The organism is Streptomyces sp. NPDC091271, assembly GCF_044757505.1.
Lineage (GTDB): Bacteria > Actinomycetota > Actinomycetes > Streptomycetales > Streptomycetaceae > Streptomyces.
This window is the reverse complement of sequence record NZ_JBIVVD010000009.1, coordinates 222653-400369: the sequence shown is the minus strand read 5'-3', so window position 1 is coordinate 400369 and position 177717 is coordinate 222653. Positions and strand designations below refer to the sequence as shown.

Genomic DNA, 177717 nt, shown 5'->3' with positions numbered 1-177717 from the left:
TTTCCGGCGGTTCCAACTTTACCAGACTCTTTTCCGTTCCGTTTCCGGTCCGAATTTGATTCCGGTGGCCTGTGGAGTGGCCTTTGCCTTTCGGCTGACTCGACTTTATCAGAAGCAATTCGACCGAAGCGAACTCGGCCATTTGCTTGAAAGAGAAGAATCGATCGGCTCTGCGAGGATCGCGTCCTTCGCACGAGCGAGATGAACTTTAGATGTTCCCGAGCAGGTTGTCCAACTCTTTGGAACCGTTAAAATCTACCTCTCCACGCAGGCTGTGTCAACAGTCTTTGTGGGCGACCTGAAGGTTAGCAGGTCAGCGGCCCTGGACGCACATCGGCCCTCAGGCCGCGGCGGGCAGTTCGGCGCTGCGCTCCCCGGCTTCGACATCCCCGGTGTCCCCGGCTCGGGCCGCCCGGCCTCCGAGGACATAGACGTAGGCGAGAAAGGCCAGCTCAGCCGCGACACCGATGGTGATGCGGGCCCAGGTGGGAAGGCCTGACGGGGTGACGAACCCTTCGATGACACCGGAGACGAACAGGACCAGCGCCAGCCCGATGGCCATGCCGATCGCGGCGCGCCCCCGCTGAGCCAGTGCCGACCGTCTGGTGCGCGGGCCCGGGTCGATGACCGTCCACCCGAGACGGAGGCCCGTGCCGGCTGCGACGAAGACGGCGGTGAGCTCGAGCAGGCCGTGCGGCAGGACGAGCCCGAGGAAGGTGTCGAGACGGCCGGCCGAGGACATCAGCCCGATGCCGACGGCGAGGTTGAGCACGTTGACGAAGAGGATCCAGATCACCGGTACGCAGAGGAAGGCACCCAGCACCAGGCACATGGCCGCCGCCTGAGCGTTGTTCGTCCAGACCTGGGCGGCGAACGAGGCGGCCGGATGGCTGGAGTAGTACGTCTCGTACTCGCCGCCCGGCCGGGTCAGGGCGCGCAGGTCCTCCGGGGCGGCGATCGAGGCCTGCACCTCCGGATGTGTGCCGATCCACCAGCCGATGACGGCCGCCAGGAGCGTGGAGAGCACCGCCGTGGGTATCCACCAGTGCCGGGAGCGGTAGACGGCAGCGGGAAAGCCGGCGGTCAGGAAACGTGCGGCGTCACGCCACGAGGCGCGGCGGGTCCCCGTCACGGTGGAGCGAGCGCGGGCCACGAGCTGCGTGAGACGAGCGGTCAGCACGGGATCCGGTGCACTGGAACTGATCAAGGACAGATGGGTGGCGGTGCGTTGGTACAGGGCGACGAGTTCGTCCGCCTCCTCACCTGTCAGGCTGCGCCCGCGGTGCAGAAGATGGTCCAGGCGGTCCCACTCGGTGCGGTGGGTGGTCACGAAGACGTCGAGATCCATGGTCGGCTGCTGCTCCAGGCATGGGTGCGTACGGGTCCGTACTACAGCGGTGCGCTGCGGGTCAGCTTGGCAGACTGTGGTGTCCGAGGGGCAGACAAGGACGGCGAGGGGTGGGTGGCGATGAATGAGCTCGTGACCGGGGACGCGGTCGTGCTGGGACTGCAGCCGGCGAGGCTGCCCAGCCGGGCGTTGGCGATCACCATCGATCTCGCGGTGCTCCTGACCGTTTTCGTTCTGCTGTCCATCGGTCTGGCCGTGGCTACCGTGACGCTCGACGAGGCGGCCACCGCCGCTGTCGCCGTCGCCACGTTCCTTCTGGTGCTGGTGGGCGGGCCTGTCGCGGTAGAGACGCTCAGCCATGGCCGCTCGCTCGGAAAACTCGCCTGCGGCCTTCGCGTGGTGCGGGACGACGGTGGGCCGATCCGGTTCCGGCACGCGCTCGTGCGGGGGGCGATGGGGCTGGTGGAGATCCTGGGGACGTTCGGAGTCGTGGGCTGTATCGCCTCTCTGGTGTCCGCTCGTGGCCGTCGGCTCGGTGACGTGTTCGCGGGAACGCTCGTCGTACGTGAGCGGGTGCCGGCCGGGCGGTCTCTGGCGGTGCCCCCTCCCCCGCCCTGGCTGGTCGGCCGTTTCGCGCAGCTGGACCTCTCGGGCGTACCGGACGGGCTCTGGCTGGCCGTACGGCAGTACCTGACCCGGATGAACCAGCTCGATGCCATGGTGCGCGGGTCCATGGCTGAGAGGCTGTCCGCGGACCTCGTCGCGTGCACGGGTGTCCAGGTGCCACAGGGGGTGCCGGCGGCCGCCTATCTCGCGGCCGTGGTGAACGAGCGGCAGGCGCGGGATACCCGGCGGCTGACCGCCACAGCGGGCCGCGGCGGCCCGTTCCAGGTGCCCGTGGCCGGGCCCGTGCCCGCGCCTCTGAACAGGATGTTCTCCGACGAACGGCCGACGGAAGTCCGGCCGTCGGACGCAGGCACGCACGCAGCGGCTCCTGCCGACGCCGACAAGAACGGGACCGGGGCCGGGGCCGAGGGGCAGGCCGCGACCGGCTTCGCCCCGCCCGCCTGAACCTGCTCGGCTGCCCCCTGCACCTCACCCTGTACGAGCCAGAGCCCTGACCGCTCCCGTCCGGGTGTGATGCCTCCGGCTCAAGCCCCGTCCGGCGCACCGGGCTTGGCCGAGGGCGGGGATTCGAGGTGCTCGAGCTCGATGCCCGGCGCCGCCAGCACCACGTCGCCCGCGATGTGCACGGCGTGCTGATCGCCGGTGTCCAAGGCGTTGACCTGGTATTCGTCCACGATCAGGGGCCCGTTGTCAGTGGCGTGCGCTTCACTGTTCAGCAGCGACCAGGACTGGTCGACGGTACGGGGGGCGAGAACCGGGTCCGTGAAGGTGACCAGACGGACGCGGGTCGCGGGGGAAGCGGGGGTGAGGCGAAGGAGCCTGGCAGTGGCGACGAGGAAAGCGGGGGACGTGCCGGAGAAGGTGTGGGCGCGGACATTGCCTTCGGTGGCATGAGTGCCGGTGGGGTCGGTCCGTACCCAGGTGACCCCGTCGAGGGCGGCACCGCGGATCTGCCAGCTCGCGGCGTGCAGTTCGAGGCGGATGGGGCGGCCGAGCTCGTCCAGGGCCAGATCGACGGAACCCAGGTGGGCGCCCGAGGGGCCCGTGGTCTGGGAGACATAGCGCCAGCCGGAGGGGCCGGGCGCGCAGTGGAAGTGTTCTTCGCCGAGGGGGGTGTGGTCGTGGACATCGTGGAGCGAATAACGGCCGCGGGGCATGGGGTCCTTCGGGTTCCTCGGGCTGTGCGGGTGCGGTACGGGGCAGGCCCCCGGCACGGGGGTGCGGGGGCCTGCGCTCGGACCTGCTGCTGAGAGCTGCGCCGGCCGTCGGCCGGCGGCAGGCTCAGTAGCGGTAGAGGTCGGACTTGTACGGGCCTTCCACCGGGACGCCGATGTAGTCGGCCTGCTCCTGGCGCAGGGTCGTGAGCTTCACGCCCAGCGCGTCGAGGTGGAGGCGGGCGACCTTCTCGTCCAGGTGCTTCGGCAGCACATAGACATCGGTCGGGTACTCCTCGGGCTTGGTGAACAGCTCGATCTGGGCCAGGGTCTGGTCCGCGAACGAGTTGGACATGACGAACGAGGGGTGACCGGTGGCGTTGCCGAGGTTCAGCAGGCGGCCCTCGGACAGCACGATCAGGACCTTGCCGTCCGGGAACTTCCAGGTGTGGACCTGCGGCTTGACCTCGTCCTTGACGATGCCGTCGATCTTCGCCAGGCCGGCCATGTCGATCTCGTTGTCGAAGTGGCCGATGTTGCCGACGATGGCCTGGTGCTTCATCCGGGCCATGTCCGAGGCCATGATGATGTCCTTGTTGCCCGTCGTCGTGACGAAGATGTCCGCGGTTTCCACCACGTCGTCCAGCGTCGTGACCTGGTAACCGTCCATCGCGGCCTGCAGGGCGCAGATCGGGTCGATCTCCGTGATGATCACCCGGGCGCCCTGGCCGCGGAGGGACTCCGCACAGCCCTTGCCCACGTCGCCGTAGCCACAGACGACGGCGGTCTTGCCGCCGATGAGGACGTCGGTGGCGCGGTTGATGCCGTCGATCAGCGAGTGACGGCAGCCGTACTTGTTGTCGAACTTCGACTTGGTGACCGCGTCGTTGACGTTGATCGCCGGGAAAAGGAGGGTGCCGTCGCGGTGCATCTCGTACAGCCGGTGCACACCGGTCGTGGTCTCCTCGGTCACGCCGCGGATCTCGGACGCCAGCTGGGTCCACTTCTGCGGCGCCTCGCCGAGGGTGCGGTTCAGCAGGGTGAGGATGTAGGCGTACTCCTCGCTGTCCGCCGTCGACGGGTCCGGGGCCTCGCCGGCCTTCTCGAACTCGACGCCCTTGTGGACGAGGAGGGTGGCGTCACCACCGTCGTCGAGGATCATGTTCGGGCCACCGGTGGGGGTGTTGGGCCAGGTCAGAGCCTGCTCCGTGCACCACCAGTACTCCTCCAGGGTTTCGCCCTTCCAGGCGAAGACCGGGACGCCGGCGGGGGCGTCCGGGGTCCCGTTCGGACCGACCGCGATCGCTGCGGCGGCGTGGTCCTGGGTCGAGTAGATGTTGCAGGAGGCCCAGCGGACTTCGGCGCCCAGGGCGACGAGGGTCTCGATGAGCACCGCGGTCTGCACGGTCATGTGCAGGGAGCCGGTGATCCGCGCGCCGGCCAGCGGCTGGGCGGCGGTGTACTCCTCGCGGATCGACATCAGGCCGGGCATCTCGTGCTCGGCGAGGGTGATCTCCTTGCGCCCGAAGGCGGCGAGGGAAAGGTCGGCGACCTTGAAGTCCTGGCGATTGGCGGCCGTCGTCATAACGGGCTGCTCCTCGTAGTGGGTCGAGGGTGGTTGGCTGGCTCTGCGGCGGCCACGACGGGCACACGAATGCCCGGGCGATCCGCAGTGCAGTCCGTCGGAGGCCCTCTCTCCCTCGGCCGGTCCACTCGCGCGGACCGATCGACCGCCATCAGCAGCGACGTCTGGTACTCCCCCGAATCTACACCGAACGGCCCAGCGAGCCCCAGTCCGCCTGGGGGGCGGCGTGGGTCGCAGGGCCGTTCGGGGCCGATCTTCAGGGGGTCAGTGGCCGGATTCCGTCGGTGTGCCGTCGGGAGACGCGGGGCCGCCCGGTGCCTTGCCCGGGTTGGTGCCCGCGGCAGCCGCCTTCTCGTCGTAGATGTCGGGTTCGAGGTAGATGACCCGGGCGATCGGGACCGCCTCGCGGATCCGGTTCTCGGCGGCGTTGATCGCTTCCGCGACCTCGGCGGCGGACTCCTCGGCCCGCACCGCGATCTTGGCCGCCACCAGCAGCTCTTCCGGACCGAGGTGGAGCGTGCGCATGTGGATGATGCGGGTGACGGTGTCGCCGTCGACCACGGAGGCCTGGATCTTCTCGACGTCCTCGGTACCCGCCGCCTCACCGAGCAGCAGCGACTTCGTCTCCGCGGCGAGAACGATCGCGATCACGATCAGCAGGATGCCGATGCACAGGGTGCCGATGCCGTCCCACACGCCGTTTCCGGTGCCCAGGGCCAGGCCGACGCCGCCGAGGGCCAGGATCAGCCCGACGAGCGCGCCGAGGTCCTCGAGAAGGACGACGGGAAGCTCGGGCGCCTTGGCGCGGCGGACGAACTGCGTCCAGGACAGCTTGCCGCGGGTCTGGTTGGACTCCTTGATGGCCGTACGGAAGGAGAAGCTCTCGGCGATGATCGCGAAGACCAGTACGCCGACCGGCCAGTACCAGGCCTCGATCTCGTGCGGGTGCTTGATCTTCTCGTAGCCCTCGTAGATCGCGAACATGCCACCGACCGAGAACAGGACGATGGAGACGAGGAAGGCGTAGATGTAGCGCTCACGCCCGTAACCGAAGGGGTGCTGGGGGGTCGCCTCCCGCTGGGCCTTCTTGCCGCCGAGCAGCAGGAGCCCCTGGTTGCCCGAGTCCGCCAGTGAGTGGACGCTCTCCGCCAGCATCGATGAAGAGCCACTGAAGAGGAACGCCACGAATTTGGCCACTGCGATCGCGAGGTTGGCGGCGAGTGCCGCCACGATCGCCTTGGTTCCGCCTGACGCGCTCATGGGTGCCTGGTGTCCCTTCCTCGGTGCTGCGGCACGGGCGCCGCGTTACGGCCGGACATTGTTGCAGCCGCTGGGTGCGGACGGTACGTCAGACCACGACGGTCGCACGGAAGAGCGTTCCCGTACCGGCCACTTCTACCGATTCGTCCGCAGGGACGAACACGGATTCGCCGGGTGCGAGAGCGATCTCACCTGCCCGCGGGGCGCCTGCCGTGCAGAGCAGGATCTGCGCGGTGGGCGCCGTGAGGTCGACGGGGCGGCCGCCGGAGGACAGGACGTAACGCGACAGCCGGAATTCGTCGACCGGCGTCTCGTACACCTCCTCGCCGCCGGGTGCGGCCTCGGGGCGCAGGATGCCGGGCTCGGTGGCTTCGAAGCGGACGATGCGGAGCAGTTCGGGGACGTCGACGTGCTTGGGGGTCAGACCGCAGCGCAGCACGTTGTCGGAGTTGGCCATGATCTCGACACCGAGGCCGCCGAGATAGGCGTGGGGCACACCCGCTCCGAGGAACATCGCCTCGCCCGGCTGGAGTTGTACGTAGTTCAGCAGCATGGCCGCGATGACGCCGGGGTCGCCGGGGTAGTGGTGGGCGATCTGGGCGTACGGGGCATGGGCGCCGCCGAGCCGCCCGGCGGCCTCGGCCGCCTCGGCGACCGTGTGCGCCATCTCGTCGGGGTCCGCGGTGAGGATCGCCGTGAGGACCTCGCGCAGCGCCCCGTCCTCGGGGTGGGCGCGGAGCAGGTCGACGAAGGGCTTGAGGGAGTCCACGCCGAGGGCGGCTATCAGGTCGGCGGCCTCGGCGGGCCTGCGGAAGCCGCACAGCCCGTCGAAGGGCGTGAGCGCGCAGATCAGCTCGGGCTTGTGGTTGGCGTCCTTGTAGGTGCGGTGCGGCGCGTCCACCGGGATGCCCCGGGCTTCCTCGTCCGCGTACCCCTGCTGTGCCTGCGCGAGGTCGGGGTGGACCTGGAGGGACAGCGGGGCACCGGCCGCGAGCAGCTTGAGCAGGAAGGGGAGCCGGGGGCCGAAGGCACGGACGGCCGGGGCGCCCAGTTCGCGCTCGGGGTCGGCCGCGATGACGTCCGTGAGGGACCGCTCACCGGCTCCGGAGCCCGCGGCGCCGGCGGCGGTGTCCGTACCGGCGGGCCGGGTGAGGCGCGAAGGGGCTCCCGGGTGGGCCCCCATCCACATCTCGGCCTGCGGTTCGCCGGTCGGGGCTGTGCCGAGCAGCTCGGGGATGGCCGTGGTGGACCCCCAGGCGTAGGGGCGCACGGTGTTGGAGAGCCGGTCCATGGAGATGAGTCCTCGTGGGATGCGCGGGCGTGGGCGCCCAGGGGTGGCGGGCCGTCAGGCCCGGTTGTCGGAGGCCAGGGAGGCGTAGACGGCGGCGAAGTCGGTGACCGCGAGGAGCTCGGCGAGGGCTTCGAGCGCGCTGCCCTCCTCGGGTTCGAGTTCGCTGATGGCCGTGTCGTGGCTCAGGGCCAGTTCACGGGCGGCCGGGCTCGCGGTCAGGCCGCCGGCGGGCCGGTCGCGGAGCAGGACGACGCGGGCGCGCATGGCCTCGGGTTCGTCCACCCGGTCCCTGAAGAAGTCGTCGGGGTCGGCCCCCGCTGCGAACGCTCCGGCGAGCAGCCCTCCGTGGGAGGGGAGCGCCTCCGGCAGCTCGGCCACGAGGGCCGGGCGGCCGGCGAGCTCGGCCAGGACAGCGGCGAAGCGGCGCCCGACGGGGCCCGCGGCCTCACCCTCCGTCCAGACGAGGGGCAGGCTGTCGGCTAGTTCCGCGGCGAGGGTCTTGGCCGGGTTGCTGTACGTGGCGATGGCCGGCCCGCAGCGCTCCGCGGTGCGGTCGAGGCGGTCGGCGACCTTCTGCAGGGTCTCCGGGGGCGCTTCGATCAGGCCCACGCGGTCCAGCAGGGCGAGCAGCGGGGTGAGAAGGGCCCAGAGCGTGCCGGGGCCTGCCGCCGAGGTCTCGGCGTCGTACTCACCGTGCGGGGCGGCCGCCATGGGCACGACGAGTCCATGGACCCCGTCGACGGCTTCGCGCAACGGGGACCGGACGGGCGCGACGGCGACGACCGTGCAGCCGCGGCGGTAGGCCTGCTCGGCGAGCAGCGCGAGGCCCGGTTCCGAACCGTCGGCCGTGGCGATGAGCAGCAGGTCCACGGATCCGGCCCAGCCGGGCAGCGCCCAGCGCAGCGCCCCGGCGGCGGCCGCGACCCCGGTGGGGCGGATCGCGGTGACGGGCGCGGAGGCGCCGGCGAGGGCGCCGATCAGATCGGCGACGCCGGTCGCGGCGGTGCCGGGCCCCGCGACGAGGACGGCGCGGGGCCGCCCTTCGGGGGCCAGGGCACCGATTCCGGCCTCGGCGGCGTGCCGGGTGGCGGTGCGGACGCGGGCTCCGGCCTCGGCGGCACCGCGCAGCAGTCCTCGCCGGTCGGCTCGGGCCAGTGCTTCCGGTGCGTCGAGCAGCGACTCGTCGAGCATGGTGGTGGGCCTCCGATCACCGTGCTGATCAGGGTGCGGGTTACGCGGGGCGGCGGGCCTCGTCGACGAGGAGCACCGGGATGCCGTCCCGCACCGGGTAGGCGAGACCGCAGTCCGCGCCGGTGCAGACCAGCTCGGGGCTCTCGGCGGCGGACCGGTCGTCGAGGCCGGCGTGGCAGGCCGGGCAGGCGAGGATCTCCAGAAGGCCGGCTTCGAGCGGCATGGGGTGGGTCCCTTCGGGCATGCGGTGCGGATCCGGTTCGGACCCGGTTCGGGTCCGCGGAGCTGGGGTCTTTCGTTTGGATCATGCCGGGCTCGCGGGGCCTGATCCAAAACGTAAGACCCTTGGGGCGTGGTCAGCCTACCGCCGGGCCGGGAGGGTCGCGGCCCGGCAGGCCCCGCCCGACGGGGCATGCGTCGGCGGCGTGCGCCCGAGGGGCGGCGGGGCGGTCGCGGGCGGCGCGGACATCTCGGACACGCCGCACGGACGCGGAGCGGTCACGCGCGGACGACGGCGAGGACCTCGTCGCGCACCGCAGCCATGGTCTTCTCGTCCCGTGCCTCGACGTTCAGACGTAGCAAGGGCTCGGTGTTGGAGGCGCGGAGGTTGAACCACCAGTCGCCGCCGGTCACGGTGAGCCCGTCCAGCTCGTCGAACCGTACGTCGTCCCGGTGGCCGTACGCCGCCCTGATCGCCGAAAGCCGGTCCGCCTGGTCGGCCACGGTGGAGTTGATCTCACCGGATCCCGAGTAGCGGTCGTACCGGTCGAGGAGTCCGGAGAGCGGGCCCTCCTGGCTGCCCAGTGCGGCGAGGACGTGGAGGGCGGCGAGCATGCCCGTGTCGGCGTTCCAGAAGTCGCGGAAGTAGTAGTGCGCGGAGTGCTCGCCGCCGAAGATCGCGCCGTGCTCGGCCATCTCGGCCTTGATGAAGGAGTGGCCGACACGGGTACGGACGGGGGTGCCGCCGTTCTCGCGTACGACTTCGGGGACCGACCAGGAGGTGATCAGGTTGTGGATGACGGTGCCCTTGCCGCCGTTGCGGGCCAGCTCACGGGCGGCCACCAGGGCCGTGATCGCGGACGGTGACACGCCTTCGCCGCGCTCGTCGACGACGAAGCAGCGGTCGGCGTCGCCGTCGAAGGCGAGGCCCAGGTCGGCCCCCTCGGCGAGGACGCGGGCCTGGAGGTCGACGATGTTCTTCGGGTCGAGCGGGTTGGCCTCGTGGTTGGGGAAGGTGCCGTCGAGCTCGAAGTACATGGGCACGAGGTCGAGGGGGAGGTCCGCGAAGACGGTGGGCACGGTGTGGCCGCCCATGCCGTTGCCCGCGTCCACGACGACCTTGAGCGGACGGATCCCGGAGAGGCCGACGAGGCCCAGCAGGTGCGCGGCGTAGTCGGTGAGGGTGTCGCGCTCGGTGACCGTGCCCGGGGTGGTCGCGGTCGTGGCGGGGAGGCCGTGCTCCGACCACTGCTCGACCAGGGTGCGGATCTCGGTCAGGCCGGTGTCCTGGCCCACGGGCGCGGCCCCGGCGCGGCACAGCTTGATGCCGTTGTACCGCGCCGGGTTGTGCGAGGCCGTGAACATCGCTCCGGGCAGGTCCAGCGCCCCGGACGCGTAGTACAGCTGGTCCGTCGAGCAGAGCCCGATGAGCGTCACGTCGGCGCCGCGTGCCGTCGCACCGCGGGCGAAGGCCGCGGCCAGACCGGGCGAGGACGGCCGCATGTCGTGGCCGATCACGATGGCGTCCGCGTCGGTGACCTGGACGAAGGCCGCGCCGAACAGCTCGGCGAGCGGTTCGTCCCACTGGTCGGGCACGACTCCGCGCACGTCGTACGCCTTCACGAGCTGCGACAGGTCAGCAACCACGGCCGGTCCTCCTGGGATCTTTACGGACCGCCCAAACTACCCGGCGGCCCCGGACCTCCGGTCAGGGGAGCATCCAGCCCAGCACCGCCGTGCTCTGGGCCATCACGACCAGGCACATCACCAGCAGCAGGCCGAGGCTCCACGGCAGTACCTTCCGCAGCAGATCCCCCTCGCGTCCGGCGAGACCGACGGCCGCGCAGGCGATCGTCAGATTCTGCGGGGAGATCATCTTGCCCAGCACGCCCCCGGAGCTGTTTGCGGCGGCGAGGAGCTCCGGCGAGAGGCCGGACTCCCGTGCGGCGGACACCTGGAGCGCGCCGAAGAGGGCGTTGGCCGAGGTGTCGGAGCCGGACACGGCGACGCCGAACCAGCCGAGCACCGGTGAGAGGAAGGCGAGCCCCGCACCGGCCGCGGCGACGGACTGCCCGATGGTGGCGGCCTGGCCGGAGAGGTTCATGACGTAGGCGAGGGCGAGGACGGACGTCACGGTGAGGATCGCGTAGCGAAGTTCGTGCACGGTGGCCGCCCACTCCCGCGCGGCGGTTCCTGCCCGTACGCCGATGACGACGGCGGTGATCAGGCCGGCGATCAGGACGAGGGTGCCGCCGGTGCCGATGAGCGGGAGGGAGAACTCGTTGGCGCCGACCGGTTCGCCATCGGGCCCCGCGACATCGAGGAACGGCCAGTCGAAGACGCGCGTCGCCTCGGCGAGCAGCCGCTTGACGGGCGGGATCTGGGCGATGGAGAACACCGCGACGATCAGGGCGTACGGGGCGTAGGCGCGCAGCACCTCGCGGCGCGGGTCCTCCTGGTCCAGGTCCTCGCTGCGCACGCCCGTCAGGACGGCGGCGCGTACGGGCTCGTCGGCGGGCCTGCGGGCGCCGGGGACGGCGATCAGCGCGCCCGCGCCCACCAGAGCGGCCGCGATGTCGGCGAGTTGGGCGGAGACGAAGTTGGACGCGGCGAACTGCGCGACGGCGAAGGCCACCCCGCAGACGAGCGCGGGCACCCAGGTCTCCCGCAACCCTCGCCTGCCGTCGACCAGGAAGACCAGGATCAGCGGGACGACGAGCGCGAGCAGCGGTGTCTGGCGGCCGACGACCGTGGCGACGTCGTCCAGCGGCAGGCCGGTGACCTGGGCGAGGGTCACCACGGGGGTTCCCATGGCGCCGAAGGCGACGGGCGCGGTGTTGGCGACCAGGGAGACGACCGCGGCCTTGACCGGGTCGAAGCCGAGCGCGACGAGCATGACGGAGCAGATCGCGACGGGTGCGCCGAAGCCGGCCAGCGCCTCCAGGAGCGCGCCGAAGCAGAAGGCGATGACCAGGGCCTGGATGCGGGGGTCGTCGGAGACCCGGCCGAAGGAGCGCCGCAGGATGTCGAAGTGGTGGGTGCGGACGGTCATCCGGTACACCCAGAGGGCGTTGACGACGATCCACATGATGGGGAAGAGCCCGAAGAGGACACCTTGCGCCCCCGCGGACAGGGTCTGCCCGACGGGCATGCCGAACGCCAGCCAGCCGACGAGCACGGCGACGGCGAGCCCGATGAGGCCGGCGCGGTGGGCCTTCATGCGGACGGCGCCCAGCAGCACCAGGACGGTCACCAGTGGCAGGGAAGCGACGAGAGCGGACAGAGCGAGCGAATCGGCTACGGGTTCGAGTTGCTGGACAAACACACATGCCTCCCCGGATTCCGTGATGCGGAAGCGATCTCTCACGGGTGGGGGAATGGTCGTGTCCGCGACAAGCCAGCGTCAATGCTCCGTACCGGAAAACTTCTTCCGGTACGGAGAGGTGGCGGGTGGGACCCGTGGTACGGGAGGGGTCTCAGGAGTCCGGGGAGCGCAGCACCCGGAGATGTCCGCGGCGCGCGACCTCCACCGGGTCGGCCGCCCGGGGACCCCTGCCGCCCTGCTGACGGTCCTGGGGCCGGGCCGCCTCGCGCACGGCGTTGGCCAGCGCTTCGAGATCGTCACCGCTGGGGCGGGTGGGAGCCGAGGGGTCGGAGAGCCGGACGACTTCCCAGCCGCGCGGCGCGGTGAGCCGTTCACCGTGCTCGGCGCAGAGGTCGTAGCAGTGGGGCTCGGCATAGGTGGCGAGCGGGCCGAGGACCGCGGTCGAGTCGGCATAGACGTACGTCAGTGTCGCGACGGCGGGACGGCCGCACGCGGTTCGCGAACAGCGACGTACAGGGCTCACGATGTTGGACGGTACCGCACTCTTGAGCGGGCTGCGACGACTCTCCCCCGGGTCACCCCGTCGTGTCGCCCCGTGCACGGAGCCCGGCGGGGCTCCGGCGCAGCCGTTCCGACCTGCGCGGCAGCCGGTTCGCGGGGGCCGCGTCGAGGTCGCCGGGGAGAACACGATCGATCATTCGACGGAGGGTCCGCGATCGGAGCAAGGACCGGAACCGCACTCAACCCTGGCCGGAATGTTCATCTTGGGACACGGAGCGGGCCGGCGGAGGAGCCGTGATCGCCCCGGGCCGGGGAGCGTTACGCTGCGTCGGTGATGGACAGTCCCGTACCGCCCCACCCGCCCGAGCCACGGCCCCGCCGCCGCGACCGCCATGGCCGCGGTATGCGCGGACCGGTCGCGCCGCCGCAGGTGCCGCTGTCCGTCAGCAGGGCCGAGAGCTTCCGCGATCTCGTCCAGGATTCGGTGGAGCGGCTGGAGCGGCGCTGGCCCCAGCTGACGGATGTCGACTTCCTGGTCCTCGATGTGCCGGGTTCGCTCGAGGAGACCGTGCCGCTGGGGCGCGCGGTGTCCGCCGAGAAGGGGCGGCCCGCCCAGATCATCGTCTACCGGCGCCCCGTCGAGATCCGCACCAAGAGCCGCGACGAGCGCGCTCTGCTGGTGCACGAGGTCGTGGTGGAACAGGTCGCGGAGCTGCTCGGCCTCTCGCCCGAGTCGGTCGACCCGCGCTACGGGCAGGACTGAACCGCCCGCGGCGCGCGGCCTCAGTCGTCCAGGACCGACAGATCCTGCTCCGCCTCGGGCACCTCGACCATGCCCTCGTCGTCCGGCAGCGTCTGCACGGTGAACATGTCGATGCCGCCCTCCTCGATCGTGAGCGTGCGGGCGGCGTGCACCGGGCCGCCCGACTCGGACTCGACCGTCAGGGCGTAGCCGCCCTTGAGGCCGGCCGGAGCCTCCGGCTGGACCTCCAGCGTCGTGCCGCCCTTGACCGTGTACGTCTTGACCGCCGCGTCGCCGCCCTCACTGCCCGCCGACGCGGTGACCTTGACCTTGGCCGTTTCGCCCGGGGCGGTCAGGGAGAGCACCGAGCCCTTCGCCCGGTTGTCGGCCACGCTCGCCCGCTCGCCCACGGGGCCGGTGGCCGGGATGAACGCGACCTCCTGCTCGGCCCCCTTGCCGCGCACCACGCGCAGGGCGGCCACCACCGGAGTCCTGCTGCCGTCGACGGGGGTCAGCCGGAGCGAGCCGGGCTCCCCCCGTGTGACGTCCTTGAGGTCGACGCTCGCGGTCATCTGCGACTTGATGTGCAGGGTGTCGTTCCCGGCCGGTGAGAACGCCCCGTTCTTGCCCAGGAGCTGGACCTTCACATCGGCGTCGTCCTCACCGGGCGCGAACGCCACCAGGCGTACGGAGGTGGCGTCGGCCGGGATCCCCGGCAGGACCTGGGCGCCCGCCGGGTCGGCGGAGGCGGCCAGCCAGTCGCTGCCCACCTCGTCCTCGGCGGCGCTCACGACCGCGCCGACACGTCCCGACCGGGTCGTGACATGGACGGTGACGTTCTCGGCGGCCTCGCTGGTCAGGGTCGAGATCAGCATCGGGACACTCGACCTCGCCGGGACGGTGATGCCCTCCGCGACATCGGACTTCAGGGGGCCCTCGGCGCCGTACAGCTCGATGTCCGCGACGGCGGCGGTGTCGTCGGGGTTGGTGAGGTGGACGTAGTCCTGACGGGCCTTGCCCGTGCTCGCTCCCGGGAACCAGAAGTCCGTGTCGGGGGCGGTGCAGCTGACGCCGAGAAGACCGCGGGCACCGCCCGCGGCGGCCATGGTGGTCTGCTGCGCGGTCCAGCCGGGGGCGAACGCGCCGGTGGCGGTGCCGACGAGCGCGGGAGCCCCGGACTTGGAGGTCTCGGCGGTGGACGGCTTGCCGAGGTCCTTGAGCGAGATGACGGGCTTGCTGTCCGCCGCCTTGTCCTTGTCGTCCTTGTCCGCGTCCTCCTTCTCCTCGTCCGCGCCCTCGTCCGCGGGGAGGGCTTCGGCCGCCTTCAGCTCGGCGGCACCGGCCTCCTGGCCGCCCTTCCCCGCCGGGGTGAAGGACGTGTACGTCGTCTCCGCCAGGTCGGACATGCTCGGCTCCGGGCAGAGCAGGCTGGAGCGCTCGACAGGGAGTCGGGCAGCGGCCTTCGCCTCCGTGGCACCCTCGTCACCGGGCACGGTGAGCGCGGCGAAGCCGGTGACGGCGGCGAGGGCGACGACGCCCGCGATGAGGGACAGGGGGGTGGACTTCACTCGGACTCGCCTCGCGATGCGTTGCCGTTGCCGTTCGGCCACGGGCCCTGGCCCGGGGTCGCGTTCTCGTCGTGCTCGTCATGCCCGTCGTACGGGGCGGCTTCGCCCGTCCCCGGGGCGTAGGGCTGCTGCTGGGCGTAGCCGTACGGGTCGTAGGCGCCCTGCTGCTGGTACGGGTCCTGCTGGTAGGGATCGGGCTGGTAGTACTGGCCGGCGTCCTGGCCGCCCTGGTACTGGCCGTAGTCGGCGCCCTGGTACTGCTGCTGCGCCTCCCACTCCCCGTAGTTCTGCTGCGGGACCGCCGCGTAGGCGCCGGTGCCGTCCTGGCCGGCCGCGTACGGGTCCGCACCGTCCTGGCCGGCCGCGTACGGGTCCGTGCCGTCCTGGGCGCCAGGAACCGCCGCGTACGGATCGGCGCTCTGCTGCGCCGGGATGTACTCCCCCGGCGCCTGCTCCGGAACGCCCGGAGCAGCCTCGCCGTACCCGGTCGCCGTGCCGTCCTCCGCGTACCCCGTCCCCGTCGCGTCGTCTCCCGCCACCGCTTCCGCCTGGGCCGCCGCGCGCAGCCTGCGGGCCCGGCGTCCCTCACCGGCGACCGGCTCGGCCGCGACGGTCTCGGTCTCCTCCGGCAGGTCGTCGTCGATCTCCCGGCGGCGGCCCGGCAGAGCCATCACCACCAGGAAGACGCCGAGCGCCACCTGCGCCCAGACCCAGGCGGTGTGCGTGACGGGTTCGTCGAAGGTGAGGTCCAGCGTGCCGCCCTCGGCGGGCAGCTCGAAGCCCTGTGCCCAGCCGTCCACGGTCTTCGGGGTCAGTGCCTTGCCGTTCAGCGTGGCCTGCCAGCCCGGATCGGCCGCGTCGGCGATCCGGAGCACCCGGCCGGAGCCGCCCTCGGGGATCTCACCGTGCGCCCCGACAGACTGCGATCCGACAGGCACGGGCTCGGCGCCCTCGCCGGAGGGGATGACCGCGAGCCTGGAGACCTGACGGTCGACCCGCCACAGGGCGCTGCCGTCCAGCTGGCTGAGCCTGCTCAGCCCCGGGGTCGAGTCCAGCACCCGGCTCATCTGCCGGGGCGCCCCGTCCCGTACGAGTACGTAGCGGATCGCGAAGCCGCTGAGCTGACTGCCCTGGTCGGCACCGGAGCCCGCGACCAGGTTGGCGACGACCTTGTCCAGGTGGGTGTTGCTGCCGCCGGCCTCGGTGAGCTCGGCGTCGCCCAGGCGGGCGCCCGAGCCGCGGACCAGGCTGTAGGAGACGGCGGCGGGGGACGTGCCCCCGAGCACCAGCGTGCGCGCCTGGTCCCGGGTGCTGCTCTCCTCCGCGACGAAGGCGGGCACCTGCACGGGGTCGCGGCGCTCCACCGGACCGGCCGCGCCGCCGATCATCCAGCCGGCCGCGGCCAGGACCGGGGCGAGCCCGGCGGCCAGGGCGATCAGCGCGGCGACCGGCTGACGCCATCCGAAGCTCAGTGCGGCGACCCGGATCCGGGCGCCGTCCGCGCCGAGCAGCGCGGCGGTGAGCAGCGCGATGCCGTAGACGAGCGTGGCGGGCCCCGCCCAGGTGGAACCGTTGGAGATCGCCGCGAAGACCAGGGAGACGAGCACGACGACCCAGGCGGTGCGGATCGCGAACTGCCGCTCCCCGCGCAACAGGGCGGCCAGCGCCGCCAGCACGATGCCCAGCAGCAGGACGCCGCCGGCGGCCTTGGGGCCGCCGGGGCTGATGCCGAGCAGGTCGAGGGCGGACGCCGTGCCCGTACCGATGTCGAGCCCGGCCTCCTTCAGGAAGTTCGACGGGCTGGTCAGCAGGGAGAGCGACCAGGGCGCGAGGACCAGGAGCGGGGTTCCGGCCGTGGCCAGGAAGCGGAGTCCGTACGCCGCGATGTCGCTCCGGCGCAGCACGAGCACCCCGATGCCGAGGACCACCGCGAGTGGCCAGACGATCGGCGTGAAGGCCATGGTGAACGTGAGCAGCAGGGTGTACGCCCAGGTGGCGCGCCAGCTGCCGCGTGCGGTGGAACCGTCGCCCCGCAGCCCGTGCGCGGCGACGGCCGCGCGGGCGATCAGCGGAAGCAGGACGGCCAGGACCGCTGTGCCGAGCCGCCCGGTGGCCAGCGCTCCGGTGGCGGCGGGCAGGAAGGCGTACGCGACGCTCGCCCAGGCCCGCAGGAGCCGGGACTCGATCAGCGGCCGGGAGGCGAAGTACGCGGTGAGCCCTGCGAGCGGGACCGAGCAGACGAGCAGGAGGGTCAGCGCGAAGCCCGTGGAGCCGAGGAACAGCGCCGAAAGGGCGGCGATCACGCCGAGGTAGGGAGGTGCGGACTGGGTTCCGCCGGTACCGACGGGGTGCCAGCCGTCCGCGTAACGCCCCCAGAGGTCGGAGACGTCGGCCGGGGCGGGCAGCAGTGCGCCGCCCGCGAGTGCCCCACTGCCGAGCAGGCCCCGGCAGGCCACCAGCGAGACGAGAAGGAGGAGCGCGAAGAGCACGGGGCCGGGCTTGCGGCCCATCTTCTTGAGCCGTGCGAACTGTTCGATCTCCAGGAAGTCGGCGTCGTCACCGCCCGGCCCGGACTCGACCGCTCCGTGCCGCGAACCGCCGGCGTCGGAGTCGGTGCGGTTGCCGAAGTTGCCCGCGACCTGTTCGACGGTGGCCCGGACCGTGGCGCCGGGCGGCGGGAAGAGCGACCGCAGCTCGGCCGCGTCCACCGCTCCCCCCTTGCGCGCGCGGCGCGCGGCGAGGATCCGCCCGGGGCGCAGCAGGGTGCCGAAGAGTCCGGCGACCTCGTCGAGCGCCTGCCCGGGCACCTTGCCGACGAGGTAGGCGAGGGTGCGCAGAAGGGTGCCGACGACGAGGCGGACCAGAGCCCACGGCAGCTGTTTGCCGCGGGCGTTGACGAGCATCGTGTAGACGGCGCCGGCCTTGTCGACGCGGTGCGGGCTGGCGACGGAGCGTCCGGCACAGTCGATGGGGCGGCGTTCCCTGGCGGAGGCCTCGGCATGCCGCAGGACGGCGTCGGGCGCGACGAGCACCCGGTGGCCGGCCATGTGCGCGCGCCAGCAGAGGTCGACGTCGTCACGCATCAGCGGGAGCCTGCGGTCGAAGCCGCCGAGCTCCTCCCAGACGTCGCGGCGCACCAGCATGCCGGCGGACGAGACGGAGAGCACCGTACGGACCTGGTCGTGCTGGCCCTGGTCCTGTTCGCGGCGGTCCAGTCCGGTCCAGCGGCGCCCGCTGTTGGCGATGGAGACGCCGACCTCGAGGAGCTGCTTGCGGTCGTACCAGCCCCGCAGCTTGGGACCGACGATCGCGGCGTGCTTGTCGTTGTCGACGACGCGGAGCATCTCGGCGAGCGCGTCCGGCTCGGGGGCACTGTCGTCGTGCAGCAGCCAGAGCCACTGGACGGGTTCGCCGTGCGGAAGCTCCGGCAGGTCGTACGCGTCGTCGCGCCAGCTGCGGGTGACGGGGTCCCAGCCGCTGGGGCGCTTCAGGTACGGCAGGTCGTCGGGGGTGAGGACGCCGGCCGTGCGGGTCGCCTCGTCGACGGCCGTGCCGAAGCTCGTACGCCGAGCCAGATGGAGGACGCGCTCGCCGCCCAGCGCCTCGGTCACCAGACGGGCGGAGTCGTCGGCGCTGCCGGTGTCGGCGGCGACGACGTTCTGTACGGGGCGCTCCTGCCCGAGCAGTCCGCCGAGCACATGAGGCAGCCATCGTGCGCCGTCGTGCGAGACGAGCACGGCGGTGACGACGTGCCGGGGGAACTCTGGGGCGGCGGCGGCCGCGTTCGGCGCCGCCGAGTGGCTGTGCACGGACATCGGGGTACGGGCCCTCCGGCCGGGTCCGGAGGGGGTCCCCCCCGGGGGCTGCATCGGTGTACACGCGCGCCCCGGCGGGGCGTTGGCGCGTCTCTCGGACGGGGCCCCACACTAACGGTACGGATGTCCGGCCCGCGCCGAGCGGTTGACCGGCGGGAACGGAGACGGCCGGAGATGCCGGAGATGGCCTGACATGCCGATGGCCTGGGGGCCGCGCCCTGCGTACAGGGTGCGGCCCCCAGGCCATCGCCGTCCCCGGAGTCCGGGAGCTCGGCGTCAGATGGCCGCCTTCTTCAGGCGTCGCCGCTCCCGCTCGGAGAGACCGCCCCAGATCCCGAACCGTTCGTCGTTGTTCAGGGCGTACTCAAGGCATTCGGAACGGACCTCGCAGGCGAGACAGACCTTCTTGGCCTCGCGGGTGGAGCCGCCCTTTTCAGGAAAGAAGGACTCGGGGTCGGTCTGGGCGCACAGCGCGCGCTCCTGCCAGCCGAGCTCTTCGTCCGCGTCCTCGACCAGCAGTTGCTGGAACAGCTCGGTCATGTGCGCCCCTCGTCTGTCTCTTGCGTCCCCGTGATGCGGCCGTTATCGATGCGGCCGAACGACACGAGTGAAATTACAAGTGTGTAGCTTCGGGCCAGTCAAGCGAAGATCTGCTATTGGCCTCGGTATTCACTCTGCGGAACCAAGCCTATGCGGTAAGTGTTCAAATCACCAAAAACCTGACATATGCCATCGGCGCCGTCCGGCCCCACTTCTCCATCGACGAGACGAGCGAGGCGGTCCCGATGTTTCGATTTGATCACCGAAGCGACCAAGATCACAGTAGGGTCACGGCCCGTCAGCCGCGTTTACGGACACAGTTGATGCGCCACCTTGCCCCTGCAATGGGTGCCAAAACCTTTCTCCACCGACCGCAACCGGATGGGGTGAAACATTGCCGCCAAATCGGGCATTGGGTTGACAGAGGGCAGACCCACCCGGTCTCCTTGACTTCATGCCAGCGACCGCAGTGACGTACACGACCCACACCCGTGGGTTCCGTACGGCTGTCCAGGCCCGCTGTTGCTGTTCCAGCTGTCACAGCTGTTGAAGCCGTAGTGCTCCAGCTCTGATCCAGCCTTCGTTTCACCGCATCCCGCGTCTCCGCGACCCCCCGCACGCGTATCCACATGCCGAGGAACCACCGCACCCATGAACAGCGACAGCGACCTTTCGATCGCCGGCGACATCCTTGAGGTCCAGCACCTCCTCCAGCCGGCCAGCCCCCATCCCTCCACCGTGGCCGGGTTCGCAGGACTCGCCCGCTCCATCGCCGCGGACCGCGCCCGGTGGGCGCCGCTCGTCCGGTACGACACTGCGACCCGCTGGTACCACCGGCTGCAAACAGGGCCCGGCTACGAGGTCTGGCTGCTGAGCTGGGTCCCCGGCCAGGGCAGCGGCCGCCACGACCACGGCCTCTCCTCCGGCGTACTCACGGTCCTGGAGGGCGAGTTGACCGAGCACACGGCGCGCGGGGCGCAGGCCCTGGACGCGGGCGCGCAGCGCGTCTTCGCGCCGGGGTACGTCCACGAGGTCGTCAACGACTCCCTGGAGCCCGCCGTCAGCCTGCACATCTACTTCCCGGGCCTGACGGACATGCCCATGCATGCGGCACAGTGCGCTCCGGCCGCCCAGGACGCCGTACCGGCCTGAGGCTCCCCCACCGCCGGGCAGCCCACCACCACCCCGACAACGACCAGGCTTCGCCTGACAGCCCACCCGTCGCCCACCACCACCCCGACAACGATCAGGCTTCGCCTGACAGCCCACCCGTCGCCCACCACCACCCCGACAACGATCAGGCTTCGCCTGACAGACTGTTGTGCATGCGCATTGTGGTTCTGGCCGGCGGTATCGGTGGTGCTCGTTTTCTGCGTGGCCTCAAACAGGCCGCGCCCGACGCGGACATCACGGTGATCGGCAACACCGGCGACGACATCCATCTGTTCGGGCTGAAGGTCTGCCCCGACCTCGACACCGTGATGTACACCCTCGGCGGTGGCATCAACGAGGAGCAGGGCTGGGGGCGTACCGACGAGAGCTTCCGGGTCAAGGACGAGCTCGCGGCGTACGGGGTGGGACCCGAGTGGTTCGGCCTCGGCGACCGTGACTTCGCGACCCACATCGTCCGCACGCAGATGCTCGGCGCGGGCTATCCCCTGAGCGCGGTCACCGAGGCCCTCTGCGCACGCTGGAAGCCGGGGGTCCGGCTGATCCCGATGTCCGACGACCGCATCGAGACGCATGTGGCCGTGGACGTCGACGGCGAGAGCAAGGCCGTCCACTTCCAGGAGTACTGGGTGAAGCTGCGCGCCTCCGTGCCGGCGCAGGCCGTCGTGCCGGTGGGCGCGGAGCAGGCCAAGCCCGCTCCGGGCGTGCTGGAGGCCATCGCCGAGTCGGACGTCATCGTCTTCCCGCCGTCGAACCCCGTCGTGTCGGTGGGGACCATCCTCGCCGTGCCCGGCATCCGGGAGGCGATCGCCGAGGCCGGGGTCCCCGTCGTCGGGCTCTCCCCCATCGTCGGCGACGCGCCCGTGCGGGGCATGGCCGACAAGGTGCTGGCCGCTGTGGGCGTCGAGTCCACCGCCGCGGCCGTCGCCCGGCACTACGGTTCGGGCCTGCTCGACGGCTGGCTCGTCGACAGCGTCGACGCCGGAGTGGTCGGCGAGGTCGAGGCGGCGGGGATCCGCTGCCGCGCCGTCCCGCTGATGATGACGGACGTCGACGCCACCGCCGAGATGGCCCGCCAGGCCCTGGCGCTGGCCGAGGAGGTACGGGCGTGAGCGGCGGACCGGCCGACGCGGCGCCCTCGTACCGGGTGTGGGCCCTGCCCGGGGTCCCCGAGGTGCGGGAGGGCGACGACCTCGCGAAGCTGATCGCCGCCACGGAGCCCGGCCTGGTGGACGGCGATGTCCTGCTGGTCACCTCGAAGATCGTCTCCAAGGCGGAGGGCCGGATCGTCGAGGCCACGGACCGGGAGGCGGCGATCGACGCCGAGACCGTCCGGGTGGTCGCCCGGCGCGGGGCGCTCAGGATCGTGGAGAACCGGCAGGGGCTCGTCATGGCCGCGGCCGGGGTCGACGCCTCGAACACCCCGGCCGGGACGGTCCTACTGCTGCCTGAGGACCCGGACGCGTCGGCCCGGCTGATCCGGGACGGCCTGCGGGACGCGCTCGGTGTCGAGGTCGGGGTCGTCGTCACGGACACCTTCGGCCGCCCCTGGCGCAACGGCCTGACGGACGTGGCGATCGGAGCCGCGGGGGTCAAGGTCCTGGACGACCTCCGGGGCGGCACCGACGGATACGGCAATCCGCTGAGCGCCACCGTCGTGGCCACCGCCGACGAGCTGGCCTCCGCCGGCGACCTGGTCAAGGGCAAGGCGTCCGGGCTGCCGGTCGCGGTGGTGCGCGGGCTCCCCCACGTGGTGGCGGCCGCGTCCGCGGACGAGGACCAGGGTGCCCGGGCGATGGTGCGGGTCGCGGCCGACGACATGTTCCGGCTGGGTACGTCCGAGGCGGTACGGGAAGCGCTGAACCTCCGGCGTACGGTCCGGGAGTTCACGGACGAGCCGGTCGACCCCGGCGCCGTACGACGAGCTGTGGCGGCGGCCGTGACGGCTCCGGCGCCCCACCACACGACCCCGTGGCGCTTCGTCCTGCTGGAGTCGGAGCGGTCGCGTCACCGGCTGCTGGACGCCATGCGGGACGCGTGGATCGCGGACCTGCGCCGGGACGGCCGGAGCGAGGAGTCGGTGGCCAAGCGGGTGCGGCGGGGCGACGTCCTGCGCAACGCGCCGTACCTGGCCGTCCCCTGCCTCGTGATGGACGGCTCGCACACCTACGGGGACGAGCGCCGGGACACCGCGGAGCGCGAGATGTTCGTGGTCGCCGCCGGCGCGGGCGTGCAGAACTTCCTGGTGGCGCTCGCGGGTGAGCGGCTCGGCTCGGCGTGGGTCTCCTCGACGATGTTCTGCCGGCCCGTGGTGCGCGAGGTGCTGGACCTGCCGGACTCCTGGGATCCGCTGGGCGCGGTGGCCGTGGGGCACCCGACGGGGACACCGCCGGCGCGGGCGGCCCGTGACGCGGGGGCGTTCATCGCAGTGCGCTGAAGCAGACCCCGGGACCGCCGGTCAGAGCCGGGCGATGTCCCGGGGCGTCATCCGGGGGGCCCGGCGCGCCGGGGTGTGTCCCGAGAGCATGATCAGGCGGGTCGCGCGGTGGCGCTGGCCCTCGTACGGGGCGAGGAGCTCCAGCATCTCCTCGTCGTCGGCGTTCCTGTTGCCCGCGAGCGCGTGACCCACGATGCCCGGCAGATGGAGATCGCCGACCGACACCGCGTCCGCCGCGCCGTTCGAACGCTGCAAGGTCTCCGCGGCCGTCCAGGGCCCGATGCCCGGGATCAGCTGCAGCCGGGCCGACGCCTCGGGGAGTTCCATGGCGGCCGCCTCCTCCATGCGCCGGGCCACCCGGACCGCGCGCAGGATCGTGGCGGACCGCTTGGCGTCCACGCCCGCGCGGTGCCACTCCCAGGACGGGATCAGCGACCAGGTTCTGGCGTCCGGCATGACGTACAGGCCGTACGTGGCGAACGCCGGGTCGGCGGGGCCGGGGGCGGGGGTGCCGTAGGTGCGGAGCAGCAGCCGCCAGGCGCGGTAGGCCTCGTCGGTGGTGACCTTCTGTTCCAGGATCGACGGGATCAGGGACTCCATGACCAGCCCGGTGCGGAGCAGGCGCAGACCCGGCCGGCGGCGCTGGGTCAGGGCGATCAGCCTGTGGCGGGGGCGGAAGGCGTCCGGGGTGTCACCCGCGCCGAGCAGTGCGGGGAGGCCGTCCAGGAGCCACTGGGCGCCCGGTCCCCAGGCCGCCGCCGAGACGCGGCCGTCGGGGGACGCGGAGACGCGCAGGGTGCCGGGACCGGCCGGGGTGCGGGTCGCCCGCCAGAAGGATCCGTCGGGCAGGGCGCGGTAGGCGGGGTCCGCCGGGCCGCGCCGCAACGGGCTCAGGACGAGCCGCAGGTCGAGCGGGTCCGGTGGTGTCCAGGTCCGGGCCAACGGCGGGGCGGACGCGGAGCCTGCACCGAACCCCTGCTCCTGACGGGGCACGGCGGTGGTGCGGGGTACGAAGCGTCCTGCCACGGGTGAGGTCCTCGGTCGTCGGGGGTTCCTGTCGAGGGTAGACCGGAAGGGAGCTCTCACGGGCCGGTAGGACCTCTCACCGGCCGGTGGCACCGGTGGACCGGCCGGTGAGGCCGGTCACTGGTCGGACGAGAAGCGGACCGAGGCGTCCGGGAGGACCGCGCCGCACCAGACACGGATCCCGTCACGCAGTTCGTTGTCGGCGCCGACCTGGGCGCCGTCGCCGATCACCGCGCCCGTGAGCACCGAGCGGCTGCCGATCCGGGCCCCTGCCCCGACCAGCGAGTCGGTGACGACCGCGCCCGGTTCGACGACGGCGCCGTCCAGCACGGTGGAGCCCGAGATCCTGGCGCCCTCGCCGATCAGCGCGCCCTCGCCGATGACCGTACCGCCGGTCAGCTTGGCGTCGGCGGCCACGGAGGCGGTGGGCAGGACGAGCCGGTCGCCGCAGCGGCCGGGCACGGCCGGGGACGGGGCGCGGCCGAGGACCAGGTCGGCGGAGCCGCGTACGAACGCCTGCGGGGTGCCCAGGTCCAGCCAGTACGTGGAGTCCACCATGCCCTGGAGATGGGCCCCGGCGGCCAGCAGGCCGGGGAAGGTCTCACGTTCCACGGAGACCGGCCGGCCTGCCGGGATCGTGTCGATGACCGACCGGCGGAAGATGTACGCCCCCGCGTTGATCTGGTCGGTGACTATCTCCTCGGGTGTCTGCGGCTTCTCCAGGAAGGCCGTCACCCGGCCCGTGGCGTCCGTCGGCACGAGACCGAAGGCGCGCGGGTCCTCCACCCTGGTGAGGTGCAGGGAGACGTCCGCCCCGGAGGTGGCGTGCGCCGAGACCAGGGCCCGGATGTCGAGGCCGGTGAGGATGTCCCCGTTGAACACCATGACGGGTTCGTCCGGACCCGAGGCCAGGCGCGACGCCACGTTCCTGATGGCTCCGCCGGTACCGAGGGGTTCGTCCTCGGTGACGTACTCGATGGAGAGGCCGAGCGACGAACCGTCACCGAAGTACGGTTCGAATACCTCCGCCAGGTAGGACGTGGCGAGCACGATGTGCTCCACCCCGGCCGCCCTCGCACGCGCCAGCTGGTGCGTGAGGAACGGCACCCCCGCAGCCGGAACCATCGGCTTGGGGGTGTGCACCGTGAGCGGACGCAGCCGGGTGCCCTTGCCACCGACCAGGAGGATCGCTTCTTTTGCCTCTGTCACAGCACCGTCTCTGCTTCCTGCTGGGGCCGGGCCTCGTTTCGGCTGGCCAGTGTATGCAGACCGTTCGGAGCCTCCCGGTCAGCGGCCCTGCAGCTTCGCCGAACTGGTCCGGGCCGTGCCGAGCTTGTTGTAAAGACGGATTCCGGGGCATTCGGTTGCGAAGCCGTCGCGGTGCCCGGAGATGACGTTGAGTTTGGCCTTCGCACCCTTCTTGTACTTGCCGCTGCCGCCGGAGACGAGCGTGACCTTGCCCTTGGGGTTGCGGCCGAACAGACCGAGCTTCCAGGCGGTGAGCTTGGCGATGGCGGTGACCGCCGCGGCGGGCGGGTTCTTCGAGCTGTACGTCCCGAGTACGGCGATGCCCATGCTGTTCGTGTTGAAACCGAGGGTGTGGGCGCCGAGAACCGCCTTCGACACGCCCCCGGCGCGTCCCTCGTAGATGTTTCCGCACTTGTCGACGGCGAAGTTGTAGCCGAAGTCACGCCAGCCGCTGCTCTTGACGTGGTAGCGGTAGATACTGCGCAGGACGGAGGGCGCCTGGGCGCAGGTGTAGTTGTTGCCGGTGGCGCTGTGGTGGACGAACGCCGCCTTGACGGTCGAGGTGTAGGCGAAGGTGCGCTCGCGCAGGCTCTCGTCGGCGCCCCAGCCCTTGCGGGTGACGATGCGCGGCCGCGGTCCCACGAACGGCTTGGCGCCCGCTCCGACGACCGCCTGCTCCTCCGACTCGGCCTTGCTCAGGGCGGAGATCTCGGCGGCACCCAGCGGGGCGAGGTCGGCGTTGACCGCGGAGCTCTCGGCCGCGGCGGTCGTGAGGGCCGCAGCCTCCGGGAGCGCACCGGGCTGAGCGGCCGTGGCGGGCGTCGCCGTGCCCGCCGGAGGGGTGACGGCGGACGGGGTGCCGGTGGCCGGGGTGGCGGTGGCCGGGGTGCCGGTGGCCGGGGTGGCCTCGGCGCGCGGCTGCTCCGGGTCGTCGCCCGGGTCGACGAGTTCCACCTGGAGGCCGGCGGGGAGGGGCGCGGTGTCCGCGGCGCCGCTGCGCGGTCCGGCGTTCTCGGAACGTACGCGTACCTCGACGCCGTCCGAGTCGCCGACCCAGAGAGGGGCGGTGGAGCCGCGGACCGTGCCCGATTCGCGTTCGGGGCTGCCCGAGTCCGCGGCGTGGTCGGTGTTGTGGGTCTCCAGGGACTGCCAGCCGGACCACTTGGTGGTGCCGGTCGCGCGGGTGCGGACCTGGACGGTGCCGTGCAGTTCGGCGTCGGCGTCGTCCCAGACGACGCCGACGAGTGAGAAGCGGTGCGAGTCGCGCCGCAGCAGCCCTTGTGCGGCCGAGGGGTGCATGGATTCGGTGGGTGTACCGGTGGCCCTCGGCACAGCCTCGGGGAGCGGCCGCAGGGGCATCGACTGGGTCGAACCCGCGGGTTCGGCGGGAGCTGCCGCGGGCGCCTGCGCGACCGGGGCCTGGGCGGGGGCGGCGGGAGCGGGCGCGGCGAGCGGGAGGGTGAGTGCCGTCGCGCAGGTGACGCCGATCGAGGTTGCAAGAAGTGCACGCATACAGGAAATCCTTGACAGATTCCGGTATTCCCGGCTACTGGAGTAAACCCGCCTGAAGTTGACGCCCCGTCTGCCGAACCGGTGTACGGGCACTCGTGACGCCCCGTCGGGCCGGCACCCGCCGCGTACCCTTGCGCGGATGAACGCCAGTGATCGCACCCCCGCCGACCTGCTGCGATCCGCGCTCGCCGCGGACCCCGGCCGTCCCCTCGTCACCTTCTACGACGACGCAACCGGAGAGCGCGTCGAACTGTCGGTGGCCACCTTCGCCAATTGGGTGGCCAAGACCGCCAATCTGCTCCAGGGAGATCTGGCCGTCGAGCCGGGCGACCGGCTCGCCCTGCTGCTCCCCGCCCACTGGCAGTCGGCCGTCTGGCTGCTCGCCTGCTCGTCCGTGGGCGTCGTCGCCGAGGTCCAGGGCGATCCGGCCTCCGCCGATCTGGTCGTCAGCGGACCCGACTCGCTCGACCGGGCACGCGCGTGCCGCGGTGAGCGGGTCGCGCTGGCCCTGCGCCCGCTGGGCGGCCGGTTCCCGCAGCCTCCCGAGGGGTTCGCGGACTACGCGGTGGAGGTACCCGGCCAGGGCGACCGTTTCGCCCCGTACGCCCCCGTGGACCCGGAGGCCCCCGCACTGACGGTGGGCGGCGTGGGCCTGACGGCGGACCAGCTCGTCGCGCGGGCTCGTGAGGACGCGGCGGGGCTGGGACTCGGCCCGGGGTCCAGGATCCTGACGGGCCGTACGTACGACACCTGGGAGGGGCTCTCCGCCGGGCTCTTCGCACCGCTGGCCGCGGGGGGCTCCGTCGTCCTGTGCCGCCACCTGGACCGGCTGGACGAGGACGGGCTGGCCAAGCGCGTCGAAAGCGAGCGGGTCACCGGCACCGCGGTATGACAAGCGCCCCTGAAGACACCCGTCCGGCCCACAGCGGGCCGAGCCCCCGGGAATGCGCACCGACGGCGGTACATGATCGGACGGTACGGAGCTCCACCGGGAACGCCGCCCGAATGCACAACCAAGCGTGAGGTTCAGCCGTCTACTTCTGCGACCGGCGGCCCATCGCGCCGCCGAACGTGAAGGATGGACGCAGACGTGAGCGACAGCCCCGGCACCCCCGCCGAACCGGACCGCCCGGACGACTCGGCCGGGGGCGGGTCCGCGGACGGGAGCGACGGCGGCCCCACGGCCGGCGCCTGGGCCGAGCGCCCCCGGCCCGGCCCCGGGACCGGCCGGCGGCCCTGGCTCCGCTGGACCGCTCTCGCCGCCTCCTTCCTCGTACTGGTCGCCGCCGGGGTCGGCTGGTGGCTCTACAACAAGCTCGACGGCAACATCAGCACCGACACGAGCGCGGCCGCCGAGCTCAAGGCGTACGAGAAGGAGCGCCCGCGGCCGGTCGCGAGGGGCGCCCAGAACATCCTGCTCATCGGCTCCGACACCCGCTCCGGCGACAACAGCCGGTACGGCCGTGACGACGGCGGCAGCCAGCGCTCGGACACCACGATCCTGCTGCACCTCGCGGCCGACCGTGAGAGCGCGACCGCGGTGTCGATCCCACGCGACCTCATGGCCGAGATCCCCAGCTGCCACAAGGACGACGGCAAGGCCACGAAGAAGCAGTTCGCCCAGTTCAACTGGGCCTTCGAGCTCGGCGGCACGGCCTGCACGATCCGTACGGTCGAGGAGATGACGGGCATCCGCGTCGACCACCACATGGTCATCGACTTCAACGGCTTCAAGGACATGGTCGACGCCGTGGACGGCGTGGAGGTCTGCCTCAAGGAGCCGGTCGACGACGTGGACGCCCGCCTCAAGCTCCCCGCAGGCCGCCAGAAGCTCGACGGCGAGGAGGCCCTGGGATACGTACGGGCCCGTAAGTCGATCGGCGACGGCAGCGACACCGAGCGCATGGACCGTCAGCAGAAGTTCCTCGGGGCCCTCGTCAACAAGATGCAGAGCAACGGCGTGCTGCTGAACCCGACACGGCTCTACCCGGTGCTGGACGCGGCGACCAAGTCGCTCACCACCGACCAGGGGCTCGACTCCCTGAGGGACCTGTACGACCTGGTGCGCGGGATGCGGAACGTCCCCACGGAGAAGGTGCAGTTCCTGACCGTTCCCCGGAGGGAGTACCGCGCCGACCCGAACCGCGACGAGCTCGTGCAGCCGGACGCGGGCCGGCTTTTCACGCAGCTGCGCAAGGACGAGCCCGTCACCGTGGTCCCAGCCGAGGAAATCAAATCCGGGGATTCACAGGCAGATCACAGCTCCGGGAAGGACCCGTCCGGCCAGAAGCCAGGCGATTCGGACGCGAGCCCGACCCCGGCACCCACCTATTCGGGGTCGAATGCCGCAGATGACCCGTGCGGCTCGTAAAACAATTCCCAAGACATCAACAGACATGGACGGCAAAACGGAGCGGAATAGGCAGAATGCCCGGTTGTAAAGAGCATGGAATGTGTCACGCACACCCCCTGTGGCTGATTCCGCCGGATAGTGTGACGCGATCCGGTGCTCGCGGTCATCAGGCCGCGCACGGCCGGAGCGGACGACCGAGCGCCCGGCCGGGGGAGGCGCCTCGCGTGGCACCGACGGAGGATTCAGGAAACCGTGGACGCGCATAGCCGTGGGCGGGCGGACGAAATAGATCCCGCCGACCAGTGGGTGCTCAACCCGCGGACCGGCAATTACGAATTGCGACTGAACCACTCCGGAACAGAGTCGTCCGGCCCTTCCCGTACGACGAATCGGCCGGCCGGCCGGGGCGAATCCGGCAGCGGGGCCGAGGCATCCGGCATACGCGTCGACGTCGTCAACGGCGGCGACATCACCGGCGCGGCGGCCGCCACCGTCACCTGGCTGCGGGACGAGCAGGGCGTGGCCGGCTCCACGAACAGGGCGAACGCCCCGGCGAAGACCGCCAGGACGACGCCGGCGTACACCCCGGACCAGGCCCGTGCGCTCGCGGACCTCCTGGGGCCTGCCCGCCACAGCGCTCGGGCAGGGGGCCGGGGGCGATCAGGCGATGGTGCTGACCCTGGGAGCCGACTTCAAGGGCGCGGGCGTACCCGTCACCGGTCCGGCAAAGGCGCCGGAAGACATGCAGAGGGCAAGCGCCGACAAGGCGGAATGCGCGAAGTGACGACCGGTCGTCGCGCCACAGCAGAATTCTGAGGAGCAGGGGGATCCTGGTGGGACGTAGCAGCACGCGCGGGGAGGGGACACGGCCACGCAGCCGGCACGACGGGCCGCCGGGCGGCGAAGCCGGCGGTGACGCACCGGGCGGCGCCGGGCGGAGCGGCCACGGCCGACGGGCCCGGACGGCCCCGCCCCAGGCCGGGAACCCTCCGGGGAGGCCCGGACGCCGCGCGCGGCGGACCGCCGGAAAGGGCGGGAAGCGACGCGTCCTGCGCTGGGTGGCGTGCGTTCTCGCGCTGCTGATACTCGGCACCGGCGGCGCCGGTTACATCTACTACAAGCACCTCAACGGCAACATCAGGAAAGAGGACCTGACGCTCGGCGACAAGGAGATGGCCGACCACAAGGCCAACTCCGCCGGGCAGACGCCTCTGAACATCCTGCTCATCGGATCCGACGCCAGGGACTCCAAGGCCAACCAGAAGCTGGGCGGCGCGAAGGACACCTTCGGAGGCACGCCGCTCGCCGACGTACAGATGCTGCTCCACCTCTCCGCGGACCGCAGCAACATCTCGGTCATCAGCATGCCGCGCGACACCATGCTGAAGATGCCCAAGTGCACCGACCCCGACACCGGCAAGGTCTACCCGGCCGGCACGGTCGACGTCCAGACCAACGAGAGCCTGGGCCGCGGCGGCCCAGGGTGCACGGTGGCCGCCTGGTACGAGCTCACCGGCATCACCATCGACCACTTCATGATGATCGACTTCGCGGGTGTGGTCTCCATGGCCGACGCGATCGGCGGTGTCCCCGTCTGTGTCGACGCCAACGTCTACTCGCACACCAGCGACGGCAAGGGCTCCGGACTGAAGCTGGAGGAGGGCACCACCTCCGTCAAGGGCAAGCAGGCCCTCCAGTGGCTGCGTACGCGCTACGGCTTCGAGGACAACACGGACCTCGGCAGGACCAAGGCCCAGCACCAGTACCTGAACTCGATGGTCCGCGAGCTGCGCAAGGGCACCAAACTCACCGACCCCGGGAAGCTGATGGACCTCGCCGAGGCGGCCACCAGCGCGCTCACGGTCGACAAGGGCCTCGACACCGTCAAGAAGCTGTACGACCTGGCCGAGGAGCTGAAGAAGGCCCCGACCGACCGCATCACCATGACGACCATGCCGAACGTCTACGGCACGGGGCAGTTCAGCGGGCGGGTGTACCCGAAGGCCGAGGAGGCCGAGCAGGTCTTCCGGATGGTCCGTGAGGACATCCCGCTCGACGGCAAGGCGTCCAAGCGCAAGACTCCCGTGGCCAAGGACCAGGCCGCCCCCACCGCCGAGATCGCGGTCAGCGTGCGCAACGCGAGCTCCACGGAGACCCTCGGCCCGGTCCAGGGCCGGGCGACCACGGTCCAGGAGCTGCTCACCGAGGCCGGCTTCGCCAAGGCGACCGTCGACCAGCAGAACGTCGAGGCCGCCAGGACGACCGGCATCCTCTATCCCAGCGCGGACCTGGAGGGTGACGCGCAGGCGGTCGCCAAGGCGCTCGGTATCCCGGTGTCCCAGGTGAAGAAGTCGACCGACGTCTCGGGCATCGTCCTGGCCGTGGGAGCCGACTGGCGCAAGGACGAGGCGTACCCCGCCAAGGCCGCCGAGGAGAAGACACCGGACTCGGCGAACCCGCTCAACGGCGCGGACGAGGAGGCGTGCATGCACGTCAACCCGAGCTTCACCTGGTGAGGTCGTACGTGTGAGAAGGGCCCCGCCGTCGACGGCGGGGCCCTTCTTCCTGTGGCGGCGGCGGTCAGGCCGTCTGTTCCCGTACGGCCGGGCGGCGGCTGGCGATGACCCGCTTCGCCAGCGCGCGGGGGCTGGTCAGGAAGCCGTACCCCCAGGACATGTGCATGGTGGCCAGCGCCACCGGGATCTGCGCCCGCGCCTTGAGCGGCAGGCCCTTGCCCGCGGGCAGCGACCCGGCCACGATGGCCGCGACGTACCCGGCCGGCACGACGAACGCCCACGGGGTGACGGCGGCGCCCACGACGATGCCCGCGGCTATCGCGCAGACCGCGGTCGGCGGGGCCAGGTAACGCAGGTTGATCGAGCCGGAGTGGTAGCGGGCCACGACATGGCGCCAGCGGCCGTACTCCTTGTACTGCTTGGAGAGGGCGCGGATGCTGGGCCGCGGGCGGTACTGCACCTTCAGCTCCGGCGAGAACCAGATCAGGCCGCCCGCCTCGCGGATCCGGAAGTTCAGCTCCCAGTCCTGCGCGCGGACGAACTCGACGTTGTAGCCGTCGGCGCGCTCCAGCGCCTCGCGACGGAAGACCCCCAGATACACGGTCTCGGCCGGGCCCGCCTCCCCTCCGGTGTGGAAGGCCGCGTTGCCGACGCCGATCTTCGACGTCATCGCGGCGGCGACGGCGTCCTCCCAGGCGTTCTCGCCCTCGGCGTGCATGATGCCGCCGACGTTCTGCGCGCCGGTCTCCTCCAGGAGGCGGACAGCTGTCGCGATGTAGTTCGGCGAGAGCATGCCGTGGCCGTCGACCCGTACCACGATCGGGTGATGTGACGCCTTGATCGCGGCGTTGAGCGCGGCGGGGGTGCGGCCGGTCGGGTTGGGGACGGTGTGGACCCGGGAGTCCTCCTGGACCAGCTCGGCAGCGATCTCGTCCGTACGGTCGTTCGAGGGGCCGAGGGCGATCACCACCTCCATCTCGCCGGCGTACTCCTGCTCCAGGATGTGCCGGACCGAGTTCCTGAGATGGCGTTCCTCGTTGAGCACCGGCATGATCACGGAGACGGCGGGGTACTGCGCGGCAGACATGTGGTCCTCGGGGGGTCCTCGGGGGTGCCGGGGTTCCGGGGGATTTCGCACCCCAGGTGGCGGCGTGATTCGGCCGCCACGTTACCGCGAACGGGGGACAGCGGCGCGCGCCGCCGGGTCTGCGTCCCGGTCCGCAGATCGTATGGGCCTACCGTGCGAAAGTCCTACTCGCACCGCGGAGGTGTCCCTCGTGCCCACGCCGCACCGATCGCCCCGTCCACCGCACCCCCGCACAGCCGGCCCGCAGCGCAGGCCCTCACGGCAGCCCGGAGCCGGGGGCGCCGGGCTGCGGAACCGGTCCGGCGGGCGGAAACCGCCACCCCGGTGGGGTATGCGGGTCGTCACCGGGCTGTCCGTGCTGGTGCTCGGTGCCGGCGGCATCGGCCATGCCGTGGTGAGCGGTCTGGAGACGGGGATCGACCGGGTCGACCCGTTCAAGGACATGAAGAACCGTCCCCAGGGCGGCCACGGCATGAACTTCCTGCTCGTCGGCACCGACGGCCGCGACAGGATCAGCGCGGCCGAGAAGAAGAAGTACAAGCTGGGCGGCGCCCCCTGCCACTGCACCGACACCCTCATGCTCGTCCATGTCTCGGCCGACAAGCAGCGGGCCAGCGTCATCAGCCTGCCGCGCGACAGCTACGCCGAGCTCCCGGCCCACACCGACGGCACCACCGGCAAGGAGCACTCCGCCCACCCGGTGAAGCTGAACGCCGCCTATGCCGAGGGCGGACCCCACCTCACGGTGCGGACCGTCGAGCAGATGACGGGCGTCAAGATCGACCACTATCTGGAGGTCGACTTCACCAGCTTCATGAAGACGGTCGACACCCTGGGCGGGGTGAAGATCTGCACCGCCAAGCCGCTCAAGGACTCGTACACCGGCCTGGACCTGGCCGCCGGCACCCACGAGCTGGACGGTGGGCAGGCTCTCCAGTACGTGCGCTCCCGCCACCTCGACGGGGCGGCCGACCTGGGCCGGATGCAGCGCCAGCAGAAGTTCATGGCCGCGCTGATCAAGCAGACGACCAGCAGCGGTGTGCTGATGAACCCGATGAAATTCCAGCAGGTCGCCTCGTCGATGCTCGAATCGGTCCGGGCCGACAAGGGCTTCGGCACGGAGCAGATGCTGGAGCTCGGCAAGGCGATGCGCGGCTTCACCCCGGCCTCCTCGGAATTCGCCTCCGTGCCCCTTGAGGAGAAGGGTTACCAGGTCAAGGGCATCGGCTCCACGGTGAAGTGGGATGCCGCGAAGTCGAAGCAGATGTTCCAGGCCCTGCGCGAGGACAAGCCGCTCGCCCCGCACCTGCCGAAGCAGCCCAAGGCGACGCCCGTCGAGGTGGCCCCGGAACAGATCCGGGTGCAGGTCTACAACGGGACGCCGAAGGACGGGCTCGGCCAGGACGTCGACGCGGCTCTGCGCTCCACCGGCTTCGACACCACCCGCTCCCCGCTCAACGGCGGACCGCACGACCTGCGGCGGACGCTGGTCACCTACGACCCCCGCTGGGACCGTTCGGCGAAGTCCCTGGCCACCGCGCTGCCCGGATGCGAGCTCCGGGCGGTGAAGGGGCAGGGCGGGACCATGAAGGTCACGGCGGGCTCGGACTTCACCGAGGTGCAGCGCGTGAAGGCCGAGGACCCGCAGCGTGGCGAATTCGGCACGGTGACGGGCGACCAGGTGGTCTGCCCCTGACCGCGCCCTCCGGAGGTCACCCCTCGCGGCGCCGGGAGAACGCCGTCGCCACGAGGGCGACGACCGCGGCGGCGGAGGCGACCAGCCAGAGAGCCGTGTAGCCGCCCTCGCCCGGTTCACCGGTGGAGTCCGACAGGAAGGCGCCGAGCAGGGCGGCGAAGACACCGCCCGCCACGGCCCCGCCCAGCGTCTTCACGTTGTTGTACAGCGCGGCGGCGATGCCCGTCGCCGACGGATCGGAGGCCTCGACGATCACCGTCGGCATGGCCCCGAGGGCCAGCCCTATCCCCAGGCCGGTGAACGCGGACCCGGCCGCCATCTGCCAGATCTCCTCGTGCACGAACGCGAACTGCAGGAAGGTCACGGCGACCAGCCCGAAGGCCACCATCAGCGTGGGCCGGTAGCCGAGCCGCCGGGCGACGGCGGCCGTACCCAGCGAACCGATGACGCTGCCGACGGCACCGGGCAGCAGGACCAGCGAGATGGACAGCGCGCTCAGTCCGAACCCGTACCCGGTGACCTCCGGGTCCGCCGCGTAGAAGGTGGAGTTGGGAGCCTGGCTCCCGAAGTAGAAGACGCCGAACAGGAACGCCGCGCAGTAGAACGGGGCGGTGGTCCGGGCGGCCAGCGCCCGCACGTCGACCAGGGGCTCGGAGCTGCGCAGCTCCACCAGCACCCACACCGCCAGCAGCACGACTCCGAGCCCCAGGGGCCCCAGGACCCGTACGGAACCCCAGGAGCCGCTCTCCGCCCCGGAGACCCCGCCGAGCAGGGCGACCATGGCACCGCCGAGCAGCACCACCCCGGCCCAGTCCACCCGGCCGCCGGCCCTGTTCCGCGACTCCGGCACCGCGACGAAGGAGACGGGCACACAGACCACGGCGAGAGCGGCGGGCACCAGCAGGGTCAGCCGCAGGTTGCCGAACGCCGAGTCGACGAGCCCCATCACGACCCCGCCGGCCATCGCGCCCAGCGTCAGCGCACCCACCAGGCGTGCGATCGCACGCCGCGCGCCGGCGACCGGGAGCCGGTCGCGTACGAGTGCGATCTCCAGAGGCAGCAGGGCGGCGACCGGTCCCTGGAGCACCCGGCCGGTGAGGAGCGTCGCGTAGTCCGGGGCCAGCGCGACGACAAGGGTGCCCACCGCGATCGCCGCCAGGGCGACGCGGAGCATCCGCCGGTGGCCGTAGAGGTCGCCGAGGCGTCCGAACAGCGGGACACAGACGGCCGCGGCCAGCAGCTGTACGGAGACGACCCAGTTCAGGGCGGCGGAGCCGATGCCCAGGTGATCGGCCAGATCGGGCAGCAGCGGGGCGAGCCCGACCTGCAGGAAGCCGCTGGTCACCTCGAAGAGGATGAGCAGCCCGACGACGGCGGTGACGGACGCGGGCAGCGGCTGCTCGGCAGGGGCGGTCGGCGGCGGGGTGGCGGTGGCGGTCACGGTGCTACTCCTGCGGGGAGGGGGCGGGGGTCGCAGCGGCGGAGGGGGCGGGGGGCGCCGCGGCGGAGATGCCGGCCTCCGAGGGTGCGAGCGGGGTGCCGAGCCGGCGCAGCGCCAGCCCGGCGAGGAGGGCGGCGGCGTACGGCAGGGCGTCGTCGTCGTAGACGGCCTGCGCGGAGTGGTTCATCGGCGCGGTCGCCGGGTCGGTGCCGGGCGGGCAGGCCCCGAGGCCGACGAACGCGCCGGGCACCTTCCGGAGCACGAAGGAGAAGTCCTCGGCCCCCGCCATCGGCTTGGGCGCCTCGAAGACGCGCCCTTCGCCCAGGACCTGCCGCGCGGTCTCCAGGGCGAACGCCGCCTCGTCCGCGTCGTTGACGGTCGGCGGGTACTGCTCGACGTAGTCGATCTCGGCACTCACCCCGTGGGCGGCGGCCACACCGTGCACGGTCCGCTCGAAGGCGGCGCGTACCCGTGCGTGGGAGGCGTCGGAGAAGGTCCGCACGGTGGCGGAGAACGAGGCGGTCTCCGGGATGACGTTGGCCGCGGTGCCCGCCTCGATCCTCCCGACCGTGACGACGGCCGGATCGAAGACGTCGATCTCGCGGGTGACGGCCGTCTGGAGCGCGGTGACCATGGCGCACAGCGCGGGCACCGGGTCGGCGGCGGAGTGCGGTGAGGAACCGTGCCCGCCCCGCCCGCGCACCGTGACCTCCACCGCGTCCGAGGCGGCCAGCATGGGACCGGGCCGGGTGGCGGCGAACCCGGTGGGCGCGTTGGTGGAGATCACGTGCAGGGCGTACGCGGCGACGACGCGTTCCCCGGCGGCGTCGAGGACGCCCTCGTCGATCATGATCTGCGCACCGCCCTGGCCCTCCTCGCCGGGCTGGAACATGAGGACGACGTCCCCGGCCAGCTCATCCCGCCGGGCGGCCAGCAGCCGGGCCGCGCCGACGAGGCCGGTGACGTGCAGGTCATGTCCGCACGCGTGCATACGGCCGTCGATGACGGAGGCGTACGGAAGCCCCGTGTCCTCCTGGACAGGGAGCGCGTCCATGTCACCGCGCAGGAGGACGGCGGGGCCGGGCCGGCCGCCGCGCAGCACGGCGGTCACGGAGCTCAGCGCCTTGCCGGTCCGGATCTCCAGATCCAGGCCCTCCAGCGCGGCGAGTATCTTCGCCTGGGTCAGCGGAAGGCCGAGGCCCAGCTCCGGCTCGCGGTGCAGGGCGTGGCGCAGTTCGGTCAGGACGGGGGCGAGGTCACGGGCCTCGTGGAGCAGAGACATGGGCGTATCGTGCGGAGCGAAAGCCCTCGACCATGATCGTCCGCAGGAAAGCGCTCCCCATGAGCCGATCGACGCACGAATCCACCGGGCTCCCCGAGCGCCTGCTGCGCACGGAGCAGCCGGAGCCGCTGGACGAGCTGGACTATCTCCTCATCACGGCGCTCCAGACCTCCCCCCGGGCGGAGTGGGCGCAGATCGGGAAGGTCCTCGGCATAGACGCCTCGACGGCGGCCCGCCGGTGGAACCGGCTCACGGAGGCCGGGCACGCCTGGCTCAGCTGCTACACGGTGGCGGTGGGGCCGACGGTGCCGATCATCGCGTTCATCGAGGTGGACTGCGCGGCCGGGGCGCTGCACGAGGTGGCGGCGGAGATCGCGGACGATCCGCATCTGATCACCATCGAGCACGTCACCGGCGCCCGGGACCTGATACTCACCGCCGCCTTCCCCGGCCTGGCGATGCTGGCCCGTTACGTCGGCTTCCGCCTCGGCCGGCTGCCCGGGGTCTCGGCCACCCGGTCCCAGACGGCCACCGCCGTGCATACCGAGGGCAGCCGCTGGCGGCTGGACCGGCTGGACCCGGACAGTCAGGACCTGCTGGCGAAGGACCGGACGCCGGCCCTGCCACGGCGGGGGCTGCCCGCCCCGGACGCGCTGGACGCCCAGCTCTACCTGCTGCTCAGCGAGGACTTCCGCCAGCCGGCGGCCCGCCTCGCCGAACGCCTGGGGGTCAGCCCCACCACCGTGCGCCGCAGGCTGGACCGCATGCACCGGCAGGACGCGCTGATCTACCGCTGCGAGGTGGCCCGCTACCTGTCCGGCTGGCCGATCTCGGTCACGCTCTGGGGCATCGCCCCGGCCGGTGAGACCTCACGCATCGCCTCCCAGCTCATCCGCATGCGGGAGACCCGGCTCTGCGCGTCGCTGACCGGCCCGCACAATCTGATGCTCACGGTGTGGCTGCGCTCCGCCGAGGACATCGGCGCGTTCGAGGCCAGGCTGGCGGATCGTTTTCCCGAGCTCACCGTCGCGGACCGTGCGGTCGCCCTGTGGCAGCTCAAGATCGCCAGCCATGTGCTGGACCCGCTCGGCCGCCACATCAAGGGGGTCCCGGTGACGTTCTGGGAGGAACCCGGCGCGGAACAGGCCGAGGACGCACTACTGGAACGCCTACGCGCCCCGCGCTGACCCCCGCCCGGCCGCTCGCCGCGGGGGCTAGTCGTCGATGCCCTCGGCCGCTCGTTGTTCGCGCAGCTCCTTGATCGCACGGCGGCGTGCGAGGCGGTGTGTGCGGCGGATCTGGGCCTCCTGGTAGCGCCTCTTGTCGCGTTCCGTCTCCGGGGTCACCTGCGGTACGCGGCGCGGCTTGCCGTCCTCGTCGACCGCCGCGAACACCAGGTAGGCGCTGCCGACCTGCTGGGCCGGGGTCGACTCGTTCCACCGCTCGGCCATGACGCGCACGCCGACCTCCATCGAGGAGCGGCCGGTCCAGTTCACCTGGGCGCGGACGTGAACAAGGTCACCCACGCGGACGGGCTCAAGGAAGACCATCTCGTCCATCGAGGCCGTCACCGCCGGGCCGCCGGAGTGCCGGCCCGCGACGGCACCGGCCGCGTCGTCGACCAGCTTCATGATCACGCCGCCGTGCACCGTGCCCAGGAGATTGGTGTCGTTGCCGGTCATGATGTGGCTGAGGGTGGTCCGGGAGGCCGAAGTCGGCTTGCCCGGAATATCGCCCTCCGGTGGCTGGGACTGATCTGTCATGCCGTCCACCTTATGCGGGGGCTTGCACCCGGTTGCATTGCATCAGCTTCGCAACAGCCCTGCCCCGATCCCCCGTACACCCTGTAAGAGCCCCAGGCCGAGACGGCACACTGGTCCGCATGAGCGATTGGCCCGAAGGACGGAACGGCGGACAAGGCGAACGCTACGGGCGGGGCAGCGCAAGCCCCCGCCCCGAGAGCGCCCGCGCCATGCCGCACGTCCGGCGGCGCCCCGCGCCGCCGCAGTCCCCGCCCCACATCCCCCCGCAGCAGGGACAGGGTTACGAGGACGGACCCGGTTACGACAGCGGCTACAACACAGGCCAGGTGTACGGCGGCGGCCAGCGCGGCGGCGGCCCCGGCGGTGGCGGTCACGGCGGCCGCGGGGGTGACAGCGGTTACGTCCAGCCCCGTGCGGCACCGAACTGGGGCCGGCGGATCAAGGTCGGCGTACTGACCCTCGTCGTCGTGGTGCTCGCCGTCTCCGTCGGCACGTACTTCTGGGCCGACGGCAAGCTCAAGCGCGAGGTCGACCTCTCCAAGGTCATCGAGCGGCCGGGCGAGGGCGACGGCACGAACTACCTGGTCGTGGGCTCCGACAGCCGCGAGGGCATGACCGCCGAGGACAAGAAGAAGCTGCACACCGGATCCGCCGAGGGCAAGCGGACCGACTCGATGATGATCCTGCACGACGGCTCCAACGGCCCGACGCTGATCTCGCTCCCCCGCGACTCCAACGTCGAGATCCCCAGCTTCGTCGGCTCCGAGTCCGGCAAGAAGTTCGCGGGGACGGGCCGCACGACCAAGCTGAACGCCGCCTACGCCGAGGACGGCCCGGAGCTGCTGGTCCGCACGGTCGAGTTCAACACCGGGCTGCGCATCGACCACTACGTCGAGATCGGCTTCGGTGGCTTCGCCAACATCGTGGACGCCATCGGCGGCGTCGAGATGGACATCCCCAAGGCCTTCAAGGACAAGAACTCCGGCGCCGACTTCCAGGCCGGCAAGCAGACCCTGAACGGCGAGCAGTCCCTCGCCTTCGTCCGTACCCGGTACGCGTTCGCGGGCAGCGACCTGGACCGCACGAAGAACCAGCAGAAGTTCCTCGCGGCCCTGGCCTCCCAGACGGCGACCCCGTCGACGATCCTCAACCCGTTCAAGCTCTACCCGACGATGGGTGCGGGCCTGGACACGCTGATCGTCGACAAGGACATGTCGCTCTGGTCGCTCGGCAACATGTTCTTCGCGATGAAGGGCGTGACGGGCGGTGAGGGTACGTCGATGAACATCCCGCTCACGGGCGGGAGCGTGAACGGCAACCTCGTCTGGGACAAGGACAAGGTCAAGCAGCTCGTGGAGCAGCTGAAGAACGACGAGAAGGTCACGGTCAAGGGCAACTGAACCGAGGTACCCACAAGATCCGGACGGTCCGCCGTCCGGATCTTCCTGTTTCTCCAGCGCGTCTGCTTTTGCCTCTAAGCTGCCCGGAGGGGTCGGCGGCGCGGCGTTTCTCGCGTGCAGCCGTGGGACGAGATCAGGGGTGTCATCGATGACGGACGTGACCGTAGGGGTAGCACAGCCCGAAGCCGGCATCGATGAGGACCCAACCGTGCCCGCCCACGGTCAGCTCGTCACCGTGCGGAACCGCCCCTGGGTCGTCACGGAGGTCTCCCGCTCCGCCGTCTCCTCCGAGGACCCGGCCCGTACGGCGGGAGCATCGGCACCGCACCTGGTGGTCCTGGTCTCCGTCGAGGACGACGCCCGGGACGAAGAACTCCGGGTGGTGTGGGAGCTGGAGCAGGGCGCGGTGGTCCACCAGCAGTACGAGCTGCCCTCCCCTGCCGCCGGTATCGATGCCCCGGACCGTCTGGACGCGTTCCTCGACGCGGTGCGCTGGGGTGCGATCGCGTCCGCCGACAAGACCGCTCTTCAGGCACCCTTCCGGTCCGGTGCCGAGATCCAGGACTACCAGCTGGCGCCCGTCGTCCGTGCCCTCTCCATGCCGCGGACGAACCTGCTGATCGCGGACGACGTCGGTCTCGGCAAGACCATCGAGGCCGGCCTGGTCATGCAGGAGCTGATGCTCCGCCACCGGGCCCGCACGATGCTGATCGTCTGTCCTTCCGGGCTCACTCTGCAGTGGCAGGACGAGATGCGGGACAAGTTCGGCCTGGACTTCCGGATCGTGAACAGCGTGCTACTCAGAGAGCTCCGCCGCACACACGGCCCGTACACCAACCCCTGGACCCACTATCCGCGGCTGATCGTCTCGGTGGACTGGCTGAAGCGTGACCGGCCGCTGCGCATGTTGCGGGAGGTCCTGCCGCACCTTCCCGAGTACCCGCGCGCTTTCGACATGCTCGTCGTCGACGAGGTGCACACCTGTGCACCGTCCGGGACCGGCCGGTACGCCGTCGATTCGCAGCGTACGAACGCGATCCGCATGCTCGCGCCGCACTGCGAGCACCGCCTTTTCCTCTCCGCGACCCCGCACAACGGCTTCCTGGAGTCGTTTACCGCCCTCCTGGAGCTCCTGGACGACCACCGTTTCGCCCGAGGAGTGAAGCCCTCCGACGAGCAGTTGCGCCGTGTCATGGTGCGACGTCTCAAGTCGGAACTCCCGAAGACGTGGGACGGCAAGGCACGCTTTCCGGAGCGGGTGCCGCACGCGCTCGAGGTGCGGTACGCGGACGAGGCGCGCGCCGCGTACGCGAAGCTGTCGGCCTACGCGCGCTCCCGCCGCGAGGCCGGTGACGGTGCTGCCGCCCGCACGGCCTCCGACTTCGTAACGACCCTGCTCAAGAAGCGGTTTCTCTCCTCCCCCAAGGCCTTCGCCGAGACGATCGACGTCCACCTGGAGACCATGACGAAGGGGCCCAAGGCCGAGCAGGCCCCGAGCGAGAAGGTGCTGCGTCCGCTCATCGAGCGGGTGGAGGAGACCGCGGAGAGCGACGAGGACCACGCCGAGGCGGCCGAACGGGCACTGACCGCGGTGCGGCAGGCCTCGCGCACCCTGTCCGCCGCCGAGCACGCCCAGCTGAAGGAGCTGTCGGTGTGGGCGCGTACGGCCACCAAGCGGCCGGACGCCAAGTTCGTCGCCCTGCGCGGCTGGCTCGACTCGATCGTCTGCAAGAACGGTCCGGCCGGGGACTGGGAGCCGGACCGGGTGATCATCTTCACCGAGTACCGCGACACCCAGCGCTGGCTCTTCGACCGGCTGATCGCCGCCGGATACCCGGCGGACCGGATCGCCCAGCTGTACGGCGGTCAGAAGCCGGACGAGCGCGAACACATCAAGACGGTCTTCCAGGAGGACCCGTCCCTTTCGCCGGTCCGCATCCTGCTCGCCACGGACGCCGCCAGTGAGGGCATCAACCTCCAGGCCCACTGCCACCGGCTCCTGCACTGGGAGATCCCGTGGAATCCCAACCGCCTGGAGCAGCGCAACGGCCGTATCGACCGGCACGGGCAGCAAGCGGACCAGGTGGACGTCTTCCACTTCGTCCCCGAGGGCTGGCAAGGGTTCAGCGCGGCCGAGGACGACGATCCGGACTCCCGCCACGAGGACGGCACCCTGGAGGACGAGCTCCACTTCCTGGCTGTCGCCGCCCGCAAGACGGAGCAGATCCGCGAGGACCTCGGCAGTGCCGGTGAGGTCATCGCCGCGCAGGTCGAGCAGAAGATGCTGGGGCGGCGCTCCGACTGGACCACGGCCGACGCCGAGATCAGCAGGCGCTCGGGGCAGGCCGTCCTCAAGGTGGACCGGGACCTCGCCAAGGAGCTGGAGAAGCTGGTGGCGGAGCTCGCCGGCAGCCGCGACACCCTGCACCTCACACCCGAGACCGTGGAACGCGTCGTGCGGACGGGCCTTCAGCTCGCGCACCGCAAGGACCTCGCCGAGATCCCCGACCCGGCGGGCGGCGACTCCCCCGCGCGCTGCTTCCGGCTCCCCGAGCTCCCCGGCGCCTGGGCGCACGCCCGCAACGACGGGCTGCGCCATCCGCTGACGGGCCAGGAGCGTCCGGTGGTCTTCGACGAGCGGGACGCCCGTCGGCGCACGGACGTCGTCCTGCTGCACCTGGGCCACCGCCTCGTCCAGATGTGTCTGCGGCTGCTGCGCGCCGAGCTGTGGTCGGACGGCAGGCGGGCGAAGCTGTCCCGGGTCACCGCCCGGGTGGTCCCGGGTGATCTGCTGCGTACGCCCGCCGTGATCGCCCATGGCCGGGTGGTCATCTCCGGTCGTGGCGGCACCCGGCTCCACGAGGAGATCATCACCGCCGGGGGTGCGATCACCGGCGGCAAGCTGGAGACCGCACGGCAGGAGGAGCTGGACGCCTGGCTCGCCGCCGCGTCGGAGGACCTGCCCGCCGCCGATGTCACCGACCGGCTCACCGAGCTCTGGCCGGAGCAGCTGAAGGACCGGCTCTCACGGGCCCTGCGCAACCGTGCCCACACCAGGTTCCGCTCGGTGGAGAAGCTCCTCGCCACCCGGTGCGAGGAGGAGGTGGAGGGCGTACGCAAGGTCCTCGCCGAGCTGGAACGCTCCATCCGTGACCGCCTCGACGATCACGGATACTGGGAGCAGGGCTCGCTCTTCGACATCGACGACGAGCGCCGCCAGCTCCGTGCCGACCGCGAGGCGTTGGCGGAGCGCCGGGACGCCATCCCCGCGCTGGTCGAGTCCGAGACGCAGGCGCTCCGCAGCCGCTGGGCCGATCCGACACCCCGCTGGTTCCCCGTCTCCGTCACCTTCCTCGTCCCGTCCGCCCTCGCTCGTGGAGACCGTCACTGATGCCCCCCGCCAACCGCCGCGCCCCCGTGACGGGCCACATCCCCACGCCCGTCGAGCAGCACGAGGAGTGGCTGCGGCTGCTCCGCCCGGACGGCCCGTTCCTCTCGCTGCCGGTCCTGACCGACGTGTTCCCGCAGGGCCTGGACACCGTGCCGCCGGAGACCGTACGGCGGATGCGCCAGGCCTGGGAGGAGGTCCAGGAGGACCCGGCCCTGCTGCGTCACGGCTGGGAGCGGCTGATCCTCGGTGAGCTGCTGGGCTGGACGCCCGGCCTGCGCGAGGGCGCGGCAATGCCGGAGTCCGTGCGGGCCGGTGCGAACACCCCCGACGCGGTGCTGGTCGGCCCCGGTCCGGACGGCTTCTCGGCGCGCGTCCTGTTCTTCCGGACCCCGGAGTGGGGCGGCTCCCTGACCCGCGCCAAGGGCGACACCCCTTCCCTGGTGGACCGGGCCGCGGACCTCGCCCGCTGGCGGGACGTCCCGCTCGCCGTGGCCACCAACGGCCGCGAGTGGGCCCTGGTCCACGCCCGGCCCAAGGAGGCCACCACGGTCGCCGTCTTCGACGCCGACCTGTGGCTGGAGGAGCCCCTGCTCCTGCGAGCCTTCGCGAGCCTCCTGCACGTCCGCCGCGCCGCGCTGCCCGAGCGGGACGCCCAGGGTGCGCACACCTCCTCGCTCACCGCGCTGTTCGCCCGGACGGCCGCCCAGCAGGCGGACGTCACCGACACGCTCGGCAAGCAGGTCCGCGCGGCCGTCGCGCTGCTGGTGGCCGAGCTGTCCCGCCTGGATCGCGAGGCGAACGGCGAACTGCTCGCCGACGTCGACGCCAAGCCCCTGTACGACAGCGCGCTGACCGTCATGATGCGGCTGGTCTTCCTCCTGTACGCGGAGGAGCAGCGGCTGCTCCCCTCCGACGACCGCCTGTACGCGAAGTCGTACGCCGTCGCCCCGCTACACGAGGCCCTGGACGCCGAGCGCTCCCTGCACGGCGGCGAGCTCGGCGACCGCCGGGCTTCCGCCTGGCCGCAGCTGCTCGCCGTCTTCGGAGCGATCCACGGCGGTTCGACTCACGACGAGCTGTGGATTCCGGCGTACGGTGGGTCGCTCTTCGATCCGTCCCGCTTCCCGTGGCTGGCGGGGGCGAAGGTCACCGACCGGGTCGTGCACAAGATCCTCGACGCGCTCCTCGTCCTGCGCCGCAAGGGCAAGGGCCGCGAGGCCATGTCGTACAAGGGCCTGGACGTCGAGCAGATCGGCCATGTCTACGAGGGTCTGCTGGAGTACGGCTGCGAGCGGGCGCACCAGCCGTACGTGGGTGTGGTCCTCGGCCGTGACGGGCAGTACGAGGCGGTGCTGCCACTGGCCGAGCTGGAAGAGTGGCAGGCGGCCGGGTCGATCGAGCGTGAGCTGAAGGAGGCGACGGGCGTCACGTCCGTCGCCCAGATCCGCAAGGCCCTGGACAAGGCGGGCACCGTCACCGCCGAGCTGCACGCCTCGGCGGGCAACGACGACGAGCTGGCGGCGCGCATCGCCCCGTTCGCCGGTCTGGTGGGCGACGACCTGCGCGGCGAACCGATGGTGTTCCCGGCCGGCTCCATGGTGATGGTCCGCTCCGGCAACCGCCGCAACACGGGAACGCACTACACCCCGAAGAAGCTCGCGGAGGAGGTCGTCGAGCACACGCTCGCCCCGCTGTGCTTCTCCCCCGGTCCGGCGGAGGGTGCGGCCGTCGGCGTGTGGAAGGCGAAGCCGGCCGAGGAGCTGCTGAAGCTGCGGGTGCTGGACCCGGCGATGGGGTCCGGCGCATTCCTGGTCTCCGCCTGCCGGTATCTCTCGGACCGAGTGGTGGACGCCTGGCTGCGGGACGGCCTGCCGGACGAGGTCCGCCGCGATGTGGGTGCGGACGACCGGGACGAACTGCTGCGGGTGGCACGGCGGCTGGTGGCCGACCGGTGCCTGTACGGGGTGGACCGGGACCCGATGGCGGTGGAACTGGCCAAGCTGTCGCTGTGGCTGGTCACCCTGGCGAAGGGGCGGCCGTTCTCGTTCCTGGACCACGCCCTGCGGTTCGGGGACTCGCTCGTCGGCGTCATCGACGTGGAGCAGATCAAGGCGTTCCACCTGGAGTCGGGCGCACGGCAGTTGAGCCCGGAGGTGTCGCGGGCGCTGGACGTCACAGAGACGGTGCTCTCGGAGGCGGCGGCGCTGCGTCGGGAGATCGAGGCGACCCCGGTCCACGACATCCGCAGCGTCCACGCGAAGACGGAGAAGCTGCGGGCGGCGGAGGCCCTGTCCGAGCAACTGCGGCTGGCAGCAGACGCGGTGGTGGGCGCGGCGCTGGCGGCGGAGGGAATCTCCGACGAGGAGGCGTCCGACCTGACCGGCGAGGAGAAGGTCGGCGGCAAGCGGGGCGCGGCACAGTTCCGGGACGCGAAGGAGAACGCGAAGGAGCGGGCCTACCGGAACCGGCTGGAGTCAGTTGCCGGGCTGGTGGCTACGGCACTGGAGGAGGAGCGGGCCGAGGACAGCCCGGGGACCGGGTGGTCGTACGAGGGCCAGCAGGCGCGGGAGATGGTGGACCGGTGGCTGACGGGTGAGCGGGCTGCTGCGGTGCGGCCGTTGCACTGGCCGCTGGAGTTCCCGGAGATCATGGGGGTGGGGGGTGCGTCGGGGTTCGACGCGATCGTGGGGAACCCGCCGTTCATCGGGGGCCAGAAGCTGACCGGTGCGCTCGGCACGGACTACCGCGAGTATCTGGTCAACCGGATCGGCGGGGGACAGCGAGGCAGCGCGGACCTGTGCGCGTACTTCCTGCTGCGGAACCTGTCATTGGCACCGGGGCGCCGTACGGGCATCATCGCAACGAACACGATCGCTCAGGGCGATACGCGCGAGGTCGGGCTGGACCAGGCGACCGCCGCCGGGTGGACGGTCTACCGGGCGATCAAGTCCCAGCCCTGGCCAGGGACGGCCGCGCTGGAGGTCTCGCTGTTGTGGCTGGGCGGACGCACAGGCGAGGGCGAACAGCCGGTGCTGGACGGGGACGATGTACGGGGGATCACTTCGGGTCTGGACCCGCAGTCCCGAGTGAGCGGCAAGCCGTACCGGCTGGCGGCGAACGCGGGGCAGTCGTTCATCGGGTCGTACGTGCTGGGGAAGGGCTTCGTGCTCCAGCCGGAGGTGGCTCTGGCCTTGATCGAGAAGGACCCGCGCAACAGGGACGTGCTTTTCCCGTACCTCAACGGGGAGGACCTGAACTCGCGACCGGACTGCTCGGCCAGCCGGTGGGTGATCAACTTCCACGACTGGTCGGAGGAGAAGGCCTCGACGTATGAGGACGTGTTCGCGATCGTGGAGCGGGACGTCAAGCCGGTGCGGCTGGAGAACAATCGCAAGGTGTATCGGGACTATTGGTGGCAGTACGCGGAGAAGCGTCCAGCAATGTTGAAGGCGATTGGCGACCTGGACCGGGTGATCGTGATCGCACGAGTAAGTAAGACGGTGGTGCCAGTTCGCATTCATACGGGCCAGGTGACAAGCGAGCAGATCGTCACGTTTTCGACCAACAGCATGGCGCAGCTGGGTCCATTGTCGAGTGCTCTCCACTACTGGTGGGCACTTCGATATTCTGGAGATATGCGAGGCGATCTCCGGTACGCCCCATCCGACGTGTTCGACACCTTCCCTCGCCCACGCGAGACCGAACGCCTAGTCACCGCAGGCACCTCACTGGAAGCGACCCAGCGAAGTACCATGACGCACCGGAATATCGGCTTGACTAAGCTCTACAACCTGGTCCACGCAGAGGCTGAGCAGGCAACCGATGTCTGCTCTGTTCGCGCGGCCCACGTGGAAGTAGACCAGGCGGCCATCGAGGCCTACGGCTGGGACGATCTAGTGCTGCGCCACGGCATCCATGAATCCCCGCGGGGGCCCCGATTCACCATCGCGCCCGCTGCCCAGACCGAAGTCCTGGACCGGCTCCTGGAACTGAACCACGCTCGCTACCAGGAGGAGCAGAGATCCGGGCTCCAAGTACCTGGAGCCCGAAAGAAGGCATCCCCGGCACGAAAGCCCTCAGCCAAGCCAGAGCCAGTGCCCGAAGAGGGTTTCCAGGACGGGTTGTTCGCCCACCCCAACGGAATCTTCTGACAGCGGTGCGTCCCGACGTCGAGGCCTACTCGGTTCGGGGCTCGGGACTCTCAGCTAACGGCCGTGTGGGTCACAAAGTCGGCCCAGGCGGTCGCCCCAAAACCAACCTGTGGACCCGGTACGTTCTTGGAGTCGCGCACGTGCACCATGCCCGAGGCTGCCGCGACCTCGACGCAGTCGTTACCATTGCTAGTGTCGCTGTAGCTACTCTTGGACCAGACAAGCAAGCCGGACCCCTCGGCGGATTTCTTGCGGATCATGTCTCTCCCAGCACTTCATCGATGAGGCCCAGGGACTCCCCCGGCGGGAGCGCCTGAGCCCTGATGATGCCGTACCGCAGCTCAAGCACTCGAAGTTGTTTCGGGTCGGAAATGGGCCGCCCCCCGTACTCGTCATCGGTCCGACCCATTGCTGAGCCGTCACCGAACTTGAGTACCTGGATCCTTCCACCCGTGCCCGGGTGATCCCAGCGGCTCAACGGCATCACCTGAATCTCGATGTTCTGCCTCCCCCCAACTTCCAACAGTCGTTCGAGCTGTTGGCGTTGCACCATTGTGCCCCCGGTCGGACGGCGAAGCGTCGCCTCTTCCAGGACGAAGCTGAGATCCAATGCGGCTGAGTGGTCAAGAACAGACTGCCGAGCCATCCGCGCCGCCAGCATGCGTTCCAGTTGGTCAGCAGAGTAGGCAGGTCGCCTGGTCCTTAACAGGGCATGGGCATGGGCCTCCGTCTGTAGCAGCCCGTGCAGAGCGTGGCTCCCGTATGACAGCAGCTCGACCGCTCTGGCCTCCAATTTTGCCAGGTCCCGCACCTTCTTCGGGTAGCGGATCTGCGCCAGATCCTGCTTCATCGCAGCGATCTTGCCGCCTGCACCGACTACCTCGTCCACCCTGTCCAGGAACTCCGGTCGAGGAATCCGCCGCCCGCCCTCCACTTTGCGGACCAGGTCCTCCCCGTACCCGATCGCCGCTCCGAACTCGCCGGCCCGCATGCCGGCCGCCTCACGCCAGGCCTTGATCTGGCGTCCCACAGCGGCGACCACCGCCACCCCCGACTCGTCGTCGGGATCGACGTCCCAGCCGGGCTCGTCCGCCCCGCCGTCCTCCACGCGCTGCGTACCCGCCTCGTCCACGCTCATCCGTGCCCCACTTCCGACGTGCATGCCGTTCCTGCTCAACCCTGTACGTCCCCAGCCGGTCACCCCGGACAGCCGGGACAGCTCTGGACAAGCGCGGGACAATCACCGTACGTAAGGGCCTCGTCGCTATTCACGGTACGCGCGCGCGGCCACGCTGAGTGATGTGACCCGAGAAATCACCCGAACCGAACATTCCGCTCTCACCCGGCAGTTCACCGTGCTGCTCTCCCCCACCCGCCGGGGCGCGCGGCTCGCCCGGCTCCTCGCCACGGCGCACCTGGGCGACTGGGGGCTGCCCACGGAGTCAGCCGCACAGATCGTCGCCGAGTTGGCGACGAACGCCACCGTCCACGGCCGCGTATCGGGGCGGGACTTCCAACTGAGCCTCGCGGTCCACGACGACAAACTCCTTCGCATCGCGGTGACCGACACCCGGGGAGAGCGGCCACCACCCCCGGCACCACCAGCCGATTACGCGGAATCCGGGCGCGGCCTGCTGATCGTCGAGGCGCTTTCGGACCGCTGGGGCGTGGACGTCGGGCCCGTCCCGCGCAAGACCGTCTGGGCCGAACTCGACCTCGCACCGTGACCGCCGCCACCGGGTCGCGGGAACCCACGACCCGGTGAGCCGCGACACGGCGCCCCACGACGCATAAAGCTTTAAAGAAACTGGAGAAATGACCTTCCCCACCCCAACCCGACCCACTCCCGTCCACATCACTCGCGCGGGTGACATAGGGCAACTGAGCTGGATTTAGGGTGGCTTGCCAGGCATATGCTCGCCCCGACCACCGCAGACATGCGACGGCCCCCGGCCGGGACTGAGAATCCCGATCGAGGGCCTGACCACCGAGGAAGAAGCACCTTCCCGATGGATACCCAGCAGGCTATCGCGCCCCCGTGCGCCCCGCCCCCGTCACCCGGGGACGTCACACCGTCATCCGGTGTCATCCACCTCAACGTGCGGCACGCCGCCGGGTTCACCGTCATCGGCAACCACCTGGCCCAGCACCGCGGCCTCTCGCTCGTCGCGATCGGGCTCGCCGTGCACATCCAGTCGCTGCCCGCCGGGGCGAAGATCGGCATCAAGCGGCTCGCCGAACGCTTCCCGGAGAGCGAGACCGCCTCGCCGCCGCCCTGCGGGAGTTGGAAGCCACGGGCTATCTCCACCGCAGCCGCGTACGCCTGCCAGACGGCCGCATCGTGACGCGCACGCTCTCGTGCAACCAGCCGGGCGCGGACGCGCCCACCGCCACGCCTCGGCCGCAGTCCAGGCCCAAGCGGCCCGTACCTCCGCCCCACACGGCCCGCCCGAGCGAACCCGTTCCCGCACCCGAGCCGCCCCGACCGCTCCCCGAGCCGGTAGCCGCCGACGTACCCGACCCTGCGCCGAAGCCGCCCGCACCCCGGCCGGTCACCACACCACCAGAGCCGGAACCCGCACCGCAGGCGCAGCCCGCCCCCGTCCTCGTACCGCCTCCCACCGCACGCATCACCCCACCCCCGCCGCTGCCCCAGCCTCAGGCGCTCACCCAAGAGCTCCAGCGGGCGGCCTCCGCGCTCCTCGCCGACCTGCGCCGTCACGCGCCCCAACTCACGCTCTCCGAGCAGGACATCAACACCCTCACCCCCGGTGTCGCCGCCTGGCTCGAACGCGACGCCCACCCCGACACCGTCCGCCACGCCCTCACCCACGACCTGCCGGTCCCGCTCAGGCATCCGGCGAAGCTGCTGCGCCACCGCGTCACCACGCTCCTGCCGCCCCCGCTCCCCGGTGCCCAGGACCTCGCACCGCCTGCACGCCCCCGCGCGATCGTCATCCCGCTGCAGAACTGCGACCGCTGCGACCGCGCCTTCCGCTCACGCCACCCCGGACACTGCCGCGACTGCCGCACCGACCTGCCCACAGCAGCCTGATCCCGAACGGAACACCATGGTCAGCGCACCGCACGAAGCGATGCACCGCGTCTTCCAGGAATACCCGAGCCTGTTCACCAGCGTCTCCGAAGCGCTAGGCGTCACATTCCCACCCGCCACCTCCGCGAAGGTCATGACCACCGACCTCACCGAGAACCGGCCACTGGAACGACGAGTCGACACCCTCCTGCGCATCGAGACCGAGAACGACGGCCCCTTCCTCCTCGCCGTCGAGGCCCAGGGCAAAAAGGACCCCGACAAGCCGACCAGCTGGGCCTACTACCTCGCCCACCTCCTGGAGAAGTACCGGCTCCCCACCACCCTGCTCGTCGTCTGCCAGGATCGCGGCACCGCCGCATGGGCGGCCCGCCCCGTCCCCCTGGGCGCACCGCAGTGGCCGGCGCTCACCCTGCGCCCCCTCGTCGCCGGGCCCCACAACATGCCCCTCATCACCGACGTGGCCGAGGCCCGCAAGGACCCGGCGTTCACCACGCTGGCCCTCATCACGCACGCCGACGATCCGGACATCGGTGCCATACTGAAAACGCTGTCGACCACCCTGCGGGACACGCCGGAAAGCATCGCGAACCCGCTCATCGAACTCACCGCACAAGGCCTGGGCAACCGCCCCGCCGCACGACAATGGAGGAACCTGGTGGCCGTGGACCTCTCCTTCTACACCTCGCCCCTCTCCGAGGAGATCCGGGACGAAGGCCGACTCGAAGGCCGAGCGAAGGGCCGGGCCGAGGACATCCTGCGGTTGCTCGAACTGCGGGGCGTCCCCGTCCCGGACGAGGCCCGCCAGAAGATCGCCGACTGCGACGACCTGCACCTCCTGGACCAGTGGTTCAGCAGTGCCGTCACCGCAACCACCGCCGAGGACGTCTTCACCGAGGAGTGAACCCGGACCGGTGACCGCACCCCGTTCCCAGGCCCAGCTCCCCACACGTCCAAGGGTGCCCGGGTCCATGCGGATGTCTCCACCGAGGCGAGTGCGGCAGCCGTGCGTGGCTACCTGGAGGTGCGACTGTGAGCGCGAGCAGCTGGCGCCAGCGCATGCGCGAGGCCCGCGCCCAAGACCCGGACGCCACCGCACAACTGCTCGATGAGCTTGGGACAGAAGAGCGCGAAGCCGCCGAGATCGAAGCGGTCCACCGTACGAGCCGCCTCGGAGCCATGCAGAAGTACCAGCCGGGGGCGCCACTGCAGGAAGAGCTTCGCCTCGGTCTCAGTGGCCCGGAGGCCGCGCGCGGAGCACTGCGCTTCCAGTGGGTGGGGCAACACCCTCCTGGACCCGGTCGAGAAGGAGTGTCCAAGGCCGCAGGCACACCGATCGAGCCTGAGGTCACCGGACTCTCGCGAGGCAGCCCTGCCGTCCATGCGCCCGGTCATGTCGATGCTGCCTGATCCTCGTCCATCAGATCCTGTCGGCCAGCTCCACGAGCCAGGCGCCGGCGCTCAACGGCTCTGGAGGATCCACCTCCATGCCCAGTACAGCGACGGCGAGGGCGTAGTCGGACTCCTCCAGAGGGAGGGAGAGGAGCTCCCGCAGCTCGCCCGCCAACTGCGCGACCAGCCCCGGGTCAGTTCCGTCCCGATAGTCCTGGAGCGCCAGGTCATGGTCGCCGAACTCCTCCACCATTTCCTGGGAGAACCAGCCGCCGAGAAACTGTCCCAGTTCGGGAAAGCGGGCGTGCCACTCCCAATGAGTGCGGGGAGTGGCGGGCGGCGGGGCTGCGCCGTTGTCCACGCTCTCGCTCAGCCGATCAGCGAGACGTAGCAACCACTGCTGGATGTCGGAGTCGGGGACCCCCACGTCCGGCACGGGATAGAACTCGCCCAGCCGCAGCCGCAACCTCCCCGGAGGGTTCTGGGCGTACTCGCGCAACTGATGCTCGGCAGTCGCGATGGCCCAGGGACGAGTCCGCCAGCAGTGTCGGAGGTAGGCCTCCAAGGCCTCCTGGTCGTCGGCGGTACGCCCCAGATGGGCCCGGATCACCTGGTCCAGCTCGCCGTACTTCCGGTCGTGCTCAATCGGTCTGAGTGACACCGGCGCCTCTAGAGGTAGATCGGGAAGGTGGAGTGGACGGTGAAGCCGTGCGGACTCGCGTCGCTCCGCTTGAGCGTGACCCTGGCAGCCCGCACCTCCACAGCGTCCCGGCCCGCCAGCATCATGGCCTGCAACATGACCCGCCCGATCGGCTGGGGACGAGAAGGCCATGCCGCTTCGACAGTGAGCCGCCGGCGGGTGGCCTGCGCCAGCCAGCGGTGGATTACCTGTTCGTTCCGCGTGATCACCTGCTGAGTGGCCCACTGGGCGGTATCGCGGTCAGGGTAGGTCGCGGCACGGTTCTGACGAGCGGTCATGAGTGCTCTCGCTGCATATGATCGTTAATCGTGTCGACGATTTCATGAAGTCTGTCACGGGTAGCCCAGGAAATATGTTCCTTGAGCCCATCCGCACCGGGAAAGAGCACGAGGGCGCGCTGCGCTTCGGTGCTGTAAGCGGCAGCCCGCTCGTGACAGTACGGGTGCTCGCTGGTCAGGAACGACCGGACGATGTCCGCGAAAGGGTGATCAGCCTCGTCCACGAGAATGATTTCGAATCCGAAAAGATGGGGAAAGGTCTGCAAGAATTCACCCGCCCCCATGGACAGCTCCGAGTACTCGACAACACCCTGGCGATCAAGAATCCGAACCAGTTCCGCCAACGTTCGCAAATATTCCGCCAGGTCCACATCACCGGCGGCGCGTGTCGATTTCTTCCTGAATTCCGACGGAAACGCTTCGAGGTTACCGGATCGCGCGACGATGTCGGCGGCGACATCCAGCACCCCGGACGAGGCGTATACCGAGCAGTTCCAGTCGGCAACCCCATCGCGATGGATCAGCCGGATGTAGCGTTGGATCTCTTCGTCAAGCGACAGCTTTCCGTCCGACTCCTGGACCGCGATAGCGATATCGAGGAGCTTCGGTACGGGGCCGTCCGAGAACAGCGAAGCAGGGAATTGCTGCACTGCGACTCACTTTCCCTTGTGCGGCATGGCCGTCAGCACGATGAAGGGCGGCTCCAGGCCTTGCTTGTAGATCAGACGCACCTGAACCCAACTTCTTTCCTCGACTTTTGCATTCATTCCATCCGCATCATAGTCAACGCGCGAGACGGTGCGCCCAACGGTTTCTCCGGGAAATTCGAGGTAGATGGGCGGAATCTCGGATCGGTTCGGATCATAATTGGGATTGTTTTTGATCTTCTTCTCGACGCTGTCGATCCAATTTGCAATTCTATTCTCATTGGCGTCGTCCCGCAGGGCATCTTGGGTGAACCGCTGAGCGGAAGCAAGATCGGTGAAGGAAGATGCGTTGGGCGCTCCTGGCTGATCCCGCAGGCGCGTCCTCAACTGATCGTCAGTCAGGCCTACGTGTTTGTCTATCGGGTGGCTACCGAACATCCCTTCCTGGTTGGCCAGATCCATCGGATAATAAATGTGATCCGGATCCTCCCCCGGCACAGCGAACCGGTGCTCCGGCTTGAAGTCGTTCAGCGAGCGCGCTCCGAACGCCTGGGCCCGGGCTTCCTCGGCCTGGTAGGTGGGCGCGCTCCGGTACGCCTCATCGAGCGCCGGCAGTAATCCGTTGAGATGACTCTGGATACCGAGCAGCTCACCCTCGTACAGTGACACGGCCCGGTTGATCGCCCCCGTATCGATCTCCAGTGTGATGCCGGTCGCCAGTTCGCGCCCCATACCCAGCAGGCCCTTGCCGATCTTCTTCAAGTCGCCCATGTCGAGGCCGTCCTTGATGTTCGGCAGCGCGTCCCAGACGGCCTGTCGGTAGACCCGGGCCACCTCCCTGTGCATCTTCTCGGCCGCTTCGGCGTACGCCCTCATGGACTTGCTGACTTCCTGGGTGGTGTCGCGCAGCACGGCCATGACCGGCAGACTGCCGGCCCCCTGCCCTCCCACGGTGTCGTGCTTCCACTCATAGCCCGCGGTGGACGTGCCCCACGCGGTCGTACCCCACAACGAGCTGGTGAACTGACGCATCGCAGCCTGCCACTCACCATTATTCGGGTCGGATATGGACCCGACCGCCACGTTCAAGTCGGTTTTGACCTGATCGAGGGCAAAGCCTGGTTGCAGCCAGGCCAGGGCTATCTTGTCGATCTGCAGGTAGTCGGGGAGCGGCAGAACGTCGCCCGCCTTGCCCCATCTGTATACGTTGTCCAGCAGGTCACGGACGATGTCCATCGCCCAGTCCGGCACACCCTCCAAGAGCCAGGAGATGAGGCCGGAGCTGTAGTCGTCCATGTCGCCCCACTTCGGATCAGGAATCCGCTGATACTGCGGGGGCGATTCGATGACCGTCGGCACAGGGAACTGCACCGGCTTTACTGTGCCTGACGGGTGGCTGGCAGCCTCTGCCTTGGAGTAGTTGTTAGCCGTGGTGACGAACCCGACCGCGACGCCACCGATGCTGGTGACGCTCTTGGCCCAGACATCCAGGAAGCGATTACCCACCTTGACGTAGGCGGACGACACTCCTGCCGCAGCCGCTCCGTACCCGCCGCAGTCCATGAACTCCACAAGGTCATAGATCAAGTCATTGGCAGCCTTGTGAAAGACACCCTGCTGAAGCACCACGCTCCCCGAGGCCCCATACATCTCCGTGGGCGTGACGTCGAACCCGGATCCTTGGCCAGCGCTCAACTGGGGTGACTGCCCCGTCACTTCGCTCCCCATCCACGCATCACAGCCAAGTGCGCGGAGCGGTAGTTCACATGGCCGGTGGTCACTACCTCGTGCAGCCACTTCTGGGCGGCCTGCAGATCCTGCATCTGCTGGTCCCACCGGTCGAGTTCGTCGACGAAGGCACTGCGCGCCTCACCCTCCCAACCCAGCACCGCCTTCTCAGTTCGCCCGTACAACTCGTCGAGCCGTTCATTGAGCTGCTTGAGAATGCTCTCCAGCTCTCCAGCCAGGCTTTGCAGCGTTCCGAAGCGGACGCCTATGTGCTCATCTGACATTGGAGTCCCCTGCTCAGATGTCATCAATGCGGCTGCGTGGCGCGGCCGCAACCGGCGGCTCGCTGCCCGCTTGAAGCTTCTCCGCCTCCAAGGCAACGTCTACCGCGCTCTGTACCTCGCGAAAGCTCCGCAGAGTGTCGAGTTCCTGTTGGGTGAACCCGTCGCGGCTCATCCTCACGGCTTGTTCCAACACGAGAAGAATCTCTCGGATCCGTACGGCATCCTCAGCAGCCCCCCGGTGCAAAGCCCTGTAGGCCTTACCGGTCCTGCCCTGCCAATCGGCCTCGATCTGGTCGACCACACCGTCCATACGCCGCACCTGGCTGTCCAGATACTCCCGCATGGACCCCATGTCTCTGGCCAACCGCGTCAGGCCATCCTCGGACACACTCAGATCGGCGTTGATCGCCACGGCCCCCGCCTCTCATCGCTGAAAGCACCGTACCAACATGCATTTTCCTCTGTTGCCCTAGGAAGGCCAAAGCCCCTGCGACGCCGAACGGACTCCGGGAAACCGCTGAGTCTCACTCGGATACATGACGTACGGTGAACGACCGGATGGTCTCCATCCGCGGGGCGTTGCCCAGGGCCGTGAGGTCTCCTCGCACCAGCACTTCGTCACCCCGGCGATGAGCCTCTGCAGCCTTGCCATAGGCGTGCTGGTCCAGCGTCATCCTGACCCGCCGCAATCGGCCCCCGTCCCGGTCCTCGAAGGAACCGGCAACGGTCACGGCTCCGGGGCCATGCGGAAGCTCCCGGTGCAGACGAACCACCGAGCCGAGCAGGGTCATGTCCCGACTCCCCAGCCGGGCTCGCAGGTCCTTGGCACCTGCGTCCAGCGCGGCGAGTTGGGGACGGGCCAGCCGGATGCGCTCGGTGGGGCGCTCCATCGGCAGATCGGAAGACCACGTGAAGTCGAATGAGAAGCCCGGGCCTTCATCTCCGCCGATCCGGACCAGGGCCTCGCAGAGATTCGCCGACAGGCCTCCGGGAACGTATGGCGCGAAGTCGGCCACCGCGTCCTCTCGCAGGCTGGTCTCGGCAGCCTCCCGAGCGCAGACGAGCGCCGCGTACAGCCTCCTGGAGACCCGTCTGGCGAAGGGCTCCCTGCGGGTATCGTCGTCGAACAGGTAACCCTGGGGCGGAAGGTCAGGGAGCGGCGTGTGCACCGCGACCACGTAACTGCCCACTCTGGTCTGGTCGAGCCTCACCGTGGCCACATGGTCCTTGACCAGCTGGGGCTTCTGCGCCGGCTGCACCGGCTGCGGCTCGGGGGCCGCTTCGGCAGCCGCGGCGGAGGTCATCAAATCCCTCAGACCCGCGAGGGCGGGGACCACTTCGGTCAAGGGCACGGTGCCTGCCGGGCCGGGCGGCGTGAGCCGGAGGAACTGCCAGTCCGCGGACGGGAGCGACATCTCACGCAGGACGTCAGCCGGGCTGCGGGCCTCCACCACGGACAGGGTTTCCACCAGGTCGGCGACCCGGTCGGCGTAGTCGCGTGGCGCCCGGTCCAGCGGGACCAGCACCTCGTACGGTTCGCCCGAATCGCCGGCGACGGGCAGTACCCACAGCTGGCCCCGCCCGTAGTTCCTCGCGGGGGACCAACCGCGTCCGCGCAGATAGCGGAGCAGGGAGGACGTGGCCAGGTCCTTCACCCGGCTGAACTCCGCTTCGGAGATCGCGATCATGACACCCCCAGCTTCTCTTGGAACTCAGGGCCGAAGAGATCGTGCAAGGTCTCCGTGGTGAGCAGATTGGCCTTCGGTACGGACACCGTCAGACTGTTGTTCTTCGGCCGGTCCGTGAGGTCGTTGTCGTGGAAGCAGGCCCAATAGGCGGCATGCCGGAGAAGCAGGCCCTCGTGGGTCGCCTCGACCCACTCACCTGGATCCTCCGGCACGACGACCAGGAACAGGAAACGCGGCACGTAGAAGTCCCTGCCGGACAACAGGTTGTAGTTGTGCACACGCAGCGGATAGCGCCAGGAGTCACCGGTCTCGTCCGGCCGGTTCCAGCACTTCACCTGGGCGTGGATCTGGGGGAACTTCCTTGTGCCGCCCCGCCCCGGGTAGGTGAGTTCCCAGTCGATGCCCAACCGGTCGCGCGAACTGGACACGTTGAGGTTCGCCGCCGTCGCGAGCGCCCGGACGAACTGCTCGCCGAAATCGCCTTTGTGGTTGGTGTCACCCATGGCAACAGGCTCAAGCCAGGGCTCGGTCGACGTGCCCGTCGCCTCGGCGGGCTCCGTGGGATGGGGGAGCGCTGCGGATACCGGAGTGTCCGCCACCCCCCACTCCTCGGAAGCCCCTTGCATCGGCACACCGTAGTGATGACGACGCGCCGCCGGACGCTCGTTCATCAACACCCCCATGTCGCGCTCGGCTCCGACCGATTGCACAGAGTATCCGCGGCCCCCGACAACCCGAAACGGTGTGATCGGATTCCGGCCCGATTCACCTCCCCGTGTCAGTGGCCGCGCCTATCGTGAGCAAGGTGAGCCAGCGACACGAATCTCCGCCCCGGTCCGGCAGCGCAAGCGCCGGACCCGTCCTCGACGCACCCAGTCCGCAGAAGCTCCGTGACGAGCTAGCAGACCTGGTGGTCACGGACCTGCTCGGACCGATCGGGGGCCCGGAGGAAGAGCTCAAGGGCAACCCCGCCGAGCACTACATCATCGGGCGCCTGGCGCCGGGCGGCGTCGTTGTCGGCGGAGAGACACGTCTGTCCGGCATGCCGCTGGAGCCGGCCCAGATCGACGAGGCGCCCCTCGCCGGCGTACCGGACGCCGAGGAGGGTGATCCGGATCCGGCCTCGCCCAACGTTCCCAGTCTCCAGCCCTCCAGTCTCGGGCTCACGTTCCGGATCGACGGGGACGTAGACGAACTGCAAGTGCACTGCTCCTGGGCCCAGTACAAGCCGGGCCCGTCCAAGGACCCCGAATACACCGGCAACCGCGCGGTCTGGCACCGGACGGCACATGCGGGCACCGTGCCCGTGAAGCTGCTCGCCGACGGCACGATCGAGATGCGGGAGGTGCTACCCGAGGCGTTTCCCGGGGTAGTGGTCCGCGGTCGAGCCCGCATGTATGAGGGTGATCGACTCATTTCGATCTTCCTTGTCAATGCCCAGGACATTCAGGGCGGTTCACGCAACTGGCTGTTCCAGGCAGAGCTCGCGGTCAGCGGGCCACCTGGTAGCGCCCCCTTCCTTCCTCGTCGTGCCACGGTGCGGTCCGGCAGCGATCCCGCGGAGCGCGCGGAGCGACGGTCGCTTGCCATGGGGTACCGCTTCCTCCCTGAGTTCGCGGTCGGTCACGGCACGGGAGTGCACGCCGAACCGAGCCAGGACGACCCGATGCGGGCCTCGGTGATCGCGACCGCCGCGGCGCCGAGCTACGAGATCCCCCACACCGATGTGCCCGATCCACTCGGCACACACGACAAGGACCTGGTCGAACTTCAAGGCCTGGTCCTCGACATGCAGGTCCTCTCCGAACTCTCCTCGGACGCGCTGCACGGCGCTCTGCTCCCTCTCGTGGACGGATACCGCGCCTGGATCGAGCGGACCCGCCAGGAGATCGACAACCCCGAGGCCCGGCTCGAAGGGTTCGAGGTCGAAGCCCGTCAGAACCTTGGACGTGCCGCAGAGGCCGCTGACCGCATCGAGGCGGGAATCCGGCTTCTCCACGACGGTCCGGCCCTGGACGCGTTCCGGTTCGCCAACCGGGCCATGTGGCAGCAGCGCGTCCACACGATCGCTGCGGCCGACCGTCGGCGCGACCCCGACCTCCTCCTCGACACCGCGGTGCTCGCCGCCGATCAGCCCCGGAACCGGAGCTGGCGCCCGTTTCAGCTGGCCTTCATCCTGCTCAACCTCCCCTCCCTTGCCGACCCGGGCCACTCCGAGCGCACCGACGAGGGGAGGGCGGCCCTCGCCGATCTCCTCTGGTTCCCCACCGGTGGTGGCAAGACCGAGGCGTATCTCGGCCTCACCGCATTCACCCTGGCCATACGGCGCCGACTGCCCGACCTAGGGGGGCTGGACGCCGAGCACGGTGTGGCCGTCCTCATGCGCTACACCCTGCGGCTGCTCACCATTCAGCAGTTCCAACGTGCGGCCGCCCTCATCTGCGCCTGCGAGACGATCCGTCGGGCGGACCCCACGCTGTGGGGCACCGTCCCCTTCCGCATCGGCCTGTGGGTCGGCGGAAGCGTCACCCCGAACAACACCGACCAGGCGAGCACCTGGCTCAAGGACCGCCGCAAGGACAAGGGGCGCGGCCGGCGCAGCCGCTCAGGATCACCGCATCAGCTCACCAGCTGCCCCTGGTGCGGGACCAAGATGGACGCCGGCCGGGACATCACCGTCGACACCACTCTGCGCCGGACCTTCATCACGTGTCCCGATGTCTTCGCCTGCGCCTTCGGAGAAGGAGCCTTCGGTATCCCCGCCGACGAGCGCGGGCTTCCCGTCCTGGTCGTCGACGAGGAGATCTACCGGCTGCCTCCCAGCCTCGTCATCGCCACGGTCGACAAGTTCGCTCAGCTCCCGTGGAAGGGCGAGACCCAGGCGCTGTTCGGCCAGGTCTCCAAGCGCTGCACCCGGCACGGATACGTCACGGCCGATGTGGCGGACAGCGAATGGGAGCGCCACAGCCATCCCGCACACCCCCACCACCCTGCCGCCACGACTGTCGAGGTGTCCCGGCTACGCCCGCCGGACCTCATCGTCCAGGACGAGCTCCACCTGATCTCCGGCCCCCTCGGCTCCCTGACCGGGCTCTACGAAGCCGCGATCGACCGACTCGCCGGCTGGGACGTCGAGCCGGGGCGCACCGTACGGCCCAAGGTCATCGCCTCCACCGCCACGGTGCGCCGAGCCGAACGCCAGATCAATGACCTGTTCAGCCGCCGAACCGCGGTCTTCCCACCCCCCGGACTGAGCGCGGACGACAACTTCTTCGCCCGCCGCCGGGACACCAAGGACAAGCCCGGCCGCCGCTACGTCGGCATCTGCGCGCAGGGAGTGCGGACCAAGTCCGTGGCGATCCGGGTGTACGTCGCCCAGCTCGCCGCAGCCGAGCTGCTCCACAAGCGATACGGACACACCGACCTCACCGACCCGTACATGACACTCGTCGGCTACTTCAACAGCCTCCGCGACCTGGGCGGCATGCGCCGGCTGGTGGAGGACGACATCTCCACCCGGCTCACCCGTGCCGACAGGCGCAGCCTCGCTACCCGCTACATCGGCGAACCCGCCGAGCTCACCTCACGGATGTCCTCGGACGCCATCCCCGACATCCTCGAGAAGCTCGAACTCACCTTCACGGGGACCAGGAAGAGGGGCGCGGCGCGCCCCATCGACGTGCTACTCGCCACCAACATGATCGCCGTCGGAGTGGACGTCTCACGGCTGGGTGCGATGGTGGTCAACAACCAGCCCAAGTCCACGGCCGAGTACATCCAGGCCACCAGCCGAGTGGGCCGCCGTGCACCCGGGTTGGTCTTCACCGTCCTCAACTGGGCCCGCCCTCGCGACCTGTCCCACTACGAGACGTTCGAGTCCTTCCACGCCACCATCTACCAGCACGTGGAAGCACTCTCCGTCACACCGTTCGCGGACCGCGCCCTCGACCGGGGTCTCACCGGGGTGCTGGCATCCCTGGTCCGCAACCTGAAGCAGCAGTACAACGGCAACCGCGGGGCCCAGTCCTTCGACATCCGCGGCGAACTCGCCGATCACGTCGTGCGCTCCCTCCAACGGCGTGCCGAGGACGTCACGGATGACAAGCACACGGCGCAGGAGCTCGTCCTGCGCCTCAAGCAGAGACTCGACCACTGGGACCACCGGCGCAAGGCCCCCGGTGCCGTCCTTGGCTACACCACCGCCTCGCGCCAGGCCGACGTCACCTCACTGCTCAAGAAGCCCGACGGCACTCGATGGCAGCTCATGACCTGCCCCACGTCGCTCCGTGAGGTGGAACCGCCTGTGCAGCTGATGTTCGTCGGTGATGTCGGACAGGACCCGGTCACCGAACCGCCGTTCCTGCCGCGTCCCGCGAACGACACCGCCGACAGCACCGAGACCCTCTGGGGACAACCGTGAGCACACCGTCCAACGGAGCACTGCGTGTGGGCGAACTCCGCCCGAGCCAACTGCTGCACACCTACGGGGTGGGGGCGGTCGCGGACCTGCCCAACCTCTCCACCATGGTCCTGGGCCTGGACCACTGGGAGCTCGTACAGGCCACGCAGCTCACCGAGGACCGCCTGCTCGCCGCCGTCCGCAGACGCCTGGGATCCCAGGTCACGACTCTGCGGACCCCGCCGCAGATGCAGGAGTCCTCCGACCCGTTCGGGGAATGGACCCGCGTCGGTGTCCCGGTGGCGCTCTTCCCCCGGTGGCTGCGCTGTTCACGCGAGCAGTGCAACCAACTGTCGCCCGCCTCCTCCGGGCTCTTCGAGCTCGAAGAACACGTCTACCGCCCGGAGAACACCCGCTACGTCCACACGTGCTTCGGCACCGGCCGCCGTCGGCCCACTGCCGTCCCCGCCCGGTTCCTGATCGCCTGTCCGGACGGGCACATGGACGACTTCCCCTGGCAGTACTTCGTCCACCGGGGTGGTAAGTCCGCGCACGACTGCACGCTCAGTCTCGTCGAACGCGGCACCACGGGTGAGGCCGCCAACATCTTCGTGCAGTGCTCCTGCCCGAACGTGGCCGACCGTTCCATGGCAGAGGCCATGGGCAAGCGAGGTGAACAGGAACTGCCCGCGTGCCGGGGCCACCACCCTCACCTGGGTACGTTCGAGGCGTGTGGCGAGAAGGTCCGCACGATCGCACTCGGTGCCACCAACAGTTGGTTCGCATCACAGCTGAGGGTCTTCAGCCTGCCCAGGGCCGATGAGCCACTGACTCAGGCCGTGCGTGAGCACTGGAGGCTGCTGGCCCCTCTCGCACCCGTCCCCGCCGACGCCGCCAAGATGCTCCTTCCCACTCAGTCCTGCTGGCCGATGCTGGAGGAGTACGGGGTGGACAGGGTGTGGAAGGCGGTCACCGATGAGGCTGCCTCCACAGCCGCACCCTCGGGAGGCCCCGCCCCCGATGACGAGGGCTTCGATCTGGCGACACCCGAGTGGGAGGCGTTCACCGCACCGCACCACTACGAACTCCCCGACTTCACCACTGAGCCCGAAAAGGTGCCCGCCACCGCAGCCCCGTGGCTGGAGCGCGTCATCCTCGTTCACCGCCTCCGTGAAGTCTCCGCACTCACCGGCTTCACCCGGATCGACGCCCCGGAATGGCTTCCGCTGGACTATGACGACGATCCGGTCGTCAAGGCTGCGTCTCTCTCCAAGGAACCTCCCACCTGGGTGCCCTGCGCAGAGCTGCGAGGGGAAGGGGTGTTCCTCGCCTTCCGGGAAGAGCGGCTGGAGGAGTGGGAGAAGCGGCCCGACGTCCTCGCCCGCGAGAAGGTTCTCAAGGCCGCACACGTGACGTGGTGCCTGGCGCGCGGACTCGATCCCCAGTGGCCCGGCATCCGCTACGTACTCCTTCATACGTTCGCCCACGTCCTGATTCGAGGCTTCGCCCTGGAATGCGGTTACGGCGCGTCCGGAATCGCGGAGCGGGTGTACGCACGCTCCGGTAAGAACCCCATGGCGGGCATCCTTCTCTACACGGCGGCTCCGGACAGTGAAGGCACCCTGGGAGGCCTGGTCTCGCTGGGGCGGAAGGACAGGCTCGGGCCTGTCATCGAGCAGGCTGTCGAAGAAGCGCGGCTTTGCAGCTCCGACCCCATGTGTGCCGAGCACGACCCCCGCGTCCACGGGCGCCTGCACGGGGCGGCCTGTCATGCCTGTCTCTTCGCCGCCGAGACGTCGTGCGAACGCGGTAACCACTACCTGGACCGCGCTCTCCTCGTGGAGACCCTCGCGGGAGATCTCGGCGCGTTCTTGGCATGACGGACCGGCTGCCAGAACTTCTCGTGGCACTCAGCAAGCGCCTTCCGGCGGCCCAACTGACCGGCCTACGTGATTGTCTGCGTGCTGCTGACGGCCCGAGCGACACCCTGCTGGACCGGTGGTCCGCGGACCACCCGGCAGCCGGCCTTCCCGCAGAACTGAGCGCAATCAGGGAAGCGTGGAGGGATGAAGCACGTCCCCTCCCCGGGGCGGCACTCGCGCTGTCCCTAGCCGTCGCTGCGGCGGCCGTCGAGGGAAACGTGCCGCCCGCAGAACTCGTCGTGAGCGGCCCGACGAGCTCCACTCTTCCCCTCCGCCTCACCAGTGGCATAGCGATCGACGTCATACGCTCAGCGCAAACGACACTGGTCATCGCCAGCTTTGCCGCATACGGCATCGCCGAAATCGTGACAGAGCTTCGAGCGGCTGCCGGGCGCAACGTTCGTATCGACCTGATCCTCGAGGAGTCGACCTCGGCAGCTCGTGCTTTCGCTCCTCTCGGAGACAGCGTCCGGATCTGGCACCGTGCGCACGACTCCGCGCGCGGCAGCCTGCACGCCAAGGTGATCGCCGCCGACCGTCGCATCGCGCTCATGGGCAGCGCCAACCTCACCGGCCGCGCGCTGCGAGACAACGTCGAAATCGGTGTCATCCTGAGGGATCCGGGGGTGGTCGGCCGTTTGATCGATCATCTTCACTGGCTCACCGGACCGGAAGCCCACTACCTGCGGAGAGGCTGACGGTATCGGAACGGGTCGTGGCAGGCCCGCCGCTTCTCACCCTCGCGGCCGGCTCCTCCGTGCCCCACTGCACCCCCACCGAGGCAGACCCCGTGATGTAACGCCGACCCGTTTGCCACGCCCGGCCGGAAACAGGCACCCCGACGCACCGAGGCCCCCGGCGGACGCCGGGGGCCTCGGTGCGATGCGGCGCGAGTGCCGTTACGGGAGGTTGCGGGCCATGACGATGCGCTGGACCTGGTTCGTGCCCTCGTAGATCTGCGTGATCTTGGCGTCACGCATCATGCGCTCGACCGGGTAGTCACGGGTGTAGCCGTAACCGCCGAGGAGCTGCACGGCGTCGGTGGTGACCTCCATCGCGACGTCGGAGGCGAAGCACTTGGCCGCGGCGCCGAAGAAGGTGAGGTCGCCGTCGAGGCGCTCGGACTTGGCGGCCGCCGCGTAGGTGAGCTGGCGGGCGGCCTCCAGCTTCATGGCCATGTCGGCGAGCATGAACTGGATGCCCTGGAAGTCGCCGATCGGCTTGCCGAACTGCTTGCGCTCCTGGACGTAGCCCTTGGCGTAGTCCAGGGCGCCCTGGGCGATGCCGAGCGCCTGGGCCGCGATCGTGATGCGGGTGTGGTCCAGGGTCTTCATCGCCGTGGCGAAGCCGGTGCCCTCCTCGCCGATCATCCGGTCGGCGGGGATACGGACGTTGTCGAGGTAGACCTCGCGCGTCGGGGAGCCCTTGATGCCGAGCTTCTTCTCCGGGGCGCCGAAGGAGACACCCTCATCCGACTTCTCGACGACGAACGCCGAGATGCCCTTGGAGCGCTTCTCCGGGTCGGTGACCGCCATGACCGTGTAGTACTCGGACTCGCCCGCGTTGGTGATCCAGCGCTTCACACCGTTCAGGACCCAGAAGTCACCGTCACGGACGGCCTTGGTCTTCATGCCCGCCGCGTCCGAGCCGGCGTCCGGCTCGGACAGGGCGTACGAGAACATCGCCTCACCCTTGGCGAGCGGACCCAGGTACTTCTTCTTCAGGGCCTCGGACCCGGACAGGATCACCGGCAGCGAGCCCAGCTTGTTCACCGCCGGGATCAGGGACGACGACGCGCAGACCCGGGCCACCTCCTCGATCACGATGACCGTGGCCAGCGCGTCCGCGCCCGCGCCGCCGTACTCCTCCGGAACGTGGACCGCGTGCAGGTCCGAGGCGACCAGAGCCTTCAGCGCCTCGTGCGGGAAGCGCGCCTCCTCGTCCACCGCGGCGGCGTGCGGGGCGATCTTCGCCTCGGCGAGGAGGCGGATCGTCTCACGGAGCATCTCGTGCTCCTCGGCCGGACGGTACAGGTCGAAATCGGTCGAACCCGCCAAGATGTTCACTCCCCAAGGATGCTAACTACCGTTAAGTAACACGATTTTAGTGGCGCTGCCGAGCGGAGGCATACGGGCGGGGTACGTGAGCTTGCCGACAGCCGCGGAGACACCCCGGGAGGCGGCCGGAAAACGGCGTTCGGCACGCCCGGTTATGCTCGGCTCCGCACATCTGTCCGCATCGTTCAGGAGCACCCATGGCCCTCAGGATCACCGTGATCGGCACCGGCTACCTCGGCGCCACCCATGCCGCGGCCATGGCGGAGCTGGGCTTCGAAGTCCTCGGGCTCGATGTCGTGCCCGAGAAGATCGAGATGCTCTCGGCCGGCAGGGTGCCGATGTACGAGCCGGGGCTCGAGGAGATCCTGCAGAAGCACGTCGCGGGCATCGAGGGGTCCACCGGGCGGCTCCGCTTCACCACCTCCTGGGAGGAGATCGGCGCGTTCGGCGATGTGCACTTCGTCTGCGTGAACACTCCTCAGAAGCACGGCGAGTACGCCTGTGACATGAGCTATGTGGACAGCGCCTTCGAGTCGCTGGCCCCGCAGCTGACCCGCCCCGCGCTGGTCGTGGGCAAGTCCACCGTCCCGGTGGGCTCCGCCGCACGGCTGGCGACGCGGCTGGCCGAGCTGGCGCCGGTGGGCACGGACGCGGAGCTGGCCTGGAACCCGGAGTTCCTCCGCGAGGGCTTCGCGGTCAAGGACACCCTGCACCCGGACAGGATCGTCATCGGCGTGGAGAGCGAGCGGGCCGAGAAGGTGCTGCGCGAGGTGTACGCGGGACCGATCGCCGAGGGCTCGCCCTTCGTGGTGACGGACTTCCCGACCGCCGAGCTGGTGAAGACCTCCGCCAACTCCTTCCTGGCGACCAAGATCTCGTTCATCAACGCGATGGCCGAGGTCTGCGAGGCCGCCGACGGCGACGTGGTGAAGCTCGCCGAGGCGATCGGCCACGACGAGCGCATCGGGAAGAAGTTCCTGCGGGCCGGGATCGGCTTCGGCGGGGGCTGCCTCCCCAAGGACATCCGGGCCTTCATGGCGCGCGCCGGTGAGCTGGGTGCCGACCAGGCGCTGACCTTCCTGCGGGAGGTCGACTCCATCAACATGCGCCGGCGCGGTCACATGGTCGAGCTGGCCCGAGAGGCCGTGGGCGGGGGATCGTTCCTGGGCACGCGCGTCGCGGTGCTGGGCGCCACCTTCAAGCCGGACTCCGACGACGTACGCGACTCGCCGGCCCTGAACGTCGCCGGGCAGATCCATCTGCAGGGCGGCCAGGTGACGGTCTTCGACCCGAAGGGCATGGAGAACGCCCGGCGGCTCTTCCCGACGCTCGGCTACGCGGACACGGCGCTGGACGCGGTGCGCGGCGCGGATGTGGTGCTGCACCTGACGGAGTGGCGCGAATTCCGGGAGCTGGACGCGGTGGCGCTCGGCGAGGCCGCGGGGCGCCGGATCATCCTGGACGGCCGCAACGCGCTGGACCCCGCGGTGTGGCGCGAGGCCGGCTGGACCTACCGGGCGATGGGCCGCCCGAAGGCCTGACCGGGGGAAGCACACACACGAGGAGGCGGCGGCCCACAGGGCCGCCGCCTCCTCGTGTCAGGGACCGGCTCAGCCCGTCGGGCCGTCCAGCTCGTCGATCGTCGCGTGGGACGGGCCGACACGGGTGATCAGTTCGCGGGACACCGCCTCCGCGTCGCGCAGGACACGCACCGCGTTCTGCCACGTCAGCTTGGCCACGTCGGTGTCCGACCAGCCGCGCGTCAGCAGCTCGGCGATCAGGTACGGGTAGCCCGACACGTCCTCCAGCTCCACCGGGAGGAACGCCGTGCCGTCGTAGTCGCCGCCGACGCCGATGTGGTCGATCCCGGCGATCTCGCGCATGTGGTCGAGATGGTCGGCGATCGTGGCCACGGTGGCCATCGGGCGCGGGTTGAGCGCTTCGAAGTCCGCGTGGATCCGCATGGCGGCCGGCGTGGTGTCCAGGTGGTGCAGGCCGTGCTCCCGCATGTTGCGGTCGGCGGCGTGCGTCCACTCGACGGCCGCCGGCAGGACGAACTTCGGTACGAAGGTCGCCATGGCGACGCCGCCGTTGGCCGCGAGCATCCGCAGCACGTCGTCGGGGATGTTGCGCGGGTGGTCGCAGACCGCCCGGGCGGAGGAGTGCGAGAAGATCACCGGCGCGACGGAGGTGGCCAGCGCGTCGCGCATCGTGGTGGCCGCCACATGGGAGAGGTCGACCAGCATCCCGACGCGGTTCATCTCACGTACGACCTCACGGCCGAACTCCGACAGGCCGCCGACGCGCGGGGAGTCGGTCGCCGAGTCCGCCCAGTCGGTGTTGTCGTTGTGCGTGAGCGTCATGTAGCGGACGCCGAGGGTGTGCAGCGCGCGCAGGGCACCCAGCGAATTGTTGATGGAGTGGCCGCCCTCGGCGCCCATCAGGGAGGCGATACGGCCCTCGGCGCGGGCCTTCTCCATGTCGTCCGCGGTCAGGGCGCGCCGCAGGTCGTCCGGATAGCGGGCCAGCATCTCGCCGACCACGTCGATCTGTTCCAGCGTGGCGCTGACCGCGTCGTCGCCCGCCAGACGGGGCGGGACGTAGACGGACCAGAACTGCGCTCCGACACCGCCGGCCCGCAGTCGCGGGATGTCGGTGTGCAGGGTGCCGGTCTGGTCCCGGGAGATGTCGCGGGCGTCGAGGTCGTAGCCGACCTGCTCGCGCAGGGCCCAGGGGAGGTCGTTGTGCCCGTCGACGACGGGGTGGTCGGCGAGGAGCAGCCGGGCGCGGTCCAGGTTGTCCATCGGTGAGACCTACTTCCCGAAGCCGAAGGAGTCCGCGCCCTGGGCCTTGGCGCGCAGCCGCTTGCCCTTCTCCGTCGCCTGCTCCTTGAGCTCCTGCTGGAAGTCCTTCATCCGCTCCAGCAGCGCACTGTCGTGGGCGGCGAGGATACGGGCGGCGAGCAGGCCGGCGTTACGGGCACCGCCGACGGAGACCGTGGCGACGGGGACCCCGGCCGGCATCTGGACGATGGACAGCAGGCTGTCCATGCCGTCGAGGTACTTCAGCGGGACCGGCACGCCGATCACGGGCAGCGGGGTGACGGAGGCGAGCATCCCGGGCAGGTGGGCCGCTCCGCCCGCCCCCGCGATGATGGCCTTGAGACCGCGGTCCGCGGCCCTCTCGCCGTACGCGATCATCTCGTGCGGCATGCGGTGGGCGGAGACGACGTCGACCTCGTAGGGGATCTCGAACTCGCCGAGGGCCTTGGCGGCCCCTTCCATCACGGGCCAGTCGGAGTCCGAGCCCATGACGATGCCGACGACGGGGGCGGAGCCTGGTGCGGTCATTCGGTGATCGTTCCTCGCAGGTAGTCGGCCGCGTGCCGGGCGCGCTCCCGCACGTCCGCCAGATCGTCGCCGTAGGTGTTGACGTGGCCCACCTTGCGGCCGGGTTTCACGTCCTTGCCGTACATGTGGATCTTGAGCTGCGGGTCTCGGGCCATGCAGTGCAGATACGCCTGGTACATGTCCGGGTAGTCGCCCCCGAGGACGTTGCACATGACCGTCCAGGTGGCGCGCGGGCGGGGGTCGCCGAGCGGGAGGTCCAGGACGGCCCGCACATGGTTGGCGAACTGCGAGGTGACCGCGCCGTCCTGGGTCCAGTGCCCGGAGTTGTGCGGGCGCATCGCGAGCTCGTTCACGAGGATCCCGGGGGTCCCGTCGTCGCTGCGCGTCTCGAAGAGCTCGACCGCGAGGTGGCCGACCACGCCCAGCTCGGCGGCGATCCGCAGGGCGAGCTGCTGGGCCTCCCCCGCGAGGCGCTCGTCCAGGTCGGGCGCCGGGGCGATGACGGTGTCGCAGACCCCGTCGACCTGGATGGACTCGACGACCGGGTAGGCGACGGCCTGGCCGTGCGGCGAGCGGACGATGTTGGCCGCCAGCTCCCGCACGAAGTCGACCTTCTCCTCCGCGAGGACGGGGACACCGGCCCGGAAGGGCTCGGCGGCGTCCGCCTCGGAGCGGACCACCCAGACGCCCTTGCCGTCGTATCCGCCGCGGACCGTCTTGAGGATGACGGGGAAGCCCCCCACCTCCTCGGCGAAGGCGGCGGCGTCCGCCGCGTCCGCGACGATGCGGTGGCGGGGGCAGGGCGCGCCGATCTCCGTGAGTTTCGCGCGCATCACCCCCTTGTCCTGGGCGTGCACCAGAGCGTCGGGGCCGGGGCGTACGGGAATGCCGTCCGCCTCCAGGGCCCTGAGGTGCTCGGTCGGTACATGCTCGTGGTCGAAGGTGATCACGTCACAGCCGCGCGCGAAGGCGCGCAGCGTCTCCAGGTCGCGGTAGTCGCCGACGACGACCTCGCCCACCACCTGGGCGGCCGAGTCCTGGGGCGTGTCACTGAGGAGCTTGAATTTGAGGCCGAGGGGGATGCCCGCCTCGTGGGTCATACGGGCGAGCTGGCCGCCGCCGACCATGCCGACTACAGGGAACGTCACCTGTCCAGGGTATCGGGCCGTGCGAGGGCTCCCCCCACCGTCTCCGGCACGGCCCCCGCACCTCCGGGAAGGAGGCCCCGTCATGCGGGCGAGGCCGGCTCACGGGCATCACACGGGAGGGCTGGTTAGCATGGCCGGGTTGACGAAACCGACCGGACGGGGCTGAGCGATCACCATGAGCGAACGGGGCGCACTGCGGACCCGGCTTGATCTGCTGGCCCGGGAGGTCGCCAAGTTCGGCGCGGTCGGCGCACTCGGCCTGGTCGTCAATATCGTCGTCTCGAACCTGATCTGGCGCACCACGGACTTCCCGGTGGTGCGGGCCGGGCTGATGGGGACGGTCGTCGCCATCCTCTTCAACTACGTCGGTTTCCGTTACTGGACCTACCGGGACCGCGACAAGACCGGGCGCACCCGGGAGCTGATGCTGTTCCTGCTCTTCAGCGCCGTCGGCGCGGTGATCGAGACGGGCGTGCTCTACCTGGCGACGTACGGCTTCGGCTGGAACAGTCCGGTCCAGAGCAACGTCTTCAAGATCGTCGGCATCGGGGTCGCCACGCTGTTCCGCTTCTGGTCCTACCGCACCTGGGTGTTCAGGGCGCTGCCCGCCAAGGAGGCCGTGCTCAACGCGGAACGATTTCTGGAGCAGCGGCGGCCCTCCGACGAGGTGACACCGGGCCCCGTGCCCCGCTGACGCTCAGCGCACCGGGCGTACGGGTTCCTTACGGCCCGGCGCGACCCGGCTGAGGAAGAGGGCGAAGACCGGGGGCTGCTGCTGGAGCAGTTCGAGCCGGCCGCCGTCGGCCTCGGCGAGGTCCCGGGCCACGGCGAGGCCGATCCCGGTGGAGTTGCGGCCGCTGATGGTGCGCTCGAAGATCCGCGCCCCCAGGTCGGCGGGGACGCCGGGGCCCTCGTCCGTGACCTCGACGACGACCTGGTTGCCGGTGACACGGGTACGCAGCGCGACCGTGCCGCCACCGTGCATCAGCGAGTTCTCGATCAGCGCGGCGAGGACCTGGGCGACGGCGCCCGGGGTGCCGACGGCCTCCAGACCGTGCTTGCCCGAGCAGACGACGGCCCGGCCGGCGCTGCGGTAGGCCGGGCGCCATTCCTCGATCTGCTGCTTGACGACCTCGTCGAGGTCGAAGACGACGGCGGAGCCGGTGCGGGGGTCCCGGGCGTTGGTCAGCAGCCGCTGCACCACGTCGGTGAGCCGTTCGACCTGGGTGAGCGCGATGTTCGCCTCCTCCTTCACCGTGTCCGGGTCGTCGGTGACGGAGATCTCCTCGATCCGCATGGAGAGGGCGGTCAGGGGCGTACGGAGCTGGTGCGAGGCGTCCGCGGCCAGGCGCCGCTCCGCCGTCAGCATCCGGGCGATCCGCTCGGCGGAGGAGTCCAGGACGTCGGCGACCCGGTCCAGCTCCGTCACCCCGTACCGCTTGTGGCGGGGCCGGGGGTCGCCCGATCCGAGGCGCTCGGCCGTCTCGGCGAGATCGGTGAGCGGGGAGGTGAGCCGGTCGGCCTGGCGTACGGCGAGGAGCACGGCGGAGATGATGGCGAGCAGCGCCACCGCTCCGATGATCAGCAGGGTCCGGCCGACCTCACGGGTCACGGCCGAGCGGTCCTCCTCGACGGTGACCTTCTCGCCCTGCTCCCCCGTCTCCGTGCTGCGGATGGCGTCGCCGTCGGTGGGGCGCTCGCCGACCTCGATGGCGGCGCGCCCGGGGATCTCGACGCGGGCGTAGCGGCTGGGGTCCACCTGCTCGGCGAGGACCTGGGGGGTGATCCGCTCGGCGCCGAGCAGCCGGCTCTCGACGACGCTGATCAGCCGGAACGCCTCGGAGTCGACGCTCTCCTGGGCGCTGTTGCTGATGGTGCGGGTCTCGACGATGACAAGGGAGACGCCGAAGACGGCGATCACGACGAGCACCACGGCGAGCGTGGAGTTGATCAGTCGGCGGCGCATGACTGTTCTGTACGTCAGCTCTTCTCGAACCGGAAGCCGACGCCCCGGACGGTGGCGATGTAGCGCGGATTGGCCGCGTCGTCGCCGAGCTTCTTGCGGAGCCAGGAGATGTGCATGTCGAGGGTCTTCGTGGAGGACCACCAGGTGGTGTCCCAGACCTCACGCATCAGCTGGTCGCGGGTGACGACCCGGCCCGCGTCCCGCACGAGGACCCGCAGCAGGTCGAACTCCTTGGCGGTGAGCTGGAGTTCCTCGTCGCCCATCCAGGCCCGGTGGGACTCGACGTCGATCCTGACGCCGTGCGTGGCGGGCTGCGGGGCGGGCTCGGTGGCGCCGCGGCGCAGCAGGGCGCGGACCCGGGCGAGGAGCTCGGCGAGGCGGAAGGGCTTGGTGACGTAGTCGTCGGCCCCGGCGTCCAGCCCGACCACCGTGTCGACCTCGTCGGCCCGGGCGGTCAGCACCAGGATCGGCACGGCGTGGCCGTCGGCCCGCAGCCGCCTGGCGACCTCCAGTCCGTCCATCCCGGGCAGCCCCAGGTCGAGGACGACCAGGTCGACGCCTCCCTGGAGCCCGGCGTCGAGTGCGGTCGGACCGTCCTCGCGGACCTCGACCTCGTAACCCTCACGACGCAGGGCGCGGGCCAGTGGCTCCGAGATGGATGCGTCGTCCTCGGCGAGCAGTACACGGGTCATGCAGTGATGGTAGTCCGCGCAGGCCCGCTGGGGTGAAGCACTGGGCAGGCCCTGCGGGTCAGGGCCACGAATCGGTCATCCTCCTTCGAATATGGGACTGTGGTTCCACGCATACCTGTGATCCATCTCTCAAGTCCTTCCATATCCCCGCGTGTCATGTCGTATGGTGGCTCGACGCCTGTTGCACCACCGAAGGACCTTTGGGCAGCGTTTCGCGCCAAGGGTCTCTTTTGTGTACGGGCCGGTTCCCGCCGGCCCCGACCAGTGAATGACCTGTGGGCCGGGCCCGGAGCGCGAGGACGCGCGCCGGGCGTGGATCCCGGAGCGGTCTGTCCCACGATCCCGTCCCCACACTCCCAGCGGAGCGGTGGCCCGGATCGAATCCCCTCGAGGCGTCAGGGGTGGGCGTGTCCGCCCGGTGCCGGCCGCCCCCCACCGGGCGCGTACCGCTCACGAGGCGGCGCGTCCCGACCAGCAAGGATCGACCATGGCGTCCAGCCTGACGAAGGACTCGGCCAGTACTTCTGGTTCGGAGAAGACCTTCTTCGGCCACCCCCGCGGCCTGGCCACTCTCTTCATGACGGAGATGTGGGAGCGCTTCAGCTACTACGGCATGCGCGCCCTTCTCCCGCTCTACCTGATCGCTCCCAACGGGCTTCACATGAACCCCGCCACGGCCACGGCGATCTACTCGGTCTACCTGTCGCTGGTGTACCTGCTCACCATGCCCGGCGGCTGGATCGGCGACCGTGTCTGGGGACCCCGCAAGACCGTCGCCATCGCGGGCGGCGTCGTCATGCTCGGCCACCTGGTGCTGGCGCTGCCCGCCGAAGGCACCTTCTTCGCGGGCCTCGGCCTCGTGGCGATCGGCTCCGGCCTGCTGAAGGCGAACATCTCGACGATGGTCGGCCACCTCTACGACGGCCCGGACGACCCGCGCCGTGACGGTGGCTTCACGATCTTCTACATGGGCATCAACGTGGGCGCCTTCGCCGCCCCGCTGGTGATCGGCACGGTCGGCGAGAACGTCAACTGGCACCTGGGCTTCGCCCTGGCCGCCGTCGGCATGGGACTCGGTGTCGCCCAGTTCCTGCTCGGCACCCGCCACCTGGACGAGCGCAGCCACGTCGTACCGAAGCCGCTCTCCGCGGACGAGCGCGCCTCCACGCTGCGCAAGTCGATGATCTGGCTGGGCGTCGCCGCCGTCTTCTACATCGGCACGGTCGTCACCGGCGTCTACACGCTGAACTGGCTGCTGGTCCCGATCACGGTCGCCGGTCTCGTCATCCCCGTGGTGGTCCTGGCGCGCATCAAGCGCGACAAGGAGCTCGACCAGGCCGAACAGGCGAAGATGTCCGGCTACATCTGGTTCTTCGTGGCCGCCGCCATCTTCTGGATGATCTACGACCAGGGCGGTTCGACCCTGGCGATCTTCGCCGACTCCTCGGCGGAGAACTCGGTCCTCGGCTGGGACTTCCCGGTCTCCTGGTACCAGTCGGTCAACCCGGTCCTGATCATGGCGCTGGCTCCGGTCTTCGCCGCCTTCTGGCTGGCGCTGAACCGGCGGGGCAAGGAGCCCAGCACGATCGTGAAGTTCAGCTCCGGTCTGGTGCTGGTCGGTGCGTCGTTCTTCCTCTTCCTGGCGCCCCTGTCCATCGCGGGCGACGGTCACAAGGCCGCCGCGATGTGGCTGGTCGCGATCTACTTCGTGCAGACCGTCGGCGAGCTGACACTCTCCCCGGTCGGCCTCTCGGTCACCACGAAGATGGCCCCGGCCAAGTACGCGAGCCAGATGATGGGTGTCTGGTTCCTGGCCGTGACGGCCGGCGACTGCACCACGGGTCTGCTCTCCCTCGCGGGGGTCGAGCTCAACGGCAACGGGGTGGTCGCCCTCCAGGCCGCGCTCGCGGTGCTCGCGGGTGTCGCGATCTTCATGTACCGCGGCAAGGTCAAGGCGCTCATGGGCAACGTCCGCTGACACGGACCCGCCCGCACGACTCAGGGCCCCGCACCGATCGGATCGGTGCGGGGCCCTGAGTCGTCGCGTGGAGCAAGCGGAGCCACGCGGCGTCGCGCGGGAGTGGCTACGCCGGAGCGGCGAGCTCCGCCCAGACGGTCTTGCCCGGCTGCTCCGGCGTACGCGTCACGCCCCAGTCCATGCAGAGCCGCTGCACGATGAACATGCCGTGCCCGCCGGGACGCCCCGCCCGGTGCGGGGTGCGCGGCGCCGGCTGCCCGGCCCCGGTGTCGACGACCTCGACCCGGAGCATCTTGGGCGAGCAGGCGATGCGGAGCTCCTCGGGACCGTCCGCGTGCAGGCAGGCGTTCGTGACGAGCTCGGAGACGACCAGGAGGACGTCCTCGGCCGCCGCCCGGCGGTCGGCCCCCGACGCGGGCAGCCAGCCCCAGTCGTGGAGTGCCTGCCGGGCGAAGTCGCGCGCCATCGGCACGATGCCGCTGGCCTCTCTCAGCGAGAGCGTGCGCCACTGCCGGTCAGCGGGTACGGCAGAGGCGGTGCCCGTGCCGTCCGGCTCGCGGCCGAGGCCGCCCGGCGGATGCTGCCGGGTGGTGCTCATCAGCGCTTCACCTCACCGATTCACCGTGTTGCCATCGAACAGAACTGATCAGATACAGAGTGTGCGGGTTCCATGACCCCGACGAGGTCTCTCCTGCCCGGCCGGATGGTGACGACACCCTTTTCGCCTACGCCGTGAGCGTGACTCGCGCGACAGGCGGGATTCCCGAGGCCGGGAACCGACACCGGAGTCGCCGCTGTCAGCTGCTCAGAGCGTCTTCGAGCGAGGCGTGGACGGTGAAAACCGCCTCAGCCCCCGTGATCTCGAAGACACGGGCCACGACGGGCTGCATTCCGGCAAGGTGGACCCCTCCTCCGGCCGCCTCGGCCTTCAGACGCGCACCGAGCAGCACATTGAGCCCGGTGGAGTCACAGAAGTCGAGCCCGGAACAGTCGACCACCAGGCGCGTACGCCCCTGCGTGACCGCGCTCTCCAGGGGCTCCCGAAGCAGATCGGCGGTGTGGTGATCGAGCTCACCCACCGGCGTCACGACCTCGCTCCGCCCCTCGGTCCGGACATCGACACTGAGTCGACCCCGGTTCGCACTGCCGACCGTCCCGCGGTCCATTGACTGTCCCTCTTCGCCGTCCGTCACTACCCACGTCCCTGTGTACGCGGCTTCGTCGTGGATGCCACCGACGTGCGTAAAACATTACGCGTTTCCCTCGCCACACGGTAGTCGAAGAACTCAACAAACCGGACATACAGGCTTATTTGGCGCTTGTAACTCGTGGCTGGAAACGGGTAAGGGTAGAGGGGACATCTGCACCAGTAATCTCGATCGGCTTCGGAGGCGCCGCTTCACCGCAGGAAGACGTATGGGCATCGGCAGCCATATGCCGAGAACGATGGAGGAGAACCATGTCACCCCGGCTCGACGTATCGCGTACCCACATCGCGACGTCGGCATGTCCTCAGGGACCGACCGATTCCGACTCCGCTGTCGCGAGCGCCGTACCCGGCCCGCGGACCAGCACCAGCACCACCACCGACCCGACCGCCGAGGACCACCTTCCGGGCGAGGAGTTCGAGGGTCTCGACGGACTTCCCGAGATCCCGCACTACGCCGAGGTCGGCGCCCTGGACGCCAGGGCCCTCTCCAAGACGCTCTTCGCGCGGCTCGAAGCCCTCGAGGAGGGCACCCACGAGTACGCGTACGTACGCAACACCCTCGTGGAACTCAACCTGGCCCTGGTCAAGTTCGCCGCCGCCCGGTTCCGCACCCGCAGCGAGCCCATGGAGGACATCGTCCAGGTCGGCACCATCGGCCTGATCAAGGCGATCGACCGCTTCGAGCTCAGCAGGGGCGTCGAGTTCCCGACGTTCGCGATGCCCACCATCGTCGGCGAGATCAAGCGCTTCTTCCGTGACACCAGCTGGTCCGTGCGCGTCCCGCGCCGACTGCAGGAGCTGCGGCTGGACCTCGCCAAGGCAGGCGACGAGCTGGCCCAGAAGCTGGACCGCTCGCCCACGGTCGTCGAGCTCGCCGACCGCCTCGGCCTCAGCAGGGACGAGGTCGTCGAGGGCATGGCCGCGAGCAACGCGTACACCGCGAGCTCGCTGGACGCCAAGCCCGACGACCAGGCCGACGGCAGCGAGAGCGCCCTCGCGGACCGCCTCGGCTACGAGGACGGCGGCCTGGAGGGCATCGAGTACGTCGAGTCCCTCAAGCCGCTCATCGCCTCGCTCCCGCTGCGCGACCGCACGATCCTCTCCATGCGGTTCGTCTCCAACATGACGCAGTCGGAGATCGGCGAGGAGCTCGGCATCTCGCAGATGCACGTGTCCCGGCTCCTCTCCCGGACCCTGGCCAAGCTCAGGAAGGGCCTGACCGTGGAGGAGTGACCCGGCGTCACCCGCACCACCGGTACGTCATCGCGGAAGGACCTGCCCCCGACGGGCGGGTCCTTCCGCATTGTTGACGAAGTGCCACGGACTGGGCCACATTGGGCGGGGTTCTGGGGGGAACACATGGCTCATGGGGAGAGCGGTCCTGCTGACCGCGGAGCAGCGGCAGCGGCCGAAACGGCGATGGGCGTCCGGCTCGGGCGGGAATGCCTGTACGTACCGTCCTGCCGGCTGGGCCTCTATCTGGCGCTCCGCCACTGGTGCGAACCCGGCGGCAAGATCCTGATGTCCCCGGTCAACGACGACGTCATCCTCTTCGTCGTCCTCGCCGCCGGCCTGCGGCCCGTCCAGGCCCCGCTGTCCGCGGCGGACGGCTCGATCGACGTCGACGCTGTGCCCGAGGCCGTGTGGGAGGGCCTCTCGGCCGTCCTCACCACCAATCTGTACGGGAACCCGGACCCGGCCGGGCGGCTGCGCGAGCGCTGCGACCGCCTCGGCGTCCCCCTGATCGAGGACGCCGCGCACGCCATCGGCAGCGCCACGGGCGGAAGACCGGTCGGCTCGTACGGGGACGCGGCGGCCTTCAGCCTCTCCAAACACGTCGGTGCGAAGGCCGGAGGCTTCCTCGCCGTCGCCGACCCTTCCCTGCGCGCCCCGCTGGAGCGTGCCCGGGACGCCCTGCTCGACCCGGCCCGCCTCACCGCCGAACTCGCCTACGCCGTACGCCCGTACGCGGAATCGGCCGTACGCGGGCTGCGGCTCGCCCCCGCAGCCTGGTGGGCCCTGCGGCTGCTCGGGCTCCAGGAACGGGACGGGATCCGGATGCCGTTACGGCCCGCGGAGCTGCGACAGGCCCTGGGTGCCTCGCCCTCGCTGGAGGCCTTCCACTCCTGGGTCCGCGTCGACATGCACGACTACCGCATCGCCCCGGGCCGATCACGGGTGCGGCGCGTCGCCCGTCTGCTGGCCGGCCTCGACGAGCGGCTCGCCGCGCACCGGACGGGCACCGAGCGGCTCCTCGCGACCCGCTGGGCCCCTCCGGTCCCCGCCGGTGCCCCCGTACAGCCGCTGTTCCGGGTGCCGTTGCTCGTGGCCGACCGGGACGCGGCCGTCGCCGCGCTCTCCCGCCGGCGCATCACCGTCGGCTATCTCTACGACCCGCCGCTCGACACCTACGCGGGCCCAGCGTTCACCGACCCGTCGCCCGCCCCCGCCGAGGCGGCCTGGTTCGCCCGTCACGCCCTGCCCGTCGACCCGCTGCGCGCCGGCGCGGTCATCGAGATCCTGGCCGCGGCGGGTGCCCGGCCCGCGGGAGAGCTGCCCGGTGGCTGACACGGCGAGAGCCGGCCGGCCGAAGGCCGCGCCGCCCCCGGCGGCCCCGGCGAGCGGCGACTCGCTCTTCCGCAACGCCTACGCCCTGATGCTCTCCACCGGGGTCTCCGCCGCTCTCGGCCTGGGTTTCTGGCTGGTCGCCGCCCGCTACTACACCGAGGAGGCGGTCGGCCAGGGCTCCGCCGCCATCGCCGCGATGCGGCTCCTCGCCTCGGTCACCGCGACCACGATGATCGGCGCCGTCGTCCGCTACGTGCCCCGCGCCGGACGCGCCACCGGGTCCCTGGTCGCCCGTACCTACCTGGCCAGTTCCGTCGTCGTCACCCTGGCCTGCGTGGTCTTCCTGCTCACGCTGGACCTGTGGGGCGATTCGTACGCCCCGCTCGGCACCCTGTCCGCCGGGCTCGTCTTCACCGGGTCCTGCGTCGCCTGGGCGGTCCTCACCCTCCAGGACGGGGTGCTGACCGGGCTGCGCAAGGCCGTCTGGGTGCCCGTCGGCAACGCCGTGTTCTCCGTCGGGAAGCTGCTGCTCCTCGCCGCGTTCGCGACCGCGCTGCCCGTCCTCGGTGTCTTCGTGTCCTGGGCCGCGGCCATCGCCCTGTCCGTGCTGCCGCTCGGCTGGATGGTCTTCCGCCGGCTGATTCCGCGTCAGGCGGGCGCCGACCGGGACCGCGAGCCGCCCCGGATGCGCGAGATCGGCAGGTTCCTGGCGGGCGACTCCGTCGGCGCGCTCTTCAGCCTGGCCATGATCAACCTGCTGCCGGTGATGGTGGCCGTGCGCTTCGACGCCGCGCACAACGGCTTCTTCTACATCGCGTACACCGTCGGCGGCACCATGGAGTTCATGGCCATCAACATGGCCTCCTCCCTCACCGCGCACGCCTCGCACAGCCCCGGACACCTGGCCGAGGGCGTGCGCGGGGCGCTGCGCCGCATGGCGGTCCTGCTGGTTCCCGTCGTGGTCGTCCTGGTCCTCTTCGCCCCGCGGATCCTCAGCCCCTTCGGCTCCGACTACGCCGCCCACGGCACCCTGGTCCTGCGGCTGCTGGCCGCGGCCGCCCTGCCCCGGGTCGTGGTCGAGCTGTACATCGGCGTGCTGCGGGTGCAGGGCCGCACCGGCGCTCTGGCCGTCCTGCAGGGCACGATGTGCGCCCTCGTCCTCGGCAGTGCGGCCGTGCTGCTCGGCCCGCTGGGGATCGCCGGCGCCGGCTGGGCGATGCTGATCGCCATGACCGCGGTGGCCTCCGCCTCCGCCCTGGGACTGCGCTCGGCCCTGACCGGGCGTACGCCGCGGGGCGCCCGGCGTGCGGCGCCGGGGGCCGAGGAGTTCGGGACGGGCTGGGCCCGGCTCGCCGCGCGGGAGCGGCGGGGAACGGGTCAGGGGGCGGACGCGGGGCCGGGACGACGCGAGGCGCTGTGGCTCTGGGGGCTGCTGGTGCTCGCGGCCGGACTGTTCTGGGTGCCGCTGTCACGCTCGGCGCACTCCGGGCGTACGCGTCTGACCGGTGCGGAGCTGATCGACGCGCTGCCACCGGTCACGGTGACCGCCGGGGTGCTGATGATCGTCGCCTACACCGCGGCCGTCGCGCTGTACCGCCCCCGGCCCGCCCTGCTGGGCGCGGCGCTGCTGGTGACCGTGGCGGCCCTGCACTCGGCCCCGCTCCTCCTCGGGGTACGCCCGCCCGCCGCCTCCCGGGAGTGGCACGGAACGCTCGCCGGCTTCCTCGCCGGCGTGCCGGGAGCGGCCCCGCCGGACGCGGTGCTGCGGGCCCTGCCGTTCGCCCTCCAGCTGCTGTGCCTGGCGCTGGCCGCGGTCCTGCTGCGGACGGCCGGGGCGCACTGGCGGGTCACCGCCGCCGCGGTGTGGGTGCTCGCGGTGGCCGGGTGGGCCGCGCAGGACGCCTTCGCCACGGCCGGACTGCCCGTGCTCTGGGGGCTGTTGTCGGCGACGGCGGTGGCGTACGGCGTACGGGGGTGGGTCAGCGGCCGGGCACCGGCTGATTGAACCAGTCGTCCTGGCCGGCCGTGCGGTAACCCTCCAGGCCCGGCCCCTCGTCGACCGTGAGGTCACAGCCCTTGCCCGGGACCGCCCGGTTCCAGTGCACCAGCGCCTTGGCCTCGGGCATGGTCCTGGCCACCTCGGGAATCCCCTCGTACCACTCGCGCTGGCGGTCCTTGTCCGCCGGATCGGGCACCGTGGCGAACTCGGCGAACATCAGCGGCTTCTCGTCGCTGATGTGGGTGCGCAGCCACTCGTACGTCGGCCGCTGGCTGCGGTCGAAGTCCTTCCAGTCCGTGGTGTCGTGGCAGGTGAAGTAGTTGTACTGGTCCATGCCGATCCAGTCGACGTAGTCGTCGCCCGGGTAGAGCCGCTCGAAGAGCTTCCCCGACGGGAGATAGCCGGAGACCGTCCACACCCAGACCACGTTGTCCACACCGAGCTCCTCGAACCGGTCGTGAAGGTGGCGGTAGGCGGCGACGTACTCCTCGGGCGTGCCCGCGTCGCCGACCCGGGCGTCGACCTCCTGGTCGAAGGAGAGGAACACCCGCTTCCCGTAGGCCTTGAGGCGGCGAGCCTGCGGGTCGATGATCTCCCGGTCGTGCTTCCCCGACGCGATGTCCGCCCAGCCGAGCTGGTCCTCGGTCCAGTTGGCGTGGTGGGGCTCGCGCCACACCGTGGACTCCCACGCCAGCATGAGCAACCGGTTCCGGCCGAGGATCTGCTCGTCGGGGGTCAGGAGCTGTCCGTCGAGGCCGGTGTTCGACATGTCGTGGTACGTGTACAGGAGGTCGAGCTTCCGGCCGATCTTCTCCTCGAACGCGTACACCGCGTCCTTGAGCGAACCGTTCCCGGCATGCGGCACGTAGGCGCCCCACCAGGCCCCGCACGGCGGGACGAGCGTGGCGGTGGGGGCGCACGCCCCGCCGGGCACCGGGCCGGTGGCGGCGTCGGCCGGGAGGGCGCCCGCGGAGGGCACCCGCTCGTCGTCCTCGCCGGAGGAGGGTGTGCCGAACCGGGTGAGAAGTCCGGTCAGCAACGCCGCGACGGCGACCAGCGCGAGCACGAGGTACGTACGGGGGCGGCGGCCCTCCGGCGGACGGTGGCGGCTCACCGGCGCCTCGCGGAGTCCGGCCGGGCCCGCTCGACGGCGCCCCGGGTGGCCGCGGGCAGCGGAAGCCCCGGCAGGGCTGCGGCGAGGGTGGTGAACGCGGCGAGAACCACCAGGAACGCGGTCCCCGAGAACCCTTCCACCAGGAACAGCGCGGTGGCCGCGACGACGGCCACGGAGAGCCCGAGGGGCGCGGCGAGCGCGGCCGCTTCGAGGCGGGCGCCCGGCCTGAGCGGAACGGGCCGCGGATACAGCAGGGCGAGGCCGGGGGCGAGGCAGACGAAGAGGAGCACGGGGGCCCAGCGCAGGGGTGATCCCCCCGGCAGCGCGGTCGCGGCGAGCGCCACCCACCCGGAGAGCGCCAGGGCGGCTCTGATCAGGGTCTGCCGGGCGGGGAGCGCCGGTCGCCGGTTCTCGGACACGTGGCTGCCTTCCTGGTCTGGGACGTGGCTCAGGGGCCGTCGTAGCGCAGGACGACGCCGTGTACGGTCCGCTCGACCACGTGGAAGAGCGGCGAGGCGGTGAGGTCCCGGGTCAGGGCGTCGAAGCCGCCGGGCGGCAGCAGCCCCTCACCCGCGGTGTAGATGTCCTGGGTGCGCGTGAGGATGACATAGGCCGTGGTGCCGGGCGGCAGCCGGGCCGAGAGGTAGCCCGCCGGGTCCTTGAGCATCTCGACGTTCTCGGGGAGCTCCTGCTCGGCGAAGAACCAGTGCTCCAGCCGGTCGTAGCGGTGCAGCGCCTTCGGGAACGAACCGGTGGTGGCCAGGATCAGCGCCCCTTCCGGGGCGCGGTCGATGGCTCGGGTGACGAGCGCGGTCTCGGCGGGCGGGGTGTAGTTCATCTGCTCCTTGCCGTAGTACGACGGCATGAAGCCGGCGAGCAGCGCGACCAGTGACACCGGTAGCGCGACGGCGCAGATCTTCCGTACCGCCGGCCGGACCCGGTGCGCCCCGGCGCCCCCGGCAGCCGGGACGAGCGCCGCGGCGGCGAAGAACGCGGCGCCCGGGAGCGCGAACAGGTAGACACGGAAGAGCATTTCGCCGCCGTAGTCGTTGACCACGAACAGCGGGACGGGCGCGGCGGAGGCCAGCAGCAGCGGCAGGGCGCTGTGCACCAGGCGGCGCCGCAGCAGGAGGGCCGTGCCGGCGAGGACGGCGACGGCCAGCACCATAAGGACGTTGGCGCGCCCCGCGAGCTCGGGGCCGGCCCCGGTGAGCTGCCCGGCGTATCCGGCGCGGGAGTTCTGCGTGAGTTCGCCGAGGGAGTCGCGCAGGGTGCCCAGTGTCTCGGTGAAGAGGGGGCGGCCCATGGTGAGGTCCCAGGCCAGCATGAGCAGGCCGGCCACGGCGAGGAGCCCGGGGTTGCGGTAGCGGCGGGTGAGATTGAGCGCGAGCAGGGTGACGCAGAGCATCACCGGAGTCAGCTGGTGCACCGCGTTGACGGCCACGATCAGGGGCACCAGGACCGCGACACCGACCGCGCGCTGACGGGTGCCGGTGGGCGGCGGGACGGCTGCGGCGGCCGGGTCGAGCCAGGCGCGTGAGCGCAGCCGTCCGGCGGAGCCGGGGCGCACGAAGTGCCGTACGACGACGGCGAGTACGGCGAGATGGAGGAGGAAGGCGAGGCCCTGCGGGGCGAGATAGTCCTGACCCACCCAGTTGGCGAGCTGGAAGATCCAGACGGCCGTCCACACGAGGCGCCAGTCCTCGCTGAACGTGCGGTAGACCAGGATCAGGACCGGCATCATCAGCAGGCCGAGGACGACGGGCGCCCAGTTCAGGTAGGCGGCGGCGCTGTCGGCCCCGAAGGCGCGGACGAGCCCGCCGTTGAGCGTGAAGAAGCCGGGCCACTGGTCGTAGGCGGACATGTTGCCGGACAGGCCCTCGTCCGGGCGCAGTTCGCCGTTGGCCAGCAGGTGGTCGATGACCGCGTCGTGCTTGGACGCCCAGGGGTAGCGCTCCGAGTCGTACAGGACGGCGGGGACTCCCTTGAGGGCCATCAGCAGTCCGGCGCAGTACAGCGCGGGCCACCACGGGGCCGTGCCCGCGCGGCGGAGGCTGACCAGGAAGCCCGCGGTCAGGGCGAGCAGGGAGAGGTAGTAGATGACGGGCAACCGGTCCAGGAGCCCGTACTCGCCCATCGAGCGGAATCCGATGTGCGGCAGCGAGGCGGTCCAGAGACCGGCCGCCAGGAGTAACGGCAGCCAGGTGAGGACCGTCCAGGGTCTCAGCGCGTCGGGGAGACCGCGGGGCGACGCCTCGGCGGCCGCCTCGTGCGGCTGCCCGCGAGGAGGCCCCGGCTCGGCGTTCCCCGCTGTGTCCCCCTTGACCGGCGCGGGCACATGCTGTGGCACGGTGCGACTCCCCCCACGGATGTGGTCGCGGCCGTCACGCCGCTGTCCCCTTGGGCGAAGTATAGGAATGTGCTTCGCCTTTGTGACGCTCTCGTCCCCTTTCTCCGCCGTCCTCACGTCACCCCGCGAACTCCGGCCCCCGCACGGCGGACCGCCCCCGCCGGTACCACCGCCAGCCCACCGTCGGAAGCGAGTCGGGGAACGGCGCCACGCGCACGCCCTCGCCCGCCATCCAGCGCTCGACGTCCCGCACGGTGTGGCTCCGCCTCAGGATCAGCCGCGCGATCCGGTACGGCTCGTCCCGGCCGGAGCTCAGCGCGTGCCGGACGGCCACGGCGCTCTCGTAACCGGCGGCGCGGGCGGCACGGCGCACGCGCACGCTGTTGTAGCCGTGCGGATAGGCGAGATGGGCCACCTCATGGCCCAGGACGTCCTCCAGCACCTTCCTGGAGTCGACGAGTTCCGAGCGCAGGGCCACGGCGGGCAGGGTGTCCAGCTGCGCGTGGGTGACCGTGTGCCCGCCCACCTCCATGCCGTACTGCTCCAGCAGGGGCGCCTGGGCCAGGCTCATCATCGGCGCGGGCGGCAGCAGGCTGCCCCCGCCGGACCGCGTCAGCGCGCCCGTCGTGAGATACGCGGTGGCCGGCATCGACCGCCCGGCGAGCGCCTCGGCGGTCGGCCCCGGCAGATCCGCGAAGCCGTCGTCGAAGGTCAGGACGACCGGCCGGTCCGGCAGCGGCTCACGCCCCGCGAGATGGGCGACGAGCGCGCCGACCGGGACCGGTGTGCGGCCGCAGGCCCCGATCGTGTCCAGCTGGGCGGCGAACTCCTTCGGTGTGACCGTGAATTCGGCGATCCACTCCGGTGGGTCGTCCATCACCGCGTGGTACAGCAGCACGGGGATCCGGGACGCCGCTCGACTCCCGGGATCCTCCCGTCCGCGCGCGCTCATCTCGGCCCCCGGGGGCGCGCGGCGCGGACGGCGAACCTCGCGCGTACGTATCCGAGGGGGCCGTACAGCAGACCTCTGCGCTCCAGCCGGGACAGATGTCGGGGCCACGGGTAGGTGTACGCGCCGTGCTCGCCGGGAACGCCGCTTCCCGCAACGTCGGTGGCACGGGACGCCGTCATCGTGCGGGCATGGGCGAGACCGCGCGGCAGCCGGGCCAGGAGGGACGGCAACAGGGCGGGCCTGCGGACCAGCAGCGCGGTGAGGCAGGCGGTGAGCCCGGCGCCGTAGCCGTACGCCTGCCCGCAGAGGTCCTCCCAGCGCTCCCGGTGGTGGTGCCAGACGATCGCTTCGGGTGTGTAGTGCAGCGGGTGACCCTCGGCAAGGAGCCGTACGAACGCGTAGAGGTCGTCGCCCCCTTTGGCCGCGGTGCCGGTGCCGGTGGCGGGGTCGAAACCGCCGACGGCTTTCAACGCCTCGCCGCGGAAGGCCATGTTGGCGCCCGAGCCGAACCGGCCGGCGGTGAACGGGAAGAGCGGCTCGTCGGCGGGCGGGTGCGCGGGGTCGTAGCGGCGTGCGGCGAACCCCTTGGCGAATCCGCCGTGACTCTCCAGCAGGATCTGCGCCGGGGTGCTGAGCCTGGCCGGCAGGATCAGCCCCGTGGCGCAGGCCAGCCCGGGGTCCTCGCCGAAGGGCCGGGTGAGGGCGCTGAGCCAGTGCGGGTCGGCGATGACGTCGTCGTCGGTGAAGGCGACTATGTCCGCCGTGGCGAGGAGAACCCCTCTGTTGTGCGCGGCTGCCAGACCGGGGGCCGGCTCACAGGCGTAGCTCACCCCCCGGCCGGCGTAGGCGGAGCTGATGAGCTCACGGGTGGCGTCCGTGGCCGGGGCGTTGTCGACGACCACGATCTCGAAGTCCGGGTGGTCCTGGGCGAGCAGCGAGTCGAGGGCGCGGGCGAGCTGTCCGGGGCGCTCCCGGGTCGCGACGACGACGGTGGCCCTGGGCACCTCACCGGCCGGAGGACGCTCCGGGGCGTCCGGGACGTCGATCTCGTCCGCCGCCTGCTCGGCGAGGACGGAGGCCGGGTCGTCGCCCGCCCTGACGCGCCCGACGACCGTGCCGACGGGGCGTCCCCGCAGCCGTACGAGAGCGAAGATCCGCTGCTCCTCGCCGTCCCGCGGCCCCAGGGGCGGCCCGCCGGGCGCGGGCCCGATCCGGGCGCCCGTGCCGTCGGCCGCGTCGAGCTCCAGCTCGGCGACGGCCATGCCGGCGAGCCGGCCGATGGCGGGTAACCGCTCCGCGCTCCCCGCCTGTTCGTTCCCGTACGGCATCCGGTCCCCCCGGGTCGTGACGCTATGGACGATTCGGTTCGCGCAGTCGGCCGGCCCGTTCGAGGCCGCGCTGCGCCAGGCCTGCCAGCCGTGGCCGGTTCCGCACGAAACCGTGCGCGCGGCGGGAGGGTTCGCGGCCGATCCACTGGAGGGCCGCGCCCACGCCCGGCCTGACCGAGGCGCCCTCGTACACCGTGAGTTCGCCGGTCTTCAGGGCGTCCTTGTACTCGGCCGCACCTCGCCCCATGTCGAGCATCCCGATGCCGTCGTCCGCCGCCGCGCGCGCCATCCGCAGATGCAGGATCAGGCCCGGCGAGAACTTCGCGAAGCCGGGGTCGTACGCCGGGAACCAGCACGAGAGCACCGTCCGCGAGCGCAGCCCGAAGTGGGCGGCCACAGGGCGGTCACCCGCGTACAGGACGGAGAGCAGGCCGGAACACCCGGGCGCCCGGGTGTGGAAGAGGAACTCCACCAGGTCGCGGATCCACTTCTTCGCGAAGCGGTCGCGCCGTCCGGTCCTTCGGTACTGGGCGGACTTCCACTCCATCAGGGTCCGCAGCACCGCCGGATCCCGCTCGTCGAGGACGAACCGCACCTCCCCGGCGTCGCGGCCGAGCTTGCGCTCCTTGGCCAGGGTGGTCCTGAGGAACTTCGGCGACCGTGCCCGCAGAGCCTGCTCGTAGCTCTCGTGGCCGTCGCCGACATCGATGACGTACGAGGCGTACGCGCGGGCGGCATCCGGCTCGAAGAGGCCCTGGCCCTCCTCCAGGTTGTCGAACTCCCACGCGGAGAGCCCGCAGGCCCGCAGCAGCTCCCTGGCGTCCAGCAGAAGACCGGGGCGCAGCACGGCGCCCTGTACGTCGGAGACCCCGAAGCCGATGGCCCGGCCGTGGCCGAGCCGTCCCCGCTCGAAGGGGAGGAAACCGGCCGGCCCCCCGGATTCCTCGCTGATCAGCGCCACCCGCGCGTGCGGCCGGACCCGGCCGACGGCAAGGGCGAACTCCGGTTCCATGAACGGATGGGCCGGGGCGCCGGACTTGGCCCGGAGCTCCCGCCAGCTCTCGATGTCCCCCGCGCCCAGATCTCCGGGCCTGACCACACGTATGCGCCTGCCGCTCACAAGACCCCCCGGTCCTACCCCCCTGAGCCACGCTGCCCAGAACGGTACCGGGCTCGGTCACCCGGCGGTAGACAGCCGCGACATCCTGTGACCGACCGGTGAAAATCGCCTGGGCCGCCCCTGGGGCGTCACACCGCCCTCTCGCCGCCCCGCCACACCGCCGCCACCAGGGGGACCCCCGGCCGGTAGGCCAGGTGGACATGGCTCGGCGCGTCCAGCATCACGAGGTCGGCGCGGGCGCCGGGGGTGATGCGGCCGATGTCGGTGCGGCGCAGGGCGGCGGCGCCTCCCGCGGTGGCGGACCAGACCGCTTCGTCGGGGGTCATGCCCATGTCCCGTACGGCGAGGGCGATGCAGAACGGCATGGAGGAGGTGAACGAGGAGCCCGGGTTGCAGTCCGTGGACAGGGCGACCGTGGCGCCCGCCCCGAGAATGCGGCGGGCGTCGGGCCAGGCGGCCCGGGTGGAGAACTCGGCGCCGGGGAGCAGGGTGGCGACGGTGGAGCCCTGGCCGAGCGCGTCGAGGTCGGCGTCGTCGAGGTGGGTGCAGTGGTCGGCGGACGCCGCGTCCAGCTCGACGGCGAGCCGGACCCCGGGGCCGTGGCCGAGCTGGTTGGCGTGGACGCGGGGGTGGAGGCCCCTGGCCTTCCCCGCGGTGAGGATCGTGCGCGCCTGGTCCTCGTCGAAGGCACCACGCTCGCAGAAGACGTCGATCCAACGGGCGTACGGGGCACAGGCGTCCAGCATCGGGCCGGTGACGAGGCCGACGTAACCGGCGGGATCGTCGGCGTAGTCGGGGGACACGATGTGGGCGCCGAGGAAGGTGACCTCGTCTGTGTGGCGGGCGGCGATGCGCAGGGCGCGTGCCTCGTCCTCGACGGTGAGGCCGTAGCCGGACTTGGTCTCGAAGGTGGTGGTGCCCTGCCGGAGCGCCTCCGCGAGGTAGCGCGCGACGTTGGCGGAGAGCTCCTCGTCGGAGGCGGCGCGGGTGGCGGCCACGGTCGTGCGGATGCCGCCTGCGGAGTAGGGACGGCCGGACATACGGGCGTTGAACTCGGCGGTGCGGTCACCGGCGAACACCAGGTGGGAGTGGGAGTCGACGAAGCCGGGAATCACGGCGCGGCCGCCCGCGTCGACGGCGTTGTCGGTGGCGGGTGCTTTGCTGGATTCACCGGTCCAGACGATGCGGTCGCCGTCGATGACGACGGCCGCGTCCCGGATCAGGCCCAGGGGGGTCCCGTCACCGAGGGAGGGGTCGTTGGTGACCAGGTTCGCGATGTGGGTGATGGCGGTCGTCGGGGTGGTCGTCATCCGGGCACAGCTTTCTTTCGGCTCGGTCCCGGGCCGGACCCGGGTTCACGGTGCGGTGGCGGGCAGGGCGCTCAGGCGTACAGGGCGGCGACGGCCGAGGCGAGCGCTCCGGGCACGTCGTCGATCCGTGTGTGCCGGCCGTCCCGGACGATGTGCCGGCCCGCCACCACGGTGTGCCGCACATCGGCGGCGGTCGCGGCGAATACGGCTGCTTCGGCTGCCAGCCGGGGCACCGGCCCCGCTGTCCTGACGGAGTCCAGCGCGACGGTGGCGAGGTCGGCGGGCGCGCCCGGTTCGAGCACGCCCGCGTCCGGGCGGCCGAGCGCGGCGTGGCCCTCGGCGGAAGCCGCCCTGAGCAGGGCTGCCGCGGTCCAGTGGCCCCGGACATGGGTGCGCAGGCGTTCGTTGAGCTCCATCGCCCGTGCCTCCTCGAAGAGGTCGATCACGGCGTGGCTGTCGCTGCCGAGCGAGAGGGGGGAGCCCGCGCCCTGGAGCGCGGTGGCAGGGCCGATGCCGTCGGCGAGGTCGCGTTCGGTCGTGGGGCACATGCAGGTGCCCGTCCGGGAGGAGCCCAGCAGCTCGATGTCCTCGGCCGTGAGGTGCGTGTTGTGGATGCCTGTGGTGCGCGGGCCGAGGACCCCGTGGTCGGCGAGGAGCCGGGTGGGGGTGCGGCGGTGGGCGGCGAGGCAGGCGTCGTTCTCCGCGGTCTGCTCGGAGAGGTGGACATGGAGCGGGACCGCCCGCTCCTGCGCCCACCGCGCGACGGTGGACAGCTGCCCGGCCGGGACGGCGCGCACGGAGTGGATCGCGGCGCCGATCACCACCAGGTCGTCGTCCCCCTTGAGGAGGGAGGCACGCTCGGCCCAGGCGTCGGCGGTGGTGTCGGAGAAGCGCAGCTGGTGCCGGCTCGGCTTCTCCCCGAAGCCGGCGGCCAGATAGGCGGTGTCGAGCAGGGTGATGCGGATTCCGGCTTCGGCCGCCGCCGCGATGAGCGCCTCGCCCATGGCGTTCGGGTTGTCGTAGGGCGTGCCTCCGGGCGTGTGGTGCACATAGTGGAACTCACCCACCGCGGTGATCCCGGCCAGCGCCATCTCGGCGTACGTGGCACGGGCCAGGTCGTAGTAGGTGTCGGGGGTGAGCCGGGAAGCCGTCCGGTACATCAGCTCGCGCCAGGTCCAGAAGGTGCCGGACCCCACCTGGACGGTGGAGCGCAGCGCGCGGTGGAAGGCGTGCGAGTGGGTGTTGGCCAGTCCCGGGACGGTCAGTCCGTCGAGCACGACGGCGCCGGGCGGAGGTGTGTCGATGCCCGTCCGGACGCCGGCGATGCGCCCTCCGGCCACGTCCAGGAGGACGCCCGGCTCGACATGGGTTCCGAGCCAGGCGTGCGACATCCAGTACGTCGCGGTGACCGGTGTGCCCGTCGGTTGCGTTGTCAGCTGCACGCGAGACCTTCCAGTACGTCGGCGAGTGCCCTCACCCCGGCCACGCAGTCGTCCTCGGAGGCGTGCTCGGCAGGTGAGTGCGAGATCCCGGTGGGGTTCCGTACGAACAGCATGGCGGTCGGCACGGAAGCGGACAAAATGCCCGCGTCGTGTCCCGCCCCCGTACCGAGCACGGGGACGGTGCGCCCGCCGCCGTCCGGACCGCGCTTCTCCAGCACCCGGCCGATCTCGTCCCGGAGCGCGTGCTGGAAGTCCACCACCGGCGTGAACGACTCGCGTACGACGTCGAGATCGATCCCGGCCCGCTCGGCGTGCTCCCGCGCGGCCCGCTCGACGCCGCTCACGACGGCGTCGAGTGTGGCCTGGTCGGCGGCGCGTGAGTCGAGCCAGCCCCGCACGAGGGAGGGGATCGCGTTGACCCCGTTCGGCTCGACGGCGATCTTGCCGAAGGTCGCGAGACCTCCGGCGAGCTCGGCCTCGCGCCGGGCCGCGAGCACGGTCTCGGCGTACGTGAGCATCGGGTCGCGCCGGTCGGCGAGGCGTGTCGTGCCGGCGTGGTTGGCCTCCCCCCGGAAGTCGAACCGCCAGCGGCCGTGCGGCCAGATGGCCGAGGCTATCCCGACCGGGTCCCCGCTCAGGTCCAGGGCGCGCCCCTGCTCCACGTGGAGCTCGACGAACGCGCCGATCCGGGCGAGCCGTTCGGGATCGGGCCCGATGGCGTCGGGGTCGTGCCCCGCGGCCTCCATGGCCTGCGGGAGCGAGACGCCGTCCCCGTCACGGAGCCGGTGCGCGTGCTCGATGGTCAGCTGTCCGGCGGCGAGCCGGGAGCCGACGCAGGCCAGCCCGAAGCGGGCGCCCTCCTCGTCACCGAAGTTGGTGATGGCGAACGGCCTGGTGAACACCGCTCCCCTGCGGCGGAGTTCGTCCAGGGCGGCGAAGGAGGACACCACGCCGAGGGGGCCGTCGAAGGCGCCGCCGTCGGGTACGGAGTCGAGATGGGACCCGGTGACGACGGCGTCCCCGGCGAGCGGGTCGCCGAGCCAGGCCCACTGGTTGCCGTTGCGGTCGATCTCGTGGTCGAGGCCGCGCGCCTCGGCCTGTGCCTGGAACCACAGTCGGCACTCGGCGTCGGCGCCGGTCCAGGCGTAGCGGCGGTAGCCGCCGGAGGCGTCGCTGCGGCCGATGGGCCGCAGCGAGCGCCACATGGCGTGGAAGGTGTCGCTCACGCGGTGCCTTCCTCACGCATCGGGATGCGCACGCCGCGCTCGTCCGCCACCGACTCCGCGATGTCGTAACCCGCGTCCACGTGCCGGATGACGCCCATGCCCGGGTCGTTGGTGAGGACGCGGCGGATCTTCTCGCCGGCCAGCTTCGTGCCGTCGGCGACCGAGACCTGGCCCGCGTGGAGGGAGCGGCCCATGCCGACGCCGCCGCCGTGGTGGATGGAGACCCAGGAGGCGCCGGAGGCGACGTTCACCATGGCGTTCAGGAGCGGCCAGTCGGCGATCGCGTCGGAGCCGTCGAGCATGGCTTCCGTCTCGCGGTAGGGGGATGCCACCGAGCCGCAGTCCAGGTGGTCGCGGCCGATCGCGAGCGGGGCGGCGAGGGTGCCGTTGCCGACCATGTCGTTGAACATGTCGCCCGCCTTGTCGCGCTCGCCCTGGCCGAGCCAGCAGATGCGCGCGGGCAGGCCCTGGAAGTGGACCCGCTCGCCGGCCATCCTGATCCAGCGGTGCAGCGACTCGTTCTCCGGGAAGAGGTCCAGGAGCGCCTTGTCGGTCTTGTGGATGTCCGAGGCCTCGCCCGAGAGCGCGGCCCAGCGGAAGGGGCCCTTGCCCTCGCAGAAGAGCGGCCGGATGTAGGCGGGCACGAAGCCGGGGAAGTCGAACGCGCGCGTGTATCCGGCGAGCTGGGCCTCGCCCCGGATCGAGTTTCCGTAGTCGAAGACCTCCGCGCCCGCGTCCATGAAGCCGACCATGGCTTCGACGTGCGTGGCCATCGACTCACGCGCGCGGGTGGTGAAGCCCGCCGGGTCCTTGGCCGCGAACGAGGCCATGTCGTCGAGGTCGACGCCGACGGGGAGGTACGCGAGCGGGTCGTGGGCCGAGGTCTGGTCGGTCACGATGTCGATGGGGGCGCCCTCGGCGAGCATGCGCGGAAGGAGCTCCGCCGCGTTGCCGAGCAGGCCGATGGAGAGCGGACGACGGGCGTCGCGCGCCTCCACCGCCAGCTGGAGCGCGTGCTCCAGGGAGTCGGCCCTCACATCCAGGTACTTGTGCTCGATGCGGCGCTCGATGGCGCGCGGGTCGACGTCGATACAGATCGCGACGCCGTCGTTCATCGTCACCGCGAGGGGCTGGGCTCCGCCCATGCCGCCGAGACCGGCGGTGAGGGTGATCGTGCCGGCCAGGGTGCCGCCGAACTTCTTCGCGGCGACCGCGGCGAACGTCTCGTAGGTGCCCTGGAGGATGCCCTGCGTCCCGATGTAGATCCAGGACCCGGCGGTCATCTGGCCGTACATGGTGAGCCCGAGGGCCTCCAGACGGCGGAACTCCTCCCAGTTGGCCCAGTCGCCGACCAGGTTGGAGTTGGCGATCAGGACGCGCGGCGCCCATTCGTGGGTCTGCATGACACCGACCGGCCGCCCGGACTGGACGAGCATCGTCTCGTCCTGCTTGAGCGTCCGCAGCGTACGGACCATGGCGTCGAAGGACCGCCAGTCGCGGGCCGCCTTGCCCGTGCCGCCGTAGACGACGAGCTTGTCGGGGTGTTCGGCGACCTCGGGGTCGAGGTTGTTCTGCAGCATGCGGAGGGCGGCTTCCTGCTGCCATCCCAGGGCGCTCAGTTCCGTACCGCGCGGTGCCCGTACGGGGCGGGGTCCTGACATGGCGATGCCTCCTCGCGAATGTGACTCTCTTATTCACATCCTGTCGGTCTGAATACTCCTAGTCAACAGGTGAGACCTCCGCCTTCCCCGGGCAGGCCTGAAGTCATCACTCTCCCGGGGAGGCTCCGTGCCCGCATCGCAGCCCACGACGTCAGCCGGTGAGCCCGCCCTCAAGCGGGCCATCGGCCCCAAGCTCCTCATCCTGTTCGTCATCGGCGACATCCTCGGCACCGGCATCTACGCCACCACAGGCAAGGTCGCGGGCAAGGTCGGCGGGGCTCTCTGGCTGCCGTTCCTGATCGGTTTCGTGGTCGCGCTGCTCACGGCGGCCTCGTACGTCGAGCTCGTCGGCAAGTACCCCAAGGCGGCCGGCGCCGCGCTCTACACCCAGAAGGCGTTCAAGGTCCCGTTCCTGACCTTCATCGTCGCCTTCATGGTCATGTGCTCGGGCCTGTCCTCCGCCAGCGCCGCGGCCCGCGCCTTCAGCGGTGACTACCTCGGCGAGTTCACCGACGTCCTGCCGCCCACGCTCATCTCGATCCTCTTCATCCTCGCCCTCGCGGCGATCAATCTGCGGGGCGTCGCCGAGTCGGTCAAGGCGAACGTCGTCCTGACGCTCGTCGAACTCAGCGGGCTCGCGGTGATCCTCTCCATCGGCGCCTACGCCGTGTTCGCCGGCGACGGCGAACCCTCCCGGCTCACCGACCTGCAGACGGGCGGCACGGGATACGCCCTGATCACCGGCGTCCTCGGCGCCACCGCGCTCGGCTTCTTCGCCTTCGTCGGCTTCGAGGACTCGGTGAACATGGCCGAGGAGACCCAGAACCCGGCCCGGACGTTCCCGCGTGCCATCTTCATCGGCGTCGCGGTGACCGGCACCATCTACGTCCTGGTCGCCCTGGTCTCGTCCCTGCTCGTCGACTCCCGCACCCTGGAGGGGTCCAGCGGCCCGCTCCTCGAGGTGGTGAAGGCGGGCGGCATCGACTTCCCGCCAAAACTCTTCGCGCTCATCGCCCTGTTCGCCGTCACCAACTCAGCACTGATCAACATCATGATGGCCTCACGGCTCTGCTACGGCATGGCCAACGAACACATCCTTCCCCCCGCGATGGGCAAGGTCCTCGCCGAGCGCCGCACCCCCTGGGTCGGCATCCTCTTCGTGACCGTGCTCGCCGTCGGGCTCGTCTCCACCGGCGAGATCGAGGGTCTCGGCGACACCACGTCCTTCCTGCTCCTCTGCGTCTTCGCCGTCGTCAACATCTCCGTGCTGGTGCTGCGCAAGGACCGCGTGGACCACCACCACTTCCGTACGCCGACGGTGCTGCCCGTGCTGGGGGCGATCACCTCCCTGATCCTGGCAAGTCCGCTGGCCGACAGGGCCGCCGACGTCTACATCCGGGCCGGGATCCTCCTCCTGATCGGAATCGGTCTCTGGGCGGTCAACAAGGCGGTGATGTCGGCCCGCGAGAAGGCCTGACGACGGACGGAGGCGGACCGGATCCGCGACGGAACGACAGCCGGCCGGACACATTCCGGCCGGCTGTCGCGCGTCCATTACACGGCCCGCCGCATGTACCTGTGGAAAATGCCAGAACTCCCACCAGGCGCACACACGTTGCGTAGCCTCTCCATTACATCCGTACGCCACGTCGGGAGGGAGTCCGCGTTGCCCGGGATCGACGAGTGCCTGATCGAAGTCATGAGGCTGCCCGGTGCCCGGGGTGCCGCGGTGGTCGACTGGACGAGCGGTCTCGCGCTCGGCACCATCGGCGAGTCGCCCAACGGCGACCACGAGGCCACCGCCGCCGAGACGGCCGAGGTGGCGAGGATGGCCGCCGAACAGCCGGTCTTCGCCCAGGCGGAGACGCCCACCGGCTTACCCGGGCCGCCCGCCCCCGCCGTCGAGGACGTCATCGTCACCACCGCCCCCGGGTACCACATCCTCCGTTTCGTCGAGACGGCCTTCGACAGCAGCGTCTTCCTCCACCTCTGGCTGGACCGCGCGGAGGGCAACCTCGCCCTGGCGCGCATCCGGCTCGGCGAGATAGCGGAGCGGCTGGTCCTGGCATGAGACCCACCGCCACCGTCCGGCCCGGCCCGGCCGAACGGGCCGCGCCCTCCCCGATGCTGCAGCGGCTCGAGGCGGAGCGGGCCACCGGCGCACTGATGCGCGACCGCGGCACCCTCTATCTCGCCGACGGCCAGGTCGTCCACGCGGAGAGCCCCGCGACCCCCGGGATCGACGTCCTGCTCACCACGGGCGGGGCCCTGCGCTCCGAAGGCTGGTGGGACGCGGTCGCCCAGGCGGGCGCCGGACAGCGGGTCGGCCGCTACCTCGTGGACAGCGGCCGGGTCCCCGGCGGCGCGCTGGAGCTCTGCCATCTGGGCGCCCTGTACGACGCGGCGTTCTTCGCCCTGGCCCCCACGCACACGCCCGCCCGCTTCCGCTACGGCGTCTCCCACTGGATCGGCCCCGTCCGCCCCGTGCCCGTGCACGCCGTGCAGCGCGAGACGCTCCGGCGCCGGGAACTCCTGGACCGGATCTGGCCGGACGCGCTCACCGACAGCGCGCCGCTCTCCCCCACGGCCCACCCCGTGGACGCCCCGGTCCCGCCGCGCCAGCGCCGCGTCCTGGCCCTGGTGAACGGCGAGCGCACGGCCACGGACATCGCCCAGGAGCTGGGCCGCTCGGCCTTCCACATCCTGGTCGACCTGCGCCGGCTCGCGGCCGCCGGACTGGTCGAAGCGGTCCGCCCCGCCGCAGCGGGCTCCGCGTCCGGGCCCGGACGCATCACGCTGCCCGAGGTCACGAACGACCCCGACGTCGCCCTGCTGCGCCGGCTCAGAGACGCATTGGAGGCCTTGTGATACGCGCGCTCAGACAGCGTGCCGGGAGGAGACAGCTGATGGTGCCCGAGGCAGAGGTGCAGGACGTCCTCGACGAGCTCCAGCGGTTACGCGCCCGGGTGCCCCTCCTGACCGGCGCGCTGGCCGCCAGTACGGACGGCCTGATCGTCGCCCAGGACACGCCGGGCGTCGAGGCCGAGGGCGTCGCCGCGCTGACCGCCGCCGCACTCGGCGTCTCGATCCGGATGACCGACGCCACCGGACGTGGCGGCTTCCGCGAACTCCTGATCCGTGGCGAGAGCGGCTACATCGCCACCTACGCGGCGGGCTCCTCCGCCGTCCTCACCCTGCTGGCCGAGGACCGCATCAACGTCGGCCGCCTCCATCTGGAAGGACGCCGCGCCGGGGCGCGCATCGGCGAACTGGTCGACGCCTCCCAGGACCGGCCCGACCGCCCCGTGCCGCCTCCACGACCGCAGCAGTCGCGGGCCCTCCCCCGCCGCACCGTCACACCGGATTCCACGTGACACCCGCCGCGGCCCGTCACACACGCGCCACCGAAGGACAGCGCACCACCAAGCAACGGACCGGCCACCGGGCCGGCCAGGGAAAGGAAACGAGCACTATGGCCAACACCGAAGCGTCACTGAAGGATGCGATGGCGTCGATCGAGGGGACCCTCGGTGTCGCACTCGTCGACTACACCAGCGGCATGGCCCTGGGCACCCTCGGCGGTGGCAAGGACTTCAACCTCGAGGTCGCCGCGGCCGGCAACACCGACGTGGTCCGGGCGAAGCTCCGGACCATGGAACACCTGGGCATCAAGGACGAGATCGAGGACATCCTGATCACCCTCGGCACCCAGTACCACCTGATCCGGCTGCTCAAGACCCGCGGCAGCAACGGCCTCTTCCTCTACCTCGTGCTGGACGGCGGCCGGGCCAACCTCGCGATGGCGCGCCACCAGCTGCGGAAGATCGAGGCGGAGCTCGAAATCTGATCCGGCTCCCTCACCGGCGGCGACGCCGTGCCCCACCGGGCGCGGCGTCCCCCGCCACGGGTCCGGTCGTCCGGTAGGCCTTCACACGCCTGCCCGTGGGCCGTCCGCGCTCCACCCAGTCGGTGCGCACCCAGTACAGGACGTCGTCCCGCCGCTCCCGCTGCCCGAGCCGTACGGCCTTCAGCCAGAGCCCGGCCCCGGCACCGGCCATCACGAGGCCGCCCGCACCGGGCAGCACGTACGCGCTCGCGAGCGCCACCAGGAACGCGCCGGCCGGCCACCAGCGGCAGCCACGCCGCCGGTTCCGTACGGTCACGTCCCGGTCCTGGAGGAAGTCGCCGCGCCCGGCCCGCGTGGCGCCCTTCGCGAGCTCCGCGTACCGCCCGGTGCGCGTGAACGCCACGGCGGCCAGGGTCACCAGGAACAGCGCGGCCCCCGCCAGCAGTCCGATCCGCCGGCCGGTGAGCCCCGGGACGAACGCCCCGACGCCGGCCGCCAGCAGCCCCGGCCACCACAACGGCGCGGCGCCGGCCCTCACGATCACGGCCACCCTCGCCAACGACTGCGCTCCGCGCCCCACGTCCGTACCCCTCTCCCGCCGTCCCCTGTGGACCTTCCGGTCGCGGAGATTAATAGGCGCAGATGAGCGACGTCTGAGAATCGGAGGAGCCGGCCACCGCCCGGCGTTCCGACCGCCCGTCCGGGAGTCCGGCTACTCGACGAACAGCCCCCGCGCGGCGGCCCGCGCGTCGAACTCCTCCAGCCGGGCCTGCGCCTCGGGCAGCCCGTCGCACATGGCCTCCAGCAGTACCCGGCCCAGCAGCATCGGGGCGCACGCGGTGTCGAAGGCCAGCCCGGTCCCCACGGCCGCCGGGATCAGCAGATCGCTGTGGGCGGCGACCGGTGCGAACGCCGAGTCGGCCACGGTCACGACGGTCAGCCCTCGCTCCCGGGCGTACGCCAGCGCGTCCACGACCTCGCGCGGGTGCCGGGGCAGCGCGAAGCACATCAGCGCGCTCGCGCCCGCGCGCGCCGCCGCGTCGACGCGGTCGTGCAGCATGCTGCCGCCCTCGTCGAGCACCCGCACATCCGGGTGCACCTTGGCGGCGAAGTACCCGAACCCCCGGGCCTGCGAGGACGCGGCCCGCAGCCCGAGCACGAGCAGGGGCCTCGACCCGGCGAGCAGCCGCCCCGCCCGCTCCACGGGGGCCGGATCGGCGAGCAGTTCGGACAACTGCCGCAGGTTCTCGATCTCCGCGCGCACGGCCTGCTGGTACTCGTTGAAGCTCTCCTCCGCCCCGCCCCCGTCGGCCGCCCCGTCCGGGGTGACCTCCCTCAGGTGCCTGCGGAGCGCGGGGTACCCGTCGAAGCCCAGCGCGACGGCGAAGCGGGTGACGGACGGCTGGCTGACCCCGGCCAGTTCGGCGAGCTCCACGCTCGACAGGAACGGGGCGTCGGCCGCCCGCCGCACCATGGAGTGCGCGATCCGCCGCTGGGTGGGCGTGAGCCGCTGTCCCTCGAAGAGCCGCTGCAACCGCGCAGCCGGGCTGCTCCCGCTCATGCTGTCCCCTCCAGAGTTCCGGCGCACCGGTCCGGCACCGAGGAATCCATTCAGCCAGCAAGCGGTCTGAATGTCCATATACAGGCGCCGGTCCGGCCCGGCCGCTCGCATTGCGGGACCGCCCTCCGCTGCCGACCCTGGGAGCATGATCCCAGCCAATACGAGAGGGCCGGGCGGCGTCATCGTCCGCTACGGCGATGCCGAGGCCGAGCACGTGCTGAGCGTCTACGCCGACCTGCGCTGCCCCTACTGCAAGCGCATGGAGCTCGATCTCGGAGCCGTGATGGAGCGGGCCGCGGACGAGGGCAGATTCGCGGTGGACCACCATTTCGGCACGTTCATCGACGACTCCGCGGGCGGCAGCGGCTCCATGGAGGCGCTGGCCGCGCTGGGAGCCGCCGCGGACGAGGGGCAGAAGCCGTTCATGCACTACCTGCGGGCGCTGTACGCCGATCAGCCCAGCGAAGACGTGGACGCCTTCGCCGACCGGGACACCCTGCTGCGGCTGGCCGACGAGGTCGAGGCACTGCACACCGACACCTTCCGGCAGAAGGTCGGTGAGCGCACCTACCTGCCGTGGGCGGCGCAGGTGTCGGCCGCCTTCGGGAGGAGCGGCGTCCGGTCCACCCCGACGGTGCTGATCGACCGCACCCCGGTCCCGGTCATCAACTCCCTGGGGTACGCGGTCACGCCCGAGGCGTTCCTCGCCGAGGTGTCCTCCCGCTGAACGCCCGCCCGGACCACGCGCACCGTCCGGGGTCAGAAGACGACGCGGGCCGCCGTCAGCGCGGCCCGCGCACCGGGCTCGCCCTCCAGCTCCAGGCGGCCGCGCACCTGCCGCCTGGACACGTGCCGGGCGAAGTCGACCGCGTCGGCGTGCAGCGTCGCCGCCGGGGTTCCGATGCCCAGCAGACGGCGGCCTCCCGCGGGCCCGGTGAGGTCGATCTCCACAGCGGGGCCCGTCCAGGCGAGGGCCAGGTCGAGCACCACCTGGTCCACGATCTCCCGGTCGTGTCCGTCGAGGACCGGCTCGACCCCGATGGCGCCGCAGAGGTCCAACCGGTGCATCCAGGTGTCACGGGCCACGAGGACGTTGCCGAGATAGTCCATCGAGTCGTCGGGCAGTGCCCTCGCCTCGGGGTAGAGGAGGCTCAGCCTGGCCCTGCGGCGGAACGGTGCGGGCATGCGGCGCAGGGCGATGAGGGCCTGGGGTGCGAAGTGGGCGAGAGCGCCGATCAGTTCGCGGCCCGGCACGGCCTTCCTGTCCTCGATCTGCGCCTCGTTGTGCCCGTCCAGCCGGCCGAGGTGCGGATGGGTCCGGGCGGCCCGCCGGATCCGGCGCACGGCGACCCAGGGGCGCGGCACCTCCTCGTACTGGCCGACGGTGTGCGCCAGCATGTCCCGGACGTTCCAGCCGGTACAGACGGTCGGGCGCCGCCAGTCCTCGTCGGAGAGCTCACGGAACGTGGAGAGCGTCGCCCGGAGCTCGGCCTCGTTGACCAGGCGGGCCCGCGTCCCGGACGTCCGGGGGATGGCCCGGGCGGAGGATGTCGTGGTGGCCATGGGCGCGCCTCCCGTCTCCCGTCCTGCGGCAACAACGCTACGCCGACGGGGCACGGCCCGCCCTGTGTGACGGGCCTCCGAAACAGGGGGGCTAGCCCCACTGACCCGGGCGCCCCGGCTTCGTACCGTAAGCGTATGGAAGCCCGTGACCCTGAGCTCAGGCGAGAGCTCGACGCCACCCTGCAGGCCCGCGGCGAGCTGGGGCCCGAGTACGAGTCCGCGCTCATCGACTCCTTCCTGGAGAAGGTCGAGCAGCGGCTCGCCGGCACGTACGACCAGCGGACGAGGAGGCAGCTCGCCGAGCAGCAGATGGCTGCCGCCCGGGGTGCCACGCAGCCCGCCGGGCCGGTCGGCACCTTCGGGGAACGGTTCGGCTTCGGGGTCGTCTCGCTGGTGCTGGCCATCCCCCTGTCCGCGATCGGCGTCGCCAACGCCGGGATCGAGGGGCTCGTCGTGGCGTGGCTGGGGATCTTCGGCGTGAACGCCGTGCACGCCGCCCGCGTGTGGCCGTGGGGCCGGGGGAAGCGGCGGACCTCGTCCGACTGGGACGGCTGAGGGAAAAGACAAGGGAAAAGGATAATCGCGGGGACCGCCGCACCCCCGGTCGCCCGGGGGGCGGGACGACGGCGGTCCCCGCGAGGGACGCGGTCCCGGGTCAGGGCCGGATGCCGCGTCCTGGCGACGGTGGAGGTCCGGGAGCCGCTCCGTAGTCCGTGTCGCCGTATGTGGTGTCGGCGGGTTTCCCTGCCGACACCCATTACTGTGCCGGAGCCGTGTTAAGCCGGTGCTGCGTCAACGTGTCGCGCTCGTACCGTTTTCGCGAACCCGGGAAACCCGGGCGCTACGGCTTGGGCGCCGCGTCCTTCGCCAGGAACGCCAGCAGGTCCTGCCTGCTCACGACTCCGGTCGGCTTGCCCTCGACGAGGACGATCGCCGCGTCGGCACCGTCCGCACCGCTGAGCACGGCCATGAGGTCCTCGACGGGCTCCCCCGAGCCGACCTGCGGCAGCGGGGCCGACATGTGCTTGTCCAGGGAGTCGGAGAGCGTGGCCCGCTGGGTGAACAGCGCGTCCAGGAGCTCACGCTCCACGACGGAGCCGATGACCTCGGCGGCCATCACGTCCGGGTGTCCCGCGCCCGGCTTCACGATCGGCATCTGGGAGACGCCGTACTCCCGGAGGACGTCGATGGCCTCGCCGACCGTCTCCTCGGGGTGCATGTGGACGAGCGACGGGAGCGGCCCCTCCTTGAAGTCGAGCACCGCGCCGACCCGGGCGGACGGCCCGGCGTCCTCCAGGAAGCCGTAGTCGGCCATCCACTCGTCGTTGAAGATCTTGCTCATGTAGCCGCGGCCGCTGTCAGGCAGCAGGACGACGACCACGTCCTCCGGGCCGAGACGCTTCGCGACCTCCAGGGCCGCGACGACCGCCATGCCGCAGGAGCCGCCGACGAGCAGGCCCTCCTCCTTGGCGAGGCGGCGGGTCATCTGGAAGGAGTCCTTGTCCGAGACCGCGACGATCTCGTCCGTGACCGTACGGTCGTAGGCGCTCGGCCAGAAGTCCTCGCCGACACCCTCCACGAGGTAGGGGCGCCCCGAGCCGCCGGAGTAGACCGAGCCCTCAGGGTCGGCGCCGACGATCCGCACCCCGTTCCCGCTGATCTCCTTGAGGTAGCGGCCCGTACCGGTGATCGTGCCACCGGTGCCGACGCCCGCGACGAAGTGGGTGATCCGTCCCTCCGTCTGCTCCCAGAGCTCCGGGCCCGTGGTCTCGTAGTGCGAGCGCGGGTTGTTGGGGTTGGAGTACTGGTCGGGCTTCCAGGCCCCCGGCGTCTCCCTGACCAGGCGGTCGGAGACGTTGTAGTACGAGTCCGGGTGCTCTGGGTCGACGGCCGTCGGGCAGACGACGACCTCCGCCCCGTAGGCGCGCAGCACGTTGATCTTGTCCGTGGACACCTTGTCCGGGCAGACGAAGACGCACTTGTAGCCCTTCTGCTGGGCGACGATCGCGAGGCCCACACCGGTGTTGCCACTGGTGGGCTCGACGATCGTGCCGCCGGGCTTCAGCTCGCCGCTCTGCTCGGCGGCCTCGATCATGCGCAGCGCGATGCGGTCCTTCACCGATCCGCCGGGATTGAAGTACTCGACCTTGGCCAGGACCGTCGCCTGAATGCCTGCCGACACATTGCGCAGCCTGACCAGCGGGGTGTTGCCGACAAGACTGATCATCGAATCGTGGAATTGCACCGTGTACTCCGGGATCTCCGAGATGGTCAGGCAAGAGTATGCGTACGGGCAGGAGATTGGACGAAGCGATTGAGCTACGCCCTCCACGGGGCAGGTAGTGCTGTGTACGGCTGTACGGCGCGGAGGAGGTGGACCGGACTGTGTCGAGAGCGAGGGTGGCGCGGCGGATCGCAGCGGGTGCGGCCTATGGGGGCGGCAGCGTCGGGCTGATCGGCGCGGCGACGGTGGGCCTGGTACTGGCCGAGGTGCAGCTGGCGAAACGGCAGGTGGGCGGGGGCAAGGCCCCGGTCCCGCCGAGTGCGGACGGACGGTACGGGGTGGCGTTCGCCGGTCCCGCCGATCCACTGCGCTTCGTCATGCTCGGCGACTCGACGGCGGCCGGCCAGGGCGTGCGGAGAGCCGGGCAGACCCCGGGGGCGCTGCTGGCGTCCGGGCTGGCGGCGGTGGCCGAACGACCGGTGGATCTCCGGAACGTGGCCCTGCCGGGGGCCCGGTCGGACGATCTGGAGCGGCAGGTGTCCCTGGTGCTGGCCGACCCGTCAGGGGTGCCGGACGTCTGCGTGATCATGATCGGCGCGAACGACGTGACCCACCGGATGCCGGCGACGCAGTCGGTGCGCTGTCTGAGCACGGCCGTACGGAGGCTGCGCACGGCCGGTGCGGAGGTCGTGGTGGGCACCTGCCCGGACCTGGGCACGATCGAGCCGGTCTACCAGCCGTTGCGGTGGCTGGCCCGGCGGGTGAGCCGGCAGCTGGCGGCGGCCCAGACGATCGGCGCGGTGGAACAGGGCGGGCGGACCGTCTCGCTGGGCGACCTGCTGGGGCCGGAGTTCGAGGCGAATCCCCGGGAGCTCTTCGGTCCCGACAACTACCACCCCTCGGCCGAGGGGTACGCGACCGCTTCGATGGCGATGCTGCCGACCCTGTGCGCGGCTCTCGGCCTGTGGCCGGAGTCCGACCACCTGGACGGTTCCCGCCGCGAGGGCATGCTGCCGGTCGCCAAGGCGGCCTCCCGTGCCGCGCGCGAGGCGGGCACCGAGGTGACGGCGGCACGCGCGCCCTGGGCCCTGCTCAAGCACCGCAGGCGCCGGCGTCTGCCCGCCCATACGGAACCGGTGCCGCACGACGGCACGGGGACGGACACGGACGGCGGACCGATGCCGGGACACGGGTCGGGGGCGACGTGGCGGCGGGCCTGAGCGCGACGCCCCGCCGCCGCGGGAACATTTTGGGAAACTGAGCGGTTGCTTAGAAAAGAGGTCCGCATCACATCGCCTGTTGGGTGACCTCAGCTATACGTCCGGGTAACTTCCAAGGCAGTCCAGCCTTCCTGCCTTCCAGCCCTCATGGAGCCGCGTGATGCCCGAAGCCGTGATCGTCTCTGCTGCCCGTTCGCCCATCGGCCGCGCCTTCAAGGGGTCCCTCAAGGATCTGCGCGCGGACGACCTGACCGCGACCATCATCCGGACGGCGCTGGCCAAGGTCCCCGAGCTGGACCCGAAGGACATCGACGACCTGATGCTCGGCTGCGGCCTCCCCGGCGGCGAGCAGGGCAACAACCTGGGCCGCATCATCGCCGTACAGATGGGGATGGACCACCTCCCCGGCTGCACGGTCACCCGCTACTGCTCGTCGTCGCTCCAGACCAGCCGCATGGCGCTGCACGCCATCAAGGCCGGCGAGGGCGACGTCTTCATCTCCGCCGGTGTCGAGATGGTGTCCCGCTTCGCCAAGGGGAACTCCGACAGCCTGCCGGACACGCACAACCCGCTCTTCGCCGACGCCGAGGCGCGCACCGCAGCCCGCGCCGAGCAGGAGGGCACGAGCTGGACCGACCCGCGCGAGGAGGGCCTCGTCCCGGACGCGTACATCGCGATGGGGCAGACCGCCGAGAACCTGGCCCGGATCAAGGGCGTCACCCGCCAGGACATGGACGAGTTCGGCGTGCGGTCGCAGAACCTCGCCGAGGAAGCCATCAAGAACGGCTTCTGGGAGCGCGAGATCACCCCCGTGACCACGCCGGACGGCACGGTCGTCTCGAAGGACGACGGCCCCCGCGCCGGCGTCACCCTGGAGGGCGTGCAGGGCCTGAAGCCGGTGTTCCGCCCCGACGGACTCGTCACCGCCGCCAACTGCTGCCCGCTCAACGACGGCGCCGCCGCACTGGTGATCATGTCCGACACCAAGGCGCGCGAGCTGGGCCTGACCCCGCTGGCCCGCATCGTCTCGACGGGTGTCTCCGGCCTGTCCCCCGAGATCATGGGCTACGGACCCGTCGAGGCCAGCAAGCAGGCGCTCGAGCGCGCCGGGCTGACCATCGACGACATCGACCTGGCCGAGATCAACGAGGCGTTCGCCGCCCAGGTCATCCCCTCCTACCGTGACCTCGGCCTGCCGCTGGACAAGGTCAACGTCAACGGTGGCGCGATCGCCGTGGGCCACCCCTTCGGCATGACCGGCGCCCGCATCACCGGCACGCTGATCAACAGCCTGCAGTTCCACGACAAGCAGTTCGGCCTGGAGACGATGTGCGTGGGCGGCGGCCAGGGCATGGCCATGGTCATCGAGCGGCTGAGCTGAGCCGCAGCGGAGGGTAGGGGGCGCCCGAGGAACGAGGGCGGCACCTGCCCGCAGCGGAGGCGAAGCTCAGCGCGACCACAGGCCCAGCGCGGCTGAGCTGAGCCGCAGCCGAGGGGCCGTGTTGAATCGAGCCGAGCTCCGATCGTGACCGAATCTCCCCCAGGATGTGATCTGCGTCCCGGGGGAGAGTCGTTTCTGCAGGTCACACCAGCCACAGAGCTAAACACCAGGCCCAAAGACCTGTCCAATTCGTGACGTAATGCACTGACAGCAGGCATCGGTACAGGACAAGCTGATGTAGGAAGTCGGGGGTGTCGATTGAAACCGGGAGTATGTCAGTGAGCGCCATGCCGTTTGCCCTGTTGCTGACCACCGCCGCTGCCACGGCCGTCGGCGCCGCCGCTCTGCACGCCGCTCACGGGCTGCGCAAGCAGGTCACAGCCCTGCGCACGGAGCTGGCGGAGGGACGCAGCCCGCACGCATCCGTGCCCGAACAGCAGAACCGGAGTGCCGGCACACCCGCCGAGGAGATACGCGCGGCGGTCGCCGACGCGCTCGCCGAGGAGCGGGAGCGCGAGCTCGCCGAGGCCCGCGCCTTCTGGGCGGCCCAGGAAGCACGCGACGCCGCCGACGCCCCATCCCTGCTGGGCGGGCTCGGTGAGGACGCCCCGTTCTTCATGCCCCGCCAGACGGACTTCGCGGGCCTGGAGGCGATGGACCTCGAAGTCGGCGACGCCCTGGACGAGCTCGCCGAGCTGGCGGAGCTCACCGACATGCCCGAGGTCACCGAGTACGCCGAGGACTCCCCCGAGCTGGCCGCGGCCCGTCGCCGCCACCCGTCACACCCGGACTTCGTCCCCGTGCAGACACCCGTCGTCACCGACCATGAGCGTACCGTGAACCGGCTGGAACGGCTCGCCGATACCGCTACGGAGCTCACCGACGTGCGGCCGGGCCCCCTCGGGACGCTCGATGTGTACGTCTTCGCCGACGGCACCACGCTCTGTATGACCCCGGGCCACCGGGAGACCGCCGAGCGGCTCGCCGACTCGCTGCGCTCCGGTGAGCAGCCGGTACTGCTGGGCGGTTCGGGAGTCTCCGGCGCCTACGCGCTGACGTTCTCCTGCGGCGAGGAGAACGTCTACATCCTCGCCGACCGCGTCATCGCCTCCTTCTAGCGCGGCCCGGGCGCGAACGCCCGCACCGCCGCCTCCTCGACACATCGCACGGCCTCGTCCAGCTCCTGGGACGAGGCCGTTTCCAGTGCCACAGCCAGGTCCCGCCCGGCCACCGCGAGCTGGTCGCCGACCGCGAATATCCCGGCGTCCGGCATGATCCTGGGCTCCCGGTCCGGGGCCTCGGCCCGCTGGGCCCGGGCCGACAGCTCCCTCGCCGTCGCCAGGGCCTCGGCGGCGACGCCGCGCTGCAGCCGGCTCTGCGGGGTACTCCGCAGCCGGTCGGCGAAACGGTCCACGGCGGTGATCAGGGGCGTCGTATCTAGCACGCCGTGACCCTACGCGCCCCCGCAGGATGGTTGCCAACGCGCCGATGCTCGGGCACGGTGTCGGGAAGGTCCAGCAACGCGCACTGCGTCGGAGGCGCCGATGTCGCATGTCTTCTCCGAGGAAACCCATCGCAACCTGCTCTCCCGGATCCCCCACCGCACCGGTCGTGACATCTCCGACTGGCTCCGCACGGTCGACGAAGGCCCCTCCCTCTTCCGCTTCGAGGAGAAGGTCAGCTGGCTGCGGAGCGAACACGACCTCACCTACGGCCACGCCAAGGCGATCATCCATGAGTACGACCTGAGGCGGGCCGCGCGGAAGCTCCTCTGAGCCACCCGCTCCCCCGCGACGACGAAACGGGACGGCCCGCAGGCGATGAGCCTGCGGGCCGTCCCGTCGTCGTCGTGCCTACGGGTCAGTCGTTCCCGTTGAGGATGGAGAGCAGACGCAGCATCTCCAGGTAGATCCACACCAGGGTCAGGGTGAGGCCGAAGGCCGCCAGCCAGGACTCCTCGCGCGGTGCGCCGTAGTTGATGCCGTCCTCGACCTGCTTGAAGTCCAGGGCCAGGAAGCACGCGCCGAGGATGATGCCGACGACTCCGAAGAGGATGCCCAGACCACCGCTGCGGAAGCCGAGGCCGTCACCGCCGCCGAACACGCTGAACAGCAGGTTGACCATCATCAGGAGCACGAAGCCCACGGCCGCGGCCATCACGAAGCCGTAGAAACGGCGGGTGACGCGGATCCAGCGCATCTTGTACGCGATGAGGACACCGGCGAAGACACACATGGTGCCCATCACCGCCTGCATCACCGTGCCGGGGCTGATGTAGGTGCTGACCGTGCTGGAGATCACTCCGAGGAAGACACCCTCGAAGGCCGCGTAGGCAAGGATCAGCGCCGGCGCGGGCTTGCGCTTGAAGGACTGGATGATCGCGAAGACGAACGCGATCAGGGCGGCGCCGATGGCGATGCCGTAGGACTTGCCGAGATTGGCCTCGTCGACCGGCAGCAGGGCCCAGGAGAGTGCGGCGGTGAGCACCACGGTGCCCAGCGTCATGGCCGTACGCGTGACGACGTCGTCGATCGTCATCGCGCCGGAGCGCGCGGGCGCCTGCGGGGCGCCGTACTGGGTGTCCTGCTGGGCGTAGGGGTTCGTGGCGTACGGGTTCGCGGCGGTGCCCTGCGCGTACGGGTTGGCACCCGCTGCGGGGGCCCCGGCCTGCGGCGCCGCGTTGAAGCCCGCGTAGCCGTTGTCGCGGCTGAACCCCCGTCGCGAGAAGACCGGGTTGCTGCTCCTCATTTCACTCCTCCATGGCCACCTCGCGCGGCCTTGCGTCAAGAGTAATGGGTAGGCAAAAGAATCACCCTAGTACCGGAGGAGGATCTTCATGGAGGCCGACGGCCCCGGCCCCTCCCGCGCGGTACCGAGAACCCTCGTACCCGCCGGGCGCATCCGCAAAATGCGTGCGCGACCGGCCGCCCGGCCGCCGCGCACGCACAGTGATCACCCGATGCGGGGAACGTGACCACCGGCGAGACGGACCGAAGAGGTTGACAGCTGAAGTACCGTGCGGCCGCCCGGGCTCCACCGACCGTGCGGTGGTGCCCGGAGCCGGACTCGAACCGGCACGCCCCCGAGGAGGCAGCGAGGTTTAAGCTCGCCGTGTCTGCATTCCACCACCCGGGCGTGGGCGCGCGGCTCCGCTTTGGCACAAGACCCTATCCGGGGGCATCCCTCGAACAGCGGAACATCCACTCGATGTTGTCTTATTTTATTGACCGTGTGAGGGACCGTCAGACACTGGGCACCGCATCAGCACACGCCCGGCCCGGTCGGGGGGTACGAACCCCGGCAAACGGGAATGACGGAAAGTCGCCGCACCCGCACGGCCCAATACGCCATGGGCCGCGCCACCGTTCGCCAGGGCCCGCCACCTCAGCCGTCGACCGTGTCGTTGACGCACCGGAGAACCGGCCGTGAGCCCAGCGCCTCCGGGTCCTTCAGCACCGCGCCCGTGACATGGAACACGGTGCTCTCACCGGGCAGCAGAGTGACGAGCATGTCGTCCACCTCCGCCGCCGGATCCAGCCGGTCGGGGAAGAGTGCGACATCACGCAGCAGTGTCCGCGCCGTCACCGTGACCCGGTAACCGATGCCCGATTCGTCACCCTGGGTGACCGTGGCCTGATACCGCGCCGGCGGCAGCGCGAGACGGGTGTCCTCCTCGTAGAACTCCACCACCCGCTGCTCGCCCAGCTCCGCCACCAGCACCTCGCGGGCGCTGTCGTCCGGCTCGGCGACCGAGGACGGCAGGGGCACGCGGGTGATGCCACGGGCCGCCGTGCCCACCACGACCGTCTCCTCGGCCAGGACGGCACCCTCCAGGGAGCGCCGGGTCAGCCGCAGCGTGCCCTCCCACGGGCGGGCGGAGTCGTTGACCAGGTGCAGGGCTCCGTCCCGTACGGCCATCAACCGGTCCGCGTACACCGCCCGCAGGGCGTACCAGAGCGGCTTGCGGCGTCCGTCCCCGTCGACGGCCGCCCAGGACACGACCGGCCAGCAGTCGTTGAGCTGCCACACGACCGCACCCATGCAGTACGGGCTGTGCGAGCGGAAATGGCGGATCCCGAAGGCGACCGCGCGGGCCTGGTTCAACTGGGTGAGCCAGTGCCAGTCGTCGAAGCCGGACGGCTGCGGGAGGTGGTCCCCCAGGCCCCGCAGCAGCTTGGCGTCGCCGTCCTCCGCCTTCTGGTGGTGGGCGAGCAGCGGGGTGCCCGGCCCGAGCGGGCCGCTGACGGCGCGGCGCAGTGTGGCGTACGCGGGCGGGCCCTGGAAGCCGAACTCGGCGACGAAACGGTGGGCGGTGTCGGCGTAGTGCCGGTAGTCGACCCGGTTCCACACCTCCCAGAGGTGGACCGTCCCCAGGGAGGGGTCGTTCGGGGGCAGCTCAGGGGACCCGGAGTAGGGCGACCCCGGCCAGTACGGACGGGAGGGATCGGTCTCGGCGCAGAGGGCCGGCAGAAGCTCGTGGTAGTAACCGTGGCCCCAGGTGCGGCCCTCCAGCTTCTCCTGCCACCCCCAGTCCGCGTGGCCCTCCAGGTTCTCGTTGTTGCCGCACCACAGCACCAGTGAGGGATGAGGGGCGAGCCGGACGAGGTTCTCGCGCACCTCCGCGGCCACCTCGTCGTACAGCGGCTGCTCCTCCGGGTAGGCCGCGCAGGCGAACGGGAAGTCCTGCCAGACCAGCAGCCCCTTCTCGTCGCACAGGTCGTAGAAGTCGTCGCTCTCGTAGAGGCCGCCGCCCCAGACGCGGATCAGGTTGACGCCCGCGGCGACCGCCTGGTCGAGGCGGTCCGAGACCCGCTGCCGGGTGATCCGGGCGGGGAAGCAGTCGTCCGGGATCCAGTTCACCCCGCGTACGAAGACGGGCTCGTCGTTGACGGAGACACGGAACGCCTCGCGCTCCAGGGCGACGCCCCGGAAGCCCGTCCTGCCGCTCCACGCGTCGTCACCGAGCCGGACGGTGACGTCGTACAGGGGCTGTTCGCCGTGGCTGTGCGGCCACCAGCGCACCGCCCCGCGGACGGGGAGCGTGACGGTGGCGCGGTCCCGCCCCGCGGGGACGGAGAGCACGGCCCGTTCGCCGGCCACCTCGACCGTCGCCTCCAGGGGGCCGTCCCCGGCACCCCGGTCGACATCGAGGGTGACCGTCAGGCGCGGCACCCCGTCCTCGTCGAGGTCGCCAAGCACCTTGACCTCGGCAATGCGCGGGCCGGTCCAGGACTCCAGCGCGACCGGCCGCCAGATGCCGGAGGTGACCAGCGTCGGCCCCCAGTCCCAGCCGAAGTTGCAGGCCATCTTGCGGATGAAGGCGTACGGCTCCGCATACGCGCCGGGCCGGTCGCCGAGCTTGTCGCGCAGCTCCTCGGCGTAGGTGTACGGGGCGGTGAAGCGCACGACGAGGGTGTTGGGCCCCTCGCGCAGCAGCGGCCGGACGGGGAAGCGGTAGCCGCGGTGCTGATTGGCGGTGGAGCCGATCTCCGTGCCGTTGAGCAGGACGGTGGCGACGGTGTCGAGGCCGTCGAAGCACAGGTCGCTGAACTCGTGCTCGTCGGCGGACCACTCGAAGTCGGTGCGGTACGTCCAGTCGGTGCGGCCGATCCAGCCGAGCCGGCTCTCGTTGTCGTCCAGGTAGGGGTCGTCGATCAGCCCGGCGGCCAGCAGGTCGGTGTGGACGCAGCCGGGGACGGCCGCCGGGACGCCTCCTGCGGGGAGCCCCACGGGGACGGTGCTGTCCGCGCTGAGTGTCCAGCCGTCGTGCAGGGGGAGGTGGCGAGGGGTCACGCGGAGGTCCTTCCGCAGTCGGGGAGTCCGGCGCAGGCGACGAAGTGGTCCGGCTCGGTCTCGTACAGGTCGCTGTTTCCCGCGCCCCCTTCGTGGAAGGCGCAGGACCCCACGGGTTCGGCCGGCGTCCAGGGCTGGTTCAGCCGGGGCACCGCGGCCAGGAGGGTGCGGGTGTAGGGGTGCAGGGGGTTGCCGAAGACCTTCTGTGTGTCGCCGCGTTCGACGACGCGGCCGTTCCTCAGCACCACCGTCCTCTCGGCGAGGTAGGTGCCGAGCGACAGGTCGTGGGTGATGTAGAGGACGCCCAGACCGCGTTCCTTGAGTCCGGCGAGGAGGTTGAGGACGTCGATGCGGGTGGAGGCGTCGAGCATGCTGGTGATCTCGTCGGCGACCAGGAAACGCAGGTCGAGCAGGAGCGCGCGGGCGATGAGCAGGCGCTGCAGCTGGCCGCCGCTGAGCTGGTGCGGGTAGCGGCCGAGCACCTGCCCGGGGTCCAGGCGTACGTCCCGTACCGCCTTCTCCACGCGGTCGGCCCACTCCTTGTCGGAGACGCCCGGGTGGTAGGCGCTGCGGACGAGGGCGAAGACGCGGTCGGCCTTGAAGACGGGGTTGTAGCAGCTGAAGGGGTCCTGGAAGACGCCCTGGACCCGGCGGTAGAAGTCCTTGCCCGGCCGGACCTGTTCGCCGTCGAGGGTGAGGCTGCCGGCGCTGATCCGGGTGAGGCCCAGGACCATGCGGCCGATGGTGGACTTCCCGCTGCCGCTCTCGCCGATGAGCGAGACCAGTTCGCCGGGGGCCGCCTCGAAGGACACCCGGTCGACGGCGGTGACGGATCCGCCGCCGAAGGCGCCGGCCCGGAAGGTCTTGGTGACACGGTCGAGGGTCAGCATCAGGCCGCCTTCCAGCATGCGACGGTGTGGCGGGGGGCGACCTCGACGACCGGCGGTTCCTCGGCGCACCCGCTGTCGGCGAGGGGGCAGCGGTCGCGGAAGCGGCAGCCGGCCGGCGGATTCAGCAGGGAGGGCGGAGAGCCCTCGATGCCGCTGAGCGGCTTGTCCTTGTACCGGGCGCCGACCTGGGGCAGCGAACCGATCAGCATCTTCGTGTACGGGTGGCGAGGAGCGGTCGTCAGCACCTTCGTGGGCGCCTTCTCGGCGAGCTTGCCCGCGTACATCACCATGATCGAGTCGGCGATGTGCGAGGTCAGCCCGAGATCGTGGGTCACGAAGATCATGCTGGTGACCAGGCCCTTGTCGCGGAGACCCGTGAGGGCGCCCACGACCGCCTGCTGGTTGGAGACGTCCAGGGCCGAGGTCACCTCGTCGGCGATGAGGACGGACGGGTCGAGCAGCGTGGAGATCACCATGACGGCGCGCTGCTTCATGCCGCCGGACAGCTCGATCGGATAGCGGTCCAGGACATCGGGTTCCAGACCGACCAGGGCGAGCCTGCGGTGCAGTTCGCCGGTGTCCACAGTGACGCCGCGCGAGGCGAGGAGCTCGCGGATCATGCGGCCGATGCGCCTGGTCGGGTTGAGCGCGCTCATCGAGTACTGCGGGACGAGCGAGATCTTGTGGAAGCGGTAGGCGTTCATAGCCCGGTCGTCGGACAGCGGCAGTTCGTCGCCGTCCAGCGTGACGGTGCCGCCCACGTGCCGCATCCGGCCGTCGAGGCGGATGAGGGACTTGCCCAGGGTGGTCTTGCCGCAGCCGGACTCGCCCGCCAGGCCCAGGATCTCGCCGTCCGCCAGGTCGAAGCCGACGCCGTCCAGGGCCCGGACCTCGCCACGCAGCGTGCGGTAGTGGACCCGCAGATCGTTGACGGTCAGGGTCATGAGCTCAGGACTCCCTCAGCTTCGGGTTGAAGACCTCGTCGAGGCCCACGTTGGCGACATAGAGCGCACCGACGATCGCGGTGATCCCGGCGCCCGGCGGGATGAACCACCACCACATGCCGAGTTGGAGCGCGCTCCACTGCTGGGCGCTCTGCAGCATCAGGCCGAGCGAGACGCCCTCGGTCGGGCCGAGCCCGATGAAGTCCAGCGAGGAGGCGATGAGGATGGACCCGCCGAAGAGCAGGATGAACATCATGAAGAGGTACGAGCTCATGTTGGGCGCGATCTCGCGGAACACGATCCGCCAGGTGCCGCTCCCGCTGAGCCGGGCCAGGTCGACGAACTCCCGGGTGCGCAGCGAGAACGTCTGCGCCCTGATCGCGCGCGCCGCCCAGGGCCACGAGGTCAGGCCGATGAACAGGCCCTGCACGGCGACGCTGCGCACCCCCATGTAGGCGTTGATGATCAGCAGGACGGCGAGGGCGGGGATCACCAGCACGACGTTGGTGACCATGTTGAGGATCTCGTCGGTGACCCCGCCCCGGTAGCCGGCGAGGAAGCCGACGACCATGGCGATGACGGCGGCGATGGCCCCGCCGACGACGCCCACCAGGAAGGTGGCGCGCAGTCCGTGCACGAACTGGGCGTACACGTCCTGGCCGAAGGTGGTGGTGCCCATCCAGTACGTGCCGTCCGGCGCGGACGCCTGCGGGCCCACGTATTCGTTGGGGTTGCCGTTGTCGAGCAGCATCGGTCCCACGACGCCGATCGCGAGCAGGATGACGACCAGGCTCACACCGATGATCAGCTTGGGGTTGCGCACCGCGTAGTGCAGCGACTCGCGGCCGGGCTTGGCCACGGGGGTCCCGGCGGAGGGGGCCTCGGGCGCCGGGTCGGGCAGTGTGCTCATGACGTGCCTCCTGCCATGCCCGTACGGGTGCGGGGGTCGACGACGACGTACACGATGTCGATGAGGAAGTTGGCGATCAGTACGCCGATGACGATGAACAGGAACGCCCCCTGGAGCAGGAAGAAGTCCTGGTTCTGGATCGCCGCCAGGATCAGTGAGCCGAGCCCCGGATAGGCGAAGACGATCTCGGTGACGAGCGCTCCGGCGACCAGCACACCGAGCTGGAGCGCCAGGCCGGTGACCTGGGGCAGCACGGCGTTGCGGAACGCGTAACGGCGGATGAGCCGCTGAGGGGCGCCGAGGGCGGAGAGATAGGAGGAGTAGTCGGACTCCAGCTCGTAGATGATCATGTTGCGCATGCCGATGGCCCAGCCACCGAGCGCGACGAGGAAGAGCGAGAGGAACGGCAGCACCCAGTGGTGCAGCGCGTCGACTGCGAAGTCGCCGTTCCAGCCGGGCTGGATGTCCAGGCTGTAGCCCCCCGATATGGGGAACCAGCCGGCCTTCGCACCCAGCGCCCAGGCGAGGATGACGGCGATCCACATGTACGGCATGGCCGTCAGCAGATAGCCGGCCGGCAGCACGGTGTTGTCGAGGACCTTGCGGCGGGCGGACAGCGCGCCGATCCAGTTGCCCACGAACCAGCTGAGCAGGACGGCCGGGATCATCAGGCCGAGCGTGTACGGGAGCGCGTCGAGCAGGACGTCGCCGACGGGCGTGGGGAAGACGAAGATGGAGATGCCGAAGTCGCCCTGGAGCAGCGCCCCCCAGAAGTGGAGGTACTGCTGCCACAGCGGTTCGTCGAAGCCGAACAGGTTGTTGTAATAGGTGCGCATCGCCTCGGCGGCCTCCGGCTGCGAGACGCGGGCGCGGGCGACCATGGCCGAGACCGGGTCACCGGGCATGAAGCGCGGAATCATCCAGTTGACGGTGACGGCGACGACGAACGTCAGTCCGTAGATGAGAAGTTTGCGGGCGAAATAGCGGCGCAAGGGTGCTCCCCTGGTGGAGAGCCCCGCCGTGCGCGCACGGTCAGGTGCACGCGCACGGCGGGGCGGTCACGGAATCAGAACTGCCGCGTCACTTGGCGGGCTTCAGCTGCGTGAGCGTCTCGAAGCCGCCCATCTCCAGCCAGTTGCGCCAGAGGGCCGGCGCCGTCTTGGGGGCTCCGGCGGCGTCCGACGGCCAGTTCTTCCAGGTCCCGGTGGTGGACTGCGACCAGAGGCCGTTGTACCAGAGCGGGATGATGGGCATCTCGGTCAGCTGGATGTCCTGGATCTTCGACACGGCGGCCTTCATGCCCGCCGTGTCGTCGGTCTTGACCCCGCCGAGCTCCTGCACCAGCTTCCAGGCCTCCTCGTTCTCGTAGCGTCCGAAGTTCACCGTGTTCTGCTGCTTCTGGACCGGCAGCTGGAAGATGTAGTCGTAGTACGTCCACGGGGTGTTGGACAGCTGGCGCTCGTTGTTGATGACCAGATCGAAGTCGCCCTTGCCGCGCTGCTCGTTCAGGGCGTTCTGGTCGGGGAACTCGGTGCTGACCTTGATGCCCGCGTCCTTGGCCCCGGCGGCGATGACCTTGGCCGCCTCCATCCAGTCGGTCCAGCCCGAGGGCACTGCCAGCTTCAGAGCGAGGGCGGAGCCGTCCTTGTTCTCGACGAAGCCGTCGCCGTCCTTGTCCTTGTAGCCGGCGTCCGCGAGCTCCTTCTTCGCCGCGGCGGCATCGTGGGTGAAGCCCTTCTCCGCGATGAGGGCCTTGTCGTCGAACTGCTCCCACTGCGGCAGCAGGCCGGTCGGCGAGGCCGGCTTGACCAGGTCGCCGTAGACACCCTTGACGATCTTCCCGGTGTCGACGGACGCGGCGAGCGCCCGGCGGAAGGCCGCGTCGTCCATCGGCTTCTTGGTGGTGTTGGGCACCAGCCAGGCGGTGTTGGCCGAGAGCATGTACGGAGCCTTGTCGTAGTACGACACGACCTTCTTGCTCTTGACCAGCGAGGACGCGCCGGGCAGGAAGTTGTTGCTGAGGTCCAGCTGGCCCTGGCCCAGCTGGCCGATCACCACTTCGTTGCTCGGGTTGGAGACGTCGACGATGTAGCGGGGCGCCGGCGTCATGCTCAGCGCCTTCGTGCCCCACCAGTCGTCCCGCCGCTCCCAGACGACCCGGTCCTGGGTCTTGCTCTTCAGCTTGTACGCCCCGGTGCCGACCGGCTTGTCGTTGACGCCGTTGAGGACGTCCTCGTCGGTGCGCGAGCCCCAGACGTGCTCGGGGACGATCGGCTGGCCGTAGAGGGTGTAGTCCCACTCCTGGTAGCGGGCCTCCTTGAAGGTGAAGCGGACCGTGGAGTCGTCCACCGCCTTCGCGTCGGACAGCCAGCTCCACAGCGAGTGGAAGGCGGAGGCCTCGATCTTGCCCAGGCCGTAGGAGTACGCCACGTCCTCGGCGGTGAGCGGCTTGCCGTCGGCCCAGGTGACGCCCTGGCGCAGCTTCACCTCGTACGTCTTGTCGTCGGTCCAGCTGCCGGACTCCGCGAGCCAGGGCGTCAGCTTGCCCTCGTTCGGGTCGAAGTGGAACAGGGTCTCGTAGACCAGGCCCTTGGTGCCGGTCGCGTGGTCCCAGTTGCGCAGCGGGTTGTAGTTGGCCGGAGGCCCCCACTGGGTGCCGGTCGTGTAGAGCGTCTCGTTGCGCGGCAGCGAGCCGCCCTTGCCGACCGCCCCGCCGGTGCCGCCCGTCCCCGAACCGCCTCCCGTGCACGCGGTCGCGGCGAGCGTGAACACGGCGAGTGCGGTGGTGACCCGCAGCCGGGTACGCGTACCCATAGCCCCTCCTTCTCCCCCGCGCGTCCCTGCCGAGCGGAGTTACTGAACCGGGTAAGTGCCGTGAAGGTATGGGGGCCCCGGAGCGGTGTCAAGGGAGCGGGAGCGCTCCCATTCCAGTTTTTCCAGGGACTTCCGAAGAGGTCTGGACCGCACCGGGGAAGACAGAGGTCAGGGGCTTGCGGCTAAGATGCGCGCTGAACACGAACCGGTTAAGCGAGGTCGCATGCCCAAGCACCGCCCCACGATCGCCGACATCGCGCGACGCGCCGGGGTATCGAAGGTCGCGGTGTCGTACGCCCTGAACGACCGCCCCGGGGTCTCCCCCGCGACCCGAGCCTCCATCAAGGCCATCGCGCAGGAGATCGGCTGGCGCCCCAACAGCGCGGCTCGCGCCCTCACCCACGCCCGGGCCGACACCGTGGGACTGGCCCTGTCCCGGCCGGCCAGGATGCTCGGCGTCGAGCCGTTCTTCATGGAGCTGATCAGCGGCATCGAGACCGAACTGTCGGCCCGCGGCTGCGCCCTGCTCCTCCAGGTCGTCACCGACCCCGCTCAGGAGCTGGAGATGTACCGCCGCTGGTGGGGCGAGGGCCGGGTGGACGGGGTGTTCCTCGCCGACCTGCGCTCCCCCGACCCGCGGATCGAGGGCATCACCGAGCTGGGCATGCCGGCCGTCGTGATCGGCCACCCCTCGGCGGCCGGGTCCCTCACCCCCGTGTGGTCGGACGACTCCGCGGCGCTGCGGGACACCCTCACGTATCTGACCGCGCTCGGCCATCGCTCCGTCGCCAGGGTCGCCGGACTGCCCGAGCTGATCCACACCCAGCTGCGCGACCGCGCCCAGCGCGAGATCAGCGCCGAACTGGGACTGGACGAACCCGTCGTGGTGCACACCGACTACTCCGGCGAGGAGGGCGCCCACGCCACGCGCCGGCTGATCAGCTCGGCCGCGCGGCCGACCGCCGTCATCTACGACAACGACATCATGGCCGTCGCCGGACTGTCGGTCGCGCAGGAGATGGGGCTGGACGTCCCCGCCGACCTCTCGCTCGTCGCGTGGGACGACTCCCAGCTCTCCCGCGTCGTGCGTCCCCCGCTGACCGCGCTGAGCAGGGACATCCCCGCGTACGGAACCCACGCGGCCCGCACCCTGCTGGCGATGGTGGCCGACGGCTCCGCCCCCGGTCTCGAGGACGCGGCGGCCCGCCTGGTACCCCGCGGCTCCACCGCCCCGCCCCGCTGAGCTACCTGCCGGCTCGGGGGCGCTCTCCTACCTCAGGACTACGCCACCGCCCGGTGGGTGCGACTCAAGAGGGCCCCGGGAACGGGCACGAGGGCTGACGACCAGGCACGGAACAGCGGCGACGATGGAGGGGTCCCCGCGAGCCTCTCGTCCGAACCAGGAGTACCCCTGTGACCACCACCACCGTTCACCGCACCACCGCGGTCGCCGCCCGCGCGACGGAGCTGTCGAAGGTCTACGGCGCGGGTGAGACCCAGGTGGTCGCCCTCGACCGGGTGACCGTGGACTTCCCGCAGGGGGAATTCACCGCGATCATGGGCCCGTCGGGGTCCGGGAAGTCCACGCTCATGCACTGCGTGGCCGGTCTCGACAGCTTCAGCAGCGGCTCCGTGCGCATCGGCGAGACCGAGCTCGGGACACTGAAGGACAAGCAGCTCACGCAGCTGCGCCGGGACAAGATCGGCTTCATCTTCCAGGCCTTCAACCTGCTGCCCACGCTGACCGCCCTGGAGAACATCACCCTGCCGATGGACATCGCCGGCCGTAAGCCCGATGCCGCCTGGCTCCAGAAGGTCATCGACATGGTGGGCCTCTCCGAGCGGCTGAAGCACCGCCCCACGGAGCTCTCCGGCGGCCAGCAGCAGCGCGTCGCGGTCGCCCGCGCCCTGGCCTCGCAGCCGGAGATCATCTTCGGTGACGAGCCGACCGGAAACCTCGACTCCCGCTCCGGTGCCGAGGTGCTCGGCTTCCTGCGCAACTCGGTGCGCGAGCTCGGCCAGACCGTGGTGATGGTGACCCACGACCCGGTGGCCGCCTCCTACGCGGACCGCGTGGTCTTCCTCGCGGACGGCGCGGTCGTCGACCAGATGATGAACCCCACCGCCGACGGGGTCCTCGACCGGATGAAGGCGTTCGACGCGAAGGGCCGCACCAGCTGACGTCCCAGAGGCTGTCGCACCCCCCTTCCGCACTCCGAACTCCCCCCAGGAATTGACGACATGTTCCGTACCGCCGTGCGCAATGTCCTTGCGCACAAGGCCAGGCTGCTGATGACCGTGCTCGCCGTGATGCTCGGCGTCGCCTTCGTCTCCGGCACCCTGGTCTTCACCGACACCCTCGGCAACGCCTTCCGCAACCAGTCCGCAAAGAACTACGACAAGGTGGCCGTCGCCGTCACCACCTGGGCCGAGCGCGGCGACGAGGAGACCCCCGGCGTCGACAAGGCCACGCTCGACAAGATCCGGGAGCTCGACGGCGTGGCCGGGGCCACCGGACGGGTCTCCGGCTTCGCCGGTGTCGCCGACACCGACGGCAAGCTCATCGGCAACGGCTGGTCCAACACCGGCTCCAACTTCTCCCCGGGAACGGACGGCAAGGACGCCCAGTACACGTTCACCGAGGGCACGGGCCCGGTCGAGGCCGGGCAGATCGCACTCGACCGGACCTCGGCGGACAAGGGCGACTACCACGTCGGCGAGAAGGTGCGGGTCGCCACGAACGGGCCGGTGAAGGAGTACACCCTCTCCGGTGTCTTCACCACGGAGGACGGCGCCGTGAACGCGGGCGGCAGCCTGGTCCTCTTCGACACGGAGATCGCCCAGCAGCTCTACCTGCGGCCCGGCGAGTTCAAGGACGTCACCGTGACCGCCGCGGCCGGCGCGTCCGACCAGAAGCTGCTGGACGCCGTGAAGCCCCTCCTCCCGAAGGGCGCCGAGGCCAAGACGGGTGCGGCTCTCGCGGACGAGGAGGCCGAGATGACCGAGTCCGGTCTCAAGAGCCTCAACTCGATGCTGCTGGCCTTCGCGGCCATCGCGCTCTTCGTCGGTGTGTTCCTGATCGCCAACACGTTCACCATGCTCATCGCCCAGCGCACCAAGGAACTCGCCCTGATGCGCGCCGTCGGCGCCTCCCGCCGGCAGGTCAAGCGGGCGATCCTGCTCGAAGCCGGTGTCGTCGGCCTGATCGCCTCGGTGATCGGCTTCGTCCTCGGCGTCGGCCTCGCGACGGGGCTGCGCTCCGCGATGGGCATGTTCGGCGGGAAGATCCCGGCCGGTCCGCTGGTCGTCTCCCCCACCGCGGTCGGCTCCGCCTTCGCCGTCGGCGTGCTGATCACCGTGTTCGCCGCCTGGCTGCCCGCCCGTCGCGCCGCCAAGATCCCGCCGGTGGCGGCGATGAGCAGCGTGCACGCGGTGGCCACCACCAAGTCGCTGGTCGTGCGCAACTCGTTCGGCGCGGTCATCACCCTCATCGGGTCCGCCCTGATCGTCGCCGGTGCCGCGCAGGGCGACGAGAACGGCCGCTGGCTCCTCGGCGGCGGGGCCTTCCTCGCCCTCATCGGTGTCATCGTGCTCATCCCGCTGCTCTCGCGGCCGGTGATCGCCCTGGCGCGTCCGCTCCTGCGGGGCGTGTTCGGTGTCTCCGGAAAGCTGGCCGCGCAGAACGCGGTCCGCAATCCGCGGCGTACCGGAGCCACCGCCTCCGCCCTGGCGATCGGGCTCACCCTGGTCACCGGTATCTCCGTGCTCGGCGTCACGCTCGGCCAGGCCATCGACAAGATGACGACGGACAACATCCGGGCCGACTACATGGTCTCCATGGCCAGCGGTGACTCGCTCGACAAGTCGGCCCTCACCGCCCTGCGCAAGGCTGACGGCGTCGCGGCGGCCACCCCCCAGCGGTCCGTCTGGCTCACCGTCGGCGACGAGCAGGGCCTCTCGGCCTCCGGAGTCACCCCGGGCGACGTCGAGAAGGTCTTCAACCTGAAGACGGTCTCCGGCTCGCTGTCGTCGCTGAAGGGCGGCGAGATCGCCGTCGACCGCAAGACCGCGAAGTCGCACGGCTGGAAGACCGGCGACACCGTCCCCGTGACGTTCCAGGACGAGAAGAAGGAGACCCTGAAGGTCGGCGCGCTCTACGAGGGCAACGAGTTCCTCTCCCCGGTCCTGATCCCCGAGGACGTCGTCGACCCGCACGAGACCCTCGCCGACATCCGCGAGGTCTGGCTGACCATGGACGGCGGCCAGAGCGAGGCCAACGAGAAGGCCGTGATCGACGCGCTCGGTGACAACCCGGCGATGAGCGTCGTGGACCGCCAGGGCATCCGGGACATGTTCGGCGGGTTCATCAACACCGCGCTGAACATCATGTACGCGCTGCTGGCCATGGCCCTGATCATCGCCGTACTGGGAGTCGTCAACACGCTGGCCATGTCGGTCTTCGAACGGCAGCAGGAGATCGGCATGCTGCGGGCGATCGGTCTCGACCGGCGCAAGGTCAAGCGCATGATCCGGCTGGAGGCCGTCGTCATCTCGCTCTTCGGAGCGGTGGTCGGGGTGGGCCTCGGTACGTTCCTCGGCTGGGCGATCGGCAAGAGCCTGTCCGCCTCGATCCCGGGCTATGCCCTGGTCATCCCGTGGGACCGGCTCGCGATCTTCCTGGTGCTCGCAGGGCTCGTGGGTGTGCTGGCCTCGCTGTGGCCGGCCCGGAGCGGCGCGAAGCTGAACATGCTGACCGCGATCAAGACGGAGTAGGCGTACGCGTGAGGGCCGGTACCCGCAGCTGCGGGTACCGGCCCTTCGGCGTTCCCGGGTCAGGGGTTCGCCCGGCCCTTCGGCGTTCCCGGGTCAGGCGTTCGCCGACGCCGTCCAGTCGCGGGCGCGCAGCGGCATGGCCGACCCGCCGCCGTCCCGCGGCCGGACCGCGAGGATCTGGTTGACGCCGATCTTGTTGTGCTCGAAGGAGAGTGCCGAGGCGGCCATGTAGAGCCGCCACACCCTGGCGCGTCCGGGCGAGGTGGCCCGGACGGCCTCATTCCAGTGCTTCTCCAGGTTGGCCACCCACTGGCGCAGGGTGAGTGCGTAGTGCTCGCGGATCGCCTCGACGTCCCGGGCCTCGAAGCCGGCCTCCTCCAGGGTGGCGACGGTGCGGCCCACCGGGGCCAGCTCGCCGTCGGGGAAGACGTAGGCGTCGATGAAGTCGTCGACGTGGTAGGCCGACTCGTCCCTCTCGGGGCGGCGGGCGATCTGGTGGTTGAGCAGCCGGCCGCCGGGCCTGAGGAGTGCGAAGAGGTCGTCGGCGTACTCACGGAAGCGGACCGACCCCACGTGCTCGGCCATGCCGATCGAGGAGATGGCGTCGTACGGGCCGTCCCTGACGTCCCGGTAGTCCTGGACCCTGATCTCGATCCGGTCGGTGAGGCCCTCCTCGGCGATGCGCTTGCGGGCGAAAGCGGCCTGTTCGGTGGAGAGGGTCACCCCGGTGACGCGGGCGCCGTACTCACGGGCGGCGTGGATGGCCATGGAGCCCCAGCCGCAGCCGACGTCGAGAAGGCGGTCGTCCTCCTTGAGCGCGAGCTTGCGGCAGACGAGGTCGAGCTTGTCGCGCTGGGCGTCCTCCAAGGTGGCGCCCTCCTGCCAGTAGGCGCAGGAGTAGACCATGGAGGGGCCGAGGACCATGGCGTAGAAGTCGTTGCCCACGTCGTAGTGGTGGCTGATGGCTTCCTTGTCCCGGCGCCTGGTGTGCAGCGGCCCGGTGCGGCGGCGGACCTCCTCGGCGGGCGGGGGCGGCGGCGGGTAGGGGCCGGCCAGCTGGACGAGGCCGCGGGCGAACGCCCGCACCCTGGGGTTGCGGACGGGATGGACGGAGTCCTTCGCGTCGGCGCCCCGCTCCCAGAGGAGCGAGGCCAGGGCGTCCAGGGTCGCGTACAGATCGCCGTCGACGTCGATCTCGCCGGCCACCCAGGCGCGGGCGAGGCCCAACTCGCCCGGCTTCCAGAGCAGTCGGCGGAGGGCGCGGCGGTGACGCAGAACCAGGGCGGGAGCTCCCGGCGGCCCGGATTCGCTGCCGTCCCAGGCCCGGATCCGTACGGGCAGGGGCTCTCCCAGCAACTCTTCGGCAAGAGCTGTCAGCCGCGATGCGGCGTCGGCCATGGTGCACACCTCCGTGGTGGTGTTTCCGAACGTGCCTAAATTCGCATATACGCACCCGAACCGGGCCGCGACACCTCGGGGCCGCGGCGAGGTACACCTGCGTCAACGTCCTCCCGCGCCCGCGCCATCCCGTTCCCGGGCAATGGAACGGCAAAATAGCTGCACTTGCCATCTAGTTTCACGGGGTCCAGGAACGCCGGAGGGGCCGTCCGCACCACGGATGGCGGACGACCCCTTCGGTTCCGTACAGGCGCTAGGAGGCCTTGGCCTTCTCGCCGGTCGTGCTCTTGTCGTCGGCCTTGGCCGCGACAGGGGCCGGGCTCGGCTTGGCGGCCTCGTAGAACTCCTCGCGCGGAGTCTCCATGGCGCCGAGCGAGACGACCTCGCGCTTCAGGAACATCGCCAGCGTCCAGTCCGCGAAGATCCGGATCTTACGGTTCCAGGTCGGCATGGCCATGCCGTGGTAGCCGCGGTGCATGTACCAGGCGAGACGGCCCTTGACCTTGATCTTCACCTTGCCCATGACGATCATCGCGACGCCCTTGTGCAGGCCGAGACCGGCGACCGCACCCTTGTTGGCGTGGCTGTACTCCTTCTGCGGGAAGCCCCGCATGCCGGAGATGACGTTGTCGCCGAGGACCTTCGCCTGGCGCAGCGCGTGCTGGGCGTTCGGCGGGCACCATGCGTTCGGGTTGCCGGCGCGGCGGCCGACGATGTCCGGCACCTGGGCGTTGTCGCCCGCGGCCCAGATGTAGTCGGTGCCCTGCACCTGGAGCTTCTCGGAGGTGTCCACGTGACCACGCGGGCCGAGCGGCAGACCGAAGCGGGCCAGCGCCGGGTTCGGCTTCACGCCGGCCGTCCACACGATCGTGCTGGAGTCGACCTCGAGGCCGTTCTTCAGCACCACGTGGCCGTCGACGCAGGAGTCCATGGAGGTCGAGAGGTAGACCTCGACACCACGGCTCTCCAGGTGCTCCTTGCCGTACGCGCCCAGCTTCGGGCCGACCTCGGGAAGGATCTTGTCGGCGGCGTCGACCAGGATGAAGCGCATGTCCTCGCGCTTCACGCTCGTGTAGTACTTCGCCGCGTCGCGCGCCATGTCCTCGACCTCGCCGATGGTCTCCGCGCCGGCGAAGCCGCCGCCCACGAAGACGAACGTCAGCGCCTTGCGGCGGACGTCCTCATCGGTCGTCGAGTCGGCCTTGTCCAGCTGCTCGAGGACGTGGTTGCGCAGACCGATGGACTCCTCGATGCCCTTCATGCCGATGCCCTGCTCGGCGAGGCCGGGGATCGGGAAGGTGCGGGAGACCGCGCCCATCGCGATGACCAGGTAGTCGAAGGGCAGCTCGTAGGCCTCGCCGACGAGCGGCGCGACCGTGGCGACCTTGCGGTCCTGATCGATGGTCGTGACACGGCCGGTGAGAACCTCTGCCTTGGGCAGCACGCGTCGCAGCGGGACGACGACATGCCGAGGCGAGATGCTGCCGGCAGCAGCTTCGGGGAGGAAGGGCTGGTACGTCATGTACGAGCGCGGGTCGACGACCGTGACGGTCGCCTCTCCATACCGCATCTTCTTCAGAATGCGACGAGCTGCGTACAGGCCTACGTACCCACCGCCTACAACGAGGATCCTGGGACGCTCCGTGGTGCTCATGCCATCGAGTATCCACCCCCCTCGGGGGGCATGCTCGTGAGCCCCTTCACAAGGTATGCGCCACCCTCTGCTACACTTCGCCGCCCACGTGACCCAGGTCATGGTGCGGACGGGGAACCACGACGCTCCGGCGAACGTTGTTCACCACTTGTGAGCTGGCCCTTGAGCCCTCCGGCAAGATGAACCACCCACCGAGGACATGCCGTCGCCACACCCCTGAAACGCTCCCGCAGCACCCCCGCACGGGCCTCCGGGCGGCCCGTGCCGCCCTCCAGGAGCAGAACTTCGCCCGGTAGGGCCGAATTCCTTGTGAAGAAGTTCACGAAGTTCGTCGGGGCGCCTCGCGAAAGCCCCCTCCGAACGGGTCCGGAGAGGGCTCCACAAGCTCAAAGGTGCAGGCCGGAAAGCGTTTGAGCGCCACCTCACCGCACCGGCGTCCGCGCTGTGATCAGGCCGCCGACCAGGCGATCCCGTCGAGGATGTCGTGCTCACTGACGACGACCTCCCGCGCACCGGTCCGCTCCATCACCGCGAGCAGGACGAGCGCCCCCGAGGCGATCACATCGACCCGCCCCGGGTGCATCGCGGGGATCGCCGCACGCTCCTCGTGCGTCGAGGCGAGCAGCCGCACGGTGATCTCCCGGACCTGCGCGAGGGAGACCCGGGAGTGGTGGATCGCCTCGGAGTCGTACTCCTCGAGCCCGAGCGCCATGGCGGCGACGGTGGTGACCGTCCCGGCGAGGCCGACGAGCGTCGCCGCCGAGGAGATCGGCACGCTCTCCTCGGCCAGGTCCAGGGCGGCACCGACGTCCGCGCGGATCGCGGCGATCCCGTCGGGCGTTGGCGGGTCCACCACGACCCCGTCCAGGACCAGGTGACGCTCGGTCATGCGTACGCAGCCGATGTCCACGGACCGGGCCGCGCGGACGCGGTCGTCACCGACGACGAACTCGGTGGAGCCGCCGCCGATGTCCACGACGAGGTAGGGCTTCTCCAAGTGGTCGCTGCCCACCAGTTCCTTGGTGGCGCCGTCGAAGGAGAGCTGCGCCTCCTCGTCCCCCGTGACGACCTCCGGCTCGACCCCCAGGATGTCCAGGACGCCGCGGACGAACGTGTCGCTGTTCTCCGCGTCGCGGGAGGCGGACGTGGCGACGAACCGGATCCGCTCGGCGCCGAGCTCCTTGACCGCGTCCGCGTACTCGCGGCAGGCGTCGAAGGTGCGCTCCAGCGCCTCGGGGGCCAGCCGGCCGGTCCGGTCGACGCCCTGGCCGAGCCGGACGATCCGCATCCGGCGGTCGAGCTCGGTGAACTCTCCGGTGGCGGGGTCCACATCGGCGACGAGCAGGCGGATGGAGTTGGTACCGCAGTCGATGGCGGCAACGCGGGTCATGGGGCTCCTGTGGTTGTACGGGTACCGCGGCGGATCAGGAGGCGTCGGGTCCGGTGTCGTCGGAGCCGCACGGCGTGACGCACGGACCCTTCGCCCACCACTCCGGCAGCATCGCGATCGCCTCGTCGCCCAGCGGGTTGATCCCGGGGCCCGCCGCCAGCGAGTGGCCGACCAGCACGTGCAGGCACTTCACCCGGTCCGGCATGCCGCCCGCGCTCGGGAAGCCCTCCAGGACCTCGATGGCGTCACGCCGCGCGATGTAGTCCTCGTGCGCGGCACGGTAGGCGGCGGCCAGCTCCGGGTCCGTGGTGAGCCGCTCGGTCATCTCCTTCATGACCCCGTTGGCCTCCAGCGTGCCGATAGCCGACGCCGCACGCGGACAGGTCAGGTAATACGTCGTCGGGAACGGCGTGCCGTCCTCCAGACGGGGCTGCGTCTCGACCACGTCCGGGTTGCCGCAGGGGCAGCGGTGCGCGATGGCGCGCAGCCCGCGCGGCGGCCGGCCGAGCTGGAGCTCGAACGCGGCGATGTCCGCGGCGGTGGGCGTGGTGGATTCGGTCTGCGGAGGGGGCGTGTCCATGCCTGCCTTGAATGTCATCGATCGGACTGTATGAAGTGGTGCGGGGAGCCGGCTCGGTGCGTACGCGAGGTCATTCGCGGTCCGCGCTGTCGACGCCGTCCCAGAGGTTCGAGTGCCAGGGCCGCCCCGTCGCCCCCGGCTCCCCACGGCGCACCTCGGCCGCGTCCGGGTCGACCACCGTATAACCGGTCTCGCCGGGCAGCACGTAGTGGAGGTGCTGGCGCGCGAGACGGCGGATGTACGCGTCGTCCTTGAGCCGCGCCTTCTCGTCACGCAGCTCCTCGGTCCGCTCGTGCGCCTCCCGCGAGAGCCTCTCCTGATCGGCGATCTGGTCGCGCTGGGAGATGTACTGCCGCATGGGATACGCGAGGGCGACCACCAGGGAGCAGACGATCAGCGCCAGGAACGCGGCCCGCCCGGTGAGCCGCGAGCGGCGGGCCTGGCGGCGGTTCTGGGACCGGTAGACGCGGGCCGCCGTCTGCTCACCGAGCAGCCGCAGCCTGGTCGCGGTGGAGAACCGGTCGCGGTCCTTCCCGGCCATGTCTCACGCCTCCCCGTTACGCACGTCCGTCCCCGCACACGGTACGGGACCGGATGCGGGGACGGACGGAGGCTGGTGCTCCGGACTCGGGCTGTCAGCCCTCGAAGCGGAACCGCGGGAACGCCGAACGACCGGCGTACACCGCGGCGTCGTCGAGGATCTCCTCGATGCGCAGCAGCTGGTTGTACTTGGCGACGCGGTCCGAGCGGGCCGGGGCGCCGGTCTTGATCTGACCGCAGTTCACGGCGACGGCGAGGTCGGCGATGGTGACGTCCTCGGTCTCACCGGAGCGGTGGGACATCATGCACTTGAAGCCGTTGCGCTGGGCCAGCTCGACGGCGTCCAGGGTCTCGGTCAGCGAACCGATCTGGTTGACCTTCACGAGCAGGGCGTTGGCCGAGCCCTCCTCGATGCCGCGGGCGAGGCGCTCGGGGTTGGTGACGAACAGATCGTCGCCGACGATCTGCACCTTGGAGCCGAGCTTGTCGGTGATGACCTTCCAGCCCGCCCAGTCGTCCTCGTACAGCGGGTCCTCGATGGAGACCAGCGGGTACGCGGAGACGAGCTCCTCGTAGTACTCGGTCATCTCGGCGGCCGAGCGGGACTTGCCCTCGAACTCGTAGACGCCGTCCTTGTAGAACTCGGACGCGGCGACGTCGAGGGCGAGCGCGATGTCGCGGCCCGGGACGTAACCGGCCTCCTTGACGGCCTCGAGGATGAGGTCGAGGGCGGCGCGGTTGGACTCGAGGTTGGGGGCGAAGCCGCCCTCGTCACCGAGACCGGTGGACAGGCCCTTGGTCTTCAGGACCTTCTTCAGGGTGTGGTAGATCTCCGCACCCCAGCGCAGGGCCTCGGAGAAGGACTCGGCGCCGATCGGCGCGATCATGAACTCCTGGATGTCCACGTTGGAGTCGGCGTGCGAGCCGCCGTTCAGGATGTTCATCATCGGAACGGGCAGCAGGTGCGCGTTCGGGCCGCCGAGGTAGCGGAACAGCGGGAGGTCGGAGGCCTCGGACGCGGCGTGCGCCACGGCCAGCGAGACACCGAGGATGGCGTTGGCGCCGAGGGAGCCCTTGTTCTCGGTCGCGTCCAGGTCGAACATCGCCTGGTCGATGAGGCGCTGCTCGGTGGCGTCGTAACCGACGAGCTCCGGGCCGATCTGCTCGATCACGGCGAGGACGGCCTTCTCGACGCCCTTGCCCTGGTAGCGGTTGGGGTCACCGTCGCGAAGCTCAATGGCCTCGAACGCACCGGTGGAGGCGCCGGACGGAACAGCAGCACGTCCCGTGCTGCCGTCGTCGAGGCCAACCTCGACCTCGACCGTGGGGTTGCCCCGGGAGTCGAGGATTTCCCTGGCTACGACGACGTCGATGGACGGCACGAGGCATCTCCTTCTGGGATCTGACACTGGTTGTGCAGGGTCACTGTGGCCTTGCGCCACGAGCCTAACCGGCCCGGCGCGCTCCGTCGGCCGTCCGCCCGTCCCCTGGGACGAAAAAGGACCCAAGGGCCTGCATTCCGGGCAAAGCTCCAGAATTCTACTGACGAGTAACCACAACAGTTGAACGCTCACCCCTGCGGCGAGCCCGTGTCCGCACCCCGCCAGGGGTGCGGACACGGCCCCGGCCCGGCGCGCGGGGGGCCTGCGCGCCGGGCCGGGCTCCGGGGCAGGAGGAAGACCCCGGGGTTGTCACCGACTGCTTCGGGTTCGGCTACTTCAGGTGGAGCTGCTGACCCGGGAAGATCAGGTCGGCCTTGTCGACGATGTCGTCGTTCAGCTTGAACAGCTTCTGCCAGCCGCCCTTGACCTTCTTCGCGTCGGCGATCTTGCTAAGGGTGTCGCCGGACTTCACCTTGTACTCGCCGTCACCCTTCTCGACCTTCTCGCCGGTCGGGGTGGTGACGGTCTTCTCCGGCGCCGTGCGCTTCTCGCTGCGCGTGGTGGGCTGCTCGGCCTTGCGCTCCGGCGCGGCCTGCGGGGCCGTGTCGCCGTTCTTCCCGGAGCCGGTGTCGACACCCGGGTCCACACCGTCGTTCGTCAGACCGCCGGCACCGGCGCAGGCCCAGGCGCCCGGGCCCTGAAGGTCGAGAAGCTTCTCGGCGGCGGCTATCTGCTGGTCCTTGGAGGCCAGGTCGGCGCGGGAGGCGTACTGGGTGCCGCCGGCGGCCGCCCAGCTGGACTGCGAGAACTGCAGGCCGCCGTAGTAGCCGTTGCCGGTGTTGATGGACCAGTTGCCACCCGACTCGCACTGGGCGACGGCGTCCCAGGTGTCGACGGAGGCGGCGGAGGCGCCGGTCGCGCCCATCAGCGGTACGGCGACGGCGGCACCGGCGACACCGGCGAGGGTCGCGACACGGACGGCCTTGGACGGGCGACGGTGCTTGCCCTTGCTGGAAAGCAGCATGGTTCTCCTCACCGACGCCTACGAGGTGAGCTGTCGGGTTCGGGCCTGTGAGTTGCCCGGTCGCCCTCACTCTCGGACGACTTCACCCCTAGCCGTGTCTCCGCCCGTCTTCCGACGGCCGGGTCCGGCACTTACCTGGGTCCCCCGCTCCTGCCTACGGCGCTTTACGCGTCGGTTCCCTTCGGCCGACGGCAGGATTCGGCGTGACGGTCGAAGGTGCCCGCGGTGCGAGCGGCTCCGACCGTAAACACACGCAACCCCCACATTCAAAGATGGACATAACGGGTGATCAGCCCGTAACGGCCCGACGCGAAGGGACGTTTTCGCAGGTCGGAGCCAATATGGACGGACCGGGCGGACCGGGCGCGCCAGTTGAAGCAAAGAGACCCATGTCTCACTTACGCATAAGTGGACATAGGCCTCTGAACTACCCCCGCTTTCGGGGTGTTTTCACGCTTTTGATCAGTTGGCGGCGGCCTCTGCCCGGCTGCCCCGCGCGTCCGTCCCGAGGTCGAGGGTCTGGCCGGGGAGGATCAGGTCCGGGTCGGAGCCCAGCTCGTCCTTGTTGGCCGCGTAGAGCGCGGTCCAGCCGCCGGGAAGCTCCTGCACGTCGGCGATCGCCCAGAGGTTGTCGCCCTCGCGGACGGTGTACGCCCCCTCCGCGCCCTGACGCGCGTCGGATTCACCGCGCGAGGCGTGGCGGCCGGACTCGCGCCCGTCGTCCTGGCCCGGCCGGGCGCTCGCCTCGGGGGCCGGCGTCCCGCGGTGCTTGCCGCCGTTCGCCGTGTCGTCCGTCGCCGTGTCGCCCTTCGGGGCGCCGGACGTCCCGGAGGCCTCGGGGGACGGAGTGGCGGACGGCGTCGAGCCGGCGTCGTCGCCCTCGTCCGTCTTACCGTCGGACGCGTCCTGGCCCGCCTCGCCCGTCGCGTCGGAGTCGTCCGAGCCGGCGGCCTCGTCCGAACTGTCCGCCGGGTCGGTCGCGTCGGAGGAAGGCGTCCCGGACGGCGTCGCCGAATCCGAGGGCTCGGCGGAGGGCTCAGCGGACTCCTCGCTGCCCGGGTCGACGCCGGGCAGACCCGCGTCCAGGGAGAGCCCGGAGATCACCGAGCAGCTGGCCCACGCCTGCGGCCCCTTGTCGTCCAGGATCTTCTCCGCGACCGCTATCTGCTGCGAGCGGCTGGCGAGGTCGGCGCGCGGCGCGTACGCCGTGCCGCCGTAGGCCGACCAGGTGTCCTCCGAGAGCTGCAGGCCGCCGTAGTAGCCGTTGCCGAGGTCGGCACTCCACATGCCGCCGCTCTCGCACTCGGCGACCCGGTCCCAGGTCGACGCGTCAGCGGCCTGCGCGCCGCCCGCGCTGAGCAGCGGGATGGCAATGGCCGATCCGGTGACGCCTGCGGCGACGACGATGGCGGGTGCCTGACGAGGGCGACGGTGTCTGCCGGTCGCGGAGCCCATGGGATTGCCTTCCGTGTGACTGACGTGTGACGGGTGAGTCGAACGGTGAACCTAGCCGTACTCGAACGTGTGTCACAAGTCGATGCAGCGGAGATCACGTGAAAGTCACAGAGTTGACAGGCTGTCACTTTTTTCCGTCGGGCGCCCGGGACCGAACTCCACGGGAAGGGTGCGCAGTCCGCGCATGATGAGCCCGCCGCGCCAGCGCAAATCGGCAGGTTCCGCAGCAAGCCGCAGGTCGGGAAGGCGCCTCAACAGCGTCGCCAGCGCCACCTGACCCTCCAGCCGCGCCAGCGGCGCCCCCAGGCAGTAGTGGATGCCGTGCCCGTATCCGAGGTGCTGATTGTCGCTGCGCGCGAGATCCAGGGTGTCCGCATCCTGGAACCGCTCCGGGTCCCGGTCGGCGCAGTGCATCCGCCCCTTGATGCCACGACACGACCGGGCCGACATCAGAGAGAAGGAGGTGACGTAGGGGTATCCGCCTCGACCACCTCGGGGGCAGTGCTCACGGCCCGGCTCTCGCCGGTCCGCACCACCGCCAGCACCCCGGGCCGAAGCTGACCGATGACAGCGAGCTGAGGCAGCGTCGGTCGCCGATATGCCACCACTCCCCTCTTGTCTGCGCCGAGGGACTCCATGACCTCGGGCCAGGCACCCTTCTGCCACCACTTGAGCTGGCGCGACCTCATGGGGTCGATCGGCCCCCAGGTGAGGGGCATGTCCTTCCAGGACAGGCCGAGCCGGAGACGGTAAAGCATGCCGCAGAGTTGGGCACGAATGTCATGCTTCGTCATGAAGTGCTTTTTGGCTCTGGCGTCGAAGTACGTGTGCAGGATCGCGAGAACCGCCTCCCACTCCTCGTCGGTCGGGTCCGGCGGAACAAGCGTCCCCGTCTCCCAGTGCCACTGGCTCACCGCGCACTTGACACCCGGTTTCGCGATGACCTCCATCGCCCCTGGCACGACTTTGATGTCGAGCATCTCGAAGACCTCCCTGCGCTCCTCCAGCGTCATGCTGTCGGGGCCGCGACGAGTACGGTTCGCAATTTCGATCAGGTCGCGCGCCTGACGCTCGTTGGCTGCGCACTCCTCCAGCCAGTGCTCCGCGAAGGCCTTCTGCCTGCGGTATTCCTCCAGCTCCTGTTGCAGCTCTCTCACGGATGCCTTGAGCACGACCGGGTCCACACCGGCCTTGACGTACTCAGGAACCCTTTGGTCGATGAGGTCCTGCTGCGCCGAGATCCTGCCGGCCAACTCGGTAACGCACCCCTCGTACTTCTCCTTGTCACCAGGCACGCCGCTCACCCGCTCGGCCGCCATCGCCCGTAGACCCGCTCCGTCCTTCATGATCTTGGACAACTCGGCCCAGACCACATCCTCGATCTCAGCGGCGTTGAAGGACGGTTCACCGCACGGCTCACCCCCGTTGATCATTCCTCTGCACCGATAGGCGCGTGCATCCCCACCGCGGCGGCCGGCGCCGGTGTAAACCTCGCCGCACATACTCTTGATGCGTCCGCTCAAGGGATAGACCTGGTCGCCGATACGACCATTTTGGAAGCCAAGCTTCTTCAGCGCCGCCATAAGGCACCGGGCGCGATCCTCGCTGAAGATGGCCGGCACGCCGATCTTCACCTGGTCGCCATGGACAGGCGTGCCGTCGGGGTAGCGCAGCGTCGTGTTCCTGCCACTGCCTCGGTCAGTCTTGCGGTAGACCACGTATCCGTTGTGGATGGTCTCGCTGTAAAGGCGGTTGCGTAGGTTTCCGACTGTCCAGGGCACTCCGCTACGGGTGAAGAGCTTGCGCTTGTTGAGCTCGTCGCAGGCCTTGGTGAGGCTCGCGCCTTGGTCGGTGATGAGCTCAACAGCGACGGCGAGCACCATGGACTCGTGCTCGTCGGTGACGAGGACGCTGAACTCCTTCCGGCGCTTCCCGACCCAGGAGGCGTCCTTGGTGCTCGTGTAGCCGTAAGGCGCGGGGCCGCCGGGCCAGCCCCCGTAGCTGATCTTCAGTTCACGGCCGGCCGAGGTGCGCTCCGCGATGCGTCGCCACTCCCGCTCGGAGAAGGTGACGTACTGCGTGAACTGGGACCAGCCGGAGTCCGTACTGGTATCGATGCCTTCGTCCACGGAGATGAAATGGATGCCGAGGTCGGCCATGCTCCACGCCCACTGGTAAGCAGCGCGGGCCGTGCGGCCGATGCGGTCGATCCTGGGGACGAGGATGCGGTTGAAGCACTGCTGGCGGGCATCGCGAACGAGTCGCCCCATCTCCGGGCGGGTCTCCAAGGCACCGGATACCCCTTCGTCAACATACTCGTCGTACACAGTGACGTCCGGGCGGCGATCGAGCCACCCGTTGGAAATTCCGTCCTGGTCTTCGAGGCCAAAGCCGTCAACTTGCTCCGCGGTGGAGACGCGGGTGTACTTCGCAACCACGATCGCAGCGGGTGCATGCGGGTACGGGCGTGCCACAATGGGCATGTTCAGTCCTCCCAGACTGTTCCGTCCCCGGGGTGTTGGGTCACCGCCGGGAAGGTCCCGGCCTCATCGCGCTCAGCCAAGCGCTTTGGGGCCGGTGCTTTTTTATGGGGAGCGTACCTCAGTCGGCGATTCGCAGAGGAGCTGAAAGGATCGCCAGCACCTTTCGCGGGGTTACGAAGACATCAACCTTCGGAACGCATACAAGATAATCATCAAATCCTTCTATTGTTTTGCGATTTCTCGCCTTCTGACAAAGGTCGCGTAAAAGGCCCCCGCACAAGGCAAGGGCCGGTACGGCTGCAGACTGAAGAACGGCGGGGCGCCCCGGGGTGGGCGCCCCTCGTGGACGGGCACAGCCAGGGCGGGGGTGGCGCCCATACGCCCGCCGGATACCGTCGTCAGGTGAACCACACCCCGTCGCCGGAACTCTTCACCTGGGAGTTCGCCACCGACCCCTATCCCGCGTACGCCTCGCTCCGCGAGCACAGCCCCGTGCACCGCACCACGCTGCCCAGCGGTGTCGAGGCATGGTTGGTGACCCGCTACGCGGATGCCCGGCAGGCCCTCGCCGACAGCCGCCTTTCGAAGAACCCGGCACACCACGCCGAAGACGCACAGGGGAAGAGCAAAACCGGCATCCCCGGGGAACGCAGCGCCAACCTCATGACGCACCTGCTGAACATCGACCCCCCCGATCACACCCGGCTGCGCCGACTCGTGTCCAAGGCGTTCACCCCACGCCGAGTCGCCGAGTTCGCACCACGCGTGCAGGAGCTGACAGACCGCCTCATCGACGGCTTCGCCGACCGGGGAGAGGCGGACCTCATCCACGATTTCGCGTTCCCGTTGCCCATCTATGCGATCTGCGATCTGCTCGGAGTCCCTAGCGAGGACCAGGACGAATTCAGGGACTGGGCAGGAATGATGATCCGGCACGGTGGCGGCCCTCGCGGCGGCGTAGCCCGGTCGGTGAAGAAGATCCGCAGCTATCTCGCCGAACTGATCCACCGGAAGAGGAAGAATCCCGGCGACGACCTGATCTCCGACCTGATCCGGGCGAGCGACCACGGCGAGCACCTCACGGAGAACGAGGCCGCTGCCATGTGCTTCGTCATCCTCTTTGCGGGTTTCGAGACAACCATCAACTTGATCGGAAACAGCGCACACGCGTTCTTCCACAACCCCGCACAGCGCTCCATTTTCCAAGATGCTGTCGTCCGAGGTGACGACGCCCTCCTGGACACCGCAATCGAAGAGCTGCTGCGTTTCGACGGCCCGGTGGAAATTGCCACCTGGCGCTACGCCACCGAGGCACTCGAAATCGGCGGACAGCAGATTCACGAGGGCGATCCGGTCCTGGTCGTACTCGCTGCGGCTGACCGCGATCCCGCCCGCTTCAAGGAGCCCGACACCCTCGACCTCTCCCGTCGCGACAACCAGCACCTCGGGTACGGGCACGGCATCCACTACTGCCTGGGAGCTCCGCTCGCCCGGCTGGAGGGCCGCACCGCGCTGGCGACCCTGTTCCGTCGTCTACCGGACCTTCAGCTGGCCACGAGCCCCGACGACCTGCGATGGCGGGGTGGCCTCATCATGCGCGGCCTACGCACGCTGCCAGTGGAGTTCACTCCTGAGTGACGGCCGGAGGCGAGCCTGCGAGGGCCCCCGCCGCACGGGCCCGGCGAACTCCCAGGTGAAGAGTTCGGGCGCCGCGTCGGGCGTGGAGGGCGTCCCGGGGCTGTCGTTCACTTCTCGACGCCTTCCGGAGCCGCATCGGGCCCTCCGAGGCCCTCCGCCGCCCGGATCGCGTCCCGGTAGGCGCGGGCGGCGGCCCGCAGGGCGGCCTCCGGGTCGGTGCCGTCCCGTTCGGCCTCCACGGCGAGGGCGAGCAGCCGGTAGCCGATCCCGTCGCCCTCGGGGAGCGCGGTGCCGAGGCCCGCGGCCCGGGCCCGGCTGCCGAGCTTGGCGGCCAGCGCCAGGCCGGGCTGGCCGAGCGGCACCCCGTCGGTGACCGACTCGCGCTGCTTCTCGATCGCCTTCGTACGGAGCCAGTGCGCGTGGACGTCCTCCGGGGTCTCGGCGGTCTCGTCGCCGAACACATGCGGATGACGGTGGATCAGCTTCTCGACGATCGTGGCCGCGACGTCGTCGATGCCGAACGGCTCCTCCTGGTCCTCCTGCGCGATCCGGGCGTGGAAGACGACCTGGAGCAGTACGTCGCCGAGCTCCTCGCGCAGCTCCTCGCGGTCGCCGTCCTCGATGGCCTCGACCAGTTCGTACGCCTCCTCGATGGCGTACTTCGCGAGGCCCTCGTGCGTCTTCTGCGAGGTCCACGGGCATTCGAGCCGGATCCGGTCCATGACCTGGACCAGGTCCAGGAGCCGCGCGCCGGGCAGGTCGTACGAACCGGGCAGCAGCTCCAGGTCCGGCATCTGCACCCGGCCCGAGCCGCCGAGCCGGGCCAGGCCGTCGGTGAGCGGCTGGTTTCCCTCGCCGCCCACCAGCACCACCACGGTCCGGCCGCCCGCGCAGTCGTCCACCAGCTCCTCGGCCGAGGGAGCGGTGTGTTCCACGGCCACGCCCGCCTCCCGCAGATACGGCAGCTGGGGATGGCCGGACTCGGCGCACAGCACGCGGTCCGCCGCGTGCAGCGTCTGCCAGGCGGGCCAGGACAGCAGCCCGGGGGCGACCCGGTGGCTGGCGGTGAGCAGGACGATACGGCCGGGGTCTTCAGCGTTCACACCCCGAACCTACCTCTGGTCGGGCGGGGTCAGGCGCCTGCCTCGGGCTCCTGACCCTGGACGGGCGTGACCTGGGTGATCCACGGGGCCTTGTACGTGCTGAGCTGGACCTTCTGGTTGTCCCAGCTGCCGTAGCGCGGATTGACGTCGATGTGCAGCGCCTTCGACGCCTCGGTGAGGCTCTCGCCGACCGCCTGCACCCCGGCGGGGTTCTGCAGGTCGGCGCCGAGCGCCTGGGCCAGCTTCTGGAGCTGGACCTCCTGGCGCAGACTCGCCTCGATCTGGCCGGGCGCCACCCAGCGCTGCTCCAGCATCAGCGTCCGTACGCCCTCGTCCCCGCCGGACTGCTCGGCGGCGGCGCTGCGGATCTGCTGGATCTCCTTACGGCTGACGCTCACCCCGGCGTCCTTCGCGGCGCGGTCCAGGACCCGCCCGAAGATCAGGCCGGACAGCTTGACCCGGGTCAGCTGGCCCGACTTCGTGACCAGTTCCTCGGACCGTTCGGAGTCCTGCTGCGCGGTGCGTACGTCGGCCGCCTCCGCCTGGACCGTGGCCACGTCGATCCGGTCGCCGCCGACCACGGCCGCGGCACCGGGATGGGCCTCACTGCCACAGGCGGTCAGGAGTGGCGCCGCGACGAGCGTTGCGGCGGTAAGGGCGAGCGCGGTGCGACGTCGGCGGTGCAAAGGAGCCTCCCGGGGAGAGTTTGTGCATCAGTGCACAAAGCCTTGCGGTGATCGATGTTAGGCAGTGGACGTGATTCGGGCCACTGCTTCGACCAACGATTTCCGGACCGGTCAGTGTGGGGTCAGGGGCGAAATCCCCTCCGGCCGGCCCGTTCCGGCCGCCGCCGCCTCACACCGAGCCGCGTACGTCCTGGTGGTGGGTCAGTTGCCGGCGGAGCTCCGTGGGCAGCGGATGGTGCGGCCCGTAGGCGCGCTCCGTGTCGTACAGCAGGGCCTGCAACTGGGCGCGGCCCGCCGTGTGGTCGCCCATTCCGAGCAGGAGGTGGCCGATCCGGTGGCGGATGTCGAAGGCCCGGCCGGGGCCGGAGGACGTCACGTAGCCGTTCTCGTAGTAGGGGAGGACCGCGCGGTACTCGGCGAGCGCGGCGGCCGTCTCACCGAGCTGCTCCAGGCACTGCGCGGCGTCGTAACGGAACTGCAGGGTCTGGGAGTCGGCTGGGCCCGCCTCCGCCGCACGGTCGTCGGCGAGGCGGCGGAGCTCGGGGAGGGCGCGGCGGTACTGGCCGTCGTCCATCAGCGTCGCCGCGTACTGCTTGCGCAGGATCCGGACGACCGGTGAGTGTTCGCCGTGCTCCAGGGCCGCGGCCGGCAGGATCCCCCCGAGGATGTCGACGGCCTGGGTGATGCGGCCCTCCCCGAGCAGCCGTTTCACGTCGTCGACGGCCTGTGCCACATCGGGCCTGGCCGGCGGCGTCCGGGGCGGGGCGGGTGTCTGCCGGTCGGTGACGGGCGCCGGCGCGGGGGCGGCCGCCCGGTCCGGCCAGGGGGCGTGCGGACGGAGGAAGGGGCGGGTCGGGTCGAGGGGCCCTGACGGTGTGCCGCCGGCGGGCAGCAGGGGCCGCAGGGACTCGTAGACCTCCTGGGCGGAGGTGGGGCGGTCCTGCGGGTCCTTGGAGAGCAGCCGCAGGACGAGCGCTTCGAGTGACGCGGGGACCTCGGGCCGGATGTGCCTGACCGGGAGTGGGGGCTCGTAGAGGTGGCGGTGCAGGACACCGAGGGCGGTGGAGCCCGCGAACGGCACGTCACCGCTGAGGAGTTCGTGCAGGAGCACACCGAGCGCGTAGAGGTCGGTGTACGGGCCGACGGCACCGCCCATCGCCTGCTCGGGGGCCATGTAGGCCGGCGAGCCGATCGGTGAGCCCGTGTGCGTCAGCCGGGTGGTGTCGGTGTCCATGACGGAGGCGATGCCCAGGTCGAGCACCGTGAGGGTGCCGTCGGGTTTCACCATCGCGTTACGGGGCTTGAGGTCGCGGTGGACGATCGGCACGGCGTGCACCGCGGAGAGCACCGCGCACAGCTGGGCGGCGATCGCCACGGCCCAGGGCCACGGGTAGGGGTCGTGCTCGGCGAGGTGGTCGGCGAGGTCGGCGCCCTCGACGTACTGCATGACGAGGAAGAGGTCGTCGCCGTCGCTGCCCGCGTCGTGGACGGTGACCAGACCGGGGTGGTCGACCTGTGCGGTGACCCGGCACTCCCGGACGAACCTGCGGCGCAGATCGTCGGCGGCCTCGCTGCCGGTGGGGCCGGCCACCCGGTCGGGGCGCAGGAGCTTCACCGCGACCCGGCGGTCGAGGCGCTGGTCGTACGCCGTCCAGACCTGGCCCATGCCGCCTTGGCCGAGAATGGTCGCCAGCTGGTAACGACCGGCGATGACACGCCCGTTCACCGGCTGTCACCCTCCTTGCGGAGGTAGTCGCTCAGTTCGTCGAGCTCGGCGCGCACCTGGTCGAGACGCTGGGGGGCGGCGGGCCTCGGGGTGTCGGACGGTGCGGCGGGCGGGGGCGGCGTGGGGCTCTGCCGCGGGGCGGGCGGGTAGCCGTAGGCAGGAGAGGGCGACGCCTGCCGCGGTCCGAATCCGGTGGACGGGAACGAGGGCGCCCCCGGGTGCGGGCCGCCGTACGGAGCGCCGTACGGACCTTGGCGGGAGACCCCGTGCGGGCCGGCCGGCGGACCACCGTACGGACCGAAGTGCCGTATGTCCGTGTACAGGTAGTAGGTGACCGTGCCGACGAAGACCACCAGCATCCAGGACAGGGTGATGATCGCCTGCCCGTCCGTCATCACCTCTTCCTCCGGAGGCAACGACCCGAGGTACGCGATGAGTCCGGCGTTCAGCGCCAGCACGAGGCCGAACAGCCACCAGTCGCGCTGCTTACGGGTGACGATCGCCAGCCGCAGCATGGCCGCCCAGGCGAGGAGTCCACAGCTCAGCAGCGCGAGTGCCACGAAGACCACGCGCAGCGTGACGAGCGTGGCCGAGGACGGAGAACGCTTCGGCTGCTGCTCCGGCGGATAGCCGTAGCCGTGCATGTGCTGCTCCCGGAGGGCGTGGATCGGACGTGTGCAGTGAGCGTATACACCGACACGGACAAGCCGTCCCTGGTTGTGCACAACCGTTGTGCTTCACGTCACTCCGGGGCGACGGAGCCGTCCGTGAGCCCGTCGTACATCCCCTGCACCAGCTGCCCGCCGAGCCGGCCCGCCGTGCGCAGTGCGTCCTCGAACGCGGCGAGGGCGCTGAACTGCTCTCCGTACTTACGCTGTTCGGCCAGCGGCAGGCGCGGCACCTGGAGACGGCGGGCGTCGAGCCGGGTCGCGGTGGAGGCGTAGCTGCTGGCCTGCCGGTTGTTGGCGGTGCCGCGCAGGAAGCCGGCGAGGAACCAGGGGTCCAGGGCCGCGGGGTCGGGCCGCAGGAGCTGGAGGTTACGGCCGAGCGCGGCCCCGGCGGTCGCCTCGTCGACGACCCTGGCGACCGTTCCCCCGCCGAGTACGGGCACGACGACGTCTCCCGGTTCCAGCAGCAGCGGCTCGTCCTCGGGGGACGCGGCCGGCGCGGAGGGCGTACCGCTGGGGGCCGCCCCGGAGAGGACGTCGTGCTCGGTGAGGACCGGGACCGCGCCGCTGCCCGCACCGGAGCCGGTGCGCAGGTGCAGGGCGCCCGCGCGGGCCAGTTCACCGACCGTGGTGAGGGGCCGCCGGCCCTGTTCGCAGGGCACGGCGGGCGGCGGCGTGAGCCGGGTGGTCAGCTTCAGGGTGTCGTCCAGGCGTTCCCGTACGCGCACGAGTTCCGCCGCGCCGCCGCCGGCGGCCGGGGGCGGGAGATGGCGGGCGGGGGCCAGGTCCACGTCGTCGTCGAGGAGTTCGATGACGGGGACGGCCCGGCTGGTCCCGGGGCGCTCCTCGACGGGCTCACGGCGCCCCGGCACGTCGAAGGGGGTCCACGCGTCGAGCACCGAGGCGCGCACCGCGGGCCAGTCCAGCCGGTCACGGCCGGAGGGCGCGCCGGCGGTCTCGGGCTCCGCCGCGTCGACGACGAGGAGTTCGGGGGCGGGGGGCTGCTCGGTGCCCGGCTTGCGGAGGACCCAGACGTGGAGGGGGATGCCGTACGGCGGTGCGGCGCCCGCCGGGAGCGCGATGACGGCGCGGAGTGCTCCGCGGCGGAGCAGGTCGGCGCGGATGCGGCGCCCCGAACGGCGGGAGGCGGCGGCCGGGGGCATGAGCACCACGGCGGTGCCGCCCTCGCGGAGATGGGCGAGGGCGTGCTGGACCCAGGCGAGTTCGGACTCGGTGCGGGCGGGGAAGCCGTACTCCCAGCGGGGGTCGTAGGCCAGGTCGTCGTGGCCCCAGTTGCGCTCGTTGAACGGCGGGTGGCAGAGCACCGCGTCCACGGCGAGACCGGGGAACGCGTCGGTGCGCAGGGTGTCGCCGGTCCGGACGGCGAGCGCGGGTCCGGCCGTCCTGTTCCCCGGGTGGAGGGCGAGCCGGAGCGCGGTGAGCGCCGCCAGGTCGGGATCGGCCTCCTGGGCGTAGAGCGCCGTGGGCCGGCCGACGGCGCACAGCAGGGCGCCGGTTCCGGCCGCGGGGTCGAGGACCGTACGGGAGCCCTTCCCGCCGCTCCGCCGGGCGGCGTCCTCGGCCGGCGTCGCGAGGTCGGCCATCAGCTCGGCGAGGCCGGGGGGCGTGAGGGTGTACTGCCGCGGGTTGGCGTCCAGCTGGCGGCCGAAGAGGAAGTCGAAGGCCTGCCGGGCGCCCGTCTCCGCCGCCAGTTCCGCCGCGGCGCGCAGCAGGGGGACGGACGGCAGGAGAGCGGACGCCGTGGGTGTGGGGACCGCGCGCCCCTCTCCGAAGCGGTCGGCGAGCACGTGGTCCAGGGCGCCCGGCAGCACCCCTGCCATCCGGGCGTCGGAGACGGCGGTGATCTCCAGCCAGGCGGTGGGCCTGTCGCGGACGAGCAGGAGGGCGCACCCCGTGTGGACGAGCGCGGTCACGGCGCCGTCGGGGTGGCCCGCCAGCTGCTGCCAGACCCGCTCGCGCAGCGGTACCTCGGCGAGCTTGCCCTGGTCGCGCAGCCACTGTTCGACCTCGCTCAGCGCGAAGGAGGGGCTGGCCTCGGTGCCGCCGACGGGCTTCGGGAAACCGGCGTGCCGCCGGCGCCAGTTGCTGACGGCCGCGCGGCCCACGCCCGCGAGCCTGGCGATTCCGGCCGCGGTCACCTCGGTCGAGTTATCCGGCACTGGCCTGTCTCCCGTTCCGCGCACGTGGGTGTCCCTGCTGTGTGTGGGTGAGCATACCGATACCGACGAGCCAACAGTTCACACGCATTATTGTGTTGACTCGGTTCACAGTCGATGGTCTTATTGACCCGCCGCACACCAACGCGGCGCATCGTTCCGCTCACAGTCCCCGTTTCTCATCGGAAGGGCACAGCCATGTCCCAGTACACGCAGCCGCAACAGCCCCAGCAGCCGTACGCCCCCGCTCAGGCTCCGGGCACGCGCCCCGCCCGCAACGGCCTGGGTATCGCCGCCCTGGTGCTGGGCATCATCGGGACGGTCTCGGGGCTGATCCCGTTCTTCTTCTGGCTCGCGGGGATCCTCGGCCTGATCGCCCTCATCCTGGGGCTCGCCGGGCGGGGCCGGGCCAAGCGCGGAGAGGCCACCAACAAGGGCGTGACCACGTTCGGCGCCGTCCTCGGCCTCGTCTCGCTGATCCTGTCGGTGGTCGGAGCGGTCCTGACGTTCAAGGCCGTGGACGATGTGGTGACCGACATCAACAAGGCCGTCGAGGACAGTTCGGCGTCCGCGAAGCCGGCCGCCGGCGGAGGGGCGGCCGGTGACGGGACGGCCGGGGGCACCGAGGGCAAGGACGACATCCTGCGGCAGGGGGACTCCGCGGCGTACGACGACGGCCTGGAGATCACCGTGAACGCCCCGGCCCCGTACACCGCCGACGAGTTCGCGATCGGCCACACCAAGGGCAACAGCGCCTGGACGGTCGCGGTCGTCATCGAGAACAAGGGCAAGGAGAAGTTCGACGCGGCGCTCGTCAGCGTCGACGCCCGCGCCGGCGCGGACGGTGTGAACGCCGAGCAGATCTTCGACGGGAAGGTCGGCGAGGGCTTCAGCGGCACCGTCCTGCCGGGCAAGAAGATCACGGCGAAGTACGCCTTCGACGCCCCGGCCGACGCCAAGAACCTGACCGTCGAGGTCGGCCCCGGCTTCGAGTGGGACGCGAGCCAGTGGGAGCTGAAGCTCTGACGGGCGGACAGCCCCGTCGCGCCCACCTTCGGGCCGGCCACCCCCTGCGGGCGGGCCGGCCCTGTGGCCTCAGCCCGTCCGGTGCCGCACCCAGACGTTCGGCTCGACATACACGGCGTACCCGTGCGCGAGCGAACAGTGCACCGGCACCAGGGCGCCCTCCACCTCCACCGGCCCCTCCGTGTCGAAGGGCAGCCCGGTCCAGGCCCGCCACCGGTCCAGGGACCCGCTCACCGTCATCGACACCGGGGCCACACCCTCGATGACTCCGCCCGCCCGCACATGCACCCGCAGCCAGGGGTCGCACGGCAGGCCGTCCTCGTCCCGGACGCGCCGGGCGTACTCCTCCATCGGTGCCGTGGCCTCCGCGTGCTTCCCGCTCGGCCTGACCGGGGCGACGAGTTCCCGGAATCCGAGGCGCCGGGCGTTCTCCCGCATCGCGGCCACCATGTGCCCGGAGATGCCCTGCCCGAGCCGCCCCGTCGTCACCGTGATCTCGATCGCGCTGACGGTGTCCGGAGTGCGCCCGTGCCGCAGGTCGGAGAAGGCCCACAACAGCACCTGGTCCCAGCCGCCTTCCGGCAGCGCTCCCCGGCCCTGCGCACCGAGGGCGAACGGCACGCTGTAGCCCCGGGCCACCACGGCGCCCCCGGGATCGGTGGCGACGAGCACGAACTCAGGGAACTCGGCGGCTATGCGCGGGAAGTTGGCCCAGCCGACCAGATCCTCCAGCACGAACTCGGGCCAGGTGTCGGGCATCTCCTCGATCGCGGCGGCGAGCTCCGGCCGCTCGGCGAGCGTCGTGATCATCAGGTCCATGCGGCCAAGGTAAGCAGCGCCCGGCCCCCCGCCAAACCGTTTCCGGCTTACACGACCGACCCGACGGCGACCGCCCACACCGGCCAGAGCGTCAGCAGCACCCCGGCCGTCCAGTACGTGCCCGGCGACAGCGTGGCCCTTCGCCGCACCCAGTCGTTGGCGAGCCACCAGATGATCCCGAAGACCGCCACCACGGGCACGACGATCACCAGCCACAGCGTCATCCCGTCGTTCTCGGTCGGCTCACGGGAGGTCCATCCGGCGTCCGCGAGCGGCCCGTTCGACAGGTAGTACCAGACCAGGAACACCGGTATGACGCCCGGAACCCCGAGCAGCAGATTCATCCCCGCGGCCGTCAGCCGCCATTTCCACATGGGCACAGTATTCACAGGGGCGCGGACGTCCTCAGCGCTCGGGCGCCTCGGTCGGACCGCCGCCCGTGGGCAGCTTCTCGGCGGGGCAGGAGGACAGCACCTTCCGCATGGCGTCCCGCTCGGCCTCGGTCACCCACAGCCCGTACTTGCTCTTCACCGACACCTGCCCCGCCACATACGTGCAGCGGTACGCCTTGTTGGGCGGCAGCCAGGTCGCGGTGTCCCCGTCCCCCTTGCGGCGGTTGGCGGACGAGTCGGCCGCCACCAGGTTGAGCGGGTCGTTCGCGAAGGCCCGCCGTTTGCCGTCGCTCCACTGCTGGGCGCCCTTCTGCCACGCGTCGGATAGGGCGACGAGGTGGTCTATGTCCACCTTGCTGCGACCGCGTTCGAAAGCGATGCGGCCCCCCGTGTACGGATCGGGGTCGAGGACGCCGCTGAGCACCTTGCAGCCGTCGGCGTCCCGCTCGACACCGGAGAGCTGGTGCGCGAGTACGTCGTCCCGGGTGCCGCAGCCGTTCCGGTCGGTGTCCACCCAGGCGGACCCGAACTCGTCACGGTCGTATCCGGTCCTCGGCGCGCGGCCCTTCACGCTCAGCCCGTCGACGGCCCGCAACGCCGACCCCCCGGGAGCCGGGGAGTTGGCGGCCGGCTCGGGGACGTCGAGGTCGCTCACGGCGTCGCAGCCGGTCAGGGCCAACGCGCCCACCAGCGCCGACGTGGCGCAGGCGAGGAGTCGGTGTCGGCGGGGCACGGCTCGAAGAGGGGTCACAGCGCACCAGGTTAGGCTCGGCGGGACCCGGCCGTGAAGGCGGCGCCCCCACTGCAGTCCCCGCCCTGGGTGCCGCGTCCCCGGACCCCGCCGGGGCGCGGCGCCGTGCGCCCCGGCCGGGGCCGGGAGTTACGACCCCAGAATCGTCGTGAGGAACTCCCCGGTCCACGACAGGAGTTCGCGCCCCATCACCGGCTTCCCGCCGATCCGGCCCGCCGTCGGCCGCGGCACCAGGATCTGACGCGTGGCCGGCTTGAAGATCGTCTTCGGGTGCAGCCGCTTCAGCCGCAGCTCCTGCGACTCGCGCAGCTCCACCGGCGCGAAGCGGATGTTCGGCCCCTGCAGCACGATCTCCCCCACCCCGCAGGCCCGGGCCAGCATCCGCAGCCCCGCCACCAGCAGGAGGTTCTCCACCGGTTCCGGCAGCTTGCCGTAGCGGTCGGTGAGCTCCTCGCGCACCGCCCTGATGTCCTCCTCCGAATTCGCGGAGGCGATCGAGCGGTACGCCTGCAGGCGCAGCCGCTCACCCGGGGCGTAGTCGTGCGGGACGTGCGCGTCGACCGGGAGCTCGATCTTGACCTCCAGCGGCGGCTCCTCCTCGACGCCGCCGTCCACGGCCGCCCGGTAGTCCGCCACCGCCTCGCCGACCATCCGGATGTACAGGTCGAAACCGACACCCGCGATATGACCGGACTGCTCACCGCCGAGCATGTTTCCGGCGCCGCGGATCTCCAGGTCCTTCATCGCCACGTACATGCCCGCACCCATCTCGGTGTGCTGGGCGATGGTCGCCAGACGCTCGTGCGCGGTCTCCGTCAGCGGCTTCTCCGGCGGATACAGGAAGTAGGAGTAACCCCGGTCCCGGCCACGGCCGACCCGGCCGCGCAGCTGGTGCAGCTGGGAGAGACCGAAGTTGTCGCCGCGCTCCACGATCAGCGTGTTCGCGTTGGAGATGTCGATGCCGGACTCGACGATCGTCGTCGAGACCAGCACGTCGAACCTCTTCTCCCAGAAGTCGACGACGACCTTCTCCAGCTGGCTCTCCCCCATCTGCCCGTGCGCCGTCGCGATCCGCGCCTCGGGCACGATCTCCCGCAGCCGCGCCGCGGCCCGGTCGATGGACTCGACCCGGTTGTGGATGTAGAACACCTGGCCCTCACGCAGGAGTTCACGCCGCACCGCCGCGCCGATCTGCTTCTCCTCGTACGGCCCGACGAAGGTGAGGACCGGGTGGCGCTCCTCCGGGGGCGTCGTGATCGTCGACATCTCGCGGATGCCGGTGACGGCCATCTCGAGCGTACGGGGGATGGGTGTCGCCGACATCGTGAGCACGTCGACGTTGGCCCGCAGCTTCTTCAGCTGCTCCTTGTGCTCGACGCCGAAGCGCTGCTCCTCGTCGACGATGACCAGGCCCAGGTCCTTGAACTTCGTCTCCGACGAGAACAGCCGGTGCGTGCCGATGACCAGGTCCACGGACCCGTCCTTCAGCCCGTCCAGTGTCGCCTTCGACTCGGTGTCCGACTGGAAGCGGCTCAGCGCCCGCACATTGACGGGGAACTGGGCGTACCGCTCGGTGAACGTGCCGAAGTGCTGCTGGACCAGGAGCGTCGTGGGCACGAGGACGGCGACCTGCTTGCCGTCCTGGACGGCCTTGAACGCCGCGCGCACCGCGATCTCCGTCTTGCCGTACCCGACGTCGCCGCAGATCAGCCGGTCCATCGGGACGGACTTCTCCATGTCCTCCTTGACCTCGGCGATCGTGGACAGCTGGTCGGGCGTCTCCGCGTACGGGAACGCGTCCTCCAGCTCACGCTGCCACGGGGTGTCCGGGGCGAACGCGTGGCCGGGGGCCGCCATCCGCGCCGAGTACAGCTTGATCAGGTCGGCGGCGATCTCCTTGACCGCCTTCTTGGCCCGCTGCTTCGTCTTCGTCCAGTCGGCGCCGCCGAGCCGGTGCAGGGTCGGGGCCTCACCGCCGACGTACTTGGTGACCTGCTCCAGCTGGTCGGTCGGGATGTAGAGGCGGTCCCCGGGCTGGCCGCGCTTGGCGGGGGCGTACTCGACGAGGAGGTACTCACGGGTCGCGCCCTGCACGGTGCGCTGCACCATCTCGATGTAGCGGCCGACCCCGTGCTGCTCGTGCACGATGTAGTCGTTCGCCTGGAGCGTCAGCGGGTCGACGGACTTACGGCGGCGCGCCGGCATCCGCCCCAGGTCCTTGCTGGCGGTGCGCTGACCGGTCAGATCCGTCTCGGTCAGCACGGCCAGCTTCAGCGCCGGGTCCACGAAGCCGTTGGCGATGGCTCCGCACGAGACGTGCACGAGCGACGGCGTGATCTCGGCCAGGTCCTGGTCGAGGCGGGCCGCGATGCCCTCGCCGCCGAGCACCTCGACCGTGCGGGCGGCGGGGCCCTGCCCCTCGGTGACGTACACCGTGCGCCAGCCGTCGGCGAGCCACCCCTTGGTGTCGGCGAGCGCCCGGGCGGTGTCGCCGCGGTACGTCTCCGGGGCGTGCATCCCGAGCTTCAGGGAGTCCCCGTCCAGCTCCTCGTCGGCGGCGAACGGGGAGGTCGACCACCACATCATGGACAGCTCACGGGCCCGGTCCCGGACGTCCGCGATGCCCCACAGGGAGGCCGCGCCGACGTCGATCGGGGCCTCGCCACCGCCCGCCGTGGCCGCCCAGGACGCCTGGAGGAACTCCTGGCTCGTCGCGACGAGGTCGGCCGCCCTGGTCCGCACCCGCTCCGGGTCGCAGACCAGCGCCATGGAGCCCTTCGGCAGGACGTCGAGCAGCAGCTCCATCTCGTCGACGAGGACCGGCGCGAGGGACTCCATCCCCTCGACTGCGATCCCCTCCGCGATCTTCCCCAGCAGCTCGCCCAGCTCCGGGTGCGCCTCCGCGAGCGCCGCGGCCCGGGCGCGTACGTCCTCGGTGAGCAGCAGCTCACGGCAGGGCGGGGCCCACAGGCCGTGCTCGGCGACCTCCAGGGACCGCTGGTCGGCGATCTTGAAGTAGCGGATCTCCTCGACGTCGTCGCCCCAGAACTCCACCCGGAGGGGGTGCTCCTCGGTCGGCGGGAAGACGTCAAGGATGCCGCCGCGCACGGCGAACTCCCCGCGCTTCTCGACCAGCTCGACACGGGCGTACGCCGCTGCCGCGAGCGCGTCCACGACCTCGCCCAGATCCGCGCTCTGCCCGCTGCGCAGCGCGACGGGCTCCAGGTCGCCGAGCCCCTTGACCTGCGGCTGGAGCACGGAACGCACCGGGGCGACGACCACGCTGACCGGGCCGGTCTCCGGGTCGTCCTGCCGGGGGTGCGCGAGGCGGCGTAGCACGGCGAGACGGCGGCCCACGGTGTCCGAGCGGGGCGAGAGCCGCTCGTGGGGCAGGGTCTCCCAGGACGGGAACTCCGCCACGGTGTCGGGGGGCAGCAGGGTCCGCAGCGCGGCCGCCAGGTCCTCGGCCTCCCGGCCGGTCGCGGTGACGGCGAGCACCGTACGCCCGGCGTCGCGGGCCAGCGCGGCCACGGCGAAGGGGCGCGCGGCGGGCGGGCCGACCAGGTCGACATGGGCCCGGTGGCCGTCGGCGGCGGCCTTCACCGCTTCGGAGAGCGCCGGGTCGGTGACGACGACGTCCAGCAGACCGTGCAGGCTCATGAAGGTTCCGTCCGGTGTGGCGAGTGAGCAACGCGAAGGACCCGACACGTGGCACGGGCCGGGGGCTCCAGCGTACGACGCCGGTGTGTCACTCGCGCGAGGGAACGCCGTTGTCCGGACGGCGGCAGCGGGGCTAGCCTTAGTCCGTAGCTAGTCCACTCCCGCGACAGCGAGGCGTCATGGAAGCAGCCCGGCAGTACAACGTGCACGAGGCCAAGACCCACTTCTCCCGCATCCTGCAGCAGGTCGAGACCGGCGAGGAAGTCGTCATCAGCCGGGCCGGGGAGCCCATCGCGAAGGTGGTGCCTCTTCGGTCCAAGGTCAACCGGACCGACTACGGCGCACTCCGGGGACAGATTCGTATCCCCGACGACTTCGACGAGCTCCCTGACGACATCGCCGAAGCGTTCGGGATGCGTGGATGAGGCTCCTGCTCGACACACACGTCGTCCTGTGGTGGCTGAACGCCTCACCGGAGCTTGCCGAGGACACGAGGGAACTCCTGCGCACCGAGTCCGAGGTCTACGTCAGCGCCGCCACGCCGTGGGAGATCGCGATCAAGCAGAGCCTCGGCAAGCTGGAGGGCGCCCCGGACCTCGCCGAGCGCGCCAGAGACATGCAGTTCAGACCTTTCCCGATCACCGCAGAGCACGGTGCACGCGCTGGCCGGCTCCCTCCGGTCCACCGTGACCCCTTCGACCGCATCCTCGTCGCGCAGGCCCAGACGGAGGGGCTGACGGTCGTCACCCGCGACAAGTGGATCCCGCAGTACGACGTGCCGGTCATGCACGCCTGAGGACGGGAGCCGGACGCGAACCGGCCCCGGGGCGTTTGGAGGAACGTCCCGGGGCCGGATCAGTCATGCTACGTCCGGTGCTGTCACCCGTCCGTGGCAATCGCGTTCAGGACGTTCATCCGGCCGGCCCGGAAGGCCGGGACCAGGGCGGCGAACAGTCCGACGAAGGCCGAGGCGACGAACACGGTGACGATCGTCGGCCACGGGATCTCCAGCACCCCGAGTCCCTCCAGGGCCAGCAGCTTCTGGGCCGAGGTTCCCCAGCCCATGCCCAGACCGAGTCCGAGCAGCGCGCCGAACAGGGCGATGACCACGGACTCCAGCCGGATCATGCGCCGCAGCTGGCGGCGGGAGAGGCCGATCGCCCGCATCAGGCCGATCTCGCGGGTCCGCTCGACCACCGACAGGGCCAGGGTGTTCACCACACCGAGCACCGCGACGATGATCGCCAGGGCGAGCAGGCCGTACACGATGTTCAGCAACTGGCCGATCTGGTCCTTCAGGTCCTCCTTGAAGTCGGCCTGGTTCTGCACCTTGTACTGCGGGTACGCGGCGAGCGAGCTCTTGATGGCCGCGTACGCCTCTTTCTCCTTGCCGTCCTCCGCCGCGGCGAACATGATCATGTTCTCGGGCATCCGGTCGGCGGCGACGTAACGCTCGGCCGTGCTGACGTTGATGTACATCGCGCCCTGGTCGACGCTCGTGTCGTCCGAGGTGATCGCGGCGACCTTCAGCTTCGCGGTGTCGCCGGCCTTGAAGTCGACGGTGAGTTCGTCGCCCACCTCGATCCTGTGCAGGGCGGCGTAGTCCGACCCGACCGACATGGAATCCGCGCCGTACGCCTTCGCCAGGTCACCGGCGACGGCTTCGCGCCGCAGGTCCTGCGGGTACGTCGGGTCGGCGGCGGTGACGTCGTCGTCCGACGACGAGCCGTCGGGGTTGGTGAGCTTCGCGGCGAGCACCTTGTAGTTCGTCACGTGCTCGATGCCGGGCACCTTCTCAAGGGCGTCCGCGGCCTGCGGCACGATCAGCTGGCCGGTGTTCGACTGGACGATGAAGTCCGTGCCGACCGACTTGTCCAGCTCGTCGGTGGCCGACGCGACCATGGACGAGCCGACGACCGACAGGCACGCCACCAGGGCCAGGCCGATCATCAGGGCCGCGCCGGTCGCCCCCGTACGCCGGGGGTTGCGCAGCGCGTTGCGCTCCGCCAGCCGCCCGACCGGGCCGAAGAGCCGAAGCACGACGGCGCCGAGCACCCGCACGACCACACCCGCCAGCAGCGGGCCGATCACGATGAAGCCGATGAGGGTGAGGACCACGCCCAGGCCGAGGTAGAGCGAGCCCTCACTCGCCTCGTCCACCCGGGTCGCACCCCACAGGCCGGCGGCACCGGCCCCGGTCAGGACCAGTCCGATTCCGGCACGGATCCAGCCGGACCTGGCGTCCGCCGGGGTTCCGGCGTCCCGCAGGGCGGCCATCGGGGAGACCTTGCCGGCTCGGCGGGCCGGGATGTAAGCGGCGAGGACGGTGACGACGATGCCGAGCGCCAGCCCGATCACCGGTGTCGTCCAGGCGATGGTGAGGTCCTTGGTGGACAGCTCCATGCCGACGGCGCCCATGACCTTCATCAGCCCGACGGCGAGGCCGATGCCGGCCGCGACTCCCAGGACCGATCCGACGATGCCCAGGAGGACCGCCTCGACGAGCACGGACCGGTTGACCTGCTTGCGGCTTGAGCCGATGGCCCGCATCAGACCGATCTCACGGGTGCGCTGGGCGACCAGCATCGAGAAGGTGTTGACGATCAGGAAGATACCGACGAGGAAGGCGATCCCGGCGAAGCCGAGCATCGCGTACTTCATGACGTCCAGGAAGGAGCCCATGGAGTCCTTGCCCGCGGCCGCGGCCTCCTTCTGGGTCTGCAGCTTGTACGCGCCCGCATCACCCAGGGCGGCGGCGACGCTCCGCTTCAAGTCGATGTCGCTGACACCGGGTTCGGCGGCGACAGCGACGTGCGTGAAGACGTCCGGCGCACCCAGCAGCTTCTGCTGCGCGGTGGCGGTGTCGAGGTAGACGACGGCCGCACCGGGGTTGGTCACGGTGAACGACGCGATCCCGCTGATCTTCGCCCTGATGTCGCCGGTGACGGCGATGGTGCGCACCTCGTCGCCGACCTTCAGGTGGTGCTTCTCGGCGGTGTCGGCGTCGATCATGGCCTCGGTCGGCCCGCGCGGGGCGTGTCCTGAGGTGATCTCCATGGACCGCAGGTCGTTGTCGGTCCAGTTGCCCGCGATCGTCGGGGCACCGGTGTCGGACCCGAGGTTCTTGTTGTGACTGTCCACGAGGGTGACGGCCATGCTGCTGACCGCGCCCTCGGCCTTCTTCACCCCGTCCACTCCGGCGACCTCGGCGACGACGGACGCGGGGAGCGCCTCGGGCTTTCCGTTCTCCGGGACGTCGGCGGTCCCGGCGCCCTTCGGGCTGACCGTGACGTCGGCGGACGTCACCGCGAAGAGCTTGTCGAAGGTGGTGTTCATCGTGTCGGTGAAGACGAGCGTGCCGCACACGAACGCCACCGACAGCAGGACGGCGACGGCGGAGAGCGCCATCCGCCCCTTGTGCGCGAGGAAGTTGCGCATCGAGGTCTTCCAGACGGTCATGACGTCCGCCCGCGTGCGTCGAAGTCCTTCATCCGGTCCAGGACCTGCTCGGCGGTGGGGTTCTTCATCTCGTCGACGATGGAACCGTCCGCGAGGTAGAGGACCCGGTCCGCGTAGGAGGCGGCCACCGGGTCGTGGGTGACCATGACGATGGTCTGGCCGAGCTCGTCGACCGACTTGCGCAGGAAGGACAGCACTTCGGCGCCGGCCCGCGAGTCCAGGTTCCCCGTGGGCTCGTCACCGAAGATGATCTCGGGGCGGGCGGCGAGCGCCCGGGCCACCGCGACACGCTGCTGCTGGCCTCCGGAGAGCTGCGTGGGCCGGTGCTTCAGCCGCTCGGCGAGACCGACGGTCTCCACGACCTGCCGCAGCCAGCCGGCGTCGGGCTTACGGCCCGCGATGTCCATCGGCAGCGTGATGTTCTCCAGGGCGTTGAGCGTCGGAAGCAGGTTGAACGCCTGGAAGATGAAGCCGATACGGTCCCGGCGAAGCTGCGTCAGCTTCTTGTCCTTGAGCCCCGTGATCTCGGTGTCGGCGAGGTGGATCTGCCCCGAGGTCACCGTGTCCAGACCCGCCAGGCAGTGCATCAGGGTCGACTTGCCCGACCCGGACGGGCCCATGATCGCCGTGAACTGCCCGCGGACGATGTCCACGTCGACATGGTCGAGCGCCACGACCCGGGTCTCGCCCGCGCCGTACGCCTTGACGACCTGCCGCGCTCGCGCAGCAACGGCCGTACGCCCTCCAGTGTCCCCGTGCCTGGGAATGGTTACAGCCGTTGTCACGGTTTTTCTCCTATGTCGGTCGATGCGCGGACGTCTCTGTGTACGTTCCGAGTCTCGGGTGAAGAGGTGCTCCGGCGCGCTGGTGCCCGGCGCAGTCTTCGAGTGGGGTTTTCCCCACCCCGCTCCCTGCGGCCGGCCGCATCCGCGGCGTTGTACCGACCGTCCCCCACGTGCCGGTCGGTATAAGAACACGCTAAGGAAGAGGGCACCCGCCTCTCGTCCTCCGGCGGGAGGAACGGCCCCCGGGCCCGACTCCGGTGCTCCCCCTAGGGGTACGGGCCCCGGGTGCGGGACCTGAGTAGGGGTCCCGCTCTCCCGCCTGCGGCTCCCGCACGGCGCCGGGCGGTGAGACAGTGTCCACCGGCAAGTAGATGCATAGGGAAGGGACCCCTGTGGGCGGCACGGACGGCACCGGCGGTACGGACAGCCCGGAAGCGGTACGAGGAGCCGCCGCCCCCGGGCCACCACAGGGCACCGACCGGAGCCGCCGCCCCGTCGCGGCGGCCCTCATGCTCGGCATGGGACTCGCCGCCATCGACGGCACCATCGTCGCGACCGCCGTTCCGCAGATCGTCGGCGACCTCGGCGGGTTCTCCGTCTTCTCCTGGCTCTTCTCCGGCTATCTGCTCGCCGTGACCGTCACCCTGCCGGTGTACGGGAAGCTCTCCGACACCTTCGGCCGCAAGCCCGTCCTGATCGCCGGGATCATCCTCTTCCTGGCCGGCTCCCTGCTCTGCGCCGCCGCCTGGAACATGGCCGCCCTCATCGCCTTCCGCGTCGTCCAGGGTCTCGGCGGCGGCGCCCTCCAGGGCACGGTGCAGACCATCGCCGCCGACCTGTACCCGCTCAAGGAACGGCCGAAGATCCAGGCGAAGCTCTCCACCGTCTGGGCCACTTCGGCCGTGGCGGGGCCCGCGGCCGGCGGGCTCCTCGCCGCGTACGCCGACTGGCGCTGGATCTTCCTGATCAACCTGCCGGTCGGCGCCGTCGCCCTCTGGCTGGTGGTCCGTCACCTCCACGAACCGGCCAGGCCGCGCCCCGCCACCCGTCCCCGTATCGACTGGGCGGGCGCCCTCGCGGTCTTCGCCACCGGCGCGCTGCTGCTGACCGCGCTCGTCCAGGGCGGCGTCGCCTGGCCCTGGCTCTCCGCCCCCTCGCTCGGGCTGCTGGGGGCGAGCGCCGCGCTGGCCGCCCTGACCGTCCTCATCGAACGCCGCGCCGCGGAACCCGTCATACCCGGCTGGGTCTGGCGGCGCCGCACCATCGCCTCGGTCAATCTCGCCCTCGGCGCGATGGGACTGCTCATGGTCGCGCCGACCGTCTTCCTGCCGACCTACGCCCAGTCCGTCCTCGGTCTGGGACCGATCGCCGCCGGGTTCGTCCTCTCCGTGATGACCCTGAGCTGGCCCGTCGCCGCCGCCCTCTCCGACCGGGTCTACAACCGCATCGGCTTCCGCCGCACCGCGATCACCGGCATGTCCGGGGCCCTGCTGGTCCTGCTCTGCTTCCCCCTGCTGCCCTATCCGGGCGCCGCATGGCAGCCCGCCCTGCTCATGCTGCTGCTCGGCGCGACGCTCGGCCTCTTCCAACTCCCCCTGATCGTCGGGGTCCAGTCCACGGTCGGCTGGGCCGAGCGGGGCACGACGACGGCGTCCGTGCTCTTCTGCCGCCAGGTCGGCCAGAGCCTCGGCGCCGCGCTCTTCGGTGCCGTCGCCAACGGCGTGCTCGCCTCCCGGCTGGCCGCCTCCCCCGTCCCGGGCCTGCCCAGCGATCTGGACGCGGTCTCACACGCCCTGGAGGACCCGGCCTCCCTCTCCGCCGCGGCTGCGGACCATCTGCGGCGGGCGGTCGACACCGCCGTCGACCACGTGTTCACCGGCGCCGCGGTCGCCGCCGCTCTCGCCCTCCTGGTGCTCGTCCTCCTGGCCCCGCGCCGCTTCCCGGTCCTGGACGAACACGAGAGCGCTCCCCGGACACCGAAGGACTAGACAACTGGCGTGTTACCTGGAGTAGTTCGTCCGTAGCCCTCCCCCTCCGCGATACCCGCGAGTAACGTACGCGCTCCCAACAGCGCACCCGCGCACCTGCCTTGCAGCCCGTCCCCGGGCCCGAGCCATGCAGGGAGCACCGCCATGCCTCAGCACTCGCAGCCACCCCCGCGCCCGCCCCGGCAGCCCCCGCACCGCCCCGCCCAGCCCCCCTATCCCGGCGACTACCTCATGCCCTGGCAGAGCTCCCCGCCCCCGCCACCGCCCACCACGGCACCCGCACCCGGACGCGCCCCGGCGCCCGGGCACCACAGCGACCTGCGACGGCTCCGCACCGCCTACCGCCTGCTGCGCCGCGTCTCGGCCCTCACCGCCCTCGGCTACTTCACCCTCTTCCTCCTGCTGTCCGGCTACGCCCCCGCCCTGATGACCCGCCCCGTCGGCGACGGCGGACTCACCACCGGCCTCCTCCTCGGCCTGTGCCAGCTCCCCGTCGCGCTCGCCGCCATCGCCGTCTACGAGTGGACCGCCCGCCGCACCGTCGACCCGCTCAGCGCCGGACTCCGCGACCGGGCCGGCCACGCGAAGGCCGGCGCACCGGCACCGGACCGCAGGAAGGGGCCGGGCCGGTGAACGGATTCGACGAGTCGGCCCAGACGATGTCCCTCACCGCGTTCATCGCCGTCGCCAGCCTCACCCTGCTGCTCTGCGTCATGACCGGACCCGACCGCGACGACCTCGACGCGTTCTACACCGGCTACCGCGCCCTCTCGCCCCTGCGGGGCGGCCTCGCCATCGCCGGGGACTACCTCTCCGCCGCCACCGTCCTCGGCACCACCGGAGTCATCGCCCTCACCGGCCACGACGGCCTCGTACTCGCCCTCAGCACGGTGCTCTCCCTGGTCCTGCTGATGTTCCTGCTCGCCGAACCCCTGCGTAACGCGGGCAGGTTCACCATGGGCGACATGCTCACCCGCCGGGCCCCCGGCCGGGCGGCCCGCATCGCCTCCTGCACCGTCACCCTCGCCGCCCTGCTGCCCCTGATGGTCGTCCAGCTCGCCGGCAGCGGCGATCTGCTCGCCTTCATCCTCGGCTTCGACAGCTCCGGCTTCCGCACCGGATCGATCATCGCCCTCGGCGTCGTCATGATCGGCTACGCGGCCATCGGCGGCATGAAGGGCACCGCCCTGATCCAGATCATGAAGACCCTCGCACTCCTGGGCGCGGGGCTCCTCGTCTCCGTACTCGTCCTCGACCGCTTCGACTGGGACACCGGCGCCCTGCTCCGCGCCGCCGAGAGCGGGAGCGGTGCGGGCGCCGCCTATCTGCACTCCGGCCTCCAGTTCGGTGGCAGCGACCTCGACATGATCAGCAGCGAACTGACCGTCGTGCTCGGCGCCGCCTGCCTGCCGCACATCACCATGCGGATGACCAGCGTCCGCAACGCCCGGGCCGTCCGCCGCTCCCTGTCCTGGGCCGTCTGCGTCGTCGTCGGCATCTGCCTCCTCCTCACCGTCATCGGCTTCGGAGCCGCCGCCCTCGTCGGAGGCGAACGCATCACCGCCGCCGGAGCCCAGGGGAACAGCGCCGTCCTCCAGGTCACCGCCGCCGTCGCGGGCGGCGGCAGGACCGGGGCGCTCGTCGTCACCACCATGACCACGGCGATCTTCCTGACCCTGCTCGCCTCCGTCGCCGGAATGATCCTGGCCTGCGCCAACTCGCTGGCCCACGACCTCTTCGCCCACGGCCGGCGGAGCGCGGGGCCGATGAGGCCCCGCACCGAGATGGCCACGGCCCAGGCCGCGGCGGTCGGTGTCGGAGCACTCGCCGTCACCCTCGCCGTCCTCGCCCGGCACTGGAACGTCCAGGCGCTGGTGGCCCTGTCCTTCTGCGTCGGGGCGTCCGCCATCGCCCCGGCGCTCGTCTACAGCATGTTCTGGCGCCGCTTCACCCGCACCGGGCTGCTCTGCACCCTCCTCGGCGGCACCGCCTGCGTGTTCGTCCTGATCACCGGTACCGACCTCGTCTCCGGCTCCCCCGGATCCGTCTTCCCCGACCGCGACTTCAACTGGTTCCCGCTCACCACGACCGGCCTTGTCTCCATTCCCTTCGGCTTCCTCGCCGGATGGCTGGGGACCCTGTACGGCAGCAACGCGGACCCCCTCGGTCAGCGCCGCCAGTACGAGGCCGTCGAACCCTGGATCCTCGCGGGAGCACCGCCCGCGGGGCGGCGGTGACTCGGCCATGAGGTGACGGCACCGGCCGGCGGAACGCCGGGGCCACGACGGCGGACTGCCCGGCTCCGGGCCCCCGAAGGGGCCGGAACCGGGCAGTCAGGTCCGGAAGGAAGCCCGCACGGTCAGCCCTTGGCGGCGGCCACCTCGGGCGCGGCGGCGGCGTCGGCCTGCTCGCCGACGCCGTCGGCGGGACGGCGGAGAGCCGGGATGAACACCGCGATCACCACGGCGACCAGCGCGACACCGCAGCCGAACATCAGGCCGGTACGGAACCCGGCCTCGGAGGTGAAGCTGTAGCCGGCCGTCTCCGTGGTCATCTGGGCGAGGACCGCGCCGATCACCGCGGCACCGATCGATGTGCCGAGCGCGCGCATGAGGGTGTTGAACCCGTTGGCCGCGGCCGTCTCGGACACCGGGACCGAGCTCATGATCAGGGCGGGCATCGCGCCGTATGCGAGGCCGACGCCGCTGCTGCTGACCATGAGGAACAGCATCAGCCCCCAGGCGGAGCCCATCAGGAGGATCCCCAGCCCGTAGGCCCCGGCGATCACCAGCACACCGCAGATCAGCGTGAACTTCGGGCCGCGGGAGTCGGTGAGCTTCCCGCCGAGCGGGGAGATGACCATCATCATCAGGCCGCCGGGGGCCATCCACAGACCCGCCGCGAGCATCGACTGGCCCAGCCCGTAACCGGTGGCCTCGGGGAACTGCAGGAGCTGCGGCGCGATCAGCATTCCGGCGTACATGCCGAAGCCGACGAAGAGCGACGCGAGGTTGGTGATCAGCACCCGGGGACGGGCCGTGGTGCGCAGGTCGACCAGCGGGTCCTTGGTCCGCAGCTCCCAGAAGCCCCAGACGAGAAGGACCACGACGGAGGCGACGAACAGGCCGATCGTCGTCGTGGAGGTCCAGCCCCACTCGGCGCCCTTGGAGACGGCGAGGAGCAGGCAGACCAGGCCGACGGCCAGGCCGAGGGCACCGGGCACGTCGAAACGCTGCCCCTTGGCGCCGGCCGGGACGTCCGGGACCAGGAACCAGATCAGGGCGAAGATGATGAGGGCCAGCACGGCGGAGCCCCAGAAGAGCACCCGCCAGTTCGCGTACTGGGCGACCGCCGAGGCGATCGGCAGACCGAGGGCGCCGCCGATGCCGAGGGAGGCGCTGACCAGGGCGATGGAGGAGCTCATCTTCTCCTTCGGCACCACGTCACGCAGCAGGGCGATGCCGAGCGGCACCATGCCCATGCCCATCCCCTGCAGACCGCGCCCGATGATCATGGGTACGACGGAGGACGCGAGCGCGCACACCACCGACCCGACGACCAGCGGCACCGCGCACACGAGGAGCATCCGGCGCTTGCCCAGCAGGTCGCCCAGCCGCCCGGAGACCGGCACGCACACGGCCGATACCAGCAGGGTGACGGTGATCACCCAGGCGGCGTTGGAGGACGTGGTGTCGAGCAGCTTCGGCAGCTCCGCGATGAGCGGGGTGACCAGGGTCTGCATGACCGCCGCCACGGTGCCCGCAAAGGCGAGCGTGGCGATCACACCGCCTGATCTGACGGTCGGCTGGGGGGCATCCATGAGGATGGAACTCCTTGGGGTCGGGTCGCACGTCTCGCACGGTCGAGCGATGTGCATCGTACATGTCCAATGTTTCATGCACGTCATGTGTCCAATACACATCCCGCGGGAGCGTGGAACCACCGAGCGACGCACGATCGGCCCGGTGCAGAAACAGGAGACGGCAGGCCTGGCCGGGCCTACGGACGACGTGGCCCCGACGCCTCCACTCTCAACCGCCGGACCACCGCCGCGAGACGCTCCGGACCGACCCAGCGCACCACCGACCCCGAGGGCGGAACAGCAGGGGCGCCCGCCTCCTCGACGACTACGCCCCCTACCTCAAACGCTCGATACCGGCCCGCAACAAGCGACCCGTCACTCCCCCACGGACCCCGGCACCGCACGCCCCGTCAACGCCGCCAGCGAATTACGCACATGCGCCATGTGCGCCTGCACCTCCTCGCGGCCCTCCTCGTGCTCCCGCAGGATCCGCTCCGTCTCCCGCACCACACGCTCCTCCGCCATCCTCGCCCCCGACAGCAACTCCGCCGCCCGCGCCTCCGCGTCCTCCTGGCCGTGCCGGGCCGCCTCCTCGGTCTCCGCGAGCTCCCGCCGCGCCCGCTCGAGCAGCGCCTCCCCACGAGCCGTCAGCTCCGCCTCACGCTCCGCCGCAGCCGCCTCCGCACGGGCGATCCCACCCTCCGCCGCCTTGCCCCGCTCGGCATGCTCCTGCTCCTGATGCGACAGCACACCCGCCGTACGACGACGCGTACCGGCCATCTCCGCCTCCGCGGCCCCACGCACCTCACCGGCCTCCTGGCGCGCCTCCTCCACCAGCGCCCCGGCGCCCTCCCTCGCCTCGGCCAGCACCTCCTCCGCACGGGCGTCCGCCGCCGCCCGCACAACCCTCGCCTGCTCACGTGCCGCCTCACGGACCTCCCGGCCCGCCGCGTCCGCCGCGTCCCGCAGCGCCTGCGCCTCCTCCAGCGCCGCACCCCGCGCCGCCTCCGCCTCGGCCTCCGCCAGAGCCAGAATCTGCTGAGCACGCTCCCCCAGCGACTGATACGTCTGCGGCGCGAGCGAGGCCACCACCTCACCCAGCCGCGCCGCCTCCGCCGCCAACTCCTCGGCCCGCCCCGTCAGCAGGGCAAGCCGCTCCAGGGCCCCGTCCCGCTCCGCCGACAGCGAGGCCACCATGCGGTCCACCTGCTCAGGACGGTAACCACGCCCCCGAACACCGACAAAACCGTGCGCGGACACCGGTCCACCACTCATCCCTGAAGCCCTCTTTCCCGCTCTCCGACTCCACGACCATGAAGCAATACGTCAAGGATGCGGTAATTGGCCCGGAAGTCGGAATCGATCAGCTGCATTCAGGACCGGAAGCGACCCGCATCACAGAACCCCACACAAAAGGCGCCCGCCCCATCACGGGACGAACGCCTCTCGTACACAACGGATCAGATCCGACCGGACCGCATCACAGCAACCCGTCCCACATCTGCTCCAGCAGAACCGACCACCAGCCCTCCGGCGACGCCAGCGCCGCCGGATCGATCGCCACCAACTGCGCCTGGAAATCGACCGTCCAGCGACCCGCCTGCTCAGGATTCAACCCGAACCGCAACCGCCACATCCGGCCCAGCAACGCCATCGACCGCACGAACTCCGGCAGCCCCGTGTTCACGAACTGCGGCGGAACAGGCTGACCACCCGGACCCGCCTCCACCGGAACAGCCACGATGTTCGCCGTCCCGTACTGCACACAGATCGCCCGGCCGAAGTCCGAACCCATCACCAGATACGAACCCGCGTCCGACGCAGGCTGCACCTGACGCTGCCCCGCCAGCTCCGCCAGCGTCGGCACCACGGGATGACCCGGCTGCGCCCAGAAGAACGGCCCGAAATCAGCGGGCAGCCCCGCCCATACCAGCGTCCGCGCCACCACCTCGGGCACACCCTGACGCGACACCGCCCGCTGGTCGAACCGCAGCACACCAGGACCGAACGCCCCGTGCAACTCCTCCGCCAGCGCCTCCGGAGGCACAGCCGGCGCAGGCGGCATCTGCGGCAACGGCGCCCGCACCGGAGCCGGCCGCGCCGGACCGTCGGCCACCTGATGCAACTCACCCTGATGCGTCAGCAGATGCTGCATACCCTGCTGCCGGCTCGCATGATCCGTACCGTACGGCGCGACACTCGTGATCCGGACCTGCGGCCACGTCTCCCGGATCATCCGCGCACAGTAACCACCCGGAAGCTCACACGACTCCAGCTCCGTATGCAGCTCGATCACCTGCTGCGGCGGCACACCCATCCCACGCAGCTCATGCAGCATCTGCCACTCCGGATGCGGAGTACCCGGCGCCGAACGCCGGATCAGCTGCTGCTCACTGCCGTCGGCCGCACGGAAACGCAGCACTGCCTGATAGCCCGGACCGACCGTCGGCAGGCCCACCGGCTGCTGCGGATAGCCGTACGCCCCAGGAGGCGGCGGCGGAGTGTGCGGCCCCGGCGCCCCGGGAGGACCAGGAGGCCCCGGAGGACCCGGCGGCTGCGGCGCACCCGGACCGACCTGCCCCGGACCCGCCAGCATCGTCGCGGCATGGTGCACCCCGCCACCCGGAGGCGGCGTCGCACCCGGAGGCGGCGGAGGAGGACCGGGCGGCGGCGTGGAACCAGGAGGAGGCGGCGGAGGCGGCGGCGTCACACCCGGAGCACCCGCACCCGGCGCACCCGGAGGCCCGGGAGGAGCAGGAGGACCCGGCGGACCCGGAGGACGCGGCGGGCCCGGAGGACGCGGCGCGTTCGGGCCACCGATGCTCGCATCGGCGAACATCGTCGCGGCATGATGCAGCCCGCCACCCGGAGGCGGCGTGGAACCAGGAGGCCCGGGCGGACCAGGAGGTCCAGGCGGCTGCGCACCCGGAGGCGGCGTCTGCGAGACCAACTGCGTCGGCACATAACCACCCGCCGGCGCACCCGGCGCACCCGGCCCGGAAGGCGGCGGAGTCGCCCCCGGCCGCGCCCCCGGCATACCGGGCGCCCCGGGCGGCGGCGGAGTCGTCGACCCCGACCCCCGAGCACCCCGCGGCGGCACGACGGCCTTACTCGTCGCCGCGTCCGCGATGTCCCCCGCCCCGGGCCCAGGACGGGCAGAAGCCGGCCCAGCGGGCGCCGGAGCCGAAGGAGCAGGAGGAGCAGGAGCCGAGGGAACAGCGGGCGCAGAAGACCCCGGAGGCGGCGCCTGCGGGTCCAGCCCGGGCACCATCGCCGTCGCCGGCAGCTGACTGCCACCCGACATCAACGCCGTGGGCGCCTCCGCCGAAACGACCGGCGGCGGAGCCCCGTCATCGTCCGACCCCGAGAGCGGCGGCGCGAACACCGTCGCGGGCAACGGCACACCACCCTCGTCCGCACCCCCGTTCGTGTCCGTACCCGCCCAAGGCGTACCCCCGGCAGGCACCCCGTCGTTCGCCGTCGGCTCATGATCCCGCTGCCCACCGGCAGCCGGCCACGCCGACCCCGAACCCGCACCGGCCGGCGCCGGAACAGAAGGAGAAGGAGGACCAGGAACCGAAGGCGTCGCGGGAGCGGCAGACGGCGCATCCCCCTCCGCACGCCGATCCGGAATCCCCAGCTTGTCCGCCGCCTCCTGCAACCACTCCGGCGGCGTCAACAAGAACGACGTCTGATTCAGATCAATACGCTGCGGCGGCTCCGGAGCAGCCTCCGCCTCCGCGGAAACCCCGTAATCCTCCTCGTACCGCCGTATCACCTCACCCACCGGCAACCCCGGCCACAGCGTCGCCTCACCACTGTCCCGGGCGATCACCAGCCGCTGACGGCCCCCGTCCGAAACAGGCCCCTCCGCACGGTCCTCGGCCCACACCACGAAACCCAGCTCGAACTCACGAACCCGGACCTCACGGTGCTGATACGCGGGCACGTCACCGTTGACCCACTCATCCGCCCGCTCCTGCGCCTGCGCGAACGTCACCACCGCGCTCACCCCTCCACCGGGACGGCCCGCGCGAAGCCACCGTCCACCATCAGGTTCGCCACCGTCTCCAACTCCGGCGGATTACCCGCCAGACGCTGGAGGAACGCATCGAAATCCTCACCGCACGGCAACAGCAGCCGGTCCACCCGCTCCTGCACACCCCAGCCGTCCTGATCCCGCGCATCGTCGTACGCGCAGAACCACACCGACCCCACACCCCCACCACGCACCTTCACCGCCAGGATCCCGCCCTGGACAAAACCCACGCCCAGGAAATCCTTCGTGAAGTGATCACGCAGACACTTGTTCACATACACCAGATCATTCACAGCAGCTTCCTCACGCACCGTGAAGAACGGCTGATCCACCAGCAGACCCAGCTCCGCGTCCAACGCCGCACCCACCGGAGCCGAACCACCGGCCGCCTTCAGGAACGACCTGTACGCCCCCGGAAGGCGATACCCCAGATCCTCCTCGACACCCAGGATCTGCTGCTCACCCACCGCCACAGAACCCTTCGGCAGCCGGAAATGAGCAGGCCGCGTCTCCTGCAACGGCCGCGTGCCCCGACGGTTCTGATCCACCGCCGTCGTCGCCAGACCACCGTGATGCCGCAACAACGCCTTCACCTCGACCGGCACCAGCTCCATCCGCCGGCCACCCGCCACGTGATGCCACGTCCACCCGTGCGGAGTCGCCACCGCCGGAATCGTGTCCCACAGCTCATGACCGCTCGCCGCCAACGCCGCGTTCGCCGACACGTAATCCGTCAGCCGCAACTCGTCGACACCGAACCCCGGAGGCGGATCCGCGATCTCCGCGGCCGCGCGCGCGTACGGCGAAAGCACCGGAAAGCCGTTCCCGTCCACACGCACACCCCTGGGGTGGCGGGACGCCCGGACAGGATCCGGGAAATGCACGACCTGCCCGGCATAGGCCGCATTCGGTGGCGCGGCTTGCTGCCCGAGCCGACCTGTCGTCATGGCGGTTGCCCCCTGCTGCGTCTGGTGTTCCGCACAGCCTATGCGGTGACGCAACAACGCCCCCCGCCCCCGGCACCCCACTCACCGAGCGTCACCAACACGTGACGGACACGCGACAACCGAACCACCGGCCCACGACACGCAGACACGTTTCCCCGACCCAGCTTCCCCACCACCCTGCATATTTGGCAGGCTGTCCCCCGCAACTCGGGGGATTGCAGGGAGGGACACCAGCACATGCACACAGCACAAGCAGTCACATCCGGAGACCCGCGACTCAGCTGGAGCACCACCGAGACCGACAGACCGCCCCACCTCCACCACCGCCGCGACGGCATCCTGCCCGCGGTGGCCGCAGCCCTGTCCGTACGCGGAGAAACACTCACCTGCACCGCGGGCAAAGGCGACCAGCCACCCGTCCTCCACCCACTCGTACAGGACTTCCTCGACACCCTCACCAGCAACCAGCGCGAACGCTTCACCGGACGCTGCCCCGAAGCCATACTCCTGTCACGACAGCTCACCGCAGCCGACGACAGCCGCTCCAAACGAGCCCAGCGCAAACCACTCACCAACGGCGAAGCCCGCCGCGCACTCAAACACGCCCGCCTCACCGCCCGCCGCATCCGCGAGGACGGCGACCCCCTCCACGGCAGCTACGCACCCCCCTGCCGCTCCTGCACCGAGATGCTCGCCCACTTCGGCGTACGCCCCGTCGACCTCACCACCGGTGCGGCGACCACCGCCGAGAAGGGCTGAACCCCACCATGCACGACCTGCCCGGCCAGCAGCACCGCACCTCCACCACCCGCTTCCCCGTCGCCCTCGACGCCGCACTCCGCGACGCCGGATGGCAACCCGGCCGCTGGGACATCCGACAGGCCGAGGAATGGGCCGACGCCCTCCGCTCCCACGCCTCCCCCGCCGGCCACCAGCACGCCGTCTTCCCCGCAGCCGTCGAAGCCTGGGCCGAATTCGGCGGACTCCACATCACCTCGACCGCCCCCGGCCGCCACATCGCCACCACCACCGTGCACATCGACCCGCTCAGCGGACTCCACCTCGCACGCACACTCGGCGACCTGGGACGCGCACTCGAGACCGAAGTCGCCCCCCTCGGCGAAGAAGGCGACGCACAAGCAGTCCTCGCCATCGACAGCGAAGGACGCGTCTACTCCATCGACCACACCGGCGACTGGTACCTCGGCTCCGACATCGACCGCGCCCTCGAAACCCTCATCACCGGCGTACAGCCCACCCGCCTCACCTCAGGCTGACAACGCCCTACACCGCCCCGGCATCCGGCAGCACCGCCGACACCCGGAAACCCCCCGCATCCGTCGGCCCCGACACGAACACACCCCCCAGCCCCAGCACCCGCTCCCGCATCCCCACCAGACCGTTACCACCACTCGGCAGCCCCGCGTCCGCCGTCACACCGTCCGTCGGACCGTTCTCCACCTGCATCGCCACCTCCACCCCCCGATACGCGAGCCGCACCCACGTCTTCGCACCCGCCGCATGCTTGTGCACGTTCGTCAACGCCTCCTGCACCACCCGGTACGCCGTCTGCTCCACCTCCGGCGCATACGGACGCAGCTCCCCCTCCACCGACAGCTCCACCGTCATCCCCGCCTCACGGGACTGCGCCACCAACGCCTCCACCTCACGCAACCGCGGCCCGTCCTCAGCCACGACCGCGGCAGCGGCCGCAGCCGCACGCCCCACCGACGCCAACGGCACCTGCCCCACCGGCGGAGCCACCAGAGCATCCCCGCTCCGCAACACCCCGAGCATCTCCCGCAGCTCCGTCAAAGCCTGCCGGCCCATGTCCCCCACCAGCGCCGCGTTACGCACCGCCTTCGCCGGATCCTTCGGAGCCACCGCCTGCAACGCCGCCGCGTGCACCACCATCAGACTCACCCGGTGCGCCACCACGTCATGCATCTCCCGCGCGATCCGGCCCCGCTCCTCCGTACGCGCCCACTCGGCCCGCTCCTCCGCCCGGTCCGCCAGCAGCGACAGCTCCCGCTCCAGCGAATCCGCACGCTCCCGCAAGCTCTCCATCAGCCTGCGCCGCGCCCCGACATAGAGGCCGAAGAGCACCGAGGGCGCCGTCAGCCCCAGCGACATGAAGAGCGACACCACCGGGACGTACCAGAGCGGCCCGAACTCGGCATGATCAGTCACGCTCTGCCGCAGCCGCACGTACGACACGATGAACGTGCCGACGAGCGTCATCCCCGTCAGCACCACCGTGATCCTGCGCGGCACATCGGAAGCCGCAAGCGTGTACAGCCCGACGATCCCCATCAGGAAGCCCATCTCGGCCGGCGTCGTCGCTATCGACACCAGCACCACGGCGATCGGCCAGCGCCTGCGCAGCACCAGCACCGAACCCGCCAGCAGCCCGAAGAGCACCCCGAGCGGCACCGGCAGTCCGGTGTCCCCGGCGAACGCCACCCCCTCCAGCGCACACTCCAGCGCCGAAACCAGCGCCAGCCCCACGTCCAGGGCGACACCGCGCCGCCGCTCCCACCACCAGTAGCCGCGGGTGGTCGGACCCGCCGCTTCCCGGTCTGCCCCCGTTGCGGTCATGGCATCCAGCCTACGGGCGGACGCATCCCATTTTCCGGCGACTCCGTCAGCACGGAAAGTGACCGGTCGTACCGCAAAGGCGGGTAGATCGCACGATCCGGTGAATCGAGCACCCTTTCGACCCGGACGTCCGCATTCCGGACGACGCTGCTCATATGACACATGCCAGTGGCAAGTACGCGGACTTCGAGGGACTGCGGGAGAAGGCGGTCGCGCTGCGGCGGGAGGGGCTCAGCCGCCGCCAGATCCGCGACCGTCTCTGCATCGACAACAACGTCCTCCTCAACCGCCTCTTGGAGGGCGAGCCCGCTCCGGAGTGGACGAAGCGCCCGAACGCCAAGGACGACCTGCGCGAAAAGGCCCGGGAGCTACGGCTCCAGGGCATGACGTACGACCAGATCCAGGTGGAGCTGGGATGCTCGAAGGGGTCGATCTCGCTGTGGGTGCGGGACCTTCCGAAGCCGGAACGCAAGCGGACCCGGGAGGAGGCATCAGCCATCGCGCGGCGCGGCTGGGAGGCGACCCTTCAGCGCCGTGAAGCGGAGCGCCAGAAGACCAAGGGGGACGCAGCCACCGAGTTCGCGGCCATGACCGACCGGGAGCTACTCGCGGTCGGGGTCGCGCTCTACTGGGCTGAGGGCTCCAAGTCGAAGCCCCACCGACCACAGGAGAGGGTCACGTTCATCAACAGCGATCCGAACATGATCAAGGTCTTCCTCGCCTGGCTCCACCTCCTGGACGTCCCACCTGCACACCTGAAGTTCCACGTACACATCCACGAGTCAGCCAACGTGTCTGAGGCGGAGCAATTCTGGATGCATCAGGTCGGCCATGACTCCGGCTCATTCGGCAAGACCACGCTGAAGAGGCACAACCCCACCACCAACCGCAAGAACACCGGCGAGGGCTACCACGGATGCCTGGTGGTCCGCGTAAACAAGAGCGCGGAGCTATACCGTCGCATCGAGGGCTGGTGGTGCGGCATAGTAGATGCCACGCCGCCCGCCGGATGACCATTGTCCGATTTGACGGCGGCACTCGCCATCCCCTATGGTGTAATCGGCAACACGAGTTACTTTGGATAACTTGTTCCAGGTTCGAGTCCTGGTAGGGGAGCTTTGGCTACGGGCCCCGACCTCACGGTCGGGGCCCGCGCCAGTTTCGGGCACATGCGCCCCCGGTATCCTGCGGATGTCCACCACCCGAAGCCGAAGGGCACATCCGTGAGCGCCAACCGCCCGGCCGCCGTCGTCGTCCTCGCAGCGGGTGAGGGCACCCGCATGAAGTCGAAGACCCCCAAGGTCCTGCACGAGATCTCCGGGCGCTCGCTCGTCGGACATGTCGTCGCCGCCTCCCGTGAGCTCGACCCCCAGCACCTCGTCGTCGTGGTCGGCCACGCGAGCGAGCAGGTCACCGCGCACCTCTCCGCCGGGGACACCCCCGTACGCACCGCCTACCAGGCCGAGCAGAACGGCACCGGCCACGCGGTCCGTATGGGCCTGGAGGAGCTGGGCGGCGCCGTGGACGGCACCGTCATCGTCGTGTGCGGGGACACCCCGCTGCTCTCCGGCGAGACACTCTCCGCGCTGGCCTCCACCCACGAGGCCGACGCGAACGCCGTCACCGTGCTGACCGCCGAGGTCCCGGACTCCACCGGCTACGGCCGGATCGTCCGCGACGCGGCCACCGGTGCGGTCACGGAGATCGTCGAGCACAAGGACGCCACCGACGCGCAGCGCGCGATCCGGGAGATCAACTCCGGGGTCTTCGCGTTCGACGGCCGGCTGCTCGGCGAAGCGCTCGGCAAGGTGCGTACGGACAACAGCCAGGGCGAGGAGTACCTCACCGACGTGCTGTCGATCCTGCGCGAGGCGGGTCACCGCGTCGGCGCCTCGGTCGCCGGCGACCACCGGGAGATCCTGGGCATCAACAACCGGCTCCAGCTGGCCGAGGCCAGGCGTCTGCTGAACGAGCGGCTCCTGGAGCGCGCCATGCTGGCGGGCGTCACGGTCGTGGACCCGGCTTCGACGCTGATCGACGCGACGGTGACGTACGAGCGTGACGCGGTCGTGCACCCGGGGACGCAGCTGCTGGGCGCGACGCACCTCGCCGAGGACGCCGAGGTGGGCCCGAACTCCCGGTTGAAGGACACGGTCGTGCACGCGGGCGCGCGGGTGGACAACACGGTCTCGGACGGTGCCGAGGTGGGCCCCGGCGCGTCGGTGGGGCCGTTCGCCTATCTGCGGCCTGGGACGCGTCTGGGCGCGAAGGCCAAGGCGGGTACGTACGTCGAGATGAAGAACGCGACGATCGGTGAGGGCACGAAGGTGCCGCACCTGAGTTACGTCGGTGACGCGACGATCGGTGATCACACCAACATCGGTGCGGCGAGCGTGTTCGTGAACTACGACGGGGTGTCCAAGCACCACACGACGATCGGGTCCCACTGCCGGACCGGGTCGGACAATATGTTTGTGGCGCCTGTCACGGTCGGGGACGGCGTTTACACGGCCGCCGGTTCGGTCATCACCAAGGATGTGCCGGCGGGTTCGCTGGCCGTCGCGCGGGGCCAGCAGCGGAATATCGAGGGTTGGGTCGCCCGGAAGCGGCCCGGGAGCGCTGCGGCTCAGGCCGCTCAGGCCGCCTCGCAGGAGTCCGACGGCGAAAGCTGACCGGAAACAGGTGCGCCAAAGGCGGCGTACCGTGATACGTGCTCACCCATTTCGGCTGGCTCGTCGCACATCGGGACACATGCTGCGCGGGGCCAGATACACGTCTGAGGAGACTGTGCTGTGACCGGGATCAAGACGACCGGCGAGAAGAAACTGATGTTCTTCTCCGGCCGCGCCCACCCCGAGCTGGCCGAGGAGGTCGCGCATCAACTGGGTGTCGGCCTCGTGCCGACGAAGGCCTTCGATTTCGCCAACGGTGAGATCTACGTACGTTTCCAGGAGTCCGCCCGTGGCGCCGACTGCTTCCTGATCCAGAGCCACACGGCTCCGATCAACAAGTGGATCATGGAGCAGCTGATCATGCTGGACGCGCTGAAGCGCGCGTCGGCACGGTCGATCACGGTGATCGTGCCGTTCTACGGTTACGCCCGTCAGGACAAGAAGCACCGTGGCCGTGAGCCGATCTCGGCTCGTCTGATCGCGGATCTGATGAAGACGGCGGGTGCGGACCGCATCCTCACCGTGGATCTGCACACGGACCAGATCCAGGGCTTCTTCGACGGTCCGGTGGACCACTTGTTCGCGCTGCCGATCCTGGCGGACTACGTGGGTGCGAAGGTCGACCGTTCGAAGCTGACGATCGTCTCTCCGGACGCCGGCCGGGTGCGTGTCGCCGACCGTTGGTGCGACCGGCTGGACGCTCCGCTGGCGATCGTGCACAAGCGTCGCGACAAGGACGTGCCGAATCAGGTCAGCGTCCACGAGGTCGTCGGTAATGTCGAGGGCCGGGTGTGTGTGCTGGTCGACGACATGATCGACACGGGTGGCACGATCTGTGCCGCTGCGGACGCCTTGTTCGCGCACGGTGCCGAGGACGTCATAGTGACTGCCACGCACGGTGTGCTGTCGGGCCCGGCCGCGGACCGTCTGAAGAACTCGAAGGTGAGTGAGTTCGTCTTCACGGATACGCTGCCGACGCCGGGTGAGCTTGAGATCGACAAGATCACGGTGCTCTCGATCGCGCCGACGATCGCGCGTGCGGTGCGTGAGGTGTTCGAGGACGGTTCGGTGACGAGCCTCTTCGAGGAGCAGGGCGACTGACCGCCTGCGGGTGATCGACTTGGGGTGCGGCCTCCCCGCCGGGTAGACTGGACAAGTTGCTCGGCGAGGGAGGCCGTTCTCATGCGCAGGCGTGGGGCCGGTTGTCCGTTATCGACGCGCTCTTCGTAGCAGGCCTGTCGTGGGCCGGGTGACCATCGGTTTTCGTCACCTTACGTGTCACCTACGAGGAGTGCAGCATGGCTGAGATCAAGCTCGACGCATCGGTCCGTACGGAGTTCGGCAAGGGCGCTGCCCGTCGTACGCGTCGTGCCAACCTGGTTCCCGGGGTCGTCTACGGCCACGGTGCTGAGCCGGTTCACATCAACCTTCCGGGCCACGAGCTGCTTCTCGCTCTGCGTACCGCGAACGTCCTGATCGGTCTCGAGATCGACGGCAAGGACGCGCTGGTGATCCCGAAGGCCGTGCAGCGTAACGCCATCAAGGGCAACATCGAGCACGTCGACCTCCTCACGGTGAAGCGTGGCGAGAAGGTCGAGGTCGAGATCGCGGTGCACGTCGAGGGTGAGCTGGCCCCGGGCGCCAACCTTCTCGAGTACGTGCAGAACACGCTGCTCGTCGAGGCCGAGGCGACGCACATCCCCGAGTCCGTCACGGTCTCGATCGCGGGTCTGGACGCCGGTGACTCGATCCTGGCGAAGGACATCCCGCTGCCGAAGGGCTCCGTGCTCGCCGGTGACGAGGACGCCGTCGTGCTCCAGATCGTCTCCGCGCAGGCCGAGGAGCCGGCTGCTGAGGGCGCCGAGGGCGAAGGCGCCGAGGCCTGATCCTCGCCGCACCTGCTTGACTGACGGGGTGGCGGTTCCCTTCCGGGGGTTCCGCCGCCCCGTTTGCCTGTGTGGACTTCCCTGTATCGACCTGTCGCCCTGTTCTGTGCGCGCTGCGAGGAGACCGAGTTCTGATGTCCGACGTCACCGACCCCTGGCTGATCGTGGGTCTCGGTAATCCGGGTCCCGACTATGCGGCGAACCGGCACAATGTGGGTTTCATGGTGGCTGATCTGCTGGCGGAGCGGATCGGTGGGAAGTTCAAGCGGGCGCAGAAGGCGCAGGCTCAGGTGTTGGAGGGGCGGGTGGGTCCGCCCGGTCCGCTGAGCCGTCGTGTGGTGCTGGCGAAGCCGATGTCGTACATGAATCTGTCCGGGGGGCCGGTCACCGCGCTGCGGGATTTCTACAAGGTGCCCATGGACCACATCGTGGCCGTGCACGACGAGTTGGACGTCGATTTCGGGATGTTGCGGCTGAAGCTGGGTGGCGGTGACAACGGGCACAACGGGCTGAAGTCGATGACGAAGGCGATGGGTCCGGATTATCACCGGGTGCGGTTCGGGATCGGTCGGCCGCCGGGGCGGATGCAGGTCGCTGATTTCGTGCTGAAGGATTTCTCGTCGGCGGAGCGCAAGGAGCTCGCCTATCTGGTGGACCGGTCGGCGGATGCGGTGGAGTCGTTGTTGGCGGAGGGTTTGGAGCGGGCTCAGTCCGCGTACAACTCCTGACATTCCTGCTGCTTCTTGGGTGTTTTTCGGCCATAGGTTGACCGTTGGCAGGGCTCTGCCCAAGGATCGGCCCCCATGAAGCGGAGTTCCTCCCACCGGCTGGTGGCCCATGGGCGTACGTTCGCGGCGGGCTGTGTCGTCCTGTTGTTGCTGGTGGCGGGTGTGTGGTCGTCGTGGGAGAGCGCGCACCACATCGTTCTGGCGAAGGGCCGGGAGCACGGTTCGATGGCGGTGACGTCGTGCGGTGAGGACGCGTGCACGGGGTCGTTCTCGCCGGACGCGAGTTCGCAGGAGCGGTCGGAGGTGACGATCGAGCGGTCCGTGGCGGCGAAGAAGGGGGCTCGTTTCCCCGTTGTGGTGAAGCCCGGTACCGGTGAGGTCGTACGCACCGGGATGCCGGGTTTTCTGCATGCCTGGGTGCCGTTGGGTGGTGCGCTGGTGCTGGCCGCCCTGGTGATCGCCGGTGGTATGCGGCTGACGCGGACGGCGTGGGGTACCGGGGTCGCGGGTGCGGTCCTGTTGCTGGCGACGTTCATCGCCCTCTGACAGGACCGCACCCGCTCACGGGGTCAGCCGGTGTTGCGGAGGCCTGCGGCTACGCCGTTGACGGTGAGCAGCAGGGCTCGTGCGAGCAGCGGGTCGGGTTCGTCGCCGCGTTCGGCGGCCTGGCGCTGGCGTGCGAGGAGGGATACCTGGAGGTAGGAGATCGGGTCCAGGTAGGCGTCGCGGATGGCGAAGGTCTGCTGGAGCACCGGGCTGGTGCCGAGGAGTTCCTTGCCGCCGGTGACCTTGAGGACTTCCTGCACGGTGAGTTCGTGTTCGGCCTCGATGTCGGCGAAGACGTGCTTGAGCTCGTCGGGGACGAGGGTGTCGACGTAGTGCCGGGCGATGCGCAGGTCGGTCTTGGCGAGGGTCATCTCGACGTTGGAGATGAAGTTCTGGAAGAAGTGCCACTGTTCGTGCATTTCTTCGAGGACGGTGCCGAGGCCGGCTTCGCGTAGTGCCTTGAGGCCGGAGCCGACGCCGAACCAGCCGGGGACGATCTGGCGGGACTGGGTCCAGCCGAAGACCCACGGGATGGCCCGCAGGCCGTCGAGTGAGACGCCCGAGCCGGGGCGGCGGGAAGGCCGCGAGCCCAGGTGCAGGTCGGCGAGCTGGTCCACCGGGGTGGAGGCGAGGAAGTACGCGGGCAGGTCGGGGTCCTCGACCAGCTTGCGGTACGCGCCGTGGGCGGCGTCGGAGACGGTGTCCATGGCCGCGTCCCAGCGGGCCAGTGCCTCGTCGGACTGGCGGGGCGCGGTGTGCAGCGCGGAGGCCTGGAGGGTCGCCGCGACGGTCAGTTCCAGGTTCTCGCGGGCGAGTGCGGGGATGAGGTACTTGTCGGAGATGACCTCGCCCTGCTCGGTCACCTTGATCTCGCCCTCGAGCGTGCCCCAGGGCTGCGCGAGGATCGCGTCGTGGGAGGGGCCGCCGCCTCGGCCGACGGTGCCGCCGCGGCCGTGGAAGAGGCGCAGGCGTACGCCGTAGCGGTGGGCGACGTCGCGGAGGCGGCGCTGGGCGCGGTGGATCTCCCACTGGGAGGTGGTGATGCCGCCGAACTTGGAGGAGTCGGAGTAGCCGAGCATGACCTCCTGGACGTCGCCGCGGAGGGAGACGAGGCGGCGGTATGAGGGGTCGGCGAGCATTTCGTCGAGGATGACGTCGGCGGCCTTGAGCTCGTCGGTGGTCTCCAGGAGGGGGACGATGCCGATCTTGGCCCAGCCGCCGTGGAGGTCGAGGAGGCCGGCTTCGCGGGCGAGGACGGCTGCGGCGAAGACGTCGTCGGCGCCCTGGCACATCGAGATGATGTAGGACTCGATGACTTCGGGGCCGAAGCGCTCGAAGGCCTGGCTGATGGTGTGGAAGACGCCGAGGGTCTTCTCGCCGGCGGCGTCGAGCGGGGCCGGGGTGGGGGCGAGGGGGCGGCGTGAGCGGAGTTCCTTGGCGAGGAGCTTCTGCCGGTAGTCGCGGGGCATGTCGGTGTAGCGCCAGGATTCTTCGCCGAGGCGGTCGAAGAGCTGGCCGAGCGCGTGGTGGTGGGCGTCGGCGTGTTCGCGTACGTCCATGGTGGCGAGCTGGAGGCCGAACGCGGAGAGCGTGCGGATGGTGCGGTCCATCCTGCCGTCGGCGACGATGGCACCCTTGTGTTCGCGCAGCGAGGTCTGGATGAGGGCGAGGTCGGCGGTGAGCTCGGCGGTGCCGAGGTAGTCGCAGCCGGGGCGGTGCGGGGTGCCGGCGGCCAGTCGCTCGCGGGTGTTGACGAGCTTCTGGCGGATGCAGGTGGCCTTGAGCCGGTAGGGCTCTTCGGCGTTGAGCCGCTTGTAGCGGGGGCTGATCTCGGGGAGTCGCTCCAGGTCGGTCTGGAGGGAGGTGAGGAGCTCGTCGGTGGCTCCGGTGTAGCGGATGGAGTTGGAGAGGAGTCCGCGCAGTTCGTCGACGAGTTCGAGGGCGTCGGTGATGCCGTGTTCGTGCTGGAGGATGAGGACGTCCCAGGTGACGGCGGGCGTCACGTTGGGGTTGCCGTCGCGGTCGCCGCCGATCCAGGTGCCGAAGGTGAGGGGGCGGGTGCCGGGGGGCAGTTCGACGCCGACGCGCTCCAGTTCGGCGGCCAGGTCCTCCAGGACGTCGCCCACGGCGTTGGCGTGGAGTTCGTCGAGGTAGTAGATGGCGTTGCGGGCTTCGTCGGCGGGCTCGGGGCGGACGACGCGGAGTTCGTCGGTCTGCCAGATGAGGTCGATGTTCTCGGCGAGCCGGATGTCCTGGCGGCGCCGGTCGGCCTCGATGACGGGCGTTTCGAGGAGTGCGGCGATGCGGCGGAGCTTGTTCAGCACGGAGCGGCGCGCGGCCTCGGTGGGGTGCGCGGTGAAGACCGGCCGGACGTTGAGGTTCTTGACCGTCTCGCGCAGGTGTTCGGGGTCGGCGTCCTTGAGGCGGTCGGCGGTGCGGGCGAGGAGCCCGCCTTCGGCGGCCCGGCGGTCGCGCATCTCGTGGGCGCGGTGGACCTGCTCGGTGACGTTGGCGAGGTGGAAGTAGGTGGAGAAGGCGCGCACGAGCTGTGCGGCGGTCTCCAGGTCCGTGTCGCCGAGGAGCTCGGCTGCTGCCTCGCCGTCGGTGCGGGTCAGGGCGCGGACGCGTTCGACGAGGTCGAGGAGGTGCTGGCCCTCCTGTCGTACGAGGGTCTCGCCGAGGAGGTCGCCGAGGCGGCGGATGTCGGCCCGCAGTTCGGTGCTGGCGGCAGGGGTCTGGTCGGCACTGCTCACAGTGTGCGGCTCCTTGCAGTGGTTGAGCACGTCTGTCAGGGGGGCCGGGGCGCTCGCGGTGCTGACGGGTCACCCCGGTTATGCAGAGTGCGGACCGCGCTGTCCGACGGTCCCAGGATAGGTGTCCGGGGGTTCGGCGTGCTCGCTGCCCTGCTGGGTGGTCCCGATCGGGGGTACACGAAGGGCGGAGGCCGGTTCGCACACGGGTTGCCACGGTGGTGTCCTCGTGTTGTGGGCCTCTTCGCTGCCATACTTACGTTGCCGTAGGTTACGGAAGCGTAGCCCGCTCATACCGTCATATTTCCTCACCTCACGGGGGACTCCCCAATGCCCACCAGCCCCGATGTGATCGACGACGGCCTGCCGACCGCGGCAGGCGACTCCGCACTCTCCTCCGCCACGCTCGGCGGCGACAAGAAGCGTTCGGTCGAGCAGATCGCGCTGCTGCTGTTCATCGTGGTGCCGTTCGCGGCCCTGGTCGCGGCGGTGCCGCTGGCCTGGGGCCGTGGTGTCAGCTGGCTCGATCTGGGGCTGCTGGTCGTCATGTACTACTGGGGCTGCCACGGTGTGACGATCGGTTTCCACCGTTACTTCACGCACGGTTCGTTCAAGGCGAAGCGTCCGCTCCGTATCGTCCTGGCCGTCGCGGGTTCGATGGCGGTGGAGGGTCCGCTGGTGCGCTGGGTGGCCGACCACCGCAAGCACCACCGGTTCTCCGACGCCGAGGGCGATCCGCATTCGCCGTGGCGGTTCGGTGAGAACTTCCCGGCGCTGCTGAAGGGCCTGTGGTGGGCCCACATCGGCTGGATGTTCAACGAGGAGCAGACGCCGCAGCAGAAGTACGCCCCGGATCTGGTCAGGGACCCGGCGATCCGTGCGATCTCGCGTCACTTCCTCAGCTTCACGATTCTCTCGCTGGCGATCCCGCCCCTGGTCGGCGGCCTGGTCACGATGTCGTGGTGGGGCGCGTTCACCGCCTTCTTCTGGGGTTCGCTGGTCCGGGTCGCGCTGCTGCACCACGTGACGTGGTCGATCAACTCGATCTGTCACGCGGTCGGGAAGCGGCCCTTCAAGTCCCGCGACAGGTCGGGGAACGTGTGGTGGCTGGCTGTGCTCTCGTGCGGCGAGTCGTGGCACAACCTGCACCACGCGGACCCGACGAGCGCGCGGCACGGCGTGATGAGGGGCCAGATCGACTCCAGTGCGCGGCTGATCCGCTGGTTCGAGAAGCTGGGCTGGGCGCACGACGTCCGGTGGCCGGATGCTTCGCGTATCGCCTCCCGGCGCAAGCCCGCGGCCGCCGACCCTGCATGATTGACGACGTGGCGACCGACGGAAGTACCAGCGGCGAGAAGAGCAGGCCTGCCCCGACGAGAAGGGCCCGGCGGGTCCGGATGACGGGCAAGGAGCGCCGCGAGCAGCTTCTGGACATCGGCCGCACCCTCTTCGCCGACAAGGGCTTCGAGGGCACGTCGGTGGAGGAGATCGCGGCGCGGGCCGGGGTCTCCAAGCCGGTGGTGTACGAGCACTTCGGCGGCAAGGAGGGCCTGTACGCCGTCGTGGTCGACCGCGAGATGCGCCAGTTGCTGGATCTGGTGACGGGGGCGCTCACGGCCGGTCATCCGCGTGAGCTGCTGGAGCAGGCGGCGTTCGCGCTGCTCGACTACATCGAGACGTACACGGACGGTTTCCGGATCCTGGTCCGTGACTCGCCGGTCGCGCAGTCCACGGGCACCTTCGCGTCGCTGATCAGTGACATCGCGACGCAGGTCGAGGACATTCTGGGCCTGGAGTTCAAGGCCCGGGGCTTCGATCCGAAGCTGGCCCCGCTGTACGCGCAGGCCCTGGTGGGGATGGTGGCGCTGACCGGCCAGTGGTGGCTGGACGTGCGGAAGCCGAAGAAGGCGGAGGTCGCCGCCCATCTGGTGAATCTGGCGTGGCACGGGCTGGAGAACCTGGAGTCGAAGCCGCGGCTGATAGGCCACCGGAAGAGCTGAGGCCCGGCGCGTCACCCGTTGTGATGACGCCTGCGGATCCCCGGCCGTAGTGTGGTCGGCAGGGCACAGAATCCCGTCCATGGGAGGAACCATGACCGCCGAGCCGATCACCGGGCGCAGCAGCCGCTGGCCGGTGCCCCCGCAGGACGGATACACCGTGGACGACCTGTTCACGCTGCCCGATCTCCCGCCGCACACGGAATTGCTCGACGGGAGCCTGATCTTCGTGAGTCCGCAGCGCATTTTTCACAGCCTCATGATCGACCTGCTGACCTACGGGCTGCGCAGCGGTGCGCCCCGCGAGCTGAGGGTCGTGCGCGAGATGACCGTCGCCCTCGACCGCCGCAACGCCCCCGAGCCTGACCTCTGCGTCGTCCGGGCGGAAGCGGTGACCGGCCGGGAGCAGACCCGTTTCGAGGCGGCCGACGTGCTCCTCGCCGTCGAGGTGGTCTCCCCGGACTCCGAGGCGCGGGACCGTGACACCAAGCCGCAGAAGTACGCGGCGGCCGGCATCCCGAACTTCTGGCTGGTCGAGATGGCCGGGAGCGACAAGCACCCGGTCGTGCGGGTCTACGAGCTGGACCCGGTGAACAAGGCATACGCCCTGACGGGTATCCACCACGACCGGCTCAAGACCGGGGTTCCGTTCCCCGTCGACGTCGACATCTCGGCGGAGGCGCTCGACCGGCTCTGAGCGGTCACCCTGCGGTCCTGGCCACCGCGAAGATCCGGCGGAACGGGAAGACCGTGCCGTGCGGACCGGCCGGGTAGGCGGTGCGCAGCAGGTCGCGGTATTCGCTGAGGAACGCGTCGTGGGCGTCCGGATCGTCGGCGAGTGCGTCGAGGACGGGGCGCAGGCCGGTGCCCTTGACCCAGTCGAGGACGGGGTCCTCGCCCTGGAGGAGGTGCAGGTAGGTGGTCTCCCAGACGTCGACGGCCCGGCCGGGTGCGGTGAGGTGGTCCAGGTATTCGGCGGGGGTGTGCACGGCGTCCGAGTGGCGCAAGAGGCCGCCGAGGCGGTCGTGCCAGCGGGGTGAGCCGGCGAGTTCGCGCATGAGGGTGTGGCTGGGGGCGTCGAAGTTGCCGGGGACCTGGAAGGCGAGGGTGCCGCCGGGGGCGAGGGCGTCCAGCCAGTGGGGGAAGCGGGCGGTGTGGCCGGGGACCCACTGGAGCAGGGCGTTGGAGACGATGAGGTCGTACGTCTCGGTGGGCTCCCAGGTCGTGGCGTCGGCTTCGCTGAAGTCGAGGAGGGGCCCGGCGTGGGTGCGGGCGCGTTCGAGCATCTGGGGTGAGCTGTCGTAGCCGGTGATGCGGGCGCGGGGCCAGCGGGCGGCGAGGAGGGCGGTGACGTTGCCGGCGCCGCAGCCGAGGTCGGCGATCCGGGGTGCGGGTTCGTGCGGGAGGGGGCCGGTCCGGGCCAGGAGGTCGTGGAAGGGGCGGGTGCGGTGGTCCGCGTGGCGGAGATACTGCCGGGGGTCCCAGGTGGGTGCTGTCATGGGGTCAGGATCACCAAGAAAATCTCTTGATGTCAAGACACTTGAATTCAAGAGACTTCATGTCGAGGGACCCTCTACACTGATCGACATGGAGGACGAGGTCGACCGACTGGTCGCTGCATGGCGCCGCGAGCGCCCCGACCTCGACGTGGAACCACTCGAGGTCCTGAGCCGCGTCTCCCGCCTGGCCAGGCATCTCGACCGGGCCCGCAGGATCGCCTTCGCGGAGCACCAGCTGGAGCCCTGGGAATTCGACGTACTGACGTCCCTGCGCCGCGCCGGCGCCCCG

General features: G+C 70.6%; 147 protein-coding genes, 2 tRNA genes, 3 pseudogenes and 1 riboswitch (1 of these 153 running past the window's edge). Of the genes and pseudogenes, 62 read left to right on the top strand and 90 right to left on the bottom strand.

The features are described from left to right. Nucleotides 1-205: hypothetical protein (locus tag ACIQM3_RS34055; protein WP_401631242.1), on the top strand; the 205-nt coding region annotated here is incomplete at its 5' end. A gap of 135 nt (nt 206-340) precedes the next feature. Here the strand turns inward: ACIQM3_RS34055 and ACIQM3_RS34050 are convergent. Then, on the bottom strand, nt 341-1348 hold the full coding sequence (locus ACIQM3_RS34050; RefSeq protein WP_401631240.1) for a stage II sporulation protein M: 1008 nt from the start codon (nt 1346-1348) through the stop codon (nt 341-343). Between the two features lie 120 nt (nt 1349-1468). On the opposite strand from ACIQM3_RS34050, the gene ACIQM3_RS34045 reads away from it, so the two are divergent. Then, nucleotides 1469-2419 carry an RDD family protein gene (locus ACIQM3_RS34045; RefSeq protein ID WP_401631238.1) on the top strand — a complete coding sequence of 317 codons (951 nt, stop codon included), beginning with the start codon at nt 1469-1471 and terminating at the stop codon, nt 2417-2419. An 80-nt stretch (nt 2420-2499) separates the two neighbouring features. On the opposite strand, the gene ACIQM3_RS34040 is transcribed toward ACIQM3_RS34045, so the two are convergent. The 10 genes from ACIQM3_RS34040 to ACIQM3_RS33995 form a co-directional block, all read right to left on the bottom strand. Beyond that, the gene (locus ACIQM3_RS34040; RefSeq protein WP_401631236.1) at nt 2500-3132 is read right to left on the bottom strand and encodes a hypothetical protein; all 633 of its coding nucleotides are present in this window, start codon (nt 3130-3132) and stop codon (nt 2500-2502) included. Nucleotides 3133-3256: 124 nt separating this feature from the next. Continuing rightward, nucleotides 3257-4714 (bottom strand): adenosylhomocysteinase, encoded by a 1458-nt coding sequence (ahcY, locus tag ACIQM3_RS34035; RefSeq protein ID WP_401631234.1) that lies wholly within the window; start codon nt 4712-4714, stop codon nt 3257-3259. Nucleotides 4715-4978: 264 nt separating this feature from the next. Continuing rightward, nucleotides 4979-5974, bottom strand: a complete 996-nt coding sequence (locus ACIQM3_RS34030; protein ID WP_401631232.1) for a cation diffusion facilitator family transporter — start codon at nt 5972-5974, stop codon at nt 4979-4981. An 88-nt stretch (nt 5975-6062) separates the two neighbouring features. After that, on the bottom strand, nt 6063-7265 hold the full coding sequence (gene manA / locus ACIQM3_RS34025) for a mannose-6-phosphate isomerase, class I (protein WP_401631230.1): 1203 nt from the start codon (nt 7263-7265) through the stop codon (nt 6063-6065). A gap of 54 nt (nt 7266-7319) precedes the next feature. Beyond that, nucleotides 7320-8456, bottom strand: coding sequence for an SIS domain-containing protein (locus ACIQM3_RS34020; protein WP_401631228.1), 1137 nt, complete (start codon nt 8454-8456; stop codon nt 7320-7322). Nucleotides 8457-8496: 40 nt separating this feature from the next. Then, entirely contained in the window at nt 8497-8679 is a 183-nt protein-coding gene (locus tag ACIQM3_RS34015) for a Trm112 family protein (RefSeq protein ID WP_073752985.1), read from the bottom strand. Nucleotides 8680-8954: 275 nt separating this feature from the next. After that, nucleotides 8955-10322 carry a phosphomannomutase/phosphoglucomutase gene (locus ACIQM3_RS34010; protein WP_401631226.1) on the bottom strand — a complete coding sequence of 456 codons (1368 nt, stop codon included), beginning with the start codon at nt 10320-10322 and terminating at the stop codon, nt 8955-8957. 61 nt (nt 10323-10383) lie between these two features. After that, nucleotides 10384-12000, bottom strand: a complete 1617-nt coding sequence (locus ACIQM3_RS34005) for an L-lactate permease (RefSeq protein ID WP_393766645.1) — start codon at nt 11998-12000, stop codon at nt 10384-10386. Between the two features lie 151 nt (nt 12001-12151). Further along, nucleotides 12152-12523, bottom strand: coding sequence for a DUF3499 domain-containing protein (locus ACIQM3_RS34000; protein ID WP_053929176.1), 372 nt, complete (start codon nt 12521-12523; stop codon nt 12152-12154). A gap of 52 nt (nt 12524-12575) precedes the next feature. Continuing rightward, nucleotides 12576-12698: a hypothetical protein gene (locus ACIQM3_RS33995; RefSeq protein ID WP_401631224.1), complete on the bottom strand. Its 123-nt coding sequence runs from the start codon at nt 12696-12698 to the stop codon at nt 12576-12578. Nucleotides 12699-12835: 137 nt separating this feature from the next. On the opposite strand from ACIQM3_RS33995, the gene ACIQM3_RS33990 reads away from it, so the two are divergent. Continuing rightward, nucleotides 12836-13264: a metallopeptidase family protein gene (locus ACIQM3_RS33990; RefSeq protein WP_401631292.1), complete on the top strand. Its 429-nt coding sequence runs from the start codon at nt 12836-12838 to the stop codon at nt 13262-13264. A gap of 20 nt (nt 13265-13284) precedes the next feature. On the opposite strand, the gene ACIQM3_RS33985 is transcribed toward ACIQM3_RS33990, so the two are convergent. The 3 genes from ACIQM3_RS33985 to ACIQM3_RS33975 form a co-directional block, all read right to left on the bottom strand. After that, entirely contained in the window at nt 13285-14811 is a 1527-nt protein-coding gene (locus ACIQM3_RS33985) for a DUF5719 family protein (protein WP_401631222.1), read from the bottom strand. After that, nucleotides 14808-18626, bottom strand: coding sequence for a glycosyltransferase (locus ACIQM3_RS33980; protein WP_401631220.1), 3819 nt, complete (start codon nt 18624-18626; stop codon nt 14808-14810). Before ACIQM3_RS33980 ends, ACIQM3_RS33985 begins: the two co-directional genes overlap by 4 nt. Nucleotides 18627-18902: 276 nt before the next feature. Continuing rightward, nucleotides 18903-19166, bottom strand: coding sequence for a WhiB family transcriptional regulator (locus tag ACIQM3_RS33975; protein WP_031093859.1), 264 nt, complete (start codon nt 19164-19166; stop codon nt 18903-18905). Between the two features lie 651 nt (nt 19167-19817). On the opposite strand from ACIQM3_RS33975, the gene ACIQM3_RS33970 reads away from it, so the two are divergent. The 3 genes from ACIQM3_RS33970 (at nt 19818) to ACIQM3_RS33960 (ending at nt 22773) form a co-directional block, all read left to right on the top strand. After that, nucleotides 19818-20318 carry a cysteine dioxygenase gene (locus ACIQM3_RS33970; protein ID WP_401631217.1) on the top strand — a complete coding sequence of 167 codons (501 nt, stop codon included), beginning with the start codon at nt 19818-19820 and terminating at the stop codon, nt 20316-20318. Nucleotides 20319-20491: 173 nt separating this feature from the next. After that, nucleotides 20492-21448, top strand: a complete 957-nt coding sequence (gene cofD / locus ACIQM3_RS33965) for a 2-phospho-L-lactate transferase (protein ID WP_401631215.1) — start codon at nt 20492-20494, stop codon at nt 21446-21448. Continuing rightward, entirely contained in the window at nt 21445-22773 is a 1329-nt protein-coding gene (locus ACIQM3_RS33960; RefSeq protein ID WP_401631213.1) for a coenzyme F420-0:L-glutamate ligase, read from the top strand. Before cofD ends, ACIQM3_RS33960 begins: the two co-directional genes overlap by 4 nt. Before the next feature lie 21 nt (nt 22774-22794). Here the strand turns inward: ACIQM3_RS33960 and ACIQM3_RS33955 are convergent, their stop codons facing one another. The 3 genes from ACIQM3_RS33955 to ACIQM3_RS33945 form a co-directional block, all read right to left on the bottom strand. Continuing rightward, complete coding sequence (locus ACIQM3_RS33955) at nt 22795-23799, bottom strand: DNA-3-methyladenine glycosylase family protein (RefSeq protein WP_401631211.1); 1005 nt, start codon at nt 23797-23799, stop codon at nt 22795-22797. Nucleotides 23800-23916: 117 nt separating this feature from the next. Beyond that, a complete protein-coding gene (locus tag ACIQM3_RS33950; protein ID WP_401631209.1) occupies nt 23917-25008 on the bottom strand; it encodes a sugar phosphate nucleotidyltransferase in 1092 nt (363 codons plus the stop codon). 78 nt (nt 25009-25086) lie between these two features. Further along, complete coding sequence (locus ACIQM3_RS33945) at nt 25087-26559, bottom strand: peptidoglycan recognition protein (RefSeq protein WP_401631207.1); 1473 nt, start codon at nt 26557-26559, stop codon at nt 25087-25089. Nucleotides 26560-26698: 139 nt separating this feature from the next. On the opposite strand from ACIQM3_RS33945, the gene ACIQM3_RS33940 reads away from it, so the two are divergent. The 4 genes and pseudogenes from ACIQM3_RS33940 (at nt 26699) to ACIQM3_RS33925 (ending at nt 31428) form a co-directional block, all read left to right on the top strand. Next, complete coding sequence (locus ACIQM3_RS33940) at nt 26699-27451, top strand: TIGR03089 family protein (RefSeq protein ID WP_401631205.1); 753 nt, start codon at nt 26699-26701, stop codon at nt 27449-27451. A 186-nt stretch (nt 27452-27637) separates the two neighbouring features. Next, complete coding sequence (locus ACIQM3_RS33935; RefSeq protein ID WP_401631203.1) at nt 27638-28930, top strand: LCP family protein; 1293 nt, start codon at nt 27638-27640, stop codon at nt 28928-28930. Nucleotides 28931-29326: 396 nt separating this feature from the next. Beyond that, nucleotides 29327-29696 (top strand): annotated as a pseudogene (locus ACIQM3_RS33930) (LytR C-terminal domain-containing protein); the annotation flags it as partial. 49 nt (nt 29697-29745) lie between these two features. Continuing rightward, nucleotides 29746-31428: an LCP family protein gene (locus ACIQM3_RS33925; RefSeq protein WP_401631201.1), complete on the top strand. Its 1683-nt coding sequence runs from the start codon at nt 29746-29748 to the stop codon at nt 31426-31428. 64 nt (nt 31429-31492) lie between these two features. On the opposite strand, the gene ACIQM3_RS33920 is transcribed toward ACIQM3_RS33925, so the two are convergent. Beyond that, complete coding sequence (locus ACIQM3_RS33920; protein WP_401631199.1) at nt 31493-32515, bottom strand: glycosyltransferase family 2 protein; 1023 nt, start codon at nt 32513-32515, stop codon at nt 31493-31495. A gap of 331 nt (nt 32516-32846) precedes the next feature. Between ACIQM3_RS33920 and ACIQM3_RS33915 the strand changes: the two genes are divergently transcribed. Continuing rightward, on the top strand, nt 32847-34211 hold the full coding sequence (locus tag ACIQM3_RS33915; protein WP_401631197.1) for an LCP family protein: 1365 nt from the start codon (nt 32847-32849) through the stop codon (nt 34209-34211). A 16-nt stretch (nt 34212-34227) separates the two neighbouring features. On the opposite strand, the gene ACIQM3_RS33910 is transcribed toward ACIQM3_RS33915, so the two are convergent. Together ACIQM3_RS33910 and ACIQM3_RS33905 are read right to left on the bottom strand one after the other, a co-directional pair. Beyond that, nucleotides 34228-35652, bottom strand: coding sequence for an MFS transporter (locus ACIQM3_RS33910; protein WP_401631195.1), 1425 nt, complete (start codon nt 35650-35652; stop codon nt 34228-34230). A gap of 4 nt (nt 35653-35656) precedes the next feature. Next, a complete protein-coding gene (locus ACIQM3_RS33905) occupies nt 35657-36934 on the bottom strand; it encodes a M20 family metallopeptidase (protein ID WP_401631193.1) in 1278 nt (425 codons plus the stop codon). A 59-nt stretch (nt 36935-36993) separates the two neighbouring features. Between ACIQM3_RS33905 and ACIQM3_RS33900 the strand changes: the two genes are divergently transcribed. Next, complete coding sequence (locus tag ACIQM3_RS33900) at nt 36994-38121, top strand: Lrp/AsnC family transcriptional regulator (protein WP_401631191.1); 1128 nt, start codon at nt 36994-36996, stop codon at nt 38119-38121. Between the two features lie 27 nt (nt 38122-38148). On the opposite strand, the gene ACIQM3_RS33895 is transcribed toward ACIQM3_RS33900, so the two are convergent. Then, entirely contained in the window at nt 38149-38697 is a 549-nt protein-coding gene (locus ACIQM3_RS33895; protein ID WP_401631189.1) for an acyl-CoA thioesterase, read from the bottom strand. A 119-nt stretch (nt 38698-38816) separates the two neighbouring features. Between ACIQM3_RS33895 and ACIQM3_RS33890 the strand changes: the two genes are divergently transcribed. The 3 genes from ACIQM3_RS33890 to ACIQM3_RS33880 all read left to right on the top strand — a co-directional run bounded on the left by ACIQM3_RS33890 (nt 38817) and on the right by ACIQM3_RS33880 (nt 47639). Continuing rightward, nucleotides 38817-40097, top strand: coding sequence for an LCP family protein (locus ACIQM3_RS33890; protein WP_401631187.1), 1281 nt, complete (start codon nt 38817-38819; stop codon nt 40095-40097). A gap of 208 nt (nt 40098-40305) precedes the next feature. After that, nucleotides 40306-43488, top strand: a complete 3183-nt coding sequence (gene drmD, locus ACIQM3_RS33885) for a DISARM system SNF2-like helicase DrmD (RefSeq protein ID WP_401631185.1) — start codon at nt 40306-40308, stop codon at nt 43486-43488. Continuing rightward, on the top strand, nt 43488-47639 hold the full coding sequence (locus tag ACIQM3_RS33880; protein WP_401631183.1) for an Eco57I restriction-modification methylase domain-containing protein: 4152 nt from the start codon (nt 43488-43490) through the stop codon (nt 47637-47639). Before drmD ends, ACIQM3_RS33880 begins: the two co-directional genes overlap by 1 nt. Before the next feature lie 50 nt (nt 47640-47689). Here ACIQM3_RS33880 and ACIQM3_RS33875 read toward each other — a convergent pair whose 3' ends face one another. Both ACIQM3_RS33875 and ACIQM3_RS33870 read right to left on the bottom strand, forming a co-directional pair. After that, nucleotides 47690-47899: a DUF397 domain-containing protein gene (locus ACIQM3_RS33875; RefSeq protein WP_401631181.1), complete on the bottom strand. Its 210-nt coding sequence runs from the start codon at nt 47897-47899 to the stop codon at nt 47690-47692. Next, complete coding sequence (locus ACIQM3_RS33870; RefSeq protein ID WP_401631180.1) at nt 47896-48777, bottom strand: helix-turn-helix domain-containing protein; 882 nt, start codon at nt 48775-48777, stop codon at nt 47896-47898. The genes ACIQM3_RS33875 and ACIQM3_RS33870 overlap by 4 nt, the downstream gene beginning before the upstream one ends. A gap of 163 nt (nt 48778-48940) precedes the next feature. Here ACIQM3_RS33870 and ACIQM3_RS33865 point away from each other — a divergent pair, with 163 nt between their 5' ends. From ACIQM3_RS33865 to ACIQM3_RS33850, 4 genes and pseudogenes are all read left to right on the top strand, one after another. Then, complete coding sequence (locus ACIQM3_RS33865) at nt 48941-49366, top strand: ATP-binding protein (RefSeq protein ID WP_401631178.1); 426 nt, start codon at nt 48941-48943, stop codon at nt 49364-49366. 282 nt (nt 49367-49648) lie between these two features. After that, nucleotides 49649-50694, top strand: a pseudogene (locus ACIQM3_RS33860) (helix-turn-helix domain-containing protein). A gap of 16 nt (nt 50695-50710) precedes the next feature. Then, nucleotides 50711-51595, top strand: a complete 885-nt coding sequence (locus ACIQM3_RS33855; RefSeq protein WP_401631176.1) for a hypothetical protein — start codon at nt 50711-50713, stop codon at nt 51593-51595. 128 nt (nt 51596-51723) lie between these two features. Next, nucleotides 51724-52101 (top strand): hypothetical protein, encoded by a 378-nt coding sequence (locus ACIQM3_RS33850; protein ID WP_401631174.1) that lies wholly within the window; start codon nt 51724-51726, stop codon nt 52099-52101. Between the two features lie 10 nt (nt 52102-52111). On the opposite strand, the gene ACIQM3_RS33845 is transcribed toward ACIQM3_RS33850, so the two are convergent. The 8 genes from ACIQM3_RS33845 to ACIQM3_RS33810 form a co-directional block, all read right to left on the bottom strand. Next, nucleotides 52112-52744 (bottom strand): contact-dependent growth inhibition system immunity protein, encoded by a 633-nt coding sequence (locus tag ACIQM3_RS33845; RefSeq protein WP_401631172.1) that lies wholly within the window; start codon nt 52742-52744, stop codon nt 52112-52114. 8 nt (nt 52745-52752) lie between these two features. Further along, nucleotides 52753-53061, bottom strand: coding sequence for an RNase A-like domain-containing protein (locus ACIQM3_RS33840; RefSeq protein WP_401631170.1), 309 nt, complete (start codon nt 53059-53061; stop codon nt 52753-52755). Beyond that, entirely contained in the window at nt 53058-53711 is a 654-nt protein-coding gene (locus ACIQM3_RS33835) for a hypothetical protein (RefSeq protein WP_401631168.1), read from the bottom strand. Before ACIQM3_RS33835 ends, ACIQM3_RS33840 begins: the two co-directional genes overlap by 4 nt. Before the next feature lie 6 nt (nt 53712-53717). Beyond that, nucleotides 53718-55337: an RNase A-like domain-containing protein gene (locus ACIQM3_RS33830; protein WP_401631166.1), complete on the bottom strand. Its 1620-nt coding sequence runs from the start codon at nt 55335-55337 to the stop codon at nt 53718-53720. Nucleotides 55338-55420: 83 nt separating this feature from the next. Next, nucleotides 55421-55720, bottom strand: coding sequence for a WXG100 family type VII secretion target (locus ACIQM3_RS33825; RefSeq protein ID WP_401631164.1), 300 nt, complete (start codon nt 55718-55720; stop codon nt 55421-55423). Nucleotides 55721-55733: 13 nt separating this feature from the next. Next, nucleotides 55734-56132: a WXG100 family type VII secretion target gene (locus ACIQM3_RS33820; RefSeq protein WP_401631162.1), complete on the bottom strand. Its 399-nt coding sequence runs from the start codon at nt 56130-56132 to the stop codon at nt 55734-55736. Between the two features lie 112 nt (nt 56133-56244). After that, complete coding sequence (locus ACIQM3_RS33815; protein ID WP_401631160.1) at nt 56245-57408, bottom strand: hypothetical protein; 1164 nt, start codon at nt 57406-57408, stop codon at nt 56245-56247. Next, a complete protein-coding gene (locus ACIQM3_RS33810; protein ID WP_401631158.1) occupies nt 57405-57911 on the bottom strand; it encodes a DUF4365 domain-containing protein in 507 nt (168 codons plus the stop codon). The genes ACIQM3_RS33815 and ACIQM3_RS33810 overlap by 4 nt, the downstream gene beginning before the upstream one ends. A gap of 302 nt (nt 57912-58213) precedes the next feature. Here ACIQM3_RS33810 and drmA point away from each other — a divergent pair, with 302 nt between their 5' ends. From drmA to drmC, 3 genes are read left to right on the top strand one after another with little or no spacing between them, the layout of a single operon-like run. Next, nucleotides 58214-61828, top strand: coding sequence for a DISARM system helicase DrmA (gene drmA / locus ACIQM3_RS33805; RefSeq protein WP_401631156.1), 3615 nt, complete (start codon nt 58214-58216; stop codon nt 61826-61828). Further along, on the top strand, nt 61825-63687 hold the full coding sequence (gene drmB / locus ACIQM3_RS33800) for a DrmB family protein (protein WP_401631154.1): 1863 nt from the start codon (nt 61825-61827) through the stop codon (nt 63685-63687). Before drmA ends, drmB begins: the two co-directional genes overlap by 4 nt. Nucleotides 63688-63710: 23 nt before the next feature. Then, nucleotides 63711-64427 carry a DISARM system phospholipase D-like protein DrmC gene (gene drmC / locus ACIQM3_RS33795; RefSeq protein ID WP_401631152.1) on the top strand — a complete coding sequence of 239 codons (717 nt, stop codon included), beginning with the start codon at nt 63711-63713 and terminating at the stop codon, nt 64425-64427. Nucleotides 64428-64628: 201 nt separating this feature from the next. On the opposite strand, the gene ACIQM3_RS33790 is transcribed toward drmC, so the two are convergent. Then, nucleotides 64629-65786: an acyl-CoA dehydrogenase family protein gene (locus ACIQM3_RS33790; RefSeq protein ID WP_401631290.1), complete on the bottom strand. Its 1158-nt coding sequence runs from the start codon at nt 65784-65786 to the stop codon at nt 64629-64631. A gap of 197 nt (nt 65787-65983) precedes the next feature. Between ACIQM3_RS33790 and ACIQM3_RS33785 the strand changes: the two genes are divergently transcribed. Continuing rightward, complete coding sequence (locus ACIQM3_RS33785; protein WP_401631150.1) at nt 65984-67327, top strand: UDP-glucose dehydrogenase family protein; 1344 nt, start codon at nt 65984-65986, stop codon at nt 67325-67327. A gap of 69 nt (nt 67328-67396) precedes the next feature. Here the strand turns inward: ACIQM3_RS33785 and ACIQM3_RS33780 are convergent, their stop codons facing one another. From ACIQM3_RS33780 to ACIQM3_RS33770, 3 genes are read right to left on the bottom strand one after another with little or no spacing between them, the layout of a single operon-like run. Next, entirely contained in the window at nt 67397-68590 is a 1194-nt protein-coding gene (locus ACIQM3_RS33780; protein WP_401631148.1) for a dipeptidase, read from the bottom strand. 9 nt (nt 68591-68599) lie between these two features. Next, the gene (purE, locus tag ACIQM3_RS33775; protein WP_401631146.1) at nt 68600-69136 is read right to left on the bottom strand and encodes a 5-(carboxyamino)imidazole ribonucleotide mutase; all 537 of its coding nucleotides are present in this window, start codon (nt 69134-69136) and stop codon (nt 68600-68602) included. Continuing rightward, the gene (locus ACIQM3_RS33770) at nt 69133-70284 is read right to left on the bottom strand and encodes a 5-(carboxyamino)imidazole ribonucleotide synthase (RefSeq protein WP_362934817.1); all 1152 of its coding nucleotides are present in this window, start codon (nt 70282-70284) and stop codon (nt 69133-69135) included. The genes purE and ACIQM3_RS33770 overlap by 4 nt, the downstream gene beginning before the upstream one ends. 175 nt (nt 70285-70459) lie before the next feature. On the opposite strand from ACIQM3_RS33770, the gene ACIQM3_RS33765 reads away from it, so the two are divergent. Further along, nucleotides 70460-70978, top strand: coding sequence for a GtrA family protein (locus ACIQM3_RS33765; RefSeq protein ID WP_401631143.1), 519 nt, complete (start codon nt 70460-70462; stop codon nt 70976-70978). Nucleotides 70979-70981: 3 nt separating this feature from the next. Here ACIQM3_RS33765 and ACIQM3_RS33760 read toward each other — a convergent pair whose 3' ends face one another. Both ACIQM3_RS33760 and ACIQM3_RS33755 read right to left on the bottom strand, forming a co-directional pair. Next, nucleotides 70982-72250 (bottom strand): ATP-binding protein, encoded by a 1269-nt coding sequence (locus tag ACIQM3_RS33760; protein ID WP_401631141.1) that lies wholly within the window; start codon nt 72248-72250, stop codon nt 70982-70984. Nucleotides 72251-72264: 14 nt separating this feature from the next. Beyond that, nucleotides 72265-72942 (bottom strand): response regulator transcription factor, encoded by a 678-nt coding sequence (locus tag ACIQM3_RS33755; protein WP_031098784.1) that lies wholly within the window; start codon nt 72940-72942, stop codon nt 72265-72267. 487 nt (nt 72943-73429) lie between these two features. On the opposite strand from ACIQM3_RS33755, the gene ACIQM3_RS33750 reads away from it, so the two are divergent. Continuing rightward, nucleotides 73430-74920: an oligopeptide:H+ symporter gene (locus ACIQM3_RS33750; protein WP_401631139.1), complete on the top strand. Its 1491-nt coding sequence runs from the start codon at nt 73430-73432 to the stop codon at nt 74918-74920. A 106-nt stretch (nt 74921-75026) separates the two neighbouring features. On the opposite strand, the gene ACIQM3_RS33745 is transcribed toward ACIQM3_RS33750, so the two are convergent. Continuing rightward, complete coding sequence (locus tag ACIQM3_RS33745) at nt 75027-75518, bottom strand: ATP-binding protein (RefSeq protein ID WP_401521742.1); 492 nt, start codon at nt 75516-75518, stop codon at nt 75027-75029. A gap of 199 nt (nt 75519-75717) precedes the next feature. Beyond that, complete coding sequence (locus ACIQM3_RS33740) at nt 75718-76086, bottom strand: STAS domain-containing protein (RefSeq protein WP_401631136.1); 369 nt, start codon at nt 76084-76086, stop codon at nt 75718-75720. A gap of 293 nt (nt 76087-76379) precedes the next feature. Between ACIQM3_RS33740 and ACIQM3_RS33735 the strand changes: the two genes are divergently transcribed. The 3 genes from ACIQM3_RS33735 to ACIQM3_RS33725 all read left to right on the top strand — a co-directional run bounded on the left by ACIQM3_RS33735 (nt 76380) and on the right by ACIQM3_RS33725 (nt 80703). Then, complete coding sequence (locus tag ACIQM3_RS33735; protein WP_401631134.1) at nt 76380-77363, top strand: RNA polymerase sigma factor SigF; 984 nt, start codon at nt 76380-76382, stop codon at nt 77361-77363. 126 nt (nt 77364-77489) lie between these two features. Further along, on the top strand, nt 77490-78698 hold the full coding sequence (locus tag ACIQM3_RS33730; RefSeq protein ID WP_401631132.1) for a DegT/DnrJ/EryC1/StrS family aminotransferase: 1209 nt from the start codon (nt 77490-77492) through the stop codon (nt 78696-78698). After that, on the top strand, nt 78691-80703 hold the full coding sequence (locus ACIQM3_RS33725) for a lipopolysaccharide biosynthesis protein (RefSeq protein ID WP_401631130.1): 2013 nt from the start codon (nt 78691-78693) through the stop codon (nt 80701-80703). Before ACIQM3_RS33730 ends, ACIQM3_RS33725 begins: the two co-directional genes overlap by 8 nt. Here ACIQM3_RS33725 and ACIQM3_RS33720 read toward each other — a convergent pair. The 10 genes from ACIQM3_RS33720 to hutU form a co-directional block, all read right to left on the bottom strand. Beyond that, nucleotides 80678-81811 carry a glycoside hydrolase family 26 protein gene (locus ACIQM3_RS33720; RefSeq protein ID WP_401631128.1) on the bottom strand — a complete coding sequence of 378 codons (1134 nt, stop codon included), beginning with the start codon at nt 81809-81811 and terminating at the stop codon, nt 80678-80680. The genes ACIQM3_RS33725 and ACIQM3_RS33720 overlap by 26 nt on opposite strands. Continuing rightward, the gene (locus tag ACIQM3_RS33715; RefSeq protein WP_401631126.1) at nt 81808-82230 is read right to left on the bottom strand and encodes a hypothetical protein; all 423 of its coding nucleotides are present in this window, start codon (nt 82228-82230) and stop codon (nt 81808-81810) included. The genes ACIQM3_RS33720 and ACIQM3_RS33715 overlap by 4 nt, the downstream gene beginning before the upstream one ends. Before the next feature lie 29 nt (nt 82231-82259). After that, the gene (locus tag ACIQM3_RS33710; protein WP_401631124.1) at nt 82260-84161 is read right to left on the bottom strand and encodes a hypothetical protein; all 1902 of its coding nucleotides are present in this window, start codon (nt 84159-84161) and stop codon (nt 82260-82262) included. Between the two features lie 118 nt (nt 84162-84279). Continuing rightward, nucleotides 84280-85038: a polysaccharide deacetylase family protein gene (locus ACIQM3_RS33705; protein WP_401631122.1), complete on the bottom strand. Its 759-nt coding sequence runs from the start codon at nt 85036-85038 to the stop codon at nt 84280-84282. A 71-nt stretch (nt 85039-85109) separates the two neighbouring features. Continuing rightward, nucleotides 85110-86375, bottom strand: coding sequence for a glycosyltransferase (locus ACIQM3_RS33700; protein WP_401631288.1), 1266 nt, complete (start codon nt 86373-86375; stop codon nt 85110-85112). An 88-nt stretch (nt 86376-86463) separates the two neighbouring features. Next, a complete protein-coding gene (locus ACIQM3_RS33695; protein WP_401631286.1) occupies nt 86464-87546 on the bottom strand; it encodes a GNAT family N-acetyltransferase in 1083 nt (360 codons plus the stop codon). A 143-nt stretch (nt 87547-87689) separates the two neighbouring features. Continuing rightward, a complete protein-coding gene (hutI, locus tag ACIQM3_RS33690) occupies nt 87690-88871 on the bottom strand; it encodes an imidazolonepropionase (RefSeq protein ID WP_362934790.1) in 1182 nt (393 codons plus the stop codon). Nucleotides 88872-88942: 71 nt separating this feature from the next. Further along, nucleotides 88943-90313, bottom strand: coding sequence for a formimidoylglutamate deiminase (locus ACIQM3_RS33685; RefSeq protein ID WP_401631120.1), 1371 nt, complete (start codon nt 90311-90313; stop codon nt 88943-88945). After that, nucleotides 90304-91518, bottom strand: coding sequence for an allantoate amidohydrolase (locus tag ACIQM3_RS33680; protein ID WP_401631283.1), 1215 nt, complete (start codon nt 91516-91518; stop codon nt 90304-90306). Before ACIQM3_RS33680 ends, ACIQM3_RS33685 begins: the two co-directional genes overlap by 10 nt. A 17-nt stretch (nt 91519-91535) precedes the next feature. Further along, the gene (gene hutU, locus ACIQM3_RS33675; RefSeq protein WP_401631118.1) at nt 91536-93200 is read right to left on the bottom strand and encodes a urocanate hydratase; all 1665 of its coding nucleotides are present in this window, start codon (nt 93198-93200) and stop codon (nt 91536-91538) included. Nucleotides 93201-93327: 127 nt separating this feature from the next. Here hutU and ACIQM3_RS33670 point away from each other — a divergent pair, with 127 nt between their 5' ends. The 5 genes from ACIQM3_RS33670 to ACIQM3_RS33650 all read left to right on the top strand — a co-directional run bounded on the left by ACIQM3_RS33670 (nt 93328) and on the right by ACIQM3_RS33650 (nt 97047). Continuing rightward, entirely contained in the window at nt 93328-94677 is a 1350-nt protein-coding gene (locus ACIQM3_RS33670; RefSeq protein WP_401631116.1) for an APC family permease, read from the top strand. Nucleotides 94678-94866: 189 nt separating this feature from the next. Then, nucleotides 94867-95271: a hypothetical protein gene (locus tag ACIQM3_RS33665; protein WP_401631114.1), complete on the top strand. Its 405-nt coding sequence runs from the start codon at nt 94867-94869 to the stop codon at nt 95269-95271. After that, nucleotides 95268-96068, top strand: coding sequence for a winged helix-turn-helix domain-containing protein (locus ACIQM3_RS33660; RefSeq protein WP_401631112.1), 801 nt, complete (start codon nt 95268-95270; stop codon nt 96066-96068). Before ACIQM3_RS33665 ends, ACIQM3_RS33660 begins: the two co-directional genes overlap by 4 nt. 38 nt (nt 96069-96106) lie before the next feature. Next, on the top strand, nt 96107-96574 hold the full coding sequence (locus tag ACIQM3_RS33655; protein ID WP_401631110.1) for a roadblock/LC7 domain-containing protein: 468 nt from the start codon (nt 96107-96109) through the stop codon (nt 96572-96574). A 98-nt stretch (nt 96575-96672) separates the two neighbouring features. Continuing rightward, the gene (locus ACIQM3_RS33650; protein ID WP_387389484.1) at nt 96673-97047 is read left to right on the top strand and encodes a hypothetical protein; all 375 of its coding nucleotides are present in this window, start codon (nt 96673-96675) and stop codon (nt 97045-97047) included. 10 nt (nt 97048-97057) lie between these two features. On the opposite strand, the gene ACIQM3_RS33645 is transcribed toward ACIQM3_RS33650, so the two are convergent. Further along, on the bottom strand, nt 97058-97597 hold the full coding sequence (locus ACIQM3_RS33645; protein ID WP_401631109.1) for a hypothetical protein: 540 nt from the start codon (nt 97595-97597) through the stop codon (nt 97058-97060). Nucleotides 97598-97759: 162 nt separating this feature from the next. Next, entirely contained in the window at nt 97760-98608 is an 849-nt protein-coding gene (locus tag ACIQM3_RS33640) for a MurR/RpiR family transcriptional regulator (RefSeq protein ID WP_401631108.1), read from the bottom strand. A 145-nt stretch (nt 98609-98753) separates the two neighbouring features. Between ACIQM3_RS33640 and ACIQM3_RS33635 the strand changes: the two genes are divergently transcribed. Beyond that, nucleotides 98754-99335, top strand: coding sequence for a thioredoxin domain-containing protein (locus tag ACIQM3_RS33635; RefSeq protein WP_401631107.1), 582 nt, complete (start codon nt 98754-98756; stop codon nt 99333-99335). Between the two features lie 32 nt (nt 99336-99367). On the opposite strand, the gene ACIQM3_RS33630 is transcribed toward ACIQM3_RS33635, so the two are convergent. Next, nucleotides 99368-100171, bottom strand: a complete 804-nt coding sequence (locus tag ACIQM3_RS33630) for a maleylpyruvate isomerase family mycothiol-dependent enzyme (protein ID WP_401631106.1) — start codon at nt 100169-100171, stop codon at nt 99368-99370. 135 nt (nt 100172-100306) lie between these two features. Between ACIQM3_RS33630 and ACIQM3_RS33625 the strand changes: the two genes are divergently transcribed. Further along, nucleotides 100307-100726, top strand: a complete 420-nt coding sequence (locus ACIQM3_RS33625) for a hypothetical protein (protein ID WP_401631105.1) — start codon at nt 100307-100309, stop codon at nt 100724-100726. Between the two features lie 286 nt (nt 100727-101012). Here the strand turns inward: ACIQM3_RS33625 and ACIQM3_RS33620 are convergent, their stop codons facing one another. After that, nucleotides 101013-102416 carry a cystathionine beta-synthase gene (locus tag ACIQM3_RS33620; RefSeq protein ID WP_401631103.1) on the bottom strand — a complete coding sequence of 468 codons (1404 nt, stop codon included), beginning with the start codon at nt 102414-102416 and terminating at the stop codon, nt 101013-101015. 155 nt (nt 102417-102571) lie between these two features. Here ACIQM3_RS33620 and ACIQM3_RS33615 point away from each other — a divergent pair, with 155 nt between their 5' ends. The 3 genes from ACIQM3_RS33615 to ACIQM3_RS33605 all read left to right on the top strand — a co-directional run bounded on the left by ACIQM3_RS33615 (nt 102572) and on the right by ACIQM3_RS33605 (nt 106174). Then, complete coding sequence (locus tag ACIQM3_RS33615; RefSeq protein ID WP_401631280.1) at nt 102572-103615, top strand: SGNH/GDSL hydrolase family protein; 1044 nt, start codon at nt 102572-102574, stop codon at nt 103613-103615. 160 nt (nt 103616-103775) lie between these two features. Then, a complete protein-coding gene (locus ACIQM3_RS33610; protein WP_401631101.1) occupies nt 103776-104996 on the top strand; it encodes an acetyl-CoA C-acetyltransferase in 1221 nt (406 codons plus the stop codon). Nucleotides 104997-105343: 347 nt separating this feature from the next. Next, nucleotides 105344-106174 (top strand): hypothetical protein, encoded by an 831-nt coding sequence (locus ACIQM3_RS33605; protein WP_401631099.1) that lies wholly within the window; start codon nt 105344-105346, stop codon nt 106172-106174. Here ACIQM3_RS33605 and ACIQM3_RS33600 read toward each other — a convergent pair. Beyond that, entirely contained in the window at nt 106171-106500 is a 330-nt protein-coding gene (locus ACIQM3_RS33600; RefSeq protein WP_401631097.1) for a hypothetical protein, read from the bottom strand. The genes ACIQM3_RS33605 and ACIQM3_RS33600 overlap by 4 nt on opposite strands. Before the next feature lie 100 nt (nt 106501-106600). Here ACIQM3_RS33600 and ACIQM3_RS33595 point away from each other — a divergent pair, with 100 nt between their 5' ends. Next, on the top strand, nt 106601-106831 hold the full coding sequence (locus ACIQM3_RS33595; protein WP_401631095.1) for a DUF4287 domain-containing protein: 231 nt from the start codon (nt 106601-106603) through the stop codon (nt 106829-106831). Nucleotides 106832-106916: 85 nt separating this feature from the next. On the opposite strand, the gene ACIQM3_RS33590 is transcribed toward ACIQM3_RS33595, so the two are convergent. The 8 genes from ACIQM3_RS33590 to ACIQM3_RS33555 form a co-directional block, all read right to left on the bottom strand. Further along, nucleotides 106917-107804 carry a Bax inhibitor-1/YccA family protein gene (locus ACIQM3_RS33590; protein WP_401631094.1) on the bottom strand — a complete coding sequence of 296 codons (888 nt, stop codon included), beginning with the start codon at nt 107802-107804 and terminating at the stop codon, nt 106917-106919. Between the two features lie 300 nt (nt 107805-108104). Further along, nucleotides 108105-108191: transfer RNA gene (locus ACIQM3_RS33585), tRNA-Leu, on the bottom strand. Between the two features lie 249 nt (nt 108192-108440). Then, entirely contained in the window at nt 108441-110849 is a 2409-nt protein-coding gene (locus ACIQM3_RS33580) for a glycosyl hydrolase 2 galactose-binding domain-containing protein (protein WP_401631092.1), read from the bottom strand. Next, entirely contained in the window at nt 110846-111739 is an 894-nt protein-coding gene (locus ACIQM3_RS33575; RefSeq protein ID WP_401631090.1) for an ATP-binding cassette domain-containing protein, read from the bottom strand. The genes ACIQM3_RS33580 and ACIQM3_RS33575 overlap by 4 nt, the downstream gene beginning before the upstream one ends. Further along, nucleotides 111739-112683: an ABC transporter ATP-binding protein gene (locus tag ACIQM3_RS33570; protein WP_401631088.1), complete on the bottom strand. Its 945-nt coding sequence runs from the start codon at nt 112681-112683 to the stop codon at nt 111739-111741. The genes ACIQM3_RS33575 and ACIQM3_RS33570 overlap by 1 nt, the downstream gene beginning before the upstream one ends. A gap of 4 nt (nt 112684-112687) precedes the next feature. Continuing rightward, nucleotides 112688-113593, bottom strand: coding sequence for an ABC transporter permease (locus tag ACIQM3_RS33565; protein WP_401631086.1), 906 nt, complete (start codon nt 113591-113593; stop codon nt 112688-112690). After that, entirely contained in the window at nt 113590-114585 is a 996-nt protein-coding gene (locus ACIQM3_RS33560) for an ABC transporter permease (RefSeq protein WP_401631084.1), read from the bottom strand. Before ACIQM3_RS33560 ends, ACIQM3_RS33565 begins: the two co-directional genes overlap by 4 nt. Before the next feature lie 88 nt (nt 114586-114673). After that, nucleotides 114674-116407 carry an ABC transporter substrate-binding protein gene (locus ACIQM3_RS33555; RefSeq protein ID WP_401631082.1) on the bottom strand — a complete coding sequence of 578 codons (1734 nt, stop codon included), beginning with the start codon at nt 116405-116407 and terminating at the stop codon, nt 114674-114676. A 223-nt stretch (nt 116408-116630) separates the two neighbouring features. On the opposite strand from ACIQM3_RS33555, the gene ACIQM3_RS33550 reads away from it, so the two are divergent. The 3 genes from ACIQM3_RS33550 (at nt 116631) to ACIQM3_RS33540 (ending at nt 121180) form a co-directional block, all read left to right on the top strand. Next, nucleotides 116631-117650, top strand: a complete 1020-nt coding sequence (locus ACIQM3_RS33550) for a LacI family DNA-binding transcriptional regulator (RefSeq protein WP_401631080.1) — start codon at nt 116631-116633, stop codon at nt 117648-117650. Nucleotides 117651-117820: 170 nt separating this feature from the next. Next, nucleotides 117821-118588: an ABC transporter ATP-binding protein gene (locus ACIQM3_RS33545; RefSeq protein WP_362942726.1), complete on the top strand. Its 768-nt coding sequence runs from the start codon at nt 117821-117823 to the stop codon at nt 118586-118588. Between the two features lie 60 nt (nt 118589-118648). After that, nucleotides 118649-121180, top strand: a complete 2532-nt coding sequence (locus ACIQM3_RS33540; protein ID WP_401631078.1) for an ABC transporter permease — start codon at nt 118649-118651, stop codon at nt 121178-121180. Between the two features lie 93 nt (nt 121181-121273). Here ACIQM3_RS33540 and ACIQM3_RS33535 read toward each other — a convergent pair whose 3' ends face one another. The 10 genes and pseudogenes from ACIQM3_RS33535 to ACIQM3_RS33490 all read right to left on the bottom strand — a co-directional run bounded on the left by ACIQM3_RS33535 (nt 121274) and on the right by ACIQM3_RS33490 (nt 133086). Continuing rightward, complete coding sequence (locus ACIQM3_RS33535) at nt 121274-122578, bottom strand: class I SAM-dependent methyltransferase (RefSeq protein WP_401631076.1); 1305 nt, start codon at nt 122576-122578, stop codon at nt 121274-121276. A gap of 253 nt (nt 122579-122831) precedes the next feature. After that, on the bottom strand, nt 122832-124232 hold the full coding sequence (locus tag ACIQM3_RS33530; protein WP_401631074.1) for an NAD(P)/FAD-dependent oxidoreductase: 1401 nt from the start codon (nt 124230-124232) through the stop codon (nt 122832-122834). Nucleotides 124233-124680: 448 nt separating this feature from the next. Further along, nucleotides 124681-125622, bottom strand: a complete 942-nt coding sequence (locus ACIQM3_RS33525) for an exopolyphosphatase (RefSeq protein WP_401631072.1) — start codon at nt 125620-125622, stop codon at nt 124681-124683. A gap of 34 nt (nt 125623-125656) precedes the next feature. Beyond that, nucleotides 125657-126202 (bottom strand): DUF501 domain-containing protein, encoded by a 546-nt coding sequence (locus ACIQM3_RS33520; protein ID WP_401631278.1) that lies wholly within the window; start codon nt 126200-126202, stop codon nt 125657-125659. A gap of 70 nt (nt 126203-126272) precedes the next feature. Next, entirely contained in the window at nt 126273-126743 is a 471-nt protein-coding gene (locus tag ACIQM3_RS33515; protein WP_362942444.1) for a septum formation initiator family protein, read from the bottom strand. Nucleotides 126744-126837: 94 nt separating this feature from the next. Then, nucleotides 126838-128124, bottom strand: a complete 1287-nt coding sequence (gene eno, locus ACIQM3_RS33510) for a phosphopyruvate hydratase (RefSeq protein ID WP_014155837.1) — start codon at nt 128122-128124, stop codon at nt 126838-126840. A 331-nt stretch (nt 128125-128455) separates the two neighbouring features. Beyond that, nucleotides 128456-129148, bottom strand: a complete 693-nt coding sequence (locus ACIQM3_RS33505) for a transglycosylase family protein (protein ID WP_401631069.1) — start codon at nt 129146-129148, stop codon at nt 128456-128458. Further along, nucleotides 129149-129320, bottom strand: a riboswitch (cyclic di-AMP (ydaO/yuaA leader). A gap of 290 nt (nt 129321-129610) precedes the next feature. After that, nucleotides 129611-130603: a transglycosylase family protein gene (locus tag ACIQM3_RS33500; protein WP_401631067.1), complete on the bottom strand. Its 993-nt coding sequence runs from the start codon at nt 130601-130603 to the stop codon at nt 129611-129613. 105 nt (nt 130604-130708) lie between these two features. Further along, nucleotides 130709-131008: pseudogene (locus tag ACIQM3_RS33495) on the bottom strand (cytochrome P450); the annotation flags it as partial. A 44-nt stretch (nt 131009-131052) separates the two neighbouring features. After that, complete coding sequence (locus ACIQM3_RS33490) at nt 131053-133086, bottom strand: recombinase family protein (protein WP_401631065.1); 2034 nt, start codon at nt 133084-133086, stop codon at nt 131053-131055. A 402-nt stretch (nt 133087-133488) separates the two neighbouring features. Here ACIQM3_RS33490 and ACIQM3_RS33485 point away from each other — a divergent pair, with 402 nt between their 5' ends. Beyond that, nucleotides 133489-134724, top strand: a complete 1236-nt coding sequence (locus ACIQM3_RS33485; protein ID WP_401521834.1) for a cytochrome P450 — start codon at nt 133489-133491, stop codon at nt 134722-134724. A gap of 107 nt (nt 134725-134831) precedes the next feature. On the opposite strand, the gene ACIQM3_RS33480 is transcribed toward ACIQM3_RS33485, so the two are convergent. The 5 genes from ACIQM3_RS33480 to ACIQM3_RS33460 form a co-directional block, all read right to left on the bottom strand. Beyond that, the gene (locus ACIQM3_RS33480) at nt 134832-135827 is read right to left on the bottom strand and encodes a nucleoside triphosphate pyrophosphohydrolase (protein ID WP_401631063.1); all 996 of its coding nucleotides are present in this window, start codon (nt 135825-135827) and stop codon (nt 134832-134834) included. Between the two features lie 29 nt (nt 135828-135856). After that, complete coding sequence (locus tag ACIQM3_RS33475) at nt 135857-136513, bottom strand: SurA N-terminal domain-containing protein (protein WP_401631061.1); 657 nt, start codon at nt 136511-136513, stop codon at nt 135857-135859. A gap of 169 nt (nt 136514-136682) precedes the next feature. Continuing rightward, on the bottom strand, nt 136683-138239 hold the full coding sequence (locus ACIQM3_RS33470; protein WP_401631059.1) for a protein kinase: 1557 nt from the start codon (nt 138237-138239) through the stop codon (nt 136683-136685). Continuing rightward, the gene (locus tag ACIQM3_RS33465) at nt 138236-138883 is read right to left on the bottom strand and encodes a hypothetical protein (RefSeq protein WP_401631057.1); all 648 of its coding nucleotides are present in this window, start codon (nt 138881-138883) and stop codon (nt 138236-138238) included. Before ACIQM3_RS33465 ends, ACIQM3_RS33470 begins: the two co-directional genes overlap by 4 nt. Nucleotides 138884-138981: 98 nt before the next feature. Then, entirely contained in the window at nt 138982-141087 is a 2106-nt protein-coding gene (locus tag ACIQM3_RS33460) for an N-6 DNA methylase (RefSeq protein ID WP_401631055.1), read from the bottom strand. A 195-nt stretch (nt 141088-141282) separates the two neighbouring features. Here ACIQM3_RS33460 and ACIQM3_RS33455 point away from each other — a divergent pair, with 195 nt between their 5' ends. Continuing rightward, nucleotides 141283-142110 carry a DUF4352 domain-containing protein gene (locus ACIQM3_RS33455; protein ID WP_401631053.1) on the top strand — a complete coding sequence of 276 codons (828 nt, stop codon included), beginning with the start codon at nt 141283-141285 and terminating at the stop codon, nt 142108-142110. A gap of 69 nt (nt 142111-142179) precedes the next feature. On the opposite strand, the gene ACIQM3_RS33450 is transcribed toward ACIQM3_RS33455, so the two are convergent. The 4 genes from ACIQM3_RS33450 to mfd all read right to left on the bottom strand — a co-directional run bounded on the left by ACIQM3_RS33450 (nt 142180) and on the right by mfd (nt 147732). Next, nucleotides 142180-142929, bottom strand: a complete 750-nt coding sequence (locus ACIQM3_RS33450; RefSeq protein ID WP_401631051.1) for an N-acetyltransferase — start codon at nt 142927-142929, stop codon at nt 142180-142182. A gap of 47 nt (nt 142930-142976) precedes the next feature. After that, nucleotides 142977-143303 carry a hypothetical protein gene (locus ACIQM3_RS33445; RefSeq protein ID WP_401631049.1) on the bottom strand — a complete coding sequence of 109 codons (327 nt, stop codon included), beginning with the start codon at nt 143301-143303 and terminating at the stop codon, nt 142977-142979. A 31-nt stretch (nt 143304-143334) separates the two neighbouring features. Continuing rightward, the gene (locus tag ACIQM3_RS33440) at nt 143335-144072 is read right to left on the bottom strand and encodes an HNH endonuclease family protein (protein ID WP_401631047.1); all 738 of its coding nucleotides are present in this window, start codon (nt 144070-144072) and stop codon (nt 143335-143337) included. A 129-nt stretch (nt 144073-144201) separates the two neighbouring features. Further along, a complete protein-coding gene (mfd, locus tag ACIQM3_RS33435) occupies nt 144202-147732 on the bottom strand; it encodes a transcription-repair coupling factor (protein WP_401631045.1) in 3531 nt (1176 codons plus the stop codon). A 179-nt stretch (nt 147733-147911) separates the two neighbouring features. Here mfd and ACIQM3_RS33430 point away from each other — a divergent pair, with 179 nt between their 5' ends. Beyond that, on the top strand, nt 147912-148157 hold the full coding sequence (locus ACIQM3_RS33430; RefSeq protein ID WP_401631043.1) for a type II toxin-antitoxin system Phd/YefM family antitoxin: 246 nt from the start codon (nt 147912-147914) through the stop codon (nt 148155-148157). After that, nucleotides 148154-148528: a type II toxin-antitoxin system VapC family toxin gene (locus ACIQM3_RS33425; RefSeq protein WP_401631042.1), complete on the top strand. Its 375-nt coding sequence runs from the start codon at nt 148154-148156 to the stop codon at nt 148526-148528. The genes ACIQM3_RS33430 and ACIQM3_RS33425 overlap by 4 nt, the downstream gene beginning before the upstream one ends. Before the next feature lie 83 nt (nt 148529-148611). Here the strand turns inward: ACIQM3_RS33425 and ACIQM3_RS33420 are convergent, their stop codons facing one another. Both ACIQM3_RS33420 and ACIQM3_RS33415 read right to left on the bottom strand, forming a co-directional pair. After that, complete coding sequence (locus ACIQM3_RS33420) at nt 148612-151191, bottom strand: ABC transporter permease (RefSeq protein ID WP_401631040.1); 2580 nt, start codon at nt 151189-151191, stop codon at nt 148612-148614. Further along, entirely contained in the window at nt 151188-151976 is a 789-nt protein-coding gene (locus ACIQM3_RS33415; protein WP_401631038.1) for an ABC transporter ATP-binding protein, read from the bottom strand. Before ACIQM3_RS33415 ends, ACIQM3_RS33420 begins: the two co-directional genes overlap by 4 nt. Before the next feature lie 371 nt (nt 151977-152347). On the opposite strand from ACIQM3_RS33415, the gene ACIQM3_RS33410 reads away from it, so the two are divergent. The 3 genes from ACIQM3_RS33410 (at nt 152348) to ACIQM3_RS33400 (ending at nt 156201) form a co-directional block, all read left to right on the top strand. After that, nucleotides 152348-153964 (top strand): MFS transporter, encoded by a 1617-nt coding sequence (locus ACIQM3_RS33410; RefSeq protein ID WP_401631036.1) that lies wholly within the window; start codon nt 152348-152350, stop codon nt 153962-153964. 144 nt (nt 153965-154108) lie between these two features. After that, nucleotides 154109-154597 carry a DUF485 domain-containing protein gene (locus ACIQM3_RS33405; RefSeq protein ID WP_401631034.1) on the top strand — a complete coding sequence of 163 codons (489 nt, stop codon included), beginning with the start codon at nt 154109-154111 and terminating at the stop codon, nt 154595-154597. Nucleotides 154598-154623: 26 nt separating this feature from the next. Then, nucleotides 154624-156201, top strand: coding sequence for a cation acetate symporter (locus ACIQM3_RS33400; RefSeq protein ID WP_401631275.1), 1578 nt, complete (start codon nt 154624-154626; stop codon nt 156199-156201). A gap of 122 nt (nt 156202-156323) precedes the next feature. Here ACIQM3_RS33400 and ACIQM3_RS33395 read toward each other — a convergent pair whose 3' ends face one another. The 4 genes from ACIQM3_RS33395 to ACIQM3_RS33380 all read right to left on the bottom strand — a co-directional run bounded on the left by ACIQM3_RS33395 (nt 156324) and on the right by ACIQM3_RS33380 (nt 162752). Continuing rightward, on the bottom strand, nt 156324-157784 hold the full coding sequence (locus ACIQM3_RS33395; protein WP_401631032.1) for an MFS transporter: 1461 nt from the start codon (nt 157782-157784) through the stop codon (nt 156324-156326). Between the two features lie 357 nt (nt 157785-158141). After that, nucleotides 158142-159041 (bottom strand): cellulose-binding protein, encoded by a 900-nt coding sequence (locus ACIQM3_RS33390; protein WP_401631030.1) that lies wholly within the window; start codon nt 159039-159041, stop codon nt 158142-158144. Nucleotides 159042-159246: 205 nt separating this feature from the next. Then, on the bottom strand, nt 159247-161778 hold the full coding sequence (locus ACIQM3_RS33385; protein WP_401631028.1) for an SUKH-4 family immunity protein: 2532 nt from the start codon (nt 161776-161778) through the stop codon (nt 159247-159249). Beyond that, nucleotides 161775-162752, bottom strand: coding sequence for an SMI1/KNR4 family protein (locus ACIQM3_RS33380; RefSeq protein WP_401631026.1), 978 nt, complete (start codon nt 162750-162752; stop codon nt 161775-161777). The genes ACIQM3_RS33385 and ACIQM3_RS33380 overlap by 4 nt, the downstream gene beginning before the upstream one ends. A gap of 237 nt (nt 162753-162989) precedes the next feature. On the opposite strand from ACIQM3_RS33380, the gene ACIQM3_RS33375 reads away from it, so the two are divergent. Together ACIQM3_RS33375 and ACIQM3_RS33370 are read left to right on the top strand one after the other, a co-directional pair. After that, complete coding sequence (locus ACIQM3_RS33375) at nt 162990-163511, top strand: YwqJ-related putative deaminase (protein ID WP_401631024.1); 522 nt, start codon at nt 162990-162992, stop codon at nt 163509-163511. A gap of 8 nt (nt 163512-163519) precedes the next feature. After that, a complete protein-coding gene (locus ACIQM3_RS33370) occupies nt 163520-164029 on the top strand; it encodes an SUKH-3 domain-containing protein (RefSeq protein WP_401631022.1) in 510 nt (169 codons plus the stop codon). Between the two features lie 7 nt (nt 164030-164036). Here the strand turns inward: ACIQM3_RS33370 and ACIQM3_RS33365 are convergent, their stop codons facing one another. Next, nucleotides 164037-165350 (bottom strand): sensor histidine kinase, encoded by a 1314-nt coding sequence (locus ACIQM3_RS33365; protein ID WP_401631020.1) that lies wholly within the window; start codon nt 165348-165350, stop codon nt 164037-164039. Between the two features lie 155 nt (nt 165351-165505). Between ACIQM3_RS33365 and ACIQM3_RS33360 the strand changes: the two genes are divergently transcribed. The 7 genes from ACIQM3_RS33360 to ACIQM3_RS33330 all read left to right on the top strand — a co-directional run bounded on the left by ACIQM3_RS33360 (nt 165506) and on the right by ACIQM3_RS33330 (nt 171182). Next, complete coding sequence (locus ACIQM3_RS33360) at nt 165506-166363, top strand: hypothetical protein (protein ID WP_401631018.1); 858 nt, start codon at nt 165506-165508, stop codon at nt 166361-166363. Between the two features lie 31 nt (nt 166364-166394). Continuing rightward, nucleotides 166395-166466, top strand: a tRNA-Gln gene (locus ACIQM3_RS33355). A 107-nt stretch (nt 166467-166573) separates the two neighbouring features. After that, the gene (glmU, locus tag ACIQM3_RS33350) at nt 166574-168022 is read left to right on the top strand and encodes a bifunctional UDP-N-acetylglucosamine diphosphorylase/glucosamine-1-phosphate N-acetyltransferase GlmU (protein WP_401631016.1); all 1449 of its coding nucleotides are present in this window, start codon (nt 166574-166576) and stop codon (nt 168020-168022) included. A 120-nt stretch (nt 168023-168142) separates the two neighbouring features. After that, entirely contained in the window at nt 168143-169123 is a 981-nt protein-coding gene (locus ACIQM3_RS33345) for a ribose-phosphate diphosphokinase (RefSeq protein WP_385487443.1), read from the top strand. A 197-nt stretch (nt 169124-169320) separates the two neighbouring features. Further along, the gene (locus ACIQM3_RS33340) at nt 169321-169908 is read left to right on the top strand and encodes a 50S ribosomal protein L25/general stress protein Ctc (RefSeq protein WP_401631014.1); all 588 of its coding nucleotides are present in this window, start codon (nt 169321-169323) and stop codon (nt 169906-169908) included. A 134-nt stretch (nt 169909-170042) separates the two neighbouring features. Next, nucleotides 170043-170636 carry an aminoacyl-tRNA hydrolase gene (gene pth / locus ACIQM3_RS33335; RefSeq protein WP_401631012.1) on the top strand — a complete coding sequence of 198 codons (594 nt, stop codon included), beginning with the start codon at nt 170043-170045 and terminating at the stop codon, nt 170634-170636. 75 nt (nt 170637-170711) lie between these two features. Continuing rightward, nucleotides 170712-171182 (top strand): hypothetical protein, encoded by a 471-nt coding sequence (locus ACIQM3_RS33330; protein WP_401631011.1) that lies wholly within the window; start codon nt 170712-170714, stop codon nt 171180-171182. Nucleotides 171183-171205: 23 nt separating this feature from the next. On the opposite strand, the gene ppc is transcribed toward ACIQM3_RS33330, so the two are convergent. After that, on the bottom strand, nt 171206-173935 hold the full coding sequence (ppc, locus tag ACIQM3_RS33325; protein WP_401631009.1) for a phosphoenolpyruvate carboxylase: 2730 nt from the start codon (nt 173933-173935) through the stop codon (nt 171206-171208). A gap of 327 nt (nt 173936-174262) precedes the next feature. Here ppc and ACIQM3_RS33320 point away from each other — a divergent pair, with 327 nt between their 5' ends. From ACIQM3_RS33320 to ACIQM3_RS33310, 3 genes are all read left to right on the top strand, one after another. Next, the gene (locus tag ACIQM3_RS33320) at nt 174263-175249 is read left to right on the top strand and encodes an acyl-CoA desaturase (RefSeq protein ID WP_401631007.1); all 987 of its coding nucleotides are present in this window, start codon (nt 174263-174265) and stop codon (nt 175247-175249) included. After that, nucleotides 175246-175932: a TetR/AcrR family transcriptional regulator gene (locus tag ACIQM3_RS33315; protein WP_099177320.1), complete on the top strand. Its 687-nt coding sequence runs from the start codon at nt 175246-175248 to the stop codon at nt 175930-175932. The genes ACIQM3_RS33320 and ACIQM3_RS33315 overlap by 4 nt, the downstream gene beginning before the upstream one ends. Nucleotides 175933-176023: 91 nt before the next feature. Then, nucleotides 176024-176626 carry a Uma2 family endonuclease gene (locus ACIQM3_RS33310; protein ID WP_401631273.1) on the top strand — a complete coding sequence of 201 codons (603 nt, stop codon included), beginning with the start codon at nt 176024-176026 and terminating at the stop codon, nt 176624-176626. A 4-nt stretch (nt 176627-176630) separates the two neighbouring features. Here the strand turns inward: ACIQM3_RS33310 and ACIQM3_RS33305 are convergent, their stop codons facing one another. Next, nucleotides 176631-177428: a trans-aconitate 2-methyltransferase gene (locus ACIQM3_RS33305; protein ID WP_401631005.1), complete on the bottom strand. Its 798-nt coding sequence runs from the start codon at nt 177426-177428 to the stop codon at nt 176631-176633. An 88-nt stretch (nt 177429-177516) separates the two neighbouring features. Between ACIQM3_RS33305 and ACIQM3_RS33300 the strand changes: the two genes are divergently transcribed. Then, nucleotides 177517-177717, top strand: the 5' portion of a protein-coding gene (locus ACIQM3_RS33300; RefSeq protein ID WP_401631003.1) for a MarR family winged helix-turn-helix transcriptional regulator. It continues 297 nt past the right edge of the window; the window shows 201 of its 498 coding nt (coding positions 1-201); it begins with the start codon at nt 177517-177519; its stop codon lies off the right edge, out of view.

Excerpts from the sequence above, each read along its gene's own strand:
- ACIQM3_RS33870 (WP_401631180.1), bottom strand. The coding sequence starts at position 48,777 with ATGAGCGTGGACGAGGCGGGTACGCAGCGCGTGGAGGACGGCGGGGCG.
- ACIQM3_RS33530 (WP_401631074.1), bottom strand. The coding sequence starts at position 124,232 with ATGAGCACCACGGAGCGTCCCAGGATCCTCGTTGTAGGCGGTGGGTAC.
- ACIQM3_RS33785 (WP_401631150.1), top strand. The coding sequence starts at position 65,984 with ATGGCCCTCAGGATCACCGTGATCGGCACCGGCTACCTCGGCGCCACC.
- ACIQM3_RS33880 (WP_401631183.1), top strand. The coding sequence starts at position 43,488 with ATGCCCCCCGCCAACCGCCGCGCCCCCGTGACGGGCCACATCCCCACG.
- ACIQM3_RS33935 (WP_401631203.1), top strand. The coding sequence starts at position 27,638 with ATGGACGCAGACGTGAGCGACAGCCCCGGCACCCCCGCCGAACCGGAC.
- ACIQM3_RS33760 (WP_401631141.1), bottom strand. The coding sequence starts at position 72,250 with ATGCGCCGCCGACTGATCAACTCCACGCTCGCCGTGGTGCTCGTCGTG.
- ACIQM3_RS33700 (WP_401631288.1), bottom strand. The coding sequence starts at position 86,375 with ATGGCCGTCGCCGAGCTGGAGCTCGACGCGGCCGACGGCACGGGCGCC.
- ACIQM3_RS33915 (WP_401631197.1), top strand. The coding sequence starts at position 32,847 with ATGCGGGTCGTCACCGGGCTGTCCGTGCTGGTGCTCGGTGCCGGCGGC.
- ACIQM3_RS33970 (WP_401631217.1), top strand. The coding sequence starts at position 19,818 with ATGAACAGCGACAGCGACCTTTCGATCGCCGGCGACATCCTTGAGGTC.
- ACIQM3_RS33610 (WP_401631101.1), top strand. The coding sequence starts at position 103,776 with ATGCCCGAAGCCGTGATCGTCTCTGCTGCCCGTTCGCCCATCGGCCGC.
- ACIQM3_RS33395 (WP_401631032.1), bottom strand. The coding sequence starts at position 157,784 with ATGGATGCCCCCCAGCCGACCGTCAGATCAGGCGGTGTGATCGCCACG.
- ACIQM3_RS33315 (WP_099177320.1), top strand. The coding sequence starts at position 175,246 with ATGATTGACGACGTGGCGACCGACGGAAGTACCAGCGGCGAGAAGAGC.
- ACIQM3_RS33450 (WP_401631051.1), bottom strand. The coding sequence starts at position 142,929 with ATGGACCTGATGATCACGACGCTCGCCGAGCGGCCGGAGCTCGCCGCC.
- ACIQM3_RS33500 (WP_401631067.1), bottom strand. The coding sequence starts at position 130,603 with ATGGGCTCCGCGACCGGCAGACACCGTCGCCCTCGTCAGGCACCCGCC.
- hutU (WP_401631118.1), bottom strand. The coding sequence starts at position 93,200 with ATGTCAGGACCCCGCCCCGTACGGGCACCGCGCGGTACGGAACTGAGC.
- ACIQM3_RS34045 (WP_401631238.1), top strand. The coding sequence starts at position 1,469 with ATGAATGAGCTCGTGACCGGGGACGCGGTCGTGCTGGGACTGCAGCCG.
- ACIQM3_RS33535 (WP_401631076.1), bottom strand. The coding sequence starts at position 122,578 with ATGGCCGACGCCGCATCGCGGCTGACAGCTCTTGCCGAAGAGTTGCTG.
- ACIQM3_RS33735 (WP_401631134.1), top strand. The coding sequence starts at position 76,380 with ATGTCACCCCGGCTCGACGTATCGCGTACCCACATCGCGACGTCGGCA.
- ACIQM3_RS33660 (WP_401631112.1), top strand. The coding sequence starts at position 95,268 with ATGAGACCCACCGCCACCGTCCGGCCCGGCCCGGCCGAACGGGCCGCG.
- hutI (WP_362934790.1), bottom strand. The coding sequence starts at position 88,871 with ATGACGACCACCCCGACGACCGCCATCACCCACATCGCGAACCTGGTC.
- ACIQM3_RS33445 (WP_401631049.1), bottom strand. The coding sequence starts at position 143,303 with ATGTGGAAATGGCGGCTGACGGCCGCGGGGATGAATCTGCTGCTCGGG.
- ACIQM3_RS33375 (WP_401631024.1), top strand. The coding sequence starts at position 162,990 with ATGCACACAGCACAAGCAGTCACATCCGGAGACCCGCGACTCAGCTGG.
- ACIQM3_RS33630 (WP_401631106.1), bottom strand. The coding sequence starts at position 100,171 with ATGGCCACCACGACATCCTCCGCCCGGGCCATCCCCCGGACGTCCGGG.
- ACIQM3_RS33340 (WP_401631014.1), top strand. The coding sequence starts at position 169,321 with ATGGCTGAGATCAAGCTCGACGCATCGGTCCGTACGGAGTTCGGCAAG.
- ACIQM3_RS33320 (WP_401631007.1), top strand. The coding sequence starts at position 174,263 with ATGCCCACCAGCCCCGATGTGATCGACGACGGCCTGCCGACCGCGGCA.
- ACIQM3_RS33565 (WP_401631086.1), bottom strand. The coding sequence starts at position 113,593 with ATGAGCACACTGCCCGACCCGGCGCCCGAGGCCCCCTCCGCCGGGACC.
- ACIQM3_RS33655 (WP_401631110.1), top strand. The coding sequence starts at position 96,107 with ATGGTGCCCGAGGCAGAGGTGCAGGACGTCCTCGACGAGCTCCAGCGG.
- ACIQM3_RS33905 (WP_401631193.1), bottom strand. The coding sequence starts at position 36,934 with ATGTCTCTGCTCCACGAGGCCCGTGACCTCGCCCCCGTCCTGACCGAA.
- ACIQM3_RS33975 (WP_031093859.1), bottom strand. The coding sequence starts at position 19,166 with ATGACCGAGCTGTTCCAGCAACTGCTGGTCGAGGACGCGGACGAAGAG.
- ACIQM3_RS33310 (WP_401631273.1), top strand. The coding sequence starts at position 176,024 with ATGACCGCCGAGCCGATCACCGGGCGCAGCAGCCGCTGGCCGGTGCCC.
- ACIQM3_RS33330 (WP_401631011.1), top strand. The coding sequence starts at position 170,712 with ATGAAGCGGAGTTCCTCCCACCGGCTGGTGGCCCATGGGCGTACGTTC.
- ACIQM3_RS33360 (WP_401631018.1), top strand. The coding sequence starts at position 165,506 with ATGACACATGCCAGTGGCAAGTACGCGGACTTCGAGGGACTGCGGGAG.
- ACIQM3_RS33525 (WP_401631072.1), bottom strand. The coding sequence starts at position 125,622 with ATGACCCGCGTTGCCGCCATCGACTGCGGTACCAACTCCATCCGCCTG.
- ACIQM3_RS33365 (WP_401631020.1), bottom strand. The coding sequence starts at position 165,350 with ATGACCGCAACGGGGGCAGACCGGGAAGCGGCGGGTCCGACCACCCGC.
- ACIQM3_RS33625 (WP_401631105.1), top strand. The coding sequence starts at position 100,307 with ATGGAAGCCCGTGACCCTGAGCTCAGGCGAGAGCTCGACGCCACCCTG.
- ACIQM3_RS33745 (WP_401521742.1), bottom strand. The coding sequence starts at position 75,518 with ATGAGCACCACCCGGCAGCATCCGCCGGGCGGCCTCGGCCGCGAGCCG.
- ACIQM3_RS34040 (WP_401631236.1), bottom strand. The coding sequence starts at position 3,132 with ATGCCCCGCGGCCGTTATTCGCTCCACGATGTCCACGACCACACCCCC.
- ACIQM3_RS33875 (WP_401631181.1), bottom strand. The coding sequence starts at position 47,899 with ATGATCCGCAAGAAATCCGCCGAGGGGTCCGGCTTGCTTGTCTGGTCC.
- ACIQM3_RS33990 (WP_401631292.1), top strand. The coding sequence starts at position 12,836 with ATGGACAGTCCCGTACCGCCCCACCCGCCCGAGCCACGGCCCCGCCGC.
- ACIQM3_RS34030 (WP_401631232.1), bottom strand. The coding sequence starts at position 5,974 with ATGAGCGCGTCAGGCGGAACCAAGGCGATCGTGGCGGCACTCGCCGCC.
- ACIQM3_RS33780 (WP_401631148.1), bottom strand. The coding sequence starts at position 68,590 with ATGGACAACCTGGACCGCGCCCGGCTGCTCCTCGCCGACCACCCCGTC.
- ACIQM3_RS33765 (WP_401631143.1), top strand. The coding sequence starts at position 70,460 with ATGAGCGAACGGGGCGCACTGCGGACCCGGCTTGATCTGCTGGCCCGG.
- ACIQM3_RS33505 (WP_401631069.1), bottom strand. The coding sequence starts at position 129,148 with ATGCTGCTTTCCAGCAAGGGCAAGCACCGTCGCCCGTCCAAGGCCGTC.
- ACIQM3_RS33755 (WP_031098784.1), bottom strand. The coding sequence starts at position 72,942 with ATGACCCGTGTACTGCTCGCCGAGGACGACGCATCCATCTCGGAGCCA.
- ACIQM3_RS33855 (WP_401631176.1), top strand. The coding sequence starts at position 50,711 with ATGGTCAGCGCACCGCACGAAGCGATGCACCGCGTCTTCCAGGAATAC.
- ACIQM3_RS33390 (WP_401631030.1), bottom strand. The coding sequence starts at position 159,041 with ATGAGTGGTGGACCGGTGTCCGCGCACGGTTTTGTCGGTGTTCGGGGG.
- ACIQM3_RS33405 (WP_401631034.1), top strand. The coding sequence starts at position 154,109 with ATGCCTCAGCACTCGCAGCCACCCCCGCGCCCGCCCCGGCAGCCCCCG.
- ACIQM3_RS33890 (WP_401631187.1), top strand. The coding sequence starts at position 38,817 with ATGAGCGATTGGCCCGAAGGACGGAACGGCGGACAAGGCGAACGCTAC.
- ACIQM3_RS33920 (WP_401631199.1), bottom strand. The coding sequence starts at position 32,515 with ATGTCTGCCGCGCAGTACCCCGCCGTCTCCGTGATCATGCCGGTGCTC.
- ACIQM3_RS33605 (WP_401631099.1), top strand. The coding sequence starts at position 105,344 with ATGCCGTTTGCCCTGTTGCTGACCACCGCCGCTGCCACGGCCGTCGGC.
- ACIQM3_RS33550 (WP_401631080.1), top strand. The coding sequence starts at position 116,631 with ATGCCCAAGCACCGCCCCACGATCGCCGACATCGCGCGACGCGCCGGG.
- ACIQM3_RS33465 (WP_401631057.1), bottom strand. The coding sequence starts at position 138,883 with ATGCACGGCTACGGCTATCCGCCGGAGCAGCAGCCGAAGCGTTCTCCG.
- ACIQM3_RS33455 (WP_401631053.1), top strand. The coding sequence starts at position 141,283 with ATGTCCCAGTACACGCAGCCGCAACAGCCCCAGCAGCCGTACGCCCCC.
- ACIQM3_RS33490 (WP_401631065.1), bottom strand. The coding sequence starts at position 133,086 with ATGCCCATTGTGGCACGCCCGTACCCGCATGCACCCGCTGCGATCGTG.
- ACIQM3_RS33595 (WP_401631095.1), top strand. The coding sequence starts at position 106,601 with ATGTCGCATGTCTTCTCCGAGGAAACCCATCGCAACCTGCTCTCCCGG.
- ACIQM3_RS33515 (WP_362942444.1), bottom strand. The coding sequence starts at position 126,743 with ATGGCCGGGAAGGACCGCGACCGGTTCTCCACCGCGACCAGGCTGCGG.
- ACIQM3_RS33995 (WP_401631224.1), bottom strand. The coding sequence starts at position 12,698 with ATGATCGATCGTGTTCTCCCCGGCGACCTCGACGCGGCCCCCGCGAAC.
- manA (WP_401631230.1), bottom strand. The coding sequence starts at position 7,265 with ATGGACCGGCTCTCCAACACCGTGCGCCCCTACGCCTGGGGGTCCACC.
- ACIQM3_RS34050 (WP_401631240.1), bottom strand. The coding sequence starts at position 1,348 with ATGGATCTCGACGTCTTCGTGACCACCCACCGCACCGAGTGGGACCGC.
- ACIQM3_RS33305 (WP_401631005.1), bottom strand. The coding sequence starts at position 177,428 with ATGACAGCACCCACCTGGGACCCCCGGCAGTATCTCCGCCACGCGGAC.
- cofD (WP_401631215.1), top strand. The coding sequence starts at position 20,492 with ATGCGCATTGTGGTTCTGGCCGGCGGTATCGGTGGTGCTCGTTTTCTG.
- ACIQM3_RS33825 (WP_401631164.1), bottom strand. The coding sequence starts at position 55,720 with ATGTCAGATGAGCACATAGGCGTCCGCTTCGGAACGCTGCAAAGCCTG.
- ACIQM3_RS33810 (WP_401631158.1), bottom strand. The coding sequence starts at position 57,911 with ATGGGTGACACCAACCACAAAGGCGATTTCGGCGAGCAGTTCGTCCGG.
- ACIQM3_RS33815 (WP_401631160.1), bottom strand. The coding sequence starts at position 57,408 with ATGATCGCGATCTCCGAAGCGGAGTTCAGCCGGGTGAAGGACCTGGCC.
- ahcY (WP_401631234.1), bottom strand. The coding sequence starts at position 4,714 with ATGACGACGGCCGCCAATCGCCAGGACTTCAAGGTCGCCGACCTTTCC.
- ACIQM3_RS33430 (WP_401631043.1), top strand. The coding sequence starts at position 147,912 with ATGGAAGCAGCCCGGCAGTACAACGTGCACGAGGCCAAGACCCACTTC.
- ACIQM3_RS33555 (WP_401631082.1), bottom strand. The coding sequence starts at position 116,407 with ATGGGTACGCGTACCCGGCTGCGGGTCACCACCGCACTCGCCGTGTTC.
- ACIQM3_RS33705 (WP_401631122.1), bottom strand. The coding sequence starts at position 85,038 with ATGGACGACCCACCGGAGTGGATCGCCGAATTCACGGTCACACCGAAG.
- ACIQM3_RS33400 (WP_401631275.1), top strand. The coding sequence starts at position 154,624 with ATGTCCCTCACCGCGTTCATCGCCGTCGCCAGCCTCACCCTGCTGCTC.
- mfd (WP_401631045.1), bottom strand. The coding sequence starts at position 147,732 with ATGAGCCTGCACGGTCTGCTGGACGTCGTCGTCACCGACCCGGCGCTC.
- ACIQM3_RS33730 (WP_401631132.1), top strand. The coding sequence starts at position 77,490 with ATGGCTCATGGGGAGAGCGGTCCTGCTGACCGCGGAGCAGCGGCAGCG.
- ACIQM3_RS33410 (WP_401631036.1), top strand. The coding sequence starts at position 152,348 with ATGCATAGGGAAGGGACCCCTGTGGGCGGCACGGACGGCACCGGCGGT.
- ACIQM3_RS33370 (WP_401631022.1), top strand. The coding sequence starts at position 163,520 with ATGCACGACCTGCCCGGCCAGCAGCACCGCACCTCCACCACCCGCTTC.
- ACIQM3_RS33900 (WP_401631191.1), top strand. The coding sequence starts at position 36,994 with ATGAGCCGATCGACGCACGAATCCACCGGGCTCCCCGAGCGCCTGCTG.
- ACIQM3_RS33590 (WP_401631094.1), bottom strand. The coding sequence starts at position 107,804 with ATGAGGAGCAGCAACCCGGTCTTCTCGCGACGGGGGTTCAGCCGCGAC.
- purE (WP_401631146.1), bottom strand. The coding sequence starts at position 69,136 with ATGACCGCACCAGGCTCCGCCCCCGTCGTCGGCATCGTCATGGGCTCG.
- ACIQM3_RS33840 (WP_401631170.1), bottom strand. The coding sequence starts at position 53,061 with ATGACCGCTCGTCAGAACCGTGCCGCGACCTACCCTGACCGCGATACC.
- ACIQM3_RS33540 (WP_401631078.1), top strand. The coding sequence starts at position 118,649 with ATGTTCCGTACCGCCGTGCGCAATGTCCTTGCGCACAAGGCCAGGCTG.
- ACIQM3_RS33945 (WP_401631207.1), bottom strand. The coding sequence starts at position 26,559 with ATGCGTGCACTTCTTGCAACCTCGATCGGCGTCACCTGCGCGACGGCA.
- pth (WP_401631012.1), top strand. The coding sequence starts at position 170,043 with ATGTCCGACGTCACCGACCCCTGGCTGATCGTGGGTCTCGGTAATCCG.
- ACIQM3_RS33640 (WP_401631108.1), bottom strand. The coding sequence starts at position 98,608 with ATGAGCGGGAGCAGCCCGGCTGCGCGGTTGCAGCGGCTCTTCGAGGGA.
- ACIQM3_RS33750 (WP_401631139.1), top strand. The coding sequence starts at position 73,430 with ATGGCGTCCAGCCTGACGAAGGACTCGGCCAGTACTTCTGGTTCGGAG.
- ACIQM3_RS33570 (WP_401631088.1), bottom strand. The coding sequence starts at position 112,683 with ATGACCCTGACCGTCAACGATCTGCGGGTCCACTACCGCACGCTGCGT.
- ACIQM3_RS34015 (WP_073752985.1), bottom strand. The coding sequence starts at position 8,679 with ATGCCGCTCGAAGCCGGCCTTCTGGAGATCCTCGCCTGCCCGGCCTGC.
- ACIQM3_RS33425 (WP_401631042.1), top strand. The coding sequence starts at position 148,154 with ATGAGGCTCCTGCTCGACACACACGTCGTCCTGTGGTGGCTGAACGCC.
- ACIQM3_RS33980 (WP_401631220.1), bottom strand. The coding sequence starts at position 18,626 with ATGTCCGTGCACAGCCACTCGGCGGCGCCGAACGCGGCCGCCGCCGCC.
- ACIQM3_RS33520 (WP_401631278.1), bottom strand. The coding sequence starts at position 126,202 with ATGGACACGCCCCCTCCGCAGACCGAATCCACCACGCCCACCGCCGCG.
- ACIQM3_RS33575 (WP_401631090.1), bottom strand. The coding sequence starts at position 111,739 with ATGCTGACCCTCGACCGTGTCACCAAGACCTTCCGGGCCGGCGCCTTC.
- ACIQM3_RS33650 (WP_387389484.1), top strand. The coding sequence starts at position 96,673 with ATGGCCAACACCGAAGCGTCACTGAAGGATGCGATGGCGTCGATCGAG.
- ACIQM3_RS33740 (WP_401631136.1), bottom strand. The coding sequence starts at position 76,086 with ATGGACCGCGGGACGGTCGGCAGTGCGAACCGGGGTCGACTCAGTGTC.
- ACIQM3_RS33895 (WP_401631189.1), bottom strand. The coding sequence starts at position 38,697 with ATGACAGATCAGTCCCAGCCACCGGAGGGCGATATTCCGGGCAAGCCG.
- ACIQM3_RS33380 (WP_401631026.1), bottom strand. The coding sequence starts at position 162,752 with ATGACGACAGGTCGGCTCGGGCAGCAAGCCGCGCCACCGAATGCGGCC.
- ACIQM3_RS33420 (WP_401631040.1), bottom strand. The coding sequence starts at position 151,191 with ATGACCGTCTGGAAGACCTCGATGCGCAACTTCCTCGCGCACAAGGGG.
- ACIQM3_RS33635 (WP_401631107.1), top strand. The coding sequence starts at position 98,754 with ATGATCCCAGCCAATACGAGAGGGCCGGGCGGCGTCATCGTCCGCTAC.
- ACIQM3_RS33680 (WP_401631283.1), bottom strand. The coding sequence starts at position 91,518 with ATGTGGCGCTCGCTGCGGCCCATCGGCCGCAGCGACGCCTCCGGCGGC.
- ACIQM3_RS33940 (WP_401631205.1), top strand. The coding sequence starts at position 26,699 with ATGAACGCCAGTGATCGCACCCCCGCCGACCTGCTGCGATCCGCGCTC.
- ACIQM3_RS34020 (WP_401631228.1), bottom strand. The coding sequence starts at position 8,456 with ATGCTCGACGAGTCGCTGCTCGACGCACCGGAAGCACTGGCCCGAGCC.